The following is a 230,686-nucleotide window of genomic DNA, read 5'->3' on the forward strand; positions in this document are numbered from 1 at the left end:
TTACAAGCTCGCCATCCTCATAACCATGTTCATACAGGCGTTCCGGTTAGGGGCCGAGCCTTTCTTCTTCAAACAGGCGGAAGGCGGGAATCCTCAAAGGGTATACGCCCGTATTATGAAGCTGTTTGTGGTGATGCTGTGTTTTATGTTCCTTTTCGTGAGCCTGTACCTCAATATCTGGAAGGTGTTCCTGCGGGTGCCTTTCTACTACCAGGGCATGAAGATCGTTCCGGTACTGCTGCTGGCCAACATGTTCCTCGGTATCTATTATAACCTGACCATCTGGTTTAAACTGACCGACCGCACCAAAACCGGTGCTGTGATCACCCTGATCACGGCTGTACTGGCTTTCCTGCTCAACTACTGGTGGATACCCGTCATGGGTTACTATGGCGCGGCGCTGGCCACCATGGTATGTTATTTTGTACAAATGGTGGTTTGTTACGTATGGGGCCAGCGCTATTACCCGATACCCTATCATCTTCCCAAGCTGATCACCTACATCGGGCTCGCAGTGGCCACCTATTATGTGTTCAACTGGCTAAATGCCAAAGTGCTCTCCCCCGGCGACATCTATGCCCTCAAACCACTACCGCTGGCTGTGGCCACGGCTTTCTTTGCCGCCTACGCATGGTTTATCTTCCGCATGGAGAAAAAAGAGTTCGCCCGGATGCCGTTTATCGGGAAGTACATCAAATAGATTTGGAGATTCTTTGATTTACAAATTTTCTGATTTTGGGAAGGGGCTGGCCAGGTTTCCCTGAGATCAAAAAATCTGTAAATCAAAAAATCCCTAAATGAGAAAGGGGTTATACTTCTTCTCAAATCCTATCGTTGTGGCGGGACCGTGACCAGGGAATACCCGGGTCTCGTCCGGTAATACAAACAGCTTTTCCCGGATACTGTTCAGCAGGGTGGTATGGTTACCGCCAGGCAGGTCTGTACGGCCTATGCTCTGGTAAAACAGCACGTCTCCCCCGACTACAAAATGCTGGTCTGCGCAGTAGAAGGAAATGCTGCCCGGGGAATGGCCCGGCGTGAAGAGCACATCCAGCTCATGGCCGCCAAAGGCGATTTTTTCTCCTTCCACGATATAACGGCCCGGCATGGGAGAGGGGTCAAAAGGCAGGTTATACATCGAGCCCACCGCCTGGGAGTTGTCCATCACCACCTGCTCTTTCTCATGAAACTCCGGTTTTACCTGGTAGGTCTCCGACACCAGTTTGTTCCCGAAGATGTGATCAAAGTGGCAGTGGGTGTTGAGCAATCTCGTAACATTTAACTGTTCCGTTTGTATATATTGCAATAATTCTTTTCTTTCGTCCTGAAAATAACAACCCGGGTCTATAATTATACATTCCCTTTTTCCGTTAATAAGCAGGTAGGTGTTTTCCTGAAGAGGACCAAAAGTGAATTGTTGGATTTCGATCATTGTTACCTGATTTTTAGCTAATTTTAAAACAGATCACAATATTATCAATACTTTCTGTATGAACAGATTTATTACCAGGTTATTATTCGGTGCCCTATTACTTGGAACATTTGTTACTCAAGCCCAGACCAATACAGTTGAATTCGGCCAAAATCGCGTTCAGTTCAAGAATTTTAAGTGGAGATACTATCAAAGCCGGCATTTCAACACCTATTTCAGCCAGAACGGGCTGGAACTGGGCAAGTATGTGACCCAGGTAGCCGAAAAGGAATTGCCCGGAATAGAGCAGTTCATGGAATCCAATCCCCGACAGCGCATTAATATTGTGGTCTATAACAGCTTCGGGGAGATGAAACAGTCCAATATCGGTATTGGCGTGGACTGGCAGAACACCGGGGGAGTGACGAAGCTGGTAGGTAATAAAATGATCGTTTATTTTGATGGTAACCATGAAAACCTGCACCGGCAGATCAGACAGGGGATAGCCCGCATTTTGCTGGAAACCCTCCTCTTCGGGGAAGATATCGGCGAATTTGCCGGTAACGCCGCCCTGATAGATTTCCCCAAATGGTTTACCGATGGCTTTATCGCCTACGCTGCTGAAAACTGGAACGCCAAACTGGACGAGGAGCTGAAATCAGTGCTGCTGTCCGGTAAATACAACAGCTTCAACCAGCTGGCCTACGATAACCCGCTGCTGGCCGGCCAGGGCTTCTGGTACTATGTGGAAAGCAAATATGGTAAAGACGCTGTGCCTTACCTGATGTACATCACCCGTATCAACAGGGGCCTGAAAAAAGGCTTTGAGCAGGTGCTCAACCAGACACCCAAGAAAGCCACCCAGGACTTCTTCGTTTTTTATCAGAAACGTTTTGCCGAAGATAACCGCAGGAGAAGAACATCGGCCAAAGGCCGCACCATTGTGGCACAGGAAATCGGCAAATCCGACTACTACCGCTTCAATCCCAATCCTAAAAACAACTCCTATGCCGTGGTGGAATTCAAAAAAGGCGTCTACCGCGTACAGATACAACTGGGCTGGAACAAACCGAAAGTGCTCCTGCGCAGCGGTGTAATGCAGCTCGCCAACCAGGTGGACCCCAACTATCCGCTGATGGCCTGGAACACCAAAGGCAACCGACTGGCCGTTGTATATGAGCACGAAGGCAAGACCAAACTGATGGTCTACGACCTTATCACTAAAACGACCCTACGTCAGGACCTTCCGCAGTTTGACCGCGTGGTGGACTTCAAATACATGCCGGTACAGGAAAATACCCTCCTGCTGTCTGCCATCAAAAACGGACATACCGACATCTTCACCTATAGCATCAGCAATTCCAAAACCGACCAGATCACCAACGACGTATACGACGACCTGGAGCCGTCTTTCGCAGCCTTCCCGGGCAAAAGCGGTATTATCTACTCCTCCAACAGACCCGTGCCTAAAGGAAGAGGCAGCGATACCACCCTGCCAAACCGGCCGTTCAACATTTTCATGGTGGACAACTGGAACAAAAGCAGCGAAAAACAGATCACCCAGCTCACCGACCTGAAGTACGGCGATGCCAGGCTGCCCATGCAGTACAACACCACCCACTTCACCTTTGTATCAGACGCTAACGGTATCCGTAACCGCTATGCCGGCTTCTTCAAATCCAAAAACGCCGGTGTGGACTCCCTTTTCTTTGTAGGTTCGGAAATCCTCCACAATCCTGAGAAAGAAGAACTGGATTCCGCCCTCGCAGCATATGGCACTACCACCCCCGATTCCGTACAGGCAGTAGCCATCACCATGGACTCTACCTATACCTTCCCGATATCCAACTATCCGTACGGTATCCAGGAATCCCGTATCACCGGTGAACAGGGAGAAGTATCCGAAGTGGTAGGCTACGCCGGTATCAAACGGTTGATGAAACTGAAGGTAGACACCAATGTGCTCAAGAAAAGGAACATTACCGCCAGACTGACCAACTACCGCCGGGCGGAAATGCACGCCGACAGCCTCCGTCTGGGCTTGCCCACCTATAATGAGCAGGCGCCTAAAGACACGTCCACACATACCAACTTCTTCCAGAACGAATTCAGCAACGAGCCGGTAGACACCACTACCAGCCGCAATAATATTGGCACTACGCCGTCTTCTTCCGTACCAGGCCTGTTTGAAAAGAAAAGGGAAGAACCGGTACTGAAAAAAGCAAAACTGTTCCCGTATAAGTTCAAGTTCGCGTCCGACTACCTGGTGCTGCAACTGGACAACTCTGTGCTGATCAACAAGTACCAGCCGTTTACCGGTCCGCCGTCCGGTCCCATCCGCTTGACCGACCCGGTGAATGGATTAATCCGTATAGGCGTCAGCGATCTGTTTGAAGACCTGAAGTTTAACGGTGGTTTCCGTATCCCGTCCTCCCTGCAGGGATCTGAGTATTTCTTCACGACCAACTACCTGAAGAAACGCTTCGATTACAAGTTCACCTACTACCGTAAAGTAGACAAGAACAGCGACGTGATCGTCAGCGATCCGCAGCTGGGGCAGTTCCGAGCGCCGGCCAAATTCATCACCAACCTGTACCAGGTAGAAGCCCGTTATCCGTTCGACCAGGTACGGAGCATCCGCCTGTCTGTTGGCTATCGTACCGACAAGCTGGTGACCCAGGCGGTGGAAAAACCATCACTGCTGAGCAAAAACTACAGTGAAAGTTATGCGCTGGGACGACTGGAGTATGTATATGACAATACCATCAACCCGGCCATCAACATCTGGAACGGCACCCGTTACAAAGTGTACGGAGAAATCAACTCCCAGCTGACCAACGGAGGTCTGAACGAGATATTCAACCCGAACGCGCCCGCTACCGGCGGACGGTTCACCTATAATATGGGCGTTGACATCAGGCACTACGAGAAGATTTACCGCAACTTCATCTGGGCAACGCGTTTCTCCCTGGATATGTCCTGGGGCACCCGTAAACTGCTGTACTACCTCGGTGGTATCGACAACTGGCTGAACCCGCAGATCAACACCAACACGCCGGTGAATATGAGCGCCAATTACGCTTTCCAGACGCTGGCAGAGAACCTGCGTGGCTACAAACAGAATGCGAAAAACGGTAACAATGTGATGCTGCTGAATACCGAATTGCGCCTGCCGGTATTTGCCACCTTCATTGAAAAACCGATCAACTCCGCTTTCCTGCGCAATTTCCAGGTGACTACCTTCATGGACATTGGTACCGCATGGAATGAGAAGCTGAGCTTTAAAGACGCCAATTATATCAACTATAACGACAACGGTGTGGTGACCACCCGCATCAAAGAAGGTTTCCTTGGTCCGTTTATCGGGGGGTATGGCTTTGGCGCCCGTACCACCATCGCCGGTTACTTCCTCCGGGTAGATGCCGGCTGGCCGATGGTAGCGTTCTTCCGCGGTAGCCCGATCTGGTATTTTGGTATGGGAGTGGATTTTTGATTTACGATTTTGAAATTTTTTGATTTCGGAATTTCGGGGATCAATAAAGCATAAAAGAAACGACCGAAGCGACTAAATATCGCTTCGGTCGTTTCTTTTATGGTAATTCGTTATTATGGTCCCCGAAATCCCAAAATCAAAAAATCGTAAATCAAAAAATGTTATGATCCTCGAAATCCCAAAATCGAAAATCAAAAAATCTCAAAATGATGATCAGGTGGATTGTTTTCGGAACAGCGGATACATGAGGCTGAGGAAAATACCCATGCAGATGGTGAAGGCCCATGCGCTGCGGTTTTCTACCGGGTGCAGCACGATGTCTCTCATATCGCCGAGGAGTGTCAGCGGATCTTTCACCACATCCCAGCTGTTGTAGCGGAGGTAGCGGCCGATGTATACGCCCATGCCGCAGAGGAACATGACCGGGAAGCTGAACAGCCATGCCGGCCAGCGGGTGTGGCGGGCGCGCCAGAGGTGTTCCATGCTGCGGATAGACATGTAACCTAGCATCATGCCGTTCCAGGCAAAAGAGAAGATGAGGAACAGCTCAAACCAGAGGGGAACGCCGCCATCGAAAAGATGGAACAGGTCCGTGAGGATATAGGGCGCGTTGGGAATGAACAGCAGCCAGGCCACGAAACAGCTGTACCAGGTAAGCCGGTTGCTGGTTTCAGCGGGATGTTTTTCCATCCAGCGGGTAATGGCAAAGGGCACATATGCCAGAAAGAGGTTCCATACCAGCGATACGCGCAGGTAGGTACCGGAATGGTATACACGATAGCACAGAAGTGCCAGGCTGAACAAGATAGAGAAGTACAGCGTATAGGTTTGCTGGTTTTTCGCGATTCGCTGCCGGATCAAACGGAAGATGCCTTTCAGTCGCATGGTTTCTGATGTTTTAATGATGAATAACCGGTTACAGGATATGGGGGATAAATATCAGTGCGCCGATGCCGGCGGCGGCGATGGCAGTTACAAGCACGGCGCCTGCCGCCACGTCTTTGATCCACTTTACACGGGGATGATAGTCGGGCGACAGGTGGTCCATGATTTTTTCGACGACGGTGTTCAGCATTTCTGTGACCCAGACCATCGCGATGGTGATGATCAGCAAGATCCATTCCATCCTCGAGAGCTTATACCAGCAGCCGGCTGCCGTTACCACGATTGTAGCTGCCAGGTGGATGCGGGCATGGGGTTCACTACGAAGAAAAGCCGCAATACCGCTGAAAGCATATCCGAAACTGGCCAACCGTCTGCTGAAATAAGATTCTTTCCTCATATTTTATTGTGCTGTTGATTTCTCAGATAATTTGTCCCATTTGATCGTTCTGCTGAAGTACATGATAGCGGCCAGGGTGAGGAAGAGCCCGATGCTGCCCATCAGGAGGGCCTGGTCTTCCGCGCTGATAATCACATAGATAAAACCGTACAGCAGCATTAGCGTACCACCGATGCCTGCAGCGATACGGCCGTTTTTATAGGCGCTGGCCACATACAGGGTTATCAGGGCAATGGTCAGTCCGCTGGCGATCAGGTAGGCCAGTGCAAAGTTAAGCTGTTCTGATATGGATATCAGCAGGGTATAAAAAATACAGAGGGCGAGGCCTACGAGGGCGTATTGCAATGGATGAATGGCGCGGCGTTGGGAGAGTTCAATAAAATAGAAGATGATAAAGGTGAGTCCTATCACGAGGATAGCGTATTTCACCGCTCTGATGGACTGCTGGTAGCTTTCAGCGGGCATAAAGAATTTGATGCCGAAGTCCGCGCTGTGGATGTCGTATTTGTTACCCGCCCAGCTCTGGGGGTATTCGCGGTTCAGGTCCTGTATTTCCCAGGAGGCGCTGAAGCCTTTAGCGTCCACACGGCGGTCTTTTGGCGGGAAGGCGCCGTCGAAGCTGGGATCTGGCCAGCTGGAGCTAGTGTGTACCGTGGTGGTTTTGCCGACGGGGGAGAAGCTGATCCGGCCGGAGCCTTTCACCCCTACTTCCACGGTGAAGTTGCCCGCGAGGGCCGCGGTATCGCCGGAGGCCAGCGATACCGGCGACTGTATCCCGCTTTTGAACAGGTCAGTATTGACTACGCCGGGGCTGAAAGGAAATGTTTTTCCGTTCCAGACCATTTTCACCTGGTTGTCTATGCCACGCAGGTCGGTGATGCCCATGATAATGGATGCCTGGTCCCATTTCAGTGCGGATGGCGGTACGCCTGATTTGTAGAGGGCGGTGGGGCTGAAGGTACCGCTCAGCTGCATTTTGGCGTCGTAAACGGCCACGCTGAAGATGCCTCTTTTAAGTTTTTGGGGCAACAATTCTCCATTGATTTTTAACTGTTCGGGCAACAGGTATACGTAGGTACTATTGGCAGAACCGGCAACGGTATAGGGAATGGCCAATATGGGGCCGGTGATATGCTGTTCGTATCCCCAGCGGCTGCTGACTTCCTCCACAGCGGAGGCCTGGCGGTCCTGTCGTTCGCGGATAACGTCCATGATCATGGCGGTAGGTATCAGCAGTACGATGACCATAATGAAAATCACAATTGCCTTAAAGGCGTAAGCATAACGGCTAAAGAAAGAAGGGTTGAGGTTGTTTTCAGGAACTTCCATGGTTTTATTTTTTTAAAAGCACTTTGTAATTCAAAGTAAAAAGGCAAAAAAAATTTATTTCGTGAATTTGATCATATGTTCGAGGGCCACCAGGTGGCCTTTAAACGCTTTTTCGCCGGCAGCGGTAATAGCGTAGGTGGTATTGGTTTTACGGCCAATAAACCCCTTGTATACTTTGATATAGCCATTTTCTTCCAGCGTATTGAGGTGGGAAGCCAGATTGCCGTCGGTTACCTCCAGCATCTGTTTAAGGTCATTAAAATTGACCTCGTTATTTACCATTAAGACACTCATTACACCCAGTCGGATGCGGCTCTCAAATATCTTGTTTAAATTACCGATCGGATTCATGCTAATTATTGAATGCTTCCCTTTCTCTCATATTTCAACCACATGGCAATACCATAAATGATGTGCAGTGCTCCAAACCCTACTGCCCAAAAATAAAGTCCTTTACGCAAAAGAAAAAGGTTGGCGATGCCCAGCAGGACTTCCAGTATGCCCAGGTAACGCAACTCGGGCAGTGTGTACTTACTGGCATTCACCAGCGCCAGCCCATAAAACACCAGGCAAGCAGGGGCCACCACCGCTTCCATGTGATTGTATAACAGTCCGGCCGCAAAAGCACCGCCGGCCGCCAGCGGGATACAAAGGTTGAGCAACACCTTGCGGGTAGTCACGTCCCATATGGGCAGATTGTTCCGCCGCGCTCTCCGCCAGGTAAAGAAAAGACCTCCGCTCACCGCCGCCACCATCACCACCAGCGCCGTTACGATCAACTTAAACTTCAGATCGGCATAATCCGCATCACTGTACACACCGGTGCTGTCCCAGCGCTCATAATAAGCCACCAGCCAAACACGCGCCAGCCAGGCGCCCACCAGGGCACACAGTCCTGCAGACACGCCACTCAGCCCGCTCAGCGAAATAAACCGGCTGCTGCGCTCCATGATACGCTTGATGTCCGTTAACGTCTGCAGATGTTGTTGATCTTCCGTCATAGTGAAAAGCACTTTGCAATACAAAGCTAAAATAATTTCTGTTAATTCAAAATATATTTTTTTCGTCATAACTGCGTTACCTTCAGGTAAGCAACTATACAGATTAGCGTTAAATACTCTAATATTGTTGTCAGATATGTTTGGTTGGAAAAGAATTATAGCAGTCCTAATAGGCATAAGCGTTTGGTGTACGGAATTGAAGGCGCAGCAATATAAGGTCAGTGGAACAGTGAGAGATGCGCACTCACAGGAAATCATTCCCTTCGCTACCCTTCAGTTTGATGGCACGCAGACCGGTATGGTTAGCAACGCTGAAGGAAACTTTTTATTTGAACTAAATGTTATCCCGTCAGATTCACTACTGGTCAGGGTAATGGGATATACCATTCTTAAAATGCCGGTCGACCGGACACTAAAAGAACAGACCGTCAACTTTGAAGTCACCCGCTCCGATGTATCCCTGAAAACATACGAGATAAAAGCCAACGTTAACTTCGCCCTGATCCTTCTCAAACAGATCGTCAAACATAAACCGGAAAATAACTACAACCGGCTCGACAACTATAAATACGAAGTATACAACAAACTGGAACTGGACATGAAAAACCTGAACAAGGAAAAATTGTCCAAAAACCGGTTCACCAAACCCTTCGCTTTCATCCTTAATAATATCGACAGCACGTCGGAAGACAAACCGTTTTTACCCATCTTCCTGACGGAATCCCTGTCGGATTATTATTTTCAGTCCAGTCCCCGCAAAACAAAGGAAATCATCAAGGCGGCCCGCACCTCCGGCATCGACAACGAAAGCGTGACGAAGTTCCTCGGTGGCATGTACCAGAACATCAACGTCTACAATAATTTCATCCCGGTATTTGACAAACAGTTCGTCAGTCCTATCCACCACAACGGCGCCTTTTACTACGATTATAAAATAGCTGACACGCAATACATCAGCAATCAGCGGTTTATCAAACTTAACTTCACGCCTAAACGAAAAGGAGAGAACACCTTCATCGGTGATATCTGGGTGCATGACACCACCTACGCCGTGATGAAAGCCACCATGTCCGTTCCGAAAGACGCCAACATCAACTTCGTTCGCCGCGTGAGCATGGTGCAGGAATTCCGACAGCTGCCCGACAGCTCCTGGTTTCTGTATAAAGACAAATTCGTGGCCGACTTTTGGGCGCCCAGCCCCAAACCGGGCAAAACCTTCGATTTTATCGGTCGCAAAAGCACCACCTACGATAATGTCATTACCAATGACACCGCCGCCACCAATATCTTCGGTGACAAAAAATACCCGGAGGCTGTTGTAGTGCTCGACAGCGCCCGTGTCCGCAAGGAATCTTTCTGGAACGATAACCGCCCTGACAGCCTCAGTAAAAATGAGGTAGGTATCTACAAAATGATCGATACCCTGCAGCGGATGCCGCTCTTCCAGAAATACTCCAATACCGTCCGCTTCCTGGCCACCGGCTACAAACCGTTCGGGCCTATCGAATGGGGTCCCTACTATTACCTCTTTTCCCAGAACCGGCTGGAAGGGTTCCGCCTGCGGCTGGACCTCGGCACCACGCCTAAGTTCAACAAAGACCTGTACCTGTACGGCTACCTGGCCTACGGCTTTAAAGACAACGTGTATAAAGGTAAAATGTCCGCCCTCTGGCTGCTCAAAAGGCACCCTCGGATGTATCTCTACGGCGCCTATACGAAAGACCTGGACAACGGTTCCCATTACTATGACGAAGTAGGTACCGATAACATCTTTACCCTCGCCATTCGTAAAGGCGGCATCCCGCAGAAGTTCCTCATGATACAGGAACAACGGCTGGAATTCTTCAAAGAATATTACAGCGGCTTCTCCCATCAGATCACCCTCTTACACAAACAGGCCAGACCTTACGAGCCACTGCCTACCGCCGAATTCTATCCCAAAACTGTCAGCAGCCGCGATCCGCTCACCACCACAGAAGTAGAGGTGAAGCTCCGCTGGGCTTTCCACGAACAATTCCTGGAAGGCAACTACTACCGCATCAGCCTTGGCAGTAAATACCCCATCACTGAACTGAAGCTCGCAGCGGGCATCCCGGGGATACTCAACAGCGGTCAGCAGTATCAGCGTGTATCCCTCAGCGTATCCGACTATGTAAAACTCCCACCTTTCGGCTCCCTGTACTATAACGTTTTTGGTGGCAAAATCTTCGGCACCGTGCCTTATACTTCACTCGAGGTACATCCCGGCAACGAGATCTACTACTACAACAAATACGCCTTCAACATGATGAACCGCTTCGAATTTCTCAGCGATCAATATGTAGGCTTTAACGTGGAACACACCATCGGCAACGGTATCTTCGGATATATCCCGCTCATCAAAAAGCTGAAATGGCGCCAGTTCTGGACAGCCAAAGGCGTAGTCGGTTCCCTGTCTGAATCCAATAAACAACTGAACCTCAATAACGGTTACCCTTTCCGTACCCTCCAGGGAAATCCTTACCTGGAAGTGGGCACCGGTATCGAAAATATCTTCAAATTCCTGCGGGTGGATTTTATATGGCGCGTAGCACCCGATGTGCTGCCGGATGAACCAGCCAACAAAAAATTCGGCGTATTTGGCAGCTTTAAATTGCAGTTCTAATGAAGAAAGACGTCACACATGCCGCCCTGTTCGACACGCTGTTATCCGGCGAAATTGGCGACCGGTATTACGACCTGCATAACGATTTCGAATGCATCCGCATCACCTACAGCCTTATGGAAAAGAAACTGGAACTGCGGTTCACCAACGACGACGACAGGATAGTGGTTACTTTTTACGATGCCCGGTTAGCCAGCTGTAACCTTCATCCCACGCAGCCGCGGAGTGTTTTAGATCTCTTTCATCGCGGCCGATTTGAAATGAATAACAATCTTCATGAAATGACTTCCAAAGGGGAGTATTATTACTATTTGTCATTTTTGGAAGATGATAACGTGGAAGTATTTGCGAGACAGGTAGTGATGGAGATGAGGAGGTTGAATAGCTAATATTAAAATTGATAATCAATAAATTAAAAAACACTGAATAAATATTCGTGCCGTGTATTTGTAATATTACCTGATATAGTATAACTTAAATCCGGTTTCATTACCCTTGATTGTTCTCTACCTTTGAAGATCTTTTATTTGTTATAGAACCTTCCGAAAGAAATATCAATGGTTATCAAACTGCTATTTTCTCGGAAACGCTTAGGTGGCCTATGTCTTCCGTTAACCTGATCTGATTGTTGGAAATAGCAACCATGTCGTTATTCCATTTTAAAATATGTGAAATGTTTTCAACCAAACCTAAGTTACTGAAGGTCCTTATTCTGTGTTTTTTCTCAATAAACGCCTATTGTCAGAAGATAGAATTCGGCAACTCACTAAAGGTATTAACCGATCTAAAATCGCCTACAGCAGCTCAATTAGAAAATTTTGGCAATCTGAATGTATCCTATCAATCGGGTAGCCCGAATATCGCGATTCCGATCTTCACACTGGAAGCCAAACACTTTAGGTATCCGATATCGCTGTCTTATACAGCCAAGGGCATCCCCGTCAACGCAGTAGCCGGTGTAGCAGGTCTCGGCTGGCACATGAATGCGGTATCCAGTATCACCTATCAGCGTTTTGGAGAGAAAGACTTTCTCGTTCCTTTCAACAGTGCAGACAATCAGAGCAATCGGCGCTGGTTTACTTTATCCAATAGCTGCGGTGGAACCTGTACAGGTAATTGCACGTATACCAACGGGCAAGACAAGACTACCGCGCTTCTCTACTCCAAAGCCGTTAATCCAAAAGACCTGCCGGAGATATACAGCCTCAATACACCAGTTATCAACGGTAAGTTTTTTTTCCAGGGCCGGTCTGGATTTACCATGCCCGCCTCCGATCTTAAAATTGACAACTATATACAATCGACTGATAATTTTACTGTGACTTCTGGTGGTATCCATGTTCGTGATACAGAGGGAAATCTTTATATTTTTTCCTCTATGTATGACGCTTATGCGAACAACGGCCTGTTTCTTACCAAGATCCTGACCGCCGATAACGACAGTATCAAATTCTATTACAATAAAGTTAACATACGCTATCGCGCAGAGCCCTCCAGAGTATCCATTGAACATATGAAGGGGCAATATCCCTGTAGCGGCGGATTTACGTCATATCCTCAGGAAGAAAATGTACCTAAGGAAAACAAACTGGAAGAACTATTCGTCGATTCTATTGTTGCAGGAAATGGAACAAAAGTTGAATTTATCTATTCCGCCAGGAAAGACCTTGTTTCTTTGGACAACGCGGCTGTCACTGCCAAAAAACTGGACAGGGTCAACGTGTATGATTACAACCGTAATTTAAAAAAGCAGTTCGCTTTCCGTTACAGTTACTTTGGAGACAGTACCAATACGGAGAACTGTTATCTGAAGTTACTATCCTTCCGGCAGGTGGTACCAGGGCAAAACCTTGCCATGAAACATACTTTCGATTACAATCCGATAGTGCTTCCGGGAAGACTTTACTCCAGGACCGATACAATAGGATATTATACCCGTTTGTCCGGAAACGACATTAATATCAAAGGTGCGCGTGATACCATCGCATCCGGCGCCTGTATGCTGGAGAGAATCAATTATCCCTCTGGTGGCTACACCCTGCTTAAATATGAAAATAATAAGCTGCTTTACAAAACCCCTTTAAGAATTAAAACACTGGCAGACTATACGCCGGATGGCAAACAGTATAATTTTAGAAGTTTCGAATATCAGGAAGCCTTATCTTATAACAAAAACTACAGGTATGAAAAAGTCATGTATGAATTAAAATCGACCTGTGTTGGCAGCTCAGCCGCTTTTGTAAAATGTCCTGCCATTATGCGAACAAGCACCTCTCTTTCTGACTTATACGAATCTTATTATTATGCCAACGTTGATGAAGGCTATCCTAAGGTAACAGAATACTTTGGCAGCGATACCGCTTTGGGCAAAAAAGAATACTACTATACAATACCGCAGGTCAATGTTGAATATGGCATCTGGAATCCAACTGTATTATTATCTAAGGAACTGACCTATAAGAAAACGAATACCGGATTTAAGCTAATCAGCGAAGTAGAAAACAGCTATAATGATTTTGCTGCTTTCAGGCCTGCCGACCGGTTTGAAGAGGTAAACCATCCGGCCATCAGAAGAACAAGAGGTCTCTCTTTCTCCGTTCGCTATGAAGAGCAAATAGCGGCTAATTGCAATGGTGTGCCCGGTGTCATCTGTAGCCCTTATGACATAGAACAGTGGAGCATTGTATTAAATTCTGTACCGGTTCTTCCCACAAAAAAAATAACCCGGCAGTATGCAGACAACATTGCTACCCCAATAACTTCAACAGAAAGTTATCTGTATAATGAAACCCGGAGCCTCAGCCCGACAACTATTATTACTACAAACAGTAAAGATGAAACCATTACGGTAAAAAAAGGATATGCCTTCAGCTTTCCCGGTGTAGCGGTATATGACAGCATGCAGGCCAGAAACATGAAAAGTATAACAGTAAAAGATTCCATTTTTAATAATAGCACCCGCATATTTGTTACCACCAACAACTATGGTTTCACAGATGCATCCGGAAAATTAATCGCACCGGCCAGTTACGAAATACAGCACACCAATAATTCCCCGGAGGTAAGGCTGACATATCATCGTTATGACGCACAGGGTAACATACTGGAACGTTCAAAAACAAATGATGTCCATGAGGTTTATTTATGGGGATACAACAATACATATCCGGTTGCCAAAATTTTGGGCAGCACCTATGATCAGGTTATAGCAATAGTGAATCCCAATATCCTGCAACGTCCGGCAAGTGATCAGCAACTAAGAGATGAGCTTAATAAAATCAGAACAACCTTTGCCAATAGTAACGTACAGATAAGTACATACACTTATGCCCCGTTAATCGGCATTACCAGCGAAACCGACGCTGCCGGCAGAACCACCTTTTACGAGTATGATGCATTTTCCCGTCTCAAAGCAATACGGGATATGAATAATAAAATACTCAAATACTATTGCTACAATTACGCCGGACAGCAGACGGAGTGTACAGATGCCGTCTATTACAACACTGCACTGTCAGGGACTTTTACCAAGAATGATTGTCCCTCCGGCTATAACCCCCAGGGCCCGGTTGTCTATACTGTGCCGGCTGGAAAGTATGGTTCATTACAATCACAACAGGCGGCAGATGCACAGGCACAATCCGATATGACTGCTAATGGGCAACTATATGCCAACAATAACTCTGGTTGCTGGAAGATATACTATAATCAACCCATTACCCGGATGGTGGCTAAAAACGATTGTCCGAACGATTACCCTGGCATTCCGTTGCCTTACACGGTCGACTCAGCCAGATACACCGGTTATACGCAGGACGATGCCAATCAAAAAGCTATCAATGAAATAGATGCTAACGGCCAGGCCTACGCCAACGCGAACGGCTCCTGCGCCACGTTATATGCCAATGAAATACAAAGCCAGTGGTTTACAAGAAATAACTGTGGTACAGGATATACGGGCGGACAATATCAGTATACCGTTGCGGCGGGTACCTATCACTCTTCTGTCAGCACCGCCGACGCCAATCAGCAGGCACTAAACGACATTAATGCCAATGGTCAGAACCAGGCGAATCTGCATGGTACCTGCACCTGCGATCAGGAAGGATATAAGCTCATTAACGGTAATTGTGAAAAAGGTACGAAAGTACCGTTCCAGGAACCCATCTCAGGTGGCCAGTGCAGGAATGGTTATTATTATCAGTTTTCAGATGGTAGTACCAGTGTTAAATATTATACCTCAACAACAGCTTGTTAAAATAACGGACAATCGATTGGCGGGAAGTGTTACCTTTTCCCGATAAATATTAAATCCGGATAAAATACGGTCCAAATTAAAGCCCCACCGGCTGCATTGCCGGTGGGGCTTTAATTTGCATCAACAATTTTCTACAGCTTATCCAACCCCTCACAAATCACCTTACACGCCTGCACAATCTCCTCTTCTGTAATAATCAGCGGCGGCGCTATGCGCATACATTCTGCTGCAAAAAGAAACCAATCCGTAAGCACACCATTTGCGATGCAGTAATCAATCGTCTTTTTATTGACTTCGAAGCTTTCGAGTTCTACCGCCATCATCAGGCCGAGGGAGCGTACCGCTTTAATAGCCGGGTGCTGCAGGTGTTTGCGGAACAGCTCTCCTTTGGCTTTTACGTCTTTGATCACCTGTGATTCCAGCAGTGCGTTGAAACCGGCGAGACCGGCGGCGCAGTTCACGGGGTGGCCGCCAAACGTGGTGATATGGCCCAGTACCGGGTTGTTGGTCAGGCTCCACATGATGGTATGGGAGGAAATGAAAGCGCCCAGCGGCATACCCCCACCGAGGGCTTTACCGAGCAACAGGATATCGGGAACGATGCCCAGTTGTTCAAACGCCCAGAGGGTACCGTTGCGGCCGAGGCCACACTGTACTTCGTCGAGTATGAGCAGTGCGCCGGTTTCGTTACATTTGGCGCGTAAAGCGTGTATCCATTCCGGTTGGGGAACGATGACACCGCCTTCTCCCTGTACACTTTCTGCGAAAACCGCAGCGGTGTTACGGGTGATCAGTTCCAGGGAAGCGTAGTTGTTATACTCCAGGTGCTGTATGCCCGGGAGTAGCGGACGGTAGGCGTTGCGCCAGTATTCATCACCGAGGATGCTGAGCGCGCCTTGTGTGGAGCCATGGTAGCTGCGGTTAAAAGCGGCTATTTCTGTTCTGCCGGTGAAACGTTTGGCCAGTTTCATGGCGCCTTCTACGGCTTCTGCGCCGGAGTTGGTAAAATATACGCAGTCGAGGTTTTCAGGAAGATGTTGTGTCAGCGCTTTGGCATAAGCTACCTGTGGCGACTGTACGAATTCTCCGTATACGAGCAGGTGCATATATTGCTGCGCCTGTTCCTGGATGGCTTTCACCACGGCAGGGTGACAATGCCCCATGTTACATACGCTGATGCCGGCAATCAGGTCCAGGTACTTCCTGCCGTTGGCATCCCACATGTACATGCCTTCTGCTTTAACGATCTCCAGTGCCAGCGGCGCATCTGATGTTTGCGCCACGTGCTGCAAAAAAAGTTGCCTGTTGTTCATATCTCTATCATTCTCTGCGAAGGTAGAAAACAACGGCTAATTAGTAATTGTTATATTTGTACTATTCAGATTAAAACTATCAGCTATGTCTCACATTATACCCTTAAGAGGATTTACTCCGAAAATTGCAGAAGGCTGCTTCATTGCGCCGAATGCCACTATTGTCGGCGATGTTGAAATGGGCAAAGGATGTACCGTATGGTTCAACGCCGTTGTACGCGGTGATGTGAACAGCATCCGCCTGGGCGACAACGTAAATGTACAGGACGGCGCCGTGATCCACTGTACCTATGAGAAATCCAAAACCATCGTGGGCAATAATGTATCTATCGGCCACAATGCTATCCTGCACGGCTGCACGGTGGATAACGACGTGCTGATAGGCATGGGCGCCATCGTTATGGACAATGCACACATCAGCAGCAACAGCATCATCGCTGCGGGCGCAGTAGTACTGGCAGGCACTCATGTGGAACCAGGCACCATCTGGGCCGGCGTTCCCGCCAAAAAAGTGAAAGACATCGATATGGCCCTCATCAAAGGGGAAATCAACCGCATCTCCAAAAACTACAATATGTACGCCTCCTGGTATACGGAAGGGGAGCAGCAACCATAACGCTTTACGAAAATTCATTATATTGCAGGCAAATATCCCACTATGAAAACGTTTATTTGCCTGCTCCTTTTGGCTGCCATTGTGCTGCCAGGCTGCTCTTCACAGAAATACGGGTGCCCCGCCACCAGCTACAATAAAAAAGATTTACAGCGGACCAACCGCAAAGCAGGCAAACAAATGCGTTTATTCTAGTAAAACCCATACTATGCGCAAAATAATCGCCCTTGCCCTGCTCGCCGCCATCGCCCTCACGGCCTGCCGCACCCAAAAGAAAGGATGTCCCCAGCCCAAACGCAACTGGGGCGCAGAGAAAGTACTCGATGAATTAGGGAAACCGAAAAAATAGCTAGTATTGTTCCTCCCCGATGGTCTCGAGGATCGTGGCATAACTCACATAGCGGTCGGGATCTATTTCTCCGGCCTCAACAGCCTCTTTTACCGCACAACCGGGCTCGTTGATATGCAAACAGTTATTGAATTGACATTGGGAAAGATAGGGCTGCATTTCCAGGAAATAGTGGGATAGCTCCGCTTTGTCGATATCCACGATACCAAACTCACGCACGCCGGGGGTGTCTATCAGACAACCGCCATCGGGCAGGTCATACATCTCCGCGAAAGTGGTGGTGTGCAACCCTTTCCCGCTCCAGCCGCTCACAGCGGTGGTACGCAGGTCCAGCCCCGGTACCAGGTCGTTGATCAGCGAGGATTTCCCCACGCCGGAATGGCCGGACATCAGGGTGGTCTTACCTTTCAGTATCGCCCTGATTTCATCTATTCCTTCCTGCTCTGTGGCGGAAATGAGCTTCACCGGATAGCCTATGTCGGTATACAGGGCTTCCATAGCCTCAAAAACCTCCATTTCCTTCGCCCGGTAAATATCTTTTTTATTGAACACCAGCACAGCAGGGATATGATAGGCTGCTGCGGTGACCAGGAATCGGTCTATAAACCCCTGCGAGGTACGCGGCTCGCGGATAGTACCTATCAGCATGGCCTGGTCCAGGTTGGCGGCGATAATGTGCTTTTTGTTACGCCCGTGCGGGGAACTGCGCACAATATAATTCCGGCGCTCACCGATTTCCGTGATCATGGCATTTTTGGCACTGGCGTCACTTTCATCGGGCACAATCTCCACCACATCGCCTACGGCAATGGGATTGGTAGAAGTGATATCCTCATTTTTTTTGAAGATACCTTTCATCCTCGCCTGGAATGTTTCGCCTGTGGTGGTTTTCACCACATACCAGCTGCCTGTTGATTTATATACTGTTGCTTGCAATAGTCCGGAAATTTATATCCCCAAAGGTAAATGTTTCATCACGCAAAGACAAAAAGAGAGCAAAGGCCGCAAAGGGGTCACCTTTTGCTGTCTTTGCTCTCTTTTTGTCTTTGCGTGATGAAACTTATGGTAAACTTCTGAACAAGGAATAACGCAGTACCACTTCCAGCAGGATACAGGCCAGCGCCAGCATCGCCAGCGGAAAGAAGTGTTCTGCATATCGTTTGTAAGAGGTGATCTCCACTTTTGTTTTTTCCAGCTGATCGATCTCTGCGTAGATGTTCTTCAGGTCAGTGGTATTGGTGGCGCGGAAGTACTTACCGCCGGTCTCTTTGGAGATCTTTTTCATCAGCGGTTCGTCGATCTGTACGTCCTGCATCACCATCTGCACGCTGCCATCGGCCATCGGCATCGGGAAAGGCGCTTTCCCCTGGGTGCCTACGCCAATGGTATAAACCCTTATCTTAAAGGCTTTGGCAATCTCCAGCGCGGTGAGCGGGTCTACCAGGCCGGTATTGTTCACACCATCTGTCAGGAGGATGATCACCTTGCTTTTAGCGTGACTGTTACGCAGACGGTCTACTGAGGTAGCGAGGCCCATACCGATGGCGGTACCATCCTGCAACATGCCGCTTTTCACCTGCATAATCTGGTTCTTCAGCACGGCATGGTCGGTAGTAATAGGACACTGCGTAAAACTTTCGCCAGAGAACACGACCAGACCGATACGGTCGCTGATACGTTTATCCACGAAGTCCATGGCCACTTTCTTGGCGGCTTCCATCCTGTTGGGCTGCAGATCTTCTGCCAGCATACTGCCGGAGATATCGATGGCCATCACAATATCGATGCCCTCACTGTCAATGTTCTCGGAAGTATTGGAGGTCTGCGGCCGCGCCAGCGCTGTGACGAGGGCTGCATAAGCCAGGACGCGCAGGGCCAGCAACAACGGCCGGAAACGTACCTTCCAGGATACCGGCAGTCCTTTCAGACCAGCTACGGACGATACCTTCATCACCCCCTGCGCTTTTTTGCGCCGGGCAATGCGCCAGTATATCATCACCGGTATCAGCAATAACAGCCAGAAGAAAACCGGATAGGCAAATTCAATATTTTTCCACGCTGAAAAATCCATCGCTTAAATTCAGTTAAATGACTAATTACGCACCTGTCTGCGGCTTCTCGTCAGGAGCGCCGGGCGTTTGCGCCACGGGCTCTTCTTTGGGCCTTGTCCATTCGAGGATCTCTTCCGCTTTGGTCATACAGTCTTCATGCTCGTCGGCGGTAGGCTGTAACTTAGCGAACTTGGCAAGGTCCGCAATGGCCAGCAGGGAGCGTAACTTGTCCCGTTGCTGGTTTAGTTTGGTCACCGGCTTGATGTTTTTCAACAATTCCTCAGAAGTCTGTTCCAGCGCCGCAATACCAAACTGATGTTCAAAATAGGTACGCAAAATATCTGTCAATCGGGTATAATACTGTTTGATGTCGCCCTGCTGCCACAGCTGCTCTTCTTTGAGTGACTTCAGCTGCTGCCTGGCCAGGTCGTAAGGCGTTACCAGCGGCAGTTTCTCCGCCGGCTTCTTTTCCGGGCGTTTGCGGAAATACAGCCAGAGTCCCAGCGCTATCAGCACCACGGCAGCGCCGATAGCGATGTACAGCCAGTAGTCCCAGATATTCCAGGGTACTGCCCGTACCGTTTTGATCGGCTTAAAGGCTTTGGTGGTATCTACCGCTACGGTATTGACATCGATGCCGAGCGGCTGGCTGAACAGGGTATCTACGCTGTTAGCGCCGGTAGCGCCGTATACTTCAAATTTCTGCGGGGGAAACTCCCAGTGGCCGGAGTCGAAGCTGGTAACGGTGAGCGTTTGCTGCAGCACCTTCATGTCCTGCTGTGTCAGGGTGTCTACCCTGGAGCGGGTCACCACTTCAAAATGGTCCAGGGAGTCCGGCACGATGGGTAACAGCAGCCTGAATTCGGGCTTATTGAACACCGCTGCCGGCACGGTGGCCTTCAGGTGCAGTTTCACCTGTTCACCGATCCGGATGCTGCTGCTGTCCGCTTTGGCGGTCACTTCGAGGGTATTCTGCGCCAGCAGTCCTAACGGGAACAACAACCCAATAAAGAAAGATAAAAGTATACGTCTTATCACTTGCTGTTTATACATGTCTGAATTTGCTCTCCTTAATAACTTACGCCCTGTTCAGGAAAAATGTCTGCAAAGCTTTTACATAGTCTTCATCGGTACGGATAGTCATCAGCTCTGCGCCGCTTTTCATAAAGGCATTTTTGCAATATTGCGCATGTTGGGCAAACTGGTGTTCGTAATACTGCCTTACCCGGCGATCGGTGGTATCTATCCACTGGGTGGCGCCGGTTTCAGCGTCCGCCACCTGGATAAGTCCTACGGGAGGCAGCTCCCGGTCGCGCTGGTCATATACCTGGATGCCCACCATATCGTGTCTTTTGGCCGCTATGTTGAGGGCGTCCTGGTATTCGCCGGACAGGAAGTCGCTCAGCAAAAATACAATGCTGCGCTTTTTGGCGGCATTGTTAAAGAAGCGGAGCGTTTCTTTGATATTGGTACCTTTTCGTTTAGGCGTGAACGATAGCAGTTCACGGATAATGAACAGGATATGTGACTTCCCTTTTTTCGGCGGGATATATTTTTCCATCCCGTCGCTGAAGAAGATAACGCCTACCTTATCATTGTTTTTGATGGCCGAAAAAGCCAGTACGGCGCACAGTTCGGTGATCAGGTCCCTTTTGTCGCGCTTTTGGGTACCGAAGGAGGAGCTTTCGCTCATATCTACCAGCAGCATCACCGTCAGCTCTCTTTCTTCTTCAAAAATCTTCACAAAAGGGTGATTGAAACGGGCGGTCACGTTCCAGTCGATAGACCGTACGTCGTCCCCGAAGTGATAGTCCCTCACCTCGCTGAACGACATGCCACGGCCTTTGAAAGCGCTATGGTATTCGCCTGCAAAGATGTGGTTGGTAAGCCCTTTGGTCTTGATTTCTATCTGTCTTACCTTTTTGAGTATTTCGGCAGTGTCCAACATGATAAACGATTATGGCACTTCTACGGCGTTGAGAATTTCGCTGAGGATGTTTTCGCTGGTCACGTTCTCCGCTTCTGCTTCATAGGTGAGGCCTACACGGTGGCGCATCACGTCAAAGCAGATACTGCGCACGTCTTCCGGGATCACATATCCTCTGCGTTTCATAAAGGCATAAGCTTTGGCTGCCAGCGCCAGGTTGATACTGGCCCTTGGAGAGCCGCCATAGGAAATCAGTGGCTTCAGCTTCTGCAGTTTGTATTCTTCCGGGTTACGGGTAGCGAATACGATATCGATAATATATTTTTCGATTTTTTCGTCCATGTACACCTCCCGAACCAGCTTCCGCGCTTCCAGGATATCTGCCGGCTGTATCACCGGGCGGATAGGAGCGGAGGCTTCCGGGTTCAGGTTCTGACGGATGATGTGTCTTTCTTCTTCCTTGGTAGGGTAACCGATCACCACTTTCAGCATGAAACGGTCTACCTGTGCTTCCGGCAGGGTATAGGTACCTTCCTGTTCTATCGGGTTCTGGGTAGCCAGTACCAGGAAGGGGTCATCCAGTTTGAAGGTGCTGTCGCCGATGGTGATCTGCCTTTCCTGCATGGCTTCCAGCAGGGCGCTCTGTACTTTGGCCGGGGCGCGGTTGATCTCGTCCGCCAGGATAAAGTTGGCGAAGATAGGCCCTTTACGTACCACGAACTCATTCTTCTGCTGGTTGTAGATCATGGTACCCACCACGTCTGCCGGTAACAGGTCGGGCGTAAACTGGATACGGCTGAACTTCGCATTGATGGCGGAGGACAGTGATTTGATAGACAAGGTTTTCGCCAGACCGGGAACACCTTCGAGCAATACGTGCCCCTGTGCCAGCAAGCCGATGAGCAATCTTTCCACCATATAACGCTGCCCCACAATTACCTTGCCCAGCTCCATGTTCAGGAGATCCACAAAAGCGCTGGCCTGGTGAATTTTTTCATTCAGTTGCCGGATATCGGACGATGTATTTTCCATGCTGTTAGTTTTTCAAGTGTGCTAAAATAAACATTCTCTTGTCAAATAAAACTTATCACTATGTGAAATGGCCGTTAAAATGCTGTTAAACTTGCTCCTGTGGCTCATTCCCATGAAAATCAGCATAACGGGGATGCCCAAATTAAGAAAGCTCCCGCATATTTATATAATATTTTTCCGTATAACGTACATTTGCCGTGGCTATGAGCCACTTAAACACAAACACTGACCCAAAAAACAGGCAATATCATGGAAGATCTTGAGAAGCGGTGGAAACCCGTAGAAGATATGCTGACGGCCAGGTTCGGGAAAAAGCCCAATATGGAGGCTATCCTGTTCCTCATCGGCGTCAATGAAATCAATCATCTGAAGAAGAAATACACGAAAGAACAGAAACAGGACCTGATGCATGTGGCCGTCTGTACCCTCCTCAGCAAAAGCGGGTATTATGAGGTAGACGGCTACGATAAAGACGGATGGCCCCATTTCAAAGAGCTGCAGCCCGTTCCCAAATTCAACCTCGAAGAACAGGAAGCCTTCCTGAAAGAACATATCATCGAGTATTTCGCAGACGAAGAAGAAGCATAATCCACCGTATGAAAAAAATCGTACTCCTTTGTACCTTGTTGCTGGCCATTACTGCTGTGGCCATGGCCAAAAACAGGAAAGTAAAGGTCATCACGCCCTATGGTACCATGATCATCCGCCTGCACGACCAAACGCCCAAACACCGGGATAATTTCCTGAAACTGAGCAGACGGCACTTCTACGACAGCACGCTGTTTCATCGGGTGATCAAACAGTTTATGATCCAGGGCGGCGACCCCGATTCCAAACGGGCCAAAGCCGGCGATGTGCTGGGCGAAGGCGATGTGGGATACACCGTTCCGCCTGAATTCCAGCTGGACCTGTTCCACCGCAAAGGCGCACTGGCCGCTGCCCGCGACGACAACCCCACCAAGGCTTCCTCCGGATGCCAGTTTTATATCGTACAGGGTAAAGTTTTTACCGACGAGGAGCTGGACAAACTGGAGAAAACAAGGCTGGGCGGCCGTAAAATCCCGGTAGACCAGCGGCAGGTCTACAAAACCGAAGGCGGGTCACCACATCTTGACCAAAACTATACGGTATTTGGCCAGGTGATCAAAGGCATGGAGGTAATCGATAAAATAGCCGCGGTGAAAACAGACAGCCATAACAGGCCCCTGGAGAATGTTCCCATGAAAATAAGGGTCATGAAAAAGTGGTTGTTCTTCTAAAGTATCCTTAACAAAATATCAAAATCAAAAAGCTCCGTAAATACAAAGGATTCAGTACTTTTACGGCTCAAAACCAAACTAATTATGAATTTTCCGTCAAACCTGCGTTACACCAAGGATCACGAATGGGTTTTATTAGAAGGTAACGTTGCTACAATCGGCATCACCGAATTTGCACAACGCGAATTAGGTGACATCGTATTTGTTGATATTCCTACTGTAGGTAAGACTTTAGGCGCCGAAGAAGTATTCGGCACCGTAGAAGCAGTAAAAACTGTTTCTGACCTGTTCCTGCCTGTTGCTGGTAAAATCGACACCTTCAATGACGACCTGGAAGGCGAACCCGAATTGGTGAACTCCGACCCTTACGGCGATGGCTGGATGATCAAAATGACCGTTTCCAACCCCGCTGATGTTGCCTCCCTGCTGGATGCTGCTGCATACCAGGCATTGTTAGGTGAATAATTACGCCAACTGATATTTCATATAGAAAAGACAACAGGATACGCGTTCCGCACGCCTGTTGTCTTTTTTTTCGGACAACGTTAATCGATTTACTGGATCATGAATATCTGGAAATACTACCTTCCGGCCACCGTATGGATTATATTGATCCTCATATTGTGTACCCTGCCCGGCAACGATATCCCCTCCAACTCTTTCTTAACAAGAATACATTTCGATAAGATTGTTCATTTCGGTCTGTTCGGCGGTATTGTGCTGTTCCTCAGCCTGGGCGTATACTGGCACTACAAACAGATATCTTCCCGTACATTATTGCTGTTTGTAGTGCTGGCAGCTGTTTACGGCTTCGTTATAGAGCTGATCCAGAAATACTGGGCCATCGGCCGCAGCTTCGATGGTTATGACATCATCGCGGATACCCTCGGCGCCATCGCCGGCGTGTTTGTCTTCAAACTTGTACGATACCTGTTTTTCAAACAGCCTAAATAAAAAATCCCCCCTGGAACCAGGGGGGAATGCATATCTGCTTATGAGAAATATGTGTATTTAATATTTTATTGCTGACCAGCTTCTTTCTTCGCGTCTACTTTCATTTTGTCGTTAGCGAAGATGGAGAACTCAACACGACGGTTTTTAGCGCGGTTAGCATCTGAATCGTTCGGTACTTTAGGCTGGCTCTTTCCATACCAGAAACCCTGGATACGGTTGGCAGCAACCCCTTGTCCTTTCAGATAGTTCATTACGGTGTTGGTCCTTCTTTCAGACAGCCCCATGTTGTAAGCGTCTGTACCCCTGTCATCGGTGTGGCCTTCCACACGTACATAAGTGTCAGGGTATTTGTTCAGGATCTGCGCCAGCTGCTGGATACTTTCCTGCGCAGCAGGAGACAGGTCAGACTTATCAAAACCAAACAGTACGCCTGCATCAAAAGTTACGTTAATCCCTTCCCCTACACGTTCAACGGTTGCGTTCGGCACTTCATTTTTGATTTCCTGTGCCTGCTTATCCATTTTTTTACCGATCAGCGCACCGCCTGCACCACCAAGAGCAGCACCGATAATAGCGCCCAGCGCTGTGTTACCGGCTGCTTTACCGATGATAGCACCAGCAGCAGCACCGCCGCCAACACCAATAGCAGCGCCTTTTTTAGTATTATCCATGCTCTGCCAGGTGCTACAGCTAAACAACATGGTTACTGATAAAACCAGGGCTACCAGAACATTGAGTCTTTTCATCATAGTAATTTTAAACATGAAGGTTATTATATATTATTCAGGATGACAAATGTAAGTCGAAAGTTGGGAAACAAATACTTTGCCAGTTTCCTACCGGTACCCACAACTGATTGAAATATAAATATGAACAAACATTAAAAAAAACACAAGCAATATATTTATAATTAAATAATTATATATGATATGCTTGTGTTTTGCCGTTATGAATACATCCGGAGAGTAAACAACAAACTAGCCCAAAAGGTTCTTGAGCATACCGCCGATACCGCCACCTGCATCATTGCCGCCCTGCTGTTGCTGGCTGGCGCCGTTGGAGAACAGGCCGGAGAGATCGTTCAGGTCCACTTTGCCGTCGCCGTTTTTATCCAGGCCGCCGGACAACTGGCCCAGCACACCCTGCAGATCAATACCGTTGGCGGCGCCGCCGGTCAGGGAGCTGAAGATGCTGTTGAGGCTGAAATTACTGTTGGACGGGTCGTTGGTCTTATTCACCAGGGAACCCAATACCGTCGGTATCAGGGAAGCCGCCAACTGGGTGGCCGCCCCTTTGTCCAAATTGAATTTCTCGAGCAGCGTACCAACAAAATTATTGGAGATATTACCTACCACCGGGTTGTCCTGGGTGGCGCCGGTAGCCGACTGGCCGCCCAACAGGGACAAAACACCTTCCGTGTTCCCGTTGGCCAGTTCCTGTTGCAGGCCGCTGGCAATAGATTCTGTTGCAGCGCCGATCACGGCTTCGTTCTGTTCATTGGGCACAGCAGGGTTATCAACAACAGTGCTCTGCGCATTTTCCCGAACAAGTTGCATTAATTGCTCTAACATCTTGATATGGATTTTGTGGAAGAAAAAAATGTCGTGGTTTAAATAGTGGTTTAAATAAATGTAAGCATATTCCGGTACCCCACCAACTCAGGCACGCAAAAGGGATAAGTGGGCAAAGCGTGCTAAGGAGCGGAGATCAGCGCGGAGTTTCACGCAAAGACGCTAAGCAGCAAAGGCGCTAAGGACATAAAAGAGAGCGAAGAAAACCATCTAATTTTGTGTTCTCTTCGCTCTGTTATATTTTTCTTAAATCTTATTTGATCTTAATTGACCTTATTCGATCTTAATTGATCTTACTCGATCTTAATTGATCTTATTTGACCTCAATTGCTCTCATATTAATCTCAATTAATCTTATTTGATCATAATGAGCTTAGCGTCTTTGCTGCTTAGCGCCTTTGCGTGAAACTCCGCGCTGATCTCCGCTCCTTAGCGCGCTTTGCTTACTTAGCGCTCTTTGCGGGACTAGCTGCCTTGTTTCAACTTCTCTGCGTTCTCCGCAAACTGCAGCGCATCTACCATGTCCTTGATCTCCCCGTTCATGAAAGCGTCGAGGTTGTATACGGTCATGCCTATACGATGATCTGTAACACGGCCCTGCGGATAGTTATAGGTACGGATTTTTGCGGACCGGTCGCCGGTAGACACGAGGCTCTTACGCTGGGAGGCGATGGCATCTTCGTGTTTGCGGACCGCGGCTTCATAAATGCGGGTACGCAGCATCTTCATGGCAATCTCGCGGTTGGAGTGCTGGCTGCGGCCTTCCTGGCATTCTACTACCACGCCTGTAGGGATGTGGGTAAGCCTTACTGCGGACTCGGTTTTGTTTACGTGCTGGCCACCAGCGCCGGAGGAACGGAAAGTATCCATTTTAATGTCCGCTTCGCGCACATCCACGTCCACCTCTTCGGCTTCGGGCAGCACGGCCACGGTAGCAGCGGACGTGTGCACACGGCCGGCAGCTTCTGTGGCAGGTACACGCTGTACGCGGTGCACGCCGGATTCAAATTTCAGGGTACCATATACGTCATCTCCGCTGACTTCTATCACCACCTCCTTGAAGCCGCCGGCGGAACCGGGGGTCTCGTTCAGCAGGTTGGTGCTCCAGCCTTTGGTTTCACAGAAACGCAGGTACATGCGCATCAGGTCGCCGGCGAAGAGGCTGGCCTCATCACCACCGGTACCGGCGCGTATTTCAAGGATGGCATTTTTTTCATCCTGGGGGTCTTTGGGGATCAGCAGGTTGCGGATCAGTTCTTCCTGTTCCTGCTTCTGCTCCTGCAGCGCTTCCGTTTCTGCTTTGGCCAGTTCGCGCATCTCTTCGTCGCCACTGTCCAGCACTTCCTTGTTGAAGGCAATATTGTCCAGCAGCTTCCGGTAGGCATCATATGCCTTCACGATCTTCTCCAGCTGCCGGTATTCCTTGCTAAGCTGGCCAAATTTTTTGTTGTCGCTTACCACTTCCGGGTTGGTCAGTGCCAGCGCCACCTGTTCAAAACGGCCTTTTATCGCTTCGAGTTTGTCTATCATAATTATCTTTGACTTTTGAGTGTCCCTCCCGGAAAGGCGGCAGGTGATACTACTAATCGGGTTGCAAAATTAACACCATTCATTTAATTAAATATCAGGTTGTTGAAACAGATCAAATTAAAAGGGAAAGATATATTCGACGGCCAGCAATTTCTGGGGCCCGGCCATGTGCTGGTTTTGGACGAAAATGGCGTAGTGACGGGCATTGTAGCGGACAATACCGCCGGCAGCGATGTCCGGGAACTGGACGGCATCCTCTGTCCCGGATTTGTTAATACCCACTGTCACCTCGAACTTTCGCATATGAAAGGGGTGATACCTGAAAAAACCGGGCTGCCCGCCTTCCTCACCCGTGTGATGGAAAACCGCAACAGCGGACATGATCAGGCTACCGCCATTGCGGCGGCGGAACAGGCCATGTGGGACGCAGGGACCGCCGCGGTAGGGGATATCTGCAACAGTCCCGCTACAATACCGCAAAAGCGCCATCAGCGCCTCTACTATCATACTTTTGTGGAATGTATGGGCGTAGCGGAAGGCAGTGCGGCCGCCCGCTATCAATACAGCCTCGAGGTACTCCAGGCCTTCCGGGAGATACCCGGCCACAGCGCCTCTATTGTACCACATGCTCCCTATTCTGTCAGCAGCGCACTTTTCGGACTACTGGCCCAAACCCCGCATAACACACCTGTGAGCATCCATAACCAGGAATGCGCCGCGGAAAATGAGTTGTACAACACCAACACGGGCGATTTCCTGGGGTTTTACGCCCACTTCGGCATGGATGCCGGCAGCTTCCGGCCCACAGGCACCAACAGCCTCGAGGCCTACCTGCCCCGTTTTGCCCGCAACAAAATCCTGCTGGTACATAATACCTATACTTCCGCCGCCGATATCCGGTTTGCCCTGCAACAATCCGTAGATACCTGGTGGTGCTTCTGCCCGCAGGCCAATTTGTATATTGAAGACCGGTTGCCCGATATCCCGCTGTTCCGCGAAGCAGGCTGTAATATTACCCTGGGTACCGACAGCCTGGCGTCTAACCACCAGCTGTCTGTCTGGGAAGAAATAAAGACCATACAGGCCAGTTACCCCGACATACCGCTGGAAGAGCTGCTGCGCTGGGGAACCAGCAACGGCGCCAGGGCCCTCGGCATCGAAAGCCGCTTCGGCAGCTTCAGGACCGGCATGCAGCCCGGCGTAGTGCTGATTGCTGACAACACCAAACGTATTATTTAGCATTAACCATATGAATGATTTCCTGAACCAGGTCATCCTGGACAACCCCGTAAGGGACTACCTCGTACTGATCGGGGTACTGCTCTTCGTGTCTTTTGTTAAACGCTTCGTATCCAAAGGGATGGCCGCCATCCTGTTCCGCCTCGTTCGCCGCTGGTCTCCCCAGATAGAGGAAAAAGACTTCGTCAGCCTTTTGCTACGGCCACTGGAATACTTCCTGTTACTGGTCACTTTTATGCTGACCATCGACCGGTTTACCTTCCCTGAAGTGCTCAACGTACACCTGTACAACAAAGCCACCCTGAAGGACCTCACCGACACCCTGCTGGCACTGGCTTTCAGCATGAGCATCATCTGGATCATGCTGCGGCTGATCGACTTCATCGCGCTGGTACTGGAAAAGAAGGCAGACCTCACGGAAGACAAAACAGACAACCAGTTTATCATCTTCTTCCGCGATTTCTTTAAAGCGATCGTCTTCATTATGGGGGCCATCGCTTTTATCAGGATACTTTTCGGCCCGTCGCTGGTAGAGAAGATCATCGCAGGCCTTGGTATCGGTGCGGCAGCCCTCGCCCTCGCCGCCAAAGAAAGCATCGAAAACCTCATCGGTTCTTTCATCATCTTCTTTGACAAACCCTTCCGTGTAGGCGACAGCGTAAAGGTAGACAGCTACCAGGGCACCGTGGAGAAGATAGGACTGCGCAGTACCCGTATCCGTACACTGGAAAAGACTTTTGTGACCGTCCCCAACAAAAAAATGGTGGACAGCATTCTGGACAACCTGTCGCTCCGTACGCAACAACGGGTGGCCATGCGCCTCGAGATAGGCTCAGAAGCGCCTGCCGACAAGATGCTGAAGGTGCTGGACGACATCCGCAGCCTGCTGAAAAACAATTCCAATGTATTGCCCGGCTTCACGGTAAACCTGAACGATTTCACGAAGGATACCTATGTCGTGCAGGTCATCTTCAATACCTACATCATCGACGGCGCCCAGTACGCGGCCCTGCGGGAAAACGTGAACCTCGCCATCATCCGGCTGCTGGCGGCCAACGAGGTGAAACTACCCACGACGTCTACCAACGTAACATTCAGCACATCAGACAGCTGATCATGGCATTAACAGCAAAAGGCCCGTTGGTATGGTACCAACGGGCCTTTTCTATACATTATCGCAGAACGGTTATTCTTTTTCTTTCCTGGAGCTGTTCAGCAGGATGCGGGACAGGTCTGCTTCCACAGATTCTTTCGGTGCGCCTACGATACGACCCACTTCGCTGCCATCGCGGTAAACGATCACGGTAGGCAGTTTTTTCACTTTATAGTCAGTAGGAGCGTCCGTCTGCATTTTCTGATCAGCGCCAAACATCAGCACCTGGTCTTCCGGGCTGCCGGCGGTGATCATCACTTTATACAGTTCAGGAACCACCTTACGGCTGGTTTCGTCCCAGGTGCCCATTACCACCACCAGGTTATAATTGGTGCGGTTGGACTTAATGTAGTTAAGCATATTATCGTTGGGCTGATAGCTGTTCACCCCCTTATAAAACCAATCGGTAGACTGGTCCTGCATCAGGGTTTTCATTTCAATTTTGCCTTTGATCACTTTATCGTTTCCATTCTGTGCCCAGGCCATTGTTGAAAAAAGCAGGCCGCCTCCCAGTAGTAATGTTTTCAAGCGCATAAACATGTTTTTATAATTGATCTTTCAGTTCGGTTAAAAAACCACGTACCTTAAGCAAAGCCTGTACCATTTCGAAATTTCGGGCTGCCAGCTTGAGATCTTCCTTCAGCTTTTGTTTGGCGCCTTCGATGGTATATTTTCTTTCCCGCAGCAGATGGTAGATCAGTTTGAGGTGCTGGATGTCTTCCTGACGGAACAGCCGGTCCCCTTTCCTGTTCTTTTTGGGTTGAAGAATATCGAATTCATTTTCCCAATAGCGTATCAGCGAAGTATTTACCCGGAACATGGCAGCTACCTCACTGATTGAATAATATTGCTTATCCAGCACTAATTTGTCCAACTCCATAATCAAGTCTGGGTCTTCCGATACCTCTTTCAATGATTTACGTCCCCGCTTTTTACCAGGCTGTCTGGGTACAGCTACGGCCTTCTTCACTTTTGCTTTTACAGAACCTCCCGCAGTCTCCGGTACCGGGTGGGGAGTTCCAGGTGTGGAAAAGAGGTCTAACTGTTGCATAATGGTAAAAAACGGTGAAAAATATTCTTTACGGGAATGAAGTTAAGCTTTTCATAGCAAGCTTACCGCTTTTATCCTCCGGAAAAATATCATTTACCTGTTGCAACGCATTAAAACCTAAGCACTAACGGCGACGGGCATTAGTCGAACGACTGGTTGCCGGACCGGGCCATCTTCAGCATGCGGTCAAATTGTTCGGGAGTGAGGTCATTAAAGAAGAAGTACACCGGGTCAACTTTCTCTCCGTTCTTAATGACTTCATAGTGGCAGTGGGGGCCGGTGGACTTACCGGTGCTGCCCACCCAGCCCAGTACATCGCCGCGTTTAACGGCCTGTCCGGTCTTCACCTTCATACGGAACATGTGGCCATATAATGTTTTATAGCCATATCCATGCCTTACGATCACGTGGTTGCCGTAGCCCACGTCGCTCAGGCTGGCCTCTTCCACCGTACCGTCGCCGGTAGCGTAGATAGGAGTGCCGCTGGGCGCCGCAAAGTCAAGCCCCGCATGATACTTCATGGTTTTATAGATCGGGTCGATACGGTATCCGAAACCGGAGGCGATGTGCTTCAGGTCTTTGTTGGCCACCGGCTGTATAGCCGGGATGGACGCCAGCATCTGTTGTTTGTTTTTTACCAGGTTATCGATCTCTTCGTATGATTTTTCCTGTGATTTAATGCGATTGGTCAGTTCTTTCAGCAGGATGCCGGTAGAAGCAATGATTTCGCTGCTGGCAAAGGATTGCAGCTGGGCAGCCTCCTCGTCGCGGTTGATTTTGCCTTCCCGCGCACTGTCCGGGATGGGAGAGGCCTCAAATATCACCCGGTAAATTTCATTATCACGCTCTTCCAGTTCGGCCAGCTTCCCCCTCATTTCCTTTACGCGGCCCTGCATGGCTTCATATTTTTCCTTCATCCCCTCCAGATCGCGGCGCAGCGACTTTTCCTTGGGGGAATCCACCACCCGGTAGGCCACAGACAGAAAGATCGCCCCGGTAACAATGGCAGCAGATACAAACCCGAGTATCCTCAGGATCTTCACCCGCAGCGATACTACGAGCTTCTCATATTTTAATGTTTGGGTGTTGTAAAAATATTTAACCTTCTTCATGCACCGGGTGTACTTTACGCTGGCTTACAGCAGTGAACGCTGTTTCAGCAGTTTTATTTCATGAGGTCCAAACAAGCGGATGGCCGTTTTTGCGTTATTTTCTGTCCACATTAACTTTTTTGCCGGGTAACACAACCTTTTTTGAATAATCATACAGGTTTCAATATTTTTGCACTCCCTGTAAACCGTCGGAAAATAAGGCGCACAAACCTAATGTAATTAGATTAAAACATCAACCTTTTGAATGTCAATTTTCTAACTACTTTATAATGGCTTGAAAAACAATACAAAAACGTTCGTTTTTCCCAGTTACATGGAAATAAAAATACATATTAACTCGCATCCATATTTATGACAGCATCTGAGATAAGACAGCAATTCCTGGATTTTTTTGCGTCGAAAGGACACCAGATCGTTCCTTCTGCCCCTATCGTGATCAAAAACGATCCCACCCTGATGTTCACCAACGCGGGCATGAACCAGTTTAAAGACTACTTTCTGGGAAATAAAACGCCTGCCCACACCCGGGTGGCGGACACGCAGAAATGTCTCCGGGTAAGCGGCAAACATAACGACCTGGAAGAAGTAGGTATCGACACCTATCACCACACCATGTTCGAAATGCTGGGCAACTGGAGCTTTGGCGACTATTTTAAGAAAGAAGCCATCGCCTGGAGCTGGGAGCTGCTGACAGAAGTCTATAACATCCCGAAAGACAAACTCTATGTCACTGTTTTTGAAGGAGATGCGAGCGAAAACCTGCCTAGAGACGAGGAAGCCTTTAACTTCTGGAAAGAACATATTTCCGAAGACCGCATCCTGCTGGGCAACAAAAAAGACAATTTCTGGGAAATGGGCGACACCGGTCCCTGTGGCCCCTGCTCCGAAATACACGTAGACTGCCGTCCTGACAACGAAAGACAGGCGATAGACGGTAAAACGCTGGTCAACGCGGACCACCCGCAGGTGATTGAAATATGGAACAACGTATTCATGCAGTTCAACCGCCTGAAGGACAAGTCTCTCGAACCATTGCCAGCCAAACACGTGGACACCGGCATGGGCTTCGAACGCCTGGTACGCGTACTACAGGGTAAAACCTCCAACTACGACACCGACGTGTTCATGGGCACCATCCATATCACCGAACAACTCACCGGTAAAAAATATGAAGGCACCGATAGTCGTAAAGACGTGGCTTTCCGCGTAATAGCGGACCACATCCGCGCCATCTCCTTCACCATCGCTGATGACCAGCTACCGTCCAACACCGGCGCCGGTTACGTGATCCGTCGCATTCTGCGCAGGGCCGTACGCTACTACTTCTCCTTCCTCGATGTAAAAAAACCACTCCTGCATGACCTTGTGCCGGTACTGGCCGCCCAGTTTTCCCACGTATTCCCCGAACTGCAACAGCAGGTGGAATTCGTGAAGAAGGTGGTATTTGAGGAAGAGAACAACTTCCTCCGCACCCTTGACAGCGGCATCCGCCGGATCGAAGACTTAATGCAGCAACAGACAGCCAGCAAAGTTGTTGATGGCCAGACCGCCTTCGAATTATACGACACCTACGGTTTCCCCTACGACCTCACCATGCTCATCGCCTCAGAAAACGGGTTCTCCGTAGACGAGCCGGGCTTCAAAGCCGCGATGCAGCAACAGAAAGACCGCTCCCGCGCCGCTACCGCCATAGATGCCGGCGACTGGGTAGTACTGGACGAAACACCCGATTCGGTATTCATCGGATACGAACAACTGGAAAGCACTACCAAACTGCTGAAATACCGTACCGTGAAGGCCAAAGGCAAAGAGCAGTTCCAGCTGGTACTGGGCCAGACTCCTTTCTACGCAGAAAGCGGCGGACAAGTAGGCGATACCGGTGTACTTCACTTCGGCGACGAGGCCATCCACGTGACCGACACCAAAAAAGAAAATAACCTGATTATTCACTTTGCTGATAAACTGCCGACCAATCCCGCCGCGAAAGTAAAAGCAACAGTGACTAAAGATAAGCGCCATAATACTGCGCGTCACCACTCCGCTACCCACCTGCTGCACGCCGCACTGCGTCAGGTACTGGGCACGCACGTGGCACAGAAAGGCTCGCTGGTGAACGCCGAAGCGCTGCGCTTCGACTTCTCCCACTTCGCCAAAGTAACCGACGAAGAGCTCGCGCAGATTGAAGCCCTCGTTAACGAAAAGATCCGCCAGAATATCCCGGTGGTGATCAAGGAGCTGCCGAAAGAAGAAGCCCTGCAACTGGGCGCCATGGCCCTCTTTGGTGAGAAATACGGCGACGTGGTGCGGGTAGTGATCATGGACCCGGCCTACAGCGTAGAGCTGTGCGGCGGTACCCACGTGGCCACCACCGGAGAACTGGGCCTGTTCAAGTTTGTGTCTGAAGGAGCGGTAGCTGCCGGCGTACGCCGCGTGGAAGCCGTTACCGGCGCTCTTGCGGAAGCCTTCGTGAACGAACAGCTGCAGCAACTCAAAGAGATTAGAAATACGCTGAAAAATCCGAAAGAACTGGTAAAAGCAGTGGAAACACTGGTACAGGACAAATCTTCCCTGGAAAAACAAGTGGAAGCCCTGGAACTGGAAAAAGTCCGCCAGCTCGCTGCCGGCCTGCGCGACCAGGTACAGGACATCAACGGCGTCAACTTCCTCGGACAGGTGGTGAACGTCAGCAATGCAGAAGGCCTGAAACAACTGGCCCTCCAGCTGAAAAACGACATCCCCAACCATGTACTGCTGTTTGCAGCCAATATCGGCGGCAAAGCCAGCGTAGCCCTCAGTATCGCAGAGGAACTGGTGACAGCCAAAGGATGGGAAGCGCCTAAAATCATCAAAGAAAAAGTAGCTCCGCTGATCAAAGGCGGCGGCGGTGGGCAGAAATCCTTTGCCACCGCAGGCGGCCAGGAAACAGACAAACTGGACCAGGTTGTGGCTGCTGTGAAAGCGATCCTCGGATAAATTCATTTTCCATATGAACAGGAAGGCTGACTCTTGGGGGTCAGCCTTTCTTTATTTAATACCTGCCCGCCGCGCAGTTCCCCCCGCCTTCAGCCCGGGGGCCCGGGCTGAAGGCAAAATTTTAACAATTCATCTGGTGACCGTCGTCACCTGATGAACAGTTTTAACTTTTTCTTACCTCTTACCCCCGTTAATTTTGTATCACTCAAAAATCAAACTGACATATGAAAAACGTACTCAGAAATTTTACCCTCGCAGGCTTTGGTTGCCTCATCGTGAGCGTGGCCGCCGCACAAAATCCGGGTGCTTCCTCCAAAGATAAAATGGGCGAGTATGATGAAATCGTCATTAAAAACAAAAGCAACAAAGGCGGTAAGGTAACCGTGGAAATCAAAGACGGCGACATCCTGGTCGATGGCAATAAGCTGGACCAGTACAACAATCCGGACATCTCCGTTTTCCGCCGCAAGATTACGCCGATAAACGGCAATAATTTCAGCTTCGGCGGTCCTTCCCGCGGTGACATCCAGCTCTTCAACAGTGATGGAGACGACGAAGGGGAAGCAATGCCTATCTCCGCCAATAAAGCCGTACTGGGCGTCATCACTGAAAAAACCACCGCTGTGGGCGCGACCGTGAAGTCCGTGGCCCCTGGCAGCCCTGCGGAGAAAGCCGGCCTGAAAGCAGGAGACGCCATCACAAAAATCAATAATAAAACTATCAACGAACCGAAAGAACTGTACGAAACTATCGGTAGTTTCAAACCCGGCGATAAAATAACGGTATCGTATACACGCGATAACAAACCAAACAAAGCCACCGTTACGCTGGACGAAAGAAAAGAAGACGCTTTCAGCGGCCTCTTTAATGCGCCCCGCAGAAGAAGCGAAATGTTCGCTTTCCCCATGCCCCGTGGCAGACAGGGATTTGGTGGTTTTGAAAGGGCCGATGACGGCGTAAAACTAGGCATACAGGTGCAGGACACCGATGACGGCGATGCTGCACAGGTGATCAATATGACGCCGGGGTCGCCCGCAGAAAAAGCAGGATTCAAGGTCAACGACCTGATCACCGAAATGGCCGGCAGCCCGGTAAAATCAGCCCACGACGTAGCGGAGATTTATCGTGGCAACCGCAACAAGGGGATAATAACGGCTACAGTTAAACGAAATGGTCAGACGCAGACCATCAGCATCAAGGTTCCAAAGAAGCTGCACACAGCAGATCTTTAAAATAAGTACTTTTTTCTTTTGGGTTTAATTATACAGGCGGGGAGGCTGACCATCACAGGTCAGTCTCTTCGTTCTTCTGCACTATTTCATGATCTTTTTCAGCAGTCCGAGTTTATTCTTAAACGGTGGATACTTTACCGGCACATCCAGCCAGGTAGCGGTTTTCAGCATTCCCTTGGCATGGGTGAACGTATCAAAACTATAACGGCCGTGGTACTGCCCCATACCACTGTAACCAGCGCCGCCGAAAGGCAGTTCCGGATTGGTAAGATGTACCAGCGCATTATTCACGCAGCCGCCGCCAAAGCGCACCTGTTCTATTAATGCTTTCTCTGTTTTTTTGCTTTTAGTGAAGACGTACAACGCCAACGGATAGGGGTTTTTCTTAATCGCCTGTATCGCCTGCGGCAGCGTCTCAAAGGTCAGCACCGGCAGCACCGGGCCGAAGATTTCCTCCTGCATCACCGGGTCGTCCCATTCCACCTCTTCCAGCAGGGTAGGGGCTATATACCGCTGCTCACGGTCAGTCTGACCGCCATGCAGCACCCGTCCTTCTTTCAGATAGGCCGCTACCGCATCAAAACGGCGGGTATTGATCATGCGGGCATAGTCCTGGCTGGCAGCGGGGTTTTCGCCGAAGAACTCCACAATAGCCTCTTTCAGGGCGGCCACCAGCGCTTCTTTTATTTTATGATGCACCAGCAGGTAATCCGGCGCTACGCAGGTTTGTCCGGCATTCCAGAACTTGGACCATACAATTCGTTTAGCCGCCACCTTTACATTTACCTTTTCATCCACCACGCAGGGTGATTTGCCTCCCAGCTCCAGCGTCACCGGCGTAAGATGCGGTACGGCCATCTCCATGATTTTTTTTCCCACAGGGATGCTGCCGGTAAAAAACACATGATCGAACCGGAACGCCATCAGGGCAGGGATCACGGTACCACCTTCGCCTTCCACCACACTGATATAGGCAGGTTCAAAGGTGTCTTTGATCAGGTCTGTGATAACCGTCGCCGTATGCGGCGCCAGTTCGGAAGGTTTCAGGATGGCGCAGTTGCCACCGGCGATGGCCCCTACCAGCGGGCTGAGTTGCAGCATAAAAGGATAATTCCAGGGCGCAATGATCAGCGTAAGCCCCAGCGGCTCACGATACACCCGGCTGCTGCTGGGATAAGTCACGAAGGGGGAAGTCACCACCTCCGGCTCCATCCACTGTTTCAGGTTGGCCGCTATATAGGCTATTTCTTCATACAGGAACCCGACTTCGCTGCTATATGCTTCCAGCGGGTGTTTATGGAGGTCCAGTTTCAATGCTTCGAGAATACGGGGCTCATAACGCTGAATAGCTTTTTTCAGCTTTTGCAACATCGCTTTTCTGAAGGCATAGGGGTGGGTCACTCCGGAATCGAAATAGTCGTGCTGGGCATTATACAGCTGACTGATCTGGGCATTGCTGATCATAGGGTGAAAATTTAACCTTTATCTGTCTCAAGTTAGGTATTTCCGGGCATGAAATAGGTCGGAAACCCAGCATTATTTGAATATATTTGCGATAATCAGTACGGATTATGAGCGATATCTACAGCAAATATGAAACAGTGATCGGGCTGGAAGTACATGCCCAGCTGCTTACAGAGAGCAAACTGTTCTGCAGCGACAGCGCGGCCTTTGGCGGGGCGCCCAACACCCATATCAGCGCCATTTCTCTGGCACATCCCGGCACGCTGCCCCGGATGAACCGCAAAGCAGCCGAATACGCCATCAAACTGGGCCTCGCCTGCCATTGTGAAATAGAAAAAGATAATTATTTCGCCCGTAAGAACTACTTCTATCCCGACCTGCCCAAAGGTTACCAGGTATCCCAGCATACCGCCCCCATCTGCAAAGGAGGGTATGTACCCGTGGTGACCGATGCCGGCAGCCGCCAGATTCAGCTCAACCGTATCCACCTGGAAGAAGACGCAGGCAAACTGCTGCACGACCAGGACCCGGCCAACAGCTATGTAGACTATAACCGCGCCGGCGTGCCGCTCGTGGAAATCGTGAGCGAGCCGGACATGCATACCAGCGACGAAGCCTACGCCTACCTGACCGAGCTGCGGCGGCTGGTACGCTACCTCGGCGTATGCGACGGTAATATGGAAGAAGGCAGTATGCGCTGCGACGCCAATATCTCTGTGCGCCTCAAAGGCGTTACCACCCTGGGGACCAAGGTAGAAGTGAAAAATATGAACTCTATCCGTAACGTGAAACGGGCCATCGATAACGAAGTAAAAAGGCAGATAGACCTGCTGGAAGCCGGCGGCACCCTGATACAGGAAACCCGCAGCTTCGACGCAGCTACCGGCAGCTCCTTCTCCCTGCGCTCCAAGGAGGAAGCCAACGACTACCGTTACTTCCCCGAGCCGGACCTGGCACCGTTCCATCTCACCGATGAATTTATTGCCGCCATCAAGGCCACCCTGCCCGCGCTGCCGGAAGAACTGATACTAAAATACACCACCAACTACGGCCTGCCGGAGTATGACGCCCGCGTGATCTGCGATGATAAAGGCACAGCCGACTACTTCGAAAGCCTGACCACCGTTACCACCCAATATAAAGCTGCCGCCAACTGGATGCTGGGCCCTGTAAAATCATGGCTTAACGAACATTCGGAAGATATCTCCCGGTTCCCGGTTACCCCGGCGGTCCTGGCAGCGCTGATCCATCTCACCGACAGCGGAAAGGTAAGCTTCTCCATCGCCTCCTCGAGGATATTACCGGAGATGATCACCGCTACCAACGAAGACCCGCTGGCCATCGCCACGCGGCTCAACCTCCTGCAGGACACCAACGCCGACAACATCAGCCCCATCATCGATGAGGTGCTCGCCAAATACCCGGATAAGGTAGCCGCTTTCCGCGGTGGCAAAAAAGGCCTGATGTCGCTGTTTGTAGGAGAAGTAATGAAACTGTCCAAAGGCAAGGCAGACCCCCGGCTCACCAACGAACTGCTGGCCGAAAAACTGAAAGGATAGCCGCTTTGAAGATATTTAGCTAATATTGACAGTTGAAAGGCTCAGAAAACGATAAAAAATCAGTAGCATGAAAAAATACTTATTGTGGATGTCCGTTGCAGCTTTCCTGGCCGGATGTGCCGGACAGCAGGAAAAAGGAGAGTTTAAAATCGAGGGACAATTCAGCAACCTCCCCCTCGGACCTGTAGTACTGGAAGAACTGACACTGGAAAACCTGAAAGTGGTGGACTCCACCAATGTAAAAGACGCCAGCGGTAAATTTACACTGAAAGGTATGGTGCCCGAACAAGGCCTCTACCGCATCCGTTTTGATAATGGCAAATTCGTTCTGCTGGCGCTCGACGCAGGAGACATGAAACTGACCGGCGATGCCAACGACCTCGAAACCATGAAGGTAACAGGTTCCGAAGCAACGGCCGAACTGCAGCAGTTCCTGCAGGACATCAGCAAGCAGTCTATCGCCCTGACAGAAGAAATGCGCAAGGTAGACAGCCTCCACAACGCCAAAGTGCCGGACAGCGTATTTCAGCCGCAGCTGGAAGCCATCCAGAAAAAAGAAAAAGAATTTGAACAGGGATTCTTTACCCTTGCTGAAAAAACAAAAAATCCGGCCAACGCCGTATTCGCTATCAGCCAGGTGAGAAACCCGGAAGAAATCATCGCCCATAAACAGGTGATCGCCGGTTTAACCACCCGCTTTCCCAAAAATACCCTGGTGAAAAGCATGACTGATAAAATTGCCGAACTGGAAAAAAACAACCAGTTAAGCGCAGGTGATGCAGCCGGTGGCGACGATGAAGCCGCAACCGCCGTTAAAGTAGGTATGGAAGCCCCTGATTTCACGCTCCCTGATCCTAACGGTAAAATGATCAGCCTGAAGTCCCTGCGCGGCAAATACGTGCTGCTCGATTTCTGGGCCAGCTGGTGTGGTCCCTGCCGCGAGGAAAACCCGAACGTAGTGAAAGCTTTCCAGCAGTTCAAAGGCAAAAACTTCACTGTCCTCGGTGTATCACTGGATAAAACCAAAGATCAGTGGCTGGCAGCTATCGCCAAAGACGGCCTTACCTGGAACCACGTCAGCGATCTGAAATTCTGGGACTCTTCCGTAGTACCACTGTACGGCATCAACGCCATCCCCACCAACTTCCTCCTCGATCCGCAAGGCAAAGTGATTGCCAGCGACCTCAGAGGCGAGGCACTGACCGCTAAACTGCGGGAGGTACTGAAGTAATATTTTCCCGATCATATTCATCAACGAAGAAGGCTGACCTGCAAAACAGGTCAGCCTTCTTCGCTTGAGCGTTCGTCAGGAAAACGAACCATTGCATAAAAAAGTCCCGGGAGGAATCCCGGGACACGTGTTAACTGAATATATGTTACTCATCATCTATTGCTATGGAGATGTTACTAGTACTCGGGATTTTGCTTCAGATTAGGATTGGAAGCAGTTTCAGTAGATGGGATAGGCCAGATGAAACGGAAGTCCGTATAGGAGATCGCGTTATAGCTGGCTTTCACCACCGGTCTGGTCACCACGTTATAATCACTGCCATCAGTTTTCAGATCGCTCTTCAGTACCTTAGCGGGAATACCTTTTGCAGAATACACCGGATCGAGCGCCAGGCGGTGAATATCCGGCCAGCGGCGTCCTTCACCGGCAAATTCAACACGGCGTTCGTTCAGGATAGCCAGCATCATATCTGCAGGAGGCGTGGTGATTCTGTTAGGGCTGGTAGCAGGCAGGGACCTGTTACGCACCGCATTGTACAGGGCAAAGGCCTGAGCGGTATTACCTGTACGGGCATACGCTTCCGCAGCATTCAGCAATACTTCTGCATAACGGATAATAGGCGCCCAATCGGACTTATTAAGGCCATCGCGGTATTTATAGCTGAAATAATAGTTATCCACCGGCTTGCCATCTTTGGTAGTCGTCTGTTTGATCTGCAGCAATGACCTGCGCAAGTCATCTTCCGCCCAGAATGCAGCGTTGTACAGATTAGGACTGGTGGCTACCAGGCCGCGGCCACCACTGGTGGAGGGCAGGAACATGGAAGGCAGCGCACCATTGGTATCACCATTGGCCAGCGCGCTGTTGGCGATAGAGAAAACGGACTCGCTGTTTTTATCGTTTTTGGTAAACGGTTCATCAGGACTGGAAGCGAGTGTATATCCGTTGACCGGGCTGTTAAAGGATGTTCCGGCAGCAGCGGTACCCAGTTTGGTACCCTCCGCAATAACGCCGGCATAATCACCTTTGTGCAGCTTGATCCTCATTTTCAGCGCTATCACGGCTCCTTTGGTAGCATGATTATACCCAAATTTCGTAGTACCGCTCAGGTTAGCTTCTGCAAAATCCAGGTCTGCCAGCAGCTGGGTGTATGCTTCCGCCACGGTACCCCTGCCTACTTTCAGCGCCTCGTCTATCTTCGAAACAGAGTTCATCGCAATGGTACGGTAGGGGATACCCACTTCACCACCATTTTTCGAAGCATACGGCCTGCAGAAGTGGATCAGCAACTCGTGATGAGCCAGCGCACGCAGGAAGCGGGCTTCAGACTCCAGCTGCAATGCTTTGCCGGAAGAAATAATACCGGTTGTTGCAGCAGCCTGTGCACCCTCGATGAATGTATTCGCCTGGTTGATCAGCGCATACAGGTTCACCCACATGTTCACATTGTTGGCGGAAGTGGTGGAATACTGGGATTTGTAAGTAATCTCATAAAATCCTTCGAGGTTGATCATATCCTCTCCTCTCATTTCTCCCTGCTCAATAGAGGCAGCACCGAAAGGATAACCGCGGGCGGCGGTATAACTATCGTTGTAGCTACCGATGGCAGCAGCGTTGTACACGCCGTTCAACGCCAGTTCCACCTGTGCGGAATCCTTAAACACGGTATTGTCCGCCAGCTGGTTCTTGGGTGTGAGTTCCGTAAATTTGCTGCAGGAAGACAAACCGGCTGCTATCATCAGTACTCCTGCTACCACCTTGGTAAGGTTTCCGTTATATTGATATCTCAATTTCTTTGTCATGATACTTAATTTTACAGTCCAACATTGATACCGATAGTGTAGGTACGCGGCATCGGGTTAGTGTTATAATCCAATCCCGGCTCCGTATTTACACGGGTACCGCTATAGGCATTCAGTTCGGGGTCCATACCGGAGTAGCTGGTGATCACAAAAGCGTTCTGCACCTGTGCAAACACCCGGATATTGCTCAGCCGGATGCTTTCCACGATACGCTTAGGCATGGTATAGCCCAGACCGATGTTCTGTGCACGGATAAATTTGCCGTCTTCCAGGAAACGGCTGGATACGTTGCCGTTCTGTAACACGAAGTTGTCGGAACCCTGATACAGTTTCGGTACATCGGTCACCTGGCCCGGCGTAGTCCATCTGTTGAGCAGTTCTCTGCCATTGTTCTGGAACTTCTGGTTGTTCAGTGCTTCCTGGCGGGTGATGTTATACACTTTGTTGCCACCGGCGAAAGACAGGAAGATGTTCAGGTCAAAACCTTTGTAAGCAAACGTATTGCTCAAACCACCGTAGTAGGTGGGCGTTGATCTGCCCAAAACACGTTTATCCGTTGCTGTTAGTGCTTCTGTTCTTTTGCTCATATCTTCCGGTTTGGACGGGTCATAAGCGTAGTAAGCGCTGGTTTTGAAATCGCCCTGAACAATGGAGCCGTTAGCTTTCCGCCACAGCGGATTACCATTGGCCGGATTCACACCCACCGACTCATAACCGTAGAAGCTGCCCACAGACTCTCCCACTCTGGTGATGTTATAAGCGTACACCATATCGGCATTGTTTACCAGGCCGGTGACTTCGTTTTTCACAAAGGAGATATTAAAACCGGTGGTCCAGGTAAAGTTTTCGCGTTGAATGTTGGTACTGTTCACGGAAAACTCAAAGCCTTTGTTATACATTTTACCTATGTTACGGTTGATAACATTGGGCTTTCCGGCGCCGGGGATACCCAGGGAAGGAGGGGTGGGAGCCGCCAGCACCATACCGTCAATATCATTTTTGAAGTACTCGGCAGTGATGTTGATCCTGTCTTTCAGCAGGCCCAGGTCCAAACCGATGTTGGTTTTTTTGCTGGTTTCGAAAGACAGTTCCGGATTGTACAGCTGGTTATAAGCCAGTGCCAGGTCGTTACCATACAGTACTGTTTTGTAAGTACCGGCATAAGGGTAAGATCCGATTTCCACGTTACCTACTTTAGCATAGCCACCTCTGATTTTCAGGTTGCTGATAAAGCGCAGTGCGTCGGAATTGCGGAAGAAGTTTTCCTGTGACAGTCTCCATCCTACGGAAACACCTGGCAGATCAGCGTTCTGATTACCCGGAGGCAGAGAAGAGATGGCATCACGACGGAAAGTACCAGACACGATGTAGCGGTCCAGGTAAGCATAGGTAGCTCTTACGAAGTAAGACTGGAAAGCACGTTCAATGATATCGCCGCCAATCGTTTGGGTACCCGCGCCGTTAGTGATCACGTTGTTCTGTCCGAAGAAAGCGCTGGTAAGGTTGGTGCCATTGGCAGAGAAGCTACGCTCTCTTGTTTTCTGATACTCGAGACCTGCTACTGCGTTGATGTTATGGTTACCCAGTTGTTTGTTGTAGGTGATGGTATTCACCCAGTTGTACCGGAAGCTGGGAATAGCCTGCTGAAACACGATACCTTTTGAGTTACGGCCATCTCCATGAACGGGGTTCCAGTATTGGAAGTCTTCACCGTTCAGCGCGTTCACGCCGATCTGTGTCCTGACATCCAGTCCTTTGATGATTTGTACATTGGCAAAGGCATTACCAGTCACGTTTAGGTTCTGGTTACGATAGATGTTGTGGTCTATGACGTACAGGATATTGGTATAGTTGTCGGTGATTTTTTCTGCATTGGCGCCGCTGCCCAGCACTTGTTTGTCCGCACTGAGGTTGTAGGTACCATCGTTCCATTTGGCTGGTACGTTGGGCAATGCGCGCAGTGCGTTGGTGATGTTACCGGAAAGGCCGGTAGTGCTGTTATTGAGACCGTTGTTGGTGATATGGGAGACATTGGCATTGATACCCACGGTGATCACGTCCAGCGCCTTTTGTTCCAGTTTGAAACGGGCCTGGTATTTACGCTGGCTGTTACCTACGGCAATACCATTCAACTCAGTATAACCCATGGAAACGTAATAGTTGGTTTGTTCATTGGCGCCGCTGAGAGACAGAGCGTGGTTATGCTGGAAGCCAGTACGGGTAACGATCTTCTGCCAGTCGGTATTGTAGTTGCCGCCAGCCGGATTAGGGGTAGGGAAAGCTACTGCAGGTTTACCTACGTTCGCATATTTTTCGTTAGCGATAGTCACAAATTCATCTGCATTCAGCAAATCGAACCGTTTGGAAGGTGTTGCTGCGGCAAACCAGTTGTCGTAGGTGATCCTGGCTCTTCCGAGTTTACCTCTCTTGGTAGTGATGAGGATAACGCCATTGGCGGCACGGGAACCATAGATAGCTGTTGCGGCGCCATCTTTCAGTACTTCCATGCTTTCAATGTCGTTGGGGTTAATATCACCCAGCGGGTTGTTAGGCGTAACGCCACTTTGGTTGCCGGTGATATAGGGCACACCGTCGATCACATACAGCGGGTCAGCGCTGCTGGTCAGTGAGTTGGTACCGCGGATACGGACACGGGCGGCCTGGCCGAGGATGCCGCTGGGCACCGCTACCTGCACACCTGCCACCTGGCCCGCCAGCTGACGGTCCACGCTGGAATTGGCCTGGTTGGTCAATGCAGCTCCTTTAATACTGGATACTGCAGCGGTCAGATTTTTCCTTTCCACGGTTCCATAACCTACGACCACTACTTCATTCAGGCCTTTTTCATCCCTTGCCAGCTTTACGTCTACATTGTTTTTACCGGCAATGCTCACCTGCTGGGTAGCATAGCCTACAAAAGAAAGTTCCAGCGCAGCAACTTTTCCTTCTACTTTTAACTGGAATTCACCGGAAGCGTTTGTAACTGTTCCGTTAGTACTACTAACAATTCGTACGGTAACACCCGGCAAAGGCGCGCCATCCTTTGCATCGGTCACTTTACCGGAGATTGTTCGTGTTTGCGCCAACGCCTGTAACGCGCTGAGAGCCACAAACAGCCAGAGAAGCAATCCTTTCTTCATAAGCGATTTTGATTTGAGAAAATGTAACTGATAACAAAAGTTTGGGCATGGAAGTGCCGATAAGCACCAATGCACTTATAAAAAAATATTAACGCAAACGAGATCCTATACGCAGCTATCGCTGCGTTTTGATAACAACAAAACGACTAGCCGGAAAAATTTTCCGCAGAAAATAAAATTCAGATTAAATAAGCAAAACCAATTTTAAGTTGACACGATGTCCGTCACACCTACGACGGTATATTTTTATTTACCCCCTATGCAAATACCAAGAAAACTTAATACTACAGCGGCGTTGACGGCGTGTATATCAACAGGAAAAGTGAAGAAAAAGCTGGTCAGGCATTTTCTCATAAGCATTTACCGAAAACCAATTTTTATTACAGATTTAGATTTCAATTTCACGTCTCAGATTCTGGTTCACATGATCATTGTTTATGATCAGGGGCCAAATATAGTAAAAGCTACCAATAAACAAGTAGCACATTTGTGTTATGAAAAATTTAAAATAGGACATAAAAAAAACAGGCTGACCGGGAATGATCAGCCTGTTTTTTATGAAAAAAGGATCATTCGATTATTCATCCCACCATACTGGTTTCAGGATATCGCTGGTCACAACAACATTCTTGTTGTACAGACGCTCATTCTGGTCGGTAGGAAGACGACGCGGAATAGCTGGTTTATTCAGCACGTTGTCCGGGTTGGGGGTAATTGCCGGGAAGCCCGTACGACGCCAGTCATTATATGTTTCGATCTGAGCGAACATGGCAACATACTTCTGGTTCATGATTTTTGCTTTCGTGATGGTAGCAGCGGTTTCGCTGGCGTAAGCTGTCACGAAAGCGGCAGGAGCAGGGCTACCGGTTGCGTTCTGCACATGGGTAAGTACAGCAGTGTTGTAAGCCTGGGCAGCCTCCTGTGTTTTACCAAGGAGGAAGTTAGCTTCTGCTTTAATAAACAATGCTTCTACATACCCTGCGAATGTGATAGGAGCCGTCTTACCTGCCATGTAAGTTCCAAGTTCGGAAGCATTCAGGTTCTGAGAACCCGGGGCAGCACCTACATAACCAGCAGACGTTGATTCAGCGTACACCGGAAGACGGGGGTCGCTGCTGGCTTTCATCACATCGACCAGATACTTGCCCATTCTGAGAAGAGGGGCACGGTCCAGGCTAAACTGATACCACTGATTGTACTCGTTGCTGGACTCTCCATAGGTTGCCCGCAGGTCGCCGGCGTTAGTCACATGGGTCAATGCATCCAGCGCTTTGGTAGCGGCATCATTAGCGTTCTTTTTGGTAAGGTGGATAGCATATCTCGCCTTCAGTATGTAAGCGGTATTCAACCATTTGTCCAGGTCTCCCTGAAAGAAGACGTCGTTGGTACCTACTTTACGGACATCTTCTTTGGACCTGTCTTTCAGTAAAACGATGGCCTCATCCAGCAAAGACTGGATTTGGGTATAGATGTCTTTTTGTGCGTCATACTTCGGTGAAAAGTTGCCGGTAATATGTCCCATACCGCCTTCCTGGCCGGGAACATCACCCCACAGGTCTGTAGCAACCCCCAGGCCCATTGCTTTTACAACGAGCGCCATCGCTTTGTTATGCGGGTTGCCTTCGCTATACTGAGCAACGATGTCGTTACAAGGCTGAACGACGTTATTGTAGATATTATTCCAGTCATTGGTGGCATCGCCTTCTTTCATATCATACATGTCGATGGCCAGCATCTGTTCAGCGGTACCGCCCAGCTGTTGAGTCAATATTGCAGCTGTACGTGCAGGTGTTCCTGCATATACCGACATCAGTCCCAACTCAGCACTGGACAACACCAGTGGGCCGGTGGCATTGACAGGGTTGTTCGGGGAAACTTCATACCCCTCAACAAACTTACTGCAGGAAGTAGAAAGCATGATGCAAGGCAATGCGAGTGCTATTATTATCTTTTTCATTATCTCGTTATTAGTATTACCAAATATTAGTATCGCCAGGTCTTATTTTTTATAAGCCCAGTTTCACACCTATAGCGTAGGTTTTGGTACCTGGGTTATTAAAATAATCGAATCCGGTCAGGTTAGAACCTGCACCTGTCAGGCTGGTTTCAGGATCTACACCAGGATATTTGGTAGACAACCACAGGTTACGGCCGGTACCGATCAGCTCAACAAAACGAATGATTTTCTGGTTTTTGAAATTCCAGCGGTAAGACAGTGATACTTCTCTCAAACGTACCCAGGAGCCATCATACACAGCATTCTCCGTTGCAGAGCCTGCGCCATCGCCCAGGTAAGATTTGAAATATTTCTCTGCTGTGATGGCCTGTGTATTGGGTACCAGTTTACCGGTACCATCATCGGTCACGCCAGGAATAACATAAGTTCTCTCCCTGTCAGCAGATTCTTCAGACCTGCCTAACTGGTGCATTCTGGCAATGGTACCATTCCAGATCTTACCACCTTCGCGGATATCGAAAAGTACACCCAGTGTAATGCCTTTATAGTTGAAAGTAGATCTTGCACCTGCTGTCCAGTCAGGGAACGGATTACCGATGTTACCATTTTTAGCTTCAACAAGCGGCAGACCATTGGCGCCGATAATCAGCTCACCTTTATCAGTACGTTTCCATTTGGAAGCATAGAGGGCGCCATAAGGCTGACCAACGATCGCAAAGGAACCAATAGCAGTGAAGGCAGGTTCAACGTCGATTTCAGAAACACCTTCACCCAGTTCCAATACTTCGTTTTTATTTCTGGTAAAGTTGATGTTAACATTCCAGTTGAAGTCTTTGGAACGAACCACATCACCAGACACCGCGATTTCCCATCCTTTATTCACCATAGAACCGGTGTTATCCAACATTTTCTGGAATCCGGAAGAACCGGCCAGTGGTCTTAACACCAGCAGGTCAGAGGTTTTCTTGTTATAATAGGTCGCTTCGATATTCAGACGGGCGTCAAAGAATCTCAGGTCTAAACCGATTTCTTTTTCCACAGCCGTCTGCGCTTTCAGGTTCGGGTTACCGAAGATGTTGTTTAACAGGAAACCATTCTGCTTCTGGAAGGGGAAGGAGTTACCATCCGTGAAACCGTCAGCAAAGAAAGGTTTTACATAATAAGTAAGGGATGAATACGGAGAAGGAGGCAGGCCACCACGGGCAATAGCCCCTCTCAGTTTACCGTAGGTCAGGATGTTGTTCTTCGGCAGTACATCTGTAAATATGAAGGAAGCATTTACAGAAGGATAAAAGAAGTTATTTTTTACTTTACCGAAAGTGGAAGCCCACTCGTTACGACCGGTAGTACCTACAAAAACAATGTTTTTGTAGCCAAACTGTACGTCATAGAAGAACGCGGAGGAACGCTGGAAAGTAGTGCTTTCGTCAGAATACAGCGTAGAAGCATTACCCAGGTTATTGTAATTCGGGATAGAAAGGTCTGTACCACGACCATACAGCGACTGTAAGTTCGTTTGGGTTACGTTTCCACCAATGTTGGCAGTAACAGAGTATTTCTCATTAAACTCTTTATGACCGCTCAGGATCAGGTCAGAGTAATATTGTCTGCTTCTGATGGTGTTTTCTTCCAGCATACCACTGGGGTTACCATTAGAACCAATGGCATAGATCTGTTTCCTTCCGTCAGTATACACGTCAGCACCCAGTTTATAGGTAGCTTTTAACCAGTTGTTGATTTCGTAGTTGGCGCCGATGTTTCCTACGAAACGGTCTACTTTATCCCTGAACGGGTTATTTTCTGCTGTCCAGTAGGGGTTGTCGTAGTTGTTAACGAAGTTTCTGCTGGAGCCATCTGCATTAAGATAATCTTTCAGATCAAAGCTGGCTGGAGTTCTCAGCAGCGGCAACATGATACCTGAAGTATTGCTACCATTCTGTGCTTTGGTACCTTCCGTAGCGGCATAGCTCATAGAGGCATTCATAGACAGGCGCTGTGTAACTTTTGTATCGAAGTTAGCGCGAACAGATGTACGGTAGAAGTTCGTATTGGGAACTATACCTTTCTGGTCTGCGCGGCTCAGGGAGATACGATAAGTAGATACCTCGTTACCACCTGTGGCAGACACGTTGTGGGTATAGTTAGTACCTGTCTGAAAGAAGTTTTTAGTGTTGTTGTGAACCTTAACACCGCTCAGGGAGCTGATTTTCGGGCCCCAGCTTTCAACTACCGGATTTGTATTATCCAGGAAGTTAGGCAGATAAACAGGCACACCATTTTTAATGGAACCCTGCGCATAGATATCCTGTTCCTTAGGGAGCTGGCTTACTTTATCGAAGCCGGCGTTAAAGTCGTAAGTCACATGTACGGAGCCGGCCTTACCTCTTTTGGTAGTATAGATAATGGCGCCGTTACCTGCGCGGGCGCCGTACAGCGCTGCTGCAGACGGGCCTTTCAGGATGGTCACGGAAGCGATATCATCCGGGTTGATATCCAATGCACGGTTAGAGTTGTTTACACCCTGCAGGTTGGCATTATACGGATAAGTCTGTGATACAGTGGAATTAGTGGAGTTATCGATAGGTACACCATCAATAACGATCAACGGCTGGTTGTTGCCCGTGAAGGTAGAGTTACCACGGATCAGAATTTTAGAAGAAGCCCCTGGAGTACCACCGGAGCCAATTACCTGAACACCGGCAGCTTTGGAAGACAGCGACTCGATGATGTTGTTTTCACCGGCCCGTACGATGTCTTCACCTTTTACGGTTTGTACGTTATACCCCAGACTCTTCTTTTCCCTGGTGATGCCCAGCGCGGTTACCACCACTTCGTTGAGCTGCTTTTTATCCTCTTCCAGTGCAATATCCACCACACTCTGATCAGCTACTACTACTTCCTGGGAGGTATAACCAATAAAGGAAAAAACCAGGGTAGTGCCTGGTGCTACCTGAAGCTTGTAGGTACCGGTTGGTCCGGTAGAAGTACCAGTACCTTTACCTTTAACGGCAACGGAAACTCCCGGGATCGGAGAATTGCCCTTACCATCTCTTACTGTACCTGTAATCGTTCGCGTCTGTGCAGATACATGCAAGACGCCAATGGCCATGAGCAGCCACAAGAGTAATCCTCTTTTCATAAGCAATTTAGATTTGATAAATATTTCAGTTAACCTAAAACACTGGGTCGTTGTCGTTGGATTACTAGGTGCTTAAATTCATTCCGGGAAAAATGCAGGGCATATCCTCTTTGGGCGAACTACACCATATTTGGAATCAGGTGCATCCATTCACAGCATAGGATTCGAACGCATCAAACATAAGCAAAGCCTGTAAATAACGGGTTACAACATCACACTATTCAGATTTTGATTTTTGGTCAATTGTTAATTTTTGTTTAAAAACGGACACAAGATATAAAAACAAAAAAATCTTTTCTACTATGCTAAGGTAATATTTTTAACAAATTGCTATGATTCTAAATAATTCTTGATAAGTTAGCCTATCGACACAGCCATAAAAAGACGCGCCACCCTTGCGGGTGGCGCGTCTTTTAGTATCCGTTATCCAACCCGTCAGGGTTTGGATAAAATAGTTTCATTATTTCCAAAACTACCCTCGTCCACTTCCGTTGTTACATTGAATACAATCGTGGTATCACAGGGGTTGATCGTTCCGGTACCTGACACTGTCAGGTTATGATATCCCTGGAAGAGATCTGCAATTTTCTGCTTGGGAATGGTGAACTGATAACCGGCCCTGCTGAAATTGGCCTTCATGACCACTCCTGCCATATCCGCCCAGCCAGTGAAGGTAAACACGGTACTATCTGCATTAACAGCTACCGTTACCGGATACTCTACTTCTGTTACCCCCGGATCATTCACGGTCATACCACCCAGGTAAGTCTTTACGGTCAGCGGACATACCTTGGTGTAGGTCAGCAGCCTGATCAGCCCGGCGGAACCCAGCACGTCTGCCCCATAAGGAGGAATGTACTGTTTCTTACCATTTGATAAAGTAACCGTATCGCCAAAACCATGGATCTGTGTTCCGTCGTTCATGGTAAAATTAGTCGTTACTTCAAAGTAGTCTCCCGGTGTAAGTCCGTTGGCGGAAAGCCCGAACAGCTGCATCAGTTGGGTACCGGTGAGGGATACCACAGCCGGCAAAGAAGTGATGCCGCCCTGTGCTACCTTCACATTGTTGTACCTGCCATTCATAGCTACCACCACATCCGTGGTTTTGGGCTGGTCCCCGGTAGGGAAATACAGCGCTACATTAAACGCAGTTTTAAAATCAGGCAGGTTATCTGACTGAATCAGCAGGTCCTTGGTGTTGTCCTGCGTAAGCTGCGGCACCTGGCGCTTCGAAACGCCATCCGGTAGTTTGGGGTTGTCATTCTTCCGGCATGCATAAAAAACCGTTATTCCAACCGCCAACATGATTATATAGATGATCTTATTCTTCATACTTACTTTTTTGTACACATGAATGAGAAGGTTATTTATCCCAGAACACCGGTGTTACGTCCGGCAGTTTTTGCGATGGCGCGTTCGGATTCACTTCGATTTCATTAGTAGGCCACGGCAGCGACAACGGATAGTTTCTACCCAATGCTACCGGCACTTTTGCCTGTGGCGGCGGCAGCGTAGGGTTACCGAATATCGGCGGCTGCGCCTGACGCCCAGGGGCCATGGTAGGATCATTGGGATTAAATAATACCGGGAAACCAGTACGCCGGTAATCTGAATAGGCGTCACCGCTAAAGCCGAAAGACTGTATCCATTTCTGTGTGATGATCACTTCCAGTTTATCCTTTGCCGTAGTTCTGGCATCGTAAACAGCCAATATCTTGTCACGATAGGCAGTTGCATCCGGTCCTACAATGGTGGGTACTGCCTGGCCGCCCTTGGCTAAATTGACAACAAAGTCGACCTGCTTGAAAGATTCATCGATAGCGGCGGATAACTTCTGACGGGCATCTCCCGCAATAACACCGGCATTGATCAGCTCGGCCTGAATAAACAATACGTCTGCGTAAGTAAGTAACCGCAAGGGCGCAGCGCCGGTGCCGCTGGCTGCAGTCACCGTTCCCGCACTACCATTGTCATACTTACCACCTACCGGATAGAGGCCAAACACTGTCATGCTGTTGTCTTGCGATGAATTGCGGTTGGTGCCTGTTGAACCGAAATAAATGGACACAAAACCAGAATCACGATATTCTGTTGGCGCCTGCGAACCACCCAGTTTGGTATTCTGATTAAAGAAATAATAAGGTATCCGGGGATCCCTGATACCGGTAAATAACCGCGGATTATAACCCTTCATGATCTCATAAAACCAGGGGCTGATATAGTGCGATTTTTGGGTAGCATAATACTCGCTAAAACCAGGGTTTCTATCGTCCGGCGCCACCTGCGAGCCGTACCGCAGCATAAATCCCTGTCCGGTATTACTGATCAAACCGCCTGCACTTACCAACTGACTTACAGGACCCGATACATCCTGTACCAGGCGTACCTGATTGTATAGTTTTAATTTCAGGCTCTTTGCCATGGCAGTCCACCTCGCAAGATTTCCGCCGTAAAAAATATCATCCCCACCGGGCTCCAACGGATTATCACCGGTTCCCAGATCAGCGATGGCGTCATCAATTAATTTGAAAAGCTGCGGATAAATATCAGCGCCTTTGTCAAACTTAGGATAACGCAGATCACCAGTTGCAAATTTGTTCGCTTCAGAAAAAGGTATATCTGCAAATGCATCCACAAACTGACTCATGCCATATGCTTTCAGCAACTTTCCGATGCCTGCATAATGACGGTTACCTCCCTCGGTAGCCTGCTTAATCAGCACTTCCACATTCTCCAGCAAACCAATATAATCGGGAAGTCCACTCACCGGCTGCGCACTGTAAAAATCAGACCAGGCGCCGTTAATATCAAACTGTGACCCGGTAGCGCCGTATTGGTCCTGGCTTTCCCGTACCACTATCTGATGTACATATACCGATAGTACCTCTGTAAGCCCGCGGGCCCCGCGGGCATCATTGGTAAAACCCATAGAAAACGCCAACCCCTGTTCCGCAGCTGGTAGTAATTGTTTCAACGACACCTTGGTAGGGTTGTTGGGATCAGTATTAATATCCAGGAACCCTTTTGTACATCCCGTTATCATAACGAGGGTCACCAAAATTATTCTGCTTAGTTTTTTCATCGGTTCATTTTTTTCGTGATAAACTAGAACGTCACTTTCAGGTTCACGCCATAACGCCTGGTAGTAGGTGCACCAGACAATTCTATACCTTGTACGTTGGTAGAACCAAAGCTGCCCACTTCAGGATTAAACCGGGTGTACTTGGGAAGGTTCGGCGCGTAATACCAGAGGTTCCTGCCTGTCAGTGTCAGCGTGAGCGCGCCTATCGGCGTTTTACCGAACCATTTCTTAGGGAAGTCGTACCCCAGGGTCAGCTCACGGAAAGTATAGACGGTAGCATCATACACGTTCCATTCTGTTGCAGAGTTGATGGCAAAAGTTTCACCGAAGAACATTTCAAAAAGGCTGATGGCCGTTTGGTTAGGAATCCTGTTACCCTTGTCATCCAGCAAGGGTGCTCCGGAGTTCACATCACCATAATAGCCGGGAATAACGTATACATTCTCACGCGCTTCCGCACGGGTATCTTTCGTAACGCCGCGTCCAAGCAGAGAGCTGACGGTTACGGAGTAAATGTCGCCGCCCCTTGTCAGATCAAACAACGCATTCAGGAAAAAACCTTTGTAGTTCAGGGTGGTTCCTAAACCCGCCTTGAAGTCGGGATTGGGATCACCCACCATCCGCTGGTTCGGATCGCGGATCAGGTAACCGTTAGTCGGATCTATCAGGAGACTGCCATCAGCATCCCTGACATTGGCGGTGCCGCGCAGATAACCATAAGGTTTTCCGGCTTCGAGGTAAGGAGACATTTCATCCAGCACCCCTGCCAGCGGCAGCCTGATAACACCAGGCTTCAGTTCCTTCACTACACTCCTGTTCCTGGTGAAAATACCATGTATGTTCCAGGTCAGGTTGTCGTTGCGGACAGGCATCACGTTCAGATCGATTTCAATTCCCTTGTTGGTCAGCTTACCATAGTTATCTATCACCTGCCCGAAACCGGAAGAAGGCGGCAGGGTCAAAGGCGCAATCTGGTTGGTAGACAGCCTGCTGTACCAGGCGAAGTCCAACGTTACCCGCCGGTCATAAAACTCAAGGTTGGCGCCTACTTCAAAGTCCTGTGTAAACTCAGGCTTCAGATTGGGATTCCCCGCTGCCGGGTCCTGCATAACACCAGGTTGCCCCAGGAAAGCGGGGTTAACCCTGAAGATATTAGCGAGTTGATAGGGGTCTGCATCCCTGCCCACCTTGGCCCAGCTGGCACGCAGTTTACCAAAGGTCAGCACCTTGCTGTTCATCTTCAGCGCATCGGTGAAGATGAAAGAGGCGGCTACGCTGGGGTAGAAGTAACTTCTGTTATTGGAGGGCAATGTGGAAGACCAGTCATTCCTGCCTGTCAGTATCAGGAACAACCATTTTTTATAGTCCAGGTCCACTTCTGCAAAAAGGCCCCACAACCTGCGCTGTATAAAAACATCCTCCGTCGGGATCACCGTTTTGGTGTTCAGCATGGTGTATATCCCGGGAACGATAATCGCCTTACCTGTATTGATTTGTGATTTGGTCGTACGCTGGTTGACGTTATGCCCCGCCACCACTTTCAGGCCAAAATCTTCATTCTTCAGTTTAGGAGTAAATGTACCGATGAGGTTGGATTCTATTTCTGTAAAACGATAGTTCTGCTGCACGATCTGGCCGGCGCCTTCCGCGCCCCTGGAACCTATTTCCACCACTTCTTTACGCAGGAAGGAATTTTGGTTCACGCCGATCTGGTAACCAAGGTTGAACCACGGCAGCACCTCATAGTTCAGTTTCAAACCGGCCACATACCGGTCAGTAGCAGTGCTGATCGTGTTATGCTTAAACGCCCAGAGCGGGTTGTCATATTGTTGTTTATTGGTAGATACAGGATTGCCTTCGATGTCTTCAAAGGGCAGCCCGGTGATGTCCCAGTTCCTGGCCAGGAAGAGGTTACGGGCAAAAGAGGAGGTGGCGCCCGACACCTGGTTCTCACCGAAAATACTGCCTCCCTGGTTGCTGGTGCTGTAACTGAAGTTGCCGTTAACGGTAAGACCGTTGGTCAGCCGCGTTACACCACCGATAGACAGGTTGCCCCTGTTAAAGAAGGCGTGAGGCACATAACCGTCCTGGCTCAGGTAAGAGGCCGTGGCGCTGAGAGCGGATTTTTCATTACCGCCATTGACGCCGATGGAGTTTTCTGTGATGAAACCGGTGCGGAACAGGTCCTTTACGTTGTTGGGGACAGGCCGGTAAGCAATGTTACCGGAAGCGGGAAAAAGTTCCGGGAAAGCGGCCAGGTAGTCGGGCCAGGCAGGGATGGAATCGATCGTACCGAATTTCGGTCCCCAGGAGCCGTTGGCATTGGAATAAACAAAGCGGCTGCCGGCCCCGAAATCATTCTGGTACTTTGGCAGGTTGGCCACGTTTTCCATGGAAAGGGAAGAAGAGTAGGTGACTTCCGTTTTCCGTTTACCCATATTGGCGCTGCCGGATTTGGTGGTAATAATGATCGCGCCATTGGAGGCCCTTGAGCCGTAAAGCGCTGCTGCCGCTGCGCCTTTCAATACCGTCATGGAAGCAATATCATTGGGGTCAAGGGATGAAAGACCGCTGGAATAGGCACCGCCGCCCGATGTCTGGCTGGAGGTGGTTACCTGGTCATTATTGTAAGGAATCCCATCTACTACAATCAACGGCTGATTGCTTCCGTAAAAAGAAGTATTACCACGGATATTAATGCGGGTAGCAGCACCTGGCGTACCTTGAGAGGTCCTGATGTCCACACCGGCCACCTTACCCTGCAACCCTTTCAACATGTCCGGTTCCGATTTCTGCACCAGTTGGTCGGGCTTTACCGTGGATACTGAATAACCCAGCGAAGCCTCGTTACGCTTCAGGCCCACGGCGGTCACCACCACTTCTCCCAATTGTTTTTTATCTGCATCCAGGGCTACGTCAACTTCATTTTCCGGCCCAACGGGAACTTCCTTCGTCAGATAACCTACAAAGGAAAACACGAGTGTGGTGCCACTGGTCACATTATTCAGCTTGTAAGTACCGTCACCGGATGTAAAAACACCCTTGGTAGTGCCTTTGATCACTACTGTCACCCCGGGGAGGGCTGAGCCGTCTTTTGCATCCGTAACTTTTCCGCTGATCGTTCGTGTCTGGGCTACTGCGCTGAGAACGCTGCTGCACACGAACAGCCATAGTAGTAGCTCTTTTTTCATAAGCGACTTGTTTTGATTGACTAAATAAATAGAAGTTAACCCGGTTAAATTACGACAAAAAAAGATGATATATTATCAGTATTGGTTAAAATAATATCAGATAATTTCAGATATTTTGCTATATGAGGAGATACAAATATTCGTTAAATAACAACTAAATAACAGGGAGACATTTGGAAATGTTGAGAAAGATATGCGGAGGAAATACATTTTTTTTAAGCAAATAAGAAGAAATCTGCATAAAAGAAATTTTTTACAGATGGGCGGGGCGAACACCCCCTTTTGTAAGGACACCAAACCTGACTAATATAAAAAAGGGGCGCCCGATGGACGCCCCTTTCACAACAGTGAATGCTGCAATTATTTATTATAACCCGGGTTCTGTACGATGTTCGGGTTAGCATCAATTTCAATTTGAGAGATAGGAAATGCTACACGGGGATCAGTGGGCAACACGTCATTCTGCAGTAATGCATCGGCATCACCTACGTGACGTACGCCACCCAACCTGAACAGATCAGTAGCGGCAAAACCTTCTCCTACCAGTTCCAGTCTGCGTTGTTTAATCAACTCAGTCCTTACGGCACCAGCATCAGCAGCAGTAATAGCAGCCAGGCCACGGTGCTGACGCAGGTTGTTAAGGTCAGCCACTGCCATTTGCAGATCGCCTTTACGCATGTACGCTTCGGCACGGTTCAGCAACACTTCGCTGATACGCAGTATCTTCACATTAGACATGCCTGTCAGGCCAAGACCATTACCGACCCACTTCATCATGTAGTTGTTACCGGAAAAGTTCTTCACCACAGATGCGCGGTAGTCTGCAGCGTCCAACAGCGCCATAAAGCTCTCAGTCAGGCGCACATCACCGTATCCACTGGTAGAAGTACCGTCGTTAGGCAGGTAAATATTACCAAAATTATTCGCACCTCTGTTCTCTGGCGTCAGGAAACGCAAGCTAAAGATATCTTCAGAAGTAGCGGAGTTGGTAGTATAGTTGGCCAGATAATTAGCATCGCTCCACAGCGGGAAAGCATTGATCAGCGGAGTAGCTTCATCAATCACCAGCTGCCAGTTAGGGTCCGCAGACTTCGTTGTATCGCCGATGTAGAGATAAGCACGGGTCAGCAGTGCAGATGCGGCTTCTTTGGAAGCGCGGAAAACAGCCTCTGTTTTGGAGCCGGCGGCAGGCGCCATTCCTTTGGCGGCTTTCAGATCGCTGATGATCGCAGCATACGTTTCTTTCAGCGTAGCGCGGGAAGGTTTGAAGGTAGCAGGATTATCTACTGCTTTCACAGCCAGCGGCACACCGGTGTTAGCATCGGCAGCCCTGGTCTGCATCTGGGAATACGGACGGGTAAATCTTCTTGCCAGGTCAAAATGTGCCAAAGCACGCATAAAGTACGCTTCGCCTTTGTACGGTTTGGTGGCAGCGGTTTCCGGCAGTTTGTCAATGATCACGCTCGCCTGATTGGCTACGCGGTAGGCATTCAGCCAGGTCTTGCTTTGTGCGGAAGAAAGCGGCGTGAAAGTATATTTAAACTCAAGCGTAAACCGGTTAGAGTTAGCAGCAGTAATCTTCATATCGTTGCCGGTAACGTCAGTCACCACGTTGAAGTCACGACCATAATACTCCAGCTCCTGAGCGCGCTCGTACAGGCCATTGGCCAGGATACGCACATTAGCTTCGGTAACTGCATCTTTATCATCCAGCGCATTGCCGGGAACGATGTCCAGCTTGGAATTACAAGCAGAGAATGTAGTAACGGCTGTCAGCGCAAGTATAGAAAATTTTGAATATTTCATAATTTAACCAAGATTTTTGTTAATCAACTTCTTCAATTACAAGCCTACACTAACACCAAATGTGAACACACGGGAAGTAGGGTAACGATAAAAATCAATACCTGCGTTGGTGGTAGCTACAGAAGCAGTACTGGTAGGAGGAAGCGGGTTAGTGTTGATATCCGGGTCCCATCCTTTATAACCAGTGAGTGTGAACAAGTTCTCCGCCTGAGCATATACACGCAGCGACTGCAGCTTCATATTAGTCAGCAGTTTTTTGGGCAGTGTGTAACCCAGGGTGAGGTTTCTGATCCTGGCATAATCCAGGCTTTCCAGGTAACGGGTTGATGACTGGTTACCGGCATTTGCACCGGCGCCACCGAATATTACTTTCGGTCTGTCGGAGATATCACCGGGTTTCTGCCAGTGGTCCATAGCATCCTTTGCCTGGTTGCGGGTGTTGGCACCATCACTCTCCAGGTTAGCACGGTTGGAGTTGTATGCTTTGTTGCCAGCGCTGAAGGTGATCAATACAGACAGGTCAAATTCTTTATAGTTGATTTTGTTGGTCCAGCCGCCGGTGATCTTAGGCAAAGCCTGACCTACAAATTGTCTGTTGTTCTGTGCTTCCAGGTAGCTGGTGGTAGGTTTACCGTCGTTGCCAACCCAGAGCGGGTTACCGGTCTGCGGATCTACACCGTACCATACCGGCAAATACCAGGAACCAATAGCTCTGCCCACTTCAATACGCTGTCTGGTACCGGCAGGGATAGACTTCTGTCCTCCCAGGTCCAGCACCTTGTTACGCAGGGTAGCAAAGTTCACGTCGGAAGACCAGGTAAAGTTTTTAGTAGCTACAGGAATACCACCGATACTTACCTCGAAGCCCTGGTTCATCATTTTACCAACGTTCATGTTGATCGCTTCAAAACCAGTGGTCATAGACAACGGCAGTTCCATCAGCAAGGCAGAAGAACGTTTGTCGTAGAAACCAACGCTACCATACACACGACGATTCAGCACGCTGAAGTCCAGCCCTACGTCGAACAGGTTTTGTTTTTCCCAGCTCAGGTTAGGGTTACCAGGCTGATTGGCAAATCCTGCTGTTTCACCCAGGTAAGCACCGGAAAGGCTGTACAGCGCACGGAAAGGGAAGTCGGGATATGCGCCCAGCCCTTCTGCGTTACCCATGATACCATAGCTGGAGCGCAGTTTCAGGTCGTTCAGCCAGGAAATGTTTTTCGCAAATTCTTCTTCTGTAATACGCCATGCAGCACCTACAGAGTAGAAGTTACCATAGCGGGCGTCTTTAGGGAAACGGGAAGAACCGTCTCTTCTATAGCTGGCGCTCAGGAAGTATTTGGATTTATAGTCGTAGTCCGCTTTACCGATCAGGCCCTGGAAAGCATAAGCAGTTTCATTGCCGGAACCGTCAAACAGGTTAGCACCTACATCGGGCACCTGCAGCTGATTGCCGGGGAAACCGTTTTTCGCATACAGGGAGTTGGACCTGCTCTGGTAAGAGTATTCATTACCGGCCAGCAGGCGGAAGTTATGATCTTTATTGATGCTGAAGTTGTAAGTCAACAACTGCTGAGCGGTGTACAGGCCCATGAAAGCAGAACCGTTGTACAGGTAACCGCCATAGTTACGGCCATCGTAGGAGTTCGGCGCAGTCCATTGTTTCTCACGGATATTGGTCAGTTCTGCATTACCTTTTACTACCAGGCGAAGACCGTCAATGATGTTGTAACCAAGGGCTGCATTGAAGATAGTCTGCGTGTTATTGTTTTTCCGGTAGTTGTTGGCTACAGTATGCAGGAAGTTACCGCCCTGCAGTACCGGACGCCATGAATCCGGAATATCAGCAACGCCGGACCAGGTGGGAGAGCCAGGCTGACCACCAACATAACCAATATAAGGATTACCGTTCTCGTCTTTCGCCGGAATCCAGGGAACCTGTGTGAGGGCGCCCATCAGCGGAGAAGAGTAGGAGTTACCGGGACCGGCGCTTGCCTGATCGGTATAGCTACCGCTCATTTTCACGCTCAGGTCAAATTTGCTGTTGAACTTGTGATCTACGTTTAAACGACCGGAATAGCGGCTAAAGCTGCTACCAATCAGGATACCATCCTGTTTGAAGTAGTCGCCGGAAGCGTAGAAGGTAGTTTTTTCGTTACCGCCGCTGGCGTTGATGCCGTAGGACTGGGTTTTACCAGTACGGAAAGCCAGGTCCATCCAGTCTGTATTATAGTCAGCCAGGTGGTCAGGACGGAATTTTTGAATATCAGCATCCGTATATTTTCTGGTGCCGTTGGTGTTGAGTACGTTGGTCAAACCTTCGCGCTGGAATTGCAGCAGCTCAGTGGCATTCATCATGGGAATGCTCTTAGCCAGGTTCTGGAAACCAAATTTACCGTTGAAGTTAATTCTGCTCTGGCCTTTTTTACCGGTTTTGGTAGTGATCACTATCACGCCATTGGAACCACGGGAACCGTAGAGCGCTGTAGCAGCCGCATCTTTCAAAACAGTGATATTTTCAATGTCGGCTGGGTTCAGGCTGGAGAGGATGTCCTGAGAGGGGGTGTTCTGCGTGAAATCACCGGAAGACATGATGATACCATCCAGTACATACAGTGGGCTGGTACCGGCAGATACCGAACCTACACCGCGTACCCTTACTTCCGTTTTGGAACCAGGCTGGCCGGAGTTGGTAGATACAGAAAGGCCCGGAGCATTACCCTGCAGCATCTGGTTTACATCCGGCAGGGAAATGTTGTTCACCTTGGCGCCGGTGATCGTAGAAGCGGCGATGGTGGAGTTTGTCTTTTTCTCCAGGGTGTAGCCGGTCACTACTACTTCGTCCAGGTTCTTGGAATCGGCGGACAATGAAATTTTAAGTGTGGCGGCGGCGCCTACCGGTACTTCTTTCTTTTCATAGCCAATAAATGAAACTACTAATACATCGTTTGCAGATACCTGCAGGCTGAATGCACCATCGGGAGTGGTGGCAGTACCTCTGGTGGTACCTTTTACCTGGATGGTTGCGCCAGGTATAGGAGATCCGTCTTTCCCGTCGGTAACTTTCCCCGTTAGGCTGCGACTTTGCGCAAAGGCCTGGCCGACCATGCACAGCACGGCCAGGAGGAGAAATAATACTTTCCTCATAAGCATGATTTTGTTTCCTAGTTTTTAACCTTCAAAAAATACTAATCTATATCAAGGCCTTTCACCTCAATTCATTTGGTTTCCGTGTCGTAAATAAAAGTTGATATAATGTGTGGAGAACTAAAGCCAGCAGGTGTAATTACAGTAACATATTCGCAAAAACCAACGAGTTCTGTTGCGATTTATTTAATAAATCGCCTGAAGAAGTAGTTAACTTCTTTCCCATAAGCAGTTTCCTTAACAATTTTTCAACCAGCTGTAAATATAGTTTTTATTAACAAAAAATTAAGCTGGAAAAGTTGGCTATAACAATCAGATAACATTTTTTTAACACGACGTTAACTTATTGCGTTTTAAAAAAATATGTATATATATGAAAATAAACAAGCGGCAAGATTACCACTTGCACTTATCAAACAAAATCTAAATCGAAATAAATGTTGTCCCACCGGTTGGTGGGACAAATAAAGTTATCAGGACAGGGTGAGCGGGTAATTTTTTAACAATTCCAGCAGCACACTGTACAGGTCATCATTACGATGATTAAACCTGTATTCACATTCTTTCAGATGCAGATAGGCCGTATTGCGGTTCAATCCCTTGAACTTGGCCAGGCGGTGCTTGGTAAGCCCCCAGAATGCATCTACGTCATCCATTAACGGGCCGCCGCTAACGGTATCTGTTGTTGAAGCACCCAACCTGTACAAACGGTACTGGCCAAGGTCCACCACGCCGTTAAACCGACGCAAACGTTCTGTAGTATCCAGTGTTTCCAACACGGAACGGCCGCGCGTGGCGGCATGGATCATAGGTCTGCTTACATCAGGTAAAATTTCGGTGTGCAACCGGTCAGCAATTCTGCAGATACCGAAAATAACCGGCTTTACAAGACGGTCTACTTCGGGTTTGACAGCCACCAGCGTGTCGCCGTCGTGGTCTGTCTGGGTCTCAACCTGCCGGTTGTCGTAGGCTACGACCGGAACCGGCACTGGATGCTGCGCCTCGCAAAAACGGGCTATCTGGTTTCTAAGCTTTTTCAGGTAACTGTTAATCGTTACTCTGCTTACTCCGCTGATATCCGCGATCTGCGTCGCAGTGAGATCATCGGCGAACAGCCGCAGGATCTCCTTAAACTTGCGCTCAGATAAATGAGCACCTTTTAAGTACTTGTTTTTCATGAACTAGTGGTTAGAATGGCATTATAAACCTCTTATTTTTTATCCGGTATATACACAGCTTTTATACAAGCGGCGATAAGGGTATTTGAATGCTGCCCACTAGATTATTTTAAAGCCTTTTTTTGTCCATTTTAGCTAAAAAAAAGAATTTGTTTAGCATAGGGCCTCAAAAGCGCAAAGCAGCAAGGACGCCAGCTTTAAATGCTTTGGCGTCCTTGCTGCTTTACACTTTTTATTATAAAAAATTATTCTATGTCGTCTACTCCCAGTTTAGACATCTCAATATCCGCCTCCTCGTCCAGCGGTTTCCACAACTCCTTCTTACGCGCCTTTTTTAACAACGCCTTTTCCATCCATAACAACAAAGCCGGCAGAATCGTCAGGTTGGTGATCATCGCCACCACCAGCGTCAGAGACGTCAGCCACCCTAACGCCTTCGTACCCCCGAATTCGGAAAAACTGAAAATCATAAATCCGGCAAACAGGATCATCGAGGTGTAAATAATGCTCAACCCCGTTTCATGAATCGTCTGCTTCACGGTAGCGGATATGTCCAGGTTATGCCGCGGCAACTCCTGCTTGAAATTCACCAGGAAACGGATGGTAACGTCGATGGCTATACCCAACGCCACGCTGAACACCAACACCGTGGAGGGCTTTAACGCCACACCAACCCAGCCCATCACCCCGGCGGTTACCACCAGCGGGATAATATTCGGAATCAGCGAGATGATCAGCATCCGCCAGGAACGGAAAAGATACAGCATACATACCATGATCAAGACAAAAGCCAACAGAATACTTTCTGTCAGCCCGTTGATAATGAAGCGCGTACCTTCCTGGAAAATAACGCTGGTACCGGTAAAGGTCACCTTGTAATGCGCGGTATCGAAAATGGCCGTCACCTTCGGTTCCAGCGAATCCATCAGCACCGGCAGCCGCTGAGACCCTACGTCTTTCATATTCACGCTTACGCGCGCCACCTGCTTGGTGCTGTCCATAAAAGAAGCCACCAGCTTGGAAAAGGTAGTCGCCGACCCGCTGGGCGCATTAGCCGATTTCATCCGGAGATAAGGCGCCAGGAAACCCAGGTCAAACGAGTTGGGCACCGCATAGTTGGAACTATCCCCGTTATAGTACGCCTGCTTGGCGAACTTGATACCTTCCACAACAGATAAAGGCCGCGCAAAATCAGGCTGTTCCGCTATCAGTTTTGTCAGCTCATCCAGCTTGTTAAGCGTTTGCAGGTTCACCACACCGTTTTTTCGTTTGGTATCGACCGCTATCTCGAGCGGCATCACCCCCTTAAAATTCTGCTCAAAAAACTTAAGGTCGGTATACAGTTTGTCTGTCTTCGGAATATCATCCAGCATGTATCCCACAGATTTCAGCCGGCCCATCCCTACAAGCGCCGCAATGACCAGCGCTGCGGTAACAAAGTATACCGGCTTGCGGTACTTAAACACCAGCGTCGTCAGGAAGTCCAGCACTTTGCCCAGGAAACCGTTCTCCAGGTAGTTGATGTGCTTGGTCTTCGGCGGTGGCAGGAAACTTAATACAGATGGCAGGAAAATGAAAGAGATCAGGAAGATGAACATGATGTTCAGCCCCGCTACAACGCCAAACTCTTTGAGAATGGCGCTATTGGTAAAACAGAACACGCCAAAACCAATGGCAGCGGTGAGATTGGTAAACAGGGTCACAATCCCCATCCGCTGTATCATCCGCACCAGCGCCTTGGTCTTATTGCCGTGGCGCGCATATTCCGTATGATACTTACTAAGAAAATAAACGCAGTTGGGAATACCGATCACCACGATCAGGGAGGGAATCAACCCTGTCAGTAACGTGATTTTATAGCCCATCAGCACAATCGTGGCCACAGACCAGATAACCCCGATGGCTACTACCACCATCGACATCAGCACGGCGCCAAAGGAGCGGAAAAATAAAAACAGGATCAGCCCCGTCAGCAGGAAAGAGATCTTCAGGAAAAGCTTCAGCTCATCCGCCACCTTAACGGCCATGACCGTACGAATCAGCGGAAGGCCGCTCAAGTGCACTTCTGTATGATGCTTGTCCTCAAATGCTTTGGCCAGTTTGGTGATCTCCGCCACAACGGCTGTACGCCCGGGAGAGTTAAACACGTCTTTATTCACGTATATGGCCATCATATAGGCCTTCGAATCCGGATTGTAAAGCAACCCCCTATAGAACAGCAAGGTCCTGAAAACACCCGCCAGACTATCAATCTGCGGCTGTGCATAACTACTGTCCTTAAACAACAGGCCGGCCTCCAGTTTCTGGGTACTGTCATTCTTTACCAGGTTGATGGCCAGCGGCACGCTCAGGATATTCTCCACGGCGCTGATTTTTTTCAGGTCGTGATTCAGCTGCAGGTAATCGCGGAAAAAATCCGCCTGAAAAAATTTATCGGTCTGTACGCCCAACACCAGCATATTGCCGTCGCCGCCAAACTTCTTCTTAAACTCCTGGTATTCCAGGAATTTAGGGTTATCATGCGGTATGGTCGCTACGTAGTCGTAAGACATCTGCACCTTGGCGGCAAAATAGGCCATTACGCCGGTGGCGACCAGTAACAGGAGTAGGAGCGGTAATCGGAATTTTAGCACAAAGCCGGCTAAGCGTTGCCACATAAGGATTTTTCAATTTGTTAAATGGCGTAAAGGTAGTTAAAATCCCCATTAGCCAACCCGCCGCCGACAGATGAATTACATTTGTTTACCCTAAATTGCAACTTTATTCCTGCGGCATCCTTAAAACACAGACCGTTGCTTCACAAAACACGCGGCATAGTATTACGTACGGTGAAATATGGCGACACGAGCGTGATCGCAGGCATCTTCACGGAATTATTCGGCCTTCAGTCCTATATCGTGAACGGCGTGCGGTCGTCCAAACCCAAAGCCGCCAAAGGCAACCTGCTCCAACCCGGAAATATTCTTGAACTGGTGGTGTATCATCAGGAGATCAAAAACCTGCAGCGTATCACTGAATTCAAGATGGGCTACATCTATACTTCCCTGCACTACAATGTGGTGAAAAACACCATTGCCCTCTACCTGATAGAGCTGCTGCAGAAGAGCCTGAAGCAACCGGAACAGCACCTGGACCTGTATTACTTTACGGAAAATACATTACAACTGCTGGACGGATCGCCCACGGCGGTCATCGCCAACCTGCCGCTGTACTATACGCTGAAACTGGCGGCATTTCTGGGCTTTCGGCTCAACGGGCATTTTTCGGAGTATACCCCTTATCTGGATTTGCTGGAAGGAACATTTTCGGACCTGCCGCCGCACCATAGCGACCACCTGGACCCCGAGTACAGTGAACTGACCGACCGGCTGTTCCAGTGCAACGAAGTACAGCAGCTGGCAGCTATCCACATGTCAAAAGAAAAAAGAAGGAAATTACTATACGCTTACCTGGATTTTCTCCGGCTGCATATGCCTGATTTCACGGAGCTCCACTCACCGCCGATCCTGCACGAGATCCTTGACGCCTGATTGCACCAATGCAGCTCCCGCATCTGTAAAGAATTCCAGCGTGGTAGTAGTGCCGTCGAAAACGGCGTAGGAAGTATAATTCAGCCATTCACCGAGATTGATGTACCGGCTGTCGGGCCCTACAAGCAGGTCCAGCGGCAGATGGCGGTGGCCGAAAATAAAATAGTCGAAGTGTTCCCGTTGCAACACCTCACGACTGTAAATGGCCAGCCACTCCTGATCTTCTCCGATGAAATGTTCCAGCTCCTGACCGGTAGCAGCGCGGCTTTTACGGCTGAAATAGTTGGCCAGGGAGATGCCCATTACCGGGTGAATACAGGAAAACAACCAGCGGCATACCGGGTTACGGAATATTTTTTTGAGGAATTTATAACCATGATCACCCGGACCGAGACCGTCGCCATGGCCAATATAGAATTTTTTGCCGCTGATGGTAAATACCTGCGGCTCGTAATATACCGGGATGTTCAGCTCATCTTCAAAATAGCCGTCCATCCACATATCATGATTACCAATAAATACAGATATACCGATGCCTTTGTCAGTGAGGTCCGCCAGTTTTCCCAGCAGCCGGGTATATCCTTTGGGGATCACATGTTTATATTCAAACCAGAAATCGAAAAGGTCCCCTACCAGGAAGATATGCGCAGCGTCTTTTTCCACCATCTCCAGCCACTGCACGATGAGCTTCTCCCGCTCCCGGCTGGCCGTCATGTTGGGCGCTCCGAGGTGAAAGTCGGAAGCAAAGTATATTTTCTTATTGGCTGGTAAAGGAATTTCCATGTGACAATATGCATTATCCCTCAAACATATAGCCTTCCGCATATGGTTTTTAAAGAACGGGATGTTCTGTTAAAACCTGTAAGCGGAAGGCTACTGCAGATGATTTATTCGTCTACTAAAAATACGTATACTTCTTTTGGTCCGTGGATGCCCACCACCAGTGTTTTTTCGATGTCTGCCGTACGGCTGGGCCCTGTAGCAAAGGATATGGCTGAAGGCAGGTCGTTACCGTATTTATCTTTCAGTCTGCTGAAAGCATCTTTCAGGTCATACACCAGCTGGTGGGTATAAGCCACCATGATGTGAACAGGCGCATATACGGGCACCACTCTTCCGCTGGGTTGAGCGGCACTGAGCACCACTGTACCGGTGCGGGCTATCAGGTATTCACAATCTGTGATAGCGGCATCTGCTTCATGTATGTTTCCCTGGTTTAAGGTAGGCAGGTCGTTTTTGCCTATCAGTTTTTGCAGGGAAGGCGTCTGGCAGTATACATTCCGCCATTCCTTATTATCAGACAGCAACCGCAGGTTTTCGATCAGTTCTGCTTTGCTGGTACAGAAAACAAATTTCCCCTGTAACCTGGTAAATTCTTCTGCAAACCTCAGTTCCAGCCCTTCGCTGTCTGTCTTAAAAACAGCGGAGTTGCCCTCCGAATTGGGGAAGGGCAACTGTACTGGCTGGCTTAACGCATTCCGTACTCTCTTCAGAATATTTTCCTTGGCAGGAGAAATCTTCATATCAAAAATTATGCATTAGCAGGTGAAGGAGAAGGGTTGATGATGTCTGTCGGATGTACACCGTCAGTCGTCATGCCTTCTTTACCCAGGTGATGTTCTCTCGGCAAGTCATAAGGACGTTTGCCGATCAGCCTTTCCAGGTCGGACTGGTATAAAACTTCTTTTTCCAGCAGTTCCTTCGCAAGCGTTTTCACCTGTTCCATTCTTTCGGTCAGTAGGTTTTTGGTCCGCACGTAAGCCGCGTCAATCAGTTTTCTCACCTCTTCGTCGATCAACCGGGATGTTTCCTCGGAGTACGGTTTGGTGAAAGACTGATCGCTGTTCGGATCATAGAAAGACACGTTGCCTATTTTATCGTTCATACCGTACACGGTCACCATAGCGTAGGCCATGCGGGTAATTACCTGCAGGTCATTTTGCGCGCCGGTGGATATTTTACCGAATACCAGCTCTTCCACCGCACGGCCGCCAAGGGTCATGCAAATATCGTCCAGCAGTTGTTCGGTGTTGTACAGGTATTGTTCTTTCGGCAGGTATTGCGCGTATCCGAGTGCAGCCACGCCGCGGGGCACGATGGTCACCTTTACCAGCGGGTTAGCGTGTTCGAGGTACCATCCGCAGATAGCATGTCCTGCTTCGTGATAAGCGATGACTTCTTTTTCTTCCGGGGAGATGATTTTGTTTTTCTTTTCGAGACCACCGATCACACGGTCGATAGCATCGTTGAAATCTTCCATCTCCACCTGTGTTTTGCCTTTACGGGCAGCGATCAGGGCTGCCTCGTTACATACGTTGGCAATATCGGCGCCGGCGAAACCGGGCGTCATGGAGGCCAGTTTCTTCACATCCAGGTTAGGGGATGTTTTGATAGGCTTCAGGTGTACTTCGAAGATAGTCTCTCTTCCGGCCAGGTCTGGTTTGTCAATGGAAATCTGACGGTCAAAGCGGCCGGGGCGCAGCAGAGCGCTGTCCAGCACATCCGGGCGGTTGGTGGCCGCGAGAATGATGATACCGCTGTCGGTACCAAAACCGTCCATTTCCACGAGCAGCTGGTTCAGGGTGTTTTCCCTTTCGTCATTGCTCATCATGACATTTTTACCTCTGGCGCGACCGATCGCATCAATTTCATCGATGAAGATGATACAGGGTGCTTTTTCGCGGGCTTGTTTGAACAGGTCGCGTACACGGCTGGCACCCACACCCACGAACAGTTCCACGAAATCAGAACCGGACATGGAGAAGAAAGGTACCTGCGCTTCTCCCGCCATGGCTTTCGCCAGCAGGGTTTTACCGGTACCCGGAGGGCCTACGAGCAGCGCGCCTTTCGGTATTTTACCACCCAGAGAAGTGTATTTTTTCGGATTTTTCAGGAAATCCACGATTTCCATCACTTCCACCTTCGCTTCGTCCAGACCAGCCACATCGTTGAACGTAATGTTCACGCGGGTGCCTTTATCGAACAAAGTGGCTTTGGATTTGCCGATATTGAAGATGCCGCCCGGGCCACCGCTACCGCCGGCAGGGCCGCCCATTTTACGCATCAGCAATACCCACAGGCCAATGATCAGGATGATAGGCAGCAGCAACTGGAAAATCGGTTCAAACCAGCTTTGACGTTCGTCATAGGAGATTTTTACCTGGCTTTCCATCGGCACGCCTTCCTGGGCTTTGTCGATATCTTTTTTGAAGCTCTCTTCACTACCAATAGAGAAGCGGTAGTGAGGTCCCGGGTTCAGGCCGCCGCCAAAACGGCTTCTGGCCACTTCCGTGAATTTTGGCAGTTTAAGACTGTCCTGTTTTATGTAGACTTCTACATATTTCTTGTTTACGACAACCAATTTATCTACGTCCCCAGGTTTCAAATAACTTACCTGAAATTCCTGGAAGCTGATCTCTTTGGTAGAGGGTCTGAAATCCGGGAGGAAGTTCATTGCGAGCAGGGCGATGCCTATAAAGGCATATACCCAGTATATATTGAACTTCGGTCCTTTCTTCGGAGATTTCTCTGAACCCTTGTTGAAGTTATTGCCTCCTTTTTCCATAATCTTACGCTCCTTTACGGATGTTTATTACAATCAGAATATTTATATAATAATTAATACTTTCACGACTGTTTTGTTCAGTCATCGTTGTGGTCCATCCTGTCGGCGTCACTCCACATTTCTTCGAGATTATAGAATTTCCTTGTTTCCGGCTGGAATATATGCACTACAATATTCACATAGTCCACCAGTATCCACTGTTGAGCAGTAAAGCCCTCGTGTTTATAAGGGGCTTCACCTACTTTCAGCTCCACTTCGTGTGCAACAAAATCGGCGATAGCTCTTACCTGGGTATTGGAATTGGCTTCACATATTACAAAGAAATCGGCCACAGCTTCAGGAATCTGGCGTAGATCCAGGGATACGATATTTTCCCCCTTCTTTTCCTGTATGGCTTTTATGATGGTGGTAAAAATTTCACTTTCTCTGGTCAGGCGCGTTTGGGCCTTTTTCCTCGTGCTCAGAACGGTTAAGGGTGCCAATAAATCTCGTTTTTGTTAAAAATAAACTTTAATTGTCAAAGTTACTAAACAAGCACTAATATAACGTGCAGAAATATCATGCTCAAGGGCCTACAAATGTTAAGAAAATAATAAAATGAATTACTTTTCCGGCTGTTTTAAGACTAAAAAAGGTTCATGTGGTAGGACACCCGTTTTATATATTAGACGAAATTGACAGCACCAATAACTATGCCATGGAACGGGTAAATTCCGGCCAGGTGACATCCGGTACAGCCTGGTTTACCAGCAACCAGACAGCAGGAAAAGGCACCCGTGGCAAACAATGGGTAGCCCGCCCCGGAGACATCATAGCCCTCTCCATAGCGCTGCAACCAGCCATGTTGCCGCTTTCCCGCCAGTTCATGCTAAGCATGGCGGTAGCCCTCGGCACACACGATTTCTTCTCGGCCCATGCCGGCGACGAAACAGTTATCAAATGGCCAAATGATATTTACTGGCGTGACAGAAAGGCAGGAGGCATCCTGATAGAGAATGTTTTAAGGGGTAATATGTGGCATTATGCCATTATTGGCATCGGACTCAACCTGAATCAGGGGAAATTTCCGGAGCACCTGCCCAACGCAGTGTCACTAAAGCAGATCACCGGCAAAAACTGGGACGCCGTCACCCTGGCACAGGAGCTTTGCCGCTATCTCGATGCCCGTATCCGGACACTGCAGATGTCCGCTCTTGATACACTATTGGCAGAATATACCTCCAAACTGTTCCGCTGGCAACAACCCGGCCTGTACCGGAAAGACGGCGTCGTTTTTCAGGGCATCATCCGCGACGTACTGCCCGACGGGCACCTCTGCCTCGAAAGAGAAGGGGAAATCCTCCGGCTGGGCTTCGGGGAAGTGGAGTTCGTGCTGGGTCAATAGCGATAGCTCCGCTGCCGCTCCTGCACCGCCTTGCGCAGCAGTGCCGGCACCTGCGGCGACAGCCCGGACAACAGGTACACCGGCGCACCATGCTCCCGGGCCAGCGAATCCTCCAGCGAGCCAATCTTTTCCATCTTCCCAATCAGCGGGCGATAGGCTTCAGAAGGCGTTTCTCCGACCAGCACAATGTATTGCAGAGAGTCCAGCGGCGGAAACCAGTACACATAATCCGCGCTGAAGGATACCGCCGCCGGCATCCGGCCGCGGTTATAATAATTGACCGCTCCCGCCTCACCATAATTTTCGCAAAGTACCAGCGTGTTTTTCCTGTCATGCTCCGGCACCCGTTGCCACGCCTGCATGGCCAGCTGCGCAGTTTCCCCCCAGCCCAGCATGTCGGCAAAATCCTGCGGCAACGCATGATTTTTCCCGTCTTCCCACCGCAACATGCCCAGCGCGGCAAACTTGCCCGACTTCTCCTGTATCTGCGCAGGGCTCAGCACCGGGAAAACAACGTTGAGCAGGTATACAAAAGGCAGCACCACAACGGCCAGCCATAATATGCGCAGATAACGGGTCCAGCCATTTCGGAAAACGCGCTCCCAGTAAGTACTGCCAAAGGCTATCAGCACCGGGTAAAGCCCCAGCGCGTAATAACTCTTTGCCCTCATGTAAATCAACAGCAATATCACCAGCACATACATCAGCAAAATAACACGGTATAGCCGGTAGGGCCAGTAAAAAAACAGCCCCGCAAAGGCCGCCACAATAAGAAAGGCGCCGCCAAAGAAAAAGATAAACTGGTCCGCCGCAAAGTCCATCCGGTTCACATGCACCAGTTGCGTGGTCGCCAGCTCTTTCATATGATGCAGCACCGGAAAACCTTGCTGTATCTGCCATACCAGGTTAGGCGCCGCCAACGCCAGCGCGATCAGCGCTCCCAGATAGAGCGCCTTCTCCCGGAAAATGCGTCGGTGCGACGATAGCAGCAACGCCACCAGCCATCCGGCCAGCAGCACCATCACCGTATATTTATTGAGCACCCCGATCCCGGCCACCACGCCCGCCCATAACAACCATTTCCCCTGCTGGCTTTGCAGATAACGCATCATCAGCCAGCATAACAATGCCCACACCAGCACGTCAAAAGAATTAGGCTGATAAAGCACATTTAAACGGGAAAAAGCCGAACAAACGAACAACGACAGGGCCAGCGCCTGTGCATACAGCCCGCCGCCGAGGAAACGCACCATCCGCCATATCACCACCATGGTCAGCGCGCCGTACAACGCCGGAAAAAACCGTACCCAGTACTCACCACCGCCCAGCCACCTGACCAGCAGGGAATTAAACGCCGTAAAAGGCGGTACCGATAAATACCCTGCTGCCAGATGATACCCCATGTCCAGATGCAGGTACTCATCGCGGTGCAACTCAAAGGCCGGGTTTACCACCGTATACTGAAACGCCATCTTAAATACCAGAAACAACAAGAGCAATAACAGGGAAGTACGACGCTGGCTCAGCTCCATGGAATATGATTTTGATTGATCAATGACAGGGACTTGTATGATGTTGTCAGCAAAAAAAAGCGGAAAACTGCCTTTTAAAAGCACAGTCATTCCGCAGGTAACTTTAGTATCTTGCTTATCCGCTTTGCAGGCAGGACGCTCTGTACAAGGGATCATCAAGGCATCGATGATAACAAGATTTTGGTTGATAAAGGCGTTAACAAATTGTGAAATTTTCGGAAATAAATCAAAAATGAATTTGCAACTTTGTTGCGTTTAATAATGCCGGGCAGTCCCACAAAGCGTTTGAAGGTATCTACAGGTATAAAAACTTAACATAGTCACCCTATATTACCCCGAAAAATTTATCGGGAAACCATTACATTTGATCATGCCTATTCAAAAAACCCCCGCCATTCAGCTCCAGAGAATGGAGGACTTCACCGAAAAACTGTACTCCCCGCATATGATACCCAAAGCACCGCTGAAAGGCAGCTTTGCCGTACATGACCGGGCCGAGTACCCCTGTGTGGACGAAGTGATCGCCAGCAGAAGGGACTATTATAAGATCAGCTTTTTCAGCAAAGGCAAAGGGATATTCACCATGGGGGAAGACCGCTATGAGATAGATGGTCCCACATTGCTGTTCCTGAATCCGCACGAGATCAAAACATGGAGAGCTGCTACAGACGAACAGGAGGGCTATTTCTGCCTCTTTACCGATCTGTTGTTCGACTCCGTACATTCACCGCATGAAGACCTGCTCCATCACCCGCTGCTGCAGCAGGGCGCAAGGGCAGTATTTAAGCTCAACGAGCAACAATCCGGTTACCTGCAGTCCATTTTCCGGCAATTGCTGAAAGAATACCAGGAGAACGCCGCTTTTAAACAGGAAGCCATTCTGATTTACCTGCGGCTGCTGATGCTGGAAGGCAAAAGGCTGGCAACGGAAGCATACACGCCGCAAAGAACACAAACCGCCGCGCAGGTGCTCTCACACCGCTTCACCGATATGCTGGAAAAACAGTTTCCCATTGAATACAACCATCACCAGGTGAAACTGAAAACCGCGAAGGAGTTCGCCGTTCAACTTAATACGCATCCCAATCATCTGAACGCATGCGTAAAACAATCGACCGGCCGTACTGTGAGCGAGCATATCCGTATGCGCCTGTTGCTGGAAGCCAGGCTGCTGCTGATACACACCGACTGGCAAATCTCCGAAATAGCCTGGTGCCTCGGTTTTGAAGACCCGGGGAACTTCACCCATTTCTTCAAAAACCACAGCGGGCAGTCGCCCCATATCTACCGGCTACAGTAATACTTTGATTTTTACAATTAATACTTTGCCTGCTACAATTGCTGTCCACTTACCGCTGGTTAATTTTGACACCATAAAAATTTAACTATATGCAGTACAGAAAACTTGGAAAAACAGATGAATCAATATCAGCGATTGGACTGGGTTGCATGGGCATGTCCTTTGCCTATGGCCACGACGGTGATTTCAACGAGGAAGAGTCTCTGAAAACACTGGAACTGGCGCTGGACCTCGGCATCAATTTCTGGGATACCGCAGATATGTACGGGCAGGGCGCCAATGAAACCCTGCTTTCTAAAATACTGGCTACCAAAAGAGATAAGGTATTCCTCGCTACCAAATTCGGCTTCAGATACAGAGAAGATGGCTCCACCTATTTCGACGGCTCTCCCAAACACCTGAAACAGGCCGTGGAAGACAGCCTGAAAAGACTGAAAGTGGACGTGATCGACCTCTACTACGCGCACCGGGTGGATGAAAACGTGCCGATCGAAGAAACCGTGGGCGCTATGGCCGACCTGGTAAAAGCCGGTAAAGTACGCTACCTCGGCCTCTCTGAAGCCAGCGCTGCTTCTATCAGGAAAGCATATGCCGTACATCCGATCGCCGCATTACAAAGCGAATATTCCCTGTTTACCAGAGATGTGGAAGGAGAAATTCTGAAAACCACCCGTGAACTGGGCATTTCGTTAGTGGCTTACAGCCCCCTGGGAAGAGGCATGGCCACCGGCGCTATCACAGACGCCGCTACGCTGGGAGCCAATGACTTCCGCAGAACGTTGCCCCGCTTCCAGGAAGGTAATTTTGAACAGAACCTGCAAACCGTGACTGCTTTGGAAAACTTCGCGAAAGAGAAGGGGATCACCTCCGCACAGCTCTCTCTCGCATGGCTGCTGGCTCAGGGAGAAGATATCGTACCGATACCCGGCACCAAACGCAGGAAGTATTTACAGGAAAACGCTGCTGCCGCAGACGTTCAGCTGAACAGCGCTGACCTGGAAAAAATTAAAACCATCCTGAAAGACGGCGTTGCCGGCTCCAGGTACAGTGAGGGCGCACTGAAACTGGTAAACCGCTAGGCAAAGATTTTTTGATTTACGATTTTTTGATTTCGGGGAGATGTCGGGCAAATTCTCAAAATCAAAAAATCGTAAATCAAAAAATTTTGAAATCGTTATTTCGTTTTTTTATAGCCCCAGTCCTGCAACCATTTGATCACTTTCTCTTTATAGTCGCCCTGGATCAGTATCTGACCGTCTTTTACGCTACCGCCGGTACCGCATTTTGTCTTCAGGTCTTTACCCAGTTTCTCCGCATCTTCATCTTTTCCTATAAAACCATCTACCAGCGTTACTACCTTGCCGGCGCGTTGTTTGGTGTCTAGTTTCACCCTCAGCTGTTGTTCAGCAGGGGAGAGGGTTTCCTGTTCTTCGGTATGTTCCGGTTCAAAAGAAAAATTAGGATCGGTAGAGTATACGATCCCGTTGCCGGAGCTATTTTTTTTCTTTGTCATTGCACAAAAGTTTAGCGGTTATTCATTCACGATTACCTTGATGGCGGCGGGTTTTACAGACAACCGCACCGAACCGTCACCGTTGATCGGTACAGCATCGCCATCTACCTGCAGGTACTGCAGGGAAGTGCTGCGGATCGTGATTTCCTTTCCGGTGAAATGTTTAAGATAACGTGTTTTATCGATGTTACCCATCAGGGAATGAAAGCTGACAGGCAGCAGATGATAAAAACGTACAGGCGGCATGATGCACAGGTCCAGTTGTCCGTCAAAGACGCTGGCGCCCGGCGCCAGTTTAAACTCATACCCAAACTGGTTGCCGTTGGCGACGGTCAGCAGGAATGCTTTTTCATCGAGCTGACGGCCATCGATGCTGATGTGGTAGGCTTCCGGGTTGTAGCTGCTGAAGCTTTTGAGGACGAGTTTGGCGTAACCCGCCAGTCCCCTCTTCTTTGTATGTTTGAACTGCTCTGCAATGAGCGCATCGAAGCCAACGCCGGCGTTGCTGAGGAACAGGTGCTCATTGGCATAACCCACATCAATGGGGCGTTGTTTATTGTTCACGATAAGCCGCAGCGCCTTGTCTACGTCGAGCGGTATTTTGAGCGCGCGGGCAAGCCCGTTGCCACTGCCCAGCGGCAGGATGGCCATAGCGGTATTGCTGTCTACCAGGCCCCGGGCTATTTCATTGATAGATCCGTCGCCGCCCACGGCCACAACAGTATCCACTCCGTTTTTCACCGCTTCTCTGGCCAGGTCGGTGCCATGCCCCAGGTAAGCCAGATGGGTGATGCTCACCTCAAACTGATTTGCCGGGAAATGCCTGCCGATAGCTCCCTCCAGTCGTTTTTCACGATCTGTGCCCGCTTTGCGGTTAATGATAAAAAGGATCTTCTTCAAAAGAACTGTTTTAAGATATAATCGCTTTCAGACTCAGGTCCAGACTTACAGCATGATGAATGATGGCCCCTACAGAGATAAAATCCACACCAGTGGCTGCATACGTCTGAATAGTGCTGAGGTTGATGCCGCCGGAAGCTTCTGTTTCCATCTTCCCGTTAATTAACGCCAAAGCAGCGGTAATTTGTTCAGGCGTGAAGTTGTCCAGCATGATCCGGTCTACCTGTCCTACTGCCAGCACCTCTTTTACATCGTCGAGGTTGCGGGTTTCGACTTCTATTTTCAGCGGCAGTTTCCGTTCTGCCAGGTAAGCCACTGTTTTATTGACCGCCGCAGTGATACCGCCGGCAAAATCAATGTGATTGTCTTTCAGCATCACCATATCATAGAGGCCCATGCGGTGATTAACGCCACCGCCTATACGAACAGCTTCCTTTTCCAGCATACGGAAGTTGGGAGTGGTTTTGCGGGTATCGAGAATCCGGGTATGATAACCTTTCAGCAGTTCCACATATTGGTGGGTGAGCGTAGCGATGCCGCTCATGCGCTGCATACAGTTGAGCACCAGTCGTTCTCCCATCAGCAGGGTATGTACTGCCGCTTCGATTTCGAAAGCTGTTTCGCCGGCTGCCATCGTATCACCGTCTTTTTTGAAAGGGGTAAATACCGCGTGCATGTCCAGCCATTTAAAGATGGCTGCTGCCACTTCCATACCGGCGAGGATGCCGTTTTCCTTTATCTTCAATACCGCCTTTCCTTTGGCTGTAGGCGGAATGCAGGCCAGCGTGGAGTGGTCGCCATTTCCGATATCTTCTGCCAGGGCGCTTCTGATAAACGCGTTCAGCGCTGCTTCATCTAACATAGGTGCATAATTTAATCTCGCAAAGCGAGCTAAGTAAGCAAAGTACGCAAAGCGGGAAGACCATGGTTTATGTTTTCCCAGAGAGCTTATTCTCTTTGCTCTCTTCTTTTCTCTGCGTGAAACCGGTGCAAAAATAAAAAGTGCCCCGCAATTAATAGCGGAGCACCCAGGCCTTTTCAATTAATTTATGTGGTCAATTTTACTTATTCTCAAATCTTAGCTCGTTGAGGACCATGGACCCTCCTTTTTTCTGCAGGAAGAACGAAAGGCGGTAATTCCCTCCGCTGGTGCTCAGATTACCAATACCGAACTTAGAGGCTTCGCCTCCCTGGTGTACCAGTTCAAAGGATTTCACCTGGTTCTTCGAGAAGAAATCCTTCAGGATGATCTCCGCCTGTGCTTTACTGTAAGCATTCGCTTTACCACTGATATTAATTTCGACATTGTTGTCCAGGTAACGGGATAAGCTGTTTACGTCGCCTTGTTTGATAGCACCTACCACATCTTCAAACGGTCCGGCCACCAGCATCTCCTCTGAACGTGCCGCCAGTGCAAATGCTGAAATAATTCCTCCCAACAACACCATCAGCACAATCAATAGCTTCTTCATTGTCAGTTTTTTTATTAGAAAGTAACTTAATCAACACAAATTAAATGCGAAAACTATGCCAAACACGTTGTATTTCAATAAAATCACACCATCGTGGTAGCAATGAACACGTAAATAATAAGACAAAAATAATATGCAAATTAATTCGAATAACTGATTATCAAAATGCGAGATGACTGACCCTGGCATTCATAATTTTTGGATTAGCCTTATTTTTGTAAAATATTTAGAAAGTATTCAGCTGCATTATAAGTACTTTCACCTCCCGAGTTGAAATCATAAAACATTAACCTTAACCAGACAGGATATGGAAAAGAAAAGAGCCATTCTCGTAATTATGGATGGATGGGGCGAAGGTAAAGTGCCTGCCGCTGACGCCATTGCACAAGCACAGACTCCCTTTGTTAGCAGCCTATATAACAAATACCCCCACAGCAACCTCGTTACCTGCGGAGAAGCGGTAGGCTTGCCGGACGGCCAGATGGGCAATTCCGAAGTAGGTCACCTCAACATCGGCGCCGGCAGGATCGTATACCAGGAACTGCAACGAATCAACGTAGCCGCCCGCGACGGTGAACTGGCCGCTAATCCCGTTCTGCTGGACACCCTGGCGCACGCCAAAAACAACAACAAAGCCCTCCACCTCATCGGGCTGGTGAGCAACGGCGGCGTACACTCGCATATCGAACACCTGAAAACACTGACTTCCATCGCCAAAGCCCAGGGACTGGAAAAAGTATATATCCACGCCTTCACCGACGGCCGTGATACCGACCCGAAAAGCGGACTGGGCTTCCTGGAAGACCTGCAGGCCCACCTGCAGCAGTCAACCGGCAAAATAGCCTCCGTCACCGGCCGCTACTACGCAATGGACAGGGACAAACGCTGGGAACGCGTGAAACTGGCCTACGATGCGCTGGTAAACGGTACCGGCACCGGCACACACGACCTGTTCACCGCCATCAAAGCCTCCTACGCAGAAGGCGTCACCGACGAATTCATCAAGCCGATCATCGTACAGGACGAAGCCGGCACGCCCCTCGCCACCATCCGGGACGGCGACGCCGTACTGTGCTTCAACTTCCGCACGGACCGCTGCCGCGAAATCACCCAGGTGCTCACACAGGAAGCGTTCCCGGATTTCGGGATGAAGCCGCTGCAGGTATACTACACCACCATGACGGAATACGATAAAACCTATAAAAACGTACATGTCATCTTCGAAAACGATAACCTGAACATGACCCTCGGCGAAGTACTGGCGAAAGACGGTTATACACAGGTACGTATCGCAGAAACCGAAAAATACCCGCACGTTTCCTTCTTCTTCTCCGGCGGACGGGAAAAAGAGTTTGACGGCGAACGCAGGATCATGATACCATCCCCCAAAGTGGCCACCTACGACCTGCAACCGGAAATGAGCGCCAACGAAGTAACAGACGCCATCGTTCCGGTACTGCAGGAAAAATCAGCCGATTTTATCGCCCTCAACTTCGCCAATGCGGACATGGTGGGCCATACCGGCGTATTCTCCGCTGCCGTAAAAGCCGTGGAAACAGTAGACCACTGCGTCAGCAGGGTAGTAGCCGCCGCACTGGCCAGCAACTACACCGTATTCCTAACCGCCGACCACGGCAACGCTGACTATATGGTCAACGAAGACGGCACCCCCAACACCGCCCATACCCTCAATCTCGTTCCTTTCTTCATTATCAGCAACGACTTCCAGGGTAAAGTGAAAGATGGTAAACTCGGCGACATCGCCCCCACCATTCTGCACTTCATGGGCCTGGCCGCTCCGAAGGAAATGACCGGCAACCTCCTGGTATAGCACTCGCAGGCTCGCTGGGTTTCACGCAAGGACGCCAAGCAGCAAAGGCGCTAAGTCTTTTTTAAGATAAATGAGAAAACAAAGGGCGATTATCAAAATTTGATAATCGCCCTTTGTTTTCTCATTATTTCTTAGCGTCTTTGCTGCTTGGCGCCTTTGCGTGAAAAGCTGCTTAGCGCGCTGTGTGAAAAAATATTTTCAGCGTGTGTAACTTTTCATTAATCCCTCCCGTTTAACTATCACCATTCTGCTTTTTTCTCAGTCCGAAAGACTGATATTCATATTTTTAGTGCTCTCGACAGATTTGCTCATGCATCGATGCGCCGTTTTTACGGCGCATTTTTTCTGGCCCGTATTTAAGTACTAATTTTGCCGTATGAGACATTACCGCTACATGACGGTACTATTAACCATATTCGGTTTTATAGCCTGCCATCAGGATAACAATACAACAGGAAAAACAACGGCCGGAGCCAAATTTGAGCCACTACCAGCCTACTTCAACGGAGAACGGGAACATATCCGCGCAGGTGGCTTCAGCCTGCACAAGATAATCACCCTCAACGGCGTAAGCGATACGGCCACCGTCAACGGCACCGACAGCACTGCCGTCAGAGACCTGCTGAAACCATTCGCTGATATCGACCTGAATAAACCCTCCCTGCGGGACCAATACGATACCTCCAGCCTGTATGATCCTTTCTCCGGCAGGAAATCAGTAATTTATAAGTCGAAAGGCAAACAAACTTTCCCTTCCGAAATCACGATGGAACTGGATAAAAACGGGACCATACAACAGGTAAATATCCATAGCTATACGGTCAATATGGTATACGAGTTCAGGCAGGACCTGTTATACCAGCGAAACAAAAATATCCGTATCGCCACCTACCAGAAAATAGCCTTTCTGTCACCGAAGGAGATTGAAGTCAATGTAACAGTCACACCCAAAACCAGGATGTAACACATGACAGCAGCAGAATTTCAGCAAATTTCACATACCATACCACTTGATCCCGGTATCTACAAATATTACGACAAGGACGGCACACTGCTCTATGTAGGTAAAGCAAAGAGCCTGCGCAAAAGAGTAAGTTCCTATTTCGTTAAATATCACGATAACTTTAAGACACGTAAACTGGTGGAACACATCCACCACATTGAGTTTACCATCGTTAATTCCGAGCAGGACGCCTTCCTGCTGGAGAACTCCCTGATCAAACAGTTCCAGCCCCGGTACAACATCAACCTGAAAGACGATAAAACGTATCCTTATATCGTCATCAAACACGAACCATTCCCGAGGGTGTTCTTTACCCGCAACGTGATTAAAGACGGATCGGACTATCTGGGACCGTTTACCTCCGTGGGCCGCGTCCGGGAAATACTGGAAGTGATCCGCTACAATATTCCGCTGCGCACCTGTAATCTCAACCTCAGCGATCAGAATATTAAAAAGGGCAAGTTCAAAGTGTGCCTTGAATATCACCTGGGCAACTGCAAAGGTCCCTGCGAGGGACTACAGACGGAAGAAGACTACCGGGAAGGCCTGGCGCAGGTGAAGAACGTGTTGAAAGGTAACCTGTCGCCCGTGGTAAACCTTTTCAAGGAACAAATGCAGCAATATGCTGCCGCCATGGAGTTTGAAAAAGCGGAGATCATGCGCAAGAAAATCTCCAGCCTGGAAGACTATTCCGCCAAATCTACCGTGGTCAATACACGTATGGGCAACGTGGACGTGTTCTCCATCATCAGCGACGGCAACCATGCCTACGTCAATTATCTGCGTATTCTCAACGGCACCATCTCAGATACCAAGACAGTGACCCTCGAAAAACAGCTCGAAGAAGGAGATGAAGAAGTGCTCAGTTACGCCATCGCCTACCTGCGGGACGTATTTAAAAGCATCACGCCTGAAATCGTAGTGCCCTTCCCGTTGGAATACCCTGAGAGCGACGTCACCATCACCGTTCCCAAAGGAGGAGATAAAAAGAAACTGCTGGAACTGTCGGAGAAAAACGTGAATTATTTCAAGGAAGAATTATACCGGAAGAAAATACTGCACCTCGAAGGCAAGAGCGATATGGAACGGAAGCAGGTGCTCTACCAGCTGCAGGCCGACCTTGAGCTACCACTGCTGCCGGAACACATCGAATGTTTCGATAACTCCAACTTCCAGGGCGCTTACCCTGTGTCTGCCTGCGTAGTATTTAAAGACGGCGTAGCCTCCAAAAAGGACTATCGCCATTTCAATATCAAAACAGTGGAAGGTATCAACGATTTCGCTTCCATGAAAGAAGTCGTATACCGGCGTTACTCCCGCCTGCTGGCTGAGCAGCAGCCACTGCCGCAGCTCGTTATCATCGATGGTGGTAAAGGGCAGCTGGGATCAGCCATGGAAAGCATCCGTGCGCTGGACCTTATTGGCAGCATGACGGTCGTTGGCCTCGCCAAAAACGAGGAAGAAATCTTCTTCCCGGGCGACTCAGAAAGTATCAAACTGCCGTTCAACAGCGAAAGCCTGAAGCTGATACGCCGCGTGCGTGACGAGGTACACCGCTTCGGCATCACTTTCCACCGTCAGAAACGCAGCAAGGGCACGTTTAAAAATGAACTGGAAACCATTAAGGGAATCGGCGAACAGACCGCCACGCAGCTATTGAAAACATTCCGCTCTGTCGCCAAAATAAAACTGCTTTCAGAAGAAGACCTCACACAGGAAATTGGCAGCGCCAAAGCCAAACTGGTATGGGAGCATTTCCATAAGAGCCAGGGCTAGACGGCTTTTCCCACCTGCTTCGGATAACGGCGGATCATGTTTTCCGCCTGCAGCACATGCCGGTTGATATGTGCTGTCATAAAGCCGAACGTATCTCCTACAGACAGTTTGATGAGGCTGGAGAGGGAAGTGGCCACCTTCGCTTTTTGCAGGTTGATTTTCGCAGCCCTGTCCATGAGCGCTTCCATCGTTTCCTGTTGCAGGATAAATTCATTGAGTACGCTTGCCACATCCGGCTGAACAGAGGGGAGATGTCCTTTAGGGGACTTCATGCGGGAGCGGAGTTTCCCTTCCGGTGTGGGCTGCATCTGTTTGGTAAACCAGGCGCCCAGCCAGCCGCTCTTAAAGGTTTCCAGGGGTTGGCTCCCATTTCTTTCCGCTGCTGTAATGGCTTTATCCAATGCCGGCAGATAAAACCGGCCGTAGGTGTTCAGGTGTTCCAGGCACTGCAGGGCGCTCCATGTGCCGGGTTGGGACGTATAGGACAATACTTCGGCAGACTGCCCGCCGAAGTGGTTTTCGGCTTTATACTGCGCTGCTATGATCTGTAAGCGGAGTTGTTTTAAAAGCGTGCTGGTGCTAATCGAGGCCATATTCACAAGATTTACTGCAAAACTACTATGGTCCGCAACGGAAAAAGTTGGCGCAGATCAAGATTTTACAATTTTACAGACTTCAGGAGTTTGCTGAAGGTAGCAGGATCAATACCCAGATAAGAGGCGAGATATTTCTGCGGTATCAGCTGCAGCACATGCGGGCTGCGGGTGAGCAGCGTACGGAATTTCTGTTCAGCGCTGTAGGAGAGGATTTCTTTATGCCGCTCCAGGATGCCGCCCAGGGCGGCCACTGAGCCGAGGCGCACCCACCTGTCGAGCAGCGGGTATTGCCGGGTGAGACGGTCAAAGTCGGTCCATGAGAGGCGCAGCATACGGCTGGGCGTCAGCGCTTCCAGGTACCAGGGGGAGGGCCGTTGCAGCTGGAAAGAATCTATCACGCCGGAGAAAGAGCCGATGTAGGAAAACAGGATGGTCACTTCCCGGTCGTTTTCCAGGCTAAACAGCCGCTGCACGCCTTCTTCCACGAAATAGATATACTTCTCCACTTCTCCTGCTACGGTGATCATGTCCTTTCTTTTGAAAGTAACCGGTATCCAGCAGGCGGAAAGTTCTTCCCACTCTTTGTCCGGCAGGGGCATGATACTGAAGGCTGTTTTACGCAGAAGTTCCAAAATCAATTACAAATTACGAATTACGAATTACGGAGAATACCGGATACAAGATACGAATTACGAAAAAGAGCGAAGATGTTGATCTTCGCTCTTTTTCGTAATTCGTATTTCGTAATTCGTAATTGCTTAGTATTGCCAGAGGTCCTGTTCTTTATTAAAGATACGGTCTTTGATGGCCTGGCCTTCGAGGAGGCGCATTACACCGTCTTTAATATAGTCCTTGATCTCGCGGTTGTAGGTATTGTTTTCCTTCACTACATAGCTGCCGAAGAAACGCATCTCGAAGAGGTCTTCCCAGCTGATAGTGGATGCGTCGTTGTTCTGGTTGTACACATCGTACTTGGCCAGGGTAGGACGCAGGTCAGGATAATATACCCAGAACAGGGGGATAGAAGCGCGGACGCTGCCATCTTCGTTCATACGGGACACCATAGGAGCGATACCGAGGATACGGACTTTGAGGGCGGAAGCTTCTTTGTCGAACACCCAAACTTCTTTCACCTTGTACTGTCTGATAGTACGGGGGTCGAAGTCATCGCGGGTGGTCACCATTTTTTCTTCGCCGGTTACCGGGTCGATACTGCGTACGGTCCTTTCTTCACCTGCGATCTTGGTTTGGATCTCGTCGTAAGGCATTACCGTGGTGAAGCGGTCATCGATAGGGTTGAAAGCTTCAACTTCCTTATTCTTGATAGCGTTCAGCAGAATATTAATAAACAGTTGGTTAATGCCACTTTCGTCTTCCACGTTGTATTGGAAGGGGAGGTTGATTTTCTCCCGGACATCGATTACCTGCCAGACACGTTTTTCCCAGAAACGGTCATCCTCGCGGATGTAGTCGTACACGATGGGAACGCGTTCTCTTGCGAGGTTTCTCTCTACCACACCATCCACGCGCAGTGATTTGCGCGGCGTGTCTGAGACCGGGGCGGTGATACCGTCCGGGCGTTGGGACGCGGCGGTTGGAGCAGGAGGAGGCGGTGTTACAGCATTCCCGGTAGCGGGGTTTACCACCGGCGCATTCGGGTCTGTCTGCGTACCTTCGGTAGCTGTTCTGCGGCGGGTAGTACCACCACGTCTTTGTGCTTCCGCAGCTGTTGCCAGCATTACCAGCAACATTGTACACCAACCAATTCTGTTAAATATTACTGCTCGCATATTTCAGTAATTTATGACCTGTTAATTTAATTTGAATATTGTGCTGGGCATTGTACGTACAATACCATCAGGGCCTTTTACTTTTACGTTTTCGAAGTATACTTCGTCACCCGGGCGGAGTGCGCGGATAGAGGCCGCTACGCTGTTCGGGAAATAAGCGGAGTTGGCTTCACCTTCCTGGTATTCTTTGCCTTTGGCAGATACACCGATACGGTAACCTACTACATCATATTTCACACCTTCGAATTCGAAATCTTCCAGTGCAGCAGCGAGGCCAAGCTGAACTTTAAAGTCAGCGGCTTTCATGCTGCCACCTTTGTTAAATCCTACTTTCAGCACAGGGTCCGGAACACGTTTTACACGGAATTCTTTCTGGCCCAGCTGTTTTACTTTACCGTCGACGTTCGCTACTACATTGATCACCGCTTTACCAGGCTGGCTAACAGTGACAGTGTATTCACCGGAGCCGCGTTTGGTAATGGTACCGCCGTTGATGGAAGCAGAAACCGCTTCTGCAGGTACACCGGCAGCAGAGATAGAGATCGGGTTCTGCAGGCCAATGTACAGTACGTTCATTTTGTCGGCAGAGATAGAAGTCGTAGAAGCGCCTACGTTATAGCTTTCAGTGAAAGACTGTGTGATAGGCTCGCCACCGGCAGGGTTAGGCAGGGTGATGGTACCGGAAATGGTTTTCTCACCGAGGCCGCTCACCGGCAGGGAGTAGGTGGCCAGACCTTCAGAAGCTGTAATCGTTTGACCGTTGACAGTGATCGTCGGGTTTACGGTAGTGCTATAGGCGCCTACTGCGATTTGTGCAGTCAGCGTCTGGCCTGACATCAGGTTTTTAGAGTTCAGGGAGATGAACGGCCTGATTTTGTCAAACTTAAAGTCTTTTGCATTGATCTGACGATACAGGTCGTCGATGATAGCGGACTCAGAGTTTTTAATATCGTTCTGGAACTTACCCAGGATAGTAACGGCAGCGATGGTAGGTACCATGTTGAAATGGTAGGTCGTCCAGGTTTTAGGACCAGTACCATGATCGTTACTTCCGGATTTTCCCACTTCGATTTTCAGGGGTAAAGTTTTTGCAAATTTTGCCTGGTCTTTAGGTTCAACGAAAGTAAGCAACTGTTTGCGCAGGGCTGTCAGTTTAGCTTCCAGTTCAGGTCCTTTTTTCATGTTCTCCATCACACGGGTAGGAGCGTCCAGATCGGATTGCGATTTAAGCTCACCGTTTTCATCTTTACCACCACTTTCAGTGATGATGAGATTTTTCAGGCTTTCAACGTAATTGTATGCTTCAGCAGAAGCCTTTTTTACTTCTTCAGCTTTGGCTTTCAGCGGAGCTACTTTCTCAGCGTTATCTTTCATTTGTTCCACAAACTGCTGATAAATGAAGTTGTTTTTATCAGTGAGGGCACCGTTGGAAGTAACGATAGAGTTATTTACGATATTAAAAGCGTTCAGTATTTCAGCAGAGACGTTCAACGCGAGCATGGCCGTGAGGACCAGGTACATGATGTTGATCATCTTCTGCCTGGGATCTTTAGGTAGTGCCATAGTTCTTTAGCAGATTTAATGAATGGTTTATTAAACTATAAGCAATACTTTATCTGTTTCCGCTCATGGCAGTCAACATGTTACCATAAACAGTATTGAGGTTGCTGAGGTTTTTGGCCAGCATGCTGATCTGCTCTTGTGTTTTCTTAGCGTCGTCGATGCTGCCACTCATAGCGGTAGAAGCTTTCTGCAGGTTGCTGTAGAAGTTGTTCATCGCTTTCAGGTGGTTGTTGGTGTCCTGCAGCTCCAGTTCGTAGATAGCATTCAGGGAAGCCAGGTTTTTGGTCATGCCCTGCATCTGTTCGTGGAAGCTTCTGGTAGACTCAGAGGCGCTATTGAAGGAAGATACTGCGGAAGCAGCAGTAGTGTAGGCGCTAGCCACATTACCGATAGCAGCGGCAGCTTCTCTTGTTTTCTGGGTGTAGTCACCGGTAGCAGCTACCACGTCGCTGATATCTCTCATTTTATCAACGGTAGTGCCCAGTTTCTGGAAGTTTTCGCTCAGGCGTTGCAGGTTGGCAGGCGTGATGTCTGCTTCCTGTAACATTTTGTCGAGACCAGCAACAGCAGGGCTGCCGGCAACGGCTACTACCTGGCCTTCTGCATGGGAGGCACCGGAGTCAGGAACGAATGCATATACAAAGAAGATGAGCGCTTCAGTGCTCAGACCTAAAATCAAAGCGATATCCGCTCCCCGCCAGTGTTGCAGTTTAAATAACGCTCCGATAATTACAACAGAAGCGGCAATACATACGAAAAAGTTCAGCCATTTAGCTTTGTTAGGATTCATAGCCATAGGTTAAAATTTACTGGTTAAAGTGATAAGTGTTAAAGTTCTCTGTATGGAATAGTTATTTCTCAATGATTTGCTAAGTGTGTGCATAAATAAAGGCTTTTCTGGTTTTAACGGATCAGCAATTATCTGTGTTTCGCTCTTCTGCTCAAGGCTATTGTACATCTGAAACCTACATATGATTTGGCACTATCCTGATATTCATATGTTCTGGTACCTGTTTGCAGGAAGTATCCCACATCTTTCCAGGAACCGCCCCTGATAGCTTTACGTTTCATCTTCAACGGCGCGTCGTCCGGCACGTCCATTCTCAGATAAGGGTTCATATCAGAGGTGAATGAATAGGCGTTTTCATAGAAGATGTCGGCAGTCCATTCAGCTACGTTACCAGCCATGCAGTACAGACCGTAATCGTTGGGCCAGTAGGCGTCGGCACGCACGGTATAGAAACCGCCGTCTTCCGGATAGTTACCGCGGCCCGGTTTGAAGTTAGCCAGCAGACAGCCTTTTTTGTTGCGGATGTAGTAACCACCCCAGGGATAAGGTGTTTGTTCTCTGCCGCCACGGGCTGCATATTCCCACTGTGCTTCAGAAGGCAGCTGGAATTTATCTTCCGTGAATAATTTCTTGGAGTTGCGGTAGTCTTCCCAGAATTTACTTCTCCATTCGCAGAAAGCGGTGGCCTGGTGCCAGTTAACGCCTACTACCGGATAGTTATCGAATGCCGGGTGCCAGAAGTACATACGGGTCATCGGCTCGTTATACGCGTAGGAGAAGTCCCTGATCCAGCACAATGTGTCCGGATAAATGGGAACGTCTTTCTTCACGATGAAGGTAGAACGGGGCTTACCGAAGTTCTCCCTCAGCTTGGCCTTGTCCCAGTTGAATGTTTCCTGGTGATAAACCAGCTTTCCAACGTCTACGTCCTTACGGCCGTACAGGCGGTCCGCCTCCGTGTATATCATCGCGTCCAGTTTTTCCACTGTCGCTTTGTCTTTCCAGTTGATCTTCTGTTTCCAGTCGATGATGTCATGTCCATCGTCCTGTTTAACGTGGCCTAACAGGATGTGGGCGATGGAGTCCTGCACCCATTGCACGAACTGGCGGTACTCATTGTTCGTAATTTCCGTGGCGTCCATGTAGAAGCCGGAAATGGAGATCGACTTGTTACGCGCAGTGTAGGCATAGTTCACGTCCTCATCACTGGGGCCCATGTGAAAAGTCCCCGCAGGAACATAAACCATTCCGTACGGTACAGGGGGTGTGTACTTAGGTCTGGGGCTCACGCCGATCAGTTGCCCTTGTGCGTTTTTGGGGCCTTTACTACCGCCACAGCTGGCCAGCAGGGAAACCAGCAGAATTGCCAACAGACCTCTTAAATAGTTAAGCTTCATAAGGGTAGCTTTCATCAGAATATGTTTTTCTATTAACCAGCCTGGTGCTTTTTGCCTGAATGCAAGGGAACACATTTCTCATATTTATCACCCGCTTTGTTTATATGAAAGATAGCAAATGTAATAATAAAATTTAATTTGTAGTCAACTTTTACACAACTTTTTCAATTCCACATACCTCGGTTCGGTAACTAATTTAAACGTATTTTTTAACATTTTATTATATCACCGGTCCAACATTTATTTTACCTAAACTACCCTTATAACGGGCAAGTTACATAATTATTCTATTAAATTAATAATTTCTTCTATATAAAACACTGGCTTAATACAATGATAATCCTTGCATAAATAAACTAATGTTTCATCTTCCCGGTATCTGTCCTGCAAAAGCGGAATTTCCGGCTGATTTTTTTCCGAGCCGATTAAAACGCGGAAAGGGATAAACCAGTTGCCCGCCTCCTGCATCCGCTCGCGGAAATCGTTGCCCACAACTGCTATTTCAGGGGTACCTTTTACAAACTGTAATAACTGGCTCGCCCACACGCCAAAAGAAGTCGGATACCGGGTCACTGTCTGGGCAATGCCGGCTAACGCGGCCACGGCCTTGTTTTCCCAGTCTTTGTTATCAAAAACAACGGAGAGATACCAAAGGTTCTGGGCCATCAGCGCATTACCGCTGGGCACCGCGCCATCATACACTTCCTTCTTCCGCACGATCACATCGTCCTGTCCATCGATCGTATAATAGAAAAGATGACCGCCGTCACCGAAATGATCGTTGACAAAAGCTGTGATATCGTGCGCCTGGTACAGGTACCGGGTATCGCCGGTAATTTCCTGCAAGGCGATCAGCGCCCGTATCAGGCACGCATAATCGTCCAGAAAAGCAGGGTACTTAGCCTGTCCGTTTTTCCAGGTATGGTAAAATGCCTGTGTGCCGTCGTTCTGCCGGAAGCGGGAGAGGAGGAAATCCATATTGCGCACCGCCATCTGCCGGTAAGCCTCATCGCCCAGCGTGGCGAAGGCACGGCAGCAGGCATGTACCATCAGCGCGTTCCAGCCCAGCAGGATCTTGTCGTCCAGCCCGGGGCGTATCCTGTTGGCCCGCACGGCCAGCAGCTTCTCGCGGCAGCCCTTCAGCATAGCGCCCAGCACCGCCGGGTCATAACCTTTCTCCGCAGCAAACTGTTCCAGCGGCTGCTGTATCCATAGTATATTCTGCTCCTCCCAGTTGCCATGCTCCGTTACATCATAGAACTCACAGAAAGGACCTGCCTGTTCCCCCAGCACATGATGTATCTCCGCCTTGCTCCAGGTATAGAACTTACCTTCCACGCCCTCAGAATCAGCGTCGAGCGCGGCATAAAAACCACCCTCCGGCGATGTCATTTCCCGGGTAATAAAAGTCAGGGTATCCTTTATCGTCTGTGCATAAACCTCCTGACCCGTCAGTTGCCAGGCGTCACACAACACATCTATCAGCAAGGCATTGTCGTACAACATCTTCTCAAAATGAGGGGCCAGCCATTTCTCGTCGGTCGAGTAACGGGCAAAACCACCACCCAGCTGATCGTACAGGCCGCCCTGCAACATTTTGCCGAGCGACAGCAACGCCTGTTGCAGCGCCTCCGGATGTTTAAACGCATGATGGTACCGCAGCAAATACCCGATCGTGAAGGTTTGGGGGAACTTAGGCGCACGGCCGAAACCACCCCAGGTGGTATCCGCCTGCCGAAGCATATTTTCACAGATGGTATCACACTGCTGACGGGTAAACAGTTCCTCCCGCGGAATATTGAAGTTGACACCTGCATCCAGTCCAAACTGGCTCGACTGTCCGATATGCCGGGTCAGATTATCCGCCTGTGTTTCTATATCTTCCCGTTTACCGGCGAAAGCATCCGCCAGCGACAGCAGCACATCTTTCCACGAAGGCCGGTTGTATGCTTTTACCGGCGGGAAATAGGTGCCGCCATAGAACGGCTTTTTATCCGGCGTAAGGAATACGTTCAACGGCCAGCCGCCGGCACCGGTCATCGCCTGCACCGCATCCATGTAGATGTGGTCCAGGTCCGGCCGTTCCTCCCGGTCTATCTTGATGTTGATGAAATGCTCATTCATGATGGCAGCCGTAGCTGCATCTTCAAAGCTTTCCCGCTCCATCACATGACACCAGTGACAAGCGGCATATCCAATACTCACCAGGATAGGCTTGTCTTCCTTTCTGGCCCGCTCCAGTGCCTCCTCTCCCCAGGGATACCATTCCACCGGGTTATGCGCGTGCTGCAATAAATAAGGACTGGTTTCGCCCGCAAGTTTATTCATGGAATCCGCTTAAATAATTGAAACTGGAATAGTTTTGATTGACAACGATACAGGCTACAAGAATAAAAAGATTTTGACAGATTTACCAGTTTGGGAAAAGATTTTTTGGAGCCTTCACAAAAGCAGCGGGAATCAGCTGCTGCGACCGCTTTGCAGCAAAAAAAGCAGGGATGGCAATAGCCATCCCTGGTAAATTATCTGTGCGACATCTGTTTCGCTTACTTTTTGTTAAGACCTGCGAGGTACTGGTCCAGTGCAGCTGCCATAGAAGGCGCTTGCGGAGCCGGCGCTTTCACATCCAGCCTTAAGCCCGCTTCTTCCACCGCCGCCGAAGTTGTAGGCCCGAAAGCCCCGATACGTGTACCGTTTTGCTCGAAAGCCGGTACATTCTCAAATAAAGACTTCACGCCGGAAGGACTGAAGAACACGATCATGTCGTAGGTTGTCTTCCCCAGGATCTCCTTTACATCGTTGGAAACGGTTTTATAAAGGGTGGCTGTGGCATACTCACATTTGTTTGTTTTCAACCATTCCTCAATGTCCTTTTTCTGGCTGTCTGAACTGGGGAAGAGAAATTTCTCATTGTCCCGGTGTTTGTTCATCACTTCCAGTACTCCTTTGGTAGAACCGTCGGCTCCGTAAAACACCTTCCGCTTACGATAGAGAATAAATTTCTGCAGGTATAACGCAACTGCTTCCGTGATACAAAAGTACTTGCAATCCTGCGATACTTTAATCTTCATCTCTTCACAGATCCGGAAAAAGTGATCCACCGCATTACGACTCGTAAAAATCACAGCCGTGAAAGCCAGGATGTCAATTTTCTGTTTCCGAAACTCCTTAGCGGGTAAGCCTTCCACCCTGATAAATGGGTAAAAGTCCAGCTTTACGTTGAACTTCTTTGCCAGATCAAAATAGGGAGACTTTTCTGTTTCAGGCTTAGGTTGAGAAATTAGGATTGACTGAATTTGTTTACCTTGCAAATCTTTTTTTGGCCCGCCTTTAATCATACTTTTTTATGCTCTTGTGTTAACAATAGGCGATAATCAAGGATTACCAGTTAACCAGATATTCAGCAGCACCTTAGTTAATATTAGCACCGGCGCTACTTCGAAAGCGCAAAGGTAAAGAAAAAAATGTAATTTACTGAAGGATAGGTACTGCCTAACCAAAGAATAAGATCTAATATATCGGTAGACAACCAATAATACTATAAAAAATATCGAAATATAGAGGAAAGTCCGGGCTATTTCCACGTCACAGAAGGCCAGCACCACAAGGAACGGCACCAGCAAAACCCCCAGAATTTTGTTGATCAGGTACAAAATAAAGATATAAGCGTCCGCCAGTTCACTGTTTCCAAACAACCATCCGCAGAAACGCAGCATCACATACTTGATACCATAAACAGCCGCCACCAGCACTACCAGTCCGGGAATCAGCAACCATGGCTCTGCCTGTGGAAATACCTGCTGCCGGTATAATACCAGGTACAGGTATACCCCCAGCGAAATCGCGAAAAAGGCGTTGAGCAGCATATTCGGGAAAGGCGCCTGTGACAGCTGGTCTTTCAATTGCCGCTGGCTCAGCGTAGGATTAAAAAAGGCCCTGAAGAGGTCCACGAAATACTTGGTGTAAGACAACCGGATAATACTCAGCAATAGCAACACACCTCCCACCAGGTACACCAGCCAGTCCATATCCCGGTAGGGCCGCAAGGGGTTCGTATCCTTAAAGGAAGGCTTGCCCGGCTTGAGGAACATATTCTCCTGCGCCAGCTTCTTCATGTACAGGTCATAGTCAGACGCCGGCCGGGGCTTGGGAGCTGCCGCCAGTGCCGCACTGTCCTTTTTGAGGGCGCCGGTATCCGCCGGCAACGCCGCCGTAGCCGCCCTGACGGTATCTTTCCGGATAGTGCGCGTCGAGTCTTTTCTCACGGCGGTGGCAGCCGGCCGGGGCTTCGGACGCAGCGTGTCGGACGCCACACGGGTAGCCGCAGGTTTCTTTTTTACAGGGGCAGGCACGGCAGTACTGTCTGCAGTTTGTGCCATGATCGGTAAGTAGCTGAAAATAAATAGAAACAATAACCAGTTGCGCACCAGAAAATATTTTGCAATGACTTTTAATCGGTTTTCCAAATTCAACGTGTGCCCCATCATCACACCCAACCAGGGGGCAATTAACGCCGTCCTGTTCACATAACAAAACTGAAACGTAATTTTGCTGTTTGCAAAGATATTAAAATAGTCCATAGTTGACCGGTAAAACGGCAACAGCAGGCTATTGATAAAAAACGCTGATGGCCGGAATTTATTTACATATTCCCTTTTGTAAGCAGGCTTGCTACTACTGCAACTTCCATTTTTCTACTTCACTGGCCCGCAAAGCGGACATGGTGCAATGCCTGCTGCAGGAAACAGACCTGCAGCGCGGCTACCTCGGCGGTGAGCGGGTAGATACCATCTACTTCGGTGGCGGCACGCCCAGCCTGCTGGACACAGCGGAGCTGCAACTGCTGCTCTCCCGCATATACAGCACTTTCGACGTAGCGCCCGATGCGGAAATTACGCTGGAAGCCAACCCCGATGACCTGGATGCTGATAAGCTGTTATCGCTCCGCGAAGCCGGTATCAACCGGCTCAGCATCGGGACACAGTCCTTCCATGAAACAGACCTGCAATGGATGAACCGCGCCCATAACAGCCGGCAGGCGCTGGACTGTATCGTGCAGGCGCAGCAGCTGGGATTCCGCAACATCACGATAGACCTGATCTATGGCGGGCCCACCCTTACCGACGAAGGATGGCGCGAAAATGTGGAACAGGCCATCGCCCTGGGCATTCCGCACCTTTCCTGCTATGCCCTGACCGTAGAACCCGGCACAGCGCTGGACCATTTCATCCGTAAGAAAAAAATGGCCGCTACCGATCCTGACAAGGCGGCCCGGCATTTCGAACTACTGATGCAATGGCTGGAAGCCGCCGGTTATGAACACTACGAGATTTCCAACTTCGCGTTGCCCGGCTGGCATTCGCGGCATAACAGCAGCTACTGGCAGGGCAGGTCTTACCTGGGCCTCGGCCCGTCAGCCCACTCTTTCAACGGCCACTCCCGCCAGTGGAATGTAGCCAACAATGCTACTTATATCAAACGCATCACCGCCGGCGAAATACCAGCCGAAACAGAAAGCCTGACAACGGAGATGCAGTTCAACGAATACATCATGACCTCCCTGCGCACTTCCGCCGGTTGTAACCTGGAATGGGTCGCGGAAAAATTCGGGGCAGACCAAAGTCTGCGCCTGCAGCAGGAAAGCCGGCAATTTATAGATAAAGGATGGATGGTTGTTCAGGGAGAGACGCTGCGGCTCACCAAGGCCGGACGCCTTTTCGCAGACGGCATAGCAGCGGATTTGTTTATTTGATTATTTGTTCATTTGATTATTTGATTTACGATTTGGGGATTTGGGATTTGGGGATTTGGGGATTTGGGGATTTGAAGCGAAGATGAACCCGGAATTATTAAATCTTTAAATAAAAAAATAACCAAATAATTTAGGGATTTAATCATTTGGAAAGAACTCTTTTAAACAAAGCAGCGCTCCAAATAACTAAATCCCTAAATGAAAAAATATCAAAATATTATTACCAGCCCAACACGTAGGAGAAAATCAGCGGCGCTACGATGGTAGCATCTGATTCCACGATGAACTTAGGCGTATGTATATCCAGTTTGCCCCAGGTGATTTTCTCGTTGGGAACAGCGCCGGAATAGGAACCGTAAGAAGTAGTTGAGTCGGAGATCTGGCAGAAATAGCTCCAGAAAGGAACGTCTGTCCATTCCAGGTCCTGGTACATCATCGGCACTACGCAGATCGGGAAGTCACCGGCGATACCGCCACCGATCTGGAAGAAGCCAACGCCTTTACCACCAGAGTTTTTACGGTACCAGTCAGACAGGAAAATCATGTATTCGATACCGCTTTTCATGGTAGAAGCTTTCAGCTCACCTTTGATGCAGTAGGAAGCAAAGATATTGCCCATGGTGCTGTCTTCCCATCCCGGAACGATGATAGGAATATTTTTTTCAGCGGCAGCGAGCATCCAGCTGTTTTTCGGATCGATTTCGTAGTTTTCTTTCATGACACCGCTGAGCAGCAGTTTGTACATGTACTCGTGCGGGAAATAACGTTCACCTTTATCTTCCGCATCTTTCCAGATTTTGTGGATGTGTTGCTGGATACGGCGGAACGCCTCTTCTTCAGGAATACAGGTATCTGTTACGCGGTTAAAGCCTTGTTCCAGCAGGTCCCATTCTTCCTGCGGGCTCAGGTCGCGGTAGTTAGGCACTCTTTTGTAGTGCGTGTGTGCTACCAGGTTCATAATATCCTCTTCCAGGTTAGCGCCGGTACAGGAGATGATGTCCACTTTACCCTGACGGATCATTTCAGCGAAAGAAATGCCCAGCTCGGCCGTACTCATGGCACCAGCCAATGTAACCATCATTTTACCGCCTTCCAGTAAATGTGTTTCATATCCTTTGGCAGCATCCACCAATGCAGCAGCATTAAAGTGGCGGTAATGGTGCTGGATAAATTGAGAAATGGGTCCCTTATTCATGTCATTTAATCATTTATACATTAACAGCCTGGCTCATAAAGCCTTAACAGCTGGCAAAGTTAAGATAATTTTCCAAGGGAAAGGGGAGGGCTAAAAGAGAAAGGCTGAACGTAACGGTTTTACCGCTGCCGGCAGGCTGCGAAAGAGGAAGGGCTAAAAGAGAAAGGTCTGTGGCGGCGCCCACAGACCTGTTCATTTCAATCAAACGGAAAGCACAAACTAAAACTAAGCTTTTTTCAGGCGGCTCTTTACGCTGGTAGCGCCGGTCCCATCTGCTTTTAACACGGTCCAGGTATCTTTTCCCTCGAGGGTGATAAAATATACAACGTTACCATTGGAAGAATATTCAACGATGCAGTACAGGCTATCGTTGGGATATTTTTTATTGAGCCTGGAAGTGAGTGCCAGCGGCAGCTGTTCAGGATCAAGATAACGGGAGGTGGCCAGCAGGTTGCCTGCGTCGTCGAAGAAGGCTGTCACCTTGCTGCTGCTCATGTTAAATTTAGCCGTGAAGGTTTTGTTGTCGTCAGTATACCATTTCACTTCGCTGGCTCCGGCGAATGTTTCGCTGAAGGAATGCTGTATTCTGCTGTTAACTGTAGTTTCATACGTGTTTGCAAAGAGGGCGCTTGCGGAAAGCAGTAATGCGGCACTCATCAGAAGAATTAATTTTTTCATGGCGGAAAAAATTTAAGAGGTTTTTAAAATTTTTTGTGTTGGTTTTTTGCTTTGATGACTCAAAACTACGGCGGAAATGGACGGTTGGTCAAGGCATACTTTACTGGTGGATGCACTAGATAACTTGGAGTATCCGCTATCGGACGTCCGGCTGGCCGGTGGCGGACAACTGCACGTGTTCCGCAGCCGTGGCCTGTTTGTTGGTGCCACCTTGCCAATGTTGCATGGACGAGTGTTAAGGTTGTGTTAAAGTGGATGAGAAATGTGGTTCAACGTGAAAACCGGCATGGCCTGCCCATCAATGGCAAAACGATCGTTACATTTGTCTGGTCAAAAACACCAGAACGGCTTTATTATGAACTACCTGGCACACGCTTTTCTCTCTTTCCACCGGCCGGCACTGATCACCGGCAACCTGATCGCGGATTATGTAAAAGGCCGGCAGCAGCTGGCGCTGTACAGCCCTGATGTGCAGGAGGGTATCCGGTTGCACCGGGCAATTGACACCTTTACAGACCAGCATCCGGTCACCTCCCGGGCCAAATCTTTTTTCCGCCCCGCCTGCGGCCTTTACAGCGGCGTATTTACCGACCTGGTATATGATCACTTCCTGGCAGTGGACAATTCCCGCTTTTCTGAAGACAGCCTGTATGACTTTGCTGCGGAGGTATATACTATTATTAATAATCAGCAGGAAGTGCTGCCGGAAAGATTCCTGGAGATGTTTAAATACATGCAGCAGTTCAACTGGTTATATAATTACCGCGGTAACGAAGGCATGGAACGGGCTTTCCGGGGCATCAGCTCCCGGGCCAAAGGACTGGAAAGCAGTCCAGCCGTTATTTTTGCCGTTTTCCTGGAACATTATGAAGCGCTGAGAGGCTGTTACCAGGCTTTTTTCCCTGAGCTTCAGACATATGTGGAAAATTTGTTACAAAACGAAAACCGCTAAGGGCTTGTTAAAAAGCCCGGTTACTTTCCGGATTCGGTAAAAAATTCTAGGTTTGGGGCCGCAAGTTTGTTTTAAAAGAAAATAAAGTTTCACAGGATGTATAAAAAAGCCATCATTTTCGCCTTTGTACTGGGACTATTCGCCGCCAACGCAGGAGCTCAGGATAAAAAATTGCCACCACTCGATGCCAGCCCCATGGACATGGTGTACTACCCGCCGATGTATCCCTATGTGGTAAAGGTAAAAGGAGAACCCGGCGCGCTGGTAGCCAGGGTTATTTACAGCAGGCCGCAAACAAAAGGAAGAGAGATCTTTGGCAATCTGGAAGAATATGGGAAAATATGGCGGTTGGGCGCCAACGAAGCCACAGAAATAGAATTTTTCCGGCCGGTGGTCATCGCGGGCAAAAATGTTCCGAAAGGACGTTACACCCTGTACGCCATCCCTACTGAAAAAACATGGACTATTATCCTGAACAGGGAAATAGATATCTGGGGAGCTTTCAAATATGACCAGCGTAAAGACGTGGTGAGAACAGCTCTCCCTGTAACACCGCTGGACACCCCACTGGATGCCTTCACGATGGTATTTGAAAAAGGCGACCCGGGCGCCAACCTCATCATCGCCTGGGACAAGGTAAGTGTAAGTCTGCCCATCCGGTGGACAGACGGCGGCGCCAAAAGCGGTGCTAAAAGCGGTGCTAAAAAATAACGCCTCCCACAAGATAAAAAGACAAATGGCCCAACGATATCTGTATCGTTGGGCCATTTGTCTTTTATATAGTGTGTAATATTTCAGAAAAAGGAAAGGGCGGTAAGACTACCGCCCTAAGAATTTTAACCATATCCTATGAAAAACCTACACGAATGTATATCGAATATCCATACCCGTTATAGTTCATTTGGTGAACGATATAAAAATCCTCGTAAGCGTGCTAAATCATTCCATCAACAGTTTCAGGACTGCTAAATCGGACAATAATTGCCGTGCTTGCTAAAATGTTCCAATCACAAAAGGGAGTATATTTGAAAAACCACCAGAAATTGTTCATTATAAAATATTTAAGACATGAAGCTGGGTACTAAACTCATACACGCAGGTGTAGCGCCCGATCCCTCCACAGGGGCCATTATGACGCCTATCTTTCAAACCTCCACCTATGTACAGAGCGCCCCGGGGGAGCACAAAGGGTACGAATACGCCCGCACCCAGAACCCCACCCGCGACGCCCTCCAAAACGCACTGGCAGCCATTGAAAACGGCACCCATGGTATAAATTTCGGCAGCGGGCTCGCCGCTACCGACGCAGTGATGAAGCTGCTGTCACCCGGCGATGAAGTAGTGGCTACCAACGACTTATACGGCGGTACCTATCGTATTTTCACCAAAGTATTTGAACGTTACGGCATTAAGTTCTCTTTTGTGGGCATGAAAGACGCAGCCGGCGTGGCAGCGCATATCACCCCCAAAACTAAAATGATCTGGCTCGAAACGCCTACCAACCCACTCCTGAACATCATCGACATAGCAGCCGTGGCGCAAATAGCCCAAAAGAGCGATATTTTGCTCTGCGTAGACAATACTTTCGCTTCTCCGTACCTGCAAAATCCGCTGGACCTGGGAGCAGACATCGTATTGCATTCCGCCACCAAATACCTGGGCGGCCACAGCGACGTGGTGCATGGTGCTGTGATCGTTAAAAACGAAGACCTGGCCAGGCAACTGTATTTTATACAAAACAGCTGCGGCGCCGTACCGGGTCCACAGGACTGCTTTCTGGTGCTGCGGGGCATCAAAACCCTCCATGTACGGATGCAGCGCCACTGCGAAAACGGAGAAAAAATCGCCCATTTCCTGCGCAACCATGACAAGGTGGACAGGGTATACTGGCCCGGCTTTACCGATCATCCCAATTACGATATCGCCAAACGGCAGATGCGGGGCTTTGGCGGTATGATGTCTTTTACCCTGAAAGACGACAACCTTGAGGCCGCCAACCGGGTACTGAGCCACACCCACCTGTTTTCGCTGGCAGAATCGCTGGGCGGCGTAGAGTCGCTGATCGGGCATCCGGCCAGCATGACTCATGCCTCCATCCCCCGGGAAGAACGTATTAAAAACGGGCTGGCAGATTCCCTGATCCGCCTGAGCGTAGGCATTGAAGACGTGGATGACCTGATAGCAGACCTCAACCAGGCTATCGGATAACACGCTCATCAATCTGATTTTAATTCTTACCGGTTAAAAATTATCTTTACGAAGTATATATTTTTTTCCTGGACCATATCCACAGCCTATTTTATCAGCGCTGACGAATCAAACCACCTGCGCTGTTGCCCTCAGGCAACAGCGCAGGTGGCTGACGCGTATAGCCAGGCTGCAGATGTTACATGTGACACACTATGAAGATCCAACAACTGAAGGACTTCCTGAATGCGAAAGCGGCAACCTATAATCACCCGGATTTCATTGCAAATGACCCCATTTGCATCCCGCACCGCTTCAGCGAACTGCAGGACATAGAAATAGCCGGCTTCTTTGCCGCCATACTGGCCTGGGGCAACCGCACCAGCATCATCAACAAATGCACGGAACTGATGCGGCATATGGACAACGCGCCCTATGACTACATCCGCAACCATGACCCGCGCGACCGCATGAAGCTGATGACCTTCTGCCACCGGACCTTCAACGGAGTTGACCTCCTGTATTTCGTGGAATTCCTCCAGCATTACTATACCAACATCACCTCCCTCGAATTCGCCTTCAGCGGACACCTCAGCCCACAGGATGAAAATGTTGAAAAAGCCCTTATCGGCTTCCATAAAATGTTTTTCTCCCTCGAGCATCCCGCCCGTACAGAAAAACATATCTCTTCCCCCGCCAAACATTCCGCATGCAAACGATTGAACATGTATTTGCGCTGGATGGTGCGAAAAGATGAAAATGGCGTGGATTTTGGGCTGTGGCAACATATTTCACCATCACAACTGGTATGCCCCATGGATGTTCACGTAAGCCGCGTGGCCACCAGGCTGGGACTGATATCAGACGGGAAGTCAGACTGGAAAACAGCCGTAGCGCTCACCCATGAGCTCAAAAAACTGGACCCGGAAGACCCGGCCAAATACGACTTCGCCCTCTTTGGACTAGGTGTGATCGAAAAGTATGTTTGATTAAAATAAATTACAGTAATGAAAAAATTATTGGGCGCCATTGCTACTTTCCTGACATTGTCCTTCACCTCACAGGCGCAGGACTATATGTCCATCAACTACAGCTTCAACAAAGGAGAACAGTTTGAACTGGAACAGAAAAGCCGTACAGAGACCTATACCACCATTAATGAAGCACAGCAAAGGGTTACCCGCGACTACAACAATATCATCACCATCGATATCACCGATGTAATACCCGGCAAAGCCACACTGACGTTCCGGTATAAAGAACTGCGATTCAATTTCAACGCTAAAAACCAGAACATCTTCGTGGATGCCAAAGTGAGCAAACCGGATGAACCTTTTCAGGCTGGCCTGCAGAAACTGCTGAACCAGCCCTTCACCGTGGAGCTGCAAAGCACCGGCGTTATCACAAAGATCGACGGCCTCGACAACCTGCTGGACAACGCTACCGCCGCTTTCAGTACCCTGAAAAAAGACGAGCAGGAAGCCTATAAAAAACTGATGAAAGACCAGTTTGGTAGCGATGCCTTCCGCGCCTGGCTGGAACAGCTGCTGATCATGTACCCGGCTCATGGCATCAAAACCGGCACCCAATGGGAAGAAAGCGTTCCTCTTCGTGGCGGCCTCATTGGCAGGATAGATCTCTACTGGAACCTCCAGACCTGGGACACGCAGACCGCTAAAATCGGCGGCACCTCCAAAATAAATACCGACAAGGTACAAACCCTCACCCTCGAAGACGATATTAAGGCCACCGCCGAAATCAGCGGCACCACTTCGTCCAATTACCTGGTGATGCGCAGCAGCGGCATGCCCAGCATCTGCGTTCAGAATACCGAAATGAACGGTAACTACACCTATAAAGTAAATAAGGCCAAAGGCATTAAACGCGACCTGAAAGTGCCGGTGAAAGTTGTCACCAACGCGTCCTACAAAATTAAACAGATGAAATAATGAACAGCTTTCCTGTACCGTATCTCCAGGAGACAGCCAATTGGACGCAACAGACGTTTGATGTCAGCGTGCCCCCGGGCAATATCAGTTACGCTCAACTGGAGGAAATACTGGGCAGAAGACTGGAATATCTCATCAGTACCGATCTGCAACAGTTTATCTTTCTCCTCTACCGGATTGATGTATCAGAGAAAAAAGTGAGACAGATACTGGCGTATGCCGCCCGGCAAGGCACTGATCCCTACCGGCCCATCGCGGCGCTGATCATCGAACGACAGCTGCAGAAAATAGCTTCCCGTGAAGCGTTCCGGCAAGACGACCTGCCGGACGATGAAGAAAGATGGTGATTCATTTACGGATTTTTTGATTTACGATTTTTTGATTTCTGCAATAAAAAGAGAAGACCGAAGCGGTTGTCAACTCGCTTCGGTCTTCTCCTTTTGTAAATCTATAAAATCAAAAAATCGTAAATCAAAAAATCTCTACATTAAAACATAAGCTCTTTTACTTTCTCTTTGTCTTCCTTCTCCTTGTCCAGATCAAAGAAAGTTCCGAATACCCGGTCCCAGAAAGCTGAGCTTACCCCAAAACCTTTGTCTTCGCTCTTATAATGATGCAGGTGGTGATTACGCCACAGCGGCTTCATAAACCTGAAAGGCGGGTTCCAGGCATGGATAGCATAGTGCATGCTGCCATAAATCAGATAGCCCAGCAGAAAACCGGGGAAAAACATGAAAGTGTACTGCCGCAGAAAAATGTATTGGCTGCCGAAGATCACAGAAGCCAGGATCAGGCTTGGCACCGGCGGCATAAACAAACGCTGTTTGTCTCTCGGATATTCGTGGTGGTTACCGTGCATCACGTAAATAAAGCGCTGCACTCTCGGGCTGTCGCTGGCAAAGTGGAAAATAAACCGGTGCATGATATACTCGAAGAACGACCAGAATAACATGGCGCCTACGAATATTGATATCACCGTGCTCACTTCAAAGCCTAAGGTGTCATGACTATAATAAAGCATATAGCCAATAATGGGCAAATACATTCCCCAGATCACCAGGGGATGCGTCTTGGTCAGCATCTCGAGGTACTGGCTTTCAAATAATCTTGCCTGTCCTTTGTTCTTAATCTTTTCAAATTTCATGAATCCCAGTTTTAACGCGCAACAGTCACGGGAAAATGAATAAAACCCCTCTTATTTTACCCCGGCAGGTAGCCATGCCTATCTGCCGATTTCAGGCACAAAAATACAATCTTCACCTTAATTGGGATCTTTTTAGTTTTTAATTTATCCGTCAATATTGATGACCTCCAGTCTCCGCTACCGCCTGTAGTCGATCCGGAATGCCTTCAGGTCCGGCTGGTAAACCCGTTGCCGTTGCAGCTCATACTGATAAATAATATTGCCGGCATCCCGGAAAAAGGGATACCCTTCAGTTTCATATTCATATTTATCATCATTTAAAATACCGTCGCGGTTCACATACACCGTTCCGGTGAGCATAAACTCGATATTATGCTCAAAATCAACGATGTAAGCAGCATCCGTCAGGAAGCCGTAAGACCAGCCGGTTTTATTAAAGACCCGCATATGAGATGGCACATGGTGTCCGGTACCCTTAAAAAGGAAAAACTTCGTATAGCTGTCGAAGTATTCGGTAGTGTCATAAACGGGATCTGCGCTTTCAGAAGGGTATTCAGACATATACCGGTACAGGAACCGGTAATCCTGCGGGGCTAATTGGAAACGCTGCGCCGCCGGTACCGACTGCGGGAAGATCACCGATTGCAGCATCTGTTGCAGTTGCTGCAGCGGCAGGTTATTATGCTTCGTGAAATCCATCGGCTCAGATACCAGGTGCTCATTTTTGTCCATGTAGCCCGCGCCTATCCGGATGTTTCTGCTATAGTCGTAAGACAGCCGGCTGACGGCCGGCGGCTGACTGTACAGCGTCTTACCGTTTTTCACAAACCGGATGGCGCCGGTACGCCTGTTTTCTTCTTCAGACAACGGCATAAACCGCCGCACAATACGCACATCCTTATAACCTTTTTTCCACAGCCTTTCATGAATGGACTGCTGACCCACGAATTCGTACAAACGGTTATAGGCATCATTGTCGCTGATCAGGAAAATCCGTTTGATATAATGGTTGATCGATGGCAGCCCGTTTTTGGCCGTACTGTCCGTATGCACGGTTAATTGCCCGCTTCCGCTGCTGTCGGTCAGCATAGTGGTATTGCCATCCAGTCCGCGGACTTTGAGCGCCCTCATTTTCTCCAGCGCCAGCAGGGCGATGGGCAGCTTCACTGTACTGGCCGGGTTAAAATACTGGTCCGCGTCCACATGAAGATAGTAATGTGTGAAATGTGGCTGGTTATTGGCATCCCGGTCAATCTGGGTATAAATCAGCTGATACCGGAAAGAGTCAGGGTGTTGCAGCATATGTCGCAACAGCGGGGTAGCCTCGCGGTCGAACATGTTTTTCAGCAGGGTATCTGTACGGGGCTGTGCCTGTACCAGCGACAGGCTGCCGCAAAGCAACAACAGCAAACAGTGACGCATCATAGAGCAGCGATAGTGGTTCTGACTACCAAAATATAAAATTATCGGCTGGCAGTTAAGCGCTTCCTGATGTTTTCGTTAAAATTAGCCGGCGTAAGCCCGAAATGCATCCGGAGCAATTGTTCCAGTCCTGCATCGTTATTCCCGGCCATCAGCATCTTCAGCGCCTTCGGGACCCCGTGCCGGCGTATCACCTCCTCCAGCAATAAAGCATTGATCGTATACTTCAGGTTGATATCTCCCACGCTGACATTGTTTTTAAAAACCTGGTACAGGTCTTCCGCCGAATGGTCGGCAGCATATTTCTTCAGTACACCCAGACAGGTGGCATAAGATTCGCCCCAGCCACCGTCGGCATAATACGCCAGTCCTTCCTCCATGGCCCTGTTCCTTGGCTGGGAAAGAAATTTATCACAGTAGAAGTGGATAAGGTCATGTCCATACCAGGGACTACCCACCCCGCTCATAAAGATATTATTTTCCGTGTCTGCATCTCCCCGCTGCAGGTGGCTGGTGGTAGCATTATAATCCACTCCTTTCACCCGTAGCAGCTCCAGCGCATCGCTGCAATGGTAATAGTGCAGCTTTACCGGCTTTACGCCAAACCAGCCGGCCACCTCGGTGTTAAAACGATCGAAGCGCCGCGCCGCATTCATATCCAGCGTATAGGGATACAGGTAATGAATATTACCTACCTGCTGCTGCTTCCAGTCTTTGACCACATAGTCGCGGACCGGGTAAAAAACAAAGCGGTCCTGCCTGTCCCTGGCGATAACATTGTATATCATGCGAACCACCGGCTGATCGCCGGCCATCCCTACGAAACCCAGTTTAACCAGGTATTCCCCTTCCGCCCTGAGCTTTATTACATTCTGCAGTTGCGCCTTGTAGAAATTGGTGTCCCTGCTTTGGGCGCTGTTCTCCACTTTTACTATTTCTTCGAAGCCCATCCTGTCGCCCCTGAGGTACGCCGTGTCCATGTAAACGGAGGGCTGACCGGGATGGTCTTTATCTTTCAGAAATCCGTCCAGGCTTACCAGGAGCCTTGTTTTCAGGAGGCTGTCGGCCGGTAGCCTGGCCAATGGGGAGATGGTATAACGGGAAGATGACTGCGCTGTGGTTGCCAACGGCAGCACAAACAGCAGGCAAAGGGGCCATAAAAGGGATTTCATAACAGGTATTTATCTTCCTAAATTATACAAAAAAACCGCAGGAGCATCCTTATATTTGGTCAATCATACAACCAGAACAATACAAATCATGAAACTTGTAAGTTATTTAAGAGAGGAAACAGACCAGCTGGCCATCCTTGTCAACGGGCAGTTATACAACACCCAGGAACTGCATCCGGACCTGCCCAATAACATGGGAATGTTCCTGATGATGTGGGAAGACGTGATCGATGTGGCCCGCCAGGCTGATGCCAGCCTGAAAGCCGGCAAACATCCGGGCACCGCCAAAGGTATCCCGGTGGAGAGCGTACAGTTGCTGTCTCCTGTACCATTCCCTACTTCCTGCCGCGATGGTTATGCTTTCCGGCAACACGTGGCTGCCGCCCGGAGAAACCGTAAGGTAGAGATGATCCCCGAGTTTGATCAATATCCTATCTTTTATTTCACCAATCACAATGCTATCCAGGGCCCCGGCGATATTCACTGTATGCCGGACCATTTCGACAAGCTGGATTTTGAGCTGGAAGCAGCGATCGTGATCTGCAAAGCCGGCCGCAATATTACCGCAGCGGAAGCGGATGACTACATCGGGGGTTTTATGATCATGAACGATATGAGCGCCCGTACCCTGCAGATGGAAGAGATGAAACTCAACCTGGGACCCGCCAAGGGAAAAGACTTCAGCACCGTGATAGGTCCTATGCTGGTAACGCCGGACGAACTGGAAGAGTTCCTGGTTGCCGCCAAACCCGGGCATACCGGCAATAACTACAACCTGAAAATGACCTGTAAAGTCAATGGCATACAGGTCAGCGAAGGCAACATGGGCGATATGGACTGGACGTTTGCAGAGATCGTGGAACGTTGCGCTTATGGCGTCAACATTATGCCCGGCGATGTGATCGGCAGCGGCACCGTAGGTACCGGCTGTTTCCTGGAACTGAATGGCACCGGAAAACTCAATGATCCCAATTATACCGAACAATGGCTGCAACCGGGCGATGTGGTGGAAATGGAAATAGAAGGACTGGGCACGCTTACCAACACGATCGTTAAAGAGGACACCGACTTCTCTATACTGGCACTTAAGAAAAACGTATAGGCATGAAGGTAGTTCCGTCCGAAATTAAGACCAGCGAGCTGCAGGCTTATCTGCAGGGCGCCATAGCTCCACGTCCTATTTGTTTTGCCAGCACCATCAATGCGGATGGGCAGCCGAATTTATCGCCTTTCAGCTTCTTCAATATATTCGGTACCAATCCGCCAACGCTGATATTTTCACCATCCAGGCGCGTGCGTGACAACACCACCAAACACACGCTGGAAAATGTGTACACTACCCGCGAGGTGGTGATCAACGTGGTTACCTACAACATGGTTCAGCAAACATCACTGGCCAGCTGCGAATATCCCCCGGGCGTAGACGAATTCGTGAAGGCCGGCTTTACACCGGTGCCTTCAGAAAAAATAAAACCGCTTCGCGTAAAGGAAAGCCCGGTACAGATGGAATGCGTGGTGAAACAGATCATCGAAACCGGCAACCAGGGCGGCGCCGGCAACCTCGTGATCTGCGAACCGGTACTGATCCATATCAATGATGACATTTTCGATGCCAAAGGCCGGATAGACCCGCAAAAGATCGATCTGGTAGCCCGCATGGGCGGCGACTACTATTGCCGCGCCTCCGGTGATGCCGTCTTTGAAGTGCCCAAACCCAACACACAACTCGGCATAGGCGTAGATGCGTTACCGTTATCCATACGCAACAGCACGATCCTTAGTGGTAATGACCTGGGCAAACTCGGCAACGTACATGAAATGCCTTTTGTAGATCCGACATTTGAAGATCATCACCTGAAAAACATCATCCAGTATTACAGTCTTACACCGGATGAGATGGAGCGCGAGCTGCATCACTATGCTAAGCAGCTGCTGGAGGCGAACAAGGTAGGAGAGGCCTGGCAGGTATTGCTCAGCGCGTAGTTGCCCGCAAAGACGCAAAGCAGCAAAGAACGCAAAGGATATTTAAGCGAGCAAAGAAAACAAAGGGGCGAAGATCAGATTTGATCTTCGCCCCTTTGTTTTCTTATTTAGTCTTAAAAATCTTTGCGTTCTTTGCTGCTTTGCGTCTTTGCGGGCAACTACAGGACGTTTCCAAACACCTTTTTCAGGATATCAGTCGTTCTGGCGGCGGGATTGGCGCGGATCGCAGCTTCTTCCTTACCGATCTGGTCGAACAGTGCGTTCACTGCCATCGTGGTCACATAGTCCTGCAGGTTAGGGTTCACTTTATTGAACGTCGTCGGCAGTTTGTTGTATGTAGTCACGATGTCTGAATAGTAGCGGGTAGCGCTGGTGCTGTCAAGCGAACCTTTCACTACGGGAGAGAAAGCGGCTTTCAGCTGGTCAGTGGTTTTGCTTTTGAAAAATTCGGTAGCGGAATTATTGCCACCTTTTACCAGGTTGATCGCATCCGTGAGCGTCATTTGTTTGATGGCATTCACAAAGATGGGCGCAGCATATCCTACTGCTTTTTCCGCGGAGCGGTTGATCTGCAGGATAGCCTGGTCCACCTGTGGGCCTAAACCGATAGCGCGCAGGGTGTTACCGATTTTCACCGCATCAGGAGGCAATAACAATTTATACAGTTCATTACCAAAGAAGCCGTCCGTTTTATTGAGGTTGGCAATACCATTGGCAACACCTTTCGCCAGCGCTTCCTTAATGGCAGAACCAGCTTCATTTTCGGTGAAGCTGCCACCGCCGCCTTTAGTGGACGTAGCAGTAGTGTTTGTAGTGGTGGAGCTGGAATTTTTGAGCTTTTTCAGTTTGTTCAGCAATTGTGCCTGACTGGCGTGCATACAGCCAACGCCCAGGAGAACCAACAGTGTTTTTTTCAGCATAATGTTGTGATGATATGTATTAATGTTTCAAATATATAAAATTTATTCGTGTATCGTCAGCAGCGGAATGTGTGTCTGGTAGGCCAGTTTAGCAGTATTACTGCGTTTAAAGATCCGTTCAAACAGACCATGTTTTTTAGGAATGGTAAGAATCAGGTCGGCTTGTATGCTTTCCGCAAATTCCGTGATCCCCTGCACCACATCCGGGTTGTCCACAAAATGATATTCCGGCTTATAATCTTCCAGCAGCGTATCCAGCATCAGTGTTTCAAAAGGCGTATCTGTGGAGAAGTGCCTGCTTTCATGGTCTATGTTGATCACATGCAGCTCCGCATGAAATGCGGCCAGTAGCTTCTTCAGCGGGGCGATCGGCGTAGTATCGGCCACCTGGCGCAGATCGCAGGCAAATACAATCTTCGTAATGCCTTTAAAGGTTGCTTTTCCCGGAACGATCAGCACCGGGCAGGAGGTATGTTTCACCACGTCGATGGTATTGGAACCTACCAGTATCTCTTCCATTTTGCTGCCACCGGTGATGCCCATGATGATCAGCGCTGCTTCTTCCTGTTTTACCACATCGTCAATAGTAGCTGCCAGCAGTGTGTTGTCCGCCCTCGTCACGATGCTCACACCGGCGCCTGCCAGCGGCGCAAGCTCTTTCTGCATTTTGTCCAGTCCTTCCTGGGAAGCGATCCGCAGATCATCCGGATTGACCATCGGAATGGCGGTAGGCACATCCGGAATAGGAACAATCAGCTCATAGGCATGGTAAAGCACGATACGGTCAACATTTAGCCGTGGGGCCATCGCCAGCGCATAAGTAGCTGCATTATAGGCGGTATCAGAAAAATCAGTGGGTACAAGTATCGTTTTCATATGACTAATTTTAAGATACAGAAAAGCATTACTTAAAGTTAACGATGTGACACGGCATCTGAGCGCTTTCTGAAAGGGTATAGAAAATTTAATGCCGGAAATTTTTCACGCAAAGAAATCATAAGATCGCAGCGGGTTTTAAGATCGCAAAGGATCGAAGATCATATTATGTTCCTTTTTTATAAAAAGAAGACCACATTTTGTTGATCATATTAACATAAACTAATATAAACAACAAAATGTGGTCTTTTATTTCTTTGCGGGCTTACTATCCGCTAAAAGCTTATGGTCCTTTGCGTGACTATTTTTCCTGCTTCATTTGCGGAAAGAACAGTACGTCCTGGATGGACGGCTGGTTGGTCATCAGCATAGTCAGACGGTCGATACCAATACCGATACCGGAAGTAGGCGGCATGCCGTATTCCAGGGCACGGAGGAAATCGTAGTCGATGTACATGGCTTCATCATCGCCACGTTCCATGAGCTGCACCTGTTCTTCGAAGCGTTCGCGCTGGTCGATAGGATCGTTCAGCTCACTGTAGGCGTTGGCGATCTCTTTACCGTTGACAATCAGTTCAAAACGTTCTACCAGTCCGGCTTTGCTACGGTGTTTTTTTGTCAGCGGGCTCATTTCCACCGGGTAATCGGTGATAAAGGTTGGCTGCACGTAGTGGCCTTCGCATTTTTCGCCAAAGATCTCATCGATCAGTTTGGCTTTACCGAATTTGGCGTCTACATGGATGCCCAGTTGTTTGCACACCTCGCGGAGCTGTGCTTCGTCCATGCCGGTGATATCGAAGCCGGTATGTTCTTTAATCGCGTCGTACATAGGCACGCGGCGGAAGGGCGCTTTGAAGTCAATAGTTTTATCGCCCACCTGTACTTCCGTAGTACCATGCAGCGCTACGGCTACTTTTTCGAGCAGCGTTTCGGTGGTGCGCATCATCCATTCGTAGTCCTTGTAGGCGGCGTACATCTCCATTACGGTAAATTCCGGGTTATGGGTACGGTCCATGCCTTCGTTACGGAAGTCTTTCGCAAATTCGTATACCCCTTCAAACCCGCCAACGATCAGGCGTTTCAGGTATAATTCGTTCGCAATACGCAGGTACAGCGGCATATCCAGCGCGTTGTGATGTGTTACGAACGGGCGGGCGGTAGCACCGCCAGGGATAGGCTGCAGGATGGGCGTTTCCACTTCCAGGTAACCCAGGTTATTATAAAAATCGCGGATGGTCTGGAGGATTCTGGTCCTTTTTACGAACACGTCTTTCACTTCCGGGTTGATCACCAGGTCCACATAACGCTGACGGTATTTGAATTCCGGATCGGTCACCTCGTCAAACACCTGTCCTTCTACGGATTTCACGATCGGCAGCGGACGCAGGGATTTGGACAGTATGCTCACTTCCCTTGCGTGAATGGAGGTAGCACCGGTTTTGGTGATAAAGGCATAGCCTTTTACGCCGATGATATCGCCGATATCCATCAGTTTCTTGAAAACAACATCGTACGCGGTCTTGTCTTCACCGGGACAGATGTCGTCGCGGCGTACATACAGCTGGATACGGCCAGCCTTGTCCTGGAGTTCCACAAAAGCGGCCTTGCCCATATCACGAACGCTCATGATACGACCTGCCAGGCATACATCCTGGAATTGCTCCTTAGTGGCTTCCGAATAGTTCTCTTTTATGTTAACGGAAGTATCATTGACCGGGTATTCTGCCGCAGGGTAGGGGTCGATGCCCAGTTTTTGCAGCTCCTGTAATTTTTCCCGGCGTATAATCTCTTGCTCAGATAATTGTGTCATGTGATTATTTGTAAATGCCAAATGGAGTGCAAAAATAACTGATTATGGGGACAATCTTACGGAAAAGGGCTGTAAGACTACAGCCCTCTTATTTTTTGACCATATCCTATGAAAACCGGCTTAAAGGTAGCCTGTTCTACTGCTATAAACAGTGGGGATTTAGGGATTGCTGTTAACTATTGCGTAAATGGCGTTTCCCGGCGGATAAATGGCGCCGGCAGACCGGCCGTTTATGGATTTGTTGAGGGGTATTTTTGAGTTATGCTTATTTTCGCCCGCCAACATCAACAAAAATCAACTGTCTATTATGAGAAGCTTATCATGGTTTACACCCGCCTGCCTGGGCAGCGCCGCCATGTTACTGGCTGCCGCGCCGCGTTTACAGGCACAGCAGCAGGATGTTACCTTTGAACAGGCGTTCAGAGGCCAGACCACCGATATTACCCAACCTTTGCCGGTCCTGAAAGGCTGGGCAGACGCTGACCATTACCTGGAAATGCGCGTTCTTCCCGCATCCGGCCGTTTTCAGGCCATGAAAGTGGACGCCCGCACCGGCGCCGCCACCGTATACACCGCACCGGTAGATGGCCCCAGCGTGGAAGTACGCGACCGGGACATTTTCTACAAAGCTGCCGACGGCAGCAATATCCGCTTGACGAACGACACCCTGGTAGAAAAGAACCCCACCCTTTCGCCGGACGGAAAACATGTGGCCTTTACCCGCAATAATGACCTGTATAGCGTGGAAATAACCTCCAAAAAGGAAACCCGCTATACCAGCGACGGAACAGACGTGATCTACAACGGATGGTCTTCCTGGGTGTACTTTGAAGAAATCCTCGGTCGCCCCACCCGCTACCGCGCCTTCTGGTGGAGCCCCGACAGTAAACAGATCGCCTATATGCACTTTGACGACACCAAAGTGCCCGTATTCCCCATCTACAGCGAAAGAGGACAACATGGCTATCTCGAAAACACCCGCTATCCCAAAGCCGGCGACCCTAACCCGGCGGTAAAAGTAGGCGTAGTGCCTGTAGAAGGTGGCAGCACCGTGTGGGCCGACTTCAACGAAAACGACGATCAATACTTCGGTATGCCCTTCTGGACGGCCGACAGCAAACAACTCTGGATGCAGTGGATGCCCCGCGGCCAGGACAACCTGAAGATATACAGCATCGATCCGAAAACCGGCGCCAAAAAAGAAATCTACAGCGAAACCCAAAAAACATGGATCGACTGGTTTGATGCCGTTCCTTTCCTGCAAAACAACCAGGGCTTCCTGCTGCAGAGCGATAAAACCGGCTGGTCGCATCTCTATCTTCATAACATGGACGGCTCGCTGAAAAAACAGCTGACCAGCGGCAACTGGACCGTAAAAGACGTGGTATGCACCGACGAAAAAAATCAGCTGATCTACTTTACCGCCCGTAAAGAAGCCTCCACCAGGTTTGATCTGTATAAAGTAAGCATGAAAACGGGCGCTATTACCCGCCTGACCTTCGGCAACTATAACCATGTGATCAGCATGGCGCCTGGTGGCAAATATTTCATTACCACCTACTCCAACCTGCAAACCCCTGAGCGTATGGCGCTGCTGGACAATAACGGCAAGGTGGTCCGCGAACTCGGTAACGCCAAAGGCAGCAAATTTGATCAGTACAATCTGACCAAAACGGAACTGACGACATACAAAACGCGGGACGGACTGGTACTGCCCATGACCATCATCCTGCCGGTTCACCTGCAACCCGGCAAAAAATACCCGGTCCTGATCAGTATCTATGGCGGTCCTAATGCAGGCACCGTTTATGATACCTGGAAATTCAGCCCCGCTTCCCAGTGGTGGTCACAGGAAGGTGTTATACAGGTAGCCATCGACAACCGCAGCAGCGGCCACCTGGGCAAAATAGGGATGAACTACATCCATCGCCAGCTGGGCAAATATGAAATTGAAGATTATATGGATGCCGCCATGTGGCTGCGCACACAACCCTGGGCTGATCCGTCCAAAATATGCATGACCGGCGGCAGCTTTGGCGGTTATATGACCGATATGGCCCTGACCTATGGCTCCGATGTATTTACCCACGGGATGGCCAACTACGCCGTTACCGACTGGCAACTGTACGACAGCCACTATACAGAACGCTACATGGATACGCCGGCCGAGAACCCTGAAGGCTACAAAATCACTTCCGTGATGACATACGCCGACCGGTACAAAGGCCTGCTCCGTATGGCCCATGGTACAATGGACGATAACGTGCATATGCAGCATGTAATTCAGCTGGCAGACAAACTGCAAAGCCTGAACAAACATTTTGAATTTATGCTGTATCCCGGCGAACGCCACGGATGGAGAGGACCAAATGCAAAACACGCTTCCTCAGAAACGGCACGGTTCATCTATAACTACCTGCTGGACAAGCCTTTACCAGCACAGTTCTCTGCCAAATAACCGACCTGCGGTCATCATATACGAGGTCCCGGAAAAATATCTGCATGATATCCTTTCCGGGACCTCATTTTTTTTGCTATAAAGGAGTGAAAATAAACGCACAAAAGATAAGATTACGACATCACAGGTGATAAGAATAAACAGGACCAAAGTAAATAGGACCAAAAAATCTTTATGGGTTAAAACGGAATGAATTGATTGTCTGGTAAAGGGAATCGGTGTTAGAGAAGATTTCAGGTTTTAGGAGAAAGAAACAGGGCTGCAAGACTACAGCCCCGAAAAATTTTAACCATATCTTTATTGAAAAACCTAACCCAAAGGTGGGCGTTTTTCAGATTAGACGTCGCGCCATTTTTGTGAATGATATATTTTTTTCGGGGAACGTGGCAAAAAAGACGGTGAACGCATATTGCAGTTAAACGATTGCGATTTAATTATAATGTATCTGATTTTGATATATAAACTTGACTATCATACACTTATGTTAGAAAGACCTTCAATTTAAGGATAAAACCGGCCAGATGGGGTGCAGCGATATTGCAGGTAACCGCATGAAACGGGAAGGTAAACGTAAAAATGATGAGTGGTTTCGCGTAAGATGAAAGGAGGGCAGTTACATTAAAAAGAAAAACATTAACAAAAATGATAAAACGTATATTTTATTATAAATCATCTGTAACACGAGGTAGGGAAATAAAAAAAGGGTGGTAAGAATACCGCCCTTGTAATAATTTTAACCATATCCTATGAAAAACCTAAAACAAAGATATACTGATGAATTTAGTCTCAGGCTTCCATTTCCGTGAACGCTGTAATATTGTTCGTGAAAAGTGAATAATGGTAAATATGCTATTATATTAAATAAATTGCAATATTATAAATATATAGAATTATTATTTATAAATATGTATAAACACCTACTGAACAATAAATAACGTAGATTTAACGCAAGTTGAATTGAATTTTTTCTTGATTTGAAGGACGGTATCCTGATAACTTTAAGCGTTTACCCTTTAAATGGGCGCGTTGACGGACCGTATCCGTACGTTTAGCTCACCGCAGTTCAGGCGATCCGCTGGCCATTTTGAACTGGTTTGCCCGGTTGCAGGAGGGTAACTTCCTTATCATCGCCCACTACGCCTAACACCAGGCATTCGGAGATAAAATTGGCGATTTGTTTTGGGGGGAAATTTACGACGGCGATAATCTGCTTACCGATCAGCTCTTCTTTCTGATATAGCCGGGTGATTTGTGCAGAAGACCTTTTCCGGCCAATTTCCGGACCGAAATCTATCAACAGCTGATAGGCCGGGTTACGTGCCTTGGGAAAATCATTCGCCTCGATAATGGTGCCTATTCTCATTTCTATTTTCTCAAAATCCTGCCAGTTGATCAAATCCATTTTATACTCGTTTTATTTAAAAATAACGGACTGCGGCCAAAAAAGCAAAAGCGTACATCAGTTTGTGAAGAACGGTCGGACAACGTGTTGAATTGCACCCACAAAAGCTCACTCTGGCATAGTTATTGTTTTTAATATTACAAATTTTAGGTTAAAAAATAGGTTAAAGCGAAAGAACCCCACCTGCAGAGGTGGGGTTCTTTCGTTATATACGTTCCGGAAGCGGGCTATTGCATGGACAGGCTGTCCTGTACGGTGATAGGGCCGCTTACATTGATAATCTTTCTGTCGGTAAAGTCTTCGTTGGCAATCAAACCCCAGCCATGCAGCGAATCGGTGGGGGTTTTTATAAATACTTCCTTGGTGGAATAGAATACTTTTTTCTTCGGGTCCCAGTTTAGCTCATCCGTTTTCAGCCGGTCACCTTTTTTATTCACCACCACCACATTTTTAGACAGGAATATAGCGCCTTCGTCTTCCATATAGCGGCCGGTATCTGCGGTGAGGGTGCTTTCCACGCCCAGTGTGTCATTAAACATGAGCACTTTCAGCCCCTGTTTGAATTTCACATACGACGGCTTGTCCAGGCTACGTTCCATGGCGGGAGCCGTCAGCTTGGCATTAACCTTACCACGTTGACTGAAGATGGCCTCGATATTGGTACCGTTTTCCACTGCTGCTTTCTTGGAATCAAAATCCATGACCGCCTGGATATCATTTTCGCAGGCAACCGCTGTCAGCGCAATACACAGATATATGAGTTTCTTCCCGATCATACGGTCAGGCTTAATCGTATTTCTTCTTGATAAACCATCTGTCGCTCAGGGTAAAGCCTAAGGACACCCGGTAGGTATTTTCTTTCAGAGCAGTGTTATTGCTGCCACGGTGGGCCACATCGAAAGCGATGTTGACCATGCTGTACTGGTTGGAGTAGGGCATACGGCGAACCGGTAATCCGGCGCCTATAGTAAAGCCCATCATATTCATGTCCTGACCACCCAGTTTCAGATAGTCGAGGCCGTAGTAAGCACCCAGGCGGTAAGCCACCCGGTTCCAGTAGCCGCTGAGGGCAGTGGCGTTGGGAACGAACTGACCACCGATCGACACTTTCCAGGAGTTCTGGAGGGAATCGGCCTGCTCATATTTTCTGAAATTGCTCCACTGCGTGGTATTGAAGTCCATACCGATCTGCCATTTATCCAGTTTGCGCAGGATAAAACCAGCACCAAAGTCCTGCGGATACACAACGGTACCTTTAGGGCCTTTTTCGGATTTTATAGAATCGAGAGAGGTAAAGTCGCCGGTGGAGGCATTATATATCAGGCTTTCGCTCAGGGTTTCCTGGCGTACCGTCATATCCTGTTTCAGGCTTCCGGAAGCACCCAGCGTCAGGTCCATTTCTTTGGTCAGTTTGGCTTTATACTGAACACCTACCTTGTAGAAGAAGCTGCTGTAGCTGATGCGGGACATATGCCGTGAAGCGTTGATATCGCTTACAGGATAGATCACGCGGGTATTGTTTTCGATGTTTCCAAACAGATAACCCAGGTTTACACCAATACTGAAATTACCGATGCCTACGCCGGTACCTGCATACAACTGATACAAACCGCCACTGCCCTGGTAACGGTGGGCAACGGGCAGTTTCAGGGTATCATAAAAAATCTGGTCTTTGGATTCCTGGATGTTGTAAGACACCCGGGTTACCGGGCGCAGACCAAGGTTCAGGCCCCATTTTTTACGGATGGGAATACCCACCTGCAGATAGGAAAGCGTACCAAAACCGGAGCTGAAGCTGGCATTTTTATCGGAGATAGACCGGGCGCCGGCTTCCACACCTATGTCGAAAGTGGTGAGCAGCAGGTTGGAATAGCTGGCCGGATTGATAAAGTTAACAGATGTAGGATCACCATACGCCTGAGAAACGCCCCCCATACCACGGTTGACCGTATTCTGGTTGTTGTTCAGATCGCCTAAACCGTAACGCGAGTAGGGTGAATTATCCTGTGCTGTAGCATTATTTGCCACCAGGAAAAACCCAACCAGGAAGCAAAGAATACTGACTTTTGTCCAATGCATTTCGTATCAGAATTGAATTTAAACCCTTGTCCAGTGAAAATTATGGGTCTGCAAATATCTACTTTTTAAGGCGGGAAGCAAAAAAATCCAAAATCAGCCCTGTTAAAAGCGCGTTAAAGTTGAGCGCCTCGAACGCCGAAAGTAGCGACAGGCCGCCGTTTCCCGTCAAAAATATATTTTTTTGGCAATATTTTACGGCAGGTTTTCAGCCTGGGAAAAGTTTACAGGTCCCCGGCAGACAGGTTTCTGAAATGACCGTTTAGTTTTACCCGTTCTTTCAGCCGTTCCATTTCTGCCATCATAGGAATTACCTTATGAAGATGGCGTTTGAGGTATTCCAGTCGCTGCAGCTCATAAAAAAGATGCAGCAGTTCATATTCCTCTGTGAGCGACAGGCCGGCATGGTGGGCGAGGTCGTAGGCGGTAAGGCGGGCATCTTCTTTGGGAAATTTTTTATGTACCTGCAGGATAGCATGCAGCTCCCGGATACCGTGCAATACTTCGTCCAGCAGGCGGGCATTGCTTCCCGCATGGTTCTCCGGATAGTTGACGATTGCGCCGGCATATAATTTATCAGGAATGTCACCGATATGTTCCAGGGTCCTGAAAACGCTGGTACCGCGGGTTACCAGGTCCATTTCGCCGTTGTCGTATAATTTTTCTACTTTTTCTATGGTCACCAGCGTTCCATATTCCATTATTTTTTTGTCAATTACAGCCGGAATTCCAAAAGGCTTATTTTCGGCCACGCATTCCCGGGCCAATTGTTTATACCGGGGTTCAAATACGTGGAGATTCAGCTGTTCTCCGGGATACACCACAATACCAAGGGGAAATATGGATATAAAATTTGTCATTTTTTGGGTCAGAGTTTAAGCTAAAGATAAAAAAAACGGCCCGCATAACGGGCGCAGAATCTGCTTATTAGCATCACCGCTATCTATATATTAAATAAAAGGAATACCTTTATAGACAACATTATTACTCATTCGCAGACATGTTAGCAACCACATCCACGATATCGTTGTTGATTTCTACCTATAATTGGCCAGCTGCCCTTGCCTTATGCCTGAATAGTATCAAATCACAAACCATCCTGCCCAACGAGGTGATCATCGCTGATGATGGTTCCCGGGAAGACACCCGTGAGCTGATCAACAGCATCCGGAACGACTTTCCGGTGCCGCTTATTCATGTATGGCAGGAGGACAAAGGGTTCCGGTTGGCACAAATCAGAAACAAAGGTATCGCCCAGTCCACTTCGGAGTATATTATCCAGATAGACGGAGACCTTATCCTGGACAAACACTTTGTGGAAGACCACCGTAACCTGGCAGAACCGGGGTATTTTATCACCGGCAGCCGGGCATTATTGTCGTCCAGCGTTACTGACAGGTTGCTGCAGGCGCATGAGATCAATATTAATTACCGGGCTACTCCTTTCAGTCACCTGTTCAACGCATTACGGTTTCCGGCGCTCAGCCGCTTCCTGTCTAAACGTTATAAAGTGGGCGGCAGGCATAAATATTATGTTAAAGGTTGCAATATGTCCTTCTGGAAAAAGGATCTCCTGACTGTCAACGGCTATGATGAAAACTTCACCGGATGGGGCATGGAGGACAACGATATTGCGGTGAGACTGCTGAATGCCGGTGTCCAGAAAAAATTCATCAAGATGGGGGGCGTCGCCTATCACCTTTATCACCGCGAAAATTCCCGTGGCAAACATCAGGAGAACATGATCCTGGTAAAGGCCGCTGTTAGCAGTAAAAAGATAAAAGCAGACAAGGGCATACTGGAATACCTGATCAACTAAAGACTTTGAGCATGTACCAGCAATATATGGATGGACTTCTGCGTGGAGAGATAAAAGCGCTGGCCCGTTGTATTTCCCTTGTGGAGAATGAAGCTCCTGGTTATGAAATGCTGCTGGAGCAGTTGCCGGACAACAATCAGACGAAAGTAGTGGGGATCACCGGTCCTCCCGGCGCTGGCAAAAGCACCCTCGTTAATGCACTGATCACCCATCTGCTGGCATCCGGTAAAAAAATAGCCATTATCGCCGTAGACCCCTCTTCCCCTTTCAATTTCGGCGCCTTACTGGGCGACAGGATCCGGATGGCGCAACATTTCGGAGATCCCAACGTATATATCCGTTCCATGGCCAGCCGCGGCGCACTCGGCGGGCTGAGTCCCAAAATCATTGAAGTCAGTGATTTGATTAAAGCCGCCGGCTTCGATTATCTCTTCATTGAAACGGTGGGCGTAGGCCAGAGTGAAGTGGAAATCGCCGGTATTGCCGATACCACTGTTGTAGTAGTGGTGCCGGAAGCAGGCGATGAAATACAGACCATGAAAGCGGGGCTGATGGAGATCGCGGATATTTTTGTGGTCAACAAAGCAGACCGCGACAACGCGGACAGCTTTGTAAAAAACCTGCGCCTGCTGGCGCACAGCAAACAACAGGCGCATTGGGAAATACCTGTTGTCAAATCCATTGCCACCCAACAGGAAGGCATAAACGAAATTACAGCAGCTATTCTGCGGCATCATCAGGCCGTACAACACCAGCATCAGCGGCGTTCCCTGCTGCTCGCTGAGAAAGCCTACCAGCTTATACAGCATCGACGTATGCATGATATCAGTAAAAAAATATTACAGGCTGAAATACAATCCCATATAACGCAACAATCATTTAACCTGTATCGGTACGTATCAGAAAAGGCAGGTAGTTAAATTTTATTATCTTTGCGCCATGCGGACAACCTCATTCGGCATATCCATCGCTTACGCAGTGTTCAACTACGGCCTCTGATCCTGAGGCTGCGGGCTTCTGTTGTCCCAACCCTTCCCTTCACAAATTTTATTTTTCACGTATAAATCTGGTTATTATGGCTTGGTTATTCCTGCTTATTGGCGGACTGTTTGAAGTGGGCTTTACGGTTTCACTGAAGTACTCTGAGAATTTTTCAAAGCTGTGGCCTTCAGTGAGCTTTTTCATCTGTATTACGCTCAGTTTCTTTTTCCTGAACAAAGCGATCAACAACGGACTGCCGATTGGCACATCCTACGCGGTATGGACAGGTATTGGCGCTGCTGGTACTGCCATTGCAGGTATGCTCTTTTTTAAGGAACCAGCGGCCATGTGGCGTATATTCTTTCTCGTGATGTTGATCGGTTCTATTGCAGGCCTGAAGGCTGTTTCCGGAGGCGAGTAATTTTTTATGGCAGGGCGCCCGCATCAGGCGGTGCGCCTTGTTTTTATCAGCGGCCATGACACGGCAAAAGCGATGATGGCCGCTCCGGCCACCGGCGCCGCTGCCGGCAGGCAATGCGTCAATTCCAGCATCAATACAATGGCAGAGAGCCATGCTCTTGTAACACCGGCAAACAGTGCTCCCATACCTATCAGCGAAGCCATGACCGGATTGATCACCACCCCGGGGCACATGAACTGAGCCGCTACCGCGAGGAGCAGTCCTATAGCGCCTCCCATGATCAGCAGGGGAGTGATGGTTGTCCCTGTATTATTCCCGCTCATAAAGAACAGCCACGCAATCAGTTTTACCACCCCTGCTACGAACAACAGTTGTAAGGTCACATGCGCCTGCAAGAGGTAACTGCCGTAGACTTCACCGTTGCCCAGGCTTTCAGGCGCCAGATACCCCAGCACCCCCACAGGGACAGCAAACAGCACCAGCCACCAGGGATGGCGCTGCCGCAGGCGTTCCGCCAGCCGTGCCAGGCCACGGGAAGCCCGGATGATACCGGCGGCCATCAGGCCAATGATCAGTCCCAGTACCAGGTACACCAGAAAAGCTTTGATATTCAGTTCCGGGCCGGGCCCCATTGTAAAGAAAGGTTCTATACTGTACATGCCATACCGGGCGAGGGCTCCCGCCAGGATACCGGCCAGGACGGGCAGTACGGTGAGCAGTGACCAGCTGCCGAGCCATAGTTCCAGCGCCAGCAGCAATGCCGACACCGGCGCTCCAAAGTACCAGGCTACGCCTGAAGCGGCGCCGGCCACCAGCATTATGCGGGCTTCCGCAGCGGAGATCCGCAGCTTTTGCCCGGCCTGCAGGGCAAAAGCGCCGGCGGCGAGCATAACGGGTCCTTCTGTGCCTACCGGCGCCCCGGTGCCGATGTTTACCGCCAGTGCCGGCAGTTTCCATACAGGAATGCCCTTCCTGGTCAGCAACAAAGATACCCCGGCGCCGAGTAACGGGATCAGCAGCAACCAGATGCCGGCCTCACTCTCTGCCGGATTAGCTATGTCTGCTACCGGTTTTCCAAAGAAGGTAACGTTGGTAATGATGCGGATAAGCCACAGCAGGGCCATTCCGAGGCCGGCTGTGAGTAATCCCGCAGCGGCGCCCAGGGCCGTGAGGTAGCCAATACATCGTAAATAGCCCTCCGGGGGAACTATTTCAAAATTTTCTTTGTCTCCGGATAGTACAGAGTTGATACCAAGACCGTTTTTATATAGAAGTGTCAGGATGTTTTTCATTTTGCCAGTTCAAATACCTGGTTAGCAGGTAATCAAAACTATACAGTTCGCCGGAAAATCTCAAATTAATTCAAACCCATATATCTGCCGCAGGCGGATAAGGTACCGCAAATAAAAAAAGTTATTGCAATTGCATTAAGTTGCAATTGAATAGGAATCCTTACTATATTTGCATATGACCATTATCTAAATGCAGTAGTTACAAAACGTAAGTACGATATGATTAACGCAGCTGAGCGGTCATCAATGATTCCAGAGCCCCAGAGCACTTCCGTTGATGCGCAGGTGTTGATTAAGATCAAACGCATGATGCTGTTCACGCAAGAGGACGAGCAATATCTGACGATGGCGGGAGCCATACTGGCGCCTCATGCCGAAGAGATATTGAACCGGTGGTATGAGCGTATTGTCAATAACAATTATCTGTCACATTATTTCACCAACAGCGGATCGCCGGACCTGGATTATCTGAACGGCCTCCGTCCGCATTTTAAGGCCTGGATCACCGCCTTATGTGACCGGGGCGACAGTCACCGGTGGTGGGAATTTGAAGAGCGTATTGCGCGGCAGCTGCAGCTCAGGCATGTGCCACTAGATGACTTGCATGCAATATCGCCGGTATATCTGCGGTACATGACAACTTTCGTATTCCCGGTAAGTGAAGCTGGCCGTTATTTTATTGATCATGCAGGATATGATGCTACTGAAACCGCCGCTATGCACCAGGCGTGGTTTAAAGCAGTGAGTCTGAGCGCCTTATTATGGATTTATCCCGAAGGACAGCCGGCGCCTTTCTGACAGTCACCAACACCCCAAAACTATATTTATGGAAGTCGCCGTATACAAGGCATGTGCAAAAAAGCGAAAAGGAGGCATTCTTCATTTTGATATTATTGTGCCACCGGAAACGGCTTTTACCGCCGTGCTGGCCTATGGAAGCGCCTTTCTGCAGACGCGCCTCCAGGAGGACCTGCCGGTCAGCAGCAGGGACTGCCGTTTTTGTTACACCACAGAAACCGTTCCCCGCTGGGAATCACAGATAGCCGTACAAGGATACTATATCCACGAATCTCAAGGATGTCACTAATATGCTATTTACAAGCAGCCTTTATTATTGTACCTTGCCCCGCTAATTAAGGACAGTAGTAAATATGGGGAAAGTTTCCACATTCAGCCCCGCGCAGCAGGCAGAAAACACACCAAGCAAAATTGTGGTTGCCCTTGAGCGCTTATCAGAGGCTTTCAGGGTGCTCCTTTGGCAGGAGGCCACACAATATGGGTTGAGTCCCATACAGATTCAGGTACTGACGTTTTTGCTCCATTATCCGGAGGAGCAACGTACAGTAACCTCGTTAGCGTTGTATTTCAACATGACCAAAGCCACCATCAGCGACGCTGTGAAATCGCTGGAACAAAAAAATTACCTGGTAAGAAAGCCAAGCCAGACAGACACCCGGAGCCACTCTCTGCACCTGTTGAAGGAAGGACGTGCCATCGCCAAAAAGGTGGAGCATTTCGCCGCGCCGATGCAGGAAGCCGTAGCAGCCAGTCCTGCCAAAGAACAGGGCGTACTGCTGGAGCAACTGATGCAGCTGATCTACCAACTGAACCAACAGGAGGTGATCACGCACCAGCCGATGTGTTTTAACTGCGAGCATTATGCCAGCGGCAGAAAAGGCCCTTACTGCGAAGAACTGGGTATTTCCCTGAAGCAGGGTAACCTGCGGGTGGATTGTCCGGTATTTGAAGCTAAAGGCTAGGCCAACGATTCAGCGCTTGTCCGGTGTGAGTGTTTTGTCATGTTTTCGGGAGATGCCAACTATTTTTCCTGCTTTCAGCAGAACGCTCCTCCGGGGGCCTGTCAGGGTTGTGCCCGCGGCAACTGCAGCGTCATTTCATTATCTCCGGCAAGAAACCCCAGTTTTTCGTAAAGCAGCCGTCCGTCTTTACTGGCATGCAGGCTTAATTTACCCGTGTTACGATCCTTTGCCTCTGTGATGAGCCTTTCCATTAAGGCTCTGGCAATGCCTTGCCCGCGATAAGCCGGAAGCGTGTATACGTTGAGGATATAGGCCACCTGGCCGTCGAGGTTGTGGTACAGGGGAGGCTGATTATAAAATACGATACCCGCACTGGCTATTATCTGGCCATGATGTTCCGCAAACATGTTAACAAAATCTCCTTTAGGCAGATGCTCCCGGAGGTAGGCAGCAATTTTTTCCTGGAGCAATACATCGCGGGAAGTGTCCGGCTGCGGGTACATCTCATTAAGAAACCGAAGACGCAATGATACCACTTGTGGAATATCCCGGATATCCGCTTTGCGATAGGTGATCATAGTGACAAACAAAAAGGGGGGTTAATAACATAACATACGGCAACGGAAGCTATCAGGATGCTTCCCGGTTGCTTTTCCACCAGCGGAAAGCCAGCAGGCCGATGATCGCCAGCGGCGTAAACGCCAGCATCAGAATACCATTGTTCAATCCCTTTGCAGGGCCTTCTCCCAACTGCTGTGCTGTTTTGGTGCAAAGCGAACATTGCGCCATCAGCGGCGAACTCATTACTGTCAGCAGAACGGTCAGCAGAAACAAACACAGCTTATTCATATCGGCAAATTTTAATCTAACAAAATTAGGTCATCTAATGGAAAAATAGCTTCGCAAATGTATCAATGGTAATATGGAGAAATCATGATATACACAATCACACCGGTGACAGCCACATAGAACCAAATAGGCCAGGTAATACGGGCAATTTTACGATGGCGCGGAATATCATTCTGGAAACCTCGCAGCAGCGTAAACAATACCAGCGGCACGATGATAGCGGCCAGTACAATGTGGGTGAGCAGCAGGAAATAATATACATAGCGGATGCCTCCCAGCGTAGCCTTTTCAGCAGCGTCCACGATACCGTTATGGTCCACATCGCCGAAGCGGGTTTCAGATGCGAGCGAGTGGTAAGTAACGTATGACAACAGGAAAATAACGGACAGTCCCACCGCAATGAGGTTGGTGGTTTTGTGCGCTTTTACATGCTGATTCTTGATAAAATAGAGGCTGGCCACCAGCAACACCGCTGTGGCGGAATTGAGGATAGCGTGGAACAGGGGAAGGACTTTAATATCAAAGCCGGGATGAAAATCAGGCTTCGGCAGGAAAAACAGCAATGCCACCAGTGCAGGGATCACGATAGAGACGATGGCAATAGGTGTGTTTAGATTTTTATTCTTTAGTTCCATAATATGTTCCGGATATGCGAAAGGTGGAAAAAGAAAGGTGACAACCCTTTCTTTTATCCACCTTTCACGAATACTTTATAATTAAATCAGCTGAAGTTTTTAAACAGCCCTTTGAAGAATTTCCAGAATCCCGGGCGGCGCCTGTCTTTTTCAAGATACAGGGTAGCGATGTCTGTTGCGCATTGTTTGATGGCGTTGGAATCGAGCCCGTTGTAATATCCTCTGATATGCCTGTTTTTATCTATCAGCACCAGCTTTTCTGTGTGAACGAAATCATCCGGCCCGCCGTTGCCTTCTGTTACAGAAACGAAGTAATCGTGTCTGGCGAGGTCGTAGATTTCTTTTTTATCGCCGGTCAGCAGCCACCAGTTGTCCGGATTTACTTTATAGTCGTATCCGTATTTCCGCAGCTTCTGTACGGAGTCTCTGACAGGGTCTACCGAGAAAGAGAGGATCTGGAGCAGCGTATCGGTTTTGCCGTAAGCGTTCTGGATCTTTCTCAGATTTTTCGTCAGGGTAGGGCAGATAGAGGGGCAGGAAGTAAAAAAGAAATCTACCAGGATCACTTTACCTTCCATATCCTTCAGGCTTACTTCTTGTCCCAGCTGGTTGGTCATTTTAAAATCCCTGATCTGATGGAAAACGGTGTCGTAAGTGGTTTTACCATTCTTAACGATCGTGTCCACTCTTTCGGGGATGTAATACTTTGGAATGGGTATTACATTTTTCCCGTAATGATCTACAATCAGGTAACCTGTCAGCGGTACCAATATAGCCAATGCAACTCCTAATATAGCCCTGCGTGAGATGACGCTGAAATTTAATAGTCAAAAAACTTAGTGATGTCCGTGTTGTCCTTCTGCCGGTGCTTTTACCGCTTCTATCGGCGTACCTGGTTTCAGGTCCCTGTTCATGTTTTTCCAGGAGTTACCTTCATAAAGGAAAGCGATAATGAACCAGACGAAGAGCAGCAAAGGAAGCAGGACGGTGTAGATCAGGTTTTTGATTTCGCTGCCGAGGTGCATGAACTCAGAAACGATGTAAAACGCCTTCAATACTGTCAGTATGACGAATACGCCGTTCAGCACTACTCTGCTGGGGAAACCTGTTTCCAGGTGTAAAAACGCCAGACCAACTTCTACCATGGTGATAGCCAGGAGGATCCAGAACGTTTTCCAGATCTTTTTGGTAGATGAATCATGATGTGCATGTCCTTCTGCAGTATGCGTATGCTCCATTCCTATTGAGATTAAATAAATTCTAAAATGCGATAATTCAAATTACAAACCTTGTATTCGTTGCAGCCGATATTTACCAGATCAGAGCAGGTAGAAGCAGGTGAATACGAATACCCAAACCAGATCTACAAAGTGCCAGTAAAGGCCTACTTTTTCTACCATTTCGTAGTGACCTCTTTCTTCGTAAGTACCTTTCAGTACGTTAGCGAGGATGACGATGTTCAGTACCACGCCGGAAGTTACGTGTAAGCCGTGGAAGCCGGTGATGGTAAAGAAGAAGTTGGTGAAGTTGGTAGAAGCCAGTGTACCGTCAACGTTGTGGAAAGGGTTGCGGCCCCACCATGCGCCTTCGTGGAACAGGTGTGTCCATTCCCAGGCCTGGCAGGCCAGGAAGCAGGCGCCACCGATGATGGTCCAGGTCAGCCATTTGGCAACAGCTTTTTTATCTCTCATGTGACCGGCATGAACGGCCAGTACCATGGTTACAGAGCTCATAATGAGGATAAAGGTCATCAAGCTCACGAATACCAGCGGTAAGTTGGCATGTCCCATACCCGGGAAAGAGCGGAAAACCTCGTTCGGATCAGGCCAGGAAGTGCTGGAGAAGCGAATAGTTCCGTAAGAAATCAGTAATGCTCCGAAAGTGAAGGCATCTGATATCAGGAAGTACCACATCATCAACTTGCCATAGCTCACATTAAAGGGAGAGTATCCTCCGTCCCACCATTTTTTCTTCGCTGTAACTGCTGTGTCCATTGTTAGTTTTATAAAATTTTACAAAGTTTATCTCGCGATACTTAAAAAAATCAACAGGTAGATCCACAGCACATCCACAAAATGCCAATAGGTAGCGGCAACTTCGATGGGTACTGGGGAGTAGGTACGAATGCGGGTCCGGTAGGCTCTCGCAAACATGATGAGCAATGCTACCACACCACCCAATACGTGCAGCATGTGCACGCCTACGATAACATAAATAAAGGAAGCGGAAACAGGCCCGCTGAGGGGGAGTCCGCTGTTTTTCAATTGTGAAAAGCCGATCCATTGGCAAGCAGCGAAAACCACGCCCAATACGGCCGTGAGGGTGATCAACTGCTTATAGCGCTGCATATTCCTTTCCTTGAACTGTTTCAGTGCCAGGTGGATGGTCAGGCTGCTGAGTAAAATCACAGCAGTAGACAGCCAGAAAATATGCGGCAATTCAAATGCCAGCCAGTTAGCCTGCGATCTCTTCACAACGTAGGCACTTGTAAAACCGATGAACATCATGGTAATGCTACCCATTGCTATCCATAGGGAATACTTGTGCGGATGAATTTTTTTACGTTGTATGCTCATTGTATGCATCACTCCTTCTATTGCTTTTAGGCCTTGTCCAGCAGCTGTGCCAGCTGAACAATGGTCAGGTAAATGTATGAACCAAACATCAGTTTACGTGCTGCCGGAACATCATTCTTTCTGTACAGGTTAATAGCGCGGTACAGGAAAAACAGGCCTGCCAGGATAGCCACGATAGCGGAAATACCGCCTGTGATCTTGAGCAGGTAGGGTGCTACGCCGGCCGGGATCAGCAACAGGGTGTACATAACGGCCTGCAGGGCGGTGAACTTGTTAGGTTCGCCGTTGGCAGGCAGCAGTTTAAACCCTGCGCGGGTATAGTCTTTATGCGCAATCCAGGCGATTGCCCAGAAGTGCGGGAACTGCCACAGGAACTGGATCGCAAACAATGACCAACCACCTTCGGAGAGGTTGTTGGCACCTGCGGCCCACCCGATGAGCAGCGGCATGGCGCCCGGAATACCTCCCACCAGTACAGCGAGGGAGTTCCATTTCTTCCACGGGGTATATACGAAACCGTACATCACCAGGGAGAAAAGGCTCAGGGCGGCGCTCAGCCAGTTAAAACAATAACCCATGATCAGGAAACCCGCTACACCGGTTACCGCCGCTACGATGATCGCTTCCGTTTCGCTCATCCTGCCGGAGGGCAGGGGGCGGGTGGCGGTGCGGGCCATCAGCTTATCGGTATTTTTTTCCCATATCTGGTTGATGGTATTGGCTGATCCGGAAACCAGCAAACCACCGGCAAATAACAAAAGAACTTTGATCAGGTCAAACTCCACGCCCGGCACGAGCAGATAAGCAACCACGGATGAAAATACCACCATGAAGGTGAGATTAAACTTCATTAACTGAGAATAATCCTTCACCTTACTCGCTACTGCATACGATGACGACAATTTTATGGAGTTTTCTTGCAACATTTTATTTCTATCCACATCCCGGGTTTTAAATCCGGAACAAATTTACAAACATCACGGTGAACAAGATTCCGGAAAGCAGTTTATTTCTGCGCTCCGGAATCCCGTTTTATAAGTTTAGTGAGCTGACTCGTTAGGACCAATCGGTTCTGTCTGTGGGATGAAGTCTCTTCCATCCTTACTGTAGTCATAAGCCCAGCGGTGAACTTCAGGAATTTCACCAGGCCAGTTGCCGTGGCCCGGGTTGATCGGCGTAGTCCATTCCAGGGTAGTAGCTTTCCATGGGTTCTGTTCGGTCAGTTTTCTTCCTTTGAAAATGCTGTAGAAGAAGTTGAACACGAACAACAGCTGTGTAGCAAATACCAGGATTACCACGATGCTGATAAACTGGTTCAGGCCACCGAACTGGTTGAAGGAAGTCCAGCTGGAATAGTCGAAATACCTTCTTGGCATACCGGCCATACCTTCGTAGTGCATGGGCCAGAAGATCAGGTAAGCGCCTACCAGGGTTACCCAGAAGTGGATATAGCCGATAGTATTGTTCATAAAGCGGCCATACATTTTCGGGAACCAGTGATAAATACCTGCGAACATACCGAAGAAAGCGGACACACCCATTACGATGTGGAAGTGAGCGATTACAAAGTAGGTATCGTGCAGGTGGATATCGATAGAGGAGTTACCCAGCCAGATACCGGTCAGGCCACCAGAGATGAAGGTGCTTACGAAACCGATGGAGAACAGGGAGGCCGGCGTGAAGCGGATGTTCCCTTTCCAGATGGTGGTGAGCCAGTTAAACACCTTGATGGCAGATGGTACCGCAATGAGGAGGGTGAGGAGTACGAAGAAGGCGCCAAGGAATGGGTTCAGACCAGTAACGAACATGTGGTGCGCCCAAACCAGGAAGGCCAGGATACAGATAGCGAACAGGGAACCGATCATGGCGAGGTAGCCGAAGATAGGTTTACGGGAGCTAACTGCCAGTACTTCAGACACCATACCCATGGCAGGGAGGATAATGATGTATACTTCAGGGTGGCCCAGGAACCAGAACAAGTGCTGGTAGAGGATGGCGCTACCGCCTTCGTTTGCCAGGGCTTTACCTGCGATAAAGATGTCAGAGAGATAGAAGCTGGTACCAGCGTGACGGTCCATCAGCAGGAGGATGAAGCCGGACAGCAGTACCGGGAAAGACAGTACGCCCAGTACAGCAGTAAAGAAGAATGACCAGATGGTTAAAGGCATTTTGGTCATGCTCATACCCTTGGTACGCATGTTCAGGAGGGTAGAGATATAGTTCAGACCACCCAGCAGCTGTGAAACAACAAACAGTGCCATGGAGATCAGCCAGAGATCCACCCCTATTTTAGAACCGATGGAAGCGTCTCCCAGCGCACTCAGCGGAGGGTACATGGTCCAACCACCGGAAGCCGGTCCTGTCTGAACGAACAGGGAAGCCATCATCACGAGGCTGGCCAGGAAGAAGAACCAGTAGCTGAGGCAGTTCATGAAAGGAGAAGCCATATCGCGGGCACCTACCTGCAGCGGAATGAGCAGGTTAGAGAAGGTACCACTCAAACCAGCGGTCAATACAAAGAATACGAGGATAGTACCGTGCATTGTTACCAATGCATAGTAAGCTTCGGGAGTGATACGGCCACCTTTAGCCCAGTGACCCAGAATGCTTTCCAGCCAGGGGAAAGTAGCATCGGGAAAACCCAGTTGCAAACGGAACACCACAGAAAAGAAAGCACCGATGATAGCCCAAATAATACCGGTGATCAGGAATTGTTTGGCAATCATTTTATGATCAAGGCTGAATACATATTTCGAGATGAAATTGTCTTCATGATGGTGCTCATGATCATGATGATCATGCGCGCCGTGCATTACCTCCTGTTGACTGTGCAATGTTGCTTCGTTACTCATAATCGGTTCTGTTTATTAATAAACCAACGCCCGGGAAGTATCGCGTTTGTCAGTTTGTCTTTTATTATTGGTTAAGTACTGCGTCAAAAAAATCTTCTACACAAAATTACGGCTTAGCGATATTTGCTGCCACTGTTTTTTGTGTGCTATCGGCCTTTGGCGCTTCAGGAGCCGGGTGAGCCAGGCTGTACTGCAGCGGTTGTTTGGCAACCCAGGCGTCATATTCTTCCTGAGTTTCAACAACGATCACGCCTCTCATGGAATAGTGACCGGAACCACACATCTGATCGCAGGATATTTCGTAGGTAAAATCCGGGTTACCGGTTTTTTCCTTCATTTGTTTAGTGGTGAACTTCGGTGTGAACCACAGGGTGGTAGGAATACCGGGCACAGCGTCCATTTTCATACGGAACTGAGGTAAACCAACGTCGTGAATAACATCACGGGAACCGATTACGAATTTTACGGGTTTACCTACTACCAGGTGCACTTCGGTAGCCATGAAGTCATCTTTGCTCAGCTGGTCATCCCAGTCCATACCCAGCGGGTTGCTGGCAGCTTCGTCGATTTTTTTGAAATCGCGGCGGCCGAGCTGACCGTCTTTACCCGGGTAGCGGATGAGCCAGTTAAATTGTTTACCGGTAATTTCAACGATGGCTGCATCTTTCGGTGCGTCGGAAGTCAGCTGGAACCAGTGTTTCAGACCGAAAGCCACCAGAACGGTCAGTGCGATGGCCGGGATAACGGTCCAGATCACTTCCAGCCTGTTGTTATGCGGAAAATAAAATGCTTTACGGCCTTCTTTCTCCTGGTATTTGAATGCGAACCAGAACAGGAGGATCTGGGTGCCGACGAACACGACACCGGTAATGGCGAGGGTCACATAGATGAGGGTATCCACACCTTCACCCTGCACAGAAGCAGATTCGCCCAGGATCTTGCCTTTCAGCAGATTATTACAATAATACACGCCGATGAGCCCCAGCACCAGGAATGCTATCAGCAGGAAACCATTGATACGGTTGCTTTGCTGGCGCGCTTTCTTTTCTCCCTTCAATATGGACACATATTCGCTCGCCTTCGCAATCTGGAAGATGACTATGAATATGAGAACAATAACTAAGACTGCTAAAAATCCTGACATTGCTATATGAAATAATTAAGTTATCTAATGCTTTTCTATTGCTAAATCTTCGTTATCACCATATTAGGTGTGGTGAACAATGCTTTCTTTCAGGTAAGGGTGATTTTTTGGTACCAGCGGAGCTTTGGTCAGCGCGTTAGCTACCAGGAAAATGATCAGTCCTACAAAGCCTAAGCCCAGACCCAGTTCATACCAGGGGAACACCAGGTGTTTGTAAGTACCGGGACCTACCATCTGCCAGAAATCGAGCCAGTGGCCGGCGATTACTACAACGGCGATGAAAGCTACGGAAGTATAGTTACGTTTGGTGTCCCTTTTCATCAGGAACAGCAACGGAGTGATAAAGTTGATCAGGAGGTTGAGGAAGAAGATAGGTCTCCATTCACCCCATACGCGCGGCTGGAAGTATTCCGTTTCTTCCGGCATGTTGGCGTACCAGATCAGCATGTACTGGGAGAACCAGAGGTAAGTCCAGAAGATGCTGAAAGCAAAGATAAATTTACCTAAGTCGTGCAGGTGTTCTTCGTTAACGTATGTCAGGTAACCGTGTTTTTTCAGGTATACCACGAACAGTGCGATCAGGGACAGGCCTGATACCCAGCTGCTGGCGAAAGTGTACCAGGAATACATGGTGGAGAACCAGTGAGCGTCGATACTCATCAGCCACAGCCAGGGAGTGGTGGAGCCCACACTCAGGGTGAAGACTACCAGGAAGCCACCGCACCAAACGGTGTTTCTCCAGATGAGTTTACGACCGGTTTCAGGTTTCAGGTCCCAGCCATCTTCTTCGATGGACATGTTGCGGAGCTTCAGGGTGAAGAAAATCCACAGACCCATAGTGATGATAGTGGCGGTAGTGAAGAATCCTTTGTTCAGGAAAGCGGCTTTCCAGGTGAGGATTTTGTCTTCAGCAACATGATGCGCGTTTAACCAATGGAAGATGTGTTCTTTACCACCGAAAACGATGATCATTAAAATGATAAACAGGATGGCACACAAGGCAGGAACTGCCATGGAAATTGCTTCCGGTACACGACGGAAGGCAATCTGCCAACCACCGTGGGCCAGGGTTGTGGCTGCAATAAAAAAGGTGCTGGCCAATGTAATCAGCAAAAAGAAGCTGCTGTTTTGCAACAGACCGGCCCAGAACCGTGTCGCGTTCTCACCTTGAAACGCAATTAATCCGATCAATAAAGTCAGCAAGCCCACGCCCATTAACACGAAGCTGGTCTTTTTTAATCTTGCCGGTACTACAAATTGGTCTTTCATTACTGTATATTAAAATACTTGTTTGAAATTCAGTTTTAACTCTCTCTAACTTATTTGGCGGTTGTACTATCTGCCGCCGGAGCAGCAGCTGCTGCAGGCTGGGCAGCGCCAGGCTGTTTGCTCTTGATGTAAGCGGCCACTTTCCAGCGTTGTGCCCTGTCGAGCTGGCTGGCATAGCTACCCATCATGTTATAGCCATAGGTCATTACGTGAAACAGGCGGCCTTCAGAGTAACCGGATTTTGCACCGGCTATCAGGTTGGCAGGAGCTGCAGAGTAAGGACCATCGCCGCCTTTGTACAGCGGACCGTTACCGTCCAGTGCAGTACCATGGCAAATACCGCAGTAAATATTAAACAAACGTTCACCTTCTTTCAGATCATCGGCAGTGATTGTCAGCGGATTCTTCACCAGGTTAGCCTGTGCTGTATCTGCTTCTTTCAGATGGTAGGGCAAAAGTTCACCTCTCTTCACGGTTCCGTCCACTGGTTTCAGACCTGCCAAACGTGCACTGTAAAACTCATACGCACGGGATTCATACATGTCGGGCACATAAATCCTGCCGGGCTTTCTGTTGTGCTCCCCCTTATTACAGGCTGCCAGGAAAGCTCCAGTTGCCAATGCGGCTACAATCAATATGTTAGAAGTCCTTTTCATCAGAAATTATTTATTCTAGCTTTCATTAGTTCTGCTCCCAGTACCTAATGGTTGCAACTGTAATTTTTTGCTGTTAATGTTATTAAGCGTTAACCGGACGAGCGTGAATATCTTCATCAGCCTGGTCAAAGCGGCCATACCACCAGCCAGCTTCCGCTCTTTGTTCGTTGATGTCGTGCGCACCGGCCTCATTCAGAAAACGTTTTACTTCTTCCGCATTGGTCTTTTCTGTGAGCTCGATCACCATCACAAACTTATCATCCGTCTGTCTGGGGTGGAAGATATGTTTCTTTACACCTGGCATTAACTGGCACAGGTAGCAGAAAGTCATTACCATCCCAACCGCAGCAAACAATACAGTCAACTCGAAGGTAATAGGAATAAATGCTGGTAACGGGAAGTGAGGCTTACCACCGATGTTCAGCGGCCAATCCACGTTAAATACCCAGCTCATGAAAGATAAAGCCGTGGTGGTACCAGTGATACCATATATGAAACCGGCTGTGTGCAGGCTGGTTTCCCTTAAACCCATTGCATGATCCAGGCCGTGAACAGGAAAAGGAGTGTATACATCGTGCAACTTGTAACCTGCAGTGCGTACTTTCTTCACTGCCGGGAACAACACTGCCTCATCGTCAAACAAGCCTACAACAAAATTTTTAACAGCCATATATTTAAAAATTCAAATTCCAATTAATTAATTCTGTCAATTCATCTGATTAGTGAGCGTGTTCGTGGTGAACAGCGTGTGCAAACTGCTCTGCAGTTTCACCTTCGTATTTCTCCATGCCTTCCTTAAAGTTCTCACCGGAAGTTTTCAGGATAGACTTGATCTCAGCTACCGCGATTACCGGGAAGTATTTAGCGAACAGGAAGTAGCAGGTGAAGAACAGACCGAAAGTACCCATGTAGAAACCTACTTCCGGCCAGGACGGACGATAGTAAGACCAGCTGGACGGCAGGTAGTCGCGGTACAGGGAAGTACAGATGATCACAAAACGTTCGAACCACATACCGATGTTTACGATGATGGACATCACGAAAGTTACCATCACGTTTCTTCTCATTTTGCGGAACCAGAACACCTGCGGGGTGATTACGTTACAGGTCATCATGATCCAGTAAGACCAACCCAGCGGACCGGCAGCGCGGTATTTGAAGAAGGTAGCGAATTCGTAAGGGTTAGCACCGTACCATGCCATGAAGAGCTCAGTCAGGTAAGCGCAACCTACTACGGAACCTGTCAGTACGATTACCTTGTTCATGGCTTCCATGTGGCCCAGGGTAATGTATTCTTCGAGGTGTAATATTTTACGGGTGATGATCAGCAGGGTTTGTACCATCGCGAATCCGGAGAAGATCGCACCCGCCACGAAGTAGGGAGGGAAGATGGTAGTGTGCCAACCAGGAATTACAGAAGTCGCAAAGTCAAAAGATACGATGGTGTGTACGGAAAGTACCAGCGGAGTGGACAAACCTGCCAGTACCAGTGACAGTGCCTCGTGACGTTGCCAGTGTTTGGTGGAGCCTGTCCAGCCGAAGGAAGCTACACCATACAGCAGTTTACGCAGTTTGGTTTTAGCTCTGTCGCGGATGGTGGCGAAGTCCGGGATCAGACCGGAGTACCAGAACAGCAGGGAAACGGTGAAGTAAGTAGAGATCGCGAATACGTCCCACAGCAGCGGAGAGTTAAAGTTAACCCATACCGGACCGCGGGTGTTGGGATAAGGCAGGATAAAGAAGCCCATCCATACACGACCCATGTGAATAATCGGGAACTGGCCGGCGCACATTACCGCGAAGATGGTCATCGCTTCTGCCGCACGGTTCACCCCTGTACGCCATCCCTGACGGAACAGCAGGAGGATGGCCGAAATCAGGGTACCGGCGTGACCGATACCTACCCACCATACGAAGTTGGTGATGTCCCAACCCCAACCGATGGTTTTGTTCAGATTCCAAACACCCACACCGAAATAAATCTGCCAAAACACTGAAAATGCGCCGAAGCCCAACAGTGACAGTGAAATTAAAAAGCCTACATACCACAATTTACCAGGCTTCCCTTCAATGGGACTAATGATATCTTCCGTTACCTGGTGATAATCCTTAACCCCGTCAACTAAAGGTTCTCTCAGTGTGGATTCGTATTTTAAACTCATATTCTATAAGCTTTTAGCTGCTAGCTTCTAGCTACTAGCCCTTGTCTTTTGTTATGATCTCAGATTCTGTAACTTCTTTTGTTATATTTCTCCCTTAACGTTACCTGTTAAAAGATCTTACGCGTGATGCGCTTCTTCCTTGTGAGCAGATTTGTTCTCTGCTTTAGGAGCGGCATCTTTGTTTCTGATCTTAGCCAGGTAGTTGATAGAAGGCAGTACGTGTGTTTCTTCCAGCACATAGTACATCCTTTCTGTTTGTTCTTCGTTACGGATCTTATAGATTTCGCTGTTTTTGTCGTTGACGTTACCGAACACGATCGCATCAGCGCCGCAAGCCTGCTGGCAAGCTGTTTTGGCAGCACCGTCTTTCATCGGGTGGCCTGCTTTCTTAGCTTCCAGTTTAGCTTCCTGTAAACGTTGTACGCAGAAAGAGCATTTTTCCATCACACCACGGCTACGAACCACTACGTCAGGGTTCAGTACCATGCGGGTGAGGTTATCGTTCATATCTGCTACGTCGTACAGGTTGTTTTCGAAGCTGTCCGCACCGTTCCAGTCTCTCCAGTTGAGGCGACGAACTTTATAAGGACAGTTGTTGGCGCAGTAACGGGTACCGATGCAACGGTTGTAAGCCATCTGGTTAATACCTTCAGAGCTGTGGTTGGTAGCGCCTACCGGACAAACGTTTTCGCAAGGAGCGTTATCGCAGTGCTGGCACAGCATCGGCTGGAACACTACTTCCGGGTTATTTTCATCACCGCTGAAGTAACGGTCGATGCGGATCCAGTGCATTTCATGCGCTTTCGCCACTTCGTCTTTACCTACTACGGAAACGTTGTTTTCCGCCTGGCAGGCAATGGTACAAGCGCCGCAACCGAAGCAGGTGTTCAGGTCGATGGACATGCCCCATTTGATACCAGGGTAGGGGTGAGAAGAGTACAGGGTAGCATCGTCACGGAAGTTTTTACCAAACTTCTTCAGTTCTTCCCTGTCTTCGTTAACTTCTTTAGGATTGTGTTTGAATTCTGCGAGGGTCGTTTCTTTAACGATCGGGCGGCCTTCGTAGCTATTGTGCGTTTGTGTTAAAGCAACAGGGTATTTTTTACCGGTTGCTTCTACAGAGGCGTCAACAGCGAAGTAGTCGAAAGTCTGGCCGTTGAAGCTTACCATCGGGTAAACGTTCTGACCGATACCGGCAGCGGCGCGGCCTACGTTTTTACCACGGCCGTAACCTACTGCGATAGCGATTACCTCAGGGTGCATACCCGGGATGATCAGCATCGGCAGTACAACTTCTTTGCCGTTGGCTTTTATTTTCAGTTCTTTCTTCTCAACGTTGATTTCGTAATCGTCACCCAGCTCGGCGGAGAAAGTTTTAGCGAGGGTGTTGGAGATACAAGCGTAGTTGTCCCAGGTAGCGCGGGTGATCGGGTCAGGCATTTCCTGTAACCAGGGGTTGTTGGATTGTCTGCCGTTACCGATGGCCACTTTTTCGTACAGGACCAGTTCGTATTTACCACCTTTTTTCGCGCTGCTGATTTTAGCGGCGGCGCCGGCGATATCACCGGAGAAGGAGGCGCCACCCGGTGCCGGAGCAGTGGCGGGTTCTACCACACCGTCCTGCAGGGCTTTGTCCCATGCTTCCTGGCTACCCAGTTTGCTGATCCACTCAGCTTTCAGGTAGTCTGCCCAGGCAGTGGTGTTGCCGGTCCATGCCAGCAGGGAGTCCTGCGCAGCACGTGTTTTGAACAGGGGGGAGATGGTAGGCTGTGCGAAGCTGTAGTAGCCTGGTTTGCCCTGAGCGTCGTTCCAGTTTTCCAGGAAGTGATGATCAGGAGCAGCGTATTTGCACAGTTCAGTGGTTTCGTCGAGGCGGTCGTTGAAGGAAAGGGAGAGTTTCACTTTCTTCAGGCCTTCGCTGAATTTGGCGGCGTCGAAGTAGTCGTAAGCAGGGTTAGCGCCATATACCAGTACAGCACCGATGCTGCCGGCATTCATATCGCTTACCAGTTTAGCCATATCGGCGTCGATACCCTGACGGTAATCGGAAGGATTAGCCCAGTCGATGGTAGTGCCGTTAGCGCCTACGATATTGTTGATAGCATTTACGATCAGCTGAACGTTCACGTCGTTGGAACCGCTTACCACCAGTGCTTTACCGGTGTTCGCTTTCAGTTCTGCCGCTGCTTTTTTGATGCCTGCTTCTACTTTAGCGTCCAGCTTGGGAGCGCTAACGCTGCCACCTACGGCGGCCAGCAGGGCCAGTGCTACCGCACCGGCTTCAGAGGGTTTGTGGGTATATCTTTCGTCAGCGTTGGCACCGGTGAGGCTCATGTTGCTTTCAAACTGGAACAGTTTGGACATTTCCGGTTTTTTAGCACTTACCTTACGGGTTTGAGCGAACTGACGGGCATATTCAACCGGGTTCAGCCAGGTACCGATGAAGTCGGCGCCCAGGCTCACGATGGCTTTAGCGTTTTCGAAGTGGTAGGAAGGGATGGTCCTTTTACCGTAAGCAGCCTCGTTGGCGAGCAGCATACCGGAGTAAGACACCGGATCGTGCACTACGTGGCGGGAGTTAGGGTACTTGGCCAGGAAAGCGTCGATTACTTTCCTGGTAGTAGGACTGAGGATAGAAGTGCTCAGCAGCACAACAGGTGCGCCGCCCAGGCCAGCCAGTGCAGCTCCTACCTGTTTGTCCAGTTCGGCCCAGGTTGTTTCAGTACCGCCGATCGTCGGGAAACGCAGACGGGCTACGTCGTACAGGCTCAGTACAGCGCCTTGTACCTTAGCGGAAGTAGAACCACCTGTAATGGAAGACAGGGTGTTACCTTCTATTTTGATGGGACGACCTTCGCGGGTTTTAACCACTACCGGAACGTATTCACCATCTATGGTGTAAGAAGAAGCATAATAGTTGGCTACGCCCGGAGTGATTTCTTCCGGTTTGTTCACGTAAGGGATAGCCTTATGAACGGGGGTCTCGCAGCTGGCAGCGATAGTAGCAGCAGCAGTGGTGAAACCGAGGTATTTCAGAAAGTCCCTGCGGGGGGTAGTAGCATTCAACAGGCCTTCACTCTCAAACGGCAATTCTTCGCTGAATTCGTTCTTCACAATTTCCTGATGCGCTTCGGTATTGTGCAACTCCTCCAAGCCTTTCCAATACTTTTTTTGCTCCATGTTATATTAACGAGTTACGTTTATAAATTTTGATATCTTCTGAAACAGGTCATGATTTTCTGTAAGCAGAAAATCATGACGCGTTAAATCCTTTCTAGTAGTGACATTTTTGACATTCAGTACCACCTACCATTTCAACAGTCACACTATCGATCTTCTTATCTTTAATATCCTGATGAAGTTTCTCGAAAATGCTATAGTAGTTGTTGTCAGCAAACTGCACTTTGGTAGTACGGTGGCAGTTGATACACCAGCCCATAGACAGGTCGGCGAACTGATGTACTTCGTCCATTTCGGTAATGTTACCGTGGCAGGTCTGACACTGTTGTTTACCGGCCACCACGTGTTGGGAGTGGTTGAAGTAAACGTGGTCAGGCAGGTTGTGGATCTTGGTCCATTCGATAGGGCGACCTGGTTTGGTATACTTACCTTTATCAGCGTCCCAGCCTACGTAATCGTATAATTTTGCGATTTCTGCAGTCCCGTCCACTTTTTTGCCTTCAGCAGTAAACAGCTCAGGGCCGGTGTACTCTTTAATGGCTTTGTGACAGTTCATACAGATGTTCTCGGAAGGAATCATGGCGTGCTTGCTCTTCTCAGCACCGGCGTGGCAATACAGACAGTTGATCTGGTTGATGCCGGCGTGCACTTTGTGGCTGTAGAAGATCGGCTGCTCAGGCATGTAGTCTTTCTGACGACCCAGCCCGATAGCTCCCTGGATGGTGAAGTAACCGCCTACCATGAAGAGCACCAGGATAGCCAGTGCGATGTAGGCTTTGTTTTTGTAGAAGGGGATCGGCTCAGGAGTAGGCTGACCTTCTTTATCACCAGCAAGTTTGTTCAGGTTGCTGTTGATCTGCATCAGGATCAGGGCTACCACCGCCAGGATCAGGGTGATGATACCAAAGAGCAGACTGTTGTCGCTGCCTTCTTCTTTGGCTCCTGCAGTAGCAGGACCGGCGTCCGTTTTAGGGCCTGCTGTTTTGGTTTCTTCTACTTTAACGTACGCCAGGATGTCGTCAATTTCCTCCTCTGTTAAGGCAGGAAAAGCCGTCATCGCGGTTTTGTTGTACTCATTAAAGAGGTTGTTGGCGTACTTGTCGCCAGACGCCAATACAGAAGCGGAGTTGCGGATCCACTGGTGCAATAATTTCTTATCGGCCCAGCGACCTTCTACACCCGCCAGTGCAGGACCTGTCAGCTTCTTATGGACATTGTGACATGAAGCGCAGTTTTGTTGGAAGATTTGCTTACCCTTGGCAGGATCCGCTGCTTTTACGGCAGAAAACGGAATTACTATACTAGCGCATAGAATAAGCACACTCACAAAATGCTTGCGCAAAAGAATGGAAACACGACGATACACAGCCTATATAGTTTAGATTTGACCTAAAGTTTCTTAAAAGTGCCAGCAAAAATAAGACACAATGTTGACAATTTACCAACAATTCTAAAAATTATTTGCCTTAAGAAATGCTTCATTTTTGCTTCCCGAACTGTAAATTCTCTGCTGTAATCCTTTATGCTGGCTTATTTGGGAGCTATGCCCCTCCGGACCTTTCAAAACTTATTATTTTGATTGAAAGTTCGATTCGTTATTGCTGACAGGCCCATAAGTAATAGGGCAGGCGTTCTCCGGGGGATATAGTATTATTATATGCAGATCAAAACCCTATAGCGGTCTCCTATATCCTTACTCCTAATATAATATATTATATAGCCGCTGCCGCCTTATTTTAAGGTAAGTATCTTATTTTTACCATAAATAACCTGCCACCGGATCAGAATGTTCAATCTGTCTGTAAAAAATATACCCATGCGTAAACTCACTTGCTTAGCAGCCCTGTTCGCCGCCCTGACGGCCTGTAACAATAGCCAGACCACCCAAAACACCGCCGACAGCACCACCGGCGGCCATCAAACGCCCGTGGGCAGCGTCACCCATATTACCGGCACCTATCAGGGTACCCTGCCCTGCGCCGACTGCCCGGGGATGGACTACCAGATCAGCCTCTTCGATGATCATACCTTTACCGAACTGGTAGCCTACCAGGGAAGGGGACAGGGAATCGCCTTTACAGAGAAGGGGACCTGGCAGCAGATCAACGATTCCATCGTCAGCATTAAGAAAAAAACAGACAGCAGCTCCTTCCTCGCGTCCGACAGCAAACTCCTGGTACTCGATAAACAAGGCAAACGGATCGAAGGCGCTCTCGCCAGCAACTATGTCCTGAGACCGGTGGAAGGCGGCGACCGCCGCGACCTGCTGGCCCAAAAAGCCGGCGCCGGCATCACCTTCACCGCCACCGGCAACGAACCTTTCTGGAGCCTCGACCTGGAAGCCCGGAAAATCCTCTTCCGCACCGCCGCCGGTGACAGTGTCCGGGCTTCCCTGCCCCCCGCCCGGCCCAACACCGATACCCTGAAAGTATATACCACCCCCCAGCTCACCATCACCATCCGCAACACCCTCTGCACTGATGACATGAGCGGACTCATGCGCCCTAACACCGTGGAAGTGAAGGTGAAAGAACAAACTTATCATGGTTGCGGAGAGTACCTGAAATAACTCCCGGCTGAAAAACCTGTTGAAATATTACCTTTGCGCCTAAAACAGTACTGTTGAAAAATATTGTCATCTTCGCCTCGGGTGCAGGAAGCAACGCGCAAAAGATCATCGATCATTTCAGGAATTCGGAAAAAGGCAGAGTAGCCCTGATTGTATGTAACAAACCCGGAGCAGGGGTGCTGGACATCGCACAACGGGAAGGCATACCCGCCGTTTTAATTGAAAAAGAAAAATTCTTCCATACTGACACATATGTACAGCTCCTGAAGGAGCAGCATACGGACCTGATCGTGCTGGCTGGTTTCCTTTGGAAAGTGCCGGCCAACCTGGTACAGGCATTCCCCAACCGGATCATCAACATCCACCCGGCCCTGCTCCCCAAATTCGGCGGAAAAGGGATGTACGGACATTTTGTGCATGAGGCGGTAGTGGCTGCCGGTGAAACAGAAAGCGGCATCACCATCCATTTCGTCAATGAGAAATATGATGACGGAGAACCTATTCTCCAGGAACGTTGTATCGTTACTCCTGAAGACACGCCGGAGGCAGTTGCCCGTAAGGTGCAGGCCCTGGAACATCAATGGTTTCCGGTAATTGTGGAACGAATATTGCTAAAATAACAGACGGTGTGCGGCCCTGACCAGCCGCCGCACACTGCCCTTCAAACCTCACCCTTAGCTACCTACTAACTGTATGAAAAAGACTCTGTTGCTCATCGGAATACTCTGTATGTCTTTTGCCTCTTCCTATGCCCAGGACGGAGGAAAACGGTTCAGGTCTACCTACCTTAAAATAAATCCCACTACACTGATCAATGAACTGGATATCCTGCTGGAACAGGACATCTCTGATAAAGTGAGCATAGAAGTGGGCATCAGCGGTATCTATACCGATTACCCCGACTATGTGCTGGCGAAGAAGATCGATATCGGGCAGAAAAAACCGGATATCAGCACGGAACAATTTGTGGATGGGCGCGGATTGGGGTTCAGGGCAGGGCTTCGCTACTATCTGATCACCCGGGAGATAGGTCCCAGCTCTGCAGCGGGCACCTACTTTGAACCGGTGCTGATCTATAAAAAAGTATTTTATTCCAATGAGGATGTGGTGCTGAACAATAACACCTACACCAATTCAGGCTCCAAAGATGTTTATGCCATTCAGCTGCTCGTAGGCCGGCAGTTCCGTCGGGAGAAACTGGTGCTCGACCCCTATTTTGGTATCGGTCTCCGGGGTAAATCCTATCACTCAGATAATTATGAACTGCTGGAAAACGGCGTGGTGAACCACAACAAGGGTACCTTGGTAAGCGTATTGCCCAGCCTGCACCTCGGTATCAAGCTGGGCCTCCGCCTTCGTAAATAAATCACCGTTTTAAAACGGCACAATCACTTTTGCACTGAAATTCCTTCCCATATTGTAGATACCCATCCGGCCATTGGGAGAACTGCTGTAATATTCAAAATATTTCAGCCGGTTCATGTTGGCCTGATAAGCCACATCAAACACATTGTCCAGCTGGAGAAACAGCTCCATAACGGTTTTTCCTTTTTTATTGACAATACCGGAACCTGCCCCTACATTTACCAGCGTATAGCCGGCAGTGTAAGTTTCGGTATCATCCACGCCATAAAAATGTTTCTGGGCGGAGAAACGGTCCACGCCGGCCCGCACATAGGCTTTCGAAAACATGCCGAAATTGCGGGTAGCCGTTGCCTTTAGGGCAGAGCGTATATGCAGTGGCGGTATAAAAGGAAGATAGCGGGCGGCATCGCCATGTAAATCAATCAGGGCTTTGTTCCGGTTACGCCCTTCCGTATAGGCGGCGCTGTTATCCATCGTCAACCAGGACACAGCACGCGGATGCAGATTTACACTCACTTCTGCCCCATACAACCGCGCACCGGATTGCTGGTAACGATACGTGGCGTTGCCGGGTACTATCACCACCGGCTCGCCATTGGCATCATACAATCTTGCCTGGTAGATATAATTGTTGATATGATTGTTAAATACCTCCACGCTGATGTCCAGATCGGGCAGGTATGCCAGGAAGCCCAGGTCCTGCTGGAAGCTGAACTCCGGCTTAAATTCCCGGTTGCCCAGGTAAACGATATGAGCGCCGGGGTCCAGCCCGTTGGAACCGATTTCTGTGATATTGGGCGCCCGATAGCCTCTGGCGATGTTCGCCTTCAGCAGTACCCGCTGGCTCAGGTTCCACGTAACGCCCAGGCTGCCGGAGATACCGGTATAATTATGACTGAAAGCCGGGAACTGCAACCTGGCGCCGGCGGTATCCGGGAGGTGATATTGTTTATCGAAGCCATTGTCTTTATTCGGCCCTACGTAAAAATCGTTCCAGCGAATATGCCGGCTGTCATAACGAAGACCACCGGAAATGTCCACCTGGCCTATGGTTTTCTTGGCAAAGAAAAATCCTCCGATGTCGAACAGGTTATAGTCCGGAATAGGGAAGTCGGTAGCATTACGACTGCGGTTTTGCTGATACATGCCATTCACACCAACAGTGGTTTCTAACCCGGCGATAGCCGGCAGGTTATACCGCAGATCATAATTGAGCGTGTTCAGCACCACGTATAATCCCGGCTGGAGCGGCATTTCAGGATGATTGTACTCCCGGCGCACGCTCTGCTGCACGCCCAGCAGGGAGTTTAGATCTCCTTTCCCTAACTGCCGGCGGGTACGGTTGTATAACCGGTAATGCTGAATATGCTGATGCAGGGGGTTCAGCGTATAGGTGCGCAGTTCGTTTTCAGGCACGATGGGCCTGTTTTTGATGTCATCATCAGCGTCTTTTACCTGCCGGGTGAATTTGCGGGTCAGCGAATCACGGCTGCCATCGGGGATTTCCTGGGTATTATCGTACAAGCTGGCGCCCCATTGCGAATAGCCCCATGACTTGTCTACCCTGGCCAGCGCCGTAAGATTGTATTCCCGGTAAGCCGTGCCATATACAAAACCATCAATGCTGTTGCGGTAGTTATGGGCCGCTTTCATGGTGCCGCGCAGTACGTATTTCCAGTCGTTTTTGCTGTAGGCCAGTCCAAGGGAGGAGCCGATCATACCGTTGTTGGTCTGATAGTCGGCCAGGAAACTGCCTTTCAGTTTGCCTGGTGCCGTTTCCGGAATATCCGGTATCATATTGATTACGCCGGCCAGGGCGTCGGAGCCATAAGTCAGGCTGGCTGGGCCTTTCACCACTTCGGCCCTTGAGATACCATATTGGTCCACTTCAATACCATGTTCATCCCCCCATTGCTGTCCTTCCTGTCTTACGCCGTCAAAGAGCGTCAGCACCCTGTTATATCCCAGGCCCCGGATGAAAGGTTTGGAGATATTGGGGCCTGTGGTAACAGCGCTTACGCCGGGCACGCCTTTTACAATCGCATCAATGATATTACTGTTGACATGCATATTCATTTCCCGTTTACCTATAACGGCAATGGGTATAGGATTTTTGCGCACGGCGGTAGCGCGGGACACGCCCGTTACCACGACTTCGTTCAGTTTAGACAAGTCCTCTTCCAGCGCGATGTCCAGTGTGATGGTCTGGCCGCTGCGGATGCTTTTTTTCAAAGCCAGCGGCTGATAGCCGATCATGGATACTTTAATATCGTAAGTCCCCGGATGCAGGTTACGGATAACGAACATTCCCTGTTGATCCGCCACAGCACCGGTTTTCAGCGCTGATATAGCGATGTTGGCAAACTGTACCGGTTTCCCGTTAGCAGTAATTTTTCCCGTGATGGTCCCCTGTTGCGCCTGGGATGATACCATTAGTAACAGGGCTCCCAGTAGTGTAAATAAATGTTTCATGTAAAATCTGACACTTGTAGGTAAAGCAGCGCGCAGGGGTCCCGGGATAAAGTGATAAACACTTCCCCTCACGGCTACCGATATTTTTTACAAAACTATAATCTTATTTTACACTTGCCTGAATTATTATTTAGGCTAATCTAAATTTCATCTAAAATCTCTTACATCACCGGAAACGGGTCCTGAAAAACATCTCCGCGCTGATACTGTTTCACTTCCGCTTCGGTACAGAGGCATTGGTCCAGTTCCGCCATAATGGTGGCCTGGTCCATATCCTGTCCGATCAGCACCAGTTCATTGTAGCGGTCTGCAAAGCGTTCATCCCAGCGACCGGCAATCAGCTGGTAGGTTTCTTCGTCGAGATTCCATTGCTGACGGGGGATAGCGCACCACCAGTAACCGGCTTTCTCTGCACGCAGGGACCCGCCTGCCTGGCTCCAGTTGACCGCCAGTTTGGGGCGCGACGCCAGCCAGAAGAGGCCTTTGCTCCGGATGATATTGCCCGGCCAGTGCTGGTTAAGATAATTCCAGAACCGTTCGGGATGAAAGGGTTTACGGCTGCGGTATACAAAGGAGCTGATACCATATTCTTCCGTTTCCGGTGTGTGTTCGTGTGCCAGCTCCGCCTGCCAGCCGGCGCTTTGCGAGGTGGTTTCGAAATCGAACAACCCGGTGTTCAGTATACGATGCAGCGGCACCTGTCCGTTGACCGCCTCAATGATGGCTGCACCGGCGTTGAGTTTGCCCAGCAGCGCTTTCAGGTTGCCCAGCTGTTGCGGGCTGACGAGGTCGCATTTATTCAGTACAATGACGTTGGCAAATTCCACCTGGTCGGTGAGCAGGTTCACGATCGTACGCTGGTCGGCGGCGTCGTTTGTCAGGCCCTGGTCTTGCAGCAACGTGATGCTGCTGTAATCCCGGGCGAAGTTATAGGCGTCTACGACCGTCACCATGGTATCGAGGCGGCTGACGGCGCTCAGGTCTATGCCCTGGTGCTCATCCTGGTAACAGAAGGTCTGCGCCACCGGTACCGGCTCGGAGATACCGGTAGATTCGATCAGCAGGTAGTCGAAACGGTCCTCACCGGCCAGTTGCTCCACCGCCTTCAGCAGGTCGTCGCGCAGGGTGCAGCATATACAACCGTTACTCATTTCCACCAGGCGCTCCTCTGTCTTGTGCAGGGTATTTTCATTTCTCACCAGCTGCGCGTCGATATTCACCTCGCTCATATCATTAACAATAACGGCTACACGAAGATTTTCGCGGTTATGCAATACGTGATTCAGGAGCGTAGTTTTCCCTGCGCCGAGGAAACCACTCAGCACGGTAACGGGTAATTTTTTCATATATGATGTTAGTGATGTTTATGTATCCTGCAGTACCGGCGGTGGCGCTGGTTGAGCAGGTGCGCGCTGACAATGGCGCCGGCCCCGATGCATATCAAAGTATATTCGGCGGCTGCTTCCGCCCAGAAATGGCCCACCAGTAAGAGCGCGAAACCTCCCACGAACAACAGCAGCGGCAGCAGCCGGCGATGGTGGCGCAGGTATCCCTGTCCGAGGGCGAAGCAACCTATTCCAAAGGAAAACAGCAGCAGGCAATATTCCAGTACGTCATTTTCTCCTATTTCCATTCCCAGCAGCGGGAGGGCCGCAAACAGCAAGGGCAGCACGGCGCAATGCACGGCACAGAGCATAGAGGCCCCTATTCCTATCGTGTCCAGATTCATCCTTCTAAATATATTCTCCACCTTACCTGAATTTTGTTCCGATCACAAAACTATGTAATTTTGCAACAATGTTGCAAATAAAAGATCGCATCATTCAAATATATTTTTCAAGATAATTTTTAACTGGTTGATGATCTACCTAAAACAGGGTAAAATAGCTTTATATGATCGGTGTCTGTCAACTATGTGTTACCTTTGTGAATTGAATAATTATTGACTTTAAACAGCGGGGATTTTTCACCTATGTCTAAGAAAGCGATCTTATATACTGTATTTTTCACCGTGCTGAGCCTCGGATTTTTGGGATATGCCGGTTATGTTATCAAAGGGGAAAGAGGCACTTTCCTGGGTAAGGAAAAATTACCGATCCTCGGCGCACCGGGACATACGGTGCAGGGATTTTCCTTTACCGATCAGGAAGGACATACCCGGACCAAAGAAGATGTAAAGGGCAAAATTTATGTAGCGGAATATTTTTTCACCACCTGTACCGGTATTTGTCCGAAGATGAATGCCAACATGGAAAAAGTATACGCAAAATATAAAGACAAACCGGATTTCCTGATCCTGTCTCATACGGTAGATCCTGAGCACGACAGCGTTCCGGTATTAAAAGCGTACGCTGAAAAGCACGGAGCGGACGCCAAAAACTGGTGGTTCCTCACCGGCACCAAAAAAGAACTGTACGCGCTGGCCCGCCAGGGATACCTGGTGGATGACGGCACTTACACCGGTGACGAGGACTTTGTACACACCCAGTGGTTTGCCCTGGTAGACAAAGCCGGACAGATACGCGGCCTGTATGAAGGCACCAAAAAACAAGACGTAGATAAACTGATGGACGATATTGACCGATTAATGGAAGAATAAAAGTTTTTTTCATCATGGGTACCAAACAACAACTAACAGAACGAATAAGCACCTTACTGCGGGATAGCAAACTGAGTATAACGGATACCAGAGTGAAAATTCTGGAGCTGTTCATGAGAAGTAACGGAGCACTTGAACACAGTGACTTTGAAAAGCTCGCGGGCAAATCCTTTGACCGTGTGACCGTATACCGTACCCTGCAAACGTTTCTTGAAAAAGGGATTATTCATAAGATCCCCACTACCGACACATCTGTGCGTTATGCAGTGTGCAAATCAGAATGTACAGAACATCATCATCATGACCACCACGTGCATTTTAAGTGCGAAACCTGCGGCCACACCACCTGCCTGGACGAAACGGATGTTCCCAACATCCAGCTGCCGAAAGGCTACGCCATGCACAATGTGGAAGTAGTGGTTAACGGAGTATGTAAATCCTGTAAATGATTTAGGGATTTTTTGATTTACGATTTTTTGATTTCGTGGATGATAAAACACGAATATAAAAAGCGAAGACCAAAGCGGATTTAACTATCCACTTTGGTCTTCGCTTTTTATCATCCACGAAATCAAAAAATCGTAAATCAAAAAATCGTAAATCAAAAAATTTCTAAATTTTCGCTATCTCACCTCTCATAAAATCGGCCAGCTCCTTAATGTAGGCCGGAGATAAGTCAAACCGGATACCGGCAGCCTTATACAGTTCCGGAAGCGTTTTGGTGTTCCCTAAACTCAACGCCTGTACGTAATTATCGAGTGCCTGTTGTTTGTTTTCCTTGAACTGTTTCCACATCGCGATAGCCCCCAGCTGGGCAATGCCGTATTCGATGTAGTAGAAGGGCACTTCAAACAGGTGCAGTTGCCGCTGCCAGGTAATAGCGCGGTAATCTTCATGTCCGCTCCAGTCAATCACGGCAGGGGAGAACTCATTGAGTATTTCCAGCCATTTGGCGGTACGTTCTGCGACCGTATGCTGCGGATGCTCGTAAATCCAATGCTGGAATTTATCGATGGTAGCAATCCACGGGAAGATCGTAAGCGGCCTTTCCAGTTGCTGAAGGCGGGCGCGGCGCAGTTGTTCTTTATCATCAAAGAAAATGTCCCAGGAATCCATTGTCAGCAGTTCCATGCTCATACTGGCCACTTCGGCGATCTCCATCGGATATTCCTTGAAGGCACTTAACGGCAGGTTGTGGCTGAGGAAAGAGTGTACTGCATGTCCGCCTTCGTGTACCATGGTGGTGAGGTCTTTCATTTGACCGGCAGCATTCATGAAGATAAAAGGCACGCCGGTTTCCGCGAGTGGACAATTGTATCCGCCCGGTGCTTTGCCGATGCGGCTTTCCAGATCGAGACGTCCCATTTTTTTCATCACGCGCAGGCAGTCACCGAAGAAAGGTCCCAGCTGATCGAATGTTTCAATGGTTTTAGTGATCAGTTCCTCGCCGGTGTGAAAAGGCTCCAGCGGTTTTACACCGGCTGGTTCTGCTTCCGTATCCCATGGTTTCAGTTGGTCGACTTTCAGTTTAGCCTGCTGTTTTTCCAGTATCTGTTGTACCAGTGGCAGGATATGGGTTTTTACCGCTTCGTGGAACTGGAAGCAGTCTTCCTTGGTATAGTCAAAACGGCCCAGTTCTTCGAATTTGTAATCGCGATAGTTGGCGAAACCGGCATTCTTTGCCACCTGGTCTCTTTTTTGTACGAGCCCGGTATACAGCTCATCCAGTGCATCGCGGTCCTGCAGGCGGCGGGCGGCTGTTTTGGTAAATACTTCCTCACGCAGGGCACGGTCTTCATTTTCGAGAAACTTGGCAGCCTGCTGCAGCGTGTATTCTTTACCGTTAACCGTGATGGTCATTTTACCGGCAATCACACCGTACTGTTGTGCCATTACACTCAATTCTGCCTGTAACGGGATATTCTCCTCGCGGAAAAGCTTCACCTGTTTTTTCACGTTACGGAGATACGTTTTATATAACTCCTGGTCCAGGTCTTTCAGGAAGGGGTTCTCCAGCAGCTTTTTATTGAGTGCGTCTGCATAGGGTTGCAGGCGGGGCTGTATCTCCATGCAGAAATAGGTGAACGCTTCTTCCAGTTCCTTATTGGTGGTATCGCAGGTCATTTTGATCTGGCGCCAGCAAGCGTCTTCGCTGATCACGGATTCCAGTTCACTGATATCTTTCAGCCACTGTTCGAGGTCTGCCACGCTGTTGATGTTTCTTTGCTGCAGCGCTTCGTAGTATGGCTGCAGGGTGTCCCAGGTAGTCACTTCAAACGTTTCCGGCAGGAAGTGGCGGGGGAGTTTTTTTATATCTGCGTTCATGTACTGATGTTTTACTAAATTTTTCGGATTTGGAATTTAGTCAATTTAGCTCAATTCCCCCAAATGAATCAGGCTTCCGTTACAGTGGGACACTGTATGCGGAAGCCTGTTCATTTGGTTATTTCGTTATTTGGTTATTTGATTATTTAGAAGTGATGCGCAGAAGCGGCTATACTAAATATCAAAATAGTCAAATGATCAAATAGCTTATTCTTCAGTTTTTTTCTTGCGGGGTTTAGCCGCTTTTTTTGGTTCTTCACCTTCGGCAGCAGGAGCGTCTTCTTTTTTAGCTTTTGCTTTCTTCGGTGCTTTTTCTTCTTCGCCTTCAGCAGCCGCTGCTTTTTTAGCGCGGGGCTTTTTAGGCTTTTCTTCTGCGGCAGCTTCTTCAGCAGCAGGTTCAGCAGCTTTTTTCTTTTTGGCAGGAGCCGGAGCTTCTGTTACTTCAGCAGCTTCTTCCACTACGTCTTCTCCTCCTTCGGCCAGGATTTCCTCAAATTTCAGCAGATCGTTCGCTTTGAGGATACCAAACCATTTTACCATTTTCTTCATATCGCTCACATATACTCTGTCTTCATCGAATTCAGGATATACGCTCTTGAAATAAGCTTTGATCGCGTTGTTGTCTGCTTTGTTGTCGATCAGCGGAAAAGCAGCAGCTTTTTCGTCCATGGCTTTGAATACTTCAGCCAGGTTTACGTTTTCGCCGGTAGTGAAAACTTCAATACTTTCCAGTGGAGTAAAATTATGCACGCGGGAAGATACAAACCTTGTGCTTTTATCTTCCAGTGACCTAACGATGGCGCCATCTTGTTTGCTGGCAATTAACTGAAACAAACCGCCCAATCCGGTTACTGCAACAATTTCTCTGTACTGCATGTTCTAATTTTTAGGAAGCGCAAATATAAATAATTATAATAGATTGCCCGCTGACAAATTTTCACCTTGAAAATGCCGTCAGCAAAGGGCTGGCATCAATTCAACTTTCGTGCCATGACCAGGGGCTGTTTCCAGCGTTTCACCCGGCCTTTGAGGTCAAATATTTCAATTAAAAATATATAAATACCTGGCGGCAAAAGTACTTTATTTTCTCCAAATCCATCCCAGTAGAGATTTCCTTTATTTCCCATCGTCATGTTCCGCGCCAGGCGGCACACAGGGCGGCCTGCGGCGTCAAAAACCGTAACGTTGCCCACCCATCCGGCGCCGGGAAGCTCCCATTGCAGTGTGGCGCGGTTGGCAGGAGCGGGATCGTCCGGACAAAACACGGCTGGTTTCACTTCCATGTGGGCATTGTCCGTGATTTTCGGCCATGGATGAGAGTTAGCGTATCCGGGTGTGGCATATCCCGCAGAAGCCGCAGCGGATGTCCAGCGAACGGTATGAGCGCTGTCCCGGCGTTCGAGGGCCACGCCCTTCGGCTGGCTGATCAGCGGAAAATGGAAAGCCGACTGATAGCTGACCTCATCCAGCACCACACTATCCGCCAGCAGCAGCAGGGCGCCGGCTTCCGCTGGCATAGACGGCAGGCTGGCCACTTCCTGCACATTTTCGGGACTGCTGCAGCGGTAATAACCACATAGCCGGTCCGCCGCTGTGGTAATGGCCAGCCATTGCCCTGGCATCAGCAAACGACCATTGGCAGCGATTCTTTTTACAGGCCCCTGTCGACCGTCTGCCTTTCTGACGCAAAGAAAAACATTCCGAAGGCTGATAGCATGGGCGCTGCGATTATGCAATTCAATAAATTCCGGTACGCCGGCCGGCGGGTCAAACAACAGTTCATTGATGACCAGATCGCCTGCTACCGGTGGCTGTGGCCGTGCAAAAGGCAGACTGTTTTTCAGGCTGCTTTCCTTGCCGTCGCAGTCGATGATACCTCGTAAGGTAACGCTGCCGGTATCAACGGCCGTCCCCAACCGGAGAGATACAATGTTAAACAGCGGAGGCAGTACTGACACAGCAGCCACAGGAGAAGTGCTTACCTGGTATCCATCCGTGGACGCGGTTTTTCCGCTGTCGAGCGTTTTGCTGAAATGGAGCAGCAGGTGCAGGCTATCGGGCATCTCTATAAAATAAAGGTCAGGCCGGGTATCTGTTGTTACCTGCCCGGCCGCAGCATTGTAAGTTCCGGGTGTACCGCCGGCAGGGGCAACGGAAGCTGTCCAGTTTATTTTCCCGCTGCAGGGTTGCGACGGGTCGCGCATCTCCAGGCTGCGACCTGCGCGGGCAGATGTGGGCAGGTCATACCAGGCATCGGTGTAAGCAACGGCATGTCTCACCTCCCGACGCTCGTTGTACAGCACCACCAGCCCGGTATCGTCCGGCAGCGGTGGGAACCGGTCTACCGGCAGCACATTGGGCACAGAGAAGTGCGCTGCCGGCGCGCACAGCAGCAGCAGGCTATCCGGCTGTAATAAATAAGGAGGCAATGTGATCTCCCGTTTGTTCACTGCCAGCGTCCAGCGCTGTAACTGTACAGCGTGACCGCTCCTGTTGCGCAGTTCTACATATTCAAAGGGCGGCAATCCTATAGCGGGCGCGGGTTTGATCATCATCTCATGAACCACGATATCATAAATACCGGTAACGGCTGTGTCGCGGGCTGTGATAAACTGCCACAGCAGGGCAATACAAACAATAGACATATAATATGGCTTTTAAGGGGGTTAAGTCCCAAACATACAGGTAATCCGGGAGTTGTATGTTAATGCCGTCTTAACGGCCGAATAAATACTACAGATTGTTATGAAAAGCGGTGCGTATATATTAATTTTGGGACTCCAAAAATTAAAATGTAAAACAAAATGAAAGTTGCCGTAGTAGGAGCGACCGGTCTGGTAGGCTCAAAAATGTTACAGGTGTTGACAGAGCGGAATTTCCCTGTCACTGAATTGATTCCCGTGGCTTCTGAGAAGTCCGTAGGCAAGGAAGTAACATTTAAGGGTAAGACCTGGAAGGTGGTGAGCGCTGATACGGCTATTTCCATGAAGCCCAACGTGGCTATTTTCTCTGCCGGCGGCGGCACCTCCCTGGAGTGGGCCCCTAAATTTGCGGCGGCAGGCATTACGGTGATCGATAACTCCAGCGCCTGGAGAATGGACCCTACCAAAAAACTGGTGGTACCGGAAGTAAACGGCGATGCCATCACACAGGAAGACAAAATCATTGCGAATCCTAACTGTTCTACCATACAGATGGTGCTGGTGCTGAAGCCCCTGCACGAAAAATATAAGATTAAAAGAGTGGTGGTGTCCACCTACCAGTCTGTAACCGGTACCGGCGTTAAAGCGGTTACCCAGCTGATGAATGAAAGACAGGGTATCACCGGTGAAATGGCATATGCTTATCCGATTGACCTGAACGTGATTCCCCAGATCGACGTATTTCTCGATAACGGCTATACGAAAGAGGAGATGAAGATGGTGAACGAGACCAAGAAAATTATGCGCGACGAGAGCATCAAAGTAACGGCTACGACTGTACGCATTCCTGTAATGGGCGGGCATAGTGAATCCGTGAACATCGAGTTTGAAAACGACTATGATGTAAACGAAGTACGGACGCTGCTTTCACAGACACCGGGCGTGATCGTGGTTGACGACCCGTCTAAGGCGCAGTACCCGATGCCGAAAGATGCGCATGATAAAGATGAAGTGTTTGTAGGCCGTATCCGTCGTGACGAAACACAGCCCAACACTGTGAACATGTGGATTGTGGCAGATAACCTGCGTAAGGGCGCTGCAACAAACGCAGTTCAGATTGCAGAATATTTGCAACAAAAGAACTGGTTATAATCATACTGTCGTGCTATGTAATTGTGTGCCGTAAACACACCCTGAACGTAATCCCGCGTATGGCTATACGAAAATGAAATCATAACTCCTTAAAAGCAAGCGTTTTAGCGCTTGCTTTTTTTTGAATATTTCACAATAGCATAACACACAAAGTGTAAAAATTACACGGAAGTAGTATTGATTTGTGGCTTATAAAATCCAATTTTGATAACATAATCCTATGCCAACTAAGCTTTTTGCAAAAAGAGTAGTCCAATTTTAGAGAGATGCCGGATATTTTCGTTATTTTCTAATCAGAAAACACCCTTTAAGTCCTATGAAAACCAACACCAATCGTGAGCTTTTGTTAATGCACAAGTTTACTGAAGAGTGGAGCACCAATTTTTCCTCACAAGTGTCCAGAATCATGAATATCGTGGACCAGCAGGACACACTGGACGGAATAATTCCTACCATTGAGGTGGCAAATGTTTACAACCAGCGGTTTGCCCACGCGCGTACAGACAAGGAGAATTTACTGAAGAACAGAAAAGCGCGTCCGTTTGAGTTTCTTATTCACAAAAACTAGACATTTAGTCATTTTTCCATTTGGTTATTTAATTATTTGAATAAGGTGGAAGACCTTGGCATAAGCTTAAATAGCTAAATAACCAAATGAAAAAATGGCTAAATGGCGTTAGTCCATGGCACGGTTAATGAATGCAATCAGCGGCTGCATGAGCGCAAACGTTTTTAAGATTTCCCGGACGAGCGACGGTTGTACGCAGGTGTCATCTGTTACGGGGTGTGATACAATGAGGCTTTTTAATTTCAGGTAGGCTATAGCGGGATTATCACTCTGATATCCCTGCGGTACTGTTTTGAGGGCTTCGCCTTCTACCTTTCCGAAATGTTTGATAAAACCTTTATTGGCGATGATGCGTTCAAACTCGTCGAAATTGTAGTCAATTTCCTGGCGTACTTTTTTCAGTTCAGGGGCAGCCGGCATCCAGAGGCCGCCGCCGGCATAACTATTGCCGCCCGGTTCCAGATGGAAATAATACCCTGCCAGGGTCGACTTTTTGCCGCCTGCCTGGAAGGAGGCGGCCATATTTATTTTATAAGGTGTTTTATCTTTCGAGAATCTAACGTCCTTGTATATACGAAATACACAATCTTTCAACTGTAACCCGGCGAGCGTGGCATCCTGCCTCGCCATACCATCTATCAGTTGCTGGACCATACTTTCAAAATCCGCTTTGGCGGCCAGGTACTGGTCCCGGTGTTCGTCGAACCAGCCCTTGTTATTGTGCTGCTTCAGTGATTTAAGAAATTTCAACGTGGAAGGCTGTAACATTGTTATTATTTTTTTATAGCAAGATAATACATGCGGCTGATAAAATTTTCCCGGGCTGAAGCTCCGGGGCTGCGTTGTAAAGCAGTTATCTGCTAAATGCGCAAAAGAGGCAGGCCCTGTAGGCCAACCTCCTTCACTGCAAGGGTTTCCTTTTCTCGTTTCTCTATGAGTCAGATTTTGGTTTTCAAAAGTGGTAAACAGCGGCAAACAATACATTTGCCGTAACACCGGAGGCCACTCCGTCAGATTTATGAAAAATATCCGCCGACGCATTATCGACCCTGAACTCCGGTATAATGGTCAGGTTTCCTGCCTTATAGTTGAGTGACAGCGTGCCGGCCACCACACTACCGCCCCCTGGTACTGCGCCAAATACTTTCACCCCGTCCTTATCACTGAAATACTCGCCACGGAGCGTAAGGCCTACTTTGTTGGTGAAATCGCAGTTGACATACAACGCTGATCCCCACCAGTTGGCACTCTTCTTATCTTCTTTGGGGGCGCGGGTATTCAGGTAGGTGCTGTAGGTACCATTGTAGCCCAGCCCCAGTACGTTATTCACCTGGTAGGTAGCCACTACGTCTACCTGATGGTTCTGCACGCCCAGCGTATCTTTTCCCTCCAGGTAGTTGAGATAAAGCTTGATCGGTGTTTCCGCCGGGGCAAAGCCCAGCTGCGCGCCTATATATTTATGACTGTTTAAGGTGACTGATTTGAGATCGGTAGGATTAAACACGCCTACCATCGCACTGAGCGAAGAGGTGAGGGCTATATCCGCTTTTACGCCGGTGTGAAAAAACGGACCGTAGCTAAACATATAACTCATGCTGTAGTTCCGGTTCAGATAAGCATCTACCAGCTCATATCCTACGTGGGTAGCGTAACTGCCCAGGCTCAGCTTCACTTTCTCTGTCAGCTGGTAGGATACATATAGTTGTTTGATGGCCATTGACAGGCCGTTTGACGGTGACGGCGGTTCATTGTAAGAGAATTCGCCGGCCCTTTTTCCAAAGCCGAGATCGGCCACTATGCTACCTTTTTTAAACCCATGCTCCACTTTAAGCGAAACCATGCCCAGTTCAAAAGAATTGTGCGAATTGGTGAAGCTGGTTTTATTATCGGTATTGTTACCGTTCAGGTTATATTTATAATAGACATCCGCAGAGCCTGAAATCTTGAAAGCCGGGGCCGGCAGGGTGTCAGAGGATTGAGACCAGGCAACAAAAGCGTTACTCATAACAAATAAGGTCGTTAGCATTCGTTTCATGTACTTGAATTTGGTTGATAAAGAATGATAAGTAGTGATGCGGCCTTCTCCTGCGTATTGTTTTGGGGATGCTTGCGTGCTGATGCTACATAGTTAGGAATGGATAATTAAGAAAGCGTTTCACTATGTTACAGCATGCTATCTCTTTAATTATCCATTCCAGATCTTTCAACGGTATTGTCTATACGTCTTAATAAAATTGATAAAGGTCAGAATCGAACTCAAAGAACTTACCATCACGGAGGGTCATAACAGGTGTCACTTTTCAGGAGTGTATCAAGTCCTCCTCTTTCAGTGATCCTGTATCAGTTACACTCATCAGCGCCGGGTGATAGTGTTCGTTGTGCTGTGTTGCGTCCAGGCCGAGCGCTTCTTCGTCTTCACTCACCCGCAGCGGATGGATGAAATTGATCAGCTTGAAGATGGCGTAAGACACGGTGAAGCTGTAAGCTACTACCAGCAGCAGGCCGAGTACCTGGTTCCTGAACAGTTCGAAGTTGCCGTAGAACCAGCCGTTGTTACCGCCTTCGTTGATCGCTTTGGTAGCAAAGATGCCTGTGAGCAGCATGCCTACCATACCACCGAGGCCGTGACAGGGGAATACGTCCAGTGTATCGTCGATGCTGGTTTTTGATTTCCAGTGCACCGCCATATTGGAAATAATGGACGCAATAAAACCAATGAATATACTTTGCGGGATCGCCACATAACCGGCAGCAGGCGTAATGGCCACCAGTCCTACTACGGCGCCGATACAGAAGCCGAGGGCTGACGGTTTTCTTCCGCGTATCACATCAAAGAACACCCAGGAAAGACCGGCAGCGGCAGTAGCGGTATTGGTAGTAGCGAAGGCGGTTGCTGCCAGCGCATTGGCGCCGAGGGCGGAACCGGCGTTGAAGCCGAACCAGCCAAACCACAGCAGGCCGGTACCTAACAGTACAAAAGGAATATTAGCCGGTTGCAGTTCTTTCTTTTCAATATGGTCCTTTCTGCGTTTCAGCACCAGCGCGCCTGCGAGGGCTGCGCAACCGGCTGAGATATGTACCACGGTACCGCCGGCAAAGTCCAGTACACCCAGTTTAAAGAGGATGCCTTCCGGATGCCAGGTCCAGTGCGCGATAGGTGCATATACCAGGAGGCTGAACAGCACCATGAAGAGAACGTAGGAAGTAAAACGAATCCTTTCCGCCACAGCGCCTACCACCAGCGCTGGTGTAATAATGGCGAACTTCATCTGGAAGAGCGCAAACAACAGCAACGGAATAGTAGGGGCGAGGCTCCAGGGGGCACCGGAACCAACGTTGTTGAACATAAAAAAGGTAGCGGGATCACCGATAATGCCATGATAAGACTTTCCAAATGCAAGACTGAAGCCCACTACGATCCATACCACACTGATCAATCCTGTTGCAATGAAGCTCTGCATCATGGTAGAGATCACATTTTTCCGGTTCACCATACCACCGTAAAAGAAGGAGAGGCCCGGTGTCATCAAAAATACCAGAGAAGACGCTACCAGGATCCAGGCGATGTCAGCCGTATTATATTTACTGACATCTGAAAAATTGGGTAACGCTGGAATAAAAATCCCAATTACTGCCACTGCCGCCAGAAAAATAAAGGGGAGATAGTCTTGGAACAAACTTTTCTTCATAGCATTTGATTTTTAAATTTCTTAAATAAAAGTAGATGTGAAATTTAAAACATCAAATAGAAGGGTCTAAAAATAGAATTATTTGAATTATCGATGTAATAATTAGGATTAAATCAATTATATAATAATATATTATAATATTAATTCTTATTTTCCTTCCTTATCTAGCGATACAACGTGCTACAATCGTAGTCTAACTAATTAATAATCAATTATTTAAAAACTTTTATGAAAGGGTTACGATTTTTTAAAAAAATCCAGGGAGAGATGTTACTACAATTCGAAAAGACCCGCTACAGTGAATTGTTTATCAATTTTATACATATTTATAATATATCACTGGGAGTAATTTTCACCAGTGATATATTATAAATAATTCTATATAATGTTTATGAGAAGGGAGATGAATTATTGTTTCATTTCGAGTAATTCCCGCTCCATAGCGAACATCTGATCGCGCAAACGGGCGGCTTCCATAAAGTCGAGATCTTTGGCCGCTTTTTCCATCTCCTTCTTCACCTTCTGGATCGCTTTCTCCATCTGCGGAATCGTCTTCGCTGACACGGTCGTCTCTTTTGCATATTGCACCGCATCTTCGGCCACCAGCGACACATCATACACCGCATAAGGGGAAGACTCGTCGAAGTGTTTGATTTCCAGCACGGAAGTCTGCCCCAGTATCTGCTCCTTGCTCTTACGCACCGTCCGCGGGGTTATATTATGCTCCTCATTATACGCCACCTGCTTTTCGCGGCGGCGGCTGGTTTCATCAATGGTACGCTGCATACTGTCCGTCATATGGTCCGCATAGAAGATGACCAGCCCGTCTACGTTACGCGCCGCACGGCCAGCCGTCTGCGTCAGCGAACGTTCGTCGCGCAGAAACCCTTCCTTATCGGCGTCCAGGATAGCCACCAGCGATACCTCCGGCAGGTCAAGACCTTCCCTCAGGAGGTTCACCCCCACCAGCACGTCGATATTACCCAGCCGCAGGTCCCGCAGGATCTCAATACGTTCCAGCGTATCTACTTCAGAGTGGATGTAGCGCGACTTAATATTAATACGTCCGAGGTATTTGTCCATTTCCTCCGCCATCCGTTTGGTCAGGGTGGTCACCAGCACACGGTCGCCCTTCTGTACCCGTTTGTCAATTTCATCCAGCAGATCATCTACCTGGTTCACACTGGGCCTTACCTCAATAGGCGGCTCCAGCAGACCGGTCGGACGTACCACCTGCTCCACTACGATCCCTTCGGTCTTTTTCAGTTCGTACTCACCGGGGGTAGCGCTCACAAATATGGCCTGGTTCACCAGGTTTTCAAATTCATAGAAATTGAGCGGGCGGTTATCCAGCGCTGAAGGCAGACGGAAACCAAATTCCACGAGGTTCAGCTTACGGGAGCGGTCACCGCCATACATACCGCCTATCTGCGGGATGGTCACATGGCTCTCATCGATCACCAACAGGAAGTCCCTGGGGAAATAATCCATCAGGCAAAACGGGCGGGCACCGGGCTTACGCCGGTCCAGAAAACGGGAGTAGTTCTCAATACCGCTGCAATAGCCCAATTCCCGGATCATTTCCACGTCATAGTTCACCCTTTCGGATAAACGCTGTGCTTCTATCAGTTTTCCGTTGGCCTTAAAGTATTCCACCTGTGCATGCAGTTCGTCCTGTATTTCGTAGATCACCTGCTGCAGGATGTCTTTGGGCGCGAGGTACAGGTTGGCCGGGAAAATGGCCGCATTCTCCATCGTGGTAATGCGTTTGCCGTTCTGTACGTCGAAGCTTTCTATTTCTTCGATTTCGTCACCGAAGAAGGTAATCCGGTAGCCGTAGTCCACATACGGCAGGTTGATGTCCACGGTGTCTCCCTGTACGCGGAAATTCCCCCTGTTAAAGTCACCGGTGGTACGGCTGTAGAGGGAATTGACCAGTCCATGCAGGAAGGCGTTCCGGCTAAACGTTTGTCCCTGCTGGATACGGATAATCCCGTTTTCATATTCGGTGGGGTTACCCATACCGTAAATGCAGGAAACGCTGGCCACCACAATGATGTCGCGGCGCCCGGAAAGCAGGTTGGACGTAGCTCTCAGGCGGAGCTTATCCAATTCTTCATTGATGGCGAGGTCCTTTTCGATGTAGGTATCGCTCACCGGCATATATGCTTCAGGCTGGTAGTAATCATAGTAGGAAACGAAGTATTCCACCGCATTATCAGGGAAAAACTGTTTGAGTTCTCCATATAGCTGGGCTACCAGTGTTTTATTGTGGGTCAGCACCAGGGTAGGGCGTTGGACATTCTGAATCACATTGGCCACTGTAAAGGTTTTACCAGATCCGGTCACCCCCAGCAACGTCTGATATTGTTCTCCTTCCAGCAATCCTTCGGTCAATTGTCTGATGGCTTCCGGCTGGTCACCAGCGGGAGCGTAAGGCGCTTGTATCTTAAATGGCATATTGAAATTTCATTTGAGCAGTATGTAAAAATACTAAAATGACGCGTCCTAAAAGTGTTAAAAAAAAGAGCTTTAATTTTGCCTTTCAATCACTGACTTACTCATGAGAAAAAAGATCTTACCGGGCCTGATCCTGGCCTTTTTACTGCCTTTAGCCAGCTTCGCCTGGGGGCCAAACGGGCACCGCATTGTAGCGGAGATTGCCTGGCAGCACCTGACCCCGCAGGCTAAAAAAGCCGTTGCCAACATCCTGGGGCGCCAAAGCCTGCCTATGATCGCTAACTGGCCGGATTTTATCAAATCCGACACCACCCACCAGTACGACCACACCAATACCTGGCACTATCTCGATTTCCCCGCCAATGTGGGCCGCGCAGCATTCGACAGCCTCCTGAAAGCGGCCACCGGAGAAAACCTGTACTCCCAGACGCAGGCCATGATCCGCGACCTGAAAAATAAGCACCTGTCCAAAGAGAAAAAACTTTTTGCCCTCACCTTCCTCGTTCACATGATGGGGGATATGCACCAGCCACTGCACGTGGGTCGTGATGAAGACATGGGGGGCAACAAAATCAGTGTAATGTGGTTCAACCAGCCTTCTAACCTGCACCGCGTGTGGGATGAACAGCTGATCGACTTTCAGCAGCTCAGCTACACAGAATACACCAGGGCTATCAACATCGCCACACCGGCGAGGGTAAAAGCATGGCAAAGCGGCACCATCGCCGACTGGATGTTTGAGTCCCACCTGCTGGCCGATAAAGTGTATGGCTACACCAAGCCGGATTCCAAGCTCAGCTATCGTTACAACTATGTGTTTGTGGAAGACCTGAACAACCAGCTCCTGAAAGGCGGCCTGCGTCTCGCAACCGTCCTGAATGGCATCTACAGATAATTCTCCCCCGCCGAAGTCCGGGCTACATAAAGAGAAAGCGGCCATCCCTGCTCGGGTGGCCGCTTTCTCTTTTTATGTTATCTGTTGGTCTATACCAGGTCGATATCAAAGTTCACCAGCTGAACAAACTGTTCCAGGCGGGTGGTCAGTTCTTCGTGTGTTACTTCCCTCAGGCGGGAAGTACCAAATTTCTCCACACAGAAGGAAGCCATGGCAGAACCTACGATGATGGCGGTCTTCATGTTTTCGAAAGAGATATCACGGGTTTTGGCCAGATATCCGATAAAACCGCCTGCGAAGGTATCACCTGCGCCGGTTGGGTCGTATACATCGTCCAGCGGCATGGCAGGAGCGAAGAACACGTGATTTTCGTGGAACAGCAGCGCACCGTGCTCTCCTTTTTTGATGATCAGGTAGCGGGGACCCATGGTGAGGATCTTTTTGGCCGCTTTCACGAGGGAGTATTCTCCGCTCAGCTGACGGGCTTCGCTGTCGTTCACCATCAGCACGTCCACTTTCTGCAGTACTTTCAGCAGATCGTCCAGGGCTGCTTCCATCCAGAAGTTCATGGTGTCCATCACGATCAGTTTAGGACGAACGGTCAGCTGTTCAATCACGCTCATCTGCACCTGCGGTGTGAGGTTGCCCAGGATCAGGAATTCGCTGCCCTGGTAGCTGTCCGGGATAACCGGGTTGAAGTCTGCCAGTACGTTCAGGTCAGTAACCAGCGAGTCGCGGGTATTCATGTCCATGTGGTACTTGCCGGACCAATAGAAAGACTTTTCCCCTTTCTTCACCTGTACTCCGTCCAGTGCCACACCTCTGGCAGTCAATGCGTCCATCTCCGCCTGCGGGAAATCTTCACCTACAACAGACACCTGATTCACTGGTTGCACGAAATTGGAGGCAGCCCATGCGATATAAGTGGCAGAACCGCCAATGATTTTTCCTGATTTACCAAAGGGCGTTTCAATTTCATCGAACGCCATTGTGCCTACGACTGTAAGAGCCATGTTACTTTCCTGAATTTTATTAGTTTAAAATTTAATACAAAGCCAGGCAAAGGTAACATCTTCCGGAGAAAGCAAAAAGGTTAAATCTTTACTGTTTTCCATGTACCGCGGCGGAATAACAGTACCCCCGCTACAGCCATTGCAGACTCGGCAATGGCGATAGCCCAGAAAACGCCCTGGGGGCCCCAGTGGAGCCATATAGACAGGGTATAGGCCAACGGCACCTGGAACATCCATAAAGCCACCAGATTAATGAAAGTAGGTGTGCGGGTATCCCCGGCGCCGTTAAACGACTGCGTGATCACCATACCATAGGCATAAAATACGTATCCGAGGCTCATGAGGCGCAAACATTGCACGCCATAAGTGATCACATCGGCCTCATGGGTAAACAGCCGGATGATGGCCGGCGCCCCTGCCAGGAAAACAACGCCCACAATGCCGAGGAAGATCATATTCAGAAAAGCTGCCCGCCATACCGATTTTTCCGCGCGGTCCGGCTGTTGCGCCCCCAGGTTCTGTCCTACCAGCGCCGCCGCGGCATTGGCCATTCCCCAGGCAGGCAGGATGGTAAAGATCACCACCCGGATGGCGATGGTATATCCCGCTACCGCATCTTTGCCGAAATGGGAGATGATCCTCACCAGGAAGATCCAGCTGGCAGATGCGATCAGCATCTGGGCGGTACTTCCGGCAGCCAGCTTCAGGACAGATACAATCGTGTCCCAGGCGGGCGACAGATGCTGTCTGGTAATTCGGATCAGGTCTTTACCACGTACCAGGTGGTATACCTGGTAACAAACACCCATGCCCCGCCCGATGAAAGTGGCCAGCGCAGCTCCTTTCAGGCCCATGGCCGACACCGGGCCCCACCCGTTGATCAGCAGCGGGCACAATATAATATTGAGGCCATTGGCCAGCCAGAGCGAACGCATGGCCAGCGCGGCGTCGCCGGCCCCCCTGAAAATACCGTTGATGAGAAACAACAATACAATAACGAGATTACCGGTCAGCAGTATTTTCGTATATCCGACGCCGTAATCTGCCACTTCCGCCGACGCACCCATCAGCAATAAAATATCCCGGGAGAAAACGAAGCCTACGATGCTGATGACCACCGACAGCACCAACGCTACATACAGCGCCTGCATGGCGGCATGGGCCGCTTCTTCAGGGTTCTTCTCACCGGTACGGCGCGCCACCACCGCGGTAGCGGCCATGCTCAGGCCCATCGCACAGGTGTATACCAGCGTCAGTACCGATTCCGTAAGTCCAACAGTAGTAATAGCATTCACGCCGAGGTGGCTCACGAAGAAAATATCTACTACGGCAAACAACGATTCCATGGCCATCTCCAGTACCATTGGTATGGCCAGTAAAAAAATAGCCCGGTTAATACTACCGGTGGTGAATTCTTTTTCAGTTCCGGCAACAGCGACGCGAAACAATTCAAAAAATTGAACAAGACGCAACTGCGCCCGTTTAAAGAAAGGCATGTCCAATAAGTTAATACGTGAAAGTCTGTGGCTGCAGGCAGCCATCATTAAAGGTTCTAAAGCGGGGAAAATGCGGTAGGTCCGCGAAATTAGTTTCTCATATGCTACTATTTTTACATCAGCAGGATGTAAAACAAAAGTAGCCGTTTTTTCGAAAAGTCAAAATTTCTGTAAAGAATATTTTGTGCAAGGGTTGTAACATTTAATGCTGTCTCTCGTTTAACATCACAGTAAGCGCGCTGAAACCTATAGGGAAACCAAAAAGTCAACTTATCCAATTTAACCTTCGTTAAAACAGACATCATGTTCATGTTTCACCAACACGCTCTCAAAACGGGAGTCGTAGCTGCTACTGTATTGGGCATAGCTTTCACCGCCTGCAACAAGGACGACAGTCCGCCTCCTGTTCCCGAACCGCGTAACATCACCTTTAAGTTACGGGGCACAGGCACCGATGCGGCCCGCGAAACAGGCGCTGTTACCATTACTGAAAATACGGACAGTTCCATCAACGTAATTTTAATGCTGGGTAAAAACAAGAAAGACACGGTACACCAGGTGTATTTCATTGGCGGCACCTATCTGGTACCTACAACGGACACGTTAAAAGCTGTAGACGCAAAAGGCAACGGAGGCCTCCTTGCAGTGGAACTGTTTAAAAACGTAAAGAAAGTTACCTTGAAACAGGCTGCAGGCGCTACCAAAGAAATACCTTTCCGGTATAACGATGCCGTTAAGTATGTGGCCCATCTCAAAGTAAAACACAGCCGTTTCTCTACAGACACCCTTACTATTGGTAACGTTGGCAAAGCCAATTAATTTTTATACCATTAAAACTGTTCTGGTATAGTGTGATGAAAAGAAATAGCCGGCTATCCGCCGGCTATTCTGTTGTTTTTATTAGGATATGGAAAACGATCAGGGTCTATTGCGACGACTGATTTTCGTTGGTATCATTCGTCAACACAGGCATCTGCTTGCGCAATACCTTGAACTCCGTACGCCTGTTTTGCTGACGGCCTTCCGGATTGTCTTTATGATTAGGCAATGAATTAGGTGCCACAGGACGGGATTTACCGTAGCCTTTAGCAATTAACCGCTGGGATGAAATGCCCTTGCTGATCAGGTAATCCACGCAGGACTGTGCACGGGACTGAGACAGTTTCATATTGAACTTGTCTGACCCCACACTGTCTGTATGCGCAGACATTTCTATCATCAGTTTCGGGTTGTCATTCAGCATGTCCACCACGGTGTCCAGCACAACTTTGGATTCGGGACGCAGGGTCGCTTTACCAAAATCATAATAGATATTGTTCAGGACAATCGGTTTCTCCACTTCATAGTGTTTGAGGCAGAGGGTTGGATTATCGAGTGAATCCACCCTGGTGAGTTCGTCTGATTTAAAGTAGAGGCTTTTGGTGAAGTAATTTTCTTTTTCAGCAACAATTTTATAATAACGCTGCGGGTCTACCTCGAAGGAGTAGCGTCCGGTAGCATCGAGTGTTATTTTCTTCAGTGTTTTCTGCCGTACCGTATCGAGCAGGGTGATGGTAGCGCCTGCAAGCGGCTGATGGGTATCACAGTCCACGATCAGGCCGCTGGCCATTTTCCGTATTCTTTTAATGCTGAATACTTCGAGGCAGCAAACGGATTCGCGGTCGGAGCTGATAAATCCTTCCGCGAAAGGGTGTGTATTGTCGATCGCGGAATAATAGATATCATCTTTGGGAGAATTCAATGGTTTGCCCATGTTTACCGGGTTTGACCAGGTACCGAAGTCACCTTCGCTCTGGAAGAAGTCCAGGCCACCGAGGCCTACGCGGCCGTCTGTACTGAATACCAGCACACTTTTCTCTGCGTCGTAAAAAGGCGCCTGTTCTTCATCTTTGGTATTGATGGTAGTTCCCATATTGCGGGCATTACCCGGGGCGTTGCTGTTCATCACACAATACCAGATATCGTATTTACCCATACCACCGGGCCTGTTGGATGCAAACAGCAGGTACTTGCCATCCGCTGTGATATAAGGCTGCATGGAGTTGTAACCATCCATATTGATATTGCTGCCCATTTTCTGCGGTTCGGACCAGCTACCATTCTGTTTGGTGCTCAGGTAGATATCGGCTTGTTTCATGCCATTTTTTACTGACCAGCGGGTCATATACATGGAGTTTCCATCGGGGGAGATGGAAGAAACGCCCTGATCATATCCTTTTGCAGCAGGGATTTTCAGTTTCTGGCTGTTGCCGAAATCGCTGCCGTTGCCACTGGCGGTATAGAGGTCATTTACATAAGGGGTCCCTTTCCGGTCTTTCTTTTTTTCCGGCTGACCGGTAGGGGTTACCGGTGTTTCTGCGCGGGAAGAGGTAAACATCAGTGTTTTTGCATCTACTACCACAGGTGCGTAGTTGGCCCCGCCTTCGTTCACATTGCCGGCCAGTTTCACGATGGTAAAACGGGGTTGTTTACCGGCTTCGCTCAAAGCAAATTCGCAGTTGGCGATTTCCAGCGGCACGCGGGTAGACAGTTCATCTGCACCGGTGTAGCTGGCTTTAAAATCATTGAACTGCTTCAGCGCCTCGTCATATTTCCCGTTGGCCCTGAGACATACGCCATACCAGTATTTGGCCTGAATGAACTGGGGATTATTGAACCCTACCACCTGGGAATACCAGGTCTCGGCATTTCCAAAATCATGATAAAGCCGGTAGGACTCCGCCAGCCGGGACACTACCTGCTGATAGTCTTTAAACTTACCGGTGGGCGGAGCTGCGTTGGCGACGGCATAAGGTAATATCTGTTCCGGTTTCACCTTAAAAGTACCGAGTGCTTTATTGTAATACTGTGCTGCCGAATAATAGTCCCTGGCGTTGTAATATACGTCTGCCGTATGTTTGAAATCAACTACGTATTGCGCCTGTATCGAATTAATCAGCCCTGCAAAAATTACCAGTACAAGAAGTGTAATTTTTTTCATGAAGGTTCTAATTCTATGGTCTGGAGAAATATGGTATCCACTTCTGTTTATATCCACTTGTAAAACTATATCCCTATAATCTCGGGCAGATGAAGTATTCTTCATTCAACACCCTTCTTTTCCTGCTGATAAAGGACAGGGATACTTCAAAGCTCTGGCTGCCGTTGACAAGGCGGCGCATATTTGAAGTGTTGGTGTCATAGCTGAGGCCCAATACAAAACCTTTGAAATGGAAGCCGGCAAAAGGAATGACTGCATCGTTAAAGCGGTAGTTTCCACCTACCAGGAAATCGAATTCGGGATTTACCAACAGTTGTGCGTACATGCCGGCCACTATTTCTTCGGCGTTCCCCTGGCGCATGTACAGGCCGGTAGGGGTAAGGCTTACTGCATCGTTTATTTTTATTTTGGTACCACCGTGAACGAGGTAGCGCACCGGCAGTTTCTTTTCTTCACCGGTACCGCCGGAGAACGGATCTTTGGGACCGGTGAGGTGTGCCGCTGCAAATCCCACAAACGGATTGAGCATGTGATTAGGATTGCCGTCAAAAAACATGGCACCGGCTCCGGCGTCAAAAACGGTGGAAGAAGTAGTTGTTACATTTTCACCATTGGCGATGCTGGGATCGAAACCTATGGTGGGTTTGTACTGGCTGCCCGTCTGGAATTTGGCCGGATCCACGCGGCGGTTGATGACACCTGCCTGGATACCGAATACGATCTGGCTGGTTTTGGTTTGCCCGAACCGTACGCCGGTATAAGATACGTTGGCCATGGCGTTGAAGAAATTGTATCCTGCATCGCCGGCAGACATATTGAGGACATTAAGGCCTACGCCAATATTTTTATCAGTGGCGGCGTCGACGGAAACACCGGCGGTAGAGAAGGGTTTTCCATAGTTTGCCCACTGGTTGCGGTAGTTCCCGGAGATCCGGTAATCTCCGTCAATCACGCCTGTCAACGCGGGATTGAGCCACATTGGATAGGCGTAATACTGGGAGAAGTGTGGGTCTACCTGTGCAAAAGACTGCCAGGGCAACAAACTGCTCCATAAAAGTACTGCAACAATAAAGATCCTTTTCATAGGAACATTTTTTACTTGTTCAAAATTGCCGGGGTGCAGACCGGTGCCTGGCATGCACCCCGGCTAGTTTATTATTTATTAATCTACGGGTTTCTGTTCCTGTCGTTTACCGCATGAGGGTAACGTTACCTTTCTTCGTGATGATCTGTCCATCCTGCATAGTCGCCCTCACGATGTATACATACACACCTACCGGTTGTTTTTGTCCGCTCATCGTACCATCCCATCCCTGACGTTGGTCTTTGGAGGTGAATACCAGCTGCCCCCATTGGTTGTACACTCTGAATTCGAGCTGGGCGATAGCTGTTCCGTACACATACAACACATCGTTGACGCCGTCGCCGTTCGGACTGAAGAGGTTCGGTATGAAGATGTTGTTGCCTTGCGGGTTGGATGTTGTACAAGTAACGCTACCCAACGCGCTGGTTTGACAATCGCTGGAGCCGATGGCCCTTACACCGAACTTCAGGAGCTGGTTAGGCTGCAGGTTGATCACGGTATGCGATGTACCGTTCGGGCCGGTGCTTGGTGCGATGAATGTAGCGCCATTGTCGAGGGTCACTTCGTAGCGTACAGCACCAGGAACAGCGTTCCAGCTGAAGGTGACGCTGGTGGCGGTGATGCTGGTGGCCACCACGTTCGGTGTAGCCAGCGGTTGCAGCATGCTAACGATCGCTGTTGTTCTTGCACCCACACCTGTACAGCCACCGGAGGCGCTTGCCGCTTCCACATAGTAGGTAGTGGTGGTATTCAGTGCTGGTGTGGTGAACACCGGACCAACAAATGTTGGTGTGCCGCCTGTTGGTGTTGTGTACCAGTTGAAGGTGACGCCTGGTGTAGTTGAACTGGCTGTCAGCGTGGCTGTTTTACCCGGGCAGATACCGTTTTCGTTGCCGGTAACTGTCGGTGCGGCCGGTGCGTTGATCAGCTGAACACTTACAGCGGTGCGGGTTGCACTCGGGCAGCCGTTAGCGTTAGTGGCTTCCACATAGTACATCGCATTTGCGGTAACCGGTGGCGTTGTAAAGCTGCTGCCGGTTGATATGGCTGTTCCGCCGGTTGCGGTAGTATACCATTTGTAGGTGAGTGCTGCGTTCGGGCTTTGTACATTCAGTGTCACGGTCTGGCCCTGACAAGTCTGGAGCGTAGCGTTTGCCACTGCCGGTACAGCCGGAGCCGCATTTACAGTAACGTTCACCGCTGTTCTGCTGGCGCTCACACAACCACCGCTGGTAGCAGCTTCGAGGTAGTAAGTCGCGTTAGCGGCCGGTGTGATGGTGTAGTTAGCACCGATGAATACTGGTGTACCGCCTGTTGGTGCAGTGTACCATTTGTAGATCACGCCGGTGATGCTGTTCTTCACAGACAGGGTGATGGTCTGGCCTGCGCAGGTTGTTTTCGGATCTGCCAGCGGAGCGTCGATGGTAGTGATCACCGTTGCTGTTACGCCAGCGCGGGAGCTTCCGCAGCCTTTGTTGTTGACTGCCGCCACGTAGAAGGTAGTGGTGGTGGTCAGCGGGCCGGTGGTATAGCTTGTACCGGTAGCCAGCAGTGTGCCATTGGCCGGGGCGCTGTACCAGTTGTAGGTCAGTGCAGGGTCCGGGTTCTGGATACTGAAGGTGGCGGTACCGCCGATGCAGATGGTCAGGTTATTGGCCGCTACAGTCGGCATGGCCGGTGCAGGGTCTACGTTCACGGTTACACCTGTCCTGGTGGCGCTGGAGCAACCGGTGCCGATATTGGCCTGTACGTAGTAGGTAGTCGTGCTGTTGACAACCGGTATGTTATACACTTCACCGGTGAAGAGCAGGGTACCACCTGTTGCGGCGTCATACCAGCGATAGATAAACCCAGGCTGTGCGTTCTTCACAGACACTGTTACACCGGTGCCGGCGCAGGTCCTGAGGCTGGTGGCAGTTACTTCCGGAGCAGCAGGAGCGGAGGTCACTGTCACAGTGGCTTTCACCCTTGCAGAAGGATTGCCGCACTGTGCAGGATCGCCTGTAGCTTCCACATAGAAGTCTGTTGTGGTGGTCAGCGGCCCTGTTGTATATATCGGTCCGGTGAAGACGGATGTGCCGCCTGTCGGAACGGTGTACCATTTGTACGTGATATTGTTTGCAGGAGAGATCACGCGCAGCGTTGCGGTAGATCCTGTGCAGACAGTCAGTGCATTGGATTCGAGTACCGGTGTTGGTGCGGTGCCCACGCTCACGGTCACTTTAGCTCTTACCGGGCTCGCGCAGGTACCGTTGCTGGCTTCCGCATAGAAGTCGGTGGTCACTGCCAGCGGGCCGGTGGAGAAGGTGGTGCCGGTTCCGAGCTGGGTACCGCCGGTAGCGGCGCTGAACCATTTATAGGTAGTACCAGCCACGGGGTTCTGAATACTCAGGGTTACAGAGCCGCCAGCGCACACACTCAGTGAAGTGGCTGTGACGGTCGGTGTAGCCGGCGCTGTATTCACTTTAATTGGGATGGCAGTTCTTGGGCCACCGCAGCCTCCGCAGGTGGTGCAGCTGCCGCCGATCACCGCTCTTACATAGTAAGTGGTGCTGCTGTCAGCATTGAAGGTATAGCTGGTACCGGTAAATAACAGGTTGCCATCTATATCGCTCCACTGGTACCTGATGCCTGTCTGCGGGCTCTGTACGGTCAGCGTTACACTGGAGCCCGTGCAGGTATTGATGGATGCAGGTGTTACCACTGGCGCCGGCGGTGCGGGTACTACAGTAACGGTACCGGCAGTGCGGGCTGATGGTGCGCCACACTTGGTGATATCACCTACCGCTTCCACATAGTAAGTGGTAGTGGCTGCCAACGGCGGCGTAATGAATACCGGTCCGGTAAAGATCGCGGTACCGCCTGTTGGTGTGGTATACCATTTATACGTGAGCGCGTTGTCCGGGTTGAGGATCATCAATGTTCCCGGGTTGTTCTGACAAGTGGTGACATTGCTGGCTACCAGTACCGGTGTTGGTGCGGTGCCTACGCCGATGGATATTTTCACACGGGTAGTGTCGCTGCAGCTGCCGGCGGAAGCCTGTACATAGAAGTCTGTAGACACTGTCAGGTTTCTCGCGATGTATACCGGTCCGGTGAAGAGCGCGGTACCTCCCGTGGCCACGTTGTACCAGCGGTAAGTAAGGGTATTTACCGGGTTCTGTACGGAGAGGACTACGGAGTCACCTGCACAGATATTGGTATTGGAAGCAGAGATGGTCGGCGTTTGCACGCTGGTGAGATTTACATTCACCGCTTTCGCTGTACCGGCTGCATTTGCGCAGCTGTTGCTTCCTTCTACGGTCACATAGTAGGTAGTGTTGGCCGTAATCACCGGTGTGGTGTAAGACGCTCCGGTAAACAGCAGTGTTTGCAGGGTAGCCTCTTTGTACCATTTGAATACCGGGTTGGTCACGGTAGTACTGGAAGCCGTCAGGGTGACGGTTGTTTTCGCACATATGGTGGTGTCTCTTGCGATGACGTCAGCAGCCGCGGAGCGTTTGTTCACGGTCACGTGTGCTGCTTTCAGGTCGCCGGCTGCATTTTCACAGTTACCGGCGCTGCTTACGCTCACGTAGTAGGTGTAGGTGCCTTGTGCGAGGCCGGAGATGGTCAGCACGCCGGCTGCGCTAACACCTTGTGTGATCGGACCGGTCTTATCCGGATTAGCGTACCATTTGAATACCGGGTTCTGCACGGTAGCAGAAGTCGGTGTGAGTCTGGCGGTATCACCTGCGCAGATGTTCTGGTCTGTCACGTTGATATCGGCTGCTGTAGCAGCGTTGGTCACCATCAGGGTGATGACGGCGCGGGCGCCGGCGTTTGCACAGTTATTGGCGTTCACGCCTTCTACATAGAACTTATAAGTGCCTACGGCGAGGTTGGCCGGAGTGGTGTATGTATTGGTATTGGAGGCCAGTTTGGCGCCGCCGGTGGCAGCATCGTACCAGTTGAAGTTAACACCTGGTACAGCGTTTACGCTGAGGGTAACCGGTGTGTTCACGCAGGTGGTAACGCTGTCTTTGGTGGCAACCGGAGTGGCCGGAGTACCGTACACGGTTACTGTTGCAGGCAGGGAAGCTGCGCCGCTACAGTTGTTTCTCATGGCCCTTACCGTATAAGTGTAGGTACCGGAGTCGAGGGTCGGTGATGTCAGGTAGGCGATGCTGTCGAGCAGGTGGTTGCCATTGCTGTCGTACCAGCCGTAGGTAACGCCTGCCGCAGGGTTCACCACTTTGAGGGTAGCCTGCTGACCTTTACAGATGCTGCTGTTGGTCACCTGTACGGTAGGCTGAACGATCGCACGTTGTGCGTAGTTGAAGCCTACTTCGGTGAGGGCGCCTGCGATACCGGATTTCAGTTTCACTTCCACACCAGTGAATGGTTTGGTTGGTACGAAGGACAGCAGCGCGCTTCTGCCACCACTGAGCAGGTTGATATTAACGAGCGGGTTGGACACCAGTACGGAGTCACCGGCTGTAGTACCATTGTAGGATGTCAGCTGCAAGCTTGCCAGTAAGGCGGCAGAGAGCACCTGGCCTGGGTTGGTGACCATTACTTTCACGGTATCGCCCGGAGTGGAGACACCGTTGAAGAAGGCCCTTTCCCAAACGGAGGCATTCAGTATGCCGAGGTCTATTACGAGGGAAGAGTAAGTATTGGCGCTGTTGTCAACTGCCAGTTGCGGGTTGTACACATTGCCCAGCACGAGGAGGCCGGAGCCGCCGATGGTAAAGGAGCTTGCGCCTTCGCAAGGCACAGGGTCCTGCCTGTCGGTAATGGTGACCGCTGTTACCGGTACTCTTGCGGAAGAGCAGGAGCCGCCGGGGATGGCTGCTACCACCCAGTAGGTTTTAGTACCCACGGTAGCGGAAGCCGGTGCGGCAAACTGTGCTCCTTTAAACAGGGTGTCTGTGGCCGTCTGTGTAGCGAACCAGTAGAACTGCGCATTAGCGGTAGAAGCAGATGCAGTGAATACCGGTTGCTGGTTGACTACCACGGTGTCAGGGTTCGGTGTTACGGTCGGAGCAGGCAGGGTAGCTGCGGTGCTCACGTTAACAGCTGTCCTGGTAGCAGAGGTGGTGTTACAGCTGTCGTTGAACGCCTCTACATAGTAGGTGGCAGCAGCTGTTACATTGACCACTTTATACGTAAATCCGCTGTCGGCGTTCAGTTTGGTGCCGCCGGTAGCTACGTTGTACCAGTTGTAGGTGTATCCTGCCAGCGGGTTGGCAATGGCCAGTACCGCGTCTGAACCCGGACAAACTTTCACATCATTGGATTGTACGGTCGGTGCAACCGGAGCAGCGGCCACTTTCACAGCCACCTGCGTTCTTGCGGCGCTTGCGCAACCGTTGCGGAAAGCTTCCACGAAGAAGCTGGTATCTGCCGTCAGCGCGCCGGTAGTCAGGGCAGCGCCATCTTTACCGGTGAGGTAAGTACCGTTGGAAGTATACCAGCGGTAAGTGATGCCTGCCACCGGATTCTGTACGTTGAGCGTAGCCGTGCTACCTGCGCAAACAGCTACCTGGGCAGCCTGTACAGCAGGTTTGGCCAGTGCGCGCTGTGCGTAGTTGAAGCCGATTTCTGTGAGGGCACCCACGAGGCCGGATTTCAGTTTCACCTGTACGGCATCGAATGGTTTGGTCGGTACAAATTCGGCGATTGCCTGCGTACCGTTGCTCAGGAGACTGAGTTTCACCAGCGGATCGCTGACGGTCACAGAATCCTGCGGAGCGTTACCATTATAAGTAGTCAGTTGAACACCGCCCAGCAGGGATGCAGACAATACCACGCCCGGATCAGAGAGCAATACCCTTACGGTGTCGCCAGGAGCGGAGAGACCGTTGAAGCCTGCTTTTTCCCATACCTCTGCATTCAGTACGCCGAGATTGATCACGAGAGACGCTGCTGTGCTGGCATCGTTGTCTACCGCCAGCTGCGGGTTGTATACGTTGCCCAGTACGAGGAGACCGCTGCCGCCGATAGTTTGGGTGGTAGCGCCTTCACAAGGCACTGGTGTTGGTGTGTTAAATGTTCCGTACACCACTACTGCCGGCACGCGGATAGAAGAGCAGGAACCATTGATGGAGGCTTTCACCCAGTAGGTTACAGTGCCCGGCGTGTTTCGGGTAGGCGGTGCGTAGATCGGACCGGTAAACAGGCTGTCGTTGCCAGTCTGGCTGCCATACCAGGTGAATACCACGTTGGCGGCGTTGGAGGTGGCTTTGAGAACGGCTTGTGTGCCAATGTTTACAGAGTCCGGATTAGGTGTCACCACTGGTGCGCTCAGGGAAGCAGAGATCACGATATGGAAGGCTTGTCTCGGAGAAACAGCACCACAGGTGCTTACCGCTTCCACATAGAAAGTGGTGTCTTTGGTGATATTTGGTACGTTAAATACGTATCCGCTGTCGGCATTCAGTTTGGTGCCGCCAGTGGCCACGTTGTACCAGTTATAGGTAAGCTGGTTGTTCGGATTGGTTACCGCCAGTGCAGCGCTGGTACCAGGACAGAGGTTGAGCGTCTGGTCAGGACCGGGCACTACAGGCGCCGGAGACACGGTAACGTTTACGGGTACACGGTCAGGGTTAGCGCAATTGTTGGCGCCTACCGCCTGTACGTAGTAAGTAACGGTACCCGGTGTTCTCAGGGTATCGGTAGTATAAGTGTTCTGGCTGCTCAACACGGTGGTGCTGGTGGCGCTTGCGTACCAGCGTACGGTGGTGCCGGCAGCAGGTGTTACAGACAGTGTTGCTTTTTGGTTCACGCATACGGTATCGCCGGTGCCGCTGATAGTCGGGTTCGGATACAGGATGCGGGCGCCATAGATATCAATGGAGTTGAGCAGGTTGGCGAGACCGGTCAGTTTCACTTCCACGCGGTCGTAAGTACCGGTGGCTGCCACGGTAGCAGAGAATTGCTGGCCGCTCAGCAGACGGAGCGTCAGCAGGTCAGCCAGGGTATCTGCTTTCACGGCAGTAGTACCATTGTATTGGGTGATCACCACGCCGCCAAACAGGCTCACATCTGCCAGGCCGCCCGGAGCCGCCATGGTGAGACGGATGCTGTCGCCAGCTGCGCCCGGGTTCGGGAAGATGAGTTTCTGGAATACAGAACCACCGAGTAAGCCTACCGGTATATTCAGGCGGGTGAAGTTAGTTTGAGAACTGTCGATGTCATTGGTCGGATTCTGTACGGAGCAGAGTATGCAACCGAGGGTAGTACCGGAAGTCTGGCTGGTCGGCACATTACAATCCGGGGAAGGAATTACCGGACCGGTTACTTCTACGTTTACACGTACCCGTGCAGAAGAGCAGGCGCCGGGGATGCTTACTGCAGCGAAGTAGCTGTAAGTGCCCGGATTATTGAACGGACCTACCACGAAGCTGGTACCGGTACCGGCGATGGTAGTGGTAGTGGAGTCAGCGTACCAGTTGATCACTGCACCCGGAACCGGGGACGCGGTCAGCGTTGCCTGTTGACCGGTAGCTACTACTACAGTACCTGTTACCACCGGGGTTGCAGGAGCATTTACTACGCTCACAACTGCCCGTTTCAGTGCACCTGCAGCATTTTCACAACGGCCTGTACCACTCACAGCCACATAATAAGTATAGTTGCCCTGCGCGAGGCCGGTGATGGAGAGGTTGCCCACGCTGTCTAAAGCGTAGTGTACCGCACCTTCTGTAAGACCATTGGTTATAGCGGTTGTTTTATTAGCGTCTTTATACCAGGTGAATACCGGGTTGGTAACAGTGGTAGATGTTGGTTTCAGCAGGGCGACATTGCTCACGCAGCCGAGAGTGGTATCGGCCAGGTTGATGTCTGCCGCAGTGGCCAACGGATTCACGACTACGTTAACGGCTATACGGCCAGGGTTAGCGCAATTGTTCGCGCCTACCACCTGTACGTAGTAGGTTACTTTACCGGGTGTTCTCAGGGTATCAGTAGTATAAGTGTTCTGGCTGCTCAATACGGTGGTGCTGGTAGAATCTGCGTACCAGCGCACTGTAGTACCGGCAGCAGGCGTTACCGCCAGCGTCGCTTTCTGGTTCACGCATACGGTATCGTCCGTACCGCTGATAGTCGGGTTCGGGTACAGGATGCGGGCGCCGTAGATATCAATGGAGTTGAGCAGATTAGCGAGACCTGTCAGTTTCACTTCCACGCGGTCATAAGTACCGGTGGCTGCTACGGTAGCGGAGAATTGCTGACCGCTCAACAGACGCAGTGTCAGCAGGTCGGCCAGGGTATCTGCTTTTACGGCAGTAGTACCATTATATTGGGTAATCACCACGCCACCCAACAGGCTTACATCCGCCAGGCCGCCCGAAGCTGCCATGGTCAGACGGATGCTGTCGCCAGCTGCGCCCGGGTTCGGGAAGATGAGCTGTTGGTATACAGAACCGCCGAGTAAACCTACCGGTATGTTCAGGCGGGTGAAGTTGGTTTGAGAGCTGTCGATGTCATTGGTTGGATTCTGTACGGAGCAGAGTACGCAACCGAGGGTGGTACCGGACACCTGTGTAGTCGGCACATTACAATCCGGAGAAGGAATGACCGGGCCGGTCACTTCTACGTTTACACGTACCCGTGCAGAAGAGCAGGCGCCGGGGATGCTTACTGCAGCGAAGTAGCTGTAAATACCAGGATTACTGAACGGACCTACCACGAAGCTGGTACCTGTACCGGCGATGGTGGTGGTAGTGGAATCGGCGTACCAGTTGATCACCGCACCCGGAACAGGAGAGGCGGTGAGGGTTGCCTGTTGACCGGTAGCTACCACTACAGTGCCGGTTACCACTGGTCCGGCCGGTGCGTTCACGATGCTTACGACAGCAGGCTTCAGTGCGCCTGCTGCGTTTTCACAACGGTTGGAACCGCTCACGGCTACATAATATGTATAGTTGCCCAGTGCCAGACCGGTGATGGTGAGGTTACCCACGCTATCCAGCGCGTAGTGTACCGCACCTTCTGTGAGGCCGTTGGTGATGGCAGTTGTTTTATTAGCGTCTTTATACCAGGTGAATACTGAATCCAATACTGTAGTAGCGGTAGGTTTCAGCACAGCAGTATTGCTCACGCAGCCGAGGGTGGTATCAGCGATATTGATATCTGCGGCGGTAGCCAGTGTATTCACAGTAACAACAACTGGTATACGATCAGGGTTAGCGCAACCGTTGGTGCCGATTACCTGTGCCCAGTAAGTTACAGTACCGGCGGTGTTGAGTACCGGTGTAGTATATGGATTGGGGCCCAGGGCTGTAGTAGTGGTGGAGTCAGCATACCACTGAACGCTGGTGCCCGGCGCCGGTGTGGCGGTGAGGGTGGCAGTGGAACCAACGCAGGCCTGTACGTTACGTACCAGTGTGGTCGGGTTGGGGCTGATGATGCGCGCACCATATATATTCACTGCATTCAGCAGGTTCAGGGTACCGGTCATTTTCACTTCCACGCGGTCAAACACGCCTCTGGCCGGGATGGTCACATAACCCCTGGTGCTGGTGAGCAGTGTAAGATGGAGAAGTTGGGTGAGGGTATCTCTCGCCACGACAGTGGTTCCATTGGCCACGGTCAGCACTACGCCGCCCAGGAGCGATACGTCTGCGAGGCCGCCGGGGAATTCCAGATCAAACCGGATGCTGTCTAACGCGGCGCCGGGTTGCGGGAAGATAAGCTGTTGAAAAGCAGCGCCGCCCAGCAGACCTACCGGTACGCTCAGTTGCGTGAAGTTGGCCGGATCACTGTCCACCGAGAAGGTTGGATTGTTAATGGAACAAAGCACACAACCGAGGGTCGTGCCGGATGCCTGTTGTGTTGCAGCGTTACAGGAAACAGGCGTACCTGCGGTAGTAACGGTCACATCTACACGAATTCTTGCGGAAGAGCAACCACCGGCAAGACGAACACCCACAAAATAGGTATGTACACCCGGGGTAGGGAACGGACCTACATTATAGGAAGGGCCGGTAGCCACGGGCGCCAGTGTGGTGTCTGTATACCACTCGATGGTGCCACCTGGTGCGGAGGCCGTCAGCGTGATCGGCTGGTTCACGATACCGGAAACGCTGGAAGCGGTTACCGGCGGCAGCGGGCTGGTGCCGACTGTAACGGTGGCGGAAGCCAGTGCGCCAGCCTGATTTTCACAATGGGTACTGTCAGTGATACTTACATAGAAAGTGGTAGACGGAGCAGTGAGCCCTGTGATGGTGAGTTTACCGGTAGCGGCGTCGATCGCGTAGCTGATGGCGCCTTCCACCAGTCCATCGGTGATCTGGGTGGTTTTATTAATGTCTTTATACCATTTGAAGGTAGCGGTACCGGACGGGTTGGTAGCAGTAGGTGTAATGGAAGCAGTGTTTGCGCAGACAGCGGTAGTGGGCGGCACTGTGATATCAGCGGCAGTAGCGAAGTTGTTGACAAGGACTGTCACCAGCGCTTTAGCTGATTCAGAGGCGGAGCAGGTTTTCAGGCTGGCAGACACATAATACCGGAAAGCGCCGGCCGTAGCGGCAGGGGCCTGGAAGCTGGAGCCGGAGCCTACCACAGTTGTCTGGGTAGAATCGTACCAGGTATAGTTATAATTAACATTGTCAGGATTGCTTACACTCAGCGTGATCGGCGTACCCAGACAGGTGGTTTTAACGACGGAGCCGCCGGTAGTGGCCGGTGAGGGGCTGAACCGTTGAATTTCGTTCACATTTAGGGTGGCGAGTCCGCTGACGATAGCGCCGAACCGGACCTGTATATGGTCGAACACTCCCGAAGAAGCGAAGGTGAGGGTTTGGGGCCCCGACCCTCCCGAGAGCAGGTCTATTTTGAGCAGGGCGCTGCTGCCTGTCAGGGAATCCACTACGGTGCCCTGGTTATAGGTGACGATAGTGATGGCGTTCAGTAGCTGAGCGCTTAGCAGCGCGCCGGCGTTGGAAGTCACGATACGAACAGAGTCGCCGGCTTTTGACAGTCCGGGATATACCGCAGTTAATTGTGTATAGCTATCTGCCAGGGTGGTGCTTACCGCGGAGAACATTTGAGCGAAGGTGGCCACGTTGCCGTCCACTGCGTTGGGTGCATTGGTTACGGAGCCTACGCCTGCCAGTGTGCCGTTCACGCCATACAATACATCGATGGGGGTATTACAGTTGATGGTGCCGGTGGCCGGTGTATTATAATAGGCAGCATATACATTAATATTCACGAGCGCAGAGAGCAGGTCAGCCCGGATAGATACGCGTACTCTGTCGTACGCTGCACCCGGAGCGGGAATAAACACTTCTGCCTGGTTACCGCTGGCAAGGAGGTTGAGCAATGCATTTGTAACAGGGGCCGGGGAGCCGACCGGAGTATTGCCGTTATAGGCTTGTACACTGATAGAGCCAGCGAGCGCCAATGACAATGCATCTCCTGCGCCGATTTTTACCACTGCCGGAGTAGAACCCGTCGGAAGCTGGCCTGCAGGGAAGATCAGCGTTTGGGAAACAGTTACCTGTCCCAATACGCTCAACACCACTGGTGCTGATATCTGGGAGGACGTCTGCAGAAAGTTGCCGGTAACATCCACCGCATTGCCGGGGTTATTGACACCGCACAACGCACATAAGCCAATACCGGTGATATCCACCGCATTGGTTTGTGTAGTCGCATATACACGTTGTGTTTGCGTTTGCGCCATTGCCGGTTGTGCTATCATTCCGAAGGCCGTCAGCAGTAACAGCAGATTTCCCAGGAACAAACGGGTATGCCTTTTGAAGAAGAGTAACACAGGTGTGTTCAAGGCACTCTTCGCCCAGGACCGGGTAATAGGGGCAGCAATAAAAGGGCAATTAGGAGTAGTGTTTGAATGCATAGCACCAGATATTAAAATAAAACGATATTCATTTTGCAATGAATTACAAATTACTCTGGCGGCAGGATAGGTTATGACGTGGCTATATGACAAATGATAAAAAGTGAGGTGGTTGATGTATCCTACTTTCAATCATATGTTAAAGGATTGCAAAAACGTTACGAATGTATAGTGAAGCGGGGGATAAAAGGTGGTTCATTTTAGTTCATTTTGACCGGCAGCGTCCCTTTCGTTCATTCTAAAATTTCATTGTTCAGTTTGTTCATTTTGGTGACGACGGTCACCTTTTTTATTACAAAGAAGTTCCCTCAATTGGCGGCAGCGGATTCAGGGATAAATTTTTTTTCGGATGGGTCGATTTTTCTTAGCAACCCCGGCCAAATGGCCACCATGGTTGACTTTCGCTATACTTTGTTATTTTCAAATTAATTATATATATAATTATATGGTATAACTAACACAAAAGTATCTTTATTAAAGATTATTATATATATAATCATTTTTAAAATTTGCTGTTCATTTTGTTCATTTTGATTTTTACAAATCTAAACCCCTGACTCAGACGTACTTAATGAAGTATCGAAAATTCCTAATCCATTTATTGTCCCCTATGATTGATCTATCCTATGACTTCATCATGACACTGCAGAAAGAAGTATTGCGCAGATACGGTGTTGAAGTCATGTCGTCGGCAGATTGCAAGAATCTGGCTCAGTCCATATTGGATAACACCACGAAACTGGTGAGTGAGACAACGCTCAAAAGGGTATTCGGATTTGCTGTTACACAACACAGCTTTTCGCGCTACACGCTGAACACGCTCTCACAATATTGCCGTTTTAAGGACTGGGAAGATTTCCAGCAACATCATTATCAATTGCTCAACAGCGCCAGTCGCAGCAACCAGCAACTGGACACCCGCAGATGGGATGAACTGAAAACCAAAGCGGACGCAGTATCACATTACACCATCCTGACGCTTAAAAACCGTTCGGGTATCGCGTTCCCGTTTACCGTTCCCCGCACTTTCTGTAACGCACACATTGAGCGGTTCCTCGAGAGCGACTACGCTGCTACTGCCCTGATCGCGCCATCAGGCTGGGGCAAGTCCGTGGCCCTGGTACACCTTGCCGAACATTTCTGGTTCTGCAGGGACGCCCGGTTCAAACACGACGTATGCTGGTTCATCCATGCACACGCCGCCGGCAGCCTGTTACTCAAAGGCTTCTCCCTGGCCAACTGGCTGGACAACCAGATGGACCTCGGCAAAGGGGAGAACTTCCGCGAATATTTCGCCAGTCATTTCAATAACAAGGGCGGTCGCCTGATTCTCATCATCGACGGCTTCGATGAGATCGCTGTTTCCGGCGATAAGCTCAAACTATTATATACCAAGCTGGAAGACTTTGTGTATTCGAACGACCGCTATCCGTGGGTGAAAGTGATCCTTTCCGTCCGGAGCAGCACCTGGTCGGAGATATTCCAGCACTCCCACCAGTACCCGGCCTTCCGCCGTTACTGGTACCTGGGACCGGAGATGGACGAAGAAACCAACATTAACCTGCCGGCACTGACCGAACAGGAAGTGAAGTCGGTGCTCTACAATCACCACTTCGATCCGTCCACCATCCGGATGTTCTCTGAGAGCTTCCTGCAGAAACTACGCAACCCGTATTACCTGCAGCTGTTCTGCCAGCTCAACGCCGGCCCGGACCAGAATTTTGTGGATGAACACCTCAGCCTGTTCGAAATCGTATCACGGTTTGTACAGAACCGGGTTTTCAACTCCCAGAGCAACGCCTTTAAAATAAAGATCATCGAAAAGCTGCTGGCGCTGCTCGATTATGGCCGCAGCGGTATCTATATCGATAAAAGCAAGCTGCTCAATCAGAACGCAGACCTGTTCCCCGCCTACAAGGAACTACTGGCGGATAATATTCTGGCGGAAGAGAACCTGAGCCAGGAAATCATGTTCCATGTAAAGGTGCGCTTCGCGCATACCTTCCTGCTGGAATACTTTGTAGCCATGCACTACCTCCAGCAAAGCAGCCAGGAGATCAACGAAAACCTGTTACGGAACATACTGGACCACCTGCCGCAATCCCCCTACCGCATCGGGGTATTCCGCTGGCTGCTCCGCTATGCGATCACCACCCGGCAAACGGAAGGCATCATCAAGATGTTCCATCTCCCGCTGGCGAACATCGAAAAATCACACCTGCTGGAATACCTCGTGCTCCACTACCAGCACGAAGGCAACAACCAGGTGGAATTGAAATCGATCTTTCCACCGGGCTTCTTCAAAAAGAACCCGCTCAGCCAGATCATTAATGATGAGTTTATGCATTTCCGTAAACGGAAAGTGCTGAACGCCCTGCTGGGAATGGCCGAAGCGCGGGAGGACAAACTCAAAATCCGTAACCTGCTCTTCAGCATGGCATTACTGCAGCTGGACGCCGAGCAATGCGAGCTGGAGCTCAACAGCATCAAAAAACTGTACAACGCAGACGAATTCGACGGCGAACTGTGGGTGACGCCTTATGAAATACTCCTTTTTATTTATGAGTATCTCAAATTTGGCTTTGTCAATGAGGGTATCCGGGCCAAAATATACCAGTACCAACATTACTGGGGCCATACTTCCCGGCAGCAGATATCCGTGGCGCAGGAAATCGTGTTCCGTAACATGGGCACCGCCTTCCTGCTGATGGAAGATTATGAGCATCTGCTCAACTTCACCCAGCGCCTGTTTCAGGCCTACCCTTCCCTGCCATACCGCAAAGCGGACTCTTTCCGCCTCATGCTGCTACTCTGGCAAGCTCAGGGCCACCTGGGAATGGGCAACGTTAAATCAGCCGAAAGGATCTGCCGGCATGCCGATCATGTCATCAAAAAATACTCCTCCGACTATTTCAGCGGCAAACACCTGGAGTCTTTCCAGAAACTGCTGCATGCTACCGTATACTATAATGAACACGAATTCCACAAAGCGATCCGTGTAGCCGAAATAGCCATTGAACATGCACAGAAGCTGGACCTGAAAGTGCTGGCGCTGATGAACTACGCCCTGTTGAAGAACATCTACCGCGACCTCAACATGGACAAACAGATCACCGATACACAACAACAAATAGAATTAATCCGTAACAGCACCTCCTTCAAACAGGCCATTCCAAATTTTGCGAAGTGATTATGGCATAATTTTGCTTTATTGCATAGCATAATGGCCATTGATGAAAGCAAATACACGACGTCTACCCAATTGCTGCTCAACGTATTGAGCCTGCTGACGTTGGCACCACTCGCACCTTTTGTAAACCGGTTCCTCCCGCCCATCGTGGCGGGAGGGTTCCACATAGACCTGGCTGTATCGTTTCTGATCAGCCTTCTGGTGGTATATACCCTGCGATGGGTTTTCCGGCCGCTGATTATTCCCGCTTTCCTGCTGGTGTGCAGTATCCTGCTGATCAACAAATACCGGGACGACTATACCTTCACGAATGTGCTGAACGATTATAAAGGGATGGTGCAGGGCAACTGGGGCACCAAAGACAGCAAACAGCTGGACATCCTCAGCTTGTATCCCCGTCGTGTGGAAAGCTATCGCGACAAAACTGTCCGGGGCATCCGGGAGAAAGTCAACTACCAGGACTCCGTGGTCCGCAACTTCTCTGTTAAACATTCGCTGGCGTATTACGACGAGTATTTTTATAAATTCGGGAAGATCACCCGTTTCCTGTCTCTCTTCCGGTATATCAACGGTAATTTCAAATATGTGCTCGATTCCCGGCGTGACGAATATTTCGCCACGCCACAGGAAACCATCCTGAACGGCCTTGGTGGCGACTGTGACGATCATTCCATATTGATGACCTCCTGCCTGCAGTCTATCGGGGCGCGCTGCCGTATTGTACTGATCAAAGGCCACGCTTACCCGGAGCTGTACTGCGGCGACAAGGAAGATTTCGAAATCATGAAACAGGCCATCATTACGCTTTTTCCCAAACCCGTCATCAAGGAGTTATATTACCACGAACTGAAAGGGGAGTACTGGATCAATCTCGATTACACAGCCAGGCATCCCGGCGGTCCGTACATGAATGATAAAGTTTATGGGTTGATTGAGCTCTGATTCCTAAATTTGCGCCATGAGTAGATTTAGCCGTATCCGGAAACATCATAGTTTCTTCAGGTTTAAACGAGAGTTTGAAGAATATAGCCTTCGAAAAGCCAAAAGCTATGAACTGGTTCTCCATTGGCTTCATACCAAGCTGAACCGTAATCAGTTTTTGCTGTTATCCGGTATCCTGGTAGGATGTTCCGCCGGCCTGGCGGGAGTTGCCCTAAAAATGCTGGTGCATTATATTCACTATATCATCACCTACAAAGTACATTTCAGTACCCAGATCATATTTTATATTGTTTTCCCTTTTCTGGGGATTGTGCTGACCACCCTGATTGTTATTTTCTTTTTCAAAGGTCAATCCCGCAAAGGGATTCCGGCGATATTGCATGAGATTGCCCAGAACTCCAGTATCATACCGCAGGTGAAGATGTATTCCCAGATACTGCAAAGCGCCGTGACTGTTGGCCTTGGCGGATCTGCAGGGCTGGAAAGCCCTATTGCCGTTACCGGCGCCGCGTTGGGATCGAACTACGCCCGCACTTATTCACTGGGATACAAGGAACGTACTTTGTTGCTGGCAGCCGGCGCCACGGCGGGTATCGCTTCCGCCTTCAATGCGCCCATTGCCGGAATGATGTTTGCCTTCGAGATCCTGCTGACCGGCGTGGTGTTCTCCGACTTTATGCCGTTGGTAGTGGCAGCCGTTTGCGGCAGCCTTCTTTCCAAAATCATCCTTCAGGAGGAGGTCCTTTTTCATTTTGAATCCCGGATACCTTTTAACTATCACAATGTCCCTTTTTATATTGTCCTCGGCCTGCTGAGTGGGTTTTACGCCCGTTACTTTGTGGTATTGTCGCATAAAGTGGAGCATTTCTTCCAGCATCTGCAGTGGAGCGCTCTTCGGAGGGCCATGTTGGGCGGGGTGCTGGTATCGGCGCTCTGTGTAGCGTTGCCCCCTTTGTTCGGAGAAGGCTATACCGCTGTAAAAGCATTGGCGGGAGGCCATGGAGAAGTGATCCTGCAAAACAGCTTCTTTGGGTACTTTCCACCACAAAGCTGGATGCTGCTGGTATTTACCGGCTGCGTATGCCTGCTGAAAGCCTTTGCCACTTCCATCACCATCCAGAGTGGCGGTAATGGCGGGAATTTTGCGCCCTCCCTGTTTGCCGGCGGTTTCCTCGGGTTCTTTTTCGCTTTGTTATGTACACAGATCGGCCTGACCGATGTGCCGGCGACCAACCTTGTTATCGTAGGCATGGCCGGAGTAATGGCCGGGGTGATGTATGCTCCGCTGACAGCCATCTTCCTGATCGCGGAATCCAGTTCGGGGTATGACCTGTTCATTCCATTGATGATTGTATCTACCACCTCCTACCTGATGGCTAAATGGTTTTCGCCCATCTCCCCGGAGTTGACGGAACTGGCCAAGGAAGGCAAAGTATTTACCAAAGCCCATGACAATAACATCCTGCTGATGCTGAGAATGCAGGACCTTGTGGAACAGGATATCCAGCGGATAAACATCGACAGCGACCTCCGGGAGCTGATAGAGCTTGTAAAAGGCGGGCACCGCAATATAATCGCGGTAGTAAACCAACAGGACAAACTCGAAGGTATCATTACGCTCGATGATATCCGTCCGATCATGTTCAACCCGGAGCTGTACGATATTGTTACTGTCAAGAAATTAATGAAAGCGCCGCCCGCAGTAGTATCTTTAAAAGACAGTATTACATTGGTGCTTAAGAAATTTGACGAGGCGCATGTCTGGAACCTGCCGGTCGTGCAGGACAAAAAGCTGATAGGGTTTGTCTCCAAATCACGCATACTGAATAAGTACAGATTACTGTTACAAGAATATTCTGAAGGATAGATACATTCAAATATGGCGCGGGTACTCATCAATTTTGCACATCCGGCACTGGAGAAGTCCAGGGTGCACCAGCAGTTGCTGGCGGCTATCAAAGGCGTAAAGGGCATTACTTTCAACGATCTGTATGAGTGGTACCCTGACCTGGACATTGATGTAGCCCGGGAGCAGCAACTGCTGGAGCGACACGATATTATTCTGCTGCAACATCCATTTTACTGGTATAGCGCTCCCGCCATCATCAAACAGTGGATGGACCTGGTGCTGGAGCATGGTTGGGCTTATGGCCATACCGGGAAAGCGCTGCAGGGCAAATATCTCAGTAACATCATTTCTGCCGGGAGTGCGGAGAGCGGTTACCATCCCGAAGGGAAACATCAGTACCCGGTACGGGAGTTCCTGCTGCCTTTTTCACAAACCGCCGCATTGTGTAACATGCAGTATCTCGCTCCCTATGTGATTTACGGCGTACACCGTATGGACATAGAAGATGTCCGGGGCGCCGCACAGCACTACCGCAACCTGCTGGAGCAGCTGCGGGACGACAAAATAACGCCTGAGGCCCTGACCCGGCTGACTTATATGAACGAGGCATTACAACTTCCATCCCAAACCCGATAAATATGAATCAACATTCGCTGCTATTTCAGTCAATGGTGTATCTGGCTGCCGCCATTGTGTTTGTGCCGCTGGCCAAGAAAATGGGGCTGGGCGCTGTGCTGGGGTATCTGATCGCCGGTGTGATCATCGGTCCGTCTGTGATGGGCTTCATCGGTAAAGAGGGGGAAGACATTATGCATTTTGCCGAGTTTGGCGTGGTGATGATGTTGTTTCTTATCGGGATGGAGCTGGAGCCGACGTTGCTCTGGCGGCTGCGTACTTCCATTCTGGGGCTGGGAGGGCTCCAGGTGCTGGGCAGCGCCGCTGCTATCGCCGGACTGGCTTACTGGCTGGGGCAGCCATTTAATGCATCGCTGGCGCTGGGTATGATCCTGTCGTTGTCGTCTACCGCTATTGTGTTGCAAACGCTTAATGAAAAAGGGTGGATGCAAACGGCCGCAGGGCAGAGCGCTTTTTCCGTATTGTTGTTCCAGGACATCGCGGTGATCCCGATGCTGGCCATTTTCCCGTTGCTGGCCAACGGCGCCGCCAGCACGGCGGACCTGCATGAGCCATCCCTGCGCGACAATCTGCCTGCATGGGGGCAAACGCTGGTGGTATTGGGCGCCGTAGCCGCTATCGTTGTGGCCGGCCGCTACCTTGTTAACCCGCTGATGCGCATTATTGCCCGCACCCGCGTCAGGGAATTATTTACCGCCACGGCGCTGCTGATGGTGGTGGCTATCGCCGTGCTGATGAATCTTGTGGGCTTAAGTTCCGCGCTGGGCGCCTTTCTGGGCGGTGTGGTGCTGGCCAACAGCGAATATCGTCATGAGCTGGAAAGCGATATAGAACCTTTTAAAGGATTATTGCTGGGATTGTTTTTCATCGCCGTGGGAGCGTCCATAGATTTTTCGCTCATCAAGGAAGAACCGTTGCTGATATTTGGTCTGGTACTGGGGTTGATGGTGATAAAAGGTGTTGTGCTGACGATATTGGGGAAGATATTCAAGCTGAGTACAGACCAGAACCTGCTCTTTGCCTTTGCGTTGGCTGACATCGGCGAGTTTGCGTTTGTGTTGCTGGCTTTCAGCAATCAGGTAAGGCTGATCGATGGCAGGCTTTCCGCGATGCTTACGGCTATTGTGGCCATCAGCATGGCGCTGACGCCGCTGATCATGTTGTTGTACGAAAAAGTGATACAGCCACGGTTTACCCGCCAGATACCACACGGCGACGAGCGTTCTTCTGATGAAATCCATGAAAAGAACCCGGTGATCATCGCCGGCTTCGGCCGTTTCGGCAGTATGACCGGGCGTTTCCTGCGGGCCAATGGTATCAAATGTACCATTCTCGATATGGATTCAGACCGGGTAGATGCGTTGCATAACCTGGGTATCAAAGTATATTACGGCGACGCTTCCCGTTACGACCTGCTGGTCGCTGCCGGCGCTGCCGACGCCAAACTGCTGATAGTTGCGACCGACCAATCCGAACAGACCCGTCAGATTGTGGAACTGGCGCAGAAATATTTCCCGCATCTGCAGTTATTGGTGAGGGCGCAACAGGTGGAAGATACTTTCGAGCTGATGGACCAGGGCGTACTGCATATTTACCGTGAAACGGTGGACACTTCGCTGCGGATGGGCGCTGATGCGCTCCGGATGCTGGGAGTGCGCGCCTATCATAGTGAAAGGGCCGCGCGCACATTCTTCCGCCAGGACGAAAGGACATTAAAAGGGTTATCGGCCATGCGCGACGATAAGAAACAGTACCTCGTCAGTATGCGCGAGCGTATTGAAGAAATGGAAAAACTGATTGCCTCCGACCGCATCAAAACATGGCTGGACGAAGGACAGGGCTGGGATGCCAGTTCCATCCGCGATGAGGTGCGTGGAGAAGCAGAGAGCTGATTATTGAATATGGTGTATGATCAGTTCAGCCACGTGGTGCAGTAGTTCTACGTCTACCGGATGGCTGTGGTCGTGCATGGGTTTATCGGAGACAGCCCGCACATAACCTTCTTCATCGGGCTCGAAAGAGATCTCGTGTTCAGCAATGACGACTTTGTATATGGTTTTGTACGTCTGGTGTACCGTGTTCACTTCCAGAATATGAGGGTGTCCCTTATATTCAAATTTCAGGGTAAATGTGTCTGTTGCCATTGGTTACTGCCGTTGCAGGGCTCAGGCTTCTTTTTCACTGTGTTGCTGCTGATAATAACGCTTGATCCTGTTTTTTTCATCCCGGGAAAGCTGATGAATGAACGACAGGGAAAAATAAGCCAGTCCGCTAATGATAAATATGTATCCTACGAATCCCAGTGTATGGAAAATCCGGAACCACATCCAGTCATTCGTGTAGGCGTACTGCGCTAAGATAGCTAAAATCACACCTGCCAGCATCAGAACAATTGCTATTTTTTTCATCGGGGGTAAATTTTGGGATAATGAATACTACTCACGGGATCCGGCGGCAAACGAAATGCCATACCATATCTACGTTACAACAACTACATGCGGATGTTGCTCATGCAGATATTTTTCTACATAACGTATAGGGTATAACGAAGAAGTGGGGAATATAGTTACAGTTGCAGGCGGATATGTAATTTATTAAGCCCCTTTACCACAAACAACATCGCCACCGCGAAGCACATGCACCAGATGATGCCCGGCACGCCCTCCTGCAGAACAGCCGGCAGGCTGAGGCCCAGGGCCATCATTCCGAAATACACGATGTCCGGCAGGATGTAGGTGAGGAGTGGGTTGGAACCTGCGGGCTTAAAGAAGGAAGTCCATCTGTTGAAATGTTTTACATCTATCAAAAAATATAAAAGTGAAAAGACGGCCACACAAATGGCCGCGCAGTACAGGCACCAGCTGGGCGTTGCCTGGATCTTGGATAATTTATACGCGGGCCGTAACCAGGCGCCTGCAATCAGCAGCACCGTACAGAACCCTGCCACCCTGGATACCAGGCGGCTGCCAGTCAGTCCCAGGTCTTCATCAAAATAAAATAAAGTTAACAGCATCCCACACAACACGATGGCCGTATGGGCCGCATTGCCGCCCTGTGATGCCAGCAAGCTCCACTCACTGTTTTGTATAAACGGCTGCCGGCATAAAATATAATACCCGATACATACCGCTATCATGAAAAAGATAGCGTTGTGATTGCCTTTAAAGAGCTGGTAGATAATACAGGCGTACAGGTATGCCCAACCAATCAGTCCCAGGATACCCCACCATTGTGGTGTGAGATAATGCGCTCCGTCTTCACCGCCCCGGTAGATCACCGCCAGCACGATCAATATCACTGCGCCGATACCTTTCAGGCACCAGCTGATCCACGGCTGTTCGAATTTATATACATTCCATACCAGTATCACGCTACCGTAAAACAACAACGCCCATACCCCCATGCTCATACCGGTGGCAGCGGGATTGAGCTCATCGGTATTCACCATAAACACCCCCAGCACCAGCAGGCCCAGCGTGCGCCAGAGAATATGTTTCTGCAGCTGCCAGAAACTGTCGCCTTTATTCAGGCGGCTATTGATGGCAAAAGGAATAGACATACCCACGATAAACAGGAATGCCGGAAACACCACGTCCACAAATGTCATCCTGTCTTCATCCGCGTGCGCATGCTGCATCCACGAGGGGATACCGTGCACGCCGGCAACACTGTTAACAAAAATCATCACAAGGATGGTAATTCCGCGAAAAGCATCGATAGATAAAATACGACCGGTTGATAATTTATTGATCATAGGGGATTGTGGGTTGACGATCGTCCAAAATACAATATAAAACTGATAGTATTAAGGCTATTTTAAGCAGCCAGTGGCTAAAAAAATTTATCTTTCCAGCCTTAAACCAATTAACACTTATGAGGAAATACCTGCTCACAGGCATCGGCATTGCCGGTATGGCATGCATGGCCGCCTGCAACCAGGGACAGTCGACGGCCGATCAGCAACAAGCCACCCCCGACATCCTGGCTGCCAACGTAGACAGCACTGTCAACCCCGCACAAGATTACTTTGACTATGTCAACGGCGGATGGATAAAACGTAATCCTATCCCTGCAGAGTACAGTTCCTGGGGCATCGGTAACCTGGTACAGGAAGAGCTGTACAAACGTCTGCGGCTCATCAACGAGCAGGCCGTCGAAAAACCGGGCGATGACATCTCCCGTAAAATAGCCGCTTTCTGGAAAAGCGGAATGGACTCCGTAGCCCTCAACGCCGCCGGTATTAAACCTATCGAGGCCGATCTGAAAGCTATCGACGCCGTTACCAACACCCGGGAACTGGTTGCCCTTGCCGCACAGCAAAACATCTTCACCGGCGTAATGTGCAGCCCTTACATCGCACAGGATGCCAAGAACAGCGAAGCCATGGCCCTGCAGTTTTACCAGGGCGGCCTTGGTTTACCCAACCGCGATTACTATTTCAATACCGACGAACGCACTACCAAAATAAGGCAGGCTTATCCCGCGCACATCGCTAAAATGCTGCAGTTCACCGGTATGGACAGCACTGCCGCCAAAGCTGCCGCCGCCAGCGTGGTACAACTGGAAACCATCCTCGCCAGGTCCAGCCGCAAGCTGGCAGACCTGCGCGATCCGGAAGCCAACTATCACAAGATGGCCGTTACCCAGCTGAACAAAATGGCCGGTAACATCGACTGGGCCGCCTTTATAAAACAGCAAGGCATTAACAGTCACGCAGATACGATTATTGTTGGTCAACCGGAATTCTACACCGCCCTCAGCAACGCCGTTAAATCACAACCGCTGGACGCCTGGAAGAACTACCTGAAATGGCACCTGATCAACAGCAGCGCTTCCACACTCAGCGATGACATTGCCGCTACCGACTTTGCCTTCTATGGCACACTCCTGAAAGGCCAGGAGAAACAAAAGCCCCGCTGGAAACGGGTGCTGGATGCGGAAGAAGGCGCCATGGGCGAAGCGCTCGGCCAACTGTTCGTGAAAGAGTTCTTCAACGCCGACGCCAAAAAAAGATACGAGAACCTGGTGGAAGACATCCGCGGGGCACTGAAAACACGTATCGAAAACCTCACCTGGATGAGCGACAGCACCAAACAGAAAGCACTGTACAAACTGTCTAAAATCACCAAGAAAGTAGGTTACCCGGACAAATGGAAAGACTTCTCCGCCATGACCATCAAAGAGCAGTCATATGCAGCGAATGCCAGAGCAGCACAACAATGGTGGCACAACTACCAGGTCAACAAACTGGGCAAACCGGTAGACCGCACTGAATGGGACATGACACCGCAGACCTATAACGCCTACTACAATCCCAGCAACAATGAAATCGTGCTGCCTGCCGGTATCTTCACCGTGCCCGGCAAACGCGACGAAGAGCTGGACGACGCGCTGGTATATGGCTATGCCGGCGCCTCCACCATCGGCCACGAAATCACCCACGGCTTTGATGATGAAGGCCGCCAGTTTGACGCAGACGGTAACCTGAAAAACTGGTGGACCAAAGAAGACGAAGCAAAATTCAATCAACGCGCAGCGGTGATGATCAACCAGTTCAACTCCTACGTAGTAGTAGACACCTTGCATATCAACGGCAAAGCCACCCTCGGCGAAAATATCGCAGACCTTGGCGGTATCCTCCTCGGATGGGACGCCTTCCAAAAAACAGCACAGTTTAAAAAGAACCAGCCCATCGCCGGCTACTCCCCCGCACAACGTTACTTCATGGGTTACTCCCTCGGATGGCTCAGCCACACCAAAAAAGAAGACCTGGCCAGAAGAGTGCTCACCGATGTGCACTCCCCCGCCAAGTTCAGAGTGATCGGCCCCTTTAGCGACGTAGACGCTTTTTACAAAGTGTACAACCTGAAAGAAGGCGACGGCATGTGGAGAGCAGACAGTGCACGTGTCAGAATATGGTAAGACCTTTTACGAGGTATGAAAAGCCTGATTGGGACTCCTTTCCAGTCAGGCTTTTCTATTTGTCTGAATGCCGTCAGGAAAAGATATAATGTACATATTGCGCGAACTATTAACTATCTTGAGTCCCGAATTTTGGAATTGGATTGCTAAATTAATTTTGGAGCTATAAGAGAAATGGGAAGTTCATGCCATGAGCGGCGGAAACCAGTCGCGCACTTTTTTGCTATTGTTATTATCGGAGTATTTGCTGTTTGTACAGGAGCTGGAAACGCTTCCGCACAGACGTTTTCAGAAGCTTTTAAACCGTTTGCCGGCACACCCCGCCACTATGTATGTTATCACACTGCTGACAGCGTGACCATTGACGGTCAGCTGTCGGAAAAGGCGTGGGAACAGGTACCCTGGACAGATGACTTTACGGATATTGAAGGAGATACCAAACCGGCGCCGCCGCTCCGCAGCCGTGTAAAAATGATGTGGGACCAGCATTATCTCTACATTGCTGCCGTGATGGAGGAACCCCACCTGCGGGCTACCCTTAAAGACCATGATGCGATCATATTTCAGGACAACGACTTTGAGGTGTTCATTGACCCCGATGGCGATACACATCAGTATTTTGAACTGGAAATCAACGCCTTTAATACCGTGATGGATTTGTTTATGAACAAGCCGTACCGTCATGGTGGCAACGCGTTGCTCAACTGGGATACTAAAGGCCTTAAGACCGCCGTTCATATTAACGGTACGCTCAACCAGCCCGGCGATAAGGACAAGGAGTGGACTGTGGAAATGGCGATCCCATTCCATGCACTGCGCTTCTTCAATGATCCGCGCCGCCCGTCTGATGGCAGCACCTGGCGTATCAATTTCTCCCGGGTAGAGTGGGACACCGATATCAAAGACGGTCAGTATGTAAAGCGGAAGAAGCCGGAAAACAACTGGGTATGGTCTCCGCAGGAAATCATCAACATGCACGCCCCTGAAAGATGGGGATACCTGCAGTTCAGCACCCAACCGACCCATGACGCCACCGCACCCTTCCGGATGCCGGTTGCCGAACCAGCCAAACGCCTGTTGTGGCATGTCTTCCATGAGCAGGTACGTTACCGGGAACGCCACGGTAAGTTTGCTGCTACCCTCCGGGAACTGAACCTGCCCGCCAAACAAACCGCAGCAGATGGCATCACTTACTCACTGCAGCTGGAAGGCATCAGTTCCCAGTTCACCGCTTCCATACAGGGCGGCAAACTGGAGGGAACGGTTTACATTAACCAGGAAGGCCGTATCTACAGCAACACGAAAAGAAAATAACGCTTATGAATAAACGTAATTTCATCAAAGCATTGGGACTCAGCGGGCTGGTATTAGCGAAACCGTCGCTGCCCGCACTGGCAGCCGGCACCACCGAGAAGCCGCAGTCCATGGAAAAAATAGGGGTACAGCACCGTGTCTGGATCAATCCCGATCCCAAAGAAAAAGCGGCCGATCTGGCCAAACGTTATGCCACCTATCGTAAAGCCGGCATTACAGACCTTTTCTTTGAAGCTGACAGTGAAGTACATTTCAGGGCGGCCAAAGCTGCCGGCATTAAGGCGCACCGCTGGATGTGGACCATGAACCGTGGTGAAAAAGAGCTGCTGGCCAGTCATCCCGAGTGGTATGCAGTGAACCGTAAGGGCGAGTCCTGCTCCAACCATCCGCCGTATGTGGATTACTACCGCTGGTTGTGCCCCAGCAAACCGGAAGTGATCAACTATCTGAAATCACAGGTAGAACAGGCGCTGTCGAAGAATTATGTAGATGGTATTCACCTGGACTATGTTCGTTTTTGCGATGTTATTTTGCCGGTGAACCTCTGGAGTAAATATGGCATTGATCAGTCGAGAGAGCTGCCGGAATATGATTTCTGTTATTGCAACGACTGCCGCAGTGCTTATAAAACCGCCTATGGCAAGGACCCTCTGGAGATAGAGCATCCGGACCAAAGTCCGTCCTGGCGGAAATTCCGCTACGACCGGATCACCAACGTGGTAAAGAACCTTGCACAGGTAGCCCAACAACATAAAAAACCTATTTCCGCCGCGGTGTTCCCCACGCCGGAAATAGCCAAACGCATTGTACGGCAGGACTGGACCAACTGGCCGCTGAACGCCGTTATGCCGATGATCTATCATGGCTTTTACCGGGAAAACATTACCTGGATAGGGGATGCGGTAGCAGAAGGCGTTAAAACCCTGCATGGAGCGTTTCCGTTGTATGCCGGCTTATTCCTTCCTGACTTCAACAACAACTACAATGATCTGCGCGAAGCGGTGAAACTGGCCATAGACAATGGCGCTGCCGGTGTTTCTATCTTCGGGGACATGACGCCGGAAGTGTTAAGGGTGCTGGGAGAAAGCGTGTAAATTTAGAAATTTTGTTATTTAGGAATTTAGTTATTTAATGCCTTATCGTTCCCGGCTTATTTTGAATAGCTAAATTCCTAAATAACAATCATCAAATTTCTAAATGACAAAATTTACAAATTGTTAGCGGGTCTGTCTGCCAGCGCCTTACCAAAATTGACATTCGGTTTGTTCCCCATTGTCACTACCAGGGTACCGCCTTTTACGAGGTCCTGGTGCGTGATAAAGCTCTTCGTATAGGGCTTTCCGTTAAGCGTGACGTTTTGGATATAGATATTTTCCTTGCTGTTATTGATCGTTTGCACCGCGAAGGTTTTACCACCTTCCAGCTTCAACGTTGCCTTATCGAACAGCGGGCTGCCCAGCACATACACGCCATTGGCGGGGTTTACCGGATAGAAGCCCAGAGAGGAAAACACATACCAGGAAGACATGGCGCCGCAGTCTTCATTACCTGCCAGACCTTCCGGCTGATCGAAGTAAAAGTCTTTCATCACCTGTCTTACTTTTTCCGCTGTTTTCCACTGGTTACCTGCAAAAGCGTACATGTAGGTAACATGATGGCTGGGTTCATTCCCATGAGCGTACATGCCAATCAGGCCGGAGATATCGCTGGATGCCTCTGCTCCCATATCTCCCTTAGCTGTGAAGAGGCTGTCCAGTTTGTGAGTGAAGGCTTCGTCACCTCCCATCAGGCTGATCAGTCCTTCCACGTCTTGCGGTACCAGCCAGGTGTATTGCCAGCCGTTGCCTTCCGTGAAATCGCCTTTTTCATGGATGGAATTGAACGGATCGTAAGGTGTTTTGAAGCTGCCATCGCTCATGCGTGGCCGTACAAATTTAATCGTGCTGTCGAAGTAGTTTTTGTAGTAGGCAGCACGTTTTTTGTAATATTCGTAGTCTTCCTGTTTGCCCATTTTTTTGGCCATGGCAGCGATACACCAGTCGTCGATAGCGTATTCCAGGGCTTTCGACACTGATTCATACTCTTTATCAGCGGGGATATAACCTCTTTCTTTTACGTATTTCACGCCGAGGTCGTCGCGCATGGAGGTAGCTTTCATGGCTTCGAAAGCATCTTCTGCATTAAAGCCGGTGAATCCTTTCAGATAGGCGTCCACGATAGGAGGCACGCCATGATAACCCACCATGCAGTTGGTTTCGCTGCCCATGAGCGGCCATACCGGCAGTTTGCCTTGTTGCTTGTGTATGGTGATCATGGAGTTGACGAAGCTGTTCACTTTTTCCGGATGCAGGATGGTGCTCAGCGGGGCGGCAGAGCGATAAATATCCCACAGGGAGAAAACGGAATAGTTATCGAAGCCCGGGTTTGGATACACTTTTTTATCAGTGCCACGATAGCTGCCGTCATGATCATTGAAGAGCGCCGGATCTATCATGGTATGATAGAGGGCGGTATAGAAGACACGGCGGGCCGCTTCATCTTTTGTCCGGATGTCTACCTTGGACAGTTCCTTGTCCCACTTGGCGTTGGCGCTGTTCACCACCTGGGCGAAGTTCCAGCCTGGCATTTCCGCGTTGATGTTAGCCAATGCGTTGGCACTGCTGACGGGGGAGATGCCCACTTTCAGCATGACCTGCCCCGGTGATTTTGCAAAAGAGATCACACCTTTTACTGCTTTCCCTTTCAGGGAGATACCTTCCTGTTTTGTATCTCCTTCAAACACCTGGAATTGTTTTACCGGTACATTGGATTTAATGGTGAACCATACGCGCTGGTCTTCCGCCCACCCTTTGGAATAGCGGTAACCTTCGAGGGTATGGTCATCCACTTTGCGGATGAATGTTTCCACGGGGGCGTCCCAGCCGATGCCTTCCTTCAGGTCGATGATGATGTTGGCCGGTTCGTTTTTCGGGAAGGTATATTTATGCAGCGCTACTCTTTCAGCAGCGGTCAGTTCCACGTCGATGTTATAGTCATCCAGTTTTACCCGGTAATAGCCGGGGCGGGCTTTTTCGCGGGCATGTGAATAATGGGAGCCGTAGCCGGAGGTTGGGTTTTCCTGGGTACCACGGTTGGTGCGGACTTTCCCGGTGTAAGGCATGATCAGCACGTCGCCAAGGTCGCCGATACCGGTGCCGCTCAGGTGCATCTGAGAGAAGCCGATCACCACGCTGTCAGAGTAGTGGTAGCCGGAGCACCAGTCCCACCCTTTTACGATATTGGTGGGGCCTACCTGCACCGCGCCATACGGTACGCTGGCGCCTACAAATACGTGGCCATGGCCGCCGGAGCCGATATAAGGGTCTACCGCCGCTACCGATCTGCTTTCGATGAAGCCTTCAGCGGCTTTAGCCTTTTTAGCCTGTGCCGATACCTGCGTGCCTTGCAGCATCAGGGCCGACAAGGCCAGTGCGCCACCGATCCTAAATCCCATATTCATAACTAAATCCTTTTAGCAAGCTAATATACGCGGTCGGGAGAACTTTTCAAGCACTTTTTTTGTGAACGGGAGGTTATTTGGGGTTGGGTGAGGGGAAGCTGAAGTGGGCTGGGTGAGGGAGTGGGGTGAGGGTGGAAGCTGAAGTGAGCTGGGTGAGGGGGAAGCTGGGTGAGGGTGGAAGCGGAAGTGAGCTGCGAGAGGGGGAAGCTGGGTGAGGGTGGAAGCGGAAGTGAGCTGGGCGAGGCGGAAGCTGGGTGAGGGTGGAAGCGGAAGTGGCTGCGAGAGGGGGAAGCTGGTGTAAAGCCGGAAATGGAGGTGGAGGCGAAACCGGCTTTAAAATAGCGTCCGGAAAACGGGCATCTGAAACGCCGTTTTCCGGATAGCGAAGCGACTCAAAGTTGCCCGACAGGCTCCAGCACAGGGGCAGCTGCTTCTGTCTTTTCCAGCTTCTTCAGGAACTGTTTGGTAAGAATTTCCCATGCGATCATCAGCCACAGTACCAGGCAGGGCAGGGCTTTCAGCGCATACGGCACCGCAAGGTTTTTCCTCACCCATGGCGTAACGAGGTCTGAATGGGAGAAACTCACAAGTAGTATGGCAAAAAACAGGAATGTATTCGTTGCGCGCGTGATAGGCTGCATCACATACCAGATACAGATGGCCGGTATCGCGATAATGTAAGTCGGTGATTCTGAGCTGCTGCTAAATAATACGGGGAACATCAGCACCGAGCAGAGCATATACAACCGGTAGCGGGAATTATAGCGGTAAGGCAGCCGGATGTATTGGGACAGGAAAATCAATACCGCCGGGATCAGAACATAATTATGATTCAGCGTAGGCAGGTGAAGTATCCGCTGGATAAACCCTCCGGCGGAAATATTCTGGAAGATAGTGGTAGTAGCCTCGTTCAGCGTATTCTTATGCACCAGGGCAGCATACCATTCGAAATAACAATTAATGACATACTGAGGACTGGAAAGCAACATAGGCGCTACAAACAGGATACCTCCCCAAAGGAACAAACCACCAATCAGGCGCCTCGGATTGCTACTGAAAAAGAAGAATGCCAGTCCCACGATGCCGTAAATCTTTGTCAGCGTACCCAACACGATCAGGAATGCCGCCATCATATCCTTACCCTTTACAATACTGGCGAAGGTCAGGATGATAAAAGCACCGATGAACTGGTTCATCTGGAACCATCCGCTGGCGCCCATCAGCTCTTGTGTGCAGAGCAACAGGATAATGTTTTGTTGTATCCTGTTGAGCGGCAGCTGCCGGATAGCATAATACAGTATTCCCGCGCCGGTCATGGCCCATAGCAGGGCGCCGACTTTGGTTTCCAGTCCGGCAAAAGGCGCGATAACGAGGCTAAACACCGGTCCATACAGGTTTACATCGTAGTATTCCTGCGGATACTCGATATAAAGTGGTTGCTGATGTATCAGGTGAAAGAATACATTCTTGAAAATGAGGAAGTTATTGATGTTACCCCGGGATATTTCCGTAATAGCACCAATAAAAGCCAGGCCAAACCAAAGGAACATGATCAGCCATTCCTTTTCTCCCAAATAAGTCAGCACGTTGCGTTTACGCTGTACAGCCGTGTAGTTCATCGTAGATCCAAATACTATATATGCTGATATGACGCAGCAAAAAGCCGCATCCCCCTATTAGAGGGCGGCGATTAAAAAAAAGTAAATACGTAATTAATCTTCGAATGAAGCCCACTGTCCGGACTGCAGATTGATAGCGGTTACTGCGCCTGCAATCACCACAACGGCCGCGGCCGCAATAAGAACAAGTACTATCATGTAGATCAGATTTTGCATTCTCAGGGACAAATATAGGGAATTGGTCACCGGTTTCGCATGGCATTTTTCCGTAAATTAATACCATGAATAAGTATGGCACAACGCACAAGAAACGAACAAGGGCTGCGGAAGACAAACTGACATTTCAGGAAAGACTGGCTGCCCTCCGTAATATCCCTGCCTTTTTCCGGATGGTATGGCAGACCAACCGGGGCTTAACGATCACCAACGGGTTGCTGCGCATTGCCCAGTCAGCCATGCCGCTTTCCCTGCTATACGTAGGCAAACTCATTATCGACGAGGTGGTATTGATCAGTAAAGACCATACCCACCACAGCACACAGCACCTATGGCAGCTGGTGGCCCTGGAGTTCGGGCTGGCCATCCTCTCCGATGCGCTTAGCAGGGCTATTACACTCATTGACAGCCTGTTGGGCGACCTGGTAGCCAACCACACATCAGTAAAAATTATGGAACATGCTGCCTCGCTGGACCTGGACCAGTTTGAAGATTCTGAGTTTTACGATAAGCTGGAGCGTGCCCGTCAACAAACAATAGGCCGCACCATCCTGCTATCGCAGGTATTCAGCCAGGTACAGGACCTTATCACGATGGGCTTTCTGGCCGCCGGGCTGGTCGTCTTCAACCCCTGGCTGATACTCTTGCTGCTCGTTGCCGTTATCCCGGCGTTCCTGAACGAATCGCACTTCAACCATTTGCATTACCGCCTCACCTGGGGACAGACATCCGACCGCCGGGAGCTGGACTATATCCGTTACCTGGGTGCCAGCGACGAAACAGCCAAAGAGGTAAAAGTCTTCGATCTCTCCAATTTTCTCATACAACGCTTCCGCGTGATCTCCGATAAGTTTTACAACGATAAAAAGAATCTCGAGTCCCGCCACGCTATCTGGGGCACCCTGTTTGCGCTGCTAGGCAGCGCAGGCTACTACGCCGCCTACGTGATCATCATCCTGCAAACGGTCAACGGCGTGTTGACCATCGGTAGCCTCGCTTTCCTCGCCGGCTCCTTCCGGCAGCTGCGTACCACCTTCCAGGGTATCCTGATCCGTTTCTCCAGCGTAACACAAGGCGCCATGTACCTTAAAGATCTCTTCGATTTCTTCGAGATACAGCCGCAGATGCGCTCACCACAGCACCCACGGCGCTTTCCACATCCTATTCGCCAGGGTTTTACCTTCGAAAACGTAGGCTTCAAATATCACAACTCCGACAAATGGGCTATCCGTCACCTGAACTTCACCCTTCATGCCGGCGAAAAACTGGCGCTGGTAGGAGAGAACGGCGCCGGTAAAACCACGCTGGTGAAGCTGCTCGCCCGCCTCTACGACCCGGTGGAAGGCCGTATCCTCCTCGATGGCGTTGACCTCCGGGAGTACGACCTCTCTGAATTACGTACGCAGGTAGGCGTTATCTTCCAGGATTACCAACGGTATCAGATGACCGTTGCTCAGAACATCGCCGTCGGTAACATTACCCACGGACATGACCATGAGCTCATCCAGGATGCGGCGCGACAAAGTCTCGCCGAACCCCTCATCGAAAAAATGCCGCTCGGCTACGAACAGATGCTGGGCCGCCGCTTCAACCAGGGCATTGACCTCTCCGGCGGCGAATGGCAGAAGATAGCACTCGCCCGCGCCTATATGAAAGATGCCCAGCTGCTGATACTCGACGAGCCAACCTCCGCCCTGGATGCCCGGGCGGAATACAACGTTTTCCTCCGCTTTGCAGACCTCACACGGGACAAGACCGCAGTATTGATATCCCACCGGTTCTCTACCGTGCGCATGGCCAACCGGATACTGGTGCTGGAGAAAGGACAACTGGCGGAGATAGGAAGCCATGAAGAGCTGCTGGAGCGAAGAGGGAAGTATGCCGAGTTGTTTGAGTTGCAGGCGGCGGGGTATAAGTAACTATCCGCATTTTTCATTAGGTTTCCTAATCATTTGACTGTTACCACATCGATTTTTCCGTGTCAGTTGCGTTTGACGGTTGGGAGGCGGGGGTGTAAATCAGTCCTTAGATAATATTTTGTAATATTGGTGAGAACCCATGAATCATGTTAAAAGAATTATTCTCAGAATTTATCGCCATATATCCCAGCGAGAAAAATAATGTTAAGAACTCTATAGATAAAAATTATGGGCATCTTCGTTCTACTAAAATATTAACGGAAGAGTTGCCTGCATTGCTACAAGTCCAATCTGGCCTCTCTTTCGATCAGTATCTCTTTAAGGGATCGGTAGGTAAAGGGCGCATGGCCGAGGTACCTAATTTATGTATTCTCGATAAATCTATAACAGATTCTCCCGAAAGAGGATACTATATCGTTTATCTATTTGATCCTAGAATGACGAAGCTTTATCTGACGCTATTGCAGGGATGGACGCAATTCGAAAAAGCATATGGCGCACGAATCGGTCGAAAAATCATTCTTAAAAACCAAGAGGGCCTAAGAAATCAGTTTGACACGGAAGGTGCTTTTTCGACTGCTGAGTTAGGGTTATATGCAGAAAGAACGCGCACAAAGGGATATATATACGGTACCATTTTTCACAAAGTATATTTCATCGATGAAATGCCCGATGATCAGGCGATATTATCCGACCTTAAGCAAATGGTGAGTCTATATCAAACGATGAAAGAGGAAATAGGGTCTGACATCGTTCATAAAACGATTCCCACAGAAAACGATTTCCAACAAGAAATACAGACAGCAACGCCCGTCTATCTTCCCGATGGCCCGATACCCAGACCATCAAAACAGACTCGTGCTCCTAATAAATGGAAAAGAAATACAGGTATTTCCGCAGTTGCGTTATTACGTGCTTATTACAAATGCGAAGTAGATCCCACTCACAAGACTTTTACTTCTCAGAAAAACAAACACCCATTTGTAGAAGCTCATCACTTCCTTCCAATGGCAATGCAAGATAACTTTATCCACAGTCTGGATGTAACGGAAAATATTATAGCCTTATGCCCGACTTGTCACAGAGCCTTCCACCACGGCGAAAATGATTATAAGAAAGCGCTGATTAACCGCTTCTATGAAGAACGGCAGCCAGGCTTACAGCGCAGGGGAATTCACATTTCGGAAGAAACGCTTTTAGACATTTATCTTAAACAAGATGATATTATTGAATAAGAGGCGCCATGAGCACCTCTTATTCTTTCGGGACACCTACTGTATCTTATACCAGGGTAATCCTTGTACACCTTTCGGATGATTTACCGACGTTTTCAGGCTGCTTCCATTGATTTCAAACCAAGGGAATGAACTACGACCGTTGGGGTGATACACCGTCGGATAAACCTTGTCGTTGGTGATTTCAAACCAGGGTTGTGTGTGGGTACCACTGGCATGATGAACAGTAGTGAAGATCTGGTTGTCCCGGATTTCAAATTCCGCCAGACCTTTCCATCCTTCCGGATGATGAAGTGTTCTGTAGATGTACATTGGTTAAAATTTTCGGGTTAAAAACGTAGTATAAATTTAAGCGAAAAATAAATCCGGGGGAAGGGAAGAAGTCTGTTTACTCACATAATTTTTGTGATCATAAATATTGATTTACAAATAATTATAAACACAAAAACAACACATACAAAAATTTCCGCCTGGTCCCAAAACCGCGAGTCCTCTCTGAAAAATTATTGCATTACCTTTTCCTATCTTTTTTGAAACGCTTTTTATAACCTTCAAATCAACTTCCATGCGTTTACCGACAAACCCAAGATCCGCTGTAACGGTCCTTGCCGGGCTGATGTTATTCACGCTGAGTTCTTTCGCCGGCAATGATAAAATTCAGCCAGACATCACTGTCTACCTAAAAAACAATCATACAATTGCCCCCGCACCCAGAGAATGGAATGCCTCCACGGTTTACGCCGCTGGTGATATCGTCGTGTATAAAGGCCGCATGTATAAGGCAAAGTGGTGGACACAAGGAGAAACACCGGGATCAAGTACCGTATGGCAAGACCTTGGACCCGTTATAGAAAACAGATAACAGGCTGGCGAAAAACGCTTTTCGCATTGATCCACAATCGGTTACTATCGACATTAATCGCAACGCATAAATTTACGTATAACCAACAACGTTATATCATTAAAAAATTTTCAACAGACGCCAAACCTTTACACACAAAGCATTTACAAGAAATAAAAATTTCTGCTTCTTATCAGGATTAAAAAAATATTTTGGAGATATTAAAATATTTTCTCCATCTTTGCATTGTTAAAAAAATCATAAACATGCATCCAAAGTATATACATACACAGAAATTCAGCGCGTCAGGCCGCATAGGCCATACGGGTTGCGGGGCATGTTATGCTACAGAATAGTTAAATCAACGAATTCGATATAACACAAGCCCTGCAAGAGATTGCGGGGCTTTTTTAATTTCAGAAAATATGCATCACTTAACGATATATCACTTTCATTATAGCATACAGCCACAAGGCAGTAAGCATTCATATGCCCCAAAACGACAACGACATCGGTAGTACCCCTCACGTTTCATCCCGTGAAAAGTAAACTGAAACCGGTCGTTGTAAAAGATGACCGGTTTTTTTGTTGCCCCAAAAGTCCGGCCTGTAGCTCAACGGTGAGAGCGGCTGCCTTATATGCAGTGTGTTACTGGTTCAAATCCAGTCTGGCCGACAAAAAACGGGTAAGGTAGTTTCGGCTGCCAGCCACAAGTTCTTCTCTGTCAGAGAAGCAGGAGCAGTTATGCACGCAAACCAGGCGAGGGTTTCAGAACACCCCGCAGTGCAGCGGTAGTAACCGGCTGTATGCTGTTGCCATATACGCTGTTCGCTGTATTCCATCTATGGGTAAGAGGTTCGAATCCTCTCTGATCTTGAAAATCAGTAGCTCATCCGGTAGAGCAATAGAACACAAAAAAGGGTTCGATTCCCACCCCGCAAGGGGCAAGCCAATGGTCGGCAAAGGACTAACACTCCTCGGGAAGCGCACATCTTCTATAAAATGTGCTCATTCTTTAAGTCAGGGTTATATGCCTGTGCTACCGCGTCAAAAGGGCGCAACGGCAAATCCGGTGAACACCAGCAAACGACTGTATATCTGCGCGTGGTTCGTATCCCTTAGTTACTTTCCTTCCGCCATAACAGGTACGAACATACGTAGTGAAAGTCGTTTCCGTGGAAACGGGATAGTCACATACTCCTGGCTTTATTATTTCATCCACCCAAAAACAGAAAAAAAATGAAAAGGGTCATCATCAATGCGTACGAAATCGGACTCGTCTTCAAAAGAGGCGTATACCTGCGCATGCTGAAAACCGGCAGCCACTGGCTGTTTGGTGAAGAAGTGAAAGTGTATAACATCAACACTGCTTTCACCGCACCGGTAGAACTGAACATCCTCCTGCAGGATGCGGCACTCGCCGATGCCCTGCACGTCATCGACGTAAAAGAAACGGAAATCGTACTGCTGTACGAAAACGGTTTGCTGAAACAAGTGCTCACTACCGGAAGATATACCTTTTGGAAAAACCTGATCGAATACACCTTCGTCAGGGCGGACCTCAGCAAAGTGAACATCACGGAGAAAATCGACCGCGCCACGCTGAACCATAAACTGGTAGCGCCCTTCGTAAGATCTACCACCGTTGAGAACTACGAAAAAGCAGTGCTCCTGATCGATGGCAAATATGAGATCACCCTCTCCCACGGTACCTACTACTGGTGGAAGAATGACATCTCTATCCTCGTCAGCAAAATAGATATGAGACAGCGCCAGCTGGAGATCAACGGACAGGAAATCCTGACCAAAGACAAAGCGGCGCTGCGACTCAACGCCTGGGCGCAATACCGGGTAGATGACATCGAAAAAGCACTGCTGGCCAACAAGGACTACGAAAAACAGCTCTACGTCCTCTTCCAGCTGGCATTGCGGGAGTACATCGCCAGCCTCGGCTTCGATGAACTGATGGAGAAAAAAGACGCCCTGTCCGCCTTCGTGCTCGATGCAGTCGGCAACAGCGCAGCGGCGCTGGGCATCACGGTGACCAGCTTCGGCATCCGGGATATCATCCTGCCGGGCGACGTGAAAGACATCATGAACCAGGTACTGGTAGCGGAGAAAAAAGCACAGGCCAATATCATCATGAGAAGGGAAGAAACCGCCAGCACCCGGAGCCTGCTCAACACGGCCAAACTGATGGAAGACAACCCCATGCTGTTCAAATTGAAAGAAATGGAATACGTGGAGAAAATCGCAGAAAAGATCAATAACATCAGCGTCTCCGGTAACGGCGTCCTGATAGATCAGCTCCGGCAGCTCTTCATCAGCAAATAGTTTTTCAGAAAAGAGTTAACTTAGCGGTTGACTCTTTTCTAATTTTTTCAATTATGCACGGACGTAACCGAAACGATATTTACCCAGGCCTGGAAGTAGCGATCATCCTCAAAAAAGACCAGCGTACCGGCAAACGCACCTACGGCATCGTGCAGGATATCCTCACTTCCGCCCCCTTCCACTCCCGCGGTATTAAAGTCCGCCTGGAAGACGGTCAGGTCGGCCGCGTGGCCGAAATCAACGTCACGGAAGAAGACTGACATTTTCACTACATATAAGTACTGATTATCAGGTGACGGGACCTTCCCCATCACGCAGAAAAGTCGTACTTTGACAACGTTTCAAGAGTGCGAATCTACATGCGTAATATAACCACCCTCAATGATGTTCACCAGCAGTTTGCCGAGTATTTCGAGGTACCGGTCCTGAAGCCGTACGCCTACCTGCTGTCTAAAAAACTCAGTGAGGGACATATCTGCCTCGACCTGGACGCCATCAGCGAAGAACAGGAAAACCTGCCCGGATTCTACCAGATCACGGAAAACGGTCCCGCCCCGCTGACAGCCATCCCGCTGGTGGGCAAAAACGGTAATGACACCCAGCCTTTCGTGCTCTTCCAAAACAGGCTGTACCTGCAACGGTACTACCGCTACGAAACCAGCTTCCTGCAACATATCAACGACTTCCTGGCCGCCGAAAAAGCACTGCTGCCCGGGAGAACAGCACTCCTGGAACAGCAGCAGGAACTGATACGGCAGCTGTTTCCCGCAGGCAACAGCCTCCGCGACGGCGACGATCCGGCCGACTGGCAACTGGCGGCCGCCATCACGGGCGTATTAAACAACTTCACCATCATCACCGGCGGCCCCGGCACCGGCAAAACCACTACCGTAGCCAAACTGCTGGCCATCCTGTACGCTACCGATCCCGCCCTCAAAGTGGCGCTGGCAGCACCTACCGGTAAAGCCGCCGCCAGGATGGCGGAAAGCTTACGTAATACCACCATCCCGGTAGATCCGGCCATTGCCGAAAAATTCCAGGAACTAAGCCCGTCCACCATCCACCGGCTGCTCAAATCCATCAAAAACAGTCCGTATTTCCGGTACAATAAAAAAAATCCGCTCACCTATGATGTCGTCATCATCGATGAGTGCTCTATGATAGACGTTGCCCTCTTCGCTAAACTGCTGGATGCCATCCACCCGCAGACACGACTCATCCTGCTGGGCGATAAAGACCAGCTGGCCTCCGTGGAGGCAGGAAGCCTCTTCGGCGACCTGTGCCAGGCACAGGAGAAATTGAATATGTTCTCTGAAGAACGGCTACAACTGATCAACCGGTTCATCTCAGATGACAACCGGAAAATACCCGCGGCACAGGCACAAACAAAATCACGGCACCCGCTGTTTGAACATCTTGTGGAGCTCCGCCGCAGCCATCGCTTTACCGGTCACACCGGTATCGGTAAATTCAGTAAAGCCCTGATCCGAAACGATCAGCCGGCTATCTACAGCTTCTTTGCCGCCGGCGCCGACGAACAAGTGGTCATCGATCAATCCTGCGACGTGGCGCTGTTCCACAAATTTATCACCGGGTACGAATCGTTTATCAACGAACCCGACACCCGCGCCGCCCTGCGTAAACTCAACGATCAGCGTGTGCTCGTAGCCGTAAGGGAGGGAGCGCAAGGCCTCTACGCCATCAACCGTGATATTGAGAAATATCTCCACGATCACGGAAAAATCAGGATTACAGCGGATTTCTACGAAAACCGCCCCATCATCCTCACCCGTAACTATTATGAGCACGGGCTGTTCAACGGCGACACCGGTATTATCCGTCAGGACGAAAACGGCGTACTGATGGCCTGGTTTGAAGACAGCAACGGTGAACTGAAAGGCGTACTGCCCGGTTATCTGACCCTCGCGGAAACAGCTTTTGCGATGACCATTCACAAAAGCCAGGGCTCCGAATTCGGCCAGGTGCTGGTGGTATTACCCGATGCGGCCGATGTGCCCATCCTCACAAGGGAACTGCTATATACCGCAGTCAGCCGCGCACGGAACAAAGTGTACGTACAAGGCACCGCAGAAGTGATCCTCGCCGCGGCAGAACGTTTTGTCGCCAGGGCCTCCGGCATCGCCGCCCGCTTCCTGGCGCAAGCCGCCGACGTCAAAACAGGAAATTAAACATGGCTATATATCTAAAGGTTTCGAACTCGCTCAATAGTCTCGCTGCCGGCCTTTCAGACGACCTGAAAGCCGCAGGCAACGGCGTGTTCCAGCCGCACTATATCATCACCCAAACGGAAGGGATGAACAACTGGCTGAAACTGCAGCTCGCCTATAAAATGGGCATCGCAGCCAACTGCCGGTTCATGAAACCCAACGACCTGCTCTTTCACCTCTACCTGCTGCTGGGAGGCCCCTTCACACAGGTGCTCTCCCCACAAAACCTCAGCTGGCTGCTGTTTAAGCTGATGGGAGAACCCGAATTTGCAGAGAAGTATCCCGAAGTGGCCGCCTATTTCAACGAAGGAGAAGGAGAGAGCGAACTGAAACGCATGGGGCTGGCAGAAAAAGTAGCCGACTTATTCGACCAGTACCAGGTATACCGCCCGGAGATGATCAAAGAGTGGAGCCAGGCAAATCCGGTTTTACTGAAAGACGACGAATGGCAGGCCTGGCTCTGGGCCAAGGTGAAAGCCGTTTCCGGCAGCGCCCTGCCGGATAAAACACTGGTAGGCAACTATATCCTCGAAACCCTTTTCTATAAAGGGCCTCATACCGGTCTCGCCAACAAAATGCCGGCGGTGCACCTCTTCGGACTGTCTATCATCACGGCCTACCACATCAAAATTCTGCACGAATTATCTTCTTATATCGATATCCATTTTCATATCATCAATCCGGCGCCCGTGGTGTATTGGTTTGATGATAAAAGCGAAAAACAGCTGGCCCGCTGGCGCCAGAAAGGACTGGAAGAGCAAAAATCCAGCGACCCCCGAAATGTCGGCAACGCCCTGCTCACCGGCTGGGGCCGCGTGATACAGAACACCTTCGGCCTGTTTTTCCAATATGATGCTTTCATCAATGCCTTTGAAGAGATCGGCATTGAAGAACCGATACCAGACTCCCTGCTGCACAAAGTACAGCACGACATCTTCACCGCCGCCACCGATCACCGCCATCTGCTCAGCCTGGAAGACATACAGGATGGCTCCGTCACCATCAACTCCTGCTATACCATTGCCAGGGAAGTAGAAGTGCTGTACAACTACCTCGTTCACCTGGTAGACCAACGGCAGGAATACCTTTCTCCCCGCGATATTGTGGTGATGGTCAGCGATATTGACGCCTATGCACCCTATATCAAAGCGGTGTTCAACAACGCACCCTACAAATTCCGCTACACCATTGCGGATGAAAGTTATACAGACAACGACAACCTCTTCAACGCCCTCTATGCGCTGCTCACCATCAATGAAGACAACTTCACCGCAGAGGCAGTGATGCAGCTGCTGGACTTTTCCTATATCCGTAACCGTTTTGGGCTCAACGATCCGGTACGCCTCCGCAGCATTGTGGAAGCCGCCAATATCCGTTTCGGCATAGAAGGCAAAAAATCAGAAGAAACACATTTTGTCAGCTGGCGCTACGGCATACAACGTATCATGTATGGTATCTGTATGAGCGGGGAAGAAGAATATGGCCATGGCGATGACAGCTTCTTTCCGCTGGATGTACAGGAAGGCAGCGACGCACATGAAACTATCCGCTTCTGCCACTTTGCGGAAGTACTCATGGCGTCCATCGAAGAACGGAAAAAACTCCGCAGCATCGCCGACTGGGTAAAATATACTGAACAGGTAGTCCATAACCTGGTCTTTGAACAACAGGAAGAAGTAGATGAAGACTATAACGCGCTTATCAAACAGCTGACCGACTACCACTCCCTGAATGACTACATGCAGGAACCGGTAGCCTTCGAAGTATTCAGCCACAGCCTGTTACAGGCACTCACAGGAAGTACCCGCGCCGGCCTGTTTGTCAACGGCGGCATCACCTTCTGTTCGTTGATCCCTATGCGTAGTATCCCCTTTAAAGTGGTAGCGCTCATGGGACTCAACTTCGATAAGTTTCCCCGCCGGGAGATCAAGTCGAGCTTCAACCTGATGGAAAAACAATGGCAGCGCGGGGATCGTAACGTAAAAGAGAACGATAAACACCTGTTCCTCGAAACAGTGCTTTCCGCGCAACAGTACCTCTACATCAGTTATGTAGGCCGCAACGCCAAAGACAATACACCGTTACCGCCGTCTGCACTGGTAGACGAGCTGGTAGATTATATTATCTCCGGCGTAAAAGACGGCGCTGAAAAAGTACGGGACCTGCTGATCACGCAGCAACCGCTACAAGGCTTCAGCCGTAAATACAGCATGGGCAACGATCGCCTGTATAGTTACCTCAACCGGTACCAGGATGCAGGCAAGGCGGTCATTAACCAGCAGAAAAAAATCGATCCGGTCACCTTCGAAGAAATAAACCTGGACGAACTGGTGAGTTTCTTCAAAAACCCGTTCAAAGCGTATTACAATAAGGTACTGGGCATCTATTATAACGACGAACAAATACTGCTCAGCGATACAGAGCTGTTCAGTCTCGATAACCTCCAGCAATGGAGCATTAAAAACCAGCTGTTGCCGGTAACGGAAGCGGATAAACGCATTTTACAGAAAAGGCTGGTAAAAAAAGGACAGCTACCGCTCAACAATATGGCTTTTGTAGCCATTCAGCAGGTAGAAGAGCGGGTACATCCTGTTCGTATGCTGTATGAAAACGCTACACAGGGCAGCCCGGAGCAGAAAGCTTCTTTTGAAACCGATATCGACGGCACGCTGTTCAAAGGCTCTATCAGTAATGTTTACAACGACCAGCTGCTGCAAATTTCCTGGTCCAGGAACGAAACCAAATACATGGTAGAGGCCTACATACGCTACCTTGCAGGTGTTGCCTCCGGAGCAGTTAAAGGGATGCAGTATATCTCCGGCGCCAAAAAAGAAGCGATTTTCAACGCATCAAAACTTTCCAGGGAAGCGGCGTATAGCCGTTTAAGGGAGTTGATGAAAATATATAAATCAGGCTTTAACAAGATCGTTCCGTTTTACCCTGATTTCGGCACTGCGCCTAAAGATCTTCCGGATCTTGACAGCAAAGCATTTGACGACCTGGTGGAGAAAAAACTGAACAATTATCAGTTCCCTTGTAACGATAATTATATCCTCCAGGAATATGAAAAAGGATTTTTCAGCGATGAAGCCGTACTGGCTGAATACAAACAACTGTGCGAACAGCTCATTGTGCCGCTGGCTGAAATTTTTCCTGACTATTACGCTTAAACGATGACGGAGAACAGATATCAACATTTCATAGCGACTGAAGTACCACTGGAAGGGAGTAACCTGATAGAAGCCAGTGCCGGCACGGGGAAAACATATTCCATCGCGGTGCTGGTGCTGCGTCTCATCCTGGAAAAACAGCTGTCGGTGAAAGACATCCTGATGGTGACGTTTACCAAAGCCGCGGTAGCAGAGCTGGAAGACCGTATCCGGCTCTTTATCCGTAAAGCCTACACCGTAAGCTTCGGCAACCCCGTGGATGACGACACTATCGTAAACCTGGTACTACAGGCCGTAGACCAATGGGGCGCTATTGAAGTGAATCACCGCCTGCGGGATGCCGTGCTGCTGCTCGACGAAACTTCTGTACTGACTATTCACAGCTTCTGTCAGCAAACACTGAACGAGTTTGCCTTTGAAACCGATCAGCTCTTCGGCGCCGAGATGGTGCCCGATACCACTCCCATCATCGAAAACGAACTGAATAAATTCTGGCGCACGCATATCACCACCCTGCATCCTGTTATGTTGCAGATGTTGTGGCGGGAGAGTATGCGCAGCGATATCCAGAAAGTATTGCAGGAACATCTCAGTGGGAAAAAATACCTCGGCTACCAGCCATGGGAACGTTATAACATCACCGCTGCGCAGCAGCAAAGCTGGCTGGAGGAGCTGGACAATATCCGTCAGCAACAAACGGCAGCCGAGGCAGCCCTGCATGAATACATCCTTCAGAACAGGGAAGACCTGGCCAGCGCCTGTAACACCAAAGCCAATGCCAGAAAGGATATCCTGCCGCTGATAGATAAGCCGGACGAATTCGCCGCCATCATCCAAAAAAGGCGAGGATCAGGTTATATCAAAGAGCTTTTCCCGGAGATACTGGAGCTGATAGACGCACAGGAAGGTTTCGGGGAGATGATCGGCGCGCATATCGACACTATTCGCCGCCAGCTGAACTGCCTGGCGATACAGGAAGTCGCTGAAGGCGTAAAAGCCTACAAACAGCACAGCAACATGCTGAACTACGACGACCTGATCAGCCATCTGAACCTGGCGTTGGTTCAAAAGGAAAACCCCGGCCTGGTAGCATCGTTGCGCAACAAATACAAAGCAGTGTTTGTGGATGAATTCCAGGATACAGACCGGCAGCAGTATGAGATCTTCAACAGCGCTTTTGGTGAAGACACTATCCTGTTTTATATCGGCGATCCCAAACAAAGCATTTATGCATGGCGTAAAGCCGACATCTTTACCTACTTCGATGCCCGTAACAGCGTGAAGCACCTCTACGACATGAACCACAACTATCGTTCGTCGGAGAACCTGATCGCCGCCATGAACACCTTCTTCAAGCCCACGCCTGATTTCGACACGTTTGAATTTGCCGGCGAAAAAGACAGTATCCAGTACATCGATGTGATGGCGCCGGACGAAAGCGGCAAAGGCTTCCTCTATTACAACGAGGTGAAGGAAGTGCCCATTACTATTTTGAACTGCAAAAACAAAGATATTATTGCCGGCGCAGTAGCTGCACAGGTAGCGCAACTGCTACTCGATCCGGCTTATAAGATCGTTAAAGATAAAACGCTGGAGATCACCCCGGCAGATATCGGCATACTGGTGCGCACCGGCAAAGAGGGCAGAGACATTAAGCAGAAGTTGGCCCAGCTGGGCATTCCGGCTGTTACCATTGATGATACGAAAGTCCTGGATACCGCCGAAGCCCTCGATGTACTATACCTGCTGGAAGCCATGGAGACGCCGGAACGCTCTACCATCAACAGGGCGCTGTTATCTCCCTTTACCGGCTTCAGCGTGCAGGACATCCTCAACCTGGACGATGAGATTGCCCTCACCCGCTTCGGCCACTATCATACCCTGTGGCAGGACAACGGCGCCTATACCGCCCTGATGACTTTCATCGCCGATTTCGGCGTGCGGGGCGTATTGCTGGGCGATCATTCCAAAAACGGCGAACGTGCCATCACCAACCTCTATCAACTGGCAGAGCTGGTACACCAGGTACAGAACCGGAAAAACCTGTCTATGCGCGACCTGATCTCCTGGTTGAAACGCGGTATCGACGGGATGCCGGTGGAAGGAGACGAGTACACCCAGCGGGTGGAAAGCGATGAAGAAGCGGTCAATATCGTTACCATTCACAAAAGTAAAGGGCTTGACTATCGTATCGTGATGGCGCCCTACCTGGACTTCCGGAACGCCGACAGCGACTTCCTCAGCTTCCGTGATCCGGATACCGGCGATTATATCAATGCGGAAGCGAAAAGGGTTTCACCCGAACAAAAGGCGGCACAGCAACGGCAGCAGGAGCAGGAAGACCGTCGGCTCATTTATGTGGCTATCACCCGCGCGGTTTATAAATGTTATCTCTTCAATAATACGAGCAATAATAAATCATCCTTTACCCGGTTTATGGACGCTTTCCGGCATTACCCGCCAGACCCCGCGCTCATAGAGGTGAAAGACACCCTGCCACAGGAACCGGAACAACGCTATCGCAAGAGCAAGCTGGCGCCCAACAGGAATGCGGGTAATGCGCCGGTGTCGTTCTTCCTCCGGGAGGAAAACTGGCGTAAAATGAGTTACACCATGCTGGCGGCCAAACCGGAGCAGAAGCCCCGTATCCGCAGCGCCCAGCAGGAAAACGAATACGATAACTTTATCTTCAACACCCTGCGCAAAGGCGCCAAGACGGGCAACCTGCTGCACTTTATCTTCGAAAACGTTCATTTCTCCGATGACAGTCAGTGGGATTACTGGATCACGGAAGCCATCGCCCGCTTTGTACCGGGACAGGAGGAAGTTTACCAGCCGATGTTGCTGGAGCTGCTGCAACACGTAATGCACACCCAGATCAAAGTAGGCAAAACCAGCCTGCAGCTGGCATCCGTCAGCAAACACAAACGCCTCGCCGAGCTGGAATTCGATTTCCCGGTACCGCTGTTCCGGGCCAATATGCTAAACACGCTTTCCGATAATGAGTTAACGGTAACGGTAAAACGCTTTTCGGAAGACAGGAACCAGGAACTGGAAGGCATCATGAACGGGAAGATTGACTTGTTCTTTGAGCATCATCACCGGTACTATATCCTCGACTGGAAGTCCAACTACCTGGGCGGCAGCGTGGAAGATTATGCGCCGGCAGCGCTGGCAGCCGCCATGAATGACAACAACTACCACCTGCAATACCTCATCTATACGGTGGCCGTAAAAAAATACCTTGAAAGCAGGTTACCGGATTTCGACTACCATAAACACTTTGGCGGTGTTATTTACTGCTTTGTGCGTGGTATCCGGAACAACGGCAATTACGGCATTTTTACCGCCCGGCCCGATTTGGACACCATTTCGTTCATAGAAGATATGCTGACGGCCAAAAGCCACCGGTATTAAAGCAGTTTCAGGTCTTTGGTGATCCGGTCTATTTCCGTATTCAGGTTAGGGCCGATAGCACAACAGGTTTTGGTGGGTACCCCGCCGAATTCTGTCAGTCCTGAATCCGTGATCAGCGTAGCATTCAGGCCGTCTTCCACTGCCTGCTGATAAACACGTACCAGCTCTTCTTCCGAATCTACTGACAGGCATATCTTGGTAAAGCCTTTGGTGAACCACTCGCGCACCTCTTCCGGGTTACCGATATTTGTCTGCAAAGTATTTCCTGCTATGCTCGCTTCCCGGGTCAAAAAAGCAATAGAGGCATGGGCTCCCTGCGCAATCATTTTTCCTTTCCGCATATTCAGGTCCTTGCGCATTACAATGACTTGTTTGACGATTCTCGATGACATGAATTGTAGTAATTTTTTTATCTTACTGTAAATGTAACCCATATGCGCATACGATCCCTATTGCTGCTATTGTTGTTTCCTGTTGCCATGATGGCACAAACTAAGGCCTCCCTGCTGCAGAAAGCATGGGTAGGACCGGAGCTGGCCTATGTGTCGTTTGATACCACCCGGTGCGTATTTGATTTCTTTGGTCGATTTCCCGCGCAAATGACTTACAGGATAGACGGGGACACTTTACGGTTGCAGCCAAACGGACCAAATTTTGGCTTCCAGGGCATAGGCCATCCGCAGTTTTTGATCAAACAACTGACGCCAGACAGCCTCGTACTGGTTCCGGTTGATTCCGGCGCTGTTAAAATGGTTAAGGGTCAACCGGTACTCTGCTATAAAAACCAGGCACTGACTGCTACAGATACGATTCGTTTCGACAGTCTATATTTTAAATCTACCCATTGTTATGGGAAATGCCCTGCCATGGAATTCCAAATCTCTAAAAACAGGCAATTGAAATTTATAGGCGATTCATATTCCGTTAAAGAAGGGCATTATACCGGCGTGCTGTCTGACAGCATTTATGGACGTTTACAGTACTTACTCAGCATTTCGGCGCTGGACAAGCTAAAAACATGGGAGCAGCGGATATACGATGTCCCGAGGTATACGGTGGCCGTATGGTACAATAATAAACGACAGGTGGTTGAAAACTATGAACTTCCGCGGGTGATGAGTGAGCTATTCGCGTATTTAAAAAATCTGCCGGGTAAGGTGCCATTGAGGAAAAGCGCCCAGGCGCTGGTATTGGCCAATCCCTATCCTGTCAAGGGAAAATAGAGCGGAAGACGGGACTCGAACCCGCTACCTACAGCTTGGGAAGCTGTCGCTCTACCGGGTGAGCTACTTCCGCAGGTGATAACTAAGATAAAAAAAATATGGATACGTCGGACTGATCCGAAGGCAAAAGAATTTTTTTCAGACGGTTATGTCACATTCACTGTTTTTGAGGTGTCTTCATGTTAAATCGATAACATTAAAAGAAGATACATTATGGCATTACGTATTCCAAAAGCCGAGCTCCCTGTAACACTCAGGGAAAACATGATCGCACAGATGGGCGCTGTGCCCGAACCCGTGGAAGTAGCATGGCACAGCCCGCAGATGACCGAGGACAGCCTGATATTCGGGCAAAAAATTGCGGAATGGAAAGCGGTGGATGAACAGCTGAAGACATTCGCGCACATGGCCGTTGCGGCGCAGGTAGGCTGCAGCTGGTGTCTCGATCTCAACTATTTTATGGCCCTCAACAAGCAGCTGGACCCTGTGAAGGCCAGCCAGATACCTCGTTGGCGGGAATCGGACGTATTTGATCCGCTGGAGCGGGAAGTGCTTGAATATACAGAAGCTATGACCAACACGCCCACGACCGTCACGGATGAACTGGCGGCCAGCTTGCTGAAGCAGTTGGGCGCCGCCGCGCTGGTGGAACTTTCCGCACTTATTGGATTTGCTAATTTCGCCTCCAGGGTGAACGCAGCGCACGGCATTAAGTCGCAGGGCTATGCTGACAACTGTGAGATCCCGTTGGCTAAACGTACCGGGACGGCCGGTGTACTGTCTAAATCATGACGCAAGACCCATTTATCTTACATCGGAGCCTGTTGTTCACGGTAGCTTACGAGATGTTAGGCTCCGCTACAGATGCGGAAGACGTGGTGCAGGAGGCCTGGTTACGGTGGTCAAATGCAGATCAGCCGGAGGTACATGACCCGCGGGCTTACCTTGTCCGGATCGTTACGCGGCTGGCGCTTAACCATATGCGGACATTGTCGCGCCGCCGGGAGGAGTATATCGGCGAATGGTTGCCGGAACCGCTGCTGACAGGCAACGAGATAGGCCGTGACCTCGAGCTCAGGCAAAGCGTCTCGATGGCGATGCTGATCGTGCTGGAAACGCTGGGGCCTACAGAGCGGGCGGTGTTCATCCTTCATGATGTCTTCGGGATGCCCCATGGCGAGATCTCCCAGGTAATCGGCAAGTCTGTTGCCGCGGTCCGGCAGATTGCGCGCAGGGCGCGGCAGCATGTGACGGCCCGGCAATCGCGGCAATCTGTGAGCGTATCAGAGCAGCAGGCCGTAGTAGAGCGTTTCCTTGCCGCCCTGCAAACGGGGCAGCTGCAGCAGCTGATGGAAGTATTGGCGCCCGACGTGGTCCTGACCGCGGATGGCGGCGGGTTGGTGCCGGCTGCCAAGGCGCCGGTACATGGCGCCGCGGTAGTAGCCAGTTTACTGGTTCGTTCGAACCGGCAGGTGACCGCCACCCCTGTATGGCTCAATGGCGAACCGGCGGGGCGTATTGAGATCAACGGCACCACTGCAGCAGTAAGCTTTGAAATAAAAGACGGGCGGATTGTACGGATCTATGCTGTTGCGAATCCCAGGAAACTGACGCGGATAAACAAGCCGGTTGACCTTTCCCGGTGAGCCTACGCCAGCAGCAGCATGTCTGTGGAGAAGTTACGGTATACTTTCCCGCGGCCATAGCCTTCAGGGTTCACACAGGAAGGTTTTTTCCTGTTGCGGAAGAAGATCTTCCTGCCCAGGTAAATAGCCCGCTGGAGCAGGAATTTGTTGAGCAGGACGGGGGACGTTACCCGGTGAAAGAGACGGTTATCCGCCGTCAGCAAAGTATCCTCGTCCTGCGGGGTGAGTTGCAGGTAGGTGCTCCCGTTCTCCTTATACAGCCGGATATCGTTTTCCCTGACCTGGTAGGTACCTGCGTACCTCCTTTTGGGGAGAATATCTTCCTGTGTGCTTTCATAATGAAGCAGGTCTCGGTCGATAAAAAATCTCTCGAAGGTATAGTCGTTTTGCAGGCAGATCACTTCCGATGTTTGTTCACAGTAGTGCCCCACCAGCAAATCCTTCATCCTGGCCGTGGTAAAGCCGGAGGCGACGCGCATCGTATCATCATGCCGGATGGCCTGCAAATAAGCAGGGTCGCGGATAACCACTTTTTTCCTTCCCAGGCCCGCCAGGCGGCTTTTAAAATCCTGGTCTTCATAGCCATAGTCCATTACCCGTTCATCGTAGCCATGCAGCCTGCGGAAATCTTCTTTTCTCAGGCAGACGCGTCCCTGTACATCCCACCATTTTTTCCCCGGACCGATACCAGCGGGGGAGAGGAAAGCCGATGTTTCCTCGTTAAAAACCCGGTTCACATAAGCCGCGAAGCCGGCGCCGGTGTAGTTGTCAGCGTCCACGCTGCAAAGGATATCACCGGAAGCCAGCCGGAAGGCCATGTTTTTGGCATGGCTCATATGAAAGTAAGTTGGTTCGGGGTTGTGATAATATACCAGCATTCCCGATTCGATATAAGCGCCTAACGTCTGTTGCACCCATTCGTGCAGGTCATCGGCAGACCCGTAATTGAGTAACACAAATTCCAGCGGTTGGTATCCTGCATTATCCTGTATGTTTCGCAGCAGGGTTTCTTTCAGATGCATCGTACGGTTCATGCAAACCGTACAGCAGGATATTCTATGTTGCAACATATTCTTTAATGGTGAGGCGTACGAGATCATAACATTCCCGCGGGCTGATTGTTTGACGGGGCTTGCAAAAATGTGAAGTTATCATTAACTTCCTGTAAGGTTCCACGACTTACCTCTTTGCACTTTAGCTTTACGCCCTTTAGATGATTTCTTTTCAACCATTTAATACAACATCCTATGAAGCTTCACGCTTACCATCTTCCGCTGGCGCTGTCTCTCTGTCTGGCCGCCTGCAGTAAAAATCTGGCAGATCAGACGGCACCCGGCGATGCGCCGCAGCAACAGCAGACCATTAATGCCAACGCTCTTGCCGCCAGTACCATTACCTACACAGACGAGAGCAGCTTTGTCAGCAGCCTGTCGTCTTATGGCTTTAAAACGCCCGACCAGTTGGGCCTTAACCGCGTAGCATCTACCAGCGGTTACAACACCGTATACGGCTTTAATATCCCCGCTGCCAACCAGGTGACCGGCTTTAAATGGAACAGTGGAGACGAGCAGACACAGGAATGGCGCCCACAGGGTATTACCGGGTTTTCCTGGGGTGGGAAAAAATTCCTGCTGGTGACATGGTACGGCATAGATCCCGGTACCATTGCGGGCATTAACAATCAGCATAAGGGCGTGCGTATCTCACTGGTGGACATCACCAATATGGCCAGTATCACCTACCGGCATATACTGCTGGTACAAAATGCGGCTAATATGTCTAATTCCGCTTTGTACAAGGCTTCCAACCCTTATACGCAGCTGGGTGTATTCTGTCCGGTGACCATCCATGCCGGCGGCGTGGCGTATTACGCCGGGAAGATATATGTAGCCGACACCAATCTCGGTATCCGTGTTTTTGACCTTAACAGCTTCGTGTCTGCCGCTGGCGACGCCACAGAAACACGCATCGGCCAGGAAACCAATGGCGATCTCAAAGCGTTTAACTACGCCTATATCCTGCCGCAGACGGGCTATTACAAGATCACCAATGCCAAGCCTTTTTCCTGTATAGCACTGGGAGAAGGCGCTACAGCCGCTGATAAATACCTCTGGACGTCGCAATACATCACCTCTTCCTCCACCGCCACACCGCAGGTTTTCGGTTTCCCGGTCAATACCGCCGGACAGATAAGCACCACCACACAGCCAACCGTAGTTGTGCCAGTGGACAACGACAGCGGCCATGTGTACGGCATACAGGGCGTTTTCCGGGCAGGCAGCAAAACGTTTATGACCATCACCGGCACCAGCTCGTACCTGGGTTCTACCGCCCGCCTGGTGCGTTATAACGATGGCACTGCCGCGGGTACACGGTACCGTTGGCCGCATGGAGCTGAAGACCTTTTCCGGGATACCGCCACCGGCTACCTCTGGAACCTGACAGAATACGAAACCGCGAAATACGGGCAGGACAACAGGGTGGTATTTGCGGTGAGATTATCTGATTATGATTGATCGTTGCTAAATAGAAAAGAAGCATACTTGCCTTGATAGTATGCTTCTTTTCCTTTGGCAGCATATTTTAGTCACTGATTTTTTTATAGGATACGATCGCGCCGCTGCCATTATTCGACAAACTGCCATACATGATCGTAAGCGAATCACCTGTCAACTGATAGAAAGTCGTTGCATTAGCGTCTGTCTGATTATCAAAAATGATCCTGTCGTCAAGTGCTCCGTTGGCGTTAAAGCCTTTGGTTAAGCGGAAAGTACCACTGCGGGTCACACGGTCCTGAGAACGCTGTTCGTAGCTATTGCCTGTAAAACGGAACAGTTCACCGTTTCCCGACGTACTGACCAGGAGCACGTCGCTTTGATGCCTTCTGAGTTCCCAGGTACCTTCCAATACTTCCGGCGGCGTATTCTTGTCTTTCTTACAGCTTACACCGCCGGCAAACAGCAGTGACAGAAGTAATATTTTTTTCATAAAGCGGGATGTTTTGATAGACGCCTATATAGCGATTCAGCAGGCCTAATAGTTACAGCTCCCCGGAAACCGGCATTCGTACTCCCGGCAACGTAGTATTTTGATAACCGTCCTTTGTTTTCTCTAACATAGTTGGTAAATTAGACTACCTGTAGCGCCAACAACCCAACAAACTCAAATAACCTGATTTCACGTGTTAACCATTCTACTCCTTTTTTAATCACTCAAAAATCCAAACAACATGAAAAAGAAAAAACCCGTACTGAACCCGAAGCTGTTCCTCAACAAGCTTACCATTACTGAATTAACCATAGAAGAACAAACCAAACTGGCTGGTGGTGTTACTGCATTGCCCCGTTGTGGCACAACAGAAACCCGCCGCCCTACCGATTGTACCGCTGCTCCGGGCCACACCTGCTGCTAAAAACCGGTAATTAGTAATTGTTGAAAAAATCCCGGTTCCGGGAGATGGTTAGTTTTGTCTGAACTGACTCCTCTTTCCGGCCGGGATACCCGTGCCTTCTTTTTTGTGTATCTTTACGAACACTCAGAGAAACGGAACAACCATGGACTTCAGGCTGCTACATCCTATTCCGCCGCTGAAAAAATATATCCGTTATTTCTGGATGCTTGAACAACGGTCTGCCGACGCTGAAGAGCGAAGCTTCAAAATTATGGCCGATGGCATCCCGGGAATGATTTTCCAGCAGTATCCGGAAGCGTCCCGCGACCACTACCAGCAACAACTGCCGGGCCTGTTCCTCTACGGCACCAAAACAAGATACGCTAATATGCAGGTAAAAGGAACGTTTCTGGACGTAGGCGTGAGCTTCCATCCGGGCGTCCTGACAAGCTTTCTCCCGCTGACGGTCTGTGACCTGACCAATCAGTATATCGATATGGATGACCTCATCCGTACTACCCTCAGCGAACAACTTTCGCACGCCGCCAACTTTGAGCAAAAGGTGCATCTACTCGAGTGTTTCTTCTTGCAGCAACTGAAGTGTAATAATACCCCTGATAGGAAGACGGAATGGGCCATTCATTTGCTTCAGCAGGGACGGACACTCCCACAGGTCCGGTCAGTCCTGAATATCTCAGAACGCACGCTGGAACGGTATTTCAAACATCATATCGGTGTAACGCCTAAGATGTACGCCCGCATCTATCGCTTTCAGTCGGCGCTGGACCTGATAAGGCAATCCAATTTCGGCTCCCTGACGGCCGTCGCCCATCTGCAGCAATACTTCGACCAGGCCCATTTCATCAAAACGTTTCAGCAATTTGCCGGTGCCTCGCCGAAACATTTCCTCCGCAAGGCAAAAGAACAACTCCCTAACTTCCCCGAATGGCTAAAATAACGGCTGTCGGTTTTTTACAATTCCGGCATTGCACACCGGGCTAATTTTACATTCATCTAAAATATACAAGATGAGAAATGTAGTCAATTGGTTCGAAATCTATACCACCGACTTCAACAGGGCTAAAAAATTCTACAGTGATGTTTTCCTGATGGATTTAACGGTAACGCCTATACAAAGCGAACGGCACACCTATATGGACTACGCCCTCTTCCCGGGCAAAGAAGATGGCAGCGGCAGCATGGGTGCTTTGGTGAAGCTGGATAAAGTGAATCCCGGTCCGGGTGGCACACTCATCTACTTCGACACCCGGGAGATCAGCAGTGAGTTAAGCCGCGTAACCGCCGCCGGCGGTAAAATCCAGCAGCCAAAAGTCAACATCGGCGAAGCTGGTTTTATTGCCCTCACAGAAGATACAGAAGGAAATATTATTGGTTTACGTTCAAAAGAATAACGCCCGATGCAGCCACCGAATTCCACCGCCGTACGCACCGCCCTCTGGCGAGCGCTCCACGTTCAGCTGGATGCGCCGCCGCATATCCTTGAAGATACCACCGGCCTCCAACTCATTGCACCTGAAAAAGGGTGGCAGCAACGGCCGGATATGGACCCCGTCTTCTCACGGAGAGTGCGGGCCGCTATGGCAGCCAGGGCCCGTTTTGTCGAAGATTTAATCATTCAGGAAATATCCGGCGGTATCGCTCAGTATGTGATCCTCGGCGCAGGTCTGGACACCTTCGCACAACGTAACCCGGCGGTAGCGTCCCACCTGCATATCTACGAAATCGACGAGCCTGGCGCACTGGAATGGAAACGCCAACGGCTCATCGAAACAGGCTACGGCGTTCCTTCAGGATTACACTTTGTAGGTGTCGACTTCGAAAAGGGGCAATCATGGTGGGACAGCCTGCTACAAGCCGGTTTTAACCCTCAGCAACCAGCTGTTATCGCCTGCACCGGTGTAACGCTCTACCTCAGCAGAGAGGCTATCAGTCAGCTGTTGCGCTATATTGCCGGTATGGCCCCCGGTAGCAAAGCCGCCATCACCTTCCTCCTGCCACAGGAAATGCTGGAAGAAGAAGACCTGGTGCTGCAGCAGGCATCCGTCAAAGGTGCGAAAGCCTCCGGGAATCCGTTCGTGAGCTTCTTTACACCGGAACAAGTGCGGGAACTAGCCGCGGAAAGCGGGCTTAAAGACGTGGCTATTGTGTCGCCGGCGGAGCTGAAAGCGTGTTACTTTTCCGGCAGAACAGATGGACTGGCGCCGGCGAGCGGAGAGATGTTTTTGACAGCGGCAATAGGGAAGTAGGTGATTATTATCGGAAACGCTTACATTAGCGGCGTATATGAAATCGACATTAGACTATATAAACCAGTTGGAACAACACTACCAGCAGTACTACGGCATTGAAGGCGTGAAACATACGCTCAACAAAGGGCCCCGGGAAAAATTGCATCCTGATTTCTATATACTCGAATTTCCACCCAACAGGCGCCATGGTGCTTTTGTGTATTGCACCGTTGGCATGTCTGCCGACAGGACAGACGACAACTTGATCGAGCTGTTTGTATTCTCTCCTAAGTCCGATCCCAAATTGGTGGAGTTACTCACCTACTGCGCGTCTTATCACAGAACAAGCCGGCCGCTGAATATCCATCACACTGTTAATATCGGCCAACCCTGGCTGGATAACTCCGGCTGTGATCATGCTTTTATATCATTGCCTTATCTCGAGGAAGAGGGTTTTGAAATTCTCTCCTTCGAGGATCGTGAAACCCATTGCTACTGGCTGATCCCTATCACAAAAGAAGAACGGGATTATAAAGTTGAAAATGGCTGTGAGGCATTGGAGGAATTGTTTGAGGAAAAGGAGTTGGATTATATAAACCCGGAGCGGAAGTGTCTGGTTATGGGAAAGTGATATTAAACTGTTATCCCCCCCCTCACTCCAGCATTGACCAAATGTCAACATCAAACGCTTCTTTTATCGCCCTTAAATAATGTATCTCGCAAGAATCATCATTTAGAAGAATACTAAAGAATATACGCGCCTCCTGGCCATATGCAGAACCAGCGACCCTCTGATTAACAGCCCTTGAAAAGGCCTAATTGGGGCTAACCAGGGTGAACTTGATTTAACTTAACTGTTTAATTATCAATCGTTTAATATTTTTTGACTAATTTGATAAAAGCCGTCCGAAGGCCCTTTAACGGGACTTTGCTGGCAAATTGTTGGCAAATTTTGGAGGTCGAAGAGCCATTGTGAACCTGAAAATTTAGTCAAGATGTCATTGAGTATTTCGATCAGCCTGGACACCCGCCGGGCTAAAAAAACGGGGAAGTTTCCGGTGAAGCTGCTGGCAATTTTTAATCGCAAACCTCGCCGCTATCAGACGGTTTACGACTTGAGCGAGGAAGAATTCAAGGCTTTATCTGCTAAGCAAAAAGCAGAGTATCTGAAAAAGATGCAAGCATCCCTCAAACAATTGCAACGAAAGGCAGAGGAAGCGGCAGCAGATCTTTCCCCGTTCACATTTGAGGGGTTCGAGAAGTCGTTCATACTAAACAATCCTTCTTTTCACCAGCGGAAGACCATCAAGGAAATAGCTGAACTTGAAAATCTTCCCTTCAACCAGGTAATGTATGATAACCGTTTCCCTATTTTCCGTTTGCCTAAGCCGGAACCGGACACGATTCTGTCGGTGTTTCTGTTTTACATCAGCAAACTATTGAATGAGCATCGTATCCGGACGGCCGCCCATTACCAGACTACTTACAACGTCCTTGCCCGTTTTAGCGGCAATGTACGTTTCGTTGATATCAATGTCATTTATCTGAAGCGTTTCGAGGCCTGGATGCTGGAGCAGGAATATTCCAAGACCACTGTAGGCATTTACACTCGCTGTCTACGCGCTGCTTTTAACGAGGCAATTTTCCAGGGAATTATTAAGCGAGAGAACTGTTATCCCTTTGGCCGGAGGCTTTATCAACCGCCATCTTCCCGGAATATCAAAAAAGCGCTAACGCTCGAGGACGTGAGTAAGATCTATTATTATCAGCCCGAAAATGAGCGGGAACGAAAGGCGAAAGATTTTTGGTTGTTTTCTTACCTGGCCAATGGCATCAATCCTACAGATATCGCACATCTTAAGTACAAGAACATTGATGGCGAATACCTTGTATTCGAGCGGGCAAAGACGGTGAACGCTACTCGGCTCGATCCCCGCCCCATAACTGTCTTTATTTCGGAGGATATGCAGAAGATCATTGATTATTGGGGCAATAAGGATAAAAGCCCGGAGAATTACATCTTTCCCTGGATGGAACATAATATCACTCCTTTGCGGCAGGTGGAATTGTGTGAACTGTTTGTCCAGTCTATCAATGACTGGATGGCCAAGATCGGGAAGAAATTGGGCATTGAGAAAAAGGTGACTACCTACGTGGCCAGGCATACTTTCTCGACCATCCTGAAAAGGTCGGGCGTGAGTACGGAGTTTATCCAGGAATCATTGGGGCATACCAGCATAAAGACGACGGAGAGCTACCTGGATAGTTTTGAGAAGTCGGTTAAGAAGGAGTATTCGCTGAAGTTGGTGGCTTTTAAGGCTGGTGAGAAAGATTAATGACCCTTAATACGCAAACAAATCGTGATCTAGGAGATGTAAGTCAATTATGGTTATCCAAAAGTATATGCATTTACATATAAACTCTATCACAATTTTAACTTTATATGTATTTAGATATAAAATCACACAACACAATAATGATTATATCTAAATACATATAATTTCGTATCTTTATTATGCTTTATATTCAAAAGCATATAATTATGAAATCACTGCAAGCCTTTGTTAAGTTAAAGCGTAAGGAAGCTGGTCTTACTCAGCAGGAGTTTGCAGAGAAGACTGGTGTTGCCCTAACTGTAGTGCGGAAAATAGAACAAGGGAAAAATGATCTCCAACTTGAAAAAGTGAACCAGGTGCTTAAAATGTTTGGGCATACCCTGGCTCCCATAAGTTTAAAACAGATCTCAAAGGATGAGAAAGGCGAAGATATATTATAAGAAAGATTTTGCTGGCTATCTTACTGAAACAGACGATGGCGAATACGTGTTTGTGTATGAGGACGATTATGTGCAAAATCACGAGAATCAATTTCTCACTTTTACAATGCCAGTCAGGAGAGAACCCTATAAAGACAATCGGCTATTCCCATTTTTCGAAGGACTAATTCCGGAAGGATGGCTTTTGGAAATAGCCAGCAAGAATTGGAAATTAAATCCGAACGATAGAATGGGACTATTGTTGGCCTGTTGCCAAAATTGTATAGGTGCTGTAAGTGTAATACCAATCGAAATCGAACATGAATAACCGTTGTTTATATTGCTATCAACAATTAGAGAAAGGGCAAATCGACTTTCATCCACGCTGCAATAGGGAATTCTTTGGAACAGATAAACCTCCCAAGCTAGGATATAGCCTGGAACAAATGGCTGACCTGGCAGCCAATGTTGTTCAGCGAAGTGTAACGGTTCCCGGAGTCCAACCGAAGCTTTCTCTAACACTTGTCAAAGATGTTTTGGAAGACGGTAACAATGGCCGTCTGACTATTGTAGGAGCTCTTGGGGGAAACTATATTCTTAAACCGCCACACGCAGATTATCCCGAAATGCCGCAAAACGAACACTTGACTATGCGGATTGCTGAATTGTTCGGTTTGCAAGTTGTACCATCAAGCTTAATTCGATTATCGTCTGGAGATCTGGCCTATATTACCAAACGTATCGACCGGACAGAAGAGGGTGAAAAAATTCACATGCTGGACATGTTCCAGATACTTGAAGCGTTCGATAAATACAAAAGCTCTATGGAAAGAGTTGGAAAAGCTATTGCTAAATATGCGGAGAATACACTCTTGGACTTGTCTAATTTTTTCGAGTTGACGGTTTTCTGCTTTTTGACCGGCAATAATGATATGCATCTGAAGAATTTTTCGATGATTGTTAAAAAGGATGGCACGTGGGACTTGGCCCCCGCTTACGACTTATTAAATGTGGCAATAGTGAACCCAGCAGATAAAGAGGAGCTGGCACTACCAATAAGTGCAAGAAAAAACAAATTCAATCGTGCTCGCTTCATGGAGTTTGGCCAGGGCTTAGGACTGACTATCCGGCAAATAGAGGGCGTGTTTAGCCGCCTATTAAGGAGTGAAAAATCAGCCGTAGATTTAATAGAGGTGTCTTTCTTATCTGACGAGTATAAGCAAAAATATACAGCCCTATTAACAGAGCGATATGATCGCATACGCAATTGATCACTTTAGCTTATCCACCAGGTCTTTAAAATATTGGGGACTCCAAATGTCAAGCACAGAAGCATCTGGTATAAACCTTACAATATCTTCCCGGATACTATCAAAGGAAACAGCGTCGATTTTTGCTTTTAATAATTCGATCAACTGATCTTTTGTAATGGCATCTTCAATCCAATCACCGGTATCCCGCGCGCGAAGCAGAAAGTGATGCAAGTCGAGTACTACCCCCTTCTTGATATACCATTCGAGATCATACCAATCCCGACCTTTTACCCGGGTTCCCCATTTGCGAAAGAGCAATGCATGCATTTTTCCGGCAAAAAGATTCGGTAATGTAAAACATTTCACATAAAAAGAAAATGGTCGTAACAGAAGCTTCTCTTCAGTTTCAAAACCAAGAGGAGGCTCACGATCTATTTCTATTTTAATCTTTATGCTTGGAGAAGCTTGTACTCCTGCTTGTGGTATAATTCCGTCAAGAATCAGCTCCTTCCAAACGGTCTCAGATTTTAGAAATGCAGAGTCTATATTGGTTTGATTGGTTTTCTTTTTTTCTCTAATGCTTACTTTCATTCCAATAGCCTCAAACTCCTTGATGATTCCTTCAAAATATGGCTCAAGAGAAAAGTCCGGGTTTACTTCAAGCAGGGAAAAATCCAAGTCTTCAGAGAACCTGTTTAAGCCGTAAAATATTCTGAGAGCCGTACCACCATAAAAAGCGGCTTTTTCAAAAAAGCCTGTTCTTTGTAACCCTGCCAGAGCGACTTCCTGCATGATTTCCCGCAATGCGGATTCCGCTTGCTCTTTATTTTGAGGATTATATTCCTGAATCCACTCCCTGATCATAAGCTCTTGATTGTTTTTACCAGCATAGATAAGCTTTCTTTCTTGGGGGCATCCTTGATCCACGAACTAATGGCCCCCAGGTCAAGTTCATGTAATTTCTCATCATCTATTCTTAGATCATCAACTAAATATTCCCTTACTTGCCTGGAGCTACGTAGAATTATACCAGACGTCGTAATTATTTTATCACAAATCGCTTTTTCCGGAGAGGCGATTAAAGCAACCTGTTTGGGAGTAAGTTGAACACTCTTAATCCCGAACGAATAATAAGGTAAGGGGGCATTTATGTAACTAAATCTACCAATTGAAGTTTTATAAATCTTCGATACTTTGATAGTAAGGGAGCTAATTTCAAATACCCTTTCGGGAATCAATCCCCAGTATGAAAGAGCCGCTTCCACGGATACATAACTTGGGCCCCAGAGGTGATTGGCTATTAAAAAAGGTTCAGGCTTAGCAATATTGATCTTAGGTCCTGTTATATATAGTCCTTTCTTTATGCTTATTAATTCTCCTTTTTTGATCAACTCAGTTATTTTGTCGTTTGGACGCTTGAAATCCTTTAGCAGATCCATCATGATTTGCCTGGTGAGTGGCTCTTCTGCATATTCATATACGGCATCCTTGAAGCTCATATTGTGAGAATTTAATGCAAAAATCGGATTATTTCCGATTATAGGCTAAAAAATTAACATTGAAATGTAGAAAAATTACTAACAAATCGGATACAAACCGATTTAACCATAAATTTCTTACAAAATTTGGCAATTAATACCCTGCCATTCATTGCATAAGCGGGTAGCCATGCCTTTGGATGTTATTCCTCAAATTCAGTATTACAAATTTTCAGCACCATGGGAAAATTTAGAGACTGGCTTTCCTCCAATATGATATTCCGTAACATATTGGCCGACTTTGGTACCCGGTCCGCATATACCGGAGAGGCGGGAGGCTTCATACCTTATTTCCAATACAGGATAGGCCCGTATCAGCGGGACTACTATCTATATTTCCCCAAAGAACCCTTCACCATCCGGTACCATAATGAGGTGTTTAACAAACTATTCGAGTACGCCGGAGACGATATTTTTAAATACCTGGACTTTCATTTCGAGGCATTCCCTGAGAAAAGCGCCTTTATCCTGTTCCTGGATCGGCAACTAACGGAACGATTAAAGAAAAGCTATAGCAAAGAGCGTCAGATAAAACTGGAATCTGCAGCCGATTGGGTGGCAGAAAAAAAGTTGGTGCTAAAAGAGCTGGCCGAAGTATCCAGGGAGGCTATTTCCAGGGATCTCCAGCTCGTGATCGATAGCAAAGCGGCAGGCGAAACCGACGAAGCAGAGAAACGACTAGATAACCTAACCAATAAGCTGGAGCAAAAATTTGCCGATGCCATAGAACGGTTAGAAAATTCAAAAGCGCTCCTTCCTTCTGCTAAGATCAATCTGAACAATCAAAATCACCTGGATAAACTGGTCCAACTCTTTTACCTGATCCAAAACTTACAGAATCCCAATAATAGGACTGAACAGTTATTTAGCGGCTTTAACAATATAGACCTGGCCACTATCCTGCGCCTCCATTTCCGGGAATTTGCCGATAAGAAGCCCAACACAGTAGAGAAAAATGCAAAGGCAAGCATTGATAAACTCAGGCCAAACGATCCCAAAGTGCAGAAGTTGACCCTGGCAATGGAAGAATTCTTTTATAGTTAGGCCCTTTATCTACCTTAATTAACCAGGTTTATGATATTGAACCTGATTAATCACATTGTCTTTCAACAGATAAAAATCCATGACCAATCCATCATTGACTTACCGTCCTGCTTAACCCATCTTGCGTCCATAACACAGCATGTTTATGGACACTTTATTTATTCCAAATGAGAACGATTTCCGGCGATGGATCAGGGAGGCGCTGAGAGAATGCCTGGAGAACATGCCTGTAAAAGAGGGGGCATCCGCCGATCCGCAGCAGGAGCCCTTGCTTACCCGCAAGGAAATCGCTGGCATCTTCCGGGTATCATTGGTTACCCTCCATGAATGGATGAAACAGGGATTACCCTTTCACAAACAGGGTGGCCGGGTGTACTTCCTGCGCTCCGAAGTACTGGAATACCTCAAACAGAAACGTAAACCCCAGGCAAAACTTCCCGGTCATGAGTAGGATAACTATTGCAGCTGCCAAACAGCTCGACCTGGTGGATTATCTGGCATCTCTGGGATTTCAACCGGAAAAGGTAAGGAATCAGGATTACTGGTACCGCTCCCCTTTGCGGGAGGAAAAGACGGCTTCTTTTAAGGTAAACAGGACAAAGCGGCTGTGGTACGATCATGGCACCGGGCAAGGAGGAACTATTATTGATTTTGGGATGGCATATTTCAGATGTGATCTCCGGGAGTTTTTAAAGCGGCTGGATCAGGGTTTTTCTTTTCACCTGCCATTACAGTCAGCCGTACCATTCACTCCGGCTGCCAGTCAACCATCAGATACTCCGGCTGGTGAAAAGAAAAAGTTGGTTGTGCTGGCTGCGGGTCCGTTGGTTTCACCGGTGCTCACCAGTTACCTTGCCAGCCGCACAATTCCCCTGTCAATCGCCGCCGTTTACTGTCGGGAAGTGACTTTTGAGTTATCCGGTAAATGTTTCTTTGCTATTGGATTTAAAAATGACCTCGGTGGTTTTGAATTGCGCAATGCTCATTTTAAGGGTAGCAGTGCGCCGAAGGCTTCCACCTTTTTTGATCAGGGATATAATGAATTGGCTGTGTTTGAAGGCTTCTTCAATTTCCTTTCTTTTCTTACCCTGAATCAGTATCGCGCCCTGGGT

The 230,686-nt window shown here is 49.4% G+C and carries 185 protein-coding genes and 2 tRNA genes (2 of these 187 running past the window's edge); 83 read left to right on the forward strand and 104 right to left on the reverse strand.

Annotation, left to right across the window (positions count from 1 at the left end):
- Positions 1-700, forward strand: the 3' portion of a protein-coding gene (locus B5D63_RS13635) for an oligosaccharide flippase family protein (RefSeq protein ID WP_078669337.1). 833 nt of this gene lie to the left of the window's left edge; the window shows 700 of its 1,533 coding nt (coding positions 834-1,533); its start codon lies beyond the left edge, outside the window; it ends in the stop codon at positions 698-700.
- 93 nt (positions 701-793) lie between these two features.
- Here B5D63_RS13635 and B5D63_RS13640 read toward each other — a convergent pair whose 3' ends face one another.
- Positions 794-1,432, reverse strand: coding sequence for an MBL fold metallo-hydrolase (locus B5D63_RS13640; RefSeq protein WP_078669338.1), 639 nt, complete (start codon positions 1,430-1,432; stop codon positions 794-796).
- A 58-nt stretch (positions 1,433-1,490) separates the two neighbouring features.
- On the opposite strand from B5D63_RS13640, the gene B5D63_RS13645 reads away from it, so the two are divergent.
- Positions 1,491-4,904 carry a TolB-like translocation protein gene (locus B5D63_RS13645; protein WP_078669339.1) on the forward strand — a complete coding sequence of 1,138 codons (3,414 nt, stop codon included), beginning with the start codon at positions 1,491-1,493 and terminating at the stop codon, positions 4,902-4,904.
- A gap of 213 nt (positions 4,905-5,117) precedes the next feature.
- Here the strand turns inward: B5D63_RS13645 and B5D63_RS13650 are convergent, their stop codons facing one another.
- From B5D63_RS13650 to B5D63_RS13670, 5 genes are read right to left on the reverse strand one after another with little or no spacing between them, the layout of a single operon-like run.
- The gene (locus B5D63_RS13650; RefSeq protein WP_078669340.1) at positions 5,118-5,789 is read right to left on the reverse strand and encodes a DUF1361 domain-containing protein; all 672 of its coding nucleotides are present in this window, start codon (positions 5,787-5,789) and stop codon (positions 5,118-5,120) included.
- A gap of 31 nt (positions 5,790-5,820) precedes the next feature.
- Positions 5,821-6,186: a diacylglycerol kinase family protein gene (locus tag B5D63_RS13655; protein ID WP_078669341.1), complete on the reverse strand. Its 366-nt coding sequence runs from the start codon at positions 6,184-6,186 to the stop codon at positions 5,821-5,823.
- Between the two features lie 3 nt (positions 6,187-6,189).
- Complete coding sequence (gene creD, locus B5D63_RS13660) at positions 6,190-7,515, reverse strand: cell envelope integrity protein CreD (RefSeq protein ID WP_078669342.1); 1,326 nt, start codon at positions 7,513-7,515, stop codon at positions 6,190-6,192.
- Between the two features lie 54 nt (positions 7,516-7,569).
- Complete coding sequence (locus B5D63_RS13665; protein WP_078669343.1) at positions 7,570-7,866, reverse strand: winged helix-turn-helix domain-containing protein; 297 nt, start codon at positions 7,864-7,866, stop codon at positions 7,570-7,572.
- Between the two features lie 5 nt (positions 7,867-7,871).
- Entirely contained in the window at positions 7,872-8,516 is a 645-nt protein-coding gene (locus B5D63_RS13670) for a hypothetical protein (RefSeq protein WP_078669344.1), read from the reverse strand.
- A gap of 229 nt (positions 8,517-8,745) precedes the next feature.
- Between B5D63_RS13670 and B5D63_RS13675 the strand changes: the two genes are divergently transcribed.
- The 3 genes from B5D63_RS13675 to B5D63_RS13685 all read left to right on the forward strand — a co-directional run bounded on the left by B5D63_RS13675 (position 8,746) and on the right by B5D63_RS13685 (position 15,418).
- Positions 8,746-11,160, forward strand: a complete 2,415-nt coding sequence (locus tag B5D63_RS13675) for a DUF5686 family protein (protein ID WP_159456015.1) — start codon at positions 8,746-8,748, stop codon at positions 11,158-11,160.
- Complete coding sequence (locus tag B5D63_RS13680) at positions 11,160-11,549, forward strand: hypothetical protein (protein ID WP_078669346.1); 390 nt, start codon at positions 11,160-11,162, stop codon at positions 11,547-11,549. Before B5D63_RS13675 ends, B5D63_RS13680 begins: the two co-directional genes overlap by 1 nt.
- Before the next feature lie 284 nt (positions 11,550-11,833).
- Positions 11,834-15,418 carry a DUF5977 domain-containing protein gene (locus B5D63_RS13685; protein WP_159456016.1) on the forward strand — a complete coding sequence of 1,195 codons (3,585 nt, stop codon included), beginning with the start codon at positions 11,834-11,836 and terminating at the stop codon, positions 15,416-15,418.
- Between the two features lie 131 nt (positions 15,419-15,549).
- Here the strand turns inward: B5D63_RS13685 and B5D63_RS13690 are convergent, their stop codons facing one another.
- Positions 15,550-16,731 carry an aspartate aminotransferase family protein gene (locus B5D63_RS13690; protein ID WP_078669348.1) on the reverse strand — a complete coding sequence of 394 codons (1,182 nt, stop codon included), beginning with the start codon at positions 16,729-16,731 and terminating at the stop codon, positions 15,550-15,552.
- A gap of 85 nt (positions 16,732-16,816) precedes the next feature.
- Between B5D63_RS13690 and B5D63_RS13695 the strand changes: the two genes are divergently transcribed.
- Genes B5D63_RS13695 through B5D63_RS35040 form a run of 3 tightly spaced genes read left to right on the forward strand, consistent with a single transcriptional unit; the run spans position 16,817 to position 17,693 of the window.
- On the forward strand, positions 16,817-17,347 hold the full coding sequence (locus tag B5D63_RS13695; RefSeq protein ID WP_078669349.1) for a gamma carbonic anhydrase family protein: 531 nt from the start codon (positions 16,817-16,819) through the stop codon (positions 17,345-17,347).
- 42 nt (positions 17,348-17,389) lie between these two features.
- A complete protein-coding gene (locus B5D63_RS35035) occupies positions 17,390-17,539 on the forward strand; it encodes a hypothetical protein (protein ID WP_159456017.1) in 150 nt (49 codons plus the stop codon).
- A 13-nt stretch (positions 17,540-17,552) separates the two neighbouring features.
- Complete coding sequence (locus B5D63_RS35040) at positions 17,553-17,693, forward strand: hypothetical protein (protein WP_159456018.1); 141 nt, start codon at positions 17,553-17,555, stop codon at positions 17,691-17,693.
- On the opposite strand, the gene rsgA is transcribed toward B5D63_RS35040, so the two are convergent.
- The 5 genes from rsgA to B5D63_RS13720 form a co-directional block, all read right to left on the reverse strand.
- Positions 17,694-18,629: a ribosome small subunit-dependent GTPase A gene (rsgA, locus tag B5D63_RS13700; protein WP_078669350.1), complete on the reverse strand. Its 936-nt coding sequence runs from the start codon at positions 18,627-18,629 to the stop codon at positions 17,694-17,696.
- A 124-nt stretch (positions 18,630-18,753) separates the two neighbouring features.
- A complete protein-coding gene (locus B5D63_RS13705; protein WP_200817003.1) occupies positions 18,754-19,764 on the reverse strand; it encodes a vWA domain-containing protein in 1,011 nt (336 codons plus the stop codon).
- A 25-nt stretch (positions 19,765-19,789) separates the two neighbouring features.
- A complete protein-coding gene (locus tag B5D63_RS13710) occupies positions 19,790-20,797 on the reverse strand; it encodes a hypothetical protein (protein WP_078669351.1) in 1,008 nt (335 codons plus the stop codon).
- Between the two features lie 25 nt (positions 20,798-20,822).
- Positions 20,823-21,692: a DUF58 domain-containing protein gene (locus B5D63_RS13715; RefSeq protein ID WP_078669352.1), complete on the reverse strand. Its 870-nt coding sequence runs from the start codon at positions 21,690-21,692 to the stop codon at positions 20,823-20,825.
- Positions 21,693-21,701: 9 nt separating this feature from the next.
- The gene (locus B5D63_RS13720; RefSeq protein WP_078669353.1) at positions 21,702-22,703 is read right to left on the reverse strand and encodes an AAA family ATPase; all 1,002 of its coding nucleotides are present in this window, start codon (positions 22,701-22,703) and stop codon (positions 21,702-21,704) included.
- A 249-nt stretch (positions 22,704-22,952) separates the two neighbouring features.
- Here B5D63_RS13720 and B5D63_RS13725 point away from each other — a divergent pair, with 249 nt between their 5' ends.
- From B5D63_RS13725 to B5D63_RS13740, 4 genes are all read left to right on the forward strand, one after another.
- Positions 22,953-23,291, forward strand: a complete 339-nt coding sequence (locus B5D63_RS13725) for a hypothetical protein (protein WP_168809122.1) — start codon at positions 22,953-22,955, stop codon at positions 23,289-23,291.
- Between the two features lie 8 nt (positions 23,292-23,299).
- Complete coding sequence (locus B5D63_RS13730) at positions 23,300-23,962, forward strand: peptidylprolyl isomerase (protein ID WP_078669355.1); 663 nt, start codon at positions 23,300-23,302, stop codon at positions 23,960-23,962.
- Positions 23,963-24,046: 84 nt separating this feature from the next.
- The gene (gcvH, locus tag B5D63_RS13735; protein WP_078669356.1) at positions 24,047-24,427 is read left to right on the forward strand and encodes a glycine cleavage system protein GcvH; all 381 of its coding nucleotides are present in this window, start codon (positions 24,047-24,049) and stop codon (positions 24,425-24,427) included.
- 99 nt (positions 24,428-24,526) lie between these two features.
- The gene (locus B5D63_RS13740; protein WP_078669357.1) at positions 24,527-24,916 is read left to right on the forward strand and encodes a VanZ family protein; all 390 of its coding nucleotides are present in this window, start codon (positions 24,527-24,529) and stop codon (positions 24,914-24,916) included.
- Between the two features lie 65 nt (positions 24,917-24,981).
- Here B5D63_RS13740 and B5D63_RS13745 read toward each other — a convergent pair whose 3' ends face one another.
- The 3 genes from B5D63_RS13745 to prfA form a co-directional block, all read right to left on the reverse strand.
- Positions 24,982-25,662 carry a YiaD family glycine zipper/OmpA-like lipoprotein gene (locus B5D63_RS13745; protein ID WP_078669358.1) on the reverse strand — a complete coding sequence of 227 codons (681 nt, stop codon included), beginning with the start codon at positions 25,660-25,662 and terminating at the stop codon, positions 24,982-24,984.
- 231 nt (positions 25,663-25,893) lie between these two features.
- Positions 25,894-26,487 (reverse strand): hypothetical protein, encoded by a 594-nt coding sequence (locus tag B5D63_RS13750; RefSeq protein ID WP_143312900.1) that lies wholly within the window; start codon positions 26,485-26,487, stop codon positions 25,894-25,896.
- 465 nt (positions 26,488-26,952) lie between these two features.
- A complete protein-coding gene (prfA, locus tag B5D63_RS13755) occupies positions 26,953-28,017 on the reverse strand; it encodes a peptide chain release factor 1 (RefSeq protein ID WP_078669360.1) in 1,065 nt (354 codons plus the stop codon).
- 102 nt (positions 28,018-28,119) lie between these two features.
- On the opposite strand from prfA, the gene B5D63_RS13760 reads away from it, so the two are divergent.
- Positions 28,120-29,256 (forward strand): amidohydrolase family protein, encoded by a 1,137-nt coding sequence (locus B5D63_RS13760; protein ID WP_159456019.1) that lies wholly within the window; start codon positions 28,120-28,122, stop codon positions 29,254-29,256.
- A gap of 10 nt (positions 29,257-29,266) precedes the next feature.
- The gene (locus B5D63_RS13765; protein WP_078669362.1) at positions 29,267-30,370 is read left to right on the forward strand and encodes a mechanosensitive ion channel family protein; all 1,104 of its coding nucleotides are present in this window, start codon (positions 29,267-29,269) and stop codon (positions 30,368-30,370) included.
- Between the two features lie 72 nt (positions 30,371-30,442).
- Here the strand turns inward: B5D63_RS13765 and B5D63_RS13770 are convergent, their stop codons facing one another.
- From B5D63_RS13770 to B5D63_RS13780, 3 genes are all read right to left on the reverse strand, one after another.
- Entirely contained in the window at positions 30,443-30,943 is a 501-nt protein-coding gene (locus B5D63_RS13770) for a thioredoxin family protein (RefSeq protein ID WP_159456020.1), read from the reverse strand.
- Positions 30,944-30,953: 10 nt separating this feature from the next.
- Complete coding sequence (locus B5D63_RS13775) at positions 30,954-31,460, reverse strand: MerR family transcriptional regulator (protein ID WP_235021536.1); 507 nt, start codon at positions 31,458-31,460, stop codon at positions 30,954-30,956.
- 140 nt (positions 31,461-31,600) lie between these two features.
- Positions 31,601-32,572: a M23 family metallopeptidase gene (locus tag B5D63_RS13780; RefSeq protein ID WP_078669364.1), complete on the reverse strand. Its 972-nt coding sequence runs from the start codon at positions 32,570-32,572 to the stop codon at positions 31,601-31,603.
- A gap of 351 nt (positions 32,573-32,923) precedes the next feature.
- Here B5D63_RS13780 and alaS point away from each other — a divergent pair, with 351 nt between their 5' ends.
- Together alaS and B5D63_RS13790 are read left to right on the forward strand one after the other, a co-directional pair.
- Entirely contained in the window at positions 32,924-35,545 is a 2,622-nt protein-coding gene (gene alaS / locus B5D63_RS13785; protein ID WP_078669365.1) for an alanine--tRNA ligase, read from the forward strand.
- A 224-nt stretch (positions 35,546-35,769) separates the two neighbouring features.
- On the forward strand, positions 35,770-36,777 hold the full coding sequence (locus B5D63_RS13790) for a PDZ domain-containing protein (protein WP_078669366.1): 1,008 nt from the start codon (positions 35,770-35,772) through the stop codon (positions 36,775-36,777).
- Positions 36,778-36,858: 81 nt separating this feature from the next.
- On the opposite strand, the gene B5D63_RS13795 is transcribed toward B5D63_RS13790, so the two are convergent.
- The gene (locus B5D63_RS13795) at positions 36,859-38,241 is read right to left on the reverse strand and encodes an aldehyde dehydrogenase (RefSeq protein WP_078669367.1); all 1,383 of its coding nucleotides are present in this window, start codon (positions 38,239-38,241) and stop codon (positions 36,859-36,861) included.
- A 107-nt stretch (positions 38,242-38,348) separates the two neighbouring features.
- Here B5D63_RS13795 and gatB point away from each other — a divergent pair, with 107 nt between their 5' ends.
- On the forward strand, positions 38,349-39,800 hold the full coding sequence (gene gatB / locus B5D63_RS13800) for an Asp-tRNA(Asn)/Glu-tRNA(Gln) amidotransferase subunit GatB (RefSeq protein ID WP_078669368.1): 1,452 nt from the start codon (positions 38,349-38,351) through the stop codon (positions 39,798-39,800).
- Between the two features lie 67 nt (positions 39,801-39,867).
- Positions 39,868-41,031, forward strand: a complete 1,164-nt coding sequence (locus B5D63_RS13805) for a TlpA disulfide reductase family protein (RefSeq protein WP_078669369.1) — start codon at positions 39,868-39,870, stop codon at positions 41,029-41,031.
- Positions 41,032-41,207: 176 nt separating this feature from the next.
- Here B5D63_RS13805 and B5D63_RS13810 read toward each other — a convergent pair whose 3' ends face one another.
- The 11 genes from B5D63_RS13810 to B5D63_RS13860 all read right to left on the reverse strand — a co-directional run bounded on the left by B5D63_RS13810 (position 41,208) and on the right by B5D63_RS13860 (position 66,130).
- The gene (locus B5D63_RS13810) at positions 41,208-42,833 is read right to left on the reverse strand and encodes a RagB/SusD family nutrient uptake outer membrane protein (RefSeq protein ID WP_200817004.1); all 1,626 of its coding nucleotides are present in this window, start codon (positions 42,831-42,833) and stop codon (positions 41,208-41,210) included.
- A gap of 11 nt (positions 42,834-42,844) precedes the next feature.
- Positions 42,845-45,973 (reverse strand): SusC/RagA family TonB-linked outer membrane protein, encoded by a 3,129-nt coding sequence (locus tag B5D63_RS13815; RefSeq protein WP_078669370.1) that lies wholly within the window; start codon positions 45,971-45,973, stop codon positions 42,845-42,847.
- A gap of 577 nt (positions 45,974-46,550) precedes the next feature.
- Positions 46,551-47,930: a SusD/RagB family nutrient-binding outer membrane lipoprotein gene (locus tag B5D63_RS13820; protein ID WP_078669371.1), complete on the reverse strand. Its 1,380-nt coding sequence runs from the start codon at positions 47,928-47,930 to the stop codon at positions 46,551-46,553.
- 49 nt (positions 47,931-47,979) lie between these two features.
- Positions 47,980-51,069 carry a SusC/RagA family TonB-linked outer membrane protein gene (locus tag B5D63_RS13825; protein ID WP_078669372.1) on the reverse strand — a complete coding sequence of 1,030 codons (3,090 nt, stop codon included), beginning with the start codon at positions 51,067-51,069 and terminating at the stop codon, positions 47,980-47,982.
- 435 nt (positions 51,070-51,504) lie between these two features.
- Complete coding sequence (locus B5D63_RS13830; protein ID WP_078669373.1) at positions 51,505-52,401, reverse strand: hypothetical protein; 897 nt, start codon at positions 52,399-52,401, stop codon at positions 51,505-51,507.
- A gap of 31 nt (positions 52,402-52,432) precedes the next feature.
- Positions 52,433-54,151, reverse strand: a complete 1,719-nt coding sequence (locus tag B5D63_RS13835; RefSeq protein WP_078669374.1) for a SusD/RagB family nutrient-binding outer membrane lipoprotein — start codon at positions 54,149-54,151, stop codon at positions 52,433-52,435.
- Between the two features lie 23 nt (positions 54,152-54,174).
- Positions 54,175-57,342, reverse strand: coding sequence for a SusC/RagA family TonB-linked outer membrane protein (locus tag B5D63_RS13840; RefSeq protein WP_078669375.1), 3,168 nt, complete (start codon positions 57,340-57,342; stop codon positions 54,175-54,177).
- 360 nt (positions 57,343-57,702) lie between these two features.
- Positions 57,703-59,148: a RagB/SusD family nutrient uptake outer membrane protein gene (locus B5D63_RS13845; RefSeq protein WP_078669376.1), complete on the reverse strand. Its 1,446-nt coding sequence runs from the start codon at positions 59,146-59,148 to the stop codon at positions 57,703-57,705.
- A 36-nt stretch (positions 59,149-59,184) separates the two neighbouring features.
- A complete protein-coding gene (locus tag B5D63_RS13850) occupies positions 59,185-62,295 on the reverse strand; it encodes a SusC/RagA family TonB-linked outer membrane protein (RefSeq protein ID WP_159456021.1) in 3,111 nt (1,036 codons plus the stop codon).
- 473 nt (positions 62,296-62,768) lie between these two features.
- Complete coding sequence (locus B5D63_RS13855; RefSeq protein WP_078669378.1) at positions 62,769-63,473, reverse strand: LuxR C-terminal-related transcriptional regulator; 705 nt, start codon at positions 63,471-63,473, stop codon at positions 62,769-62,771.
- 245 nt (positions 63,474-63,718) lie between these two features.
- Positions 63,719-66,130, reverse strand: a complete 2,412-nt coding sequence (locus tag B5D63_RS13860; RefSeq protein WP_078669379.1) for an efflux RND transporter permease subunit — start codon at positions 66,128-66,130, stop codon at positions 63,719-63,721.
- A 135-nt stretch (positions 66,131-66,265) separates the two neighbouring features.
- On the opposite strand from B5D63_RS13860, the gene recO reads away from it, so the two are divergent.
- Positions 66,266-67,003 (forward strand): DNA repair protein RecO, encoded by a 738-nt coding sequence (gene recO / locus B5D63_RS13865; RefSeq protein ID WP_078669380.1) that lies wholly within the window; start codon positions 66,266-66,268, stop codon positions 67,001-67,003.
- Here recO and B5D63_RS13870 read toward each other — a convergent pair.
- From B5D63_RS13870 to rsfS, 4 genes are all read right to left on the reverse strand, one after another.
- On the reverse strand, positions 66,968-67,786 hold the full coding sequence (locus B5D63_RS13870; protein WP_078669381.1) for a UDP-2,3-diacylglucosamine diphosphatase: 819 nt from the start codon (positions 67,784-67,786) through the stop codon (positions 66,968-66,970). The two genes, recO and B5D63_RS13870, sit on opposite strands and share 36 nt — an antisense overlap.
- A gap of 104 nt (positions 67,787-67,890) precedes the next feature.
- Complete coding sequence (locus B5D63_RS13875; protein WP_078669382.1) at positions 67,891-68,526, reverse strand: LutC/YkgG family protein; 636 nt, start codon at positions 68,524-68,526, stop codon at positions 67,891-67,893.
- A gap of 8 nt (positions 68,527-68,534) precedes the next feature.
- Positions 68,535-70,568, reverse strand: a complete 2,034-nt coding sequence (ftsH, locus tag B5D63_RS13880; protein ID WP_078669383.1) for an ATP-dependent zinc metalloprotease FtsH — start codon at positions 70,566-70,568, stop codon at positions 68,535-68,537.
- Between the two features lie 77 nt (positions 70,569-70,645).
- Positions 70,646-71,050, reverse strand: coding sequence for a ribosome silencing factor (rsfS, locus tag B5D63_RS13885; protein ID WP_078669384.1), 405 nt, complete (start codon positions 71,048-71,050; stop codon positions 70,646-70,648).
- A 158-nt stretch (positions 71,051-71,208) separates the two neighbouring features.
- On the opposite strand from rsfS, the gene B5D63_RS13890 reads away from it, so the two are divergent.
- Complete coding sequence (locus B5D63_RS13890; RefSeq protein ID WP_078669385.1) at positions 71,209-71,952, forward strand: biotin--[acetyl-CoA-carboxylase] ligase; 744 nt, start codon at positions 71,209-71,211, stop codon at positions 71,950-71,952.
- Here the strand turns inward: B5D63_RS13890 and B5D63_RS13895 are convergent.
- Positions 71,946-73,484 carry a glycosyltransferase family 39 protein gene (locus tag B5D63_RS13895; protein WP_159456022.1) on the reverse strand — a complete coding sequence of 513 codons (1,539 nt, stop codon included), beginning with the start codon at positions 73,482-73,484 and terminating at the stop codon, positions 71,946-71,948. The two genes, B5D63_RS13890 and B5D63_RS13895, sit on opposite strands and share 7 nt — an antisense overlap.
- 370 nt (positions 73,485-73,854) lie before the next feature.
- On the opposite strand from B5D63_RS13895, the gene B5D63_RS13900 reads away from it, so the two are divergent.
- Both B5D63_RS13900 and B5D63_RS13905 read left to right on the forward strand, forming a co-directional pair.
- Positions 73,855-74,784, forward strand: coding sequence for a helix-turn-helix transcriptional regulator (locus tag B5D63_RS13900; RefSeq protein WP_078669387.1), 930 nt, complete (start codon positions 73,855-73,857; stop codon positions 74,782-74,784).
- Between the two features lie 89 nt (positions 74,785-74,873).
- Positions 74,874-75,863 (forward strand): aldo/keto reductase, encoded by a 990-nt coding sequence (locus tag B5D63_RS13905; RefSeq protein ID WP_078669388.1) that lies wholly within the window; start codon positions 74,874-74,876, stop codon positions 75,861-75,863.
- Positions 75,864-75,958: 95 nt separating this feature from the next.
- Here the strand turns inward: B5D63_RS13905 and B5D63_RS13910 are convergent, their stop codons facing one another.
- From B5D63_RS13910 to B5D63_RS13925, 4 genes are all read right to left on the reverse strand, one after another.
- A complete protein-coding gene (locus B5D63_RS13910; protein ID WP_078669389.1) occupies positions 75,959-76,297 on the reverse strand; it encodes a translation initiation factor in 339 nt (112 codons plus the stop codon).
- An 18-nt stretch (positions 76,298-76,315) separates the two neighbouring features.
- Positions 76,316-77,197 carry a diacylglycerol/lipid kinase family protein gene (locus B5D63_RS13915; protein WP_078669390.1) on the reverse strand — a complete coding sequence of 294 codons (882 nt, stop codon included), beginning with the start codon at positions 77,195-77,197 and terminating at the stop codon, positions 76,316-76,318.
- Between the two features lie 10 nt (positions 77,198-77,207).
- The gene (gene nadC, locus B5D63_RS13920) at positions 77,208-78,059 is read right to left on the reverse strand and encodes a carboxylating nicotinate-nucleotide diphosphorylase (protein ID WP_078669391.1); all 852 of its coding nucleotides are present in this window, start codon (positions 78,057-78,059) and stop codon (positions 77,208-77,210) included.
- Positions 78,060-78,258: 199 nt separating this feature from the next.
- Positions 78,259-78,669, reverse strand: a complete 411-nt coding sequence (locus B5D63_RS13925) for a DUF4783 domain-containing protein (RefSeq protein WP_078669392.1) — start codon at positions 78,667-78,669, stop codon at positions 78,259-78,261.
- A gap of 307 nt (positions 78,670-78,976) precedes the next feature.
- Here B5D63_RS13925 and gpmI point away from each other — a divergent pair, with 307 nt between their 5' ends.
- From gpmI to uvrC, 3 genes are all read left to right on the forward strand, one after another.
- Entirely contained in the window at positions 78,977-80,500 is a 1,524-nt protein-coding gene (gpmI, locus tag B5D63_RS13930; RefSeq protein WP_078669393.1) for a 2,3-bisphosphoglycerate-independent phosphoglycerate mutase, read from the forward strand.
- 376 nt (positions 80,501-80,876) lie between these two features.
- Positions 80,877-81,464 (forward strand): hypothetical protein, encoded by a 588-nt coding sequence (locus B5D63_RS13935; RefSeq protein WP_143312901.1) that lies wholly within the window; start codon positions 80,877-80,879, stop codon positions 81,462-81,464.
- A gap of 3 nt (positions 81,465-81,467) precedes the next feature.
- Positions 81,468-83,279, forward strand: a complete 1,812-nt coding sequence (uvrC, locus tag B5D63_RS13940) for an excinuclease ABC subunit UvrC (protein WP_078669395.1) — start codon at positions 81,468-81,470, stop codon at positions 83,277-83,279.
- On the opposite strand, the gene B5D63_RS13945 is transcribed toward uvrC, so the two are convergent.
- The 9 genes from B5D63_RS13945 to B5D63_RS13985 all read right to left on the reverse strand — a co-directional run bounded on the left by B5D63_RS13945 (position 83,276) and on the right by B5D63_RS13985 (position 93,794).
- Positions 83,276-83,872: a DinB family protein gene (locus tag B5D63_RS13945; protein WP_078669396.1), complete on the reverse strand. Its 597-nt coding sequence runs from the start codon at positions 83,870-83,872 to the stop codon at positions 83,276-83,278. The genes uvrC and B5D63_RS13945 overlap by 4 nt on opposite strands.
- A 65-nt stretch (positions 83,873-83,937) precedes the next feature.
- Entirely contained in the window at positions 83,938-84,507 is a 570-nt protein-coding gene (locus B5D63_RS13950) for a Crp/Fnr family transcriptional regulator (RefSeq protein WP_200817005.1), read from the reverse strand.
- A 126-nt stretch (positions 84,508-84,633) separates the two neighbouring features.
- Positions 84,634-85,665 carry a type IX secretion system ring subunit PorN/GldN gene (gene porN, locus B5D63_RS13955; RefSeq protein WP_078669398.1) on the reverse strand — a complete coding sequence of 344 codons (1,032 nt, stop codon included), beginning with the start codon at positions 85,663-85,665 and terminating at the stop codon, positions 84,634-84,636.
- A gap of 21 nt (positions 85,666-85,686) precedes the next feature.
- Positions 85,687-87,228: a type IX secretion system motor protein PorM/GldM gene (gene porM / locus B5D63_RS13960; protein WP_078669399.1), complete on the reverse strand. Its 1,542-nt coding sequence runs from the start codon at positions 87,226-87,228 to the stop codon at positions 85,687-85,689.
- Positions 87,229-87,277: 49 nt separating this feature from the next.
- The gene (porL, locus tag B5D63_RS13965; RefSeq protein WP_078669400.1) at positions 87,278-88,024 is read right to left on the reverse strand and encodes a type IX secretion system motor protein PorL/GldL; all 747 of its coding nucleotides are present in this window, start codon (positions 88,022-88,024) and stop codon (positions 87,278-87,280) included.
- 122 nt (positions 88,025-88,146) lie between these two features.
- A complete protein-coding gene (gene porK, locus B5D63_RS13970) occupies positions 88,147-89,430 on the reverse strand; it encodes a T9SS ring complex lipoprotein PorK/GldK (protein ID WP_235021537.1) in 1,284 nt (427 codons plus the stop codon).
- A 267-nt stretch (positions 89,431-89,697) separates the two neighbouring features.
- Positions 89,698-91,743: a thioredoxin domain-containing protein gene (locus tag B5D63_RS13975; RefSeq protein WP_078669401.1), complete on the reverse strand. Its 2,046-nt coding sequence runs from the start codon at positions 91,741-91,743 to the stop codon at positions 89,698-89,700.
- Positions 91,744-91,961: 218 nt separating this feature from the next.
- Positions 91,962-92,753: a uroporphyrinogen-III synthase gene (locus B5D63_RS13980; RefSeq protein WP_078669402.1), complete on the reverse strand. Its 792-nt coding sequence runs from the start codon at positions 92,751-92,753 to the stop codon at positions 91,962-91,964.
- A 36-nt stretch (positions 92,754-92,789) separates the two neighbouring features.
- A complete protein-coding gene (locus B5D63_RS13985; RefSeq protein ID WP_159456023.1) occupies positions 92,790-93,794 on the reverse strand; it encodes a DUF4271 domain-containing protein in 1,005 nt (334 codons plus the stop codon).
- Positions 93,795-94,042: 248 nt separating this feature from the next.
- Here B5D63_RS13985 and hemW point away from each other — a divergent pair, with 248 nt between their 5' ends.
- Positions 94,043-95,167 (forward strand): radical SAM family heme chaperone HemW, encoded by a 1,125-nt coding sequence (gene hemW, locus B5D63_RS13990; protein ID WP_078669404.1) that lies wholly within the window; start codon positions 94,043-94,045, stop codon positions 95,165-95,167.
- A 220-nt stretch (positions 95,168-95,387) separates the two neighbouring features.
- Here hemW and B5D63_RS13995 read toward each other — a convergent pair whose 3' ends face one another.
- Together B5D63_RS13995 and B5D63_RS14000 are read right to left on the reverse strand one after the other, a co-directional pair.
- The gene (locus tag B5D63_RS13995) at positions 95,388-96,362 is read right to left on the reverse strand and encodes a deoxyhypusine synthase family protein (protein ID WP_078669405.1); all 975 of its coding nucleotides are present in this window, start codon (positions 96,360-96,362) and stop codon (positions 95,388-95,390) included.
- A gap of 225 nt (positions 96,363-96,587) precedes the next feature.
- Entirely contained in the window at positions 96,588-97,040 is a 453-nt protein-coding gene (locus tag B5D63_RS14000) for a hypothetical protein (protein ID WP_143312902.1), read from the reverse strand.
- Between the two features lie 322 nt (positions 97,041-97,362).
- Between B5D63_RS14000 and B5D63_RS14005 the strand changes: the two genes are divergently transcribed.
- The 6 genes from B5D63_RS14005 to B5D63_RS14030 all read left to right on the forward strand — a co-directional run bounded on the left by B5D63_RS14005 (position 97,363) and on the right by B5D63_RS14030 (position 102,475).
- Positions 97,363-97,992: an acyl carrier protein phosphodiesterase gene (locus tag B5D63_RS14005; protein WP_159456024.1), complete on the forward strand. Its 630-nt coding sequence runs from the start codon at positions 97,363-97,365 to the stop codon at positions 97,990-97,992.
- Positions 97,993-98,088: 96 nt separating this feature from the next.
- On the forward strand, positions 98,089-98,703 hold the full coding sequence (locus tag B5D63_RS14010) for a DUF2911 domain-containing protein (protein WP_143312903.1): 615 nt from the start codon (positions 98,089-98,091) through the stop codon (positions 98,701-98,703).
- Between the two features lie 357 nt (positions 98,704-99,060).
- Positions 99,061-100,200, forward strand: a complete 1,140-nt coding sequence (locus tag B5D63_RS14015; protein WP_078669408.1) for a cystathionine gamma-synthase — start codon at positions 99,061-99,063, stop codon at positions 100,198-100,200.
- A 194-nt stretch (positions 100,201-100,394) separates the two neighbouring features.
- Positions 100,395-101,168 carry a TIGR02757 family protein gene (locus B5D63_RS14020; protein WP_078669409.1) on the forward strand — a complete coding sequence of 258 codons (774 nt, stop codon included), beginning with the start codon at positions 100,395-100,397 and terminating at the stop codon, positions 101,166-101,168.
- An 18-nt stretch (positions 101,169-101,186) separates the two neighbouring features.
- Complete coding sequence (locus B5D63_RS14025) at positions 101,187-102,128, forward strand: DUF6263 family protein (protein WP_078669410.1); 942 nt, start codon at positions 101,187-101,189, stop codon at positions 102,126-102,128.
- On the forward strand, positions 102,128-102,475 hold the full coding sequence (locus tag B5D63_RS14030) for a hypothetical protein (RefSeq protein WP_078669411.1): 348 nt from the start codon (positions 102,128-102,130) through the stop codon (positions 102,473-102,475). Before B5D63_RS14025 ends, B5D63_RS14030 begins: the two co-directional genes overlap by 1 nt.
- A 140-nt stretch (positions 102,476-102,615) precedes the next feature.
- Here the strand turns inward: B5D63_RS14030 and B5D63_RS14035 are convergent, their stop codons facing one another.
- The 3 genes from B5D63_RS14035 to B5D63_RS14045 all read right to left on the reverse strand — a co-directional run bounded on the left by B5D63_RS14035 (position 102,616) and on the right by B5D63_RS14045 (position 105,866).
- Positions 102,616-103,272: a sterol desaturase family protein gene (locus B5D63_RS14035; RefSeq protein ID WP_078669412.1), complete on the reverse strand. Its 657-nt coding sequence runs from the start codon at positions 103,270-103,272 to the stop codon at positions 102,616-102,618.
- 177 nt (positions 103,273-103,449) lie between these two features.
- Positions 103,450-104,697, reverse strand: coding sequence for a serine hydrolase (locus tag B5D63_RS14040; RefSeq protein WP_078669413.1), 1,248 nt, complete (start codon positions 104,695-104,697; stop codon positions 103,450-103,452).
- A gap of 38 nt (positions 104,698-104,735) precedes the next feature.
- The gene (locus B5D63_RS14045; RefSeq protein WP_078669414.1) at positions 104,736-105,866 is read right to left on the reverse strand and encodes a hypothetical protein; all 1,131 of its coding nucleotides are present in this window, start codon (positions 105,864-105,866) and stop codon (positions 104,736-104,738) included.
- An 88-nt stretch (positions 105,867-105,954) separates the two neighbouring features.
- Between B5D63_RS14045 and B5D63_RS14050 the strand changes: the two genes are divergently transcribed.
- Positions 105,955-106,968: a fumarylacetoacetate hydrolase family protein gene (locus B5D63_RS14050; RefSeq protein ID WP_078669415.1), complete on the forward strand. Its 1,014-nt coding sequence runs from the start codon at positions 105,955-105,957 to the stop codon at positions 106,966-106,968.
- A 2-nt stretch (positions 106,969-106,970) separates the two neighbouring features.
- Positions 106,971-107,849 carry a flavin reductase family protein gene (locus tag B5D63_RS14055; RefSeq protein WP_078669416.1) on the forward strand — a complete coding sequence of 293 codons (879 nt, stop codon included), beginning with the start codon at positions 106,971-106,973 and terminating at the stop codon, positions 107,847-107,849.
- A 158-nt stretch (positions 107,850-108,007) separates the two neighbouring features.
- On the opposite strand, the gene B5D63_RS14060 is transcribed toward B5D63_RS14055, so the two are convergent.
- The 3 genes from B5D63_RS14060 to lysS all read right to left on the reverse strand — a co-directional run bounded on the left by B5D63_RS14060 (position 108,008) and on the right by lysS (position 111,455).
- Complete coding sequence (locus B5D63_RS14060) at positions 108,008-108,769, reverse strand: DUF4197 domain-containing protein (protein WP_078669417.1); 762 nt, start codon at positions 108,767-108,769, stop codon at positions 108,008-108,010.
- Positions 108,770-108,811: 42 nt separating this feature from the next.
- On the reverse strand, positions 108,812-109,645 hold the full coding sequence (locus B5D63_RS14065) for a universal stress protein (RefSeq protein WP_078669418.1): 834 nt from the start codon (positions 109,643-109,645) through the stop codon (positions 108,812-108,814).
- A gap of 301 nt (positions 109,646-109,946) precedes the next feature.
- Entirely contained in the window at positions 109,947-111,455 is a 1,509-nt protein-coding gene (gene lysS, locus B5D63_RS14070) for a lysine--tRNA ligase (protein ID WP_078669419.1), read from the reverse strand.
- A 307-nt stretch (positions 111,456-111,762) separates the two neighbouring features.
- On the opposite strand from lysS, the gene B5D63_RS14075 reads away from it, so the two are divergent.
- The gene (locus B5D63_RS14075) at positions 111,763-113,913 is read left to right on the forward strand and encodes a S9 family peptidase (RefSeq protein ID WP_078670321.1); all 2,151 of its coding nucleotides are present in this window, start codon (positions 111,763-111,765) and stop codon (positions 113,911-113,913) included.
- A gap of 1,063 nt (positions 113,914-114,976) precedes the next feature.
- Here the strand turns inward: B5D63_RS14075 and B5D63_RS14085 are convergent.
- From B5D63_RS14085 to B5D63_RS14100, 4 genes are all read right to left on the reverse strand, one after another.
- Positions 114,977-115,315, reverse strand: a complete 339-nt coding sequence (locus B5D63_RS14085; protein WP_078669421.1) for a tRNA-binding protein — start codon at positions 115,313-115,315, stop codon at positions 114,977-114,979.
- Between the two features lie 227 nt (positions 115,316-115,542).
- Positions 115,543-116,091, reverse strand: coding sequence for an LPS export ABC transporter periplasmic protein LptC (gene lptC / locus B5D63_RS14090; RefSeq protein WP_078669422.1), 549 nt, complete (start codon positions 116,089-116,091; stop codon positions 115,543-115,545).
- A 10-nt stretch (positions 116,092-116,101) separates the two neighbouring features.
- Positions 116,102-117,394 carry a BamG family beta-barrel-assembly machinery protein gene (locus tag B5D63_RS14095; RefSeq protein ID WP_078669423.1) on the reverse strand — a complete coding sequence of 431 codons (1,293 nt, stop codon included), beginning with the start codon at positions 117,392-117,394 and terminating at the stop codon, positions 116,102-116,104.
- A gap of 221 nt (positions 117,395-117,615) precedes the next feature.
- The gene (locus tag B5D63_RS14100) at positions 117,616-118,251 is read right to left on the reverse strand and encodes an LON peptidase substrate-binding domain-containing protein (RefSeq protein ID WP_078669424.1); all 636 of its coding nucleotides are present in this window, start codon (positions 118,249-118,251) and stop codon (positions 117,616-117,618) included.
- 140 nt (positions 118,252-118,391) lie between these two features.
- On the opposite strand from B5D63_RS14100, the gene B5D63_RS14105 reads away from it, so the two are divergent.
- The 3 genes from B5D63_RS14105 to B5D63_RS14115 all read left to right on the forward strand — a co-directional run bounded on the left by B5D63_RS14105 (position 118,392) and on the right by B5D63_RS14115 (position 120,612).
- Complete coding sequence (locus B5D63_RS14105) at positions 118,392-119,210, forward strand: glycosyltransferase family 2 protein (RefSeq protein ID WP_078669425.1); 819 nt, start codon at positions 118,392-118,394, stop codon at positions 119,208-119,210.
- 11 nt (positions 119,211-119,221) lie between these two features.
- Positions 119,222-120,130: a methylmalonyl Co-A mutase-associated GTPase MeaB gene (meaB, locus tag B5D63_RS14110; protein WP_078669426.1), complete on the forward strand. Its 909-nt coding sequence runs from the start codon at positions 119,222-119,224 to the stop codon at positions 120,128-120,130.
- Positions 120,131-120,285: 155 nt separating this feature from the next.
- Complete coding sequence (locus B5D63_RS14115; RefSeq protein WP_078669427.1) at positions 120,286-120,612, forward strand: DMT family transporter; 327 nt, start codon at positions 120,286-120,288, stop codon at positions 120,610-120,612.
- A 23-nt stretch (positions 120,613-120,635) separates the two neighbouring features.
- Here the strand turns inward: B5D63_RS14115 and B5D63_RS14120 are convergent, their stop codons facing one another.
- Complete coding sequence (locus B5D63_RS14120; RefSeq protein WP_078669428.1) at positions 120,636-121,904, reverse strand: chloride channel protein; 1,269 nt, start codon at positions 121,902-121,904, stop codon at positions 120,636-120,638.
- Positions 121,905-122,123: 219 nt separating this feature from the next.
- Here B5D63_RS14120 and B5D63_RS14125 point away from each other — a divergent pair, with 219 nt between their 5' ends.
- From B5D63_RS14125 to B5D63_RS14135, 3 genes are all read left to right on the forward strand, one after another.
- Positions 122,124-122,702 (forward strand): protoglobin domain-containing protein, encoded by a 579-nt coding sequence (locus B5D63_RS14125; protein WP_078669429.1) that lies wholly within the window; start codon positions 122,124-122,126, stop codon positions 122,700-122,702.
- A 28-nt stretch (positions 122,703-122,730) separates the two neighbouring features.
- Entirely contained in the window at positions 122,731-122,991 is a 261-nt protein-coding gene (locus tag B5D63_RS14130) for a DUF2024 family protein (RefSeq protein ID WP_078669430.1), read from the forward strand.
- A 64-nt stretch (positions 122,992-123,055) separates the two neighbouring features.
- The gene (locus B5D63_RS14135) at positions 123,056-123,664 is read left to right on the forward strand and encodes a MarR family winged helix-turn-helix transcriptional regulator (RefSeq protein ID WP_078669431.1); all 609 of its coding nucleotides are present in this window, start codon (positions 123,056-123,058) and stop codon (positions 123,662-123,664) included.
- A 101-nt stretch (positions 123,665-123,765) separates the two neighbouring features.
- On the opposite strand, the gene B5D63_RS14140 is transcribed toward B5D63_RS14135, so the two are convergent.
- The 16 genes from B5D63_RS14140 to B5D63_RS14215 form a co-directional block, all read right to left on the reverse strand.
- Positions 123,766-124,254: a GNAT family N-acetyltransferase gene (locus B5D63_RS14140; protein ID WP_143312904.1), complete on the reverse strand. Its 489-nt coding sequence runs from the start codon at positions 124,252-124,254 to the stop codon at positions 123,766-123,768.
- A 40-nt stretch (positions 124,255-124,294) separates the two neighbouring features.
- A complete protein-coding gene (locus B5D63_RS14145) occupies positions 124,295-124,513 on the reverse strand; it encodes a hypothetical protein (protein ID WP_078669433.1) in 219 nt (72 codons plus the stop codon).
- A gap of 62 nt (positions 124,514-124,575) precedes the next feature.
- Entirely contained in the window at positions 124,576-125,148 is a 573-nt protein-coding gene (locus B5D63_RS14150) for a DUF420 domain-containing protein (protein WP_078669434.1), read from the reverse strand.
- Positions 125,149-125,234: 86 nt separating this feature from the next.
- Positions 125,235-125,927, reverse strand: a complete 693-nt coding sequence (locus B5D63_RS14155; protein WP_078669435.1) for an SCO family protein — start codon at positions 125,925-125,927, stop codon at positions 125,235-125,237.
- Between the two features lie 57 nt (positions 125,928-125,984).
- A complete protein-coding gene (locus tag B5D63_RS14160) occupies positions 125,985-126,386 on the reverse strand; it encodes a cytochrome C oxidase subunit IV family protein (protein WP_078669436.1) in 402 nt (133 codons plus the stop codon).
- Between the two features lie 81 nt (positions 126,387-126,467).
- Positions 126,468-127,142, reverse strand: a complete 675-nt coding sequence (locus B5D63_RS14165; protein WP_078669437.1) for a cytochrome c oxidase subunit 3 — start codon at positions 127,140-127,142, stop codon at positions 126,468-126,470.
- A gap of 27 nt (positions 127,143-127,169) precedes the next feature.
- Positions 127,170-127,733: a cytochrome c oxidase subunit 3 gene (locus tag B5D63_RS14170; protein WP_078669438.1), complete on the reverse strand. Its 564-nt coding sequence runs from the start codon at positions 127,731-127,733 to the stop codon at positions 127,170-127,172.
- Between the two features lie 17 nt (positions 127,734-127,750).
- On the reverse strand, positions 127,751-128,650 hold the full coding sequence (gene cyoE / locus B5D63_RS14175) for a heme o synthase (protein WP_078669439.1): 900 nt from the start codon (positions 128,648-128,650) through the stop codon (positions 127,751-127,753).
- Between the two features lie 114 nt (positions 128,651-128,764).
- Positions 128,765-130,576 (reverse strand): cytochrome c oxidase subunit I, encoded by a 1,812-nt coding sequence (locus B5D63_RS14180; protein ID WP_078669440.1) that lies wholly within the window; start codon positions 130,574-130,576, stop codon positions 128,765-128,767.
- 106 nt (positions 130,577-130,682) lie between these two features.
- Complete coding sequence (locus B5D63_RS14185) at positions 130,683-131,642, reverse strand: cytochrome c oxidase subunit II (RefSeq protein WP_235021539.1); 960 nt, start codon at positions 131,640-131,642, stop codon at positions 130,683-130,685.
- A gap of 141 nt (positions 131,643-131,783) precedes the next feature.
- Entirely contained in the window at positions 131,784-132,989 is a 1,206-nt protein-coding gene (locus B5D63_RS14190) for a quinol:cytochrome C oxidoreductase (protein WP_078669442.1), read from the reverse strand.
- A 50-nt stretch (positions 132,990-133,039) separates the two neighbouring features.
- Entirely contained in the window at positions 133,040-133,645 is a 606-nt protein-coding gene (locus B5D63_RS14195; RefSeq protein ID WP_078669443.1) for a c-type cytochrome, read from the reverse strand.
- A gap of 82 nt (positions 133,646-133,727) precedes the next feature.
- Positions 133,728-134,315 (reverse strand): DUF3341 domain-containing protein, encoded by a 588-nt coding sequence (locus B5D63_RS14200; RefSeq protein WP_078669444.1) that lies wholly within the window; start codon positions 134,313-134,315, stop codon positions 133,728-133,730.
- A gap of 49 nt (positions 134,316-134,364) precedes the next feature.
- Positions 134,365-135,807, reverse strand: coding sequence for an NrfD/PsrC family molybdoenzyme membrane anchor subunit (nrfD, locus tag B5D63_RS14205; RefSeq protein WP_078669445.1), 1,443 nt, complete (start codon positions 135,805-135,807; stop codon positions 134,365-134,367).
- Positions 135,808-135,924: 117 nt separating this feature from the next.
- Positions 135,925-138,987 carry a TAT-variant-translocated molybdopterin oxidoreductase gene (locus B5D63_RS14210; RefSeq protein WP_078669446.1) on the reverse strand — a complete coding sequence of 1,021 codons (3,063 nt, stop codon included), beginning with the start codon at positions 138,985-138,987 and terminating at the stop codon, positions 135,925-135,927.
- A gap of 94 nt (positions 138,988-139,081) precedes the next feature.
- A complete protein-coding gene (locus B5D63_RS14215) occupies positions 139,082-140,353 on the reverse strand; it encodes a c-type cytochrome (RefSeq protein ID WP_394333849.1) in 1,272 nt (423 codons plus the stop codon).
- 450 nt (positions 140,354-140,803) lie between these two features.
- Here B5D63_RS14215 and B5D63_RS14220 point away from each other — a divergent pair, with 450 nt between their 5' ends.
- From B5D63_RS14220 to B5D63_RS14230, 3 genes are all read left to right on the forward strand, one after another.
- Positions 140,804-141,556, forward strand: coding sequence for a copper resistance protein NlpE N-terminal domain-containing protein (locus tag B5D63_RS14220; protein WP_159456025.1), 753 nt, complete (start codon positions 140,804-140,806; stop codon positions 141,554-141,556).
- Positions 141,557-141,609: 53 nt separating this feature from the next.
- The gene (gene purN, locus B5D63_RS14225) at positions 141,610-142,176 is read left to right on the forward strand and encodes a phosphoribosylglycinamide formyltransferase (RefSeq protein ID WP_078669448.1); all 567 of its coding nucleotides are present in this window, start codon (positions 141,610-141,612) and stop codon (positions 142,174-142,176) included.
- Positions 142,177-142,249: 73 nt separating this feature from the next.
- The gene (locus B5D63_RS14230) at positions 142,250-142,921 is read left to right on the forward strand and encodes a hypothetical protein (protein WP_143312905.1); all 672 of its coding nucleotides are present in this window, start codon (positions 142,250-142,252) and stop codon (positions 142,919-142,921) included.
- A gap of 9 nt (positions 142,922-142,930) precedes the next feature.
- On the opposite strand, the gene B5D63_RS14235 is transcribed toward B5D63_RS14230, so the two are convergent.
- The 3 genes from B5D63_RS14235 to B5D63_RS14245 form a co-directional block, all read right to left on the reverse strand.
- Positions 142,931-145,393 (reverse strand): TonB-dependent receptor, encoded by a 2,463-nt coding sequence (locus tag B5D63_RS14235; RefSeq protein ID WP_078669450.1) that lies wholly within the window; start codon positions 145,391-145,393, stop codon positions 142,931-142,933.
- A 161-nt stretch (positions 145,394-145,554) separates the two neighbouring features.
- A complete protein-coding gene (locus B5D63_RS14240; RefSeq protein WP_078669451.1) occupies positions 145,555-146,739 on the reverse strand; it encodes a GTP-binding protein in 1,185 nt (394 codons plus the stop codon).
- An 8-nt stretch (positions 146,740-146,747) separates the two neighbouring features.
- A complete protein-coding gene (locus B5D63_RS14245) occupies positions 146,748-147,143 on the reverse strand; it encodes a MerC domain-containing protein (RefSeq protein ID WP_143312906.1) in 396 nt (131 codons plus the stop codon).
- A gap of 222 nt (positions 147,144-147,365) precedes the next feature.
- Between B5D63_RS14245 and B5D63_RS14250 the strand changes: the two genes are divergently transcribed.
- Both B5D63_RS14250 and B5D63_RS14255 read left to right on the forward strand, forming a co-directional pair.
- On the forward strand, positions 147,366-147,992 hold the full coding sequence (locus B5D63_RS14250; protein ID WP_078669453.1) for an SCO family protein: 627 nt from the start codon (positions 147,366-147,368) through the stop codon (positions 147,990-147,992).
- Positions 147,993-148,006: 14 nt separating this feature from the next.
- Entirely contained in the window at positions 148,007-148,441 is a 435-nt protein-coding gene (locus tag B5D63_RS14255; RefSeq protein WP_078669454.1) for a Fur family transcriptional regulator, read from the forward strand.
- A gap of 163 nt (positions 148,442-148,604) precedes the next feature.
- On the opposite strand, the gene B5D63_RS14260 is transcribed toward B5D63_RS14255, so the two are convergent.
- From B5D63_RS14260 to B5D63_RS14270, 3 genes are all read right to left on the reverse strand, one after another.
- Positions 148,605-150,317 (reverse strand): M3 family oligoendopeptidase, encoded by a 1,713-nt coding sequence (locus B5D63_RS14260; RefSeq protein WP_078669455.1) that lies wholly within the window; start codon positions 150,315-150,317, stop codon positions 148,605-148,607.
- 207 nt (positions 150,318-150,524) lie between these two features.
- Positions 150,525-151,193, reverse strand: coding sequence for a DUF5606 family protein (locus B5D63_RS14265; protein ID WP_078669456.1), 669 nt, complete (start codon positions 151,191-151,193; stop codon positions 150,525-150,527).
- A gap of 95 nt (positions 151,194-151,288) precedes the next feature.
- Positions 151,289-152,962 carry a lamin tail domain-containing protein gene (locus B5D63_RS14270; RefSeq protein ID WP_078669457.1) on the reverse strand — a complete coding sequence of 558 codons (1,674 nt, stop codon included), beginning with the start codon at positions 152,960-152,962 and terminating at the stop codon, positions 151,289-151,291.
- A gap of 159 nt (positions 152,963-153,121) precedes the next feature.
- On the opposite strand from B5D63_RS14270, the gene B5D63_RS14275 reads away from it, so the two are divergent.
- The gene (locus B5D63_RS14275; protein ID WP_078669458.1) at positions 153,122-154,111 is read left to right on the forward strand and encodes an aspartate-semialdehyde dehydrogenase; all 990 of its coding nucleotides are present in this window, start codon (positions 153,122-153,124) and stop codon (positions 154,109-154,111) included.
- A gap of 349 nt (positions 154,112-154,460) precedes the next feature.
- The gene (locus tag B5D63_RS14280) at positions 154,461-154,679 is read left to right on the forward strand and encodes a hypothetical protein (RefSeq protein ID WP_143312907.1); all 219 of its coding nucleotides are present in this window, start codon (positions 154,461-154,463) and stop codon (positions 154,677-154,679) included.
- Positions 154,680-154,787: 108 nt separating this feature from the next.
- Here the strand turns inward: B5D63_RS14280 and B5D63_RS14285 are convergent, their stop codons facing one another.
- The 4 genes from B5D63_RS14285 to uvrB all read right to left on the reverse strand — a co-directional run bounded on the left by B5D63_RS14285 (position 154,788) and on the right by uvrB (position 160,828).
- The gene (locus B5D63_RS14285; protein ID WP_078669460.1) at positions 154,788-155,447 is read right to left on the reverse strand and encodes a DUF2461 domain-containing protein; all 660 of its coding nucleotides are present in this window, start codon (positions 155,445-155,447) and stop codon (positions 154,788-154,790) included.
- 184 nt (positions 155,448-155,631) lie between these two features.
- A complete protein-coding gene (locus B5D63_RS14290) occupies positions 155,632-156,714 on the reverse strand; it encodes a porin (protein WP_078669461.1) in 1,083 nt (360 codons plus the stop codon).
- Positions 156,715-156,979: 265 nt separating this feature from the next.
- A complete protein-coding gene (locus tag B5D63_RS14295; protein WP_078669462.1) occupies positions 156,980-158,368 on the reverse strand; it encodes an ammonium transporter in 1,389 nt (462 codons plus the stop codon).
- Positions 158,369-158,776: 408 nt separating this feature from the next.
- The gene (gene uvrB / locus B5D63_RS14300; RefSeq protein ID WP_078669463.1) at positions 158,777-160,828 is read right to left on the reverse strand and encodes an excinuclease ABC subunit UvrB; all 2,052 of its coding nucleotides are present in this window, start codon (positions 160,826-160,828) and stop codon (positions 158,777-158,779) included.
- Between the two features lie 103 nt (positions 160,829-160,931).
- Here uvrB and B5D63_RS14305 point away from each other — a divergent pair, with 103 nt between their 5' ends.
- On the forward strand, positions 160,932-161,723 hold the full coding sequence (locus tag B5D63_RS14305; RefSeq protein ID WP_143312908.1) for a S1/P1 nuclease: 792 nt from the start codon (positions 160,932-160,934) through the stop codon (positions 161,721-161,723).
- Between the two features lie 89 nt (positions 161,724-161,812).
- Here the strand turns inward: B5D63_RS14305 and B5D63_RS14310 are convergent, their stop codons facing one another.
- Entirely contained in the window at positions 161,813-162,736 is a 924-nt protein-coding gene (locus B5D63_RS14310) for a PfkB family carbohydrate kinase (protein WP_078669464.1), read from the reverse strand.
- Positions 162,737-162,816: 80 nt separating this feature from the next.
- A complete protein-coding gene (locus B5D63_RS14315) occupies positions 162,817-164,232 on the reverse strand; it encodes an MATE family efflux transporter (RefSeq protein ID WP_078669465.1) in 1,416 nt (471 codons plus the stop codon).
- A gap of 303 nt (positions 164,233-164,535) precedes the next feature.
- Here B5D63_RS14315 and B5D63_RS14325 point away from each other — a divergent pair, with 303 nt between their 5' ends.
- Positions 164,536-165,051 carry a hypothetical protein gene (locus B5D63_RS14325; RefSeq protein WP_078669467.1) on the forward strand — a complete coding sequence of 172 codons (516 nt, stop codon included), beginning with the start codon at positions 164,536-164,538 and terminating at the stop codon, positions 165,049-165,051.
- A 106-nt stretch (positions 165,052-165,157) separates the two neighbouring features.
- Here B5D63_RS14325 and B5D63_RS14330 read toward each other — a convergent pair whose 3' ends face one another.
- From B5D63_RS14330 to B5D63_RS14340, 3 genes are all read right to left on the reverse strand, one after another.
- Positions 165,158-167,212: an OmpA family protein gene (locus tag B5D63_RS14330; protein WP_159456026.1), complete on the reverse strand. Its 2,055-nt coding sequence runs from the start codon at positions 167,210-167,212 to the stop codon at positions 165,158-165,160.
- 73 nt (positions 167,213-167,285) lie between these two features.
- Positions 167,286-168,296 carry a PorP/SprF family type IX secretion system membrane protein gene (locus B5D63_RS14335; protein WP_078670324.1) on the reverse strand — a complete coding sequence of 337 codons (1,011 nt, stop codon included), beginning with the start codon at positions 168,294-168,296 and terminating at the stop codon, positions 167,286-167,288.
- Positions 168,297-168,402: 106 nt separating this feature from the next.
- Positions 168,403-180,144: an Ig-like domain-containing protein gene (locus B5D63_RS14340; RefSeq protein ID WP_143312909.1), complete on the reverse strand. Its 11,742-nt coding sequence runs from the start codon at positions 180,142-180,144 to the stop codon at positions 168,403-168,405.
- A gap of 610 nt (positions 180,145-180,754) precedes the next feature.
- Here B5D63_RS14340 and B5D63_RS14345 point away from each other — a divergent pair.
- Genes B5D63_RS14345 through B5D63_RS14365 form a run of 5 tightly spaced genes read left to right on the forward strand, consistent with a single transcriptional unit; the run spans position 180,755 to position 188,653 of the window.
- Complete coding sequence (locus tag B5D63_RS14345; protein ID WP_078669470.1) at positions 180,755-183,334, forward strand: NACHT domain-containing protein; 2,580 nt, start codon at positions 180,755-180,757, stop codon at positions 183,332-183,334.
- A gap of 33 nt (positions 183,335-183,367) precedes the next feature.
- Positions 183,368-184,276: a transglutaminase domain-containing protein gene (locus B5D63_RS14350; protein WP_078669471.1), complete on the forward strand. Its 909-nt coding sequence runs from the start codon at positions 183,368-183,370 to the stop codon at positions 184,274-184,276.
- Positions 184,277-184,292: 16 nt separating this feature from the next.
- Positions 184,293-186,143, forward strand: coding sequence for a chloride channel protein (locus B5D63_RS14355; RefSeq protein WP_078669472.1), 1,851 nt, complete (start codon positions 184,293-184,295; stop codon positions 186,141-186,143).
- A gap of 12 nt (positions 186,144-186,155) precedes the next feature.
- A complete protein-coding gene (locus B5D63_RS14360; protein ID WP_078669473.1) occupies positions 186,156-186,761 on the forward strand; it encodes an NAD(P)H-dependent oxidoreductase in 606 nt (201 codons plus the stop codon).
- Positions 186,762-186,763: 2 nt separating this feature from the next.
- Positions 186,764-188,653 (forward strand): monovalent cation:proton antiporter-2 (CPA2) family protein, encoded by a 1,890-nt coding sequence (locus tag B5D63_RS14365; RefSeq protein WP_078669474.1) that lies wholly within the window; start codon positions 186,764-186,766, stop codon positions 188,651-188,653.
- On the opposite strand, the gene B5D63_RS14370 is transcribed toward B5D63_RS14365, so the two are convergent.
- From B5D63_RS14370 to B5D63_RS14380, 3 genes are all read right to left on the reverse strand, one after another.
- A complete protein-coding gene (locus tag B5D63_RS14370; RefSeq protein WP_078669475.1) occupies positions 188,654-188,905 on the reverse strand; it encodes a hypothetical protein in 252 nt (83 codons plus the stop codon).
- A 21-nt stretch (positions 188,906-188,926) separates the two neighbouring features.
- Positions 188,927-189,169, reverse strand: a complete 243-nt coding sequence (locus B5D63_RS14375) for a hypothetical protein (protein WP_078669476.1) — start codon at positions 189,167-189,169, stop codon at positions 188,927-188,929.
- Positions 189,170-189,327: 158 nt separating this feature from the next.
- Complete coding sequence (locus tag B5D63_RS14380; protein ID WP_078669477.1) at positions 189,328-190,515, reverse strand: DUF5009 domain-containing protein; 1,188 nt, start codon at positions 190,513-190,515, stop codon at positions 189,328-189,330.
- 119 nt (positions 190,516-190,634) lie between these two features.
- Between B5D63_RS14380 and B5D63_RS14385 the strand changes: the two genes are divergently transcribed.
- The 3 genes from B5D63_RS14385 to B5D63_RS14395 all read left to right on the forward strand — a co-directional run bounded on the left by B5D63_RS14385 (position 190,635) and on the right by B5D63_RS14395 (position 195,091).
- Positions 190,635-192,683, forward strand: a complete 2,049-nt coding sequence (locus B5D63_RS14385; RefSeq protein ID WP_078669478.1) for a M13 family metallopeptidase — start codon at positions 190,635-190,637, stop codon at positions 192,681-192,683.
- A gap of 174 nt (positions 192,684-192,857) precedes the next feature.
- Positions 192,858-193,997, forward strand: a complete 1,140-nt coding sequence (locus B5D63_RS14390) for a carbohydrate-binding family 9-like protein (protein ID WP_078669479.1) — start codon at positions 192,858-192,860, stop codon at positions 193,995-193,997.
- 5 nt (positions 193,998-194,002) lie between these two features.
- Positions 194,003-195,091 carry a family 10 glycosylhydrolase gene (locus tag B5D63_RS14395; protein ID WP_078669480.1) on the forward strand — a complete coding sequence of 363 codons (1,089 nt, stop codon included), beginning with the start codon at positions 194,003-194,005 and terminating at the stop codon, positions 195,089-195,091.
- A gap of 113 nt (positions 195,092-195,204) precedes the next feature.
- Here B5D63_RS14395 and B5D63_RS14400 read toward each other — a convergent pair whose 3' ends face one another.
- Both B5D63_RS14400 and B5D63_RS14405 read right to left on the reverse strand, forming a co-directional pair.
- Complete coding sequence (locus B5D63_RS14400) at positions 195,205-197,496, reverse strand: GH92 family glycosyl hydrolase (protein ID WP_078669481.1); 2,292 nt, start codon at positions 197,494-197,496, stop codon at positions 195,205-195,207.
- 392 nt (positions 197,497-197,888) lie between these two features.
- Positions 197,889-199,115 (reverse strand): glycosyltransferase family 87 protein, encoded by a 1,227-nt coding sequence (locus B5D63_RS14405; RefSeq protein WP_078669482.1) that lies wholly within the window; start codon positions 199,113-199,115, stop codon positions 197,889-197,891.
- Positions 199,116-199,396: 281 nt separating this feature from the next.
- Between B5D63_RS14405 and B5D63_RS14410 the strand changes: the two genes are divergently transcribed.
- Both B5D63_RS14410 and B5D63_RS14415 read left to right on the forward strand, forming a co-directional pair.
- Positions 199,397-201,250: an ABC transporter ATP-binding protein gene (locus B5D63_RS14410; protein WP_078669483.1), complete on the forward strand. Its 1,854-nt coding sequence runs from the start codon at positions 199,397-199,399 to the stop codon at positions 201,248-201,250.
- 146 nt (positions 201,251-201,396) lie between these two features.
- Positions 201,397-202,485, forward strand: a complete 1,089-nt coding sequence (locus B5D63_RS14415) for an MrcB family domain-containing protein (RefSeq protein ID WP_078669484.1) — start codon at positions 201,397-201,399, stop codon at positions 202,483-202,485.
- A gap of 36 nt (positions 202,486-202,521) precedes the next feature.
- On the opposite strand, the gene B5D63_RS14420 is transcribed toward B5D63_RS14415, so the two are convergent.
- Positions 202,522-202,797 (reverse strand): hypothetical protein, encoded by a 276-nt coding sequence (locus B5D63_RS14420; RefSeq protein WP_078669485.1) that lies wholly within the window; start codon positions 202,795-202,797, stop codon positions 202,522-202,524.
- A 253-nt stretch (positions 202,798-203,050) separates the two neighbouring features.
- Here B5D63_RS14420 and B5D63_RS35665 point away from each other — a divergent pair, with 253 nt between their 5' ends.
- The 7 genes from B5D63_RS35665 (at position 203,051) to recB (ending at position 214,475) form a co-directional block, all read left to right on the forward strand.
- Positions 203,051-203,347 carry a carbohydrate-binding protein gene (locus B5D63_RS35665; RefSeq protein WP_078669486.1) on the forward strand — a complete coding sequence of 99 codons (297 nt, stop codon included), beginning with the start codon at positions 203,051-203,053 and terminating at the stop codon, positions 203,345-203,347.
- 581 nt (positions 203,348-203,928) lie between these two features.
- Positions 203,929-204,001 (forward strand) — tRNA-Ile (locus B5D63_RS14430).
- A gap of 564 nt (positions 204,002-204,565) precedes the next feature.
- Complete coding sequence (locus tag B5D63_RS14435) at positions 204,566-205,660, forward strand: slipin family protein (RefSeq protein WP_078669487.1); 1,095 nt, start codon at positions 204,566-204,568, stop codon at positions 205,658-205,660.
- 53 nt (positions 205,661-205,713) lie between these two features.
- Positions 205,714-205,920: a YwbE family protein gene (locus tag B5D63_RS14440; RefSeq protein WP_078669488.1), complete on the forward strand. Its 207-nt coding sequence runs from the start codon at positions 205,714-205,716 to the stop codon at positions 205,918-205,920.
- A 99-nt stretch (positions 205,921-206,019) separates the two neighbouring features.
- Positions 206,020-207,849, forward strand: coding sequence for an exodeoxyribonuclease V subunit alpha (gene recD / locus B5D63_RS14445; protein WP_235021541.1), 1,830 nt, complete (start codon positions 206,020-206,022; stop codon positions 207,847-207,849).
- 2 nt (positions 207,850-207,851) lie between these two features.
- Positions 207,852-211,058, forward strand: a complete 3,207-nt coding sequence (recC, locus tag B5D63_RS14450; protein WP_078669489.1) for an exodeoxyribonuclease V subunit gamma — start codon at positions 207,852-207,854, stop codon at positions 211,056-211,058.
- Positions 211,059-211,061: 3 nt separating this feature from the next.
- Positions 211,062-214,475 carry an exodeoxyribonuclease V subunit beta gene (gene recB, locus B5D63_RS14455; RefSeq protein WP_078669490.1) on the forward strand — a complete coding sequence of 1,138 codons (3,414 nt, stop codon included), beginning with the start codon at positions 211,062-211,064 and terminating at the stop codon, positions 214,473-214,475.
- Here the strand turns inward: recB and pth2 are convergent.
- Positions 214,472-214,867, reverse strand: a complete 396-nt coding sequence (gene pth2 / locus B5D63_RS14460) for an aminoacyl-tRNA hydrolase (protein ID WP_078669491.1) — start codon at positions 214,865-214,867, stop codon at positions 214,472-214,474. The two genes, recB and pth2, sit on opposite strands and share 4 nt — an antisense overlap.
- Before the next feature lie 42 nt (positions 214,868-214,909).
- On the opposite strand from pth2, the gene B5D63_RS14465 reads away from it, so the two are divergent.
- Positions 214,910-215,698, forward strand: a complete 789-nt coding sequence (locus B5D63_RS14465) for a DUF6438 domain-containing protein (RefSeq protein WP_143312910.1) — start codon at positions 214,910-214,912, stop codon at positions 215,696-215,698.
- On the opposite strand, the gene B5D63_RS14470 is transcribed toward B5D63_RS14465, so the two are convergent.
- Positions 215,699-215,771, reverse strand: a tRNA-Gly gene (locus B5D63_RS14470).
- Positions 215,772-215,911: 140 nt separating this feature from the next.
- Between B5D63_RS14470 and B5D63_RS14475 the strand changes: the two genes are divergently transcribed.
- On the forward strand, positions 215,912-216,490 hold the full coding sequence (locus tag B5D63_RS14475; protein WP_078669493.1) for a carboxymuconolactone decarboxylase family protein: 579 nt from the start codon (positions 215,912-215,914) through the stop codon (positions 216,488-216,490).
- On the forward strand, positions 216,487-217,344 hold the full coding sequence (locus B5D63_RS14480; RefSeq protein WP_078669494.1) for an RNA polymerase sigma-70 factor: 858 nt from the start codon (positions 216,487-216,489) through the stop codon (positions 217,342-217,344). Before B5D63_RS14475 ends, B5D63_RS14480 begins: the two co-directional genes overlap by 4 nt.
- 2 nt (positions 217,345-217,346) lie before the next feature.
- Here the strand turns inward: B5D63_RS14480 and B5D63_RS14485 are convergent, their stop codons facing one another.
- Entirely contained in the window at positions 217,347-218,444 is a 1,098-nt protein-coding gene (locus B5D63_RS14485) for a glycosyltransferase family A protein (RefSeq protein WP_078669495.1), read from the reverse strand.
- A 147-nt stretch (positions 218,445-218,591) separates the two neighbouring features.
- Here B5D63_RS14485 and B5D63_RS14490 point away from each other — a divergent pair, with 147 nt between their 5' ends.
- Positions 218,592-219,860 carry a hypothetical protein gene (locus tag B5D63_RS14490; protein WP_078669496.1) on the forward strand — a complete coding sequence of 423 codons (1,269 nt, stop codon included), beginning with the start codon at positions 218,592-218,594 and terminating at the stop codon, positions 219,858-219,860.
- Between the two features lie 67 nt (positions 219,861-219,927).
- On the opposite strand, the gene B5D63_RS14495 is transcribed toward B5D63_RS14490, so the two are convergent.
- On the reverse strand, positions 219,928-220,332 hold the full coding sequence (locus B5D63_RS14495) for a hypothetical protein (RefSeq protein ID WP_078669497.1): 405 nt from the start codon (positions 220,330-220,332) through the stop codon (positions 219,928-219,930).
- A gap of 241 nt (positions 220,333-220,573) precedes the next feature.
- On the opposite strand from B5D63_RS14495, the gene B5D63_RS14500 reads away from it, so the two are divergent.
- The 9 genes from B5D63_RS14500 to B5D63_RS14540 all read left to right on the forward strand — a co-directional run bounded on the left by B5D63_RS14500 (position 220,574) and on the right by B5D63_RS14540 (position 227,010).
- Positions 220,574-220,756 carry a class I lanthipeptide gene (locus B5D63_RS14500; RefSeq protein WP_078669498.1) on the forward strand — a complete coding sequence of 61 codons (183 nt, stop codon included), beginning with the start codon at positions 220,574-220,576 and terminating at the stop codon, positions 220,754-220,756.
- A 142-nt stretch (positions 220,757-220,898) separates the two neighbouring features.
- Positions 220,899-221,693, forward strand: coding sequence for a helix-turn-helix transcriptional regulator (locus B5D63_RS14505; protein ID WP_078669499.1), 795 nt, complete (start codon positions 220,899-220,901; stop codon positions 221,691-221,693).
- 70 nt (positions 221,694-221,763) lie between these two features.
- Positions 221,764-222,147 (forward strand): VOC family protein, encoded by a 384-nt coding sequence (locus B5D63_RS14510; RefSeq protein WP_078669500.1) that lies wholly within the window; start codon positions 221,764-221,766, stop codon positions 222,145-222,147.
- Between the two features lie 6 nt (positions 222,148-222,153).
- Positions 222,154-223,002, forward strand: a complete 849-nt coding sequence (locus B5D63_RS14515) for a class I SAM-dependent methyltransferase (RefSeq protein WP_078669501.1) — start codon at positions 222,154-222,156, stop codon at positions 223,000-223,002.
- Positions 223,003-223,039: 37 nt separating this feature from the next.
- A complete protein-coding gene (locus B5D63_RS14520) occupies positions 223,040-223,615 on the forward strand; it encodes a suppressor of fused domain protein (RefSeq protein ID WP_078669502.1) in 576 nt (191 codons plus the stop codon).
- A 364-nt stretch (positions 223,616-223,979) separates the two neighbouring features.
- A complete protein-coding gene (locus B5D63_RS14525; protein WP_078669503.1) occupies positions 223,980-225,320 on the forward strand; it encodes a tyrosine-type recombinase/integrase in 1,341 nt (446 codons plus the stop codon).
- A 206-nt stretch (positions 225,321-225,526) separates the two neighbouring features.
- Positions 225,527-225,760, forward strand: coding sequence for a helix-turn-helix domain-containing protein (locus B5D63_RS14530; RefSeq protein ID WP_078669504.1), 234 nt, complete (start codon positions 225,527-225,529; stop codon positions 225,758-225,760).
- Entirely contained in the window at positions 225,735-226,067 is a 333-nt protein-coding gene (locus B5D63_RS14535) for a HipA N-terminal domain-containing protein (protein ID WP_078669505.1), read from the forward strand. Before B5D63_RS14530 ends, B5D63_RS14535 begins: the two co-directional genes overlap by 26 nt.
- Complete coding sequence (locus B5D63_RS14540) at positions 226,060-227,010, forward strand: HipA domain-containing protein (protein ID WP_078669506.1); 951 nt, start codon at positions 226,060-226,062, stop codon at positions 227,008-227,010. Before B5D63_RS14535 ends, B5D63_RS14540 begins: the two co-directional genes overlap by 8 nt.
- Here B5D63_RS14540 and B5D63_RS14545 read toward each other — a convergent pair whose 3' ends face one another.
- Complete coding sequence (locus B5D63_RS14545) at positions 227,011-227,856, reverse strand: nucleotidyl transferase AbiEii/AbiGii toxin family protein (protein WP_078669507.1); 846 nt, start codon at positions 227,854-227,856, stop codon at positions 227,011-227,013.
- A complete protein-coding gene (locus B5D63_RS14550) occupies positions 227,853-228,491 on the reverse strand; it encodes a type IV toxin-antitoxin system AbiEi family antitoxin domain-containing protein (protein WP_078669508.1) in 639 nt (212 codons plus the stop codon). Before B5D63_RS14550 ends, B5D63_RS14545 begins: the two co-directional genes overlap by 4 nt.
- Before the next feature lie 219 nt (positions 228,492-228,710).
- On the opposite strand from B5D63_RS14550, the gene B5D63_RS14555 reads away from it, so the two are divergent.
- The 3 genes from B5D63_RS14555 to B5D63_RS14565 all read left to right on the forward strand — a co-directional run.
- Positions 228,711-229,574, forward strand: a complete 864-nt coding sequence (locus B5D63_RS14555; RefSeq protein ID WP_143312911.1) for a hypothetical protein — start codon at positions 228,711-228,713, stop codon at positions 229,572-229,574.
- A gap of 145 nt (positions 229,575-229,719) precedes the next feature.
- Positions 229,720-230,025, forward strand: a complete 306-nt coding sequence (locus tag B5D63_RS14560; protein WP_159456028.1) for a helix-turn-helix domain-containing protein — start codon at positions 229,720-229,722, stop codon at positions 230,023-230,025.
- Positions 230,018-230,686, forward strand: partial view of a toprim domain-containing protein gene (locus B5D63_RS14565; RefSeq protein WP_078669511.1) — the 5' portion only. The gene runs 324 nt beyond the window's last position; the window shows 669 of its 993 coding nt (coding positions 1-669); it begins with the start codon at positions 230,018-230,020; the stop codon falls past the right edge of the window. Before B5D63_RS14560 ends, B5D63_RS14565 begins: the two co-directional genes overlap by 8 nt.

The sequence above is a fragment of the Chitinophaga eiseniae genome (assembly GCF_900167135.1).
Classification (GTDB): domain Bacteria; phylum Bacteroidota; class Bacteroidia; order Chitinophagales; family Chitinophagaceae; genus Chitinophaga; species Chitinophaga eiseniae.

Coding starts and splice junctions, on each gene's coding strand:
- B5D63_RS13640 (WP_078669338.1), bottom strand. CDS start 1,432: ATGATCGAAATCCAACAATTCACTTTTGGTCCTCTTCAGGAAAACACC.
- B5D63_RS13645 (WP_078669339.1), top strand. CDS start 1,491: ATGAACAGATTTATTACCAGGTTATTATTCGGTGCCCTATTACTTGGA.
- B5D63_RS13650 (WP_078669340.1), bottom strand. CDS start 5,789: ATGCGACTGAAAGGCATCTTCCGTTTGATCCGGCAGCGAATCGCGAAA.
- B5D63_RS13655 (WP_078669341.1), bottom strand. CDS start 6,186: ATGAGGAAAGAATCTTATTTCAGCAGACGGTTGGCCAGTTTCGGATAT.
- creD (WP_078669342.1), bottom strand. CDS start 7,515: ATGGAAGTTCCTGAAAACAACCTCAACCCTTCTTTCTTTAGCCGTTAT.
- B5D63_RS13665 (WP_078669343.1), bottom strand. CDS start 7,866: ATGAATCCGATCGGTAATTTAAACAAGATATTTGAGAGCCGCATCCGA.
- B5D63_RS13670 (WP_078669344.1), bottom strand. CDS start 8,516: ATGACGGAAGATCAACAACATCTGCAGACGTTAACGGACATCAAGCGT.
- B5D63_RS13680 (WP_078669346.1), top strand. CDS start 11,160: ATGAAGAAAGACGTCACACATGCCGCCCTGTTCGACACGCTGTTATCC.
- B5D63_RS13685 (WP_159456016.1), top strand. CDS start 11,834: ATGTTTTCAACCAAACCTAAGTTACTGAAGGTCCTTATTCTGTGTTTT.
- B5D63_RS13690 (WP_078669348.1), bottom strand. CDS start 16,731: ATGAACAACAGGCAACTTTTTTTGCAGCACGTGGCGCAAACATCAGAT.
- B5D63_RS13695 (WP_078669349.1), top strand. CDS start 16,817: ATGTCTCACATTATACCCTTAAGAGGATTTACTCCGAAAATTGCAGAA.
- B5D63_RS35035 (WP_159456017.1), top strand. CDS start 17,390: ATGAAAACGTTTATTTGCCTGCTCCTTTTGGCTGCCATTGTGCTGCCA.
- B5D63_RS35040 (WP_159456018.1), top strand. CDS start 17,553: ATGCGCAAAATAATCGCCCTTGCCCTGCTCGCCGCCATCGCCCTCACG.
- B5D63_RS13705 (WP_200817003.1), bottom strand. CDS start 19,764: ATGGATTTTTCAGCGTGGAAAAATATTGAATTTGCCTATCCGGTTTTC.
- B5D63_RS13710 (WP_078669351.1), bottom strand. CDS start 20,797: ATGTATAAACAGCAAGTGATAAGACGTATACTTTTATCTTTCTTTATT.
- B5D63_RS13715 (WP_078669352.1), bottom strand. CDS start 21,692: ATGTTGGACACTGCCGAAATACTCAAAAAGGTAAGACAGATAGAAATC.
- B5D63_RS13720 (WP_078669353.1), bottom strand. CDS start 22,703: ATGGAAAATACATCGTCCGATATCCGGCAACTGAATGAAAAAATTCAC.
- B5D63_RS13725 (WP_168809122.1), top strand. CDS start 22,953: ATGGAAGATCTTGAGAAGCGGTGGAAACCCGTAGAAGATATGCTGACG.
- B5D63_RS13730 (WP_078669355.1), top strand. CDS start 23,300: ATGAAAAAAATCGTACTCCTTTGTACCTTGTTGCTGGCCATTACTGCT.
- gcvH (WP_078669356.1), top strand. CDS start 24,047: ATGAATTTTCCGTCAAACCTGCGTTACACCAAGGATCACGAATGGGTT.
- B5D63_RS13740 (WP_078669357.1), top strand. CDS start 24,527: ATGAATATCTGGAAATACTACCTTCCGGCCACCGTATGGATTATATTG.
- B5D63_RS13745 (WP_078669358.1), bottom strand. CDS start 25,662: ATGAAAAGACTCAATGTTCTGGTAGCCCTGGTTTTATCAGTAACCATG.
- B5D63_RS13750 (WP_143312900.1), bottom strand. CDS start 26,487: ATGTTAGAGCAATTAATGCAACTTGTTCGGGAAAATGCGCAGAGCACT.
- prfA (WP_078669360.1), bottom strand. CDS start 28,017: ATGATAGACAAACTCGAAGCGATAAAAGGCCGTTTTGAACAGGTGGCG.
- B5D63_RS13765 (WP_078669362.1), top strand. CDS start 29,267: ATGAATGATTTCCTGAACCAGGTCATCCTGGACAACCCCGTAAGGGAC.
- B5D63_RS13770 (WP_159456020.1), bottom strand. CDS start 30,943: ATGCGCTTGAAAACATTACTACTGGGAGGCGGCCTGCTTTTTTCAACA.
- B5D63_RS13775 (WP_235021536.1), bottom strand. CDS start 31,460: ATGCAACAGTTAGACCTCTTTTCCACACCTGGAACTCCCCACCCGGTA.
- B5D63_RS13780 (WP_078669364.1), bottom strand. CDS start 32,572: ATGAAGAAGGTTAAATATTTTTACAACACCCAAACATTAAAATATGAG.
- alaS (WP_078669365.1), top strand. CDS start 32,924: ATGACAGCATCTGAGATAAGACAGCAATTCCTGGATTTTTTTGCGTCG.
- B5D63_RS13790 (WP_078669366.1), top strand. CDS start 35,770: ATGAAAAACGTACTCAGAAATTTTACCCTCGCAGGCTTTGGTTGCCTC.
- B5D63_RS13795 (WP_078669367.1), bottom strand. CDS start 38,241: ATGATCAGCAATGCCCAGATCAGTCAGCTGTATAATGCCCAGCACGAC.
- gatB (WP_078669368.1), top strand. CDS start 38,349: ATGAGCGATATCTACAGCAAATATGAAACAGTGATCGGGCTGGAAGTA.
- B5D63_RS13805 (WP_078669369.1), top strand. CDS start 39,868: ATGAAAAAATACTTATTGTGGATGTCCGTTGCAGCTTTCCTGGCCGGA.
- B5D63_RS13810 (WP_200817004.1), bottom strand. CDS start 42,833: ATGACAAAGAAATTGAGATATCAATATAACGGAAACCTTACCAAGGTG.
- B5D63_RS13815 (WP_078669370.1), bottom strand. CDS start 45,973: ATGAAGAAAGGATTGCTTCTCTGGCTGTTTGTGGCTCTCAGCGCGTTA.
- B5D63_RS13820 (WP_078669371.1), bottom strand. CDS start 47,930: ATGAAAAAGATAATAATAGCACTCGCATTGCCTTGCATCATGCTTTCT.
- B5D63_RS13825 (WP_078669372.1), bottom strand. CDS start 51,069: ATGAAAAGAGGATTACTCTTGTGGCTGCTCATGGCCATTGGCGTCTTG.
- B5D63_RS13830 (WP_078669373.1), bottom strand. CDS start 52,401: ATGAAGAATAAGATCATCTATATAATCATGTTGGCGGTTGGAATAACG.
- B5D63_RS13835 (WP_078669374.1), bottom strand. CDS start 54,151: ATGAAAAAACTAAGCAGAATAATTTTGGTGACCCTCGTTATGATAACG.
- B5D63_RS13840 (WP_078669375.1), bottom strand. CDS start 57,342: ATGAAAAAAGAGCTACTACTATGGCTGTTCGTGTGCAGCAGCGTTCTC.
- B5D63_RS13845 (WP_078669376.1), bottom strand. CDS start 59,148: ATGAAATATTCAAAATTTTCTATACTTGCGCTGACAGCCGTTACTACA.
- B5D63_RS13850 (WP_159456021.1), bottom strand. CDS start 62,295: ATGAGGAAAGTATTATTTCTCCTCCTGGCCGTGCTGTGCATGGTCGGC.
- B5D63_RS13855 (WP_078669378.1), bottom strand. CDS start 63,473: ATGAAAAACAAGTACTTAAAAGGTGCTCATTTATCTGAGCGCAAGTTT.
- B5D63_RS13860 (WP_078669379.1), bottom strand. CDS start 66,130: ATGTGGCAACGCTTAGCCGGCTTTGTGCTAAAATTCCGATTACCGCTC.
- B5D63_RS13870 (WP_078669381.1), bottom strand. CDS start 67,786: ATGGAAATTCCTTTACCAGCCAATAAGAAAATATACTTTGCTTCCGAC.
- B5D63_RS13875 (WP_078669382.1), bottom strand. CDS start 68,526: ATGAAGATTTCTCCTGCCAAGGAAAATATTCTGAAGAGAGTACGGAAT.
- ftsH (WP_078669383.1), bottom strand. CDS start 70,568: ATGGAAAAAGGAGGCAATAACTTCAACAAGGGTTCAGAGAAATCTCCG.
- B5D63_RS13895 (WP_159456022.1), bottom strand. CDS start 73,484: ATGGAGCTGAGCCAGCGTCGTACTTCCCTGTTATTGCTCTTGTTGTTT.
- B5D63_RS13900 (WP_078669387.1), top strand. CDS start 73,855: ATGCCTATTCAAAAAACCCCCGCCATTCAGCTCCAGAGAATGGAGGAC.
- B5D63_RS13905 (WP_078669388.1), top strand. CDS start 74,874: ATGCAGTACAGAAAACTTGGAAAAACAGATGAATCAATATCAGCGATT.
- B5D63_RS13910 (WP_078669389.1), bottom strand. CDS start 76,297: ATGACAAAGAAAAAAAATAGCTCCGGCAACGGGATCGTATACTCTACC.
- nadC (WP_078669391.1), bottom strand. CDS start 78,059: ATGTTAGATGAAGCAGCGCTGAACGCGTTTATCAGAAGCGCCCTGGCA.
- B5D63_RS13925 (WP_078669392.1), bottom strand. CDS start 78,669: ATGAAGAAGCTATTGATTGTGCTGATGGTGTTGTTGGGAGGAATTATT.
- gpmI (WP_078669393.1), top strand. CDS start 78,977: ATGGAAAAGAAAAGAGCCATTCTCGTAATTATGGATGGATGGGGCGAA.
- B5D63_RS13935 (WP_143312901.1), top strand. CDS start 80,877: ATGAGACATTACCGCTACATGACGGTACTATTAACCATATTCGGTTTT.
- uvrC (WP_078669395.1), top strand. CDS start 81,468: ATGACAGCAGCAGAATTTCAGCAAATTTCACATACCATACCACTTGAT.
- B5D63_RS13945 (WP_078669396.1), bottom strand. CDS start 83,872: ATGGCCTCGATTAGCACCAGCACGCTTTTAAAACAACTCCGCTTACAG.
- porN (WP_078669398.1), bottom strand. CDS start 85,665: ATGCGAGCAGTAATATTTAACAGAATTGGTTGGTGTACAATGTTGCTG.
- porM (WP_078669399.1), bottom strand. CDS start 87,228: ATGGCACTACCTAAAGATCCCAGGCAGAAGATGATCAACATCATGTAC.
- porL (WP_078669400.1), bottom strand. CDS start 88,024: ATGGCTATGAATCCTAACAAAGCTAAATGGCTGAACTTTTTCGTATGT.
- porK (WP_235021537.1), bottom strand. CDS start 89,430: ATGAAAGCTACCCTTATGAAGCTTAACTATTTAAGAGGTCTGTTGGCA.
- B5D63_RS13975 (WP_078669401.1), bottom strand. CDS start 91,743: ATGAATAAACTTGCGGGCGAAACCAGTCCTTATTTATTGCAGCACGCG.
- B5D63_RS13980 (WP_078669402.1), bottom strand. CDS start 92,753: ATGATTAAAGGCGGGCCAAAAAAAGATTTGCAAGGTAAACAAATTCAG.
- B5D63_RS13985 (WP_159456023.1), bottom strand. CDS start 93,794: ATGGCACAAACTGCAGACAGTACTGCCGTGCCTGCCCCTGTAAAAAAG.
- hemW (WP_078669404.1), top strand. CDS start 94,043: ATGGCCGGAATTTATTTACATATTCCCTTTTGTAAGCAGGCTTGCTAC.
- B5D63_RS13995 (WP_078669405.1), bottom strand. CDS start 96,362: ATGAATAAGGGACCCATTTCTCAATTTATCCAGCACCATTACCGCCAC.
- B5D63_RS14000 (WP_143312902.1), bottom strand. CDS start 97,040: ATGAAAAAATTAATTCTTCTGATGAGTGCCGCATTACTGCTTTCCGCA.
- B5D63_RS14010 (WP_143312903.1), top strand. CDS start 98,089: ATGTATAAAAAAGCCATCATTTTCGCCTTTGTACTGGGACTATTCGCC.
- B5D63_RS14015 (WP_078669408.1), top strand. CDS start 99,061: ATGAAGCTGGGTACTAAACTCATACACGCAGGTGTAGCGCCCGATCCC.
- B5D63_RS14020 (WP_078669409.1), top strand. CDS start 100,395: ATGAAGATCCAACAACTGAAGGACTTCCTGAATGCGAAAGCGGCAACC.
- B5D63_RS14025 (WP_078669410.1), top strand. CDS start 101,187: ATGAAAAAATTATTGGGCGCCATTGCTACTTTCCTGACATTGTCCTTC.
- B5D63_RS14030 (WP_078669411.1), top strand. CDS start 102,128: ATGAACAGCTTTCCTGTACCGTATCTCCAGGAGACAGCCAATTGGACG.
- B5D63_RS14035 (WP_078669412.1), bottom strand. CDS start 103,272: ATGAAATTTGAAAAGATTAAGAACAAAGGACAGGCAAGATTATTTGAA.
- B5D63_RS14040 (WP_078669413.1), bottom strand. CDS start 104,697: ATGATGCGTCACTGTTTGCTGTTGTTGCTTTGCGGCAGCCTGTCGCTG.
- B5D63_RS14045 (WP_078669414.1), bottom strand. CDS start 105,866: ATGAAATCCCTTTTATGGCCCCTTTGCCTGCTGTTTGTGCTGCCGTTG.
- B5D63_RS14050 (WP_078669415.1), top strand. CDS start 105,955: ATGAAACTTGTAAGTTATTTAAGAGAGGAAACAGACCAGCTGGCCATC.
- B5D63_RS14055 (WP_078669416.1), top strand. CDS start 106,971: ATGAAGGTAGTTCCGTCCGAAATTAAGACCAGCGAGCTGCAGGCTTAT.
- B5D63_RS14060 (WP_078669417.1), bottom strand. CDS start 108,769: ATGCTGAAAAAAACACTGTTGGTTCTCCTGGGCGTTGGCTGTATGCAC.
- B5D63_RS14065 (WP_078669418.1), bottom strand. CDS start 109,645: ATGAAAACGATACTTGTACCCACTGATTTTTCTGATACCGCCTATAAT.
- lysS (WP_078669419.1), bottom strand. CDS start 111,455: ATGACACAATTATCTGAGCAAGAGATTATACGCCGGGAAAAATTACAG.
- B5D63_RS14075 (WP_078670321.1), top strand. CDS start 111,763: ATGAGAAGCTTATCATGGTTTACACCCGCCTGCCTGGGCAGCGCCGCC.
- B5D63_RS14085 (WP_078669421.1), bottom strand. CDS start 115,315: ATGGATTTGATCAACTGGCAGGATTTTGAGAAAATAGAAATGAGAATA.
- lptC (WP_078669422.1), bottom strand. CDS start 116,091: ATGATCGGGAAGAAACTCATATATCTGTGTATTGCGCTGACAGCGGTT.
- B5D63_RS14095 (WP_078669423.1), bottom strand. CDS start 117,394: ATGCATTGGACAAAAGTCAGTATTCTTTGCTTCCTGGTTGGGTTTTTC.
- B5D63_RS14100 (WP_078669424.1), bottom strand. CDS start 118,251: ATGACAAATTTTATATCCATATTTCCCCTTGGTATTGTGGTGTATCCC.
- B5D63_RS14105 (WP_078669425.1), top strand. CDS start 118,392: ATGTTAGCAACCACATCCACGATATCGTTGTTGATTTCTACCTATAAT.
- meaB (WP_078669426.1), top strand. CDS start 119,222: ATGTACCAGCAATATATGGATGGACTTCTGCGTGGAGAGATAAAAGCG.
- B5D63_RS14115 (WP_078669427.1), top strand. CDS start 120,286: ATGGCTTGGTTATTCCTGCTTATTGGCGGACTGTTTGAAGTGGGCTTT.
- B5D63_RS14120 (WP_078669428.1), bottom strand. CDS start 121,904: ATGAAAAACATCCTGACACTTCTATATAAAAACGGTCTTGGTATCAAC.
- B5D63_RS14125 (WP_078669429.1), top strand. CDS start 122,124: ATGATTAACGCAGCTGAGCGGTCATCAATGATTCCAGAGCCCCAGAGC.
- B5D63_RS14130 (WP_078669430.1), top strand. CDS start 122,731: ATGGAAGTCGCCGTATACAAGGCATGTGCAAAAAAGCGAAAAGGAGGC.
- B5D63_RS14135 (WP_078669431.1), top strand. CDS start 123,056: ATGGGGAAAGTTTCCACATTCAGCCCCGCGCAGCAGGCAGAAAACACA.
- B5D63_RS14145 (WP_078669433.1), bottom strand. CDS start 124,513: ATGAATAAGCTGTGTTTGTTTCTGCTGACCGTTCTGCTGACAGTAATG.
- B5D63_RS14150 (WP_078669434.1), bottom strand. CDS start 125,148: ATGGAACTAAAGAATAAAAATCTAAACACACCTATTGCCATCGTCTCT.
- B5D63_RS14160 (WP_078669436.1), bottom strand. CDS start 126,386: ATGGAGCATACGCATACTGCAGAAGGACATGCACATCATGATTCATCT.
- B5D63_RS14165 (WP_078669437.1), bottom strand. CDS start 127,142: ATGGACACAGCAGTTACAGCGAAGAAAAAATGGTGGGACGGAGGATAC.
- B5D63_RS14170 (WP_078669438.1), bottom strand. CDS start 127,733: ATGCATACAATGAGCATACAACGTAAAAAAATTCATCCGCACAAGTAT.
- cyoE (WP_078669439.1), bottom strand. CDS start 128,650: ATGTTGCAAGAAAACTCCATAAAATTGTCGTCATCGTATGCAGTAGCG.
- B5D63_RS14180 (WP_078669440.1), bottom strand. CDS start 130,576: ATGAGTAACGAAGCAACATTGCACAGTCAACAGGAGGTAATGCACGGC.
- B5D63_RS14190 (WP_078669442.1), bottom strand. CDS start 132,989: ATGAAAGACCAATTTGTAGTACCGGCAAGATTAAAAAAGACCAGCTTC.
- B5D63_RS14195 (WP_078669443.1), bottom strand. CDS start 133,645: ATGAAAAGGACTTCTAACATATTGATTGTAGCCGCATTGGCAACTGGA.
- B5D63_RS14200 (WP_078669444.1), bottom strand. CDS start 134,315: ATGGCTGTTAAAAATTTTGTTGTAGGCTTGTTTGACGATGAGGCAGTG.
- nrfD (WP_078669445.1), bottom strand. CDS start 135,807: ATGAGTTTAAAATACGAATCCACACTGAGAGAACCTTTAGTTGACGGG.
- B5D63_RS14210 (WP_078669446.1), bottom strand. CDS start 138,987: ATGGAGCAAAAAAAGTATTGGAAAGGCTTGGAGGAGTTGCACAATACC.
- B5D63_RS14220 (WP_159456025.1), top strand. CDS start 140,804: ATGCGTAAACTCACTTGCTTAGCAGCCCTGTTCGCCGCCCTGACGGCC.
- B5D63_RS14230 (WP_143312905.1), top strand. CDS start 142,250: ATGAAAAAGACTCTGTTGCTCATCGGAATACTCTGTATGTCTTTTGCC.
- B5D63_RS14235 (WP_078669450.1), bottom strand. CDS start 145,393: ATGAAACATTTATTTACACTACTGGGAGCCCTGTTACTAATGGTATCA.
- B5D63_RS14240 (WP_078669451.1), bottom strand. CDS start 146,739: ATGAAAAAATTACCCGTTACCGTGCTGAGTGGTTTCCTCGGCGCAGGG.
- B5D63_RS14250 (WP_078669453.1), top strand. CDS start 147,366: ATGTCTAAGAAAGCGATCTTATATACTGTATTTTTCACCGTGCTGAGC.
- B5D63_RS14255 (WP_078669454.1), top strand. CDS start 148,007: ATGGGTACCAAACAACAACTAACAGAACGAATAAGCACCTTACTGCGG.
- B5D63_RS14260 (WP_078669455.1), bottom strand. CDS start 150,317: ATGAACGCAGATATAAAAAAACTCCCCCGCCACTTCCTGCCGGAAACG.
- B5D63_RS14265 (WP_078669456.1), bottom strand. CDS start 151,193: ATGCAGTACAGAGAAATTGTTGCAGTAACCGGATTGGGCGGTTTGTTT.
- B5D63_RS14270 (WP_078669457.1), bottom strand. CDS start 152,962: ATGTCTATTGTTTGTATTGCCCTGCTGTGGCAGTTTATCACAGCCCGC.
- B5D63_RS14275 (WP_078669458.1), top strand. CDS start 153,122: ATGAAAGTTGCCGTAGTAGGAGCGACCGGTCTGGTAGGCTCAAAAATG.
- B5D63_RS14280 (WP_143312907.1), top strand. CDS start 154,461: ATGCACAAGTTTACTGAAGAGTGGAGCACCAATTTTTCCTCACAAGTG.
- B5D63_RS14285 (WP_078669460.1), bottom strand. CDS start 155,447: ATGTTACAGCCTTCCACGTTGAAATTTCTTAAATCACTGAAGCAGCAC.
- B5D63_RS14290 (WP_078669461.1), bottom strand. CDS start 156,714: ATGAAACGAATGCTAACGACCTTATTTGTTATGAGTAACGCTTTTGTT.
- B5D63_RS14295 (WP_078669462.1), bottom strand. CDS start 158,368: ATGAAGAAAAGTTTGTTCCAAGACTATCTCCCCTTTATTTTTCTGGCG.
- uvrB (WP_078669463.1), bottom strand. CDS start 160,828: ATGCCATTTAAGATACAAGCGCCTTACGCTCCCGCTGGTGACCAGCCG.
- B5D63_RS14305 (WP_143312908.1), top strand. CDS start 160,932: ATGAGAAAAAAGATCTTACCGGGCCTGATCCTGGCCTTTTTACTGCCT.
- B5D63_RS14310 (WP_078669464.1), bottom strand. CDS start 162,736: ATGGCTCTTACAGTCGTAGGCACAATGGCGTTCGATGAAATTGAAACG.
- B5D63_RS14315 (WP_078669465.1), bottom strand. CDS start 164,232: ATGCCTTTCTTTAAACGGGCGCAGTTGCGTCTTGTTCAATTTTTTGAA.
- B5D63_RS14325 (WP_078669467.1), top strand. CDS start 164,536: ATGTTCATGTTTCACCAACACGCTCTCAAAACGGGAGTCGTAGCTGCT.
- B5D63_RS14330 (WP_159456026.1), bottom strand. CDS start 167,212: ATGAAAAAAATTACACTTCTTGTACTGGTAATTTTTGCAGGGCTGATT.
- B5D63_RS14335 (WP_078670324.1), bottom strand. CDS start 168,296: ATGAAAAGGATCTTTATTGTTGCAGTACTTTTATGGAGCAGTTTGTTG.
- B5D63_RS14340 (WP_143312909.1), bottom strand. CDS start 180,144: ATGCATTCAAACACTACTCCTAATTGCCCTTTTATTGCTGCCCCTATT.
- B5D63_RS14345 (WP_078669470.1), top strand. CDS start 180,755: ATGATTGATCTATCCTATGACTTCATCATGACACTGCAGAAAGAAGTA.
- B5D63_RS14350 (WP_078669471.1), top strand. CDS start 183,368: ATGGCCATTGATGAAAGCAAATACACGACGTCTACCCAATTGCTGCTC.
- B5D63_RS14355 (WP_078669472.1), top strand. CDS start 184,293: ATGAGTAGATTTAGCCGTATCCGGAAACATCATAGTTTCTTCAGGTTT.
- B5D63_RS14360 (WP_078669473.1), top strand. CDS start 186,156: ATGGCGCGGGTACTCATCAATTTTGCACATCCGGCACTGGAGAAGTCC.
- B5D63_RS14365 (WP_078669474.1), top strand. CDS start 186,764: ATGAATCAACATTCGCTGCTATTTCAGTCAATGGTGTATCTGGCTGCC.
- B5D63_RS14370 (WP_078669475.1), bottom strand. CDS start 188,905: ATGGCAACAGACACATTTACCCTGAAATTTGAATATAAGGGACACCCT.
- B5D63_RS14375 (WP_078669476.1), bottom strand. CDS start 189,169: ATGAAAAAAATAGCAATTGTTCTGATGCTGGCAGGTGTGATTTTAGCT.
- B5D63_RS14380 (WP_078669477.1), bottom strand. CDS start 190,515: ATGATCAATAAATTATCAACCGGTCGTATTTTATCTATCGATGCTTTT.
- B5D63_RS14385 (WP_078669478.1), top strand. CDS start 190,635: ATGAGGAAATACCTGCTCACAGGCATCGGCATTGCCGGTATGGCATGC.
- B5D63_RS14390 (WP_078669479.1), top strand. CDS start 192,858: ATGGGAAGTTCATGCCATGAGCGGCGGAAACCAGTCGCGCACTTTTTT.
- B5D63_RS14395 (WP_078669480.1), top strand. CDS start 194,003: ATGAATAAACGTAATTTCATCAAAGCATTGGGACTCAGCGGGCTGGTA.
- B5D63_RS14400 (WP_078669481.1), bottom strand. CDS start 197,496: ATGAATATGGGATTTAGGATCGGTGGCGCACTGGCCTTGTCGGCCCTG.
- B5D63_RS14405 (WP_078669482.1), bottom strand. CDS start 199,115: ATGAACTACACGGCTGTACAGCGTAAACGCAACGTGCTGACTTATTTG.
- B5D63_RS14410 (WP_078669483.1), top strand. CDS start 199,397: ATGAATAAGTATGGCACAACGCACAAGAAACGAACAAGGGCTGCGGAA.
- B5D63_RS14415 (WP_078669484.1), top strand. CDS start 201,397: ATGTTAAAAGAATTATTCTCAGAATTTATCGCCATATATCCCAGCGAG.
- B5D63_RS14420 (WP_078669485.1), bottom strand. CDS start 202,797: ATGTACATCTACAGAACACTTCATCATCCGGAAGGATGGAAAGGTCTG.
- B5D63_RS35665 (WP_078669486.1), top strand. CDS start 203,051: ATGCGTTTACCGACAAACCCAAGATCCGCTGTAACGGTCCTTGCCGGG.
- B5D63_RS14435 (WP_078669487.1), top strand. CDS start 204,566: ATGAAAAGGGTCATCATCAATGCGTACGAAATCGGACTCGTCTTCAAA.
- B5D63_RS14440 (WP_078669488.1), top strand. CDS start 205,714: ATGCACGGACGTAACCGAAACGATATTTACCCAGGCCTGGAAGTAGCG.
- recD (WP_235021541.1), top strand. CDS start 206,020: ATGCGTAATATAACCACCCTCAATGATGTTCACCAGCAGTTTGCCGAG.
- recC (WP_078669489.1), top strand. CDS start 207,852: ATGGCTATATATCTAAAGGTTTCGAACTCGCTCAATAGTCTCGCTGCC.
- recB (WP_078669490.1), top strand. CDS start 211,062: ATGACGGAGAACAGATATCAACATTTCATAGCGACTGAAGTACCACTG.
- pth2 (WP_078669491.1), bottom strand. CDS start 214,867: ATGTCATCGAGAATCGTCAAACAAGTCATTGTAATGCGCAAGGACCTG.
- B5D63_RS14465 (WP_143312910.1), top strand. CDS start 214,910: ATGCGCATACGATCCCTATTGCTGCTATTGTTGTTTCCTGTTGCCATG.
- B5D63_RS14475 (WP_078669493.1), top strand. CDS start 215,912: ATGGCATTACGTATTCCAAAAGCCGAGCTCCCTGTAACACTCAGGGAA.
- B5D63_RS14480 (WP_078669494.1), top strand. CDS start 216,487: ATGACGCAAGACCCATTTATCTTACATCGGAGCCTGTTGTTCACGGTA.
- B5D63_RS14485 (WP_078669495.1), bottom strand. CDS start 218,444: ATGATCTCGTACGCCTCACCATTAAAGAATATGTTGCAACATAGAATA.
- B5D63_RS14490 (WP_078669496.1), top strand. CDS start 218,592: ATGAAGCTTCACGCTTACCATCTTCCGCTGGCGCTGTCTCTCTGTCTG.
- B5D63_RS14495 (WP_078669497.1), bottom strand. CDS start 220,332: ATGAAAAAAATATTACTTCTGTCACTGCTGTTTGCCGGCGGTGTAAGC.
- B5D63_RS14500 (WP_078669498.1), top strand. CDS start 220,574: ATGAAAAAGAAAAAACCCGTACTGAACCCGAAGCTGTTCCTCAACAAG.
- B5D63_RS14505 (WP_078669499.1), top strand. CDS start 220,899: ATGGACTTCAGGCTGCTACATCCTATTCCGCCGCTGAAAAAATATATC.
- B5D63_RS14510 (WP_078669500.1), top strand. CDS start 221,764: ATGAGAAATGTAGTCAATTGGTTCGAAATCTATACCACCGACTTCAAC.
- B5D63_RS14515 (WP_078669501.1), top strand. CDS start 222,154: ATGCAGCCACCGAATTCCACCGCCGTACGCACCGCCCTCTGGCGAGCG.
- B5D63_RS14520 (WP_078669502.1), top strand. CDS start 223,040: ATGAAATCGACATTAGACTATATAAACCAGTTGGAACAACACTACCAG.
- B5D63_RS14525 (WP_078669503.1), top strand. CDS start 223,980: ATGTCATTGAGTATTTCGATCAGCCTGGACACCCGCCGGGCTAAAAAA.
- B5D63_RS14530 (WP_078669504.1), top strand. CDS start 225,527: ATGAAATCACTGCAAGCCTTTGTTAAGTTAAAGCGTAAGGAAGCTGGT.
- B5D63_RS14535 (WP_078669505.1), top strand. CDS start 225,735: ATGAGAAAGGCGAAGATATATTATAAGAAAGATTTTGCTGGCTATCTT.
- B5D63_RS14540 (WP_078669506.1), top strand. CDS start 226,060: ATGAATAACCGTTGTTTATATTGCTATCAACAATTAGAGAAAGGGCAA.
- B5D63_RS14545 (WP_078669507.1), bottom strand. CDS start 227,856: ATGATCAGGGAGTGGATTCAGGAATATAATCCTCAAAATAAAGAGCAA.
- B5D63_RS14550 (WP_078669508.1), bottom strand. CDS start 228,491: ATGAGCTTCAAGGATGCCGTATATGAATATGCAGAAGAGCCACTCACC.
- B5D63_RS14555 (WP_143312911.1), top strand. CDS start 228,711: ATGGGAAAATTTAGAGACTGGCTTTCCTCCAATATGATATTCCGTAAC.
- B5D63_RS14560 (WP_159456028.1), top strand. CDS start 229,720: ATGGACACTTTATTTATTCCAAATGAGAACGATTTCCGGCGATGGATC.